213 protein-coding genes, 2 tRNA genes and 1 pseudogene (1 of these 216 only partly in view) are annotated in these 230,686 nt (G+C 44.2%); 108 read left to right on the top strand and 108 right to left on the bottom strand.

Annotated features, from left to right (window positions below):
- The 11 genes from N746_RS0101660 to N746_RS0101605 form a co-directional block, all read right to left on the bottom strand.
- Positions 1-385, bottom strand: partial view of a SulP family inorganic anion transporter gene (locus N746_RS0101660; protein WP_051678447.1) — the start only. It extends 941 nt beyond the left edge of the window; only the first 385 of its 1,326 coding nucleotides appear in the window; it begins with the start codon at positions 383-385; its stop codon lies beyond the left edge, outside the window.
- 355 nt (positions 386-740) lie between these two features.
- The gene (locus tag N746_RS0101655) at positions 741-980 is read right to left on the bottom strand and encodes a 4a-hydroxytetrahydrobiopterin dehydratase (RefSeq protein WP_029933627.1); all 240 of its coding nucleotides are present in this window, start codon (positions 978-980) and stop codon (positions 741-743) included.
- The gene (locus N746_RS0101650) at positions 977-1,525 is read right to left on the bottom strand and encodes a ferritin-like domain-containing protein (RefSeq protein ID WP_051678446.1); all 549 of its coding nucleotides are present in this window, start codon (positions 1,523-1,525) and stop codon (positions 977-979) included. The genes N746_RS0101655 and N746_RS0101650 overlap by 4 nt, the downstream gene beginning before the upstream one ends.
- Positions 1,526-1,570: 45 nt before the next feature.
- A complete protein-coding gene (gene csoS1, locus N746_RS0101645; RefSeq protein WP_029933625.1) occupies positions 1,571-1,879 on the bottom strand; it encodes an alpha-carboxysome major shell protein CsoS1 in 309 nt (102 codons plus the stop codon).
- A 75-nt stretch (positions 1,880-1,954) separates the two neighbouring features.
- Positions 1,955-2,254, bottom strand: a complete 300-nt coding sequence (csoS1, locus tag N746_RS0101640; RefSeq protein WP_029933624.1) for an alpha-carboxysome major shell protein CsoS1 — start codon at positions 2,252-2,254, stop codon at positions 1,955-1,957.
- A 155-nt stretch (positions 2,255-2,409) separates the two neighbouring features.
- Positions 2,410-2,664, bottom strand: coding sequence for a carboxysome peptide B (locus tag N746_RS0101630; RefSeq protein WP_029933623.1), 255 nt, complete (start codon positions 2,662-2,664; stop codon positions 2,410-2,412).
- Positions 2,664-2,915 carry an alpha-carboxysome shell vertex protein CsoS4 gene (gene csoS4, locus N746_RS0101625; protein WP_029933622.1) on the bottom strand — a complete coding sequence of 84 codons (252 nt, stop codon included), beginning with the start codon at positions 2,913-2,915 and terminating at the stop codon, positions 2,664-2,666. Before csoS4 ends, N746_RS0101630 begins: the two co-directional genes overlap by 1 nt.
- A gap of 40 nt (positions 2,916-2,955) precedes the next feature.
- Positions 2,956-3,954 carry a hypothetical protein gene (locus N746_RS0101620; protein ID WP_029933621.1) on the bottom strand — a complete coding sequence of 333 codons (999 nt, stop codon included), beginning with the start codon at positions 3,952-3,954 and terminating at the stop codon, positions 2,956-2,958.
- A gap of 5 nt (positions 3,955-3,959) precedes the next feature.
- Entirely contained in the window at positions 3,960-5,939 is a 1,980-nt protein-coding gene (locus N746_RS0101615; protein ID WP_245603315.1) for a CsoS2 family carboxysome shell protein, read from the bottom strand.
- Between the two features lie 243 nt (positions 5,940-6,182).
- Positions 6,183-6,527, bottom strand: coding sequence for a ribulose bisphosphate carboxylase small subunit (locus N746_RS0101610; protein ID WP_029933619.1), 345 nt, complete (start codon positions 6,525-6,527; stop codon positions 6,183-6,185).
- Between the two features lie 36 nt (positions 6,528-6,563).
- Positions 6,564-7,976, bottom strand: a complete 1,413-nt coding sequence (locus N746_RS0101605) for a form I ribulose bisphosphate carboxylase large subunit (RefSeq protein ID WP_029933618.1) — start codon at positions 7,974-7,976, stop codon at positions 6,564-6,566.
- A gap of 301 nt (positions 7,977-8,277) precedes the next feature.
- Between N746_RS0101605 and N746_RS0101600 the strand changes: the two genes are divergently transcribed.
- The 3 genes from N746_RS0101600 (at position 8,278) to N746_RS0101590 (ending at position 10,511) form a co-directional block, all read left to right on the top strand.
- A complete protein-coding gene (locus N746_RS0101600; RefSeq protein ID WP_029933617.1) occupies positions 8,278-8,886 on the top strand; it encodes a superoxide dismutase in 609 nt (202 codons plus the stop codon).
- Positions 8,887-9,123: 237 nt separating this feature from the next.
- The gene (locus N746_RS0101595; RefSeq protein ID WP_029933616.1) at positions 9,124-10,119 is read left to right on the top strand and encodes a lipid A deacylase LpxR family protein; all 996 of its coding nucleotides are present in this window, start codon (positions 9,124-9,126) and stop codon (positions 10,117-10,119) included.
- A gap of 41 nt (positions 10,120-10,160) precedes the next feature.
- A complete protein-coding gene (locus N746_RS0101590; RefSeq protein ID WP_029933615.1) occupies positions 10,161-10,511 on the top strand; it encodes a putative quinol monooxygenase in 351 nt (116 codons plus the stop codon).
- Positions 10,512-10,603: 92 nt separating this feature from the next.
- On the opposite strand, the gene N746_RS0101585 is transcribed toward N746_RS0101590, so the two are convergent.
- On the bottom strand, positions 10,604-11,053 hold the full coding sequence (locus N746_RS0101585) for a DsrE family protein (protein WP_029933614.1): 450 nt from the start codon (positions 11,051-11,053) through the stop codon (positions 10,604-10,606).
- 235 nt (positions 11,054-11,288) lie between these two features.
- Between N746_RS0101585 and N746_RS0101580 the strand changes: the two genes are divergently transcribed.
- Positions 11,289-11,612: an ArsR/SmtB family transcription factor gene (locus tag N746_RS0101580; RefSeq protein WP_029933613.1), complete on the top strand. Its 324-nt coding sequence runs from the start codon at positions 11,289-11,291 to the stop codon at positions 11,610-11,612.
- Positions 11,613-11,635: 23 nt separating this feature from the next.
- Positions 11,636-12,394, top strand: a complete 759-nt coding sequence (locus N746_RS0101575; RefSeq protein ID WP_029933612.1) for an outer membrane lipoprotein-sorting protein — start codon at positions 11,636-11,638, stop codon at positions 12,392-12,394.
- Positions 12,395-12,414: 20 nt separating this feature from the next.
- Here the strand turns inward: N746_RS0101575 and N746_RS0101570 are convergent, their stop codons facing one another.
- Positions 12,415-12,753, bottom strand: coding sequence for a DUF3392 domain-containing protein (locus N746_RS0101570; RefSeq protein WP_029933611.1), 339 nt, complete (start codon positions 12,751-12,753; stop codon positions 12,415-12,417).
- A gap of 125 nt (positions 12,754-12,878) precedes the next feature.
- Between N746_RS0101570 and N746_RS0101565 the strand changes: the two genes are divergently transcribed.
- Genes N746_RS0101565 through N746_RS0101545 form a run of 5 tightly spaced genes read left to right on the top strand, consistent with a single transcriptional unit; the run spans position 12,879 to position 17,776 of the window.
- Positions 12,879-14,111, top strand: coding sequence for an ABC transporter permease (locus N746_RS0101565; RefSeq protein WP_029933610.1), 1,233 nt, complete (start codon positions 12,879-12,881; stop codon positions 14,109-14,111).
- On the top strand, positions 14,027-15,316 hold the full coding sequence (locus tag N746_RS0101560; protein ID WP_081835958.1) for an ABC transporter permease: 1,290 nt from the start codon (positions 14,027-14,029) through the stop codon (positions 15,314-15,316). The genes N746_RS0101565 and N746_RS0101560 overlap by 85 nt, the downstream gene beginning before the upstream one ends.
- Before the next feature lie 17 nt (positions 15,317-15,333).
- On the top strand, positions 15,334-16,032 hold the full coding sequence (locus N746_RS0101555) for an ABC transporter ATP-binding protein (protein ID WP_029933608.1): 699 nt from the start codon (positions 15,334-15,336) through the stop codon (positions 16,030-16,032).
- 23 nt (positions 16,033-16,055) lie between these two features.
- On the top strand, positions 16,056-16,649 hold the full coding sequence (locus N746_RS0101550; RefSeq protein ID WP_051678444.1) for a histidine phosphatase family protein: 594 nt from the start codon (positions 16,056-16,058) through the stop codon (positions 16,647-16,649).
- Positions 16,649-17,776: a hypothetical protein gene (locus tag N746_RS0101545; protein WP_029933606.1), complete on the top strand. Its 1,128-nt coding sequence runs from the start codon at positions 16,649-16,651 to the stop codon at positions 17,774-17,776. The genes N746_RS0101550 and N746_RS0101545 overlap by 1 nt, the downstream gene beginning before the upstream one ends.
- A 406-nt stretch (positions 17,777-18,182) precedes the next feature.
- Here the strand turns inward: N746_RS0101545 and N746_RS0101535 are convergent, their stop codons facing one another.
- The 3 genes from N746_RS0101535 to aroK form a co-directional block, all read right to left on the bottom strand.
- Positions 18,183-19,091 (bottom strand): D-hexose-6-phosphate mutarotase, encoded by a 909-nt coding sequence (locus N746_RS0101535; RefSeq protein ID WP_156018229.1) that lies wholly within the window; start codon positions 19,089-19,091, stop codon positions 18,183-18,185.
- Positions 19,092-19,226: 135 nt separating this feature from the next.
- Positions 19,227-20,306, bottom strand: coding sequence for a 3-dehydroquinate synthase (gene aroB / locus N746_RS0101530; protein ID WP_029933604.1), 1,080 nt, complete (start codon positions 20,304-20,306; stop codon positions 19,227-19,229).
- An 81-nt stretch (positions 20,307-20,387) separates the two neighbouring features.
- Positions 20,388-20,915, bottom strand: coding sequence for a shikimate kinase AroK (gene aroK / locus N746_RS0101525; RefSeq protein ID WP_029933603.1), 528 nt, complete (start codon positions 20,913-20,915; stop codon positions 20,388-20,390).
- A gap of 121 nt (positions 20,916-21,036) precedes the next feature.
- Between aroK and gmk the strand changes: the two genes are divergently transcribed.
- The 5 genes from gmk to N746_RS0101500 all read left to right on the top strand — a co-directional run bounded on the left by gmk (position 21,037) and on the right by N746_RS0101500 (position 26,017).
- The gene (gmk, locus tag N746_RS0101520) at positions 21,037-21,654 is read left to right on the top strand and encodes a guanylate kinase (protein ID WP_029933602.1); all 618 of its coding nucleotides are present in this window, start codon (positions 21,037-21,039) and stop codon (positions 21,652-21,654) included.
- Between the two features lie 21 nt (positions 21,655-21,675).
- A complete protein-coding gene (locus N746_RS0101515; protein WP_029933601.1) occupies positions 21,676-22,860 on the top strand; it encodes a DegT/DnrJ/EryC1/StrS family aminotransferase in 1,185 nt (394 codons plus the stop codon).
- Between the two features lie 47 nt (positions 22,861-22,907).
- Positions 22,908-23,978, top strand: coding sequence for an iron-containing alcohol dehydrogenase family protein (locus N746_RS0101510; protein ID WP_029933600.1), 1,071 nt, complete (start codon positions 22,908-22,910; stop codon positions 23,976-23,978).
- Positions 23,979-24,061: 83 nt separating this feature from the next.
- Entirely contained in the window at positions 24,062-24,808 is a 747-nt protein-coding gene (gene kdsB / locus N746_RS0101505) for a 3-deoxy-manno-octulosonate cytidylyltransferase (RefSeq protein WP_029933599.1), read from the top strand.
- Positions 24,809-24,811: 3 nt separating this feature from the next.
- Positions 24,812-26,017: a 3-deoxy-D-manno-octulosonic acid transferase gene (locus tag N746_RS0101500; protein WP_029933598.1), complete on the top strand. Its 1,206-nt coding sequence runs from the start codon at positions 24,812-24,814 to the stop codon at positions 26,015-26,017.
- Here the strand turns inward: N746_RS0101500 and N746_RS0101495 are convergent.
- The 3 genes from N746_RS0101495 to N746_RS0101485 form a co-directional block, all read right to left on the bottom strand.
- Positions 26,014-27,105, bottom strand: coding sequence for a ComEC/Rec2 family competence protein (locus N746_RS0101495; protein WP_029933597.1), 1,092 nt, complete (start codon positions 27,103-27,105; stop codon positions 26,014-26,016). The two genes, N746_RS0101500 and N746_RS0101495, sit on opposite strands and share 4 nt — an antisense overlap.
- Positions 27,106-27,224: 119 nt before the next feature.
- Entirely contained in the window at positions 27,225-28,580 is a 1,356-nt protein-coding gene (gene gorA / locus N746_RS0101490; protein WP_029933596.1) for a glutathione-disulfide reductase, read from the bottom strand.
- Between the two features lie 141 nt (positions 28,581-28,721).
- Positions 28,722-29,459: a glutathione peroxidase gene (locus tag N746_RS0101485; RefSeq protein WP_029933595.1), complete on the bottom strand. Its 738-nt coding sequence runs from the start codon at positions 29,457-29,459 to the stop codon at positions 28,722-28,724.
- A gap of 580 nt (positions 29,460-30,039) precedes the next feature.
- Between N746_RS0101485 and N746_RS0101480 the strand changes: the two genes are divergently transcribed.
- Positions 30,040-30,270, top strand: coding sequence for a hypothetical protein (locus N746_RS0101480; RefSeq protein WP_156018227.1), 231 nt, complete (start codon positions 30,040-30,042; stop codon positions 30,268-30,270).
- 54 nt (positions 30,271-30,324) lie between these two features.
- Here N746_RS0101480 and N746_RS0101475 read toward each other — a convergent pair whose 3' ends face one another.
- From N746_RS0101475 to N746_RS0101465, 3 genes are read right to left on the bottom strand one after another with little or no spacing between them, the layout of a single operon-like run.
- The gene (locus tag N746_RS0101475) at positions 30,325-30,774 is read right to left on the bottom strand and encodes a hypothetical protein (RefSeq protein WP_029933593.1); all 450 of its coding nucleotides are present in this window, start codon (positions 30,772-30,774) and stop codon (positions 30,325-30,327) included.
- A gap of 8 nt (positions 30,775-30,782) precedes the next feature.
- The gene (locus N746_RS0101470) at positions 30,783-31,958 is read right to left on the bottom strand and encodes a BaiN/RdsA family NAD(P)/FAD-dependent oxidoreductase (protein ID WP_029933592.1); all 1,176 of its coding nucleotides are present in this window, start codon (positions 31,956-31,958) and stop codon (positions 30,783-30,785) included.
- Positions 31,959-32,711, bottom strand: a complete 753-nt coding sequence (locus N746_RS0101465; RefSeq protein ID WP_029933591.1) for a competence/damage-inducible protein A — start codon at positions 32,709-32,711, stop codon at positions 31,959-31,961.
- 161 nt (positions 32,712-32,872) lie between these two features.
- Here N746_RS0101465 and N746_RS0101460 point away from each other — a divergent pair, with 161 nt between their 5' ends.
- Positions 32,873-36,151, top strand: a complete 3,279-nt coding sequence (locus N746_RS0101460; protein ID WP_081835957.1) for an EAL domain-containing protein — start codon at positions 32,873-32,875, stop codon at positions 36,149-36,151.
- A gap of 83 nt (positions 36,152-36,234) precedes the next feature.
- Here N746_RS0101460 and N746_RS0101455 read toward each other — a convergent pair whose 3' ends face one another.
- The 6 genes from N746_RS0101455 to mnmC1 form a co-directional block, all read right to left on the bottom strand.
- Positions 36,235-36,597 carry a hypothetical protein gene (locus N746_RS0101455; protein ID WP_029933589.1) on the bottom strand — a complete coding sequence of 121 codons (363 nt, stop codon included), beginning with the start codon at positions 36,595-36,597 and terminating at the stop codon, positions 36,235-36,237.
- Complete coding sequence (locus tag N746_RS0101450; RefSeq protein ID WP_029933588.1) at positions 36,598-37,917, bottom strand: NAD(P)/FAD-dependent oxidoreductase; 1,320 nt, start codon at positions 37,915-37,917, stop codon at positions 36,598-36,600. It lies immediately after the preceding gene.
- 61 nt (positions 37,918-37,978) lie between these two features.
- Positions 37,979-38,551 carry a YfaZ family outer membrane protein gene (locus tag N746_RS0101445; protein WP_029933587.1) on the bottom strand — a complete coding sequence of 191 codons (573 nt, stop codon included), beginning with the start codon at positions 38,549-38,551 and terminating at the stop codon, positions 37,979-37,981.
- 15 nt (positions 38,552-38,566) lie between these two features.
- Positions 38,567-38,746, bottom strand: a complete 180-nt coding sequence (locus N746_RS0101440; protein WP_029933586.1) for a hypothetical protein — start codon at positions 38,744-38,746, stop codon at positions 38,567-38,569.
- A 29-nt stretch (positions 38,747-38,775) separates the two neighbouring features.
- On the bottom strand, positions 38,776-39,276 hold the full coding sequence (locus N746_RS0101435) for a hypothetical protein (RefSeq protein ID WP_029933585.1): 501 nt from the start codon (positions 39,274-39,276) through the stop codon (positions 38,776-38,778).
- Between the two features lie 91 nt (positions 39,277-39,367).
- Complete coding sequence (mnmC1, locus tag N746_RS0101430) at positions 39,368-41,224, bottom strand: FAD-dependent 5-carboxymethylaminomethyl-2-thiouridine(34) oxidoreductase MnmC1 (RefSeq protein WP_051678441.1); 1,857 nt, start codon at positions 41,222-41,224, stop codon at positions 39,368-39,370.
- Positions 41,225-41,370: 146 nt separating this feature from the next.
- Here mnmC1 and N746_RS0101425 point away from each other — a divergent pair, with 146 nt between their 5' ends.
- Both N746_RS0101425 and N746_RS0101420 read left to right on the top strand, forming a co-directional pair.
- Complete coding sequence (locus N746_RS0101425) at positions 41,371-42,099, top strand: TIGR04219 family outer membrane beta-barrel protein (protein WP_029933583.1); 729 nt, start codon at positions 41,371-41,373, stop codon at positions 42,097-42,099.
- Positions 42,100-42,129: 30 nt separating this feature from the next.
- Complete coding sequence (locus N746_RS0101420; protein ID WP_081835956.1) at positions 42,130-44,211, top strand: tRNA(Met) cytidine acetyltransferase TmcA domain-containing protein; 2,082 nt, start codon at positions 42,130-42,132, stop codon at positions 44,209-44,211.
- A gap of 34 nt (positions 44,212-44,245) precedes the next feature.
- On the opposite strand, the gene purU is transcribed toward N746_RS0101420, so the two are convergent.
- The gene (gene purU / locus N746_RS0101415; protein ID WP_029933581.1) at positions 44,246-45,103 is read right to left on the bottom strand and encodes a formyltetrahydrofolate deformylase; all 858 of its coding nucleotides are present in this window, start codon (positions 45,101-45,103) and stop codon (positions 44,246-44,248) included.
- A gap of 109 nt (positions 45,104-45,212) precedes the next feature.
- On the opposite strand from purU, the gene xthA reads away from it, so the two are divergent.
- Positions 45,213-46,034: an exodeoxyribonuclease III gene (gene xthA / locus N746_RS0101410; RefSeq protein ID WP_029933580.1), complete on the top strand. Its 822-nt coding sequence runs from the start codon at positions 45,213-45,215 to the stop codon at positions 46,032-46,034.
- 18 nt (positions 46,035-46,052) lie between these two features.
- Positions 46,053-46,745 (top strand): FAD-binding oxidoreductase, encoded by a 693-nt coding sequence (locus tag N746_RS0101405; RefSeq protein WP_081835955.1) that lies wholly within the window; start codon positions 46,053-46,055, stop codon positions 46,743-46,745.
- A gap of 52 nt (positions 46,746-46,797) precedes the next feature.
- Here the strand turns inward: N746_RS0101405 and pgm are convergent, their stop codons facing one another.
- The 4 genes from pgm to N746_RS10545 all read right to left on the bottom strand — a co-directional run bounded on the left by pgm (position 46,798) and on the right by N746_RS10545 (position 56,635).
- Entirely contained in the window at positions 46,798-48,438 is a 1,641-nt protein-coding gene (pgm, locus tag N746_RS0101400) for a phosphoglucomutase (alpha-D-glucose-1,6-bisphosphate-dependent) (protein ID WP_029933578.1), read from the bottom strand.
- Positions 48,439-48,471: 33 nt separating this feature from the next.
- Positions 48,472-50,706 carry an NADP-dependent isocitrate dehydrogenase gene (locus N746_RS0101395; RefSeq protein ID WP_029933577.1) on the bottom strand — a complete coding sequence of 745 codons (2,235 nt, stop codon included), beginning with the start codon at positions 50,704-50,706 and terminating at the stop codon, positions 48,472-48,474.
- Between the two features lie 87 nt (positions 50,707-50,793).
- Complete coding sequence (locus N746_RS0101390) at positions 50,794-51,696, bottom strand: diguanylate cyclase (RefSeq protein WP_029933576.1); 903 nt, start codon at positions 51,694-51,696, stop codon at positions 50,794-50,796.
- 10 nt (positions 51,697-51,706) lie between these two features.
- Complete coding sequence (locus N746_RS10545) at positions 51,707-56,635, bottom strand: PAS domain-containing protein (protein WP_029933575.1); 4,929 nt, start codon at positions 56,633-56,635, stop codon at positions 51,707-51,709.
- A 147-nt stretch (positions 56,636-56,782) separates the two neighbouring features.
- Between N746_RS10545 and N746_RS10540 the strand changes: the two genes are divergently transcribed.
- A complete protein-coding gene (locus N746_RS10540) occupies positions 56,783-60,001 on the top strand; it encodes an ATP-binding protein (RefSeq protein ID WP_051678439.1) in 3,219 nt (1,072 codons plus the stop codon).
- Here N746_RS10540 and N746_RS0101375 read toward each other — a convergent pair.
- The 3 genes from N746_RS0101375 to soxC all read right to left on the bottom strand — a co-directional run bounded on the left by N746_RS0101375 (position 59,988) and on the right by soxC (position 63,470).
- Positions 59,988-60,929, bottom strand: coding sequence for a homoserine kinase (locus N746_RS0101375; RefSeq protein ID WP_029933573.1), 942 nt, complete (start codon positions 60,927-60,929; stop codon positions 59,988-59,990). The genes N746_RS10540 and N746_RS0101375 overlap by 14 nt on opposite strands.
- Positions 60,930-61,093: 164 nt before the next feature.
- Positions 61,094-62,125 (bottom strand): c-type cytochrome, encoded by a 1,032-nt coding sequence (locus N746_RS0101370; protein WP_029933572.1) that lies wholly within the window; start codon positions 62,123-62,125, stop codon positions 61,094-61,096.
- Positions 62,112-63,470 carry a sulfite dehydrogenase gene (gene soxC / locus N746_RS0101365; RefSeq protein WP_029933571.1) on the bottom strand — a complete coding sequence of 453 codons (1,359 nt, stop codon included), beginning with the start codon at positions 63,468-63,470 and terminating at the stop codon, positions 62,112-62,114. Before soxC ends, N746_RS0101370 begins: the two co-directional genes overlap by 14 nt.
- A 389-nt stretch (positions 63,471-63,859) precedes the next feature.
- On the opposite strand from soxC, the gene hemB reads away from it, so the two are divergent.
- Both hemB and aroE read left to right on the top strand, forming a co-directional pair.
- Positions 63,860-64,870, top strand: a complete 1,011-nt coding sequence (gene hemB / locus N746_RS0101360) for a porphobilinogen synthase (protein ID WP_029933570.1) — start codon at positions 63,860-63,862, stop codon at positions 64,868-64,870.
- A complete protein-coding gene (aroE, locus tag N746_RS0101355) occupies positions 64,867-65,724 on the top strand; it encodes a shikimate dehydrogenase (RefSeq protein ID WP_038125820.1) in 858 nt (285 codons plus the stop codon). The genes hemB and aroE overlap by 4 nt, the downstream gene beginning before the upstream one ends.
- A gap of 79 nt (positions 65,725-65,803) precedes the next feature.
- On the opposite strand, the gene N746_RS0101350 is transcribed toward aroE, so the two are convergent.
- Entirely contained in the window at positions 65,804-66,334 is a 531-nt protein-coding gene (locus tag N746_RS0101350) for a gamma carbonic anhydrase family protein (protein WP_029933568.1), read from the bottom strand.
- Between the two features lie 146 nt (positions 66,335-66,480).
- Here N746_RS0101350 and N746_RS0101345 point away from each other — a divergent pair, with 146 nt between their 5' ends.
- Positions 66,481-67,035, top strand: a complete 555-nt coding sequence (locus N746_RS0101345) for a YaeQ family protein (RefSeq protein WP_029933567.1) — start codon at positions 66,481-66,483, stop codon at positions 67,033-67,035.
- Positions 67,032-67,271, top strand: a complete 240-nt coding sequence (locus N746_RS0101340) for a VF530 family protein (protein WP_029933566.1) — start codon at positions 67,032-67,034, stop codon at positions 67,269-67,271. The genes N746_RS0101345 and N746_RS0101340 overlap by 4 nt, the downstream gene beginning before the upstream one ends.
- An 85-nt stretch (positions 67,272-67,356) precedes the next feature.
- Here N746_RS0101340 and N746_RS0101335 read toward each other — a convergent pair whose 3' ends face one another.
- Positions 67,357-68,229: a mechanosensitive ion channel family protein gene (locus N746_RS0101335; RefSeq protein WP_029933565.1), complete on the bottom strand. Its 873-nt coding sequence runs from the start codon at positions 68,227-68,229 to the stop codon at positions 67,357-67,359.
- Positions 68,230-68,396: 167 nt separating this feature from the next.
- Between N746_RS0101335 and rpoZ the strand changes: the two genes are divergently transcribed.
- Genes rpoZ through recQ form a run of 6 tightly spaced genes read left to right on the top strand, consistent with a single transcriptional unit; the run spans position 68,397 to position 75,631 of the window.
- Positions 68,397-68,621, top strand: coding sequence for a DNA-directed RNA polymerase subunit omega (gene rpoZ, locus N746_RS0101330; RefSeq protein ID WP_029933564.1), 225 nt, complete (start codon positions 68,397-68,399; stop codon positions 68,619-68,621).
- Between the two features lie 15 nt (positions 68,622-68,636).
- Positions 68,637-70,778: a RelA/SpoT family protein gene (locus N746_RS0101325; protein ID WP_029933563.1), complete on the top strand. Its 2,142-nt coding sequence runs from the start codon at positions 68,637-68,639 to the stop codon at positions 70,776-70,778.
- A 51-nt stretch (positions 70,779-70,829) separates the two neighbouring features.
- Positions 70,830-71,216, top strand: coding sequence for a RidA family protein (locus N746_RS0101320; RefSeq protein WP_029933562.1), 387 nt, complete (start codon positions 70,830-70,832; stop codon positions 71,214-71,216).
- 24 nt (positions 71,217-71,240) lie between these two features.
- Entirely contained in the window at positions 71,241-73,325 is a 2,085-nt protein-coding gene (recG, locus tag N746_RS0101315; protein WP_029933561.1) for an ATP-dependent DNA helicase RecG, read from the top strand.
- The gene (locus N746_RS0101310; RefSeq protein ID WP_051678438.1) at positions 73,318-73,836 is read left to right on the top strand and encodes a chorismate--pyruvate lyase family protein; all 519 of its coding nucleotides are present in this window, start codon (positions 73,318-73,320) and stop codon (positions 73,834-73,836) included. Before recG ends, N746_RS0101310 begins: the two co-directional genes overlap by 8 nt.
- The gene (gene recQ / locus N746_RS0101305) at positions 73,829-75,631 is read left to right on the top strand and encodes a DNA helicase RecQ (protein WP_029933559.1); all 1,803 of its coding nucleotides are present in this window, start codon (positions 73,829-73,831) and stop codon (positions 75,629-75,631) included. Before N746_RS0101310 ends, recQ begins: the two co-directional genes overlap by 8 nt.
- A gap of 153 nt (positions 75,632-75,784) precedes the next feature.
- On the opposite strand, the gene N746_RS0101300 is transcribed toward recQ, so the two are convergent.
- Positions 75,785-76,021, bottom strand: coding sequence for an HP1242/YdcH family protein (locus tag N746_RS0101300; RefSeq protein WP_029933558.1), 237 nt, complete (start codon positions 76,019-76,021; stop codon positions 75,785-75,787).
- 268 nt (positions 76,022-76,289) lie between these two features.
- On the opposite strand from N746_RS0101300, the gene N746_RS0101295 reads away from it, so the two are divergent.
- Together N746_RS0101295 and dbpA are read left to right on the top strand one after the other, a co-directional pair.
- The gene (locus tag N746_RS0101295; RefSeq protein WP_051678437.1) at positions 76,290-77,180 is read left to right on the top strand and encodes an NHL repeat-containing protein; all 891 of its coding nucleotides are present in this window, start codon (positions 76,290-76,292) and stop codon (positions 77,178-77,180) included.
- Between the two features lie 218 nt (positions 77,181-77,398).
- On the top strand, positions 77,399-78,790 hold the full coding sequence (gene dbpA / locus N746_RS0101290) for an ATP-dependent RNA helicase DbpA (RefSeq protein WP_029933556.1): 1,392 nt from the start codon (positions 77,399-77,401) through the stop codon (positions 78,788-78,790).
- 37 nt (positions 78,791-78,827) lie between these two features.
- On the opposite strand, the gene N746_RS0101285 is transcribed toward dbpA, so the two are convergent.
- Both N746_RS0101285 and N746_RS0101280 read right to left on the bottom strand, forming a co-directional pair.
- Positions 78,828-79,019, bottom strand: a complete 192-nt coding sequence (locus tag N746_RS0101285; protein WP_029933555.1) for a CPXCG motif-containing cysteine-rich protein — start codon at positions 79,017-79,019, stop codon at positions 78,828-78,830.
- A gap of 101 nt (positions 79,020-79,120) precedes the next feature.
- Entirely contained in the window at positions 79,121-79,297 is a 177-nt protein-coding gene (locus N746_RS0101280) for a cation transport regulator (RefSeq protein WP_029933554.1), read from the bottom strand.
- A gap of 199 nt (positions 79,298-79,496) precedes the next feature.
- On the opposite strand from N746_RS0101280, the gene N746_RS0101275 reads away from it, so the two are divergent.
- Complete coding sequence (locus tag N746_RS0101275) at positions 79,497-80,258, top strand: SDR family oxidoreductase (RefSeq protein WP_029933553.1); 762 nt, start codon at positions 79,497-79,499, stop codon at positions 80,256-80,258.
- Positions 80,259-80,269: 11 nt separating this feature from the next.
- On the opposite strand, the gene N746_RS0101270 is transcribed toward N746_RS0101275, so the two are convergent.
- The gene (locus N746_RS0101270) at positions 80,270-80,578 is read right to left on the bottom strand and encodes a DUF2892 domain-containing protein (RefSeq protein ID WP_156018225.1); all 309 of its coding nucleotides are present in this window, start codon (positions 80,576-80,578) and stop codon (positions 80,270-80,272) included.
- 148 nt (positions 80,579-80,726) lie between these two features.
- Here N746_RS0101270 and metH point away from each other — a divergent pair, with 148 nt between their 5' ends.
- Positions 80,727-84,446, top strand: coding sequence for a methionine synthase (gene metH, locus N746_RS0101265; RefSeq protein WP_029933551.1), 3,720 nt, complete (start codon positions 80,727-80,729; stop codon positions 84,444-84,446).
- 100 nt (positions 84,447-84,546) lie between these two features.
- Here the strand turns inward: metH and N746_RS0101260 are convergent, their stop codons facing one another.
- Both N746_RS0101260 and N746_RS10535 read right to left on the bottom strand, forming a co-directional pair.
- Positions 84,547-85,785 carry a tetratricopeptide repeat protein gene (locus N746_RS0101260; protein ID WP_029933550.1) on the bottom strand — a complete coding sequence of 413 codons (1,239 nt, stop codon included), beginning with the start codon at positions 85,783-85,785 and terminating at the stop codon, positions 84,547-84,549.
- A complete protein-coding gene (locus N746_RS10535; protein ID WP_051678436.1) occupies positions 85,782-87,269 on the bottom strand; it encodes an adenylate/guanylate cyclase domain-containing protein in 1,488 nt (495 codons plus the stop codon). Before N746_RS10535 ends, N746_RS0101260 begins: the two co-directional genes overlap by 4 nt.
- A gap of 521 nt (positions 87,270-87,790) precedes the next feature.
- Between N746_RS10535 and rsgA the strand changes: the two genes are divergently transcribed.
- From rsgA to N746_RS0101225, 6 genes are all read left to right on the top strand, one after another.
- Positions 87,791-88,810 (top strand): ribosome small subunit-dependent GTPase A, encoded by a 1,020-nt coding sequence (gene rsgA, locus N746_RS0101250; protein ID WP_245603314.1) that lies wholly within the window; start codon positions 87,791-87,793, stop codon positions 88,808-88,810.
- 127 nt (positions 88,811-88,937) lie between these two features.
- Positions 88,938-89,480, top strand: coding sequence for a GNAT family N-acetyltransferase (locus tag N746_RS0101245; protein WP_029933547.1), 543 nt, complete (start codon positions 88,938-88,940; stop codon positions 89,478-89,480).
- A 142-nt stretch (positions 89,481-89,622) separates the two neighbouring features.
- Positions 89,623-91,695: a [FeFe] hydrogenase, group A gene (locus N746_RS0101240; protein WP_029933546.1), complete on the top strand. Its 2,073-nt coding sequence runs from the start codon at positions 89,623-89,625 to the stop codon at positions 91,693-91,695.
- 126 nt (positions 91,696-91,821) lie between these two features.
- The gene (locus N746_RS0101235; protein ID WP_029933545.1) at positions 91,822-92,310 is read left to right on the top strand and encodes a YeeE/YedE family protein; all 489 of its coding nucleotides are present in this window, start codon (positions 91,822-91,824) and stop codon (positions 92,308-92,310) included.
- A 2-nt stretch (positions 92,311-92,312) separates the two neighbouring features.
- The gene (locus N746_RS0101230; RefSeq protein WP_051678435.1) at positions 92,313-92,756 is read left to right on the top strand and encodes a DUF6691 family protein; all 444 of its coding nucleotides are present in this window, start codon (positions 92,313-92,315) and stop codon (positions 92,754-92,756) included.
- A gap of 151 nt (positions 92,757-92,907) precedes the next feature.
- A complete protein-coding gene (locus N746_RS0101225) occupies positions 92,908-93,405 on the top strand; it encodes a hypothetical protein (RefSeq protein ID WP_051678434.1) in 498 nt (165 codons plus the stop codon).
- 111 nt (positions 93,406-93,516) lie between these two features.
- Here N746_RS0101225 and N746_RS0101220 read toward each other — a convergent pair whose 3' ends face one another.
- On the bottom strand, positions 93,517-94,617 hold the full coding sequence (locus N746_RS0101220) for a DUF5666 domain-containing protein (protein WP_029933542.1): 1,101 nt from the start codon (positions 94,615-94,617) through the stop codon (positions 93,517-93,519).
- The gene (locus N746_RS0101215) at positions 94,614-95,462 is read right to left on the bottom strand and encodes a DUF6502 family protein (RefSeq protein WP_051678433.1); all 849 of its coding nucleotides are present in this window, start codon (positions 95,460-95,462) and stop codon (positions 94,614-94,616) included. Before N746_RS0101215 ends, N746_RS0101220 begins: the two co-directional genes overlap by 4 nt.
- Positions 95,463-95,590: 128 nt before the next feature.
- On the opposite strand from N746_RS0101215, the gene N746_RS0101210 reads away from it, so the two are divergent.
- The 7 genes from N746_RS0101210 to N746_RS0101175 all read left to right on the top strand — a co-directional run bounded on the left by N746_RS0101210 (position 95,591) and on the right by N746_RS0101175 (position 101,373).
- A complete protein-coding gene (locus tag N746_RS0101210) occupies positions 95,591-95,899 on the top strand; it encodes a hypothetical protein (protein WP_029933540.1) in 309 nt (102 codons plus the stop codon).
- Between the two features lie 63 nt (positions 95,900-95,962).
- On the top strand, positions 95,963-96,670 hold the full coding sequence (locus tag N746_RS0101205; protein WP_029933539.1) for a hypothetical protein: 708 nt from the start codon (positions 95,963-95,965) through the stop codon (positions 96,668-96,670).
- A gap of 184 nt (positions 96,671-96,854) precedes the next feature.
- Positions 96,855-98,675 (top strand): translational GTPase TypA, encoded by a 1,821-nt coding sequence (gene typA / locus N746_RS0101195; protein WP_029933538.1) that lies wholly within the window; start codon positions 96,855-96,857, stop codon positions 98,673-98,675.
- A gap of 12 nt (positions 98,676-98,687) precedes the next feature.
- Complete coding sequence (pip, locus tag N746_RS0101190; protein WP_029933537.1) at positions 98,688-99,647, top strand: prolyl aminopeptidase; 960 nt, start codon at positions 98,688-98,690, stop codon at positions 99,645-99,647.
- 146 nt (positions 99,648-99,793) lie between these two features.
- Entirely contained in the window at positions 99,794-100,135 is a 342-nt protein-coding gene (locus N746_RS0101185; protein WP_029933536.1) for an Hpt domain-containing protein, read from the top strand.
- Positions 100,136-100,154: 19 nt separating this feature from the next.
- Positions 100,155-100,730: a hypothetical protein gene (locus N746_RS0101180; protein ID WP_029933535.1), complete on the top strand. Its 576-nt coding sequence runs from the start codon at positions 100,155-100,157 to the stop codon at positions 100,728-100,730.
- 13 nt (positions 100,731-100,743) lie between these two features.
- Positions 100,744-101,373: a hypothetical protein gene (locus N746_RS0101175; protein ID WP_245603312.1), complete on the top strand. Its 630-nt coding sequence runs from the start codon at positions 100,744-100,746 to the stop codon at positions 101,371-101,373.
- 67 nt (positions 101,374-101,440) lie between these two features.
- Here the strand turns inward: N746_RS0101175 and N746_RS0101170 are convergent, their stop codons facing one another.
- Entirely contained in the window at positions 101,441-101,959 is a 519-nt protein-coding gene (locus tag N746_RS0101170) for a hypothetical protein (RefSeq protein ID WP_029933533.1), read from the bottom strand.
- 194 nt (positions 101,960-102,153) lie between these two features.
- On the opposite strand from N746_RS0101170, the gene N746_RS0101165 reads away from it, so the two are divergent.
- On the top strand, positions 102,154-103,476 hold the full coding sequence (locus tag N746_RS0101165) for a DEAD/DEAH box helicase (protein WP_038125817.1): 1,323 nt from the start codon (positions 102,154-102,156) through the stop codon (positions 103,474-103,476).
- Positions 103,477-103,498: 22 nt separating this feature from the next.
- On the opposite strand, the gene N746_RS0101160 is transcribed toward N746_RS0101165, so the two are convergent.
- The 4 genes from N746_RS0101160 to rph all read right to left on the bottom strand — a co-directional run bounded on the left by N746_RS0101160 (position 103,499) and on the right by rph (position 108,216).
- The gene (locus N746_RS0101160; protein ID WP_029933531.1) at positions 103,499-105,595 is read right to left on the bottom strand and encodes an AsmA family protein; all 2,097 of its coding nucleotides are present in this window, start codon (positions 105,593-105,595) and stop codon (positions 103,499-103,501) included.
- A 7-nt stretch (positions 105,596-105,602) separates the two neighbouring features.
- Positions 105,603-106,802 carry a radical SAM family heme chaperone HemW gene (gene hemW / locus N746_RS0101155; protein WP_029933530.1) on the bottom strand — a complete coding sequence of 400 codons (1,200 nt, stop codon included), beginning with the start codon at positions 106,800-106,802 and terminating at the stop codon, positions 105,603-105,605.
- A gap of 41 nt (positions 106,803-106,843) precedes the next feature.
- Positions 106,844-107,425 (bottom strand): RdgB/HAM1 family non-canonical purine NTP pyrophosphatase, encoded by a 582-nt coding sequence (rdgB, locus tag N746_RS0101150; protein ID WP_029933529.1) that lies wholly within the window; start codon positions 107,423-107,425, stop codon positions 106,844-106,846.
- A gap of 71 nt (positions 107,426-107,496) precedes the next feature.
- Positions 107,497-108,216, bottom strand: coding sequence for a ribonuclease PH (gene rph, locus N746_RS0101145; RefSeq protein WP_029933528.1), 720 nt, complete (start codon positions 108,214-108,216; stop codon positions 107,497-107,499).
- Between the two features lie 87 nt (positions 108,217-108,303).
- Between rph and N746_RS0101140 the strand changes: the two genes are divergently transcribed.
- The 7 genes from N746_RS0101140 to adk all read left to right on the top strand — a co-directional run bounded on the left by N746_RS0101140 (position 108,304) and on the right by adk (position 119,260).
- Positions 108,304-109,164, top strand: coding sequence for a YicC/YloC family endoribonuclease (locus tag N746_RS0101140; protein ID WP_029933527.1), 861 nt, complete (start codon positions 108,304-108,306; stop codon positions 109,162-109,164).
- Between the two features lie 153 nt (positions 109,165-109,317).
- Positions 109,318-111,714, top strand: a complete 2,397-nt coding sequence (locus tag N746_RS10930) for a methyl-accepting chemotaxis protein (protein WP_051678432.1) — start codon at positions 109,318-109,320, stop codon at positions 111,712-111,714.
- A 75-nt stretch (positions 111,715-111,789) separates the two neighbouring features.
- Positions 111,790-114,600: an EAL domain-containing protein gene (locus tag N746_RS0101130; protein WP_029933525.1), complete on the top strand. Its 2,811-nt coding sequence runs from the start codon at positions 111,790-111,792 to the stop codon at positions 114,598-114,600.
- 157 nt (positions 114,601-114,757) lie between these two features.
- Complete coding sequence (locus N746_RS0101125) at positions 114,758-114,988, top strand: hypothetical protein (protein ID WP_029933524.1); 231 nt, start codon at positions 114,758-114,760, stop codon at positions 114,986-114,988.
- A 303-nt stretch (positions 114,989-115,291) separates the two neighbouring features.
- Positions 115,292-117,694, top strand: coding sequence for a penicillin-binding protein 1A (locus tag N746_RS0101120; protein WP_029933523.1), 2,403 nt, complete (start codon positions 115,292-115,294; stop codon positions 117,692-117,694).
- Positions 117,691-118,560 (top strand): fructosamine kinase family protein, encoded by an 870-nt coding sequence (locus N746_RS0101115; RefSeq protein WP_029933522.1) that lies wholly within the window; start codon positions 117,691-117,693, stop codon positions 118,558-118,560. The genes N746_RS0101120 and N746_RS0101115 overlap by 4 nt, the downstream gene beginning before the upstream one ends.
- A gap of 52 nt (positions 118,561-118,612) precedes the next feature.
- Complete coding sequence (gene adk / locus N746_RS0101110; RefSeq protein WP_029933521.1) at positions 118,613-119,260, top strand: adenylate kinase; 648 nt, start codon at positions 118,613-118,615, stop codon at positions 119,258-119,260.
- Between the two features lie 76 nt (positions 119,261-119,336).
- Here the strand turns inward: adk and N746_RS0101105 are convergent, their stop codons facing one another.
- The 7 genes from N746_RS0101105 to N746_RS0101075 form a co-directional block, all read right to left on the bottom strand.
- Complete coding sequence (locus N746_RS0101105; protein WP_029933520.1) at positions 119,337-121,094, bottom strand: methyl-accepting chemotaxis protein; 1,758 nt, start codon at positions 121,092-121,094, stop codon at positions 119,337-119,339.
- A gap of 224 nt (positions 121,095-121,318) precedes the next feature.
- Positions 121,319-122,410, bottom strand: coding sequence for a tRNA 2-selenouridine(34) synthase MnmH (gene mnmH / locus N746_RS0101100; protein ID WP_029933519.1), 1,092 nt, complete (start codon positions 122,408-122,410; stop codon positions 121,319-121,321).
- A complete protein-coding gene (gene selD / locus N746_RS0101095; RefSeq protein ID WP_029933518.1) occupies positions 122,407-123,447 on the bottom strand; it encodes a selenide, water dikinase SelD in 1,041 nt (346 codons plus the stop codon). The genes mnmH and selD overlap by 4 nt, the downstream gene beginning before the upstream one ends.
- Positions 123,448-123,524: 77 nt before the next feature.
- Positions 123,525-124,709, bottom strand: coding sequence for a MalY/PatB family protein (locus N746_RS0101090; RefSeq protein WP_029933517.1), 1,185 nt, complete (start codon positions 124,707-124,709; stop codon positions 123,525-123,527).
- 10 nt (positions 124,710-124,719) lie between these two features.
- Complete coding sequence (gene ovoA, locus N746_RS0101085; RefSeq protein ID WP_029933516.1) at positions 124,720-126,864, bottom strand: 5-histidylcysteine sulfoxide synthase; 2,145 nt, start codon at positions 126,862-126,864, stop codon at positions 124,720-124,722.
- A 111-nt stretch (positions 126,865-126,975) separates the two neighbouring features.
- On the bottom strand, positions 126,976-127,503 hold the full coding sequence (locus N746_RS0101080) for an outer membrane protein (RefSeq protein ID WP_029933515.1): 528 nt from the start codon (positions 127,501-127,503) through the stop codon (positions 126,976-126,978).
- 150 nt (positions 127,504-127,653) lie between these two features.
- Positions 127,654-128,757 carry an alkene reductase gene (locus tag N746_RS0101075; RefSeq protein WP_029933514.1) on the bottom strand — a complete coding sequence of 368 codons (1,104 nt, stop codon included), beginning with the start codon at positions 128,755-128,757 and terminating at the stop codon, positions 127,654-127,656.
- Positions 128,758-129,416: 659 nt separating this feature from the next.
- Here N746_RS0101075 and N746_RS0101070 point away from each other — a divergent pair.
- The 4 genes from N746_RS0101070 (at position 129,417) to N746_RS0101055 (ending at position 131,443) form a co-directional block, all read left to right on the top strand.
- Positions 129,417-129,704, top strand: a complete 288-nt coding sequence (locus N746_RS0101070) for a sll1863 family stress response protein (RefSeq protein WP_029933513.1) — start codon at positions 129,417-129,419, stop codon at positions 129,702-129,704.
- Positions 129,705-129,755: 51 nt separating this feature from the next.
- On the top strand, positions 129,756-130,220 hold the full coding sequence (locus N746_RS0101065; RefSeq protein ID WP_038125814.1) for a sll1863 family stress response protein: 465 nt from the start codon (positions 129,756-129,758) through the stop codon (positions 130,218-130,220).
- 142 nt (positions 130,221-130,362) lie between these two features.
- Positions 130,363-130,647: a ferritin family protein gene (locus tag N746_RS0101060; RefSeq protein WP_029933511.1), complete on the top strand. Its 285-nt coding sequence runs from the start codon at positions 130,363-130,365 to the stop codon at positions 130,645-130,647.
- Between the two features lie 295 nt (positions 130,648-130,942).
- Positions 130,943-131,443: a CIA30 family protein gene (locus N746_RS0101055; RefSeq protein WP_029933510.1), complete on the top strand. Its 501-nt coding sequence runs from the start codon at positions 130,943-130,945 to the stop codon at positions 131,441-131,443.
- A 44-nt stretch (positions 131,444-131,487) separates the two neighbouring features.
- On the opposite strand, the gene N746_RS0101050 is transcribed toward N746_RS0101055, so the two are convergent.
- Entirely contained in the window at positions 131,488-132,606 is a 1,119-nt protein-coding gene (locus tag N746_RS0101050) for an MBL fold metallo-hydrolase (RefSeq protein WP_029933509.1), read from the bottom strand.
- Positions 132,607-132,896: 290 nt separating this feature from the next.
- Between N746_RS0101050 and N746_RS0101045 the strand changes: the two genes are divergently transcribed.
- Positions 132,897-132,972: transfer RNA gene (locus N746_RS0101045), tRNA-Phe, on the top strand.
- Between the two features lie 49 nt (positions 132,973-133,021).
- Positions 133,022-133,106 (top strand) — tRNA-Leu (locus N746_RS0101040).
- Positions 133,107-133,181: 75 nt separating this feature from the next.
- On the opposite strand, the gene N746_RS0101035 is transcribed toward N746_RS0101040, so the two are convergent.
- Positions 133,182-134,018: a hypothetical protein gene (locus N746_RS0101035; RefSeq protein WP_029933508.1), complete on the bottom strand. Its 837-nt coding sequence runs from the start codon at positions 134,016-134,018 to the stop codon at positions 133,182-133,184.
- Between the two features lie 202 nt (positions 134,019-134,220).
- Here N746_RS0101035 and luxS point away from each other — a divergent pair, with 202 nt between their 5' ends.
- From luxS to N746_RS0101015, 4 genes are all read left to right on the top strand, one after another.
- On the top strand, positions 134,221-134,742 hold the full coding sequence (gene luxS, locus N746_RS0101030; RefSeq protein ID WP_029933507.1) for an S-ribosylhomocysteine lyase: 522 nt from the start codon (positions 134,221-134,223) through the stop codon (positions 134,740-134,742).
- A complete protein-coding gene (gene mtnN / locus N746_RS0101025) occupies positions 134,739-135,434 on the top strand; it encodes a 5'-methylthioadenosine/S-adenosylhomocysteine nucleosidase (protein WP_029933506.1) in 696 nt (231 codons plus the stop codon). Before luxS ends, mtnN begins: the two co-directional genes overlap by 4 nt.
- Before the next feature lie 9 nt (positions 135,435-135,443).
- Positions 135,444-136,625: a formate-dependent phosphoribosylglycinamide formyltransferase gene (gene purT, locus N746_RS0101020; RefSeq protein WP_029933505.1), complete on the top strand. Its 1,182-nt coding sequence runs from the start codon at positions 135,444-135,446 to the stop codon at positions 136,623-136,625.
- A 99-nt stretch (positions 136,626-136,724) separates the two neighbouring features.
- The gene (locus N746_RS0101015; protein ID WP_029933504.1) at positions 136,725-137,159 is read left to right on the top strand and encodes a flagellar export chaperone FliS; all 435 of its coding nucleotides are present in this window, start codon (positions 136,725-136,727) and stop codon (positions 137,157-137,159) included.
- 68 nt (positions 137,160-137,227) lie between these two features.
- On the opposite strand, the gene N746_RS0101010 is transcribed toward N746_RS0101015, so the two are convergent.
- Positions 137,228-138,589 (bottom strand): heavy metal sensor histidine kinase, encoded by a 1,362-nt coding sequence (locus tag N746_RS0101010; protein ID WP_038125810.1) that lies wholly within the window; start codon positions 138,587-138,589, stop codon positions 137,228-137,230.
- Entirely contained in the window at positions 138,586-139,263 is a 678-nt protein-coding gene (locus N746_RS0101005) for a heavy metal response regulator transcription factor (protein ID WP_029933502.1), read from the bottom strand. Before N746_RS0101005 ends, N746_RS0101010 begins: the two co-directional genes overlap by 4 nt.
- Positions 139,264-139,418: 155 nt before the next feature.
- Between N746_RS0101005 and N746_RS0101000 the strand changes: the two genes are divergently transcribed.
- From N746_RS0101000 to N746_RS0100985, 4 genes are all read left to right on the top strand, one after another.
- Positions 139,419-141,239: a copper resistance system multicopper oxidase gene (locus N746_RS0101000; RefSeq protein ID WP_029933501.1), complete on the top strand. Its 1,821-nt coding sequence runs from the start codon at positions 139,419-139,421 to the stop codon at positions 141,237-141,239.
- Positions 141,240-141,299: 60 nt separating this feature from the next.
- Positions 141,300-142,136 (top strand): copper resistance protein B, encoded by an 837-nt coding sequence (locus tag N746_RS0100995; RefSeq protein WP_051678431.1) that lies wholly within the window; start codon positions 141,300-141,302, stop codon positions 142,134-142,136.
- 54 nt (positions 142,137-142,190) lie between these two features.
- Positions 142,191-142,754 carry a cupredoxin domain-containing protein gene (locus tag N746_RS0100990; RefSeq protein ID WP_029933499.1) on the top strand — a complete coding sequence of 188 codons (564 nt, stop codon included), beginning with the start codon at positions 142,191-142,193 and terminating at the stop codon, positions 142,752-142,754.
- Between the two features lie 81 nt (positions 142,755-142,835).
- Positions 142,836-143,042: a YgaP family membrane protein gene (locus tag N746_RS0100985; protein WP_029933498.1), complete on the top strand. Its 207-nt coding sequence runs from the start codon at positions 142,836-142,838 to the stop codon at positions 143,040-143,042.
- A gap of 60 nt (positions 143,043-143,102) precedes the next feature.
- Here the strand turns inward: N746_RS0100985 and moaC are convergent, their stop codons facing one another.
- The 5 genes from moaC to moaA form a co-directional block, all read right to left on the bottom strand.
- Positions 143,103-143,582 carry a cyclic pyranopterin monophosphate synthase MoaC gene (gene moaC, locus N746_RS0100980; RefSeq protein ID WP_029933497.1) on the bottom strand — a complete coding sequence of 160 codons (480 nt, stop codon included), beginning with the start codon at positions 143,580-143,582 and terminating at the stop codon, positions 143,103-143,105.
- A 48-nt stretch (positions 143,583-143,630) separates the two neighbouring features.
- On the bottom strand, positions 143,631-144,824 hold the full coding sequence (locus tag N746_RS0100975) for a molybdopterin molybdotransferase MoeA (protein WP_029933496.1): 1,194 nt from the start codon (positions 144,822-144,824) through the stop codon (positions 143,631-143,633).
- Between the two features lie 92 nt (positions 144,825-144,916).
- Positions 144,917-145,378, bottom strand: a complete 462-nt coding sequence (gene moaE, locus N746_RS0100970) for a molybdopterin synthase catalytic subunit MoaE (protein WP_029933495.1) — start codon at positions 145,376-145,378, stop codon at positions 144,917-144,919.
- A 3-nt stretch (positions 145,379-145,381) separates the two neighbouring features.
- Positions 145,382-145,636, bottom strand: a complete 255-nt coding sequence (moaD, locus tag N746_RS0100965; RefSeq protein WP_245603311.1) for a molybdopterin converting factor subunit 1 — start codon at positions 145,634-145,636, stop codon at positions 145,382-145,384.
- A gap of 11 nt (positions 145,637-145,647) precedes the next feature.
- Positions 145,648-146,643 carry a GTP 3',8-cyclase MoaA gene (gene moaA / locus N746_RS0100960; protein WP_029933493.1) on the bottom strand — a complete coding sequence of 332 codons (996 nt, stop codon included), beginning with the start codon at positions 146,641-146,643 and terminating at the stop codon, positions 145,648-145,650.
- Positions 146,644-147,194: 551 nt separating this feature from the next.
- Here moaA and N746_RS0100955 point away from each other — a divergent pair.
- Both N746_RS0100955 and N746_RS0100950 read left to right on the top strand, forming a co-directional pair.
- Positions 147,195-148,481 (top strand): NAD(P)/FAD-dependent oxidoreductase, encoded by a 1,287-nt coding sequence (locus N746_RS0100955; protein ID WP_029933492.1) that lies wholly within the window; start codon positions 147,195-147,197, stop codon positions 148,479-148,481.
- Positions 148,482-148,834: 353 nt separating this feature from the next.
- Positions 148,835-149,350, top strand: a complete 516-nt coding sequence (locus N746_RS0100950) for a DsrE/DsrF/DrsH-like family protein (protein ID WP_029933491.1) — start codon at positions 148,835-148,837, stop codon at positions 149,348-149,350.
- 9 nt (positions 149,351-149,359) lie between these two features.
- Here the strand turns inward: N746_RS0100950 and glmS are convergent, their stop codons facing one another.
- The 10 genes from glmS to rpmH form a co-directional block, all read right to left on the bottom strand.
- Positions 149,360-151,219: a glutamine--fructose-6-phosphate transaminase (isomerizing) gene (gene glmS, locus N746_RS0100945; protein ID WP_029933490.1), complete on the bottom strand. Its 1,860-nt coding sequence runs from the start codon at positions 151,217-151,219 to the stop codon at positions 149,360-149,362.
- 131 nt (positions 151,220-151,350) lie between these two features.
- Positions 151,351-152,181, bottom strand: a complete 831-nt coding sequence (locus N746_RS0100940; RefSeq protein ID WP_029933489.1) for a DNA ligase — start codon at positions 152,179-152,181, stop codon at positions 151,351-151,353.
- Positions 152,182-152,259: 78 nt separating this feature from the next.
- Positions 152,260-153,561 carry an NAD(P)/FAD-dependent oxidoreductase gene (locus tag N746_RS0100935; RefSeq protein ID WP_029933488.1) on the bottom strand — a complete coding sequence of 434 codons (1,302 nt, stop codon included), beginning with the start codon at positions 153,559-153,561 and terminating at the stop codon, positions 152,260-152,262.
- Between the two features lie 10 nt (positions 153,562-153,571).
- Positions 153,572-153,865, bottom strand: coding sequence for a c-type cytochrome (locus tag N746_RS0100930; protein WP_425426611.1), 294 nt, complete (start codon positions 153,863-153,865; stop codon positions 153,572-153,574).
- A gap of 272 nt (positions 153,866-154,137) precedes the next feature.
- Positions 154,138-155,247: a DNA polymerase III subunit beta gene (gene dnaN, locus N746_RS0100925; RefSeq protein WP_029933486.1), complete on the bottom strand. Its 1,110-nt coding sequence runs from the start codon at positions 155,245-155,247 to the stop codon at positions 154,138-154,140.
- Between the two features lie 10 nt (positions 155,248-155,257).
- Positions 155,258-156,619 (bottom strand): chromosomal replication initiator protein DnaA, encoded by a 1,362-nt coding sequence (dnaA, locus tag N746_RS0100920; RefSeq protein ID WP_029933485.1) that lies wholly within the window; start codon positions 156,617-156,619, stop codon positions 155,258-155,260.
- 239 nt (positions 156,620-156,858) lie between these two features.
- Positions 156,859-157,650: a sulfite exporter TauE/SafE family protein gene (locus N746_RS0100915; protein WP_029933484.1), complete on the bottom strand. Its 792-nt coding sequence runs from the start codon at positions 157,648-157,650 to the stop codon at positions 156,859-156,861.
- Between the two features lie 63 nt (positions 157,651-157,713).
- On the bottom strand, positions 157,714-159,399 hold the full coding sequence (gene yidC / locus N746_RS0100910; RefSeq protein ID WP_029933483.1) for a membrane protein insertase YidC: 1,686 nt from the start codon (positions 159,397-159,399) through the stop codon (positions 157,714-157,716).
- 19 nt (positions 159,400-159,418) lie between these two features.
- Positions 159,419-159,835 (bottom strand): ribonuclease P protein component, encoded by a 417-nt coding sequence (rnpA, locus tag N746_RS0100905; protein WP_051678430.1) that lies wholly within the window; start codon positions 159,833-159,835, stop codon positions 159,419-159,421.
- 6 nt (positions 159,836-159,841) lie between these two features.
- Positions 159,842-159,976 carry a 50S ribosomal protein L34 gene (gene rpmH / locus N746_RS0100900; protein ID WP_029933481.1) on the bottom strand — a complete coding sequence of 45 codons (135 nt, stop codon included), beginning with the start codon at positions 159,974-159,976 and terminating at the stop codon, positions 159,842-159,844.
- A gap of 171 nt (positions 159,977-160,147) precedes the next feature.
- Between rpmH and recF the strand changes: the two genes are divergently transcribed.
- The 6 genes from recF to N746_RS0100870 all read left to right on the top strand — a co-directional run bounded on the left by recF (position 160,148) and on the right by N746_RS0100870 (position 167,451).
- Positions 160,148-161,233, top strand: a complete 1,086-nt coding sequence (recF, locus tag N746_RS0100895) for a DNA replication/repair protein RecF (RefSeq protein ID WP_029933480.1) — start codon at positions 160,148-160,150, stop codon at positions 161,231-161,233.
- Between the two features lie 87 nt (positions 161,234-161,320).
- The gene (gene gyrB, locus N746_RS0100890; protein WP_029933479.1) at positions 161,321-163,744 is read left to right on the top strand and encodes a DNA topoisomerase (ATP-hydrolyzing) subunit B; all 2,424 of its coding nucleotides are present in this window, start codon (positions 161,321-161,323) and stop codon (positions 163,742-163,744) included.
- Between the two features lie 105 nt (positions 163,745-163,849).
- A complete protein-coding gene (locus N746_RS0100885) occupies positions 163,850-164,788 on the top strand; it encodes a phosphoribulokinase (protein ID WP_029933478.1) in 939 nt (312 codons plus the stop codon).
- 233 nt (positions 164,789-165,021) lie between these two features.
- Positions 165,022-165,441: a hypothetical protein gene (locus tag N746_RS0100880; protein WP_156018223.1), complete on the top strand. Its 420-nt coding sequence runs from the start codon at positions 165,022-165,024 to the stop codon at positions 165,439-165,441.
- Entirely contained in the window at positions 165,434-167,086 is a 1,653-nt protein-coding gene (locus N746_RS0100875; protein ID WP_029933476.1) for a sensor histidine kinase, read from the top strand. Before N746_RS0100880 ends, N746_RS0100875 begins: the two co-directional genes overlap by 8 nt.
- Complete coding sequence (locus N746_RS0100870; RefSeq protein WP_029933475.1) at positions 167,083-167,451, top strand: response regulator; 369 nt, start codon at positions 167,083-167,085, stop codon at positions 167,449-167,451. Before N746_RS0100875 ends, N746_RS0100870 begins: the two co-directional genes overlap by 4 nt.
- 23 nt (positions 167,452-167,474) lie before the next feature.
- On the opposite strand, the gene N746_RS0100865 is transcribed toward N746_RS0100870, so the two are convergent.
- The 3 genes from N746_RS0100865 to yihA are packed head-to-tail and all read right to left on the bottom strand — an operon-like array spanning position 167,475 to position 169,493.
- A complete protein-coding gene (locus tag N746_RS0100865) occupies positions 167,475-167,858 on the bottom strand; it encodes an RNA-binding S4 domain-containing protein (protein ID WP_029933474.1) in 384 nt (127 codons plus the stop codon).
- Between the two features lie 29 nt (positions 167,859-167,887).
- Positions 167,888-168,826, bottom strand: a complete 939-nt coding sequence (gene hemF, locus N746_RS0100860) for an oxygen-dependent coproporphyrinogen oxidase (protein ID WP_029933473.1) — start codon at positions 168,824-168,826, stop codon at positions 167,888-167,890.
- Positions 168,827-168,863: 37 nt separating this feature from the next.
- The gene (gene yihA / locus N746_RS0100855) at positions 168,864-169,493 is read right to left on the bottom strand and encodes a ribosome biogenesis GTP-binding protein YihA/YsxC (protein WP_029933472.1); all 630 of its coding nucleotides are present in this window, start codon (positions 169,491-169,493) and stop codon (positions 168,864-168,866) included.
- A gap of 92 nt (positions 169,494-169,585) precedes the next feature.
- On the opposite strand from yihA, the gene N746_RS0100850 reads away from it, so the two are divergent.
- From N746_RS0100850 to N746_RS0100835, 4 genes are all read left to right on the top strand, one after another.
- The gene (locus N746_RS0100850; RefSeq protein WP_029933471.1) at positions 169,586-171,580 is read left to right on the top strand and encodes a cytochrome c biogenesis protein ResB; all 1,995 of its coding nucleotides are present in this window, start codon (positions 169,586-169,588) and stop codon (positions 171,578-171,580) included.
- An 11-nt stretch (positions 171,581-171,591) separates the two neighbouring features.
- Positions 171,592-172,755, top strand: a complete 1,164-nt coding sequence (gene ccsB, locus N746_RS0100845) for a c-type cytochrome biogenesis protein CcsB (protein WP_029933470.1) — start codon at positions 171,592-171,594, stop codon at positions 172,753-172,755.
- A 14-nt stretch (positions 172,756-172,769) separates the two neighbouring features.
- Complete coding sequence (locus tag N746_RS0100840; protein ID WP_029933469.1) at positions 172,770-173,390, top strand: thiol:disulfide interchange protein DsbA/DsbL; 621 nt, start codon at positions 172,770-172,772, stop codon at positions 173,388-173,390.
- 66 nt (positions 173,391-173,456) lie between these two features.
- On the top strand, positions 173,457-175,100 hold the full coding sequence (locus N746_RS0100835; RefSeq protein ID WP_029933468.1) for an acetolactate synthase large subunit: 1,644 nt from the start codon (positions 173,457-173,459) through the stop codon (positions 175,098-175,100).
- On the opposite strand, the gene N746_RS0100830 is transcribed toward N746_RS0100835, so the two are convergent.
- Entirely contained in the window at positions 175,097-175,660 is a 564-nt protein-coding gene (locus N746_RS0100830) for a nitroreductase family protein (RefSeq protein ID WP_029933467.1), read from the bottom strand. The genes N746_RS0100835 and N746_RS0100830 overlap by 4 nt on opposite strands.
- A 303-nt stretch (positions 175,661-175,963) precedes the next feature.
- Here N746_RS0100830 and N746_RS0100825 point away from each other — a divergent pair, with 303 nt between their 5' ends.
- Genes N746_RS0100825 through mnmE form a run of 3 tightly spaced genes read left to right on the top strand, consistent with a single transcriptional unit; the run spans position 175,964 to position 178,980 of the window.
- Positions 175,964-176,884 (top strand): hydrogen peroxide-inducible genes activator, encoded by a 921-nt coding sequence (locus N746_RS0100825; protein ID WP_029933466.1) that lies wholly within the window; start codon positions 175,964-175,966, stop codon positions 176,882-176,884.
- Positions 176,885-176,898: 14 nt separating this feature from the next.
- Positions 176,899-177,621 (top strand): MlaA family lipoprotein, encoded by a 723-nt coding sequence (locus N746_RS0100820; protein WP_081835952.1) that lies wholly within the window; start codon positions 176,899-176,901, stop codon positions 177,619-177,621.
- 3 nt (positions 177,622-177,624) lie between these two features.
- A complete protein-coding gene (gene mnmE, locus N746_RS0100815) occupies positions 177,625-178,980 on the top strand; it encodes a tRNA uridine-5-carboxymethylaminomethyl(34) synthesis GTPase MnmE (RefSeq protein ID WP_029933464.1) in 1,356 nt (451 codons plus the stop codon).
- 10 nt (positions 178,981-178,990) lie between these two features.
- Here the strand turns inward: mnmE and N746_RS0100810 are convergent, their stop codons facing one another.
- Positions 178,991-179,797 (bottom strand): Cof-type HAD-IIB family hydrolase, encoded by an 807-nt coding sequence (locus tag N746_RS0100810; RefSeq protein ID WP_029933463.1) that lies wholly within the window; start codon positions 179,795-179,797, stop codon positions 178,991-178,993.
- A gap of 169 nt (positions 179,798-179,966) precedes the next feature.
- On the opposite strand from N746_RS0100810, the gene N746_RS0100800 reads away from it, so the two are divergent.
- The 3 genes from N746_RS0100800 to tsaC all read left to right on the top strand — a co-directional run bounded on the left by N746_RS0100800 (position 179,967) and on the right by tsaC (position 183,162).
- Positions 179,967-182,039, top strand: a complete 2,073-nt coding sequence (locus tag N746_RS0100800) for a BCCT family transporter (protein ID WP_029933462.1) — start codon at positions 179,967-179,969, stop codon at positions 182,037-182,039.
- Between the two features lie 158 nt (positions 182,040-182,197).
- On the top strand, positions 182,198-182,581 hold the full coding sequence (locus N746_RS0100795; protein ID WP_029933461.1) for a YkgJ family cysteine cluster protein: 384 nt from the start codon (positions 182,198-182,200) through the stop codon (positions 182,579-182,581).
- 17 nt (positions 182,582-182,598) lie between these two features.
- Positions 182,599-183,162, top strand: a complete 564-nt coding sequence (gene tsaC, locus N746_RS0100790; RefSeq protein WP_029933460.1) for an L-threonylcarbamoyladenylate synthase type 1 TsaC — start codon at positions 182,599-182,601, stop codon at positions 183,160-183,162.
- 18 nt (positions 183,163-183,180) lie between these two features.
- Here the strand turns inward: tsaC and N746_RS0100785 are convergent, their stop codons facing one another.
- From N746_RS0100785 to N746_RS0100725, 13 genes are all read right to left on the bottom strand, one after another.
- Complete coding sequence (locus N746_RS0100785) at positions 183,181-184,776, bottom strand: ABC transporter permease (RefSeq protein ID WP_029933459.1); 1,596 nt, start codon at positions 184,774-184,776, stop codon at positions 183,181-183,183.
- 52 nt (positions 184,777-184,828) lie between these two features.
- Positions 184,829-185,857 carry an extracellular solute-binding protein gene (locus N746_RS0100780; protein WP_029933458.1) on the bottom strand — a complete coding sequence of 343 codons (1,029 nt, stop codon included), beginning with the start codon at positions 185,855-185,857 and terminating at the stop codon, positions 184,829-184,831.
- 103 nt (positions 185,858-185,960) lie between these two features.
- Positions 185,961-186,632 carry an ABC transporter ATP-binding protein gene (locus N746_RS0100775; protein ID WP_051678429.1) on the bottom strand — a complete coding sequence of 224 codons (672 nt, stop codon included), beginning with the start codon at positions 186,630-186,632 and terminating at the stop codon, positions 185,961-185,963.
- Between the two features lie 111 nt (positions 186,633-186,743).
- Positions 186,744-188,402, bottom strand: a complete 1,659-nt coding sequence (locus N746_RS0100770) for a BatD family protein (protein WP_051678428.1) — start codon at positions 188,400-188,402, stop codon at positions 186,744-186,746.
- Positions 188,396-190,330: a VWA domain-containing protein gene (locus tag N746_RS0100765; RefSeq protein WP_051678427.1), complete on the bottom strand. Its 1,935-nt coding sequence runs from the start codon at positions 190,328-190,330 to the stop codon at positions 188,396-188,398. Before N746_RS0100765 ends, N746_RS0100770 begins: the two co-directional genes overlap by 7 nt.
- The gene (locus N746_RS0100760; RefSeq protein WP_038125801.1) at positions 190,327-191,340 is read right to left on the bottom strand and encodes a VWA domain-containing protein; all 1,014 of its coding nucleotides are present in this window, start codon (positions 191,338-191,340) and stop codon (positions 190,327-190,329) included. Before N746_RS0100760 ends, N746_RS0100765 begins: the two co-directional genes overlap by 4 nt.
- A 19-nt stretch (positions 191,341-191,359) precedes the next feature.
- Complete coding sequence (locus N746_RS0100755; protein WP_029933453.1) at positions 191,360-191,824, bottom strand: DUF4381 domain-containing protein; 465 nt, start codon at positions 191,822-191,824, stop codon at positions 191,360-191,362.
- Positions 191,821-192,738, bottom strand: coding sequence for a DUF58 domain-containing protein (locus N746_RS0100750; RefSeq protein ID WP_029933452.1), 918 nt, complete (start codon positions 192,736-192,738; stop codon positions 191,821-191,823). The genes N746_RS0100755 and N746_RS0100750 overlap by 4 nt, the downstream gene beginning before the upstream one ends.
- Complete coding sequence (locus N746_RS0100745; RefSeq protein WP_029933451.1) at positions 192,735-193,694, bottom strand: AAA family ATPase; 960 nt, start codon at positions 193,692-193,694, stop codon at positions 192,735-192,737. Before N746_RS0100745 ends, N746_RS0100750 begins: the two co-directional genes overlap by 4 nt.
- A 263-nt stretch (positions 193,695-193,957) precedes the next feature.
- A complete protein-coding gene (gene cmoB, locus N746_RS0100740; protein WP_029933450.1) occupies positions 193,958-194,953 on the bottom strand; it encodes a tRNA 5-methoxyuridine(34)/uridine 5-oxyacetic acid(34) synthase CmoB in 996 nt (331 codons plus the stop codon).
- Positions 194,954-194,967: 14 nt separating this feature from the next.
- Positions 194,968-195,708, bottom strand: coding sequence for a carboxy-S-adenosyl-L-methionine synthase CmoA (cmoA, locus tag N746_RS0100735; protein WP_029933449.1), 741 nt, complete (start codon positions 195,706-195,708; stop codon positions 194,968-194,970).
- A gap of 86 nt (positions 195,709-195,794) precedes the next feature.
- Complete coding sequence (locus N746_RS0100730; RefSeq protein ID WP_051678425.1) at positions 195,795-196,988, bottom strand: DUF3095 domain-containing protein; 1,194 nt, start codon at positions 196,986-196,988, stop codon at positions 195,795-195,797.
- Positions 196,985-197,899 carry a LysR family transcriptional regulator gene (locus N746_RS0100725; protein ID WP_029933447.1) on the bottom strand — a complete coding sequence of 305 codons (915 nt, stop codon included), beginning with the start codon at positions 197,897-197,899 and terminating at the stop codon, positions 196,985-196,987. Before N746_RS0100725 ends, N746_RS0100730 begins: the two co-directional genes overlap by 4 nt.
- A gap of 108 nt (positions 197,900-198,007) precedes the next feature.
- Between N746_RS0100725 and N746_RS0100720 the strand changes: the two genes are divergently transcribed.
- From N746_RS0100720 to N746_RS0100710, 3 genes are all read left to right on the top strand, one after another.
- Complete coding sequence (locus N746_RS0100720; RefSeq protein WP_029933446.1) at positions 198,008-198,703, top strand: pirin family protein; 696 nt, start codon at positions 198,008-198,010, stop codon at positions 198,701-198,703.
- A gap of 24 nt (positions 198,704-198,727) precedes the next feature.
- A complete protein-coding gene (locus tag N746_RS0100715) occupies positions 198,728-199,261 on the top strand; it encodes an NADPH-dependent FMN reductase (RefSeq protein ID WP_029933445.1) in 534 nt (177 codons plus the stop codon).
- A gap of 142 nt (positions 199,262-199,403) precedes the next feature.
- On the top strand, positions 199,404-200,627 hold the full coding sequence (locus N746_RS0100710; protein WP_029933444.1) for an acyltransferase family protein: 1,224 nt from the start codon (positions 199,404-199,406) through the stop codon (positions 200,625-200,627).
- Positions 200,628-200,635: 8 nt separating this feature from the next.
- Here N746_RS0100710 and N746_RS0100705 read toward each other — a convergent pair whose 3' ends face one another.
- Positions 200,636-201,784, bottom strand: a complete 1,149-nt coding sequence (locus N746_RS0100705; protein ID WP_245603308.1) for a murein transglycosylase domain-containing protein — start codon at positions 201,782-201,784, stop codon at positions 200,636-200,638.
- Between the two features lie 121 nt (positions 201,785-201,905).
- Here N746_RS0100705 and N746_RS0100700 point away from each other — a divergent pair, with 121 nt between their 5' ends.
- The 4 genes and pseudogenes from N746_RS0100700 to N746_RS10970 all read left to right on the top strand — a co-directional run.
- Positions 201,906-202,265, top strand: a complete 360-nt coding sequence (locus tag N746_RS0100700; protein ID WP_029933442.1) for a hypothetical protein — start codon at positions 201,906-201,908, stop codon at positions 202,263-202,265.
- A gap of 42 nt (positions 202,266-202,307) precedes the next feature.
- Positions 202,308-204,449: a TonB-dependent receptor gene (locus N746_RS0100695; protein ID WP_029933441.1), complete on the top strand. Its 2,142-nt coding sequence runs from the start codon at positions 202,308-202,310 to the stop codon at positions 204,447-204,449.
- Between the two features lie 146 nt (positions 204,450-204,595).
- Positions 204,596-205,192, top strand: coding sequence for an SCO family protein (locus N746_RS0100690; RefSeq protein ID WP_029933440.1), 597 nt, complete (start codon positions 204,596-204,598; stop codon positions 205,190-205,192).
- A 759-nt stretch (positions 205,193-205,951) separates the two neighbouring features.
- Positions 205,952-207,253 (top strand): annotated as a pseudogene (locus N746_RS10970) (methyl-accepting chemotaxis protein); the annotation flags it as partial.
- 40 nt (positions 207,254-207,293) lie between these two features.
- Here the strand turns inward: N746_RS10970 and N746_RS0100680 are convergent.
- The 3 genes from N746_RS0100680 to N746_RS0100670 form a co-directional block, all read right to left on the bottom strand.
- On the bottom strand, positions 207,294-208,253 hold the full coding sequence (locus N746_RS0100680; RefSeq protein WP_211245117.1) for a DNA/RNA non-specific endonuclease: 960 nt from the start codon (positions 208,251-208,253) through the stop codon (positions 207,294-207,296).
- 88 nt (positions 208,254-208,341) lie between these two features.
- Positions 208,342-209,118: a methyltransferase domain-containing protein gene (locus tag N746_RS0100675; RefSeq protein ID WP_029933437.1), complete on the bottom strand. Its 777-nt coding sequence runs from the start codon at positions 209,116-209,118 to the stop codon at positions 208,342-208,344.
- Positions 209,119-209,159: 41 nt separating this feature from the next.
- Positions 209,160-209,762: a hypothetical protein gene (locus N746_RS0100670; RefSeq protein WP_029933436.1), complete on the bottom strand. Its 603-nt coding sequence runs from the start codon at positions 209,760-209,762 to the stop codon at positions 209,160-209,162.
- A gap of 159 nt (positions 209,763-209,921) precedes the next feature.
- On the opposite strand from N746_RS0100670, the gene N746_RS0100665 reads away from it, so the two are divergent.
- Positions 209,922-210,806 carry an HDOD domain-containing protein gene (locus N746_RS0100665; protein ID WP_029933435.1) on the top strand — a complete coding sequence of 295 codons (885 nt, stop codon included), beginning with the start codon at positions 209,922-209,924 and terminating at the stop codon, positions 210,804-210,806.
- Between the two features lie 14 nt (positions 210,807-210,820).
- On the opposite strand, the gene N746_RS10530 is transcribed toward N746_RS0100665, so the two are convergent.
- The 3 genes from N746_RS10530 to hmpA form a co-directional block, all read right to left on the bottom strand.
- Positions 210,821-212,140 (bottom strand): diguanylate cyclase, encoded by a 1,320-nt coding sequence (locus tag N746_RS10530; protein ID WP_051678424.1) that lies wholly within the window; start codon positions 212,138-212,140, stop codon positions 210,821-210,823.
- A 197-nt stretch (positions 212,141-212,337) separates the two neighbouring features.
- Positions 212,338-213,498 (bottom strand): NnrS family protein, encoded by a 1,161-nt coding sequence (locus N746_RS0100655; RefSeq protein ID WP_029933433.1) that lies wholly within the window; start codon positions 213,496-213,498, stop codon positions 212,338-212,340.
- 60 nt (positions 213,499-213,558) lie between these two features.
- On the bottom strand, positions 213,559-214,740 hold the full coding sequence (hmpA, locus tag N746_RS0100650; RefSeq protein WP_029933432.1) for an NO-inducible flavohemoprotein: 1,182 nt from the start codon (positions 214,738-214,740) through the stop codon (positions 213,559-213,561).
- A gap of 179 nt (positions 214,741-214,919) precedes the next feature.
- On the opposite strand from hmpA, the gene N746_RS0100645 reads away from it, so the two are divergent.
- The gene (locus tag N746_RS0100645; protein WP_029933431.1) at positions 214,920-215,372 is read left to right on the top strand and encodes an RrF2 family transcriptional regulator; all 453 of its coding nucleotides are present in this window, start codon (positions 214,920-214,922) and stop codon (positions 215,370-215,372) included.
- Positions 215,373-215,410: 38 nt separating this feature from the next.
- Here N746_RS0100645 and N746_RS0100640 read toward each other — a convergent pair whose 3' ends face one another.
- On the bottom strand, positions 215,411-216,067 hold the full coding sequence (locus tag N746_RS0100640) for a rhodanese-like domain-containing protein (RefSeq protein WP_029933430.1): 657 nt from the start codon (positions 216,065-216,067) through the stop codon (positions 215,411-215,413).
- 172 nt (positions 216,068-216,239) lie between these two features.
- Here N746_RS0100640 and N746_RS0100635 point away from each other — a divergent pair, with 172 nt between their 5' ends.
- Entirely contained in the window at positions 216,240-216,929 is a 690-nt protein-coding gene (locus N746_RS0100635; RefSeq protein ID WP_081835950.1) for an HPP family protein, read from the top strand.
- Positions 216,930-217,101: 172 nt separating this feature from the next.
- On the opposite strand, the gene N746_RS0100630 is transcribed toward N746_RS0100635, so the two are convergent.
- The 3 genes from N746_RS0100630 to N746_RS0100620 form a co-directional block, all read right to left on the bottom strand.
- Positions 217,102-217,749, bottom strand: a complete 648-nt coding sequence (locus N746_RS0100630) for an ArsR/SmtB family transcription factor (protein ID WP_029933428.1) — start codon at positions 217,747-217,749, stop codon at positions 217,102-217,104.
- Between the two features lie 51 nt (positions 217,750-217,800).
- Positions 217,801-218,922: a YeeE/YedE family protein gene (locus N746_RS0100625; protein ID WP_029933427.1), complete on the bottom strand. Its 1,122-nt coding sequence runs from the start codon at positions 218,920-218,922 to the stop codon at positions 217,801-217,803.
- 79 nt (positions 218,923-219,001) lie between these two features.
- Positions 219,002-219,736, bottom strand: coding sequence for an MBL fold metallo-hydrolase (locus N746_RS0100620; RefSeq protein WP_029933426.1), 735 nt, complete (start codon positions 219,734-219,736; stop codon positions 219,002-219,004).
- 263 nt (positions 219,737-219,999) lie between these two features.
- Between N746_RS0100620 and N746_RS0100615 the strand changes: the two genes are divergently transcribed.
- The 9 genes from N746_RS0100615 (at position 220,000) to N746_RS0100575 (ending at position 229,496) form a co-directional block, all read left to right on the top strand.
- A complete protein-coding gene (locus N746_RS0100615) occupies positions 220,000-221,253 on the top strand; it encodes an MFS transporter (protein ID WP_029933425.1) in 1,254 nt (417 codons plus the stop codon).
- A 114-nt stretch (positions 221,254-221,367) separates the two neighbouring features.
- Positions 221,368-222,273 (top strand): alpha/beta hydrolase, encoded by a 906-nt coding sequence (locus N746_RS0100610; protein ID WP_029933424.1) that lies wholly within the window; start codon positions 221,368-221,370, stop codon positions 222,271-222,273.
- 131 nt (positions 222,274-222,404) lie between these two features.
- Positions 222,405-222,836 (top strand): hypothetical protein, encoded by a 432-nt coding sequence (locus N746_RS0100605; protein ID WP_029933423.1) that lies wholly within the window; start codon positions 222,405-222,407, stop codon positions 222,834-222,836.
- A 95-nt stretch (positions 222,837-222,931) separates the two neighbouring features.
- Positions 222,932-223,897, top strand: coding sequence for an AAA family ATPase (locus tag N746_RS0100600; RefSeq protein ID WP_029933422.1), 966 nt, complete (start codon positions 222,932-222,934; stop codon positions 223,895-223,897).
- A gap of 8 nt (positions 223,898-223,905) precedes the next feature.
- Positions 223,906-224,850: a DUF58 domain-containing protein gene (locus tag N746_RS10305; RefSeq protein ID WP_038125798.1), complete on the top strand. Its 945-nt coding sequence runs from the start codon at positions 223,906-223,908 to the stop codon at positions 224,848-224,850.
- The gene (locus N746_RS0100590) at positions 224,847-225,206 is read left to right on the top strand and encodes a hypothetical protein (protein ID WP_029933420.1); all 360 of its coding nucleotides are present in this window, start codon (positions 224,847-224,849) and stop codon (positions 225,204-225,206) included. The genes N746_RS10305 and N746_RS0100590 overlap by 4 nt, the downstream gene beginning before the upstream one ends.
- Positions 225,203-226,285: a vWA domain-containing protein gene (locus N746_RS10300; RefSeq protein WP_051678422.1), complete on the top strand. Its 1,083-nt coding sequence runs from the start codon at positions 225,203-225,205 to the stop codon at positions 226,283-226,285. The genes N746_RS0100590 and N746_RS10300 overlap by 4 nt, the downstream gene beginning before the upstream one ends.
- Positions 226,273-228,186, top strand: a complete 1,914-nt coding sequence (locus N746_RS0100580; protein ID WP_029933418.1) for a vWA domain-containing protein — start codon at positions 226,273-226,275, stop codon at positions 228,184-228,186. Before N746_RS10300 ends, N746_RS0100580 begins: the two co-directional genes overlap by 13 nt.
- Before the next feature lie 8 nt (positions 228,187-228,194).
- A complete protein-coding gene (locus N746_RS0100575; RefSeq protein WP_029933417.1) occupies positions 228,195-229,496 on the top strand; it encodes a hypothetical protein in 1,302 nt (433 codons plus the stop codon).
- Here N746_RS0100575 and trxC read toward each other — a convergent pair.
- Together trxC and N746_RS0100565 are read right to left on the bottom strand one after the other, a co-directional pair.
- On the bottom strand, positions 229,487-229,921 hold the full coding sequence (gene trxC, locus N746_RS0100570) for a thioredoxin TrxC (protein WP_425426609.1): 435 nt from the start codon (positions 229,919-229,921) through the stop codon (positions 229,487-229,489). The genes N746_RS0100575 and trxC overlap by 10 nt on opposite strands.
- 92 nt (positions 229,922-230,013) lie before the next feature.
- A complete protein-coding gene (locus N746_RS0100565; RefSeq protein ID WP_029933415.1) occupies positions 230,014-230,460 on the bottom strand; it encodes a hypothetical protein in 447 nt (148 codons plus the stop codon).
- Between the last annotated feature and the right edge of the window lie 226 nt (positions 230,461-230,686).

Genomic DNA, 230,686 nt, shown 5'->3' with positions numbered 1-230,686 from the left:
AATTGTATTTCCAAATAATAGCTTGAAATGTAGCCGTCAGGAATATAATAAAAGCCATATTCTGGATACCAAAAGTAGCCACACCCATCGCTAATATTGGAGCTAAGCCTGCTGCAATTCCAGGAGCACCAATAAAATTACCTGGTTTAAACCAGGCAAACATCCAACCAATAAAAGAAGCAAACGCGACAGTTGCCAAACCCACTTGGATTGGATAATCCGACATTAATGCAATACCAATCGACAAAGGAATAGCCATTGCGGCTGTAATAACGCCAGCCTGAACATCTCGAATCAAATATTGTTTTTGAAACGCTGCACAGCTATCATTTGCACAAACTTTGTCTTGTTTAGGCGCTTCTTGTTGAGTTTCTTTAGCTATCATAATTAACAATACCACTTCATTTATGCATAAACGTATATTCTGTAGTAACCCTCAACAAATGTTGGAGTGTCTTTACCAGGCTTCATCACTTAAGCTTTTGGCTGTTTATGATTGTGGTTTAAGCATAACCTCTAAAGGTTTGCAAATTACTGTTCATAAAGACAATGGGTCATTTGTGCTTCACAAATCAGTCAGTTCACTTTTAATGATTATTACCATACTTATATATGGTTATTTTGAGCAACCCACATCAAGTTGCTTTCAAAAAAAAAGGCTGGTCATACCAGCCCTTTGGAATTTGGTTGCTGATAGATCTACATCTATCAGCAGTTTCTAAGCAAGTCAGGTTACCTAATTAAACTAAATTCAAAATCTTTGCCGCAACGTCTCGTTCCTTATCAGATAAGGTGCCGTCTTGTGCATAAATAATTAAACTCGCATAATCGCGACCAAAGCTAATGTTGGGATGAACCTCCATTTCTTCAGTTATCTGCGCAACCTCATCTAAAAAGTCACGCAGAGTTTCATAACCTTCAAAAACAAACTTAGCTTCTAAACTTGAGGCATTTTTACTTTCCTTCCAGTTTAGACTCATGCAAAACCTCCTTTCATAGGATGAGGTGCATGAGATTTGGCAATATAGTCAGCTGACCATTGGCGTATGCGATGAAGTTGAGTCACCTCTTCTTCATATAGTCGGCCAAATAATTCAGCATCACCAGTAGAACCAATATTTGCACTTAGCTTGTAAGCCTGTTCGTACAAATTAATTAACTGCATTTCACTTAACTCACAGATAGACAGCGCTTCAATAATATTAAAAGAAGGCTTAGACGGTGTTAAAACCGTACCCGAAGGTAAGGCACCGTGATCCACCATGCGCTCAGTTAATTCTGATGCATGGCGGAACTCTTCATTTGCAAGTTGCACAAATTCTTCAGCAAATTGATTTTCCATACGACTTTGGCACAAAGCAGCATGTGACAAATATTGTTGGGCAGCACTGAACTCTAGACTCATTGCTCTACCAAGAAAACCCAAAATCTGAGGATTCATGCTAGAGGAACTTGCAAGTTCACGTCTGGAATATTGCCCTACACCTGCCATAACACTATTTCTAGTTGCTCTTTGATAAGTCATAACCACTCCTTAAGCATGAGGTTAACCTCATGCTTACTGCAATATTTACAGACGAGAAGCTGGGTTAATACCTGCAGTTAAAACAGGCTCAACTTCTTTGTGCGGACGTGCAATGATGTGCGCAGCAACAAGGCCGTCACCAACACGCTCACAAGCATCAGCACCAGCGCGAACTGCGGCGTTAACGGCACCAGTTTCACCACGAACCAAAACAGTAACGTAACCACCACCAACAAATTCGCGTGTAACTAAACGAACTTCGGCAGCTTTAGTCATCGCGTCTGCAGCTTCGATTGCTGGAACCAAACCACGAGTTTCAATCATACCTAGTGCAATACCATATTCATTGCTCATTCTAAAATCTCCATAATGAATTTAAACGCTGTTTTGAGTTCGTAACAGGGTTAAAGTTCAGATGATTCTTTGAAGTTAACCTTGGATTAAGTTACCGTTCAAAATTGGATCAACTTCTTTGTGAGGACGTGCAATGATGTGTGCAGCAACAAGGCCGTCACCAACACGTTCACAAGCATCTGCGCCAGCACGAACTGCAGCATTTACAGCACCAGTCTCACCACGAACCATTACAGTTACGTAACCGCCACCAACGAAGTCACGAGAAACTAAACGAACTTCAGCCGCTTTAGTCATAGCATCAGCCGCTTCAATAGCTGGAACTAAACCACGAGTTTCGATCATACCCAATGCGATACCATATTCAGTAGACATATCATTCTCCTAATAAAAAAATTAAATTTAACAAATTACATTTAAAAAGTGAGTTCGTAACTGTTAAAAATACTTTTAAATCTTCCATGGCTATGGCCGATTTAAATCCTTACACTTAAGCGAGATAGTAACACCCCACCCCGAAAACAAACAACTCAAGACTCTTGCTCTGCCCAGTTGTCAATAATGCCACTGATAGTAAGATCTGTTAAATAACGATCATCACCAGCTGCGGTTCTTGCCGCCGAGTTGGCAATTGTAAAAACCCAATCACCAATCTTGCATCCTATAGGATCAAGTGCAACGGCAACACCGCCCGAAACACTTAATAAAACTTTTACAGGTAAATGACCCATGCCATCTAATCGACTCGTTAAAATTAGTCGATGAGTTACCTGATGTATCTCCACTAGTCTGTCTCCCATCTATCGATAATACCGACAATGGTTAAGTCACTTGGGTAGGCCTTAGTACCCGTTGCATCACGGGCGGCTGAGCTTCCGACACACAAAACCCAATCACCTGATTTACAACCAACCGGATCAACCGCAACTTGAGGGCTGCCATCTGGCTTATCTCTTACGATTAAAAGTGGCTTGTGATCCATTGTCGCAATACGATTTGTAGAAACAATCGCTTTATCAACCAACATAATCTTCATAGTATGTTAAAACCTAATTTACAACTTCGTAATGTACGCATTATCTTAATAAGCGCACTGCATAATCTTGTGCAACAAGTTGCAGTGTTAGCACTTCAATTAATAATTGAATATTAATTGAAGGCGTAAACGGTAAAGCATAAATCGCATCTAAAATATATTTTTGATGCGCCTGGGCAACCAAATCAATTGCTAATGCATCAGTCAAGGCATACAAACTTGATAAGTTAATTGTTTGCCTTGTCTGACCATCCGTAACACCTAACCATACAACCTTACTGCTTGGCGAACCTAAAACCAACTCAACCACCTTTTTTAAAGGTTTGTTCGTGGATTCTAGTTCTGATTCAGTCAAAAGTAACCTTGATGAATCGCGCCCTCGCTTATATTCATATTCCGTTAAGTCAGTTGTCGTTATTAAGACTCGGTCACCATTTACATGACGTAACTCGGCATGGTGAATCGTATATTTTTCCGACTTGTGTATTTCGCTCTCCTGTGTAAGCAATATAAAATCACTTACAAGCGAATTAACATACTTACACTTACTAGACTCACTCCACTGCCATGCAACGACTCGGTGCGGGTGCTTTTCAGCTGTTAATTTACGTAACAAATTTTTTATTGGAATAACCAGCCAATATAACGTTAAAACAAATCCACCAATTCTCGACTTGTTTTTTCGCTCTAACCGCTCCTTATCAAATACCTGATAAGGCACACGCAATCCAAGTTCACCTTGAATAGTCTGCTGTGCTATTACAGTAAAAAACTCATTATTTTTTGCTTTCTCAATTTCTTTGAGAACTTTTTTTACAACTTCTAACTCATTGCGCTTAGTAGCCCTTTTAAGCCAAAAGCTAGGCGTAACAAGTTGGTTAATATACCGAGTGTCAATTATTTCTAACTTGCCACCCGGTATAAAAGCATGCGATTCAGTCCTAGAATTTTCAACCAACTTATTGGCTAAATCGGGCTTAGTTACCACCTTACCAGAAGGGGAACGTACAACCTTTTTCGAGGACAAAGAAACTTTCATTTTCTTTAAGCGCGTGCTCCACCCGATACAGTTATGCTTGCACCACTAGTTGTGTTGCCAGAAGAACCTGTAATTGGGCTTATATCAGCAACCTGCGGATTAGTAACCGGTCTAAAATCATGTGCCCCCATTGATTGGCGTGTTTCCACACCACGCATTGAGACATTACGAGATTGTGACCATTTGCCTTCCGTTCCAGAAACTTTTCCATCACGACGCCAAGAATCACCGGTAATTGAAAAACCAGAATCGGCTCCATCTCCTGTTATTCTTGAAGCAACCGCTTTGTCAGCTTCATTGTGTTGCTCTGAACCAATCATAATTGGTGCCGGCTGAACCATAGGTGCAGAGTAAGCATTAGCACCATTAAACATAGCCGGTGCCTGAGCCATCATAGGTTGAGGCGCAGCCATAATCATCGTTGGATAATCTGACTCACCTGCCATAGAAGGCATACTAGACTGACACATAGCAGATGTATGATCTACACCCTGATATGGAGTACCACTCACAGAGCTACAAACGCCTTTTTGAGCACCAGTAAGACCTAAAGGTCCAGGCTGGCCGCCCGTTGTTGGCTTTGACTGAGGGGTGAACTTATTCGCGTCAGGTTTTAGACTTGAAGGTTCAACACCACAAGACTCAACAGCATCAAAACTTAAATATGAAGAGCCTGTTACACTTTTACACATACCTGCAGCCGCACCAGTGATTTTTCCGCCTAAACCAGCACGATCCCCGGTGATTTTCTGACCTGCAAATGTCTGTGATTGAATGGATTTTGTAGGTCCTGGTTGCAACTCATCATCACAACGTTCTTTACGAACTTCTTGTGATTGATACTGCCCACCAGTTACATTCTTACAAAAACCAGACTCATCGCCTGTAACAGGCTTATAAAAATTTACGTTTGTACCTGATACCGCTGCGCCGCCACCTGTATGAGAAACTTCATGTTTTTCAGACTGAGACATTATACTACCGCGTGCTTGACGTGTTGGTTCTTTGCCCATAGGCGCTGAACTAGACACGTACTGACTTCCGGTCACAGTACGCTGTGCACCTGCTTCTAATCCAGTCATGTCTTGGCGAGTATTCATACTTGGGCCAGATACCATTTGGTTTCTTACCGTTTTTGATTGACTCACTTTCGAAGGACCTGCTTCAGGCTTACTACCACAGAAAACTTCACCTTGATCAGCCGGCAAATATTCTGTACCAGTAACGCTACGACATTGTCCCGACTCTGTACCAGTCACTGACTTTGAAAAGCCAACTTCAGTTCCACTGACACTACGGCCGGATGCAGTTGTTGTCATTGCTACCTTTCTTGGATTAGGCTCTGGTTTAAAACTACACTTCGCTTGATATTCATCAGGGCCAGTATATTCAGTACCACTAATTACTCGGCAACCACCTGCTTCACTACCCGTCATCTTGTTGGTATTTGAAACAAGCGTTCCACTTACATCTTGATCATAAGATGTTTTCGCAACACCGACCTTCTCAGGTGCACTGTTACCAGACTTTTTTGACGCACGACCTGCTGGACGTTGTGAAGATGACGCCTTCACTTTACCGTGAGTAGCACGCTGCTCACGTACCTTCCGAGCAATATCACGACAACTTGCATTCGGATCAGTCGACGCATCAATGCAGGTTAATGCACTGTTTTGACTCATCTTAGCTTGCAATTTAGCCTTACCTTCACATGCGGCTTTTCTATAAGCCTTTGCAACTAAGCGACCTTTTGGTTGCACAGTAGCTGTTGGCTTGACAGCATTAACTTTTGCACGGTTTTTGCCAGCACTTGCAGGCGCAATATAACTCTGCTCTGCTGTTGCTGACTTCTCAACCGGCGTAGTATCAACCGCCGTTTCAACAGACTTTCTAGGCTGTCTAGTTGGCTGTGCGCCACCTCGTGAAGTTTTACCTTTAACCTGTTGCTTTCGACGCTCAATAGATGCTTTTCTACCTGCAGACATAGCTGGCTGCTGGGGAATAACATCTCTTGATCTTTTGCGACTTGACGGAGTGGGAACTTCCTCACTCCGCTCAGGCGCCGAACTCTTTACAGGTGCAGAGGTACTCTGGGAAAGTTCAGCATAATCAATCTTAGCTCCCTTACCCTTTGTTAATGCTTGACGTCTCGCACGAGCTAACGCGCGACCCGACAAGGCTTGAGTATTATCACTCATGCATAGCCTCCTAAGAGTTGGCCTTTCTAATTACAGACCACGTGGACGGTAAACAACAAACTCGTGACCTTTGCACTGAGCATAGTTGTCATAACCAACCATACGGATCAAGTGATCAGGGTAAGCACGTTTACACTCTTCAAGCTCAGCTAGAACTTGATCAGGGTTGCGCATGCCGAAGAAAGGCAGTTTCCACATACCCCAATAGCTTTCTCCACCATTTTCAGGAGTGTCATGCTCTAGACCAACTGTCCAGCCTTGGTTAATGATATAAACGATTTGATCGTAAATTTCGTCTTGAGTTAAAGGTGGCAAGAACGAAAAAGTTTCATAGGTGCGCGTTGTGCGGAAATCACCTGAAGCCATTACTGACATAGAATTCTCCTTAATCTAAATTAAATTGGTTAAAAATTAAGAGTCAAGCTTATCGACAGTGTCGAACTCAAACTTAATTTCTTTCCAAGTCTCTAGTGCAACTGCTAGCTCTGGGCTATGACGAGCTGCTTCACGAAGAATGTCTCCACCTTCACGCTCTAGTTCACGACCTTCATTACGGGCTTTAACACAGGCTTCCAAAGCAACACGGTTAGCCGCGGCACCAGCTGCGTTACCGCCTGGGTGACCTTGCGTACCACCACCAAACTGAAGAACTGAGTCATCACCAAAGATGTTTACCAACGCTGGCATATGCCATACGTGAATACCACCAGAAGCAACCGCAAATACACCAGGCATAGAAGCCCAGTCTTGATCGAAGAAAATACCACGTGAACGATCTTCAGGAACAAATGCTTCACGCAACTGATCAACAAAACCTAAAGTAGAAGCACGGTCACCTTCCAATTTACCAACAACAGTACCAGTATGAAGATGGTCACCACCAGACAAACGTAAACATTTTGCCAATACGCGGAAGTGAATACCATGGTTAGGGTTACGGTCAATTACAGCGTGCATTGCACGGTGAATGTGTAACAACATACCGTTTTTACGACACCAGTTAGCCAAAGACGTGTTAGCCGAGAAACCACCAGTCAAGAAGTCATGCATAACGATACGCACGCCTAACTCTTTCGCGTACTCCGCACGCTCCATCATGTCTTCACAAGTAGCGGCTGTTACGTTTAAGTAATGCCCTTTTACTTCACCAGTTTCAGCTTCTGCTTTGTTGATTGCATCAGCAACAAAAGAGAAACGATCTCTCCAGCGCTGGAACGGCTGTGAGTTGATGTTTTCATCATCTTTTGTTAAATCTAGACCACCACGCAAACATTCGTAAACAGCACGACCGTAGTTTTTAGCAGACAAACCAAGCTTAGGCTTGATAGTACAACCCAACATAGGACGACCATACTTGTTCAACTTGTCACGCTCAACCTGAATACCAGAGGGTGGGCCGCCACATGTTTTGATGTAAGCTACTGGGAAACGGATATCTTCAAGACGTAGTGAACGAACAGCTTTAAAGCCGAATACGTTACCAACCAATGAAGTCAATACGTTTACAACAGAACCTTCTTCGAAAAGGTCTAATGGGTAAGCGATAAACGCATAGAACGCATCTTTATTACCAGGAACCTCTTCAATTCTGTAACAACGACCTTTGTAGAACTCCATGTCTGTCAACAGGTCAGTCCATACAGTTGTCCAAGTACCAGTTGAAGATTCAGCCGCTACAGCCGCTGCAGCTTCTTCGCGCGGAACGCCAGCTTGTGGAATAACTTTAAAACACGCCAATAGATCTGTGTCTAGCGGAGTGTAGTCTGGTGTCCAATAGGTCAGCTTATAATCCTGTACACCAGCATTAAATGATTGATTTGCCATACTTAAATTACCTCTAATTTAAAGGTTGTTACGAACTCACTATATATATTAACCAAACCAACCCATATTGACCAATTGGAATAATCGATACATCCCATTAAACTTAATCTATGGGTTATGGCTTGAATAAGATCATACCAAATTACCAAAATATCATTTATTAAACAAGTACTTTAAAAAACTTCACCTAAATAACCTTCTATTTAAGTCAACCTTTCATCCTAGTCATTTCCAAGTTACAATAACCGAACATATAAAATTGATTATTAATATTTTTTACACCTATAAAAAGGGAGCACCTATGAGCTTTACTCTACCTGATCTTGGATATGACTATAATGCGTTGGAAGTGGCCGTTGATGCCCAAACTATGGAAATCCACCACACTAAACACCATCAAACCTATATCACCAATTTAAATAATGCTGTAGCTGGTACCGAAAACGAAGACAAAGACTTAATTGACTTGGTTAAAAATGCCGGCTCAACTTCACCAGCTGTTCGCAACAATGGCGGCGGTCACTGGAACCACAGTTTCTTCTGGGAACTTATGACGGCTGACAGCATGGGCGCGCCACAAGGCGAATTAGCTGACCAAATCAAATCTACCTTTGGTGATTTTGATACATTCAAAACACAATTTACGCAAGCTGGCTTAACTCGATTTGGTTCTGGTTGGGCTTGGTTGATTGTAAATGGTGAAGGCAAGTTACAAATTACTTCTACACCTAATCAAGACAACCCATTAATGGATGTGGCCGAAGTGAAAGGTTCACCAATTTTAGGTCTTGATGTTTGGGAACACGCTTATTACTTGCGTTACCAGAACCGTCGCCCTGACTATATCAATGCATGGTGGGACGTGGTTAATTGGAATAAAGTATCTGAGCTTTATCAAAACTACAAGTAATTGTATTTCGCAGCTAACTACTTAACCTTAGCAGGGGGCGGATTTTCCGCCCTTTTTTATTTGAGCCCCTCACAAAATACTGCGAACAAATTAAAGACCAGTCACACCCCAAAAAAAATCAATTAAACTATAAAAGTCAGTAAAATACGTTTTATTTATTTTTTCTATTATCGGCCCATCTCGACACTTCTTTTCAGACCGAGAGCACCAAGTTGTAACCAAGAGGGTTCGTGAACAATGTATCTAAGAGCAAAACTCGTTAATACACTCATGCTAATCGGCTTGCTGCTCTCTTTTATACCCAGCACACATGCTACACAACAAAACAGTATTAGCTTTACACAAGAAAATGATTTTTTTTCCGGATCAGATGGTCATTACACCAATGGTTTACGTTTTGCATGGGTTTCAGGTACGAATAGTCCCACGCCTAATTGGGCTGCCAATGTCGCCCGTTTTGTGCCCTGGTTTCCTGAAAAACAAACTATTCGCCATGGTTATGCAATTGGCCAAAGTATGTTCACCCCAAGACATACACGTGATACTGATCCAGACATAAATGACCGCCCTTATGCCGGTTGGCTATATGGTTCAATTGGATTAATTGCAGAGCAAGATCAACAGTTAGATATTTTGAGCTTAACCATCGGAGTAGTTGGACCATCATCTTTAGCCGGCGAAACACAAACAGCATTTCATGATTTAATTAGCTCACCCCAGCCCATGGGATGGGATAAGCAACTCGAAGACGAACTTGGTCTAAATCTAATGTTCCAGCGAAACTGGCGTGGTTTGAGCCGCACACAGGTTAATGACCACCAACTCGATTACACTCCTCACGTGGGCTTTACGCTTGGTAACATCTATACCTACGCCAATGGAGGTATAACGCTAAGGTTTGGCGAAAACCTACCATTTGATTATGGCCCCCCACGTGTACAACATGGCCTACCAACCGTCACCGACTTTTCACATCATAAAAACTTCAACCACTACTGGTTTGCTGGCATTGAAACACGTTTGGTGGCAAAAAATATTTTCTTAGACGGTAATACCTTTGTCGACAGCCGTCGAGTTAATAAAAACCCACTAGTCGCTGATTTACAGTTTGGTGTCATTGTCGACTGGGAAAGTTCTCGTTTAAGTTACACTCATGTATTTCGCACACCAGAATTCGATACCCAAGGTCGCATCGACTCATTTGGTGCCCTCACTTACTCATTACGTTATTAGCACCAGACCCGCATGTTAATAATCCAAACTTAGGAATGTATATGTCAAAAAAAGTCTACTGTTTAGCGCAGTTTTTACCTAAGAAAGGTAAAGAGCCCGAATTATTTAAGATTTTGCAGTCTCTAGAGCCTAACACCCTGCGCGAAGATGGCTGCATCCAGTATCGCGTAACCCGACAAATTTCTAGCCCGTTTGCGGATGGTGAAAGCTTTCCATTGGTATTTAATGAGATTTGGCAAAGCATGGCACATTTCGAAGCCCACTGTCAGCGTCCAGAAATCGTGAATTTCTTCCAAACCTACTGTGTCTCGGAAACCGGTCTCGCGGCTAAATGGAATGTGTGCGTTTATACTGATGAGCCAGAAAATTACGATGCGCCCAAATTAGTATAAATAAGAAAATAACGAATGTTTAATGAGAAAAATCGAGTTTGATTACAAAAGTGCACAACTGCGTTGTGCACTTAATCATTCAACCCTATCGATTAAGGTCTAACGTAAATATAGCCCTTACCTTGTAGGTAAGCCAGTTCGGCCACACCCGCTGGCACAACATCAGTTTCTTTAACATCTTTTAATGTACGCCAATCAACATTACGGGCCTTCAGCGTATTGTTGCAAATCGAAAAACCCACACCTTGCGAACGCAAGTTGTCAATCGCCGATACAATTTCTGGTTTTGTCGTTTCTAGCGCCGACATACCACCAGCAAATACCACCACTTTCAAATCCATATTATCTGCACCTACAGCTCTAACATGGTTATTGATGTTACGTAAGATCTGCACCTGCATATCCACGTTGCTGGTGTTCATCTGGTAAACAACTTTCTGGTTACCATAAGGCTCATGTGTAATATTTGGCTTAACATACTCTGCCTGGGCACTAAAGGCCATAATCCATAAGGTAGCGATGCCAGCTAGTAATTTCTTCATGCTTGTAAACTCCTATTGTTATTTTTAAAGCGAATTCATTCTATGCAACAACCTGATAGTTCGCGCGCTGAATATTATAATTGGCATATAGAACTAACTAATAACCCAGTTATATACTAAGGTTTAGCTTTAAACTTGATTAAAGAAAACCTAGGTCGAATTATTCCTCAATAATCTCGGAGTGTATAATGTCACTTAACGTTTTCAGCTACTTTCATTTACATGAGTTAAAACAATGACATTGGATCACGCTTCAAACCAATACAAAGCCCTTGGTCACCCAGCACGTTTGCGTATTGTTAATCTGCTAAGTCAACAAGACTCATTATGTGTCTGTGAAGTCATGCGTGTGTTGGATTTTGGTCAAAGCTTTGTCTCGCGCCACTTAGCCATTTTGCGTGATGCCGACCTGGTAATGGCCGAAAAGAAGGGGACATGGGCACATTATCGCTTGTTACCGGCCGCCGCCCCCCTTTTATCGGCGATTGATTTAACCCAAATTACCGAATTACAAGCCGACTTAGCACGTTTAAAACTGTCGGCTTGCGAAACTTGTTAAGCCGTTAGCTAAGGAATCCAGCCATGCGAATAGTGTTATTCAGTTTCATCCTCAGCTTATTACCAGGCCTGGTACTGGGCCAATCCAAAACCGCAGCGGAGATTATCGAAGCGTCACTAGACTTATGGCGCGGGGATACTTCCTATAGCGTCACCGAAATGATCATACATCGGCCTGAGTGGCAACGCGAAATGCGTTTAGAAGGCTGGACTCGTGGAATGAAAGACTCGTTGATTCGATTTGTGTATCCACCGCGGGATGCCGACAACGCTACGCTTAAACTTGATAACGAAATGTGGATTTTTACCCCCAAGCTTAATCGCGTCACCAAATTACCCGCCAGCATGATGACTCAGTCATGGATGGGATCAGACTTTTCTTATAACGATTTAGCACGCTCCGACCAAACCCTAGATAACTACACGCACACATTATTGGAAACACGCCAACAAGACGGCTTTGAGGTTTATATTATCGAAGCCATTCCCAAGGCGAATGCGCCCGTAGTCTGGGGCAAAGAAGTCGCCAAAATTCGTGGGGATTATGTCATGTTAGAAAACGTGTTTTATGATCAGTCTATGCAAGAAGTGAAACGTTTACAAACGCTTAAAATTGAAGACATAGATGGGCGGCCGTTTCCAACCGTGATGCGTATTACCAATGCGGACAAACCAGACCAGTGGACCGAAATCCGCACCAGCCAGGTGATGATTAATATTGATTTGCCAGACTATTTATTCACCCTAGCCAATCTTCAGCGCCCCCGACCGTGGAAGCCCTGAAGAGCCATATCAAAACTTAATTAAATCGCACCACGACGCTGAGCTAGTAGTCCGATAATATAGAAAAGTCCGATCACAGCGACACCCAACCAAACATCCCCCGTGCTCGCTAACAAATCAATCAGCATCGGCGTAAGATAATTGGCAAGTAAGGCAAAGCCAAACGCACAAAACAAAATAAACACGGTCAGACGCAAAAAGAAATGCAGTCCACCGATTTGTTTTTTCAAAATTGAGGTTAAATCGTCGCCATAAATGACTAACAAAGTTGCCATCATAGCAAAACCAATTTCACCCATATATGGGCGCACCCAGCCTGAAAGCATGACCAAAAAATCGGTCAAAAAATTTGTTTCCATACTATACTCTCCATAAGGTTGTAGAACATCGTGAGTTATCATAGCAAAAAATACTCAGCCTGCACGTGTGCTTTTTATGCTTTTGAAAACGAATTAAACTCCCGGTCAAGTATTTAGGATAAAAAATGGGATTGAGCTTTCTCACCAAACTCGCTTGGCGCAACCTCTGGCGCCATCCAAAACGTACCGTTATGACCGTGCTCGCCATGACGCTTACCAGTGCGTTATTTATTTTTATGCTTGCGTTTCAGCTGGGTTCTTACGACAGCATGAAAATCAACGCCTTGAGTTTATTGGATGGCTACGCTCAATTCCAACATCCTGACTATCTCGACACCCCCTCGTTGCGAAATAGTTTTGAAATCCAACCCGAGTTAGAAGCCCAACTCAACCAACTACCAGGCCTGGTAACACTAGGTTATCGGACTCAGGCATTTGGCTTATTGAGTGCGGGCGATCGCAACCAAGGGTCGATGGTTTTAGGCGTGCAACCACAAGTCGAACCTCAAATTTCGCGCCTCGCCAGTCTAATTAAACAAGGCCGTTTTCTTACACAAGACGACTCAGCTCACATGTTGATTGGTACAACCTTAGCGCAACGATTAAATTTAGGCATTGGTGACGAAATTCAGCTGCTTGGCCAAGATAAAGACGGCAGCTTGGCCGCCGACATTTTCACCCTCGTTGGTATCTTTGATTCCGGCTCGCCCGATCTTGATCGTCAACTTGCACTCATCCCGTTTGATTATGCACAAACCTTATTTGTGTTGCCCAATCAAGCGCATCAGTTAGCTCTGATTACCGACCCTTTTCAACAAATCAATCAACTCGAACCCCAATTACGTGCACTCGCTGAGCAATACAATATCACTTATCGCAACTGGCGCGAGCTCCAGCCTGGCGTCGCGCAGGGCATTGATTTAGATTATTACTCCGGCTTTATCTGGTATGTGGCGATCTTATTTATCGTCGTATTGATTCTATTTAACACGCTGCTTATGTCGGTATTAGAGCGCGAACGCGAATTTGGTTTGATGTTATCACTCGGTTTATCACGCAAACAACTCGCCTGGCTCACCCAAATAGAAACCCATCTAACCTTAAGTTTAGGTTTGATTTTAGGCATCACGCTGGGCATTTTAATTACCCTGTATTTTTACCAAACCGGCATTACCATTCCCGGCACCGAAGAAATGTTTGCCCAATACGGCATGAATGCCACTACTTATCCGAACCTAACCATGATGGCGATTTGGTTTGCACCGGGTTTTTTATGGTTAAGCACTTGGCTGATGTCCGCGATGGTCGTGTGGCGTATTTTCGGCCTGCATCCGTTATCTGGGAGACAAACCAAATGAGCGTGCGTTTATCCACTTTTGCCTGGCGTAACTTATGGCGTAATGCACGCCGAACCCTCGTGTTAATCAGCGTGTTTACGCTGGGCATTTTCACCATGCTACTGATTCAAAGCTTTTTGCAAGGCTGGATGAAAAGCACTTTCGAAACCACCTATAAAAACCTAGCCGAGCCCATTCAAATCCACCATCCAGATTACATTGACGAACCCGAAGTTGAACACTTTTTCGACTTTAATGCCCAGCTTAAACAGCAACTCGAAAGCACACCCGGCCTTCAAATTGCACCACGTATACGAGTCAATGCCACCATGCAAAGTGAATACGACAGCGTCTCGGTTATGATTGTCGGTTTCGATCCGAAAGCCGAAGCTAACCTGTCTTTCTTAAGCGAATCCATGCTAGCCGGTGACTATCAACGCGAAGTACCAGGCCTGGTGATCGGCGAAAAACTGGCTAAACGCTTAACCACACAACTTGATCGACGCGTGGTACTAATGGCGCAAAAAAATGGCGGCGGTTTAGCCGAAATCGGCCTACCCATACAAGGTCTCTATAAACACGCCGACCCACGCATTGAAGAAAGCCTGGTATTTATGCCGATCGACACCGCCGCCAACTGGCTTAATATCCCACAAGGCCTTCACGAAATAGGCATCGTGCCCGCCACCGACAACAAACTCGACATTCAAACTTTAAGCGCCAACCTGCAAGCCGCGTTTCCTGACCTAAGTGTGCAAACCATTTGGCAACGCCAACCGATTTTAGAAGCCACCTTAGAACTCTCAGAAAACATGATCTGGATTTGGCTAGGCTTTGTGTTATTGCTCATGATGCTAGGCATGCTCAATACCTTAATGATGTCGCTCTACGAACGTCAAAAAGAGTTTAACCTTCTGTATTCGCTAGGCATCAAACCCCTGCGTTTGCGCCTGCTGGTTGTCTATGAGATTGGTTTAATTTTACTCGTCTCCACCTTATTAGCCATCGCACTTATGCTGGGGCTCGTGGCCTGGATCGGGGACGGCATCGAACTCAAACGTTTCGCCCAAGGGGCGGCGCAATTTGGCATGGGCACGACGCTATACTTGTTAATTGATCTGCCCAAATGGACACAAGTGCTCGTGGCCACCTTATCCACCACCATTGTGTTTAGCCTATGGCCGATTTGGCGCGCCACGCGTCATAACCGACTGCAAGCTCGTTAACTTTACAAAGGATGCCTATGCAACCGATTTTAGAAATCCAACAACTTTGCAAACACTATCACGATGGCGACAAGTTGATTCAAGCGGTCGACCAAGTAAGCCTGACCATCGAAAAAGGCGAGTTCATTTCGTTATATGGCCCATCCGGTTCGGGCAAAACCACCTTATTAAACTTAATCGGCGGGCTAGAGCGACCAGATAGCGGAGACATTCTGCTTAACGGGCAATCCACCCCCAAGCTCGATGCCGATCAACTCACCGACTTACGCCTAAATAAAATCGGCTTTATCTTTCAATCTTACAATCTCATCCCGGTATTTAGTGCGCTCGAAAACGTCGCGTTTATTATGCAAATGCAAGGCCAAGACAAAGCCAGCACACTAGCGCGTGCACACGAAGTCTTAAAAGCGGTCGGTTTAGAAGGACTAGAAAATAGGCGACCAGCGCATCTTTCCGGCGGTCAACAACAACGTGTCGCGATTGCACGCGCCATCGCCGCAAAGCCCAGCTTAGTCTTAGCCGACGAACCCACCGCTAACCTCGACAGTCAAAACTCACGCGCGCTGATTGAACTGCTAAAACAGCTAAACGAAGAACTGAATATGACCTTTATTATCACTAGCCACGATCCCGAAGTGATTCATTTCGCCCCACGCCAAATTCAACTACGTGACGGCCAAGTCGTATCGGATGATTTAGCTACAAATAAGAGTTAATCCATAATTAAAAGGAAATCGACATGTCATTTCAAATCACCACCAGGCCTGGTTATGTTGTTGGATTGTTTGCATTATGTATAGCGTTAATCACCAGTTTCAATAACGCACACGCCCAAGACGAAGAATTCTGGGCCGCACTACAACAAGGCGGTAAAGTCGTGTTAGTGCAACACGCTAAACTGGATGAAAACGTCGGCGATCCCTTCTCGCTCGACCCATCTTGTTTTATCGAACGTAATTTATCTGACGAAGGCCGCACCCAAGCTCAAGTGATTGGCCACACCTTCCGTCACTACCAAGTCCCGATCGAAGCCGTCTACGCCAGCCCAAACTGTCGCACCAAAGACACCGCTCAACTCGCGTTTGGAAAATACGAAATCAAACCCGAACTGCGCTTAATCCGCGCGTTGCCAGAAGAGCAAGCCAAGCACAACATGGCCACCATAAAACGCCTGATCGGAGATTACACCGGCGCAGGCAACTTGATATTAGTTACCCATCGCCCCAACATAGGTGAGCTCATTCATCAGCGCGTGCAGCCCGGCTATGTAGCCGTTATTGAGCCGCTAGGAGATGGTCTGTTCGATTTAATCGCGATAAAGGTTTTTGATTAATGTCGATACGCTGGCTACTACCAGGCCTGGTGCTTTGTTTTGCAGCCCACAATGCGTCGGCCGATTGGGACGGACATATAAAAGGCTTAGGCCAATCAAAAGATAGCGATGCTTTAGCCGCCACCGACCTGCGTTTAAAAAACCAAACATATTACCAGGCCTGGTCGTTTAAACTCGACTACCAACTGCAAGCCGCTGCCAGCGAGGGCATTGGTAGTCTACCGATCCCAAATGACAATGCGCAAGTGATGAACCTGCAACACACCCTAGTTAACGAACAGGATGTGATCGCCCAACACCGCATAGATCGTTTAAGCGTCAGCTACACCCAAGCGCAATACTCTATAAATGTAGGGCGGCAAGCCTTTAGCTGGGGACAAGGCATGATCTTTAACCCGCTGGACCTATTTAACCCCTTCGCCCCCACCGCATTCGACACAGAATACAAACCCGGCAGCGACATGATACATGCCCAATATTTAATGAATTCCGGTGATGATTTCAGTTTACTAGCCGTGCCTAGGCGTAATACACAAAGCAGCAACATCGAATCCGATCAATCCAGTTACGCCGCTTTTTGGCGACATTTTGCAACAATAGAAACCCACATCATGCTCGCGAAAGATTATGACGACACCGTTTTGGGACTCTCATTTAGCGGAAACTGGCTCGACGGCCAATGGAATTTAGAACTTATGCCCACTCAACTAGAAAGCGGCGAGATTAAAACCAGCGGCCTAGTTAACTATCACCAGGCCTGGTCGTGGTGGGAACGCAATATATCCGGCTATATCGAAAGTTTTTACAACAGCTTTGGCGAAGATGAGGCCAAACCCACCACCCTATCAAACGAACTCGCGGCTCGCATCGCGCGCGGCCAACTCTTTACCAAAAACCAATATTACCTAGGCCTAGGCGGCAGCATGGAAATCACCGCTTTATCCAGCTTAAACGCCAGCGCCTTGCAAAACCTGCAAGACAACAGCGGCCTACTGATGCTCAACGGTACTTATTCACTTTCCAACACCCAACAACTCCTGCTCGGCCTTCAACAATCTTTCGGCAACAAAAACACCGAATTCGAAACCACCACCCAAGCTTATATTCAATGGGCGGCTTATTTTTAATTAACGACATTAAAATAGCTGAGCGCTACAGCAAACGCTGAAAGCACAAGTGCAACACCGGACATTCATGAAGTGATCAAAAACTTACGATTCTCATATTTCAACTGACCTAGTGCCGATGCCATGTATGGGAAGTTTATACAGTGAATTTCCTCACCTACTCGATTCGCAAAGAAATATACACGAGATTCATCACTACGCTTATAGCCATGTTGCTTTTCTAAATGGTAATAGAGCCTACCAAATACAATATCAGAATCAACATTTAACTTTTCACCAATAAATTTACAGCTTATTGGAACCAAAATCTTAGATTGTCGTGTTGGTTTGTTCTTATCATAATTTGCAAATTCGTTGTAGTAGGTTTCATAGATTGCACTGAGTATCTCTAGATCGCTAGGGACTCTCATTTTTTAACCGCTGACAGCACCATACCCATGGTGTGTTTTTCTCCGGCTTTGAGTTGGTAGCCGTTTTGTAGGGCGTTGGCGGCTTCGACGCAGACCATAAATTCGTATTGGTCGTCGGGCATATCGGCGAAGGCTTTGACGCCTTCTGCGCCTGGGTTCCATACTACGGTGCTAGCGCTGTTGATTTTGTCCATCACGATATCGCGGCCTTGGTCTTTCATCACCACCTTGTCATTATGATCGACATAGACACAGTCCATGGGCGCTTGTACTTTTAAAGTGTCGGTTTGTTGGAAGTCGGCAAAATTTTGATTTTTGTCGTAGTAGGTTTTACCTTCTAAGCCTTCGACGACCAGGCCTGGTGCTTTGGCGACTTTGAAATAGGTATGCAGCGCTTCGGTAACATACCAGGCCTGGTTGCTACGGTTTTCGCCGATTAATTCGACCGTGAGCTTTTCACCAAGCGTTATGGCTAAGCTAACTTTAAAATCAAACGGCCAAGCTTTTTCTATTGAGGCATTGGGCGTTAGGCTTAAGATCACTTGAGTCGCCTCGCCGACGCTGGCAACGGATTCGATTTCCCATAATTCGTAACGCGCAAATCCGTGAGCTTTTTTGGCGGCATCGGTTGGGTGCGCGCCCATTTTGCTGTCGTCGTACGCGCCAAACCACGGCCAACAAACGGGTACACCGCCGCGCACTGGTTTGCTACCGTCATAAATGGCGGTTTCGCTCACCCATAATAAATCTGTGCCGCCAGCCGGAATGTAGCTTAACAAGGTCGCGCCATGAGTGGTGATGGTAGCTTCACCAAACTGATTTTTTAGCTCAATCATGACCAATTGGTCACGCAAATAAAAACGCACATTCGGATGGTTAAAGCGCTGCTGCAATTGGTTGATCATGATTTGTCCTTTTAATTAATGTCAGGGCATCCCTTGTCACCCTGAGCAGTGCGAAAGCGCTTTTTTGGTTTAAAAGATGTTTCGCTTTGCTCAACATGACACTGGTTTTTTATAGTGAATTGGTTTTATGGCGTTTTACACCCGCCAGTCAGAGAGGGTTTTGGTTAGGATTTCAGCGGGATAATCACCGGTGATGTAGGCTTCGCCGATTGACTTTAATAAGACTAAACGCACTTTACCGGCTTGGACTTTTTTATCACCCGCCATGTATTGCATAAACTGCTCGTTACTGAGTTCGTTGGGTGGATAAATCGGCAGTTTGGCGCGTTTAAAAATCGCACCGATGCGTTCTACATCGGCGGCGCTTAAGTCGCCTAGTAATTGCGCCATATAAGCCGCTTGCATCATACCCGCGCTAATCGCTTCGCCATGTAGCCAAGTACCATAGCCCATACCGGCTTCAATCGCGTGACCGAAAGTATGGCCCAGGTTAAGCAGGGCACGTTGGCCTTGCTCAGTTTCGTCGGCGGCGACGATGTCGGCTTTGTTTTGGCAGGAGCGTTGAATCGCTTCGGCTAATAAGATGTGGTCGCGCGCCATTAAACCTTCTAGGTTTTGCTCTAACCATTCAAAAAAAGCCAAATCACGAATTAAACCGTATTTAATGATTTCGGCTAAACCGGCCGACAGTTGACGGTCGTCCAAAGTATTTAAGGTATGGGTATCAATCACTACGGCTTGCGGTTGGTGGAACGCGCCTATCATGTTTTTGCCTTTCGGGTGATTCACGCCGGTTTTTCCACCCACCGAGGAATCCACTTGTGACAATAAGGTGGTGGGCACTTGAATAAACGGCACGCCACGCTGATAAGCGGACGCCGCAAAACCAGTTAAGTCACCAATGACGCCACCGCCTAAAGCCACCAAGGTACATTTTCGGTCAAAATGACGTTCGATCAGTTTGTCGAATACCGAGTTCATCACAGTTAGATTCTTATATTCTTCACCATCAGGCAGAATCACGCAGTCCACCTCGAAATCTTTGAATAGAGCTTTGCAAGTATCCAAATATAAAGGCGCGACCGTGGTATTGGTAACGATCATCACTTGGGTGCCTTTTACAAAGGGCGTCACCAGGCCTGGTTGCTGTAATAAATCCTGGCCGATATAGATCGGATAACTGCGGTCACCTAAGTCGAGGTTAAGAGTAATCAATGGTCTGTCCTTAATGCGTTTTCGGGTTGATCGCCGTCGTTAAAGCGGCGGCCTTTTACAATATTAATCGTGAGCTGAGCGTCACGACACGATGCCCTGGGCTTCCAGCGCCTCATGAATGTGTTTAACAACACGAAACACCGACACTTGCTGGGTTTCGATCACCAAATCGGCAATTTCCATATAGAGCGGATCGCGAGCTTCCAAAATTTGCCGGATCACTTTTTCTGGGTCGTCGGTTTGAAGTAATGGGCGATTACGGTCATTTTTGGTACGTTGAACCAAAGATTCGACCGAAGAGCGTAAATAAATGACAAACCCACGCGAACGTAATGCGCGCCGATTATCTTCAGCCAATACCACACCTCCGCCGGTTGCCAATACAATATTGGGGCGTTGTGTGAGTTCGTCAATCACCGTCATTTCGCGCTGTCGAAAACCAGTTTCGCCTTCGATATCAAAAATCATCGGAATCGTGACGCCGGTTCGCTCTTCGATTTCGTGGTCGCTGTCGATAAATTCATAGCCCAGTCGTTCAGCTAAAAATCGACCGACCGTGGACTTTCCGGCCCCCATTGGGCCGACTAAAAAAATACTTTGTTTTTGCATATAAATTATTGTATCCAAAATTGCGCGACAGAATCTAAAAACCTACACGCAAATTAGCTTGGTTTGATAAGATAGTTTAAATTTTTTTGTGTTTGACGAATATCGTCCTGTCGAGAATCCTATGTTAGGCAATCTTTATATTATTTCGGCTCCATCCGGTGCAGGCAAAACTTCTTTAGTTGGCAAGTTGCTGGATCGAGATTTATTGGTTCGCGTGTCCATTTCGACCACGACCCGCTCAATCCGTCCGGGTGAAAAACACGGGGTTAACTACTTTTTTGTCAATGAGTCGGAGTTTAAAGCTCAAGTCAGCTCGGGTGAGTTTTTGGAATACGCGCAGGTATTTGATAATTTTTACGGCACCACCAAAGCCAGCGTTGACCAACAGTTAGCCGCCGGTCAGGATGTCATTTTAGAGATTGACTGGCAGGGCGCGCAACAAGTTCGCAAGCTTTACCCTAATGCCTATTCGATTTTCATTATGCCGCCTTCAATTGAAGAGCTGGATCGGCGTTTAAATGGTCGCGGCACTGACAGTACCGATGTCATCGCGCGCCGCATGCAAGATGCGGTTTCGGAAATGCAACATTATCCTGAGTTTGACTATGTGGTGATCAATGATGACTTTGATGCGGCGCTACATCAGTTGCACGCCATTTTTGTCGCCAACCGACTCAAACTAGACCAACAGCAAGCGCGTCATGGCGCCTTGTTCGATACACTAATTAAACATTCTTAATTTTTTTGACTGGAGAGTTTCATGCCGGGCTTTGAGCTATTTGATGAATCCGAAAAACAACAGGTTGCTGAGGTAATGGACAAGGGTTTTACCTTCCGTTACAACTTTGATGGCATGCGCAACGATGTCTGGAAAGCTCGCGAACTGGAGCAGATGATTCAGGACACGATTAAAGTCAAGCATGCGCACTTAGTATCGAGCGGCACCGCAGCCCTAACTACGGCGTTAGCCGCTGCCGGCATTGGCGCGGGTGATGAGGTGATTGTGCCACCATTTACGTTTGTGGCCTCGGTAGAAGCGATTGTGTTAGCGGGTGCCATTCCGGTATTTGCTGAAATTGATGAGACCCTGTGCTTGTCACCGGAAGGCATTGAAGCCGTGATTACCCCGCGCACACGTGCCGTCAACTTTGTACACATGTGTGGTTCGGGCGGCTACATGGATAAAGTTAAAGCGGTTTGCGACAAGCACAACATCGTACTCTTAGAAGACGCTTGCCAAGCCACTGGCGCAACCTATCAAGGTCAATCTTTAGGTACCTTTGGTCAGGTCGGCACCTTCTCGTTTGATTCGGTTAAAACCATTTCTTGCGGCGAAGGTGGTGCGGTTTTAACCAACGACAGTAAAATTTACGACTACGCACACCAGTATTCGGATCATGGGCACGATCATATCGGTTCGGATCGGGGCGCAGAAAGCCATCCAATTATGGGCGCTAACTATCGCATTTCGGAAATGAATGCCGCGGTGGGTGTGGCGCAGTGGAAAAAGTTGGATCGTATTTTAGACATCCAGCGTCGTAACAAAAAATCACTGAAAGATGCATTAAAACAATACAGTGAAATTTCTTTCCGAGATCTACCGGACGAAGCCGGTGACAATGCGGGCTTCTTAAGCATTATGCTACCAAGCGAAACTCGCGCTCGTGAAGTGGTCGCCGGTTTACAAGCCGAAGGCATTCCAGCGGTGTTTTACTGGTATGGGAACAACTGGCATTACTTGAAAAACTGGACCCATATTCAGCAAATGAAAGGTCCGGCCAAATTGCCGATTGAGTTAATTGCAGACCGCCCGGATTATAGCCAAGTTAAAACACCTAAGTCGGATGAGATTATGAGCCGCACCGTATCTATGCTGATTAATTTGAGCTGGTCAGACGCCGACATTCAAAAGCGCATTGACGCCTTTGCTAACGTATTTAAATAAACGCCCCGCCAACCAGCAGGCCTGGTGATTGAATAAAGGATTGATGAATGAAATTTCGTAACTTTAAAACTGTACCTCGCATGATTTTTGGTCGTGGCTCGTTCGACCAGCTCGACGAAGTCCTAGCTGAGCAACGCCAGACCGACAAAGATTTTGTCGTATTCGCGGTCGATAGCGTCCATAAAGGTAAACCACTTGAAGGACGTATTCCGGCTTTACCGCATGACATGATTTTGTGGGTAGATGTGACTGACGAACCTAAAACCACTTATGTCGATGCTCTAACCGAAAAAGTGCAAGCTTTTGCAGACCAGAACCCGGTTAGCGTAGTCGGTTTAGGCGGTGGCTCGACTTTGGATCTGGCTAAAGCTATTTCGTTAATGTTGACCAATCCGGGCGGTTCGGCGTCTTATCAAGGTTGGGATTTAATTAAAAACCCTTCCGTACATCATGTAGGCATTCCGACTATTTCTGGTACAGGCGCTGAAGCATCGCGCACCACGGTTTTAACCGGCCCAGATAAAAAATTAGGTATGAACTCGGATTACACTGTGTTCGACCAGATCATTATGGATCCGGATTTGGTAAAAGGTGTGCCGACCGATCAGTGGTTCTATACCGGTATGGATTGTTATATCCACGGCATTGAAGCTTTAAACGGCACTTACATTAATGAATTCGCGCGTGCATTCGGTGAAAAATCGCTCGATCTTTGTCGCGAAGTGTATCTTGGTGATCACCCAGACGCCGACGAAAAATTGATGATGGCGTCTTATATGGGCGGTCAAAGCATCGCGTACAGCCAAGTTGGCGCGTGCCATGCCTTATCTTATGGTTTGTCTTATGTCATGGGTTATCACCACGGCATCGGTAACTGCATCGTCATGGACGTGTTGGATGACTTTTATCCGGAAGGCGTGCGTGAATTCCGCGAAATGATGAAAAAACACAATATCACTTTACCCAAAGGCATCACTAAAGACTTATCTGAAGACGATATGCAAAAAATGATTCGTGTGTCATCTGGCTTAGCGCCGCTTTGGGAAAACGTCTACGGAAAAGACTGGCAAACTCACGTTACGCCTGAATTATTGCGTTCATTATTTAACAAAATGTAATGGGTTATTACCACGAAGGATACGAAGAGAAGCAAGTATTGCTTTGTATCCTCCGTGGTTAAAACTCTTTAAACGAGACATTTATGCAAACTTATGTATTTATTCCGGCGCGTTATGGCAGCTCACGCTTACCGGGCAAACCGCTTAAACTGATTGCTGGCAAACCGATGATTCAGCATGTGTATGAACGCATCGCCAAAGCTCAGGGGTTAGCAGGAGTATACGTAGCCACTGACGACGAACGCATTGCCGAAGTCGTGCGCGAGTTTGGTGGCGATGTCATCATGACGCCAGTGGAAGCGGCCTCCGGCACAGACCGTATTGCAGCGGCGGCTCAAGCTTTGGGCTTAAGTGATGATGCGCTAATCGTAAATGTCCAAGGCGACCAACCTTTAGTACATCACGAGTCAATTGAGGCTGCTATTTCGCCATTTTTAGCGCCTGATTACGACGGCTCATTTGAAATGTCGACCTTGTCTTTCAAAATCGTTAACCAAGCCGAAATTACCAGTCCGAAAGACGTGAAACTTGTTACGGATGTGAATGGCTTTGCGCTATATTTTTCACGCGCCACCATTCCACATGGCCGCGACTATTGGGATCACGACTCTTTCAAACACCTCGGCATCTATGCCTACACCAAACGATTTGTGGATCAATTTAATCAGCTACCCATGGGGCAGTTAGAAGACATAGAGAAACTAGAGCAGTTGCGAGCGCTGGAATACGGGCACAAAATTAAAGTTGTTCTAAGCAAGCACGATTCACCTGAAGTCGATGTGCCGGGTGATATCGAAATGATGGAAGCCTTGCTGCTATCTGGTCACTAAGCCATGCTTTACCAGTTTTTAATTCGTTTATTAAGCCCACTGATTTTGGTTTTGATTGTATTAGATGCCATTAAACGCCATGGTGGCTGGGGCTTTATAAAACAACGTTTGGGACTTTCTTATCCAACCACCAGGCCTGGTGCTATTTGGGTGCATTGTGCTTCGGTAGGAGAAGTTAAAGCGGTCGAAGCCTTATTAAAATCCGCCCCCCACCAAGCCTGGTTAATTACCACTAACACGCCCACCGGTTTTCAAACCGCGCAAGCCCTCTATTTAGCCAACGCCCAACTCCGTTATTGCCCGATTGATTGGCCTTTTGCAATCCGTCGGTTTTTAAAAGTCAGCCAGCCCACCCAGTTATGGGTGGTAGAAACCGAACTCTGGCCCAACCTTTATCGACTTGCCCACCAGCAAGGCATCAAAATTCGTTTAATCAATGCGCGTTTGTCGCGTAAAAGCTTGAATGCACCTAACTGGCTTAAAGCGCAATATCGCTTGTGTTTAAGTCACACCCATCAAGTCTTAGCACGTTCCAACGCCGAAGCTCAACGCTATATCCAACTAGGTGCGGATCCTGATAAGGTGCAGATTTTGGGTAATTTGAAACAGGCCGGACTCAATTCATTGCCCCAGTATAAGCGTGAAATTGAGCGTGACTATATTTTGCTGGCTTCGTCTCATGCCGATGAGGAAGTTCAAATCGCCCAACGCTGGCAGCAACTACAGCGTAGCGAATTGCTGGTGATTGTGCCGCGTCATGCGAAACGAGGTGCGCAAATTCAAACACAACTCGCTCAACTCAATCTACACGTAAACCTAGCTAGTCGTCAGCAAACCATTAGTAACGATACACAAGTGTTTATAGATGATCGGTTTGGGCATTTAATGGGTTTGTTTGCGTTTGCCAAGTTAGTGATTATGGGCGGATCGTTTGTTGCCAAGGGTGGACACAACTTCCTAGAACCGGCGGCGCTTGGGCGCACCATCATCACCGGCTGGGATAATAGTGACTTCGAAGACGAACTCGCCGAGTTTCAACAACATTCTGCAATTATCCTGTGCCCGGATTATGACAAACTTCAACAGCGTTTAAACCAACTTCTAACCAACCAAGCTCTGGCCGATGAGTTGGCAACTCATGCTTTGCAATGCATCCAAAACCAAGCCAATATCCTTGAAGATTATAAAAAAGCCCTCAACTTAATCTAGTTCGACTCTAACTTAACCTGCTCACTAAAACGCAGCGGTTGTGCGACGCGCCAGTCCGGAGAGGTTTGGGTGTTTTTATGATGACGCTTAATTTTACCTTCGGTCGCCACCACTTTTACGCCGCGTCTTAATAACGCATTCACCACCGATGCATGTGGATAAGACGACTCGCCAGCTGGGGTCGAGATAAATGCCACCTTATTTTTAACCACTGGTTCTTGCTCCAACGGCGCGCCTACTAGACGATTGAGTAACACGCTCGATACATGCTCTAAGGCTCCGTGATGTGGGATTTGTATAAATTGGATATGTCTGGGTGCATTAATATTGAGTTGTTCTAAATAATCCAGCGCTCGATGTAGTGCCTCAACGCCGGCATGCCCGGTCAATAATAAGCCATAGTGATAATCTTCTAGGTTTCCATAGAGCACCACCGAACTTTCATTTTCAGCGGAGGTGTGACCGGTTTCGGGTAAATATTCAGTTTCCCACTGTTCTGCGACCCAAGACACCGCACGTTTGGCAGTTTTTCTTAAACACCGTAAAAAACGCAGTAAATGATTGGGCGATGAAATAGGCTGTTTAAATTGCGCAACCAAATCATTTACATACCATTCTTTAGAGGGCGATAACACATGAAAGTGTCCGATCCATTGACCTTGGAAAGGCTCTTTAATCGGCACGCCTTGTTGGTTAGCGAGCTTGGCCAGTTCGTAACTGTCGCGAAACTTGGTTTCAAAGGTTTGCCCCAAACCGGGTTCATTACATTGGTTGGTGGCGAAGTAACTCGCCATATCGTTGCAATATAGCCAGGGCTGATGTAACCACAATGTTCCGACCTGCATTTGCTCTAATAAAACCACCAGGCCTGGTGTACTGTGGGAATCCGGGTGAGAGCAGACGAGATGTTCAACTCGGTCTGTGTTAAAAAAATACTGGATGTGCTGAACCAGTTTTTGCGCATGCTGAGAATCACCGGCATCATAAACGATGATTTTTTGATTACTTGTTAAACCGTAACGCAAGGCAATGGCATCGCCAATTTCGCCGTTGGTTTCGGAAGGTAAAAAGTCAATTTCAAATGGCACAAAAAGAGTCCTTAATTTTTAAGCTATTATAACCTTAATTTTAAACTCACCAAAAAAAAGCCCGCGGGATCATCTATTTGATCCCGCGGGCTTTTTAACTTTTACAGTCTTACGACGACTTAGCGCATCGTCACCAACTCTTCTGACGAGCTAGGGTGAATCGCTATGGTCGCATCTAGGTCGGCTTTAGTCGCCCCCATTTGTACGGCTACCGCAAAACCTTGCAACATTTCGTCAGCTGTATCGCCAACAATGTGAATGCCCACGACCTTCTCTTCCGGCCCGGTCACGACCAACTTTAGCGCGGTTTTAATTTGGTGCTCGGTAAAGGCATAACGCATCGGCGTGAAAATCGAGGTGTAGACTTTTACATTCTCATCGCCGTATTTCGCACGCGCGTCATGCTCCGCCAAGCCAACTGTTCCCACTGGCGGGTGAGAGAAAATAACCGTTGGCACCGCATTCAAGTCCAACTTCAAGTGCGGTTTGTTATTGTATAAGCGCTCAGCCAAGAAACGACCCGCACGGATCGCCACCGGTGTTAATTGCGGCTGACCCGTCACATCCCCAATTGCGAAGATATTATTAACGGAGGTACGATGTTCGTCGTCCACTTCAATAATGCCTTTTGAATGCGCGGTTAACCCCGCGTTCTCAATTTTCATTGGTTCAATTAAGTTACGACGCCCTACCGCCCAAACCACTTCATCAAAACCTTCTAAGTGCTGACCGTCTTCACTTTCTACCGTCAAACTGCCGTTTTCGGCGCGGTAAATACGCGCAACCCGGAAATGGTATTCTTTATGTATGCCACTGGTAATCATCGCATCGGTTAAGTTCTCACGAATCATATCGTCAAAACCACGCAACACTAGATCTTTACGACTTAATAAGCTCACGTCCGTGCCTAAAGCTTGGAATACACCGGCTAACTCAACGCCTATGTAGCCACTACCAATTACGGCGACCTTTTTAGGCTGCGTTTTTAGAGCAAAGAAACCATCTGATGTGATACCTAATTCAGCACCTTCAACATCCTGGGGGATATCGGGTACGCCACCTGGTGCAATCACGATGGTTTCAGCTGTGTATTTCTTACCATCAACTTCAACCGTGTGGTTATCGACAAAACTGCCCCAGCCTTGCAACACATCCACTCCCAAGTCTTTCATGTAGCCGTTGTACCAGGTATTAATGTTCTGGATATATTGCTCACGCTTTTCTACCAGCTTTGACCAAGAAAAGCTTTTAACATCCACATCAAAGCCAAAGTCTGGCGCATCACGTAAAGCTTCAGCGATATGCGCACCAAACCACATGACTTTTTTAGGGACACATCCAATATTCACACAAGTGCCGCCTAGTTTTTTGGCTTCAACCACAGCGCATTTTTTGCCGTACTCTGACGCACGTTCAACAATCGACAAACCACCACTGCCGGCCCCAATCGCTATCACATCGTAATCATATTTCATGGTTGTGTATCCTTTCTTTTTAAACCTGTTTTGTCTATGATTCAAACTAATCCCACACAAAACAAGTTTGTTGAAAAAAGGGAGCCGAAGCTCCCTTGATAACCACCAAGCCTGGTGATTATGGACTGAGCCAATTAAAACTTATTTTTTAAGATAAGCCGTCAACTCTTCCGATCCACCAATGTGTTTACCTTCGATAAACACTTGAGGTACCGTATCACGATTCGCAACAGCACGTAGAGTACGTGAAGTCACGCCGCTGTTGCTGATAAGGATTTCTTCATACTTAATGCCTGCATCTTCTAGTGCCGCTTTCGCTTTAGCACAGAATGGGCAGCCTGTTTTAGTGAAGATAGTCGCAACTGGTGGCTTTTTCGCACTTGGGTTGATGTAGTTCAACATGGTGTCGGCATCCGACACTTCAAATGGGTCGCCTTCTACTTCTGGTTCGATGAACATTTTTTCAACAACGCCATCTTTTACCAGCATCGAATAACGCCATGAACGCTTACCAAAACCAAGGTTTGCTTTGTCCACCAGCATGCCCATACCTTCTGAAAACTCGCCGTTGCCATCAGGAATTAGAACTACATTGTTCGCTTCTTGATCTTGTGCCCACTCGTTCATTACAAACGTGTCGTTTACTGACATACATACAATGCTGTCTACGCCATTTTCAAAAAATACTGGCGCTAATTCGTTGTAACGTGGAAGGTGGGTTGAAGAACAAGTTGGCGTAAACGCACCAGGTAGTGAGAATACAACAACTGTTTTACCTTTAAACAACTCATCTGTTGTCACATTAACCCAATCACCATTCTGGCGAGTTGGGAAAGTTACGTTAGGAACGCGTTGACCTTCTTTATTTGGTAATGCCATGTTTTATCTCCATCGTTAAGTGTAAAAATCAGCTAAAAATTTTAACCGACTTATTCGGTTGGATGCTAGTTTAGCGATACAGTCTCAATTAGTAAATTTAAATATATCAATAGTTTTGATAGCTAAAAACTATTGACCAGGTTTGACTTTAAATTTTCTGTCATATTTGTGTAATAAATATGACACTAGCGCTCAAATCTCTTCTCGAACTCTACTAAATCCAACATAATTTTTATGTTGGATTTAGTCTTAAATTTACAGCGCGCCCGACTTAGCGGCCGAAAACGGTCTATACGAAAACATTCAAGCCATATTGATTCTAATAGCTTTTATATTGGCTTTGATAAATACGTTCGCCCACAAACAGAGAAAATTAATTTACCTAAGTACTGGCTTTGCTTTATTGAGGGTTGGCTTCTTCTTAAGAGAACTAGAACTGCGCGACACCGAACTCCCTAGCTGGCTGATTTATATGACGAGCCCAACCGGTTCAGCCATTATTACGATACTGATATTTTTACCATTCATTTTTTACAGCTTACGGCATTTGATATTTGCATGGCAAAGCAGCTTGTGCTTTATGAAAAGCCAATATTTTTGGATGATGTTATTAGCAGCCAGTTTTTTATTTATGGGCGGTGTATTTGACCGAGGATGGTTGACAGATGAGTACAGCCTATTTTTTGAAGAATATTTTGAAACGGCTGGTTATTACACGCTGCTATGGACTTTATTTAAAATGCCCCCTCAACAACGCACACATGATGCCCGTGTTTATCGTACAACACGCAATTATAGCTGTTTCGACTAACGCGTCTTACACTAGAATAGGAACGTCCTATAATAAAAAACCTAGGGCCTCCAACTACTGGAGCCGTGTGCCTTGCAAGGCTTTCATCATCCATTCAAGTTCATTACGCTCTTGCGCATATTTCATTAACACGCCCAGTAAAGCTTGGTCCTCGTGTTTGGATGCAATGCGTGCAGCCAATTGAAATTCACGATCGACCACACTGCCCTGATAAGCTTGCTTTTCAAGCAAAGCGGCGACGGTGCCAAGATTCTGCAATAAACAAGCCGCTTGCAATGGCTTTACATCTTCACCTGCGGCATCTTTATCTAACACTTGCTGACCATCTACCCCGTGTTCTTCTAATAAAACCAGGCTCATCCAGTAATTCATGTCCGGTGCTTCGGTACTTTCTAAAACATTTAAAAACACTTCGTTTGGATTCATCTTGTGATCGCCAATCAAGGTCGCCAAGGTTTTGGCAAAAATAGCGCGATCTTCAGTGTTTAAATTCAACAAATTCATCTGCTCTCCTATACAGCTTGTGCGCAGGCTACGGCGGATGCCCAAGCCCACTGAAAATTATACCCGCCCAAATGCCCGGTCACATCCAGCACCTCACCAATAAAATACAGGCCTGGTTGTTTGTAGGACTCAAATGTTTTGGATGACACCTCATTGGTGTCGACCCCGCCCAAGGATACCTCGGCCTTATCGTACCCGGCTGTATCTTCTGGGTAAAGACGCCATTGGCTTAAACTTAATGCATAATCCTCTAGCTCTTTATCGGTACATTCGGCCAGTGGTTTGTCGAGCGGATATTTAGCTAACCAGGCCTGGCTGAAGCGTTTAGTAGTTAACTGACTTAACCACTTGTTCAGGCTTTGAGATTGAGACTTAAGCTGTTTTAGCTCAGCTAATACATCTTTGTCAGGCAATAAATTAATCTCTATCGGCTGGCCGGGCTGCCAATAATTTGAAGTTTGTAACACCACCGGCCCACTTATCCCGTGATGCGTAACTAACATTGCCTCGCGAAATATGTGGCCAGCCGACCTTATCTCCACTTCCATACTTAAGCCGCTTAATTCACTAAACCAATCTTTCCAACTCGACTTAAAAACCAAAGGCACCAGGCCTGGTCGCGATGGCATCACATTTAAGCCAAACTTTTGTGCGATCCGATGGCCAAAGTCGCTGGCTTTGAGTTTAGGATAAGCCAGCCCGCCGCTCGCCACCACCAACGATTGGGCCATATAATCGCCCTCAGATGTCTGAATGATAAAACCAACATCCGCCTGAGCCTCAAGCTTGTGAATGTGGGTATTGAGCTGAATTTTCGCCTCTGCCCAATCGCACTCTTGACGCAGCATTTGAATAATCTGACCGGCGCCTTGCATGGTAAATAACTGGCCATGAGATCGTTCCTCATAGTCAATTGCGTGACGCTCAACCAGTTCAATAAACTGACTTGAGGGATATCGGGCTAGGGCCGATTTAACAAAGTGAGGGTTTTGAGTAATGTAATGTTCGGGCTTTACATTTAAGTTAGTAAAGTTACATTTGCCCCCCCCTGATATACGAATCTTGGCCGCTGCTTTGGGGGCATGATCAAGCACAAGTACTTGACGACCTCGGTAACCTGCTTGAGCGGCGCACATTAAACCTGCGGCACCTGCACCAATAATCACCACATCGTATTGCTGCATTTAAAGCGGTTCCCATGCCTGCTGGCGCTTGTTTACTTCATGCAAAATTGCGTTCAAACCCACTTCAGCCAGCTGTGGTTCGCCCTCAACCCCTAACTCAATCGTACGGCGACCCTCTACAGAAATATGTGGCAAACTGAATAAGCGCAGGCTTGGGTATTCGCGCTCAAAGGCTTCCATAAACTCAACCCATTCCGATTCTGCTCCATCCAACAAACGAATCGCTTTTTCAACGCTTGGTGTTTGTTTAGCATCGGCATAGTAGGTATCTAGCACCCATTCCATCATGGGTTGCGTCATTTGCGGAAATCCGGGCATAAAATAATGCTGCTTAATCGAGAAGCCTGGAACCCGATTAAACGCATTGGGAATAATGTCAGAACCCTCAGGAAATTCGGCCATAAGAACTCGATGCGGATAAGCTAGCTCACCAAATTGGTCTTCAATTTCAGCCACCGCTTTTGGGTGCCGCTTTAAGGCTAAGTTTAAGGCTTTGGCCGCACTTTGGCGTGTGCGATCATCCGGCGTTGCACCAATTCCACCACAACAAAACACCGCATCCCCGCTATTAAAAGATTGCTTTAAGGTATCAACTAGCAAGCCAGCTTCATCACCCAAAATACGCACCCAACTCAAGGCCAAACCTCTAGGTTTTAATAACGCATTCAAGTTCGCCAAATGTCGATCTTGTCGTTTTGAAGATAAAATCTCATCGCCTATTATGATTAGACCAAACCTTAAACCCTGCGCCATTAATACGCTCCCAATGTTTACGCCGTGACTTTGTCAGCTGAACTCATATGATAGAGGTTTTATCATGGCATGCAACAATCCTAAACCTGAGGATTTATCAAAGGCATCATACTCATTAGGCTTTAAGCCTTTATAATCCAAATGAAAACTTAAGTTAAATCATGAATCTTGAGTTTAAAACATTTTTGCAGTTGACTCGACGTTTAGGGTCTTACAAAATGCTTAATTTGAACTTTAATTGTTTATGGGGGATAAGCTTGTCCTATTTCAAACACCTAGCTCTATGGATAGCTCTTGTCTGGACATTAGGTGTATCCCCGTGCGTGATGGCCGACTCAACCCCCTCGATCAAAAACACAATTAATGTCGGTGTCTTAGCTTTTCGTTCGGTTGCCCAAACCCAACAACGCTGGCAACCACTCATAAACTACCTAAACCAAGAAGTACCCGAACATGATTGGCGCCTTAAAGTATTCTTTTACGAAGATTTTAATCAAGCAATGGCCAACCAATCACTTGATTATATCTTAACTAATCCACAGCACTTTGCCCGTCTTAATCATCAAACCAACTTAAAAGCACTATTAACATTAATGCCACTTGCCGGTGGCGTACCTGTGACCGAATTCGGCGGTGTGATTTTTAGTCGTGCAGAAGATAACAAGCTTAATGAATTGTCTGATTTAGAAAAAGTGACCATCGCCGCGACGTTTCCAGACTCTTTCGGTGGTTACTTAATGCAACGCTGGGAAATGTATAAGCAGAATAGTCGCCCTAACAAGTTACTGTTTACTGGGATGCCACACGATAATGTGGTGAAAGCGGTATTAAATAAAGAAGCCGATGTAGGTTTTGTACGGACAGGCGTACTCGAGTCAATGATAAAAGAAGGTTCATTGAGCTGGTCTCAAATTAAATTGATTCAACCTAAAATAGATAGTCGATTTCCACACGTTCATTCGACGGATCTCTACCCTGAATGGCCATTCGCCGCTAGTGCTGATACTGATACGAACCTAAATAAAAAAGTCAGTATGAGTTTGCTAAATTTATCGGCCGACCACCCGGTAGCCGCACAAGCAAAAATTTATGGTTTTTCGCCACCGGGCAATTATCAACCTATTGAAGCGGTCATGCTACGTCTCGACGTTTTGCCGCGTGAAGATTTTGGTTGGCAAGATATTTTTCATAGATTTGGTGCTCGTATTATTCCAGCCTTACTTGTCTTAGGTGGGGTTTTAATACTACTCAGCGGTTTTTTGGTTTATTACAACCGCCGTGCTAATCGAGTAGCGCTTGAGCGCGCACAATTAAATCATGAACTCCTGTCAGTCAATCAAAACTTAGAAACCCTAGTCGAACGTCGAACACATGACTTACTTGAAAGCGAGCAGCGCTTTCGACAAATGTTTGAAAAACACGCTTCCCCCATGCTTTTAATTGACCCGCCAACGGGTGAAATCATTGATACTAATCAAGCTGCGGCTGATTTTTATGGCTATAAAATTGAACAACTGAGACATATGAATCTCAGTCAAATTAACATCCTTAGCGAGCAAGAGCTAGCTAAAGAACGTACTTTAGCCGCGTTGCAACAACGTAATTACTTTGTGTTTACGCATAAACTCTCTAATGGCAAACTGCGTTATGTGGATGTACATTCTTCTCCCGTACAAATTAATGGCCAAACACGATTGTTTTCGATCATTCACGACAGTACATCCCGGGTTCAGTTTGAAGAACGTCTTAAATTACACGACACCGCTTTAAACTATGCGGCCAATGCTATTGCTATCACGGATCATAAAGGGGTGATCATTTGGGCTAATAAAGCCTATAGCCAACTTACAGGTTATAGTGGCAACGAAATTAAGGGGAAACTGCTTTATCATCCGGATGATGTTAGTGACCATGACAAAGCCCTCTACGAACAAATTCAACAGGTTGTGCGAGAAGGGCAGGTTTGGCACGGAGTGCTTCAACAAACTCATAAAAATGGTGACCTATATTATGAAGAAGTCACCATTACCCCCGTGAAAGATCAACAACATCAAATTCGTAACTTTGTTGCGGTTGTGCAGGATATAACTGAACGACGTTTAGCCGAACAACAAATACAAAACCTGGCTTTTTTTGACCCATTAACTAACCTACCTAATAGACGATTGCTAATCGACCGACTTGAAACGGTCATGGCACAAACTGACCGTCGTCAATTTCATGCGGCCCTATTATTTCTAGACTTAGATCATTTTAAGGTTCTGAATGATAGTTATGGTCACCATATAGGTGACCGATTGCTCATAGACGTTGCTAAACGAATTCAAGCGTGTGTTCGAAGTGGTGATACCGTTGCTCGGTTTGGTGGTGATGAGTTTGTTATTCTACTTACTGAGTTAGATTCGCAAGCGATGAAAGCCGCTCAGCAAGCCAAACAAGTTGCTGAAAAAATTCGTGAATCGCTTGGGCAAGTGTATTTTATTGAGATCGATAACGACACCGATAAAATTGAGTATTCCATCAGCAGCAGTATGGGATTAACAGTTTTTCAGGATCACGATAAATCACTAGAAGATCTGCTTAAGTGGTCTGATATGGCGATGTACCAAGCCAAAGCCTCTGGTCGTAACGAAGTACGATTGTTTGATCCAGATATGCAAACCGAGTTGGATGAACGTGCCAGTTTAGAGCAAGACTTGAGAAAAGCAATCGAGCAAGAACAATTAGAGCTTTACTATCAACCGCAAGTGGATGCACAGCGTCGTATTTTAGGAGCAGAAGCTTTACTTCGCTGGCAACATCCTCAGCGAGGCTTTGTTCCACCAAGTCTGTTTATCCCTCTCGCGGAAGAAACGGGGCTAATTTTAAATTTAGGCAACTGGGTACTAGAAACCGCCTGTAAACAGCTAGCTGAATGGCGGCTTGACCCGAAACTTTGTTTAATTCAATTGGCTGTCAACATCAGCGCGAATCAACTGCGTCATCCTCTGTTTGTCGATCAAATACAGCGGCTAGTGACACAATATCAAATCAACCCAATCATGTTAAAACTCGAACTCACTGAAAGCGTACTATTAAGCCATCGGGAAGACTCCATATCAAAAATGAAAGCGCTACGCTTATTAGGTATACAATTTTCAATGGATGATTTTGGAACGGGTTATTCATCACTTGCTTATTTAAAGCAACTTCCACTATCGCAAATCAAGATCGACCAATCCTTTATTCACGATTTAGTACACGATCAAATGGATGCCGTAATGGTACAAGCCATTATGTCACTCGGACAGAAGTTTAATATGAGCGTAATTGCCGAAGGGGTCGAGGATCAAGAACAGTTTGATATTTTGCGAAGCTATGAATGTGAGCTCTTCCAGGGTTATTTATTCAGTCGACCCGTGCCGGTTGACCTCTTTAAGAAACAAGTTTCATCCACTTAAATCGAGTCCTACAAAATATAAGACCTGGCACCTTGACAGGAAATATAGGCTAGGGCTTCCATATCGATAAAACGTTTAAAGAGCTACTTAGCTTCAACCGGCTTAAGCACATGGTAAAGTCGGATCAAAGGATAACTCCAGGCTAGCGAAGCGATACTGTAGCCCAGAGCCATAACAAATAATAAAACCCAATCTGCCCAATAACCCAATAAAAACAGGCTCGAACCGGTCATCCACGGAATCGTTAAGAACAGAAAAGCGAATAAGCCAGCTAAGCCGATTAAGGCTTGCTCAATAAAAACTGGTTGAAAAAACCGTGTTTTTCCTTTTTGTGTCCAAGCCGCATAATTTAAGATTGTGCCACCAATGATGTACAAACTGATTACTAACCAGTGTGCTTGAGCATAACCCAGCAACATAAAAAAAGTTAAGTTTAATTCACTCATTTAAACATTACCCTTCAACATTTGAAGATAGGTTGGCTTAAGTAATTGTTCTTTCATCACCCACGCTAACCAAGACTCTTTATAAGGGTCAATAAACGGGTAGGTTGGAACCAATTTCCCATCATAATCAAATTCAATCAACATCGCGGCCCCAAACTTAGTCAATAATGGACAAGACGTATAGCCATTAAATTTAGCCGTTGGCTGATTGCCTCCAATTACGGCCAGTAGATTTTCAACCACGATAGGAACTGACATTTTTACGGTAGCAGCGGTTTTTCCGCGCGGTGTGCCATTTACATCACCGCACCCAAACACATTTGGGTATTTTACGTGCTGCAATGTGTCTTTATCGACAGCCAACCAGCCCGACATAGGACTATCTTCTGGCCAAGCCAAGTCCGAATAACGCACAGATGAAGGCGCGCGCATAGGTGGTACAACATGCAACAAGTCATAACCTTGTTTAAAGCTTGTACCGCCGGCCTTTTTAAAGGTCGCTTTACGCGCTCCAATATCTACAGCCGTCAACTCGGTTTGCAAACCAACCTGCATACCATTTTCTTTATAACGATCTATAATAAACTCGTTGAACCAAGGTAAGCCGAATAGGTTGTTCGTTGCAGAATAGAAATTCAAATTAGCCTGATCAAACCCACCGTTTTGCTTTAAGCGATCAATTGTCAAAAAAGCCATTTTTAGCGGCGCACCAGCACAACGAATTGGAGTGCTTGGCAAAGTAAAGATGCCTTCACCACCTTGTTCCGAATACTTTTTAATTGCATCCCAACTTAACGCCGCCACATCTGGACTATGATATACACTGGCTAAACCATTTTGGCCAAACGCTTCAATGTCCAAGCCTTCAATGGCGCGGTAGTTATATTCTACGCCGGAGGCCACCACCAAATAATCATACGGAATATGACGACCTGTATCGGTTTCAACGTGCTTAGATTCAGGATCGAAGTTGATTACCATTTCCTTGACCCAATCGATCTGACCAGGAATAAACCGACTATTGCGATCCAATACATCACTTTTAGGCCAAGCACCGGTCGCTACTAATGTAAGGCCAGGCCAGTAATAATGTGTTTCTTTACGATCAACAATCGTAATTTTGGAATTTTTAAGGGCGCGAGCTAACCGATTGGCGATACTTATTCCAGCCGCGCCACTTCCAACAATCACGATCCGTGCAGAGGATTCTAATGCCTTAGCATTAATCGAGTGCAATCCAGATGCGACGGCTAATGCGGTCGCACCTCCTACCAAAAACTTGCGCCGACTTAGCGACGACATTTTATACATGCTAGTCATGCTGTTCCTATCAAACTGCTCTAAATTACAATGCGTTTATTTAATGCTAATTGAAAACGCCCTAGAAGGATAATTCAACTCCTACGTGCCAGCCATCTTCCATATCGTACTCGGCAACCTCGCTCTTAATTGAGAAATAACGGTAACCAACAAAACCATTTAAGTTTCTAAGGAGCTGAATTTGACCTCTTAGTGAATACTCTTCTAAGGACTCACCATCACCAAAAGTAATTATTTGTGGACTATTCAAGTACTCCCCCACCAAGGCAGATGGAACCGGGGTCGGCAACCAATAACGTGCATAGATACCCAACATTGCGCCGTAAGTGGTCTCGTTCATTTCATCCAACGTGGCTAAAGCGGCTTTCGCTCGAAAACCGACATCTAAGTTTGGATCAAAAGTGCCTTTATTCGTGTATAGAATAGAAGTATCCACTAGATAATCTTTATTTTCGTTGTACTCAAAACCGGCTTCAAAACGATAAATTTCTTGCATCCACTCTGTTTCACTCAACATGCCGATACGCGCACTTTCATCTGCGAGCTTAACACTCAGACCAACTTGATTTGCACTCACTGAAGTTGTGATTAAACACGCCAAACTTAAGGCTGCCGCTTTGACCATATTTTTCATATTTTTATGTAACCTTTAATGCGTTGATTCAAATGAACTTTGTAAACGGTCACCCGTTTTTGATAAGGATTCAAACATGGTTTGAATCCACTCTAGCCCGGCCGAGACCCATTCGCGAGCATCGAACCAATTAAACATCACAGCTAGAGATAACACCGCCAATATAATGAGCAGTGTAAATAAGCGTCCAAACATAAGTAGGGCTCTCCTGAGAAATCAGTTCTTTATGGAATCTGTTTTTCCTGCACTTTTTGCAACCGATTGATCGCCGACCAGACTTGTTTTTGCGTATGGGTGTTCTCAAGCTGCCAGTGCAATTCATAATTTGCGACCCGGCGCAACTCCGTACGTTCAATATCGAGTTGAATTCTACCCGATAATATAAAGTCTGCTTCATTTTTATTATCATGAACTAAATTCACTTTTCCAGACTCAAGTAAGCGTCTTTCAAGAGTGCGAATAAAGTCGGTACGCGCTAAAATCTCACCTGTATTATTTTCAATTTCGCCGATCATGAGCGTCGGTTGGTTAGCGTGACGCTGTTCAAAATTGGAAAGCCAGTTGAACTCAAGCATCTCGGATACCAGGCCTGGTGCTAAGCCATCAAACTCAATTAAGGTTAAACCGGTTCCTTCATTAAAGTCTACAGGTTCAACTTCTTGAACGGGCTTCTGCGCACATCCGACTAACAAAGCTAAAGCGGCTAGAATAGTCCAATGTCTCATGATCTCCTCCTTGGAGCCTTCTCCATTTTGGTCTCTTTATATAAGAATTAGCTAAATTTTAACATAAAATTCGGCCTTTCCTTTTGATCAATCATGCCGGCCCTTGTCGTCGCCATTCGCGTATCTTAAATCGAGCCGGGTGTGTGGCCGCATAAAGCGATGGTACGATCGGTGCGGGCTCCCCCATCATATCGGCACAAATGAGTTTCGCCGCCAAAAAAACCGACATTAAGCCGCGTGCACCATGACCATTTGTCACATATAAACCCGCCTGATAACGCTGGGACGGGTACTTAAACATTGCCTGTTTATGCGATTGGTTTAAGTAGGCCGATGCCAACCAGTCTGTATCAGGTAACCCTCCAATAATAGGTAAGTGATCCGGCGTGGTTGGCCGAAATCCAACCCGCCCACTTAAGTCTTCTGGTTGTGCCTCTAACCAGTCTGGCAAACTGTTGGCCACTGAATCTAAATTAAGCTGATGACGTTGCAAGCTCACAGTCGGATCCAAACTGGGCGCTTCAAAGGTTGCGCCTGTCACAGCCATACCACTGGGAGATGGCGCCGAATAACCTAAATGACTAACGGCTCTCTTCAGCGACCAGACCTGGTGGTCTTGATTCAAGTTAGTAACCTGTCCTTTTAAAGGTCTGATGGGCAAACCATTCATCACTGTCGGTATAGCTCCCTCCGCCAGCACCACCGCATCGGCTTGCCAAACCTGGCTTTTTGTATGTAACGTCCAATGAGTTTTCTGACTTGATGACTCTGTGTTTTGAGTTAGCATCTCTACATTTTGCTCATAAAACACTTTAATTTTTGGGTGATCTAAACACGCCGCCACAATTGAAGGCGGATTTAACCAGCCGGCTTGAGGAAAAAATAAACCAGGCTGAGTTACGGTTCCACCCAATAATTTACTGGCTTCATCCGCCTCTACCCAGTATGCAAAATCAGCCGGAAAACCAACTCGACCCATGGCTTCTTGCATACGTTTATGGTTTTTTTCATCCACGGCCAAGTGCACAAGACCGTTCAAATTACCCTTTATTTTATTTGCCTCTAGCCACGGTTTAACTCGTCCCAAGGTTGCCTGAAAACCTTGCCAGTACCATTGACTTCGTAAATTCCAGTCTGCGGTAACTAATGGGTGAAGCGCCCCCGCCAAATTTCCTGACGCCCCATCAGAGGCTTTATCTTTAGCTTCCAATACCGTTACTGCCCAACCGGCCTCGGCCAGCTCGTAAGCGACACTTGCCCCCGCCAAACCGGCACCAACTACTATTGCATGAGCTGGTTCTTTAAAAGCCGCTGGGCGATCAAACCAAGGCGTTTTAGTGGTGAAACGACGGGCACCATTAATCTGCAGGAGCAACCCATTTTCCGGGTGATTAATGAGAATGCCAAACCCTAATTTTTCATACATACGAAGTGCATCGTCATCCTGGTAAACACTAACTAAATGCGTGCTTAGTTTACTTTGACGACGTATCTGATTAACAAACTCACTGGTTGTGCATACAGTCTTATCTAACCTTTTTTGCGGCCATAAAATCCAGCTATCAATTTTTATATCCAAATCGGTAACACCCTGCAATAGGTCGCCAAAATATATACTCAGCTGCACACGTCCATCTAGCAAACTTATCTGTTGCCAGCCAGGTAAAACAGTTGGGCGCTTGCTAAGCCATTCCTCCCATAATGCATTCGGTGCAGCCTTCGGCCTTAATGACTTTAATCGCTCCAACATAAACTTTGAGTTGAGCCGTTCATCAAATATTACATAATGCAATTTTGCGGCCGATTTTGTCTTAGCCCGCCATAAATTCATCAACTCAAAAAAAAGTTGGAAATCTGACACACCTATTTCTGCAATTGAAACCCTTTCGGACTGCTCAATTTGACTAGCTAAACCAAGTGATTTTAAAACATTGAATGTCACAGTCATGATCTGAACTCTACTAAAAAACAGGCCTGATAAAGTTCGATAAATTCTTTTTTATAGCTCATTAAAATTCTAATTATCTTTTTCTGTTTTGTATTGAATAAGTTTGCGTTATAATAAAATACAACAACCAAAATGGTGGATGAATCATGAAAAAATATGCCTTAACCTTAACAATTTTATTAGCTTCAACTCACGCACAAGCTGACATATTAGGTGCTGGCTTAGGAACTGGGATCTGGACGTCAGGTCCAGTTGGTACAGTTACAACCAATAATAATGAGTTTGATGTTGAAAAAGACACTGGTTTAGATGCCAGTAACAATAATTATGTATGGGCTTATTTTAATCATCCCCTGCCTTTGATCCCAAATATTCGCTTAGAGTCTACTCAAGTTAGCAGCAGCGGCAACGGTAGTCAAAGCGTCACGTTTCAAGGTGCAACCTTTACCGCGGATAGCGAGACAGATCTAAACTTGAATCAAGTTGACGTTTTGCTCTACTGGGGCATCCCGCTACCCGTTGTTAGCCTTAACTATGGATTTGGTGCTAAACAGTTTACGGGTGACTTGACCATTTCAGACAGCAGCAATAACCGAGAAACCACTGACTTAGATGGGACTGTACCGGTTGGCTACTTAGCAGCCCAAGCAGACATTCCGGGTTTACCTTTAAACTTTAGTGCTGACATTAAAACGTTGGGGTCTATTTACAATGACACCACTCTAAAGGCACGTTATGACATTACCAGCTTTGGATTAAAGCTCGGCATTGAAGCGGGTTACCGAAACCAACAGCTTAAAACCGATGATATAGGGGACATTGATGTGGACATGAAAATTGACGGTTATTTTGCAGGCGTTACACTTGTTTTTTAAGTTTACTAACGACTAACTCAGTCAAAATCGTTGCCGTCCGCTAATCCTCTCATTGCTTCCCTTAAAGCGCACTTAACTCAAGTGCGCCATCGTCAACTGGTCGTTCTAAGTGGCGATCTATCTTGGCGTTTAAATCAACTCCAAAAACTCGAAACCCAACCCGGATTATGGTTTGGCGAAACTAGCCTACTGCCTAACTTTCAAGTTGTCGACAAATTACAAAATCAACTCGGTCAAGAAATACCCAGCGCCATCTTTTGTGCTGAATCTGGTATTGATGCGGACGCCTTGGGTATTGCGGCGGGCATGATCCAAGCTGGTGGAGTCTTATGGTTGTTAATTCCCCCCATAGATGACTGGCTACATCAACCCAACCCAGCTAACCAGCGTTTTATGAGTCACCCTCATACCTACCACCAGGCCTGGTGCCAGTTTAATGATCATTTATACACAAGTTTAAAGTCACACGGCGTTTGGATTATGCAAGACGAACCGCTAAATCCAGGCTTAAAAATCGACCAGCCACTAAACCATCCGCCACTCAATGGTTTGAGTAACGATCAACAACAAGCTTTGGTGGCTATTAAGCAAGTCGCGTTCGGACATCGAAAACGCCCATTAATAATCGAAGCCGCTAGAGGTCGTGGTAAAACCACCTTATTAGGCGAGTCGGCGGCTCGACTTTTACAGCAAGGCAAGCAACACATCGTGATCTGTACAGCGCGCTTTGCTCAATGTGAGTTAGCATTTAAACGCGCCGCGCAAGTGCTGGGAGCAGACTATACAAAAAGCGGACTTAAGACTCAAAACCAAACCCTCGCCTTTAAAGCCCCTGGTGAATTAATTCAGCACCCTATTGAAACCGATGTATTAATGCTGGATGAAGCGGCACATTTACCTATACCAGTATTAGAACAGTTGGTACAACTCTATCCAAGAGTGGTTATGGCCACTACACAACATGGCTATGAAGGTTCTGGGCGCGGATTTAGTTTGAAGTTTAAGCCATTTTTAAACCAGCACTTTCCCGGCTGGCATCAAACTCGTTTAAGCCAACCGATACGCTGGAATACAAATGACCCCCTCGAAAAAGCCATCAACCAAGCTTTATTACTGGATATCGAGTTAAATAAACTCTCCAGCACGGATAACCTAGACCCACAACACTTAACCATCGACATTCGAACACGCGCACCCAATCAACTCTCAACCGACGAATTAAGCCAAGTTTTTAGTTTACTAGTTGAAGCACATTACCAAACGTCTCCTGCCGATTTACAGCACTGGTTATCCGCGCCTGACTTGCAGCTGCAACTGGCGTATTTACCAGTCGTCACCAACCCTCAGTTAGTCGGGGTGCTGTTAATTTGTAACGAAGGTCATTTGCCCAATATTGAACCCAATCGACGAGTTAAAGGCCATTTGGTTCCACAGCTTTTACGCCGCTTCAGCGCACAAGACGACTTATTAAATCTAAGTAGCGAACGTGCTATGCGACTAGCGGTTCACCCGCAAGTTCAAAACTTAGGCATTGGAAGCCAGCTTGTTCTACATTGGCAACAAAGCTCGCAAGCTGAATTTATCAGTACGAGTTTTGGGGTCACCCAAGACCTCTATCATTTCTGGCGTAAACAGGGCTTTGAGTCCGTTCACCTTGGTGCCAAACGTGATAAAGCCAGTGGAACGCATAATTTAGTGATGCTTTATAGCCACCCTGCAAACGAGTTGCTCGACACAGGCCAGCAGTTGTTCCAGACGCAGCTGCCTCACAACCTGATTGAACTATACAATCAATTGCCAGCCAGCTTAATCTGGAATCTGCTCACCGAGAATCCAGCCATCAATCACGAAACGCTTTCAGTCCAACTGAATGCTTATTTGAACGAACACGCGCCATATGAAGCAGTGAGCCAACAGCTTTGGCAATGGGCGCTGAATAACCCGCGCTGCCTGTTAACCCAGTCCGAGCAGGTTCAATCAGTTTGGCTTGATAAAATCATACGAAAGCGCGATTGGCAAACGATTGCACACCAGCACAAGCTGGCTGGAAGAAGTGCGGTTGAGACGATCCTTCGTCAAACTCTAACGCGCTATCAAGCTAAGTCGTTTTAAATCACGCAATAAGATCGACTTGAGTAATCACGGATTAATTTGAAAATACCACGGTTTTATTACCATGGATAATCACACGATCTTCTAAGTGAAAACGTAATCCACGCGCTAATGCAGTTTTTTCGACATCACGCCCTTGGCGACGCATTTCTTCAATACTGTGCGCGTGTGATACGCGAATCACATCTTGCTCAATAATCGGGCCGGCATCCAATTCTTCAGTCACATAATGGCAGGTCGCACCAATCAATTTAACGCCGCGCTCATAAGCCTGATGATAAGGTTTCGCCCCCACAAAAGACGGTAAAAAACTGTGATGAATATTAATCACTTTACCAGCATAATCACGACACATTTGCGGCGGTAAAATCTGCATATAGCGCGCTAACACCACCACATCCGCTTCATAATACGCGGCTAAACGCTCAGACTCTGCAAAGGCCAGGGCTTTGGTCTCTGGCGTGACAGGGACATAATGAAATGGAATTTGATACCACTCGACCATTGAGCGCAAATCTTCGTGGTTGGCAATCACACATACAATCTCACCCGGTAAATCCTTTTCGTGCCAGCGATACATCAAGTCCGCCAGACAATGCGACTCTTTGCTCGCAAACAAGGCGATTTTCTTAGGTTGTTCTGAATCCGTCATAAACCAAGTCATATTAAAATGATCGGCAATCGGCTTAAACTTAGCCTTAAAAACCTCAAGCCCGTCTGGCAATGAGCTGGCTAAAATTTCATGGCGCATAAAAAACCAACCATTACCCGCATCGGTATGATGATTGGCTTCGACAATCGTGCCCCCTTGTTCAGCAATAAAGGTCGCAACTCTAGCGACAATACCAACCTGATCGGGGCAAGAAATCACCAAACGGTAGACTCGGTTCATGTTGTTATCCTAGCTAAGCAAAAGGCTTATGATACCAAATCCGAGCCCAGTCAGGATATTTGGCTATGGTATAATTTGCGATCTTTTAGGGCAAAGCAAGGTTGTGTGAATGAAGATTGTGTCATTTAACGTCAATAGCGTACGTATGCGCCAACATCAATTGAAAACATTGGTTGAACGCTATCAACCCGATATTATCGGCCTGCAAGAAACCAAAGTACAAGATCACGAATTCCCATTGGCCGACATTGAAAGCCTAGGTTACAAAGCCGAGTTTTCAGGTCAAAAAACTCATTATGGTGTGGCATTACTTTATAAGCCAGAGTTGCAACTAACCAAACTCCAAAAAGGCTGGACGACCGACTTAGATGATGCACAGCGCCGCATGATCATTGGTGACTTTGTAACGCCAAGTGGTGAAACCATACGTGTACTAAACGGCTATTTTCCACAAGGCGAAAACCGCGAACATCCGATTAAGTTCCCAGCTAAACAAGCTTTTTATGCCGACTTGATGGCCTATTTAAATAATGAGTGTCAACCGGAGCAAAAGCTGGTGTTGATGGGTGACTTTAATATTTCGCCCCAAGATATCGACATTGGTATTGGTGAAGCCAATCGTTTGCGCTGGCTTAAAACTGGCAAAACCAGCTTTTTACCCGAGGAACGCGAAATGTGGCAAAAGCTGCTAGACTGGGGTTTATATGACACCTATCGTAAAGTCCACCCAGATCGCAATGACGTATTCAGCTGGTTTGATTATCGTTCGAAAGGCTTTGATGATGAACCCAAACGCGGCTTAAGAATTGATACATTATTGGCGACCAAATCAGCAAATGAACTGGTTACCGACTCCGACATTGCTTATGACGTAAGAGGCATGGAAAAGCCTTCTGACCACGCGCCCGTTTGGACCGATTTTAAACTTTAAAAAGCAGCTTATAATTTTATGACAACCAATACGGTAAACAACATGCATACATTGAAGGTTCAGCGCGTTAATCACCTGACTTCAAACATCATGCAGCTTTTCTTAGAACCCAGCAGCATTTTTAGTTATCAGGCTGGCGACTATTTAATGCTCGGCTTAGATCAAGCTGAAACCAAACCTTTTTCAATCGCCAATGCGCCGCAAGATAATGGTTTATTAGAGTTGCATGTACGTAACCTAGATCAAACTGAATGGATGCAACGCTTATTTAAAGTGCAAGCTGGGGATACTTTGTGGGCTGACGGCCCTAAGCCGCAAATGAAGTTACAACACGAAACGGATTTGAATATTTACATTGCTGGCGGAACAGGAATTGCGCCAATCAAAGCCTTGCTAGAACAGCGCTTAAAACAAGGATTAAGCCAGCCCACCAAACTTTATTGGGGCGCTCGTCGCATTGAAGAGTTTTACATTCACGACAGCCTGTTAACCTTGGCGGCGCAAGATACACAACTCACCTACATTCCGGTGTTATCTGAAAACGATCCAGCTTGGAGTGGCGAAAAGGGGTTTGTACATGAGGTTGCGATTCAACAAAACCCTGACTTAAGCCAAGCGACCGTTTATTTATGTGGTGCCTGGGCGATGGTGCAAACCGCTGAAACAGATTTAATTAACGCGGGTCTGCCAACGTTACGCTACATTCATTAAAAACCGTTTGTACTTGCGCCCTCTGACACACGAGCGCAAGTGCAACTTAACTCTACACCAAAACCGCATCCACTAGTTGCTGAGCTTCCTGCAAAATTTGCTTAAGGTGAGCCTCATCTTTAAACGATTCGGCATAAATCTTATAAACATCTTCGGTGCCAGAAGGCCGAGCCGCAAACCAACCGTTTTCGGTGGTGACTTTTAGGCCACCAATCGCCGCTCCATTTCCAGGGGCATGCGTTAATTTTGCTGTAATCGGCTCGCCCGCTAACTGAGTAGCGGCCACTTGATCGGCATTTAACTGGCTTAACTTGGTTTTTTGCTCGCGATTAGCTGGTGCATCAATCCGAGTATAAATCGGAGCTCCAAATTGCTGGGTAAGCTTTTGATAGTGTTGAGACGGGTCTTGCCCGGTTGCAGCCGTTATTTCAGCCGCCAGTAGGTTCATAATCAAGCCGTCTTTATCCGTGCTCCAGGTCAGGCCTTGTTTATCCAGAAACGACGCTCCGGCTGATTCTTCGCCACCAAAACCCAATGAACCTTCCACCAAGCCTGGTACAAACCACTTAAAGCCGACCGGCACTTCAATCAATGTTCGACCGATGCTTTGTGCGACCCGATCAATCATTGAACTCGACACCAAAGTTTTACCGACTCCAGCCTGAGCCGACCAGTTTGGACGATGGGTAAATAAATACTGAATCGCCACCGCCAAATAGTGATTCGGGTTCATCAAACCGCCGGTTGGTGTGACAATGCCATGTCGATCTGCGTCTGGATCGTTACCAAATGCAATATCAAACCGATCTTTCAGTTTAATCAAACCCGCCATTGCGTAGGGTGACGAACAATCCATGCGGATTCTGCCGTCTTTATCTACACTCATAAAGCCAAACGTAGCATCGACCTTTGAGTTCACAACCTCAAGATTCAAATGATACGTTTCTGCGATTGGTTGCCAAAAATCGACACCCGCACCGCCCATTGGATCCACACCAATTTTAAGACCCGAATCGGCAATCGCCGACATATCCACTACATCGGTCAAACTATCAACATAAGACTTAATCAAATCGTTAGACTTCACCCGGCCAGAGGCGAGCGCTAAATTCAGACTCGTGCGACGAATATCGCGCCCACCTTGCAATAAAATTTGATTTGCGCGCTGTTGAATCCAATTGGTGACATCCGTATCCGCCGGACCACCGTTGGCTAGGTTGTATTTAAAACCGCCATCTTGCGGCGGGTTATGCGATGGTGTAATCACCACGCCGTCTGCCAGCCCACTACTTCGGCCTCGGTTAAAGCGGATAATCGCATGCGAAATCACCGGCGTCGGCGTATAACGCCCGCGACCTTGAATAATAATATCGAGGTGATTGGCGACAAATACTTCAATCGCGGTTGTATGAGCCGCTTCAGATAAGGCATGCGTATCCATGCCGATAAAAATCGGCCCATTAATGCCAGCTTGCGCGCGATATTCAACCAAGGCTTGGCAAATAGCCGCAATGTGATCGTCATTAAAACTGGCCGAACTAGCACAGCCGCGATGACCCGACGTGCCAAAGCCTACCGCTTGAGCTGGATTAGACACATCTGGTTTAAGCGCATAATAATCCACCATTAATTTGGGAATATTTTCTAACAACTCAAACGGCGCCACTTGACCCGCAAATTCCGATATCGCCATCTGTCACCTCTTTATTTAATCTGTTTTCACAGCTTAGGCTAACAAGCCATCAATAATACGATTAAGTGTGGCGCTCGGGCGCATTACCGCATAGGTTTTGGCTTCATCTGGATGGTAATAACCACCCAGTTCCATGGCTTGACCTTGTGCTGCTTTTAGCTCAGTTAAAATTTGAGCTTCGTTTTGTGACATGGTATCGGCCACCGACTTAAACTTTTTCTGTAAAGGCTTATCTTGCGTCTGTTTCGCCAAGGCTTGTGCCCAGTAAAGTGCTAGATAAAAATGGCTACCACGATTATCCAGCTCACCCAGTTTGCGCCCCGGTGATTTGTCATTATCCAAGAATTGGCTAGTGGCTTGGTTGAGAGTATCCACCAGCACTTTGGCTTTTGGGTCTTGAGTTTGATTCGCTAAATGCTCAATCGACACCGACAAGGCTAAAAACTCGCCGAGTGAATCCCAGCGTAAAAAGTTTTCTTGTACTAATTGTTGAACATGCTTTGGTGCCGAACCACCCGCCCCAGTTTCAAACAAGCCGCCGCCGGCCAACAAGGGCACAATCGACAACATTTTGGCGCTGGTACCCAACTCTAAAATGGGGAACAAATCGGTTAAATAATCACGCAACACGTTACCGGTGACGGAGATGGTATCCAGGCCTTGTTTAGCCCGCTCTAATGTCATCTCGATTGCGGCTTCTGGCGGCAGAATTTGAATATCTAGACCATCGGTATTAAAGTTTGGAAGTGCCGCTTCGACTTTTTTAATTAAGTTCGCATCATGCGCGCGCGCCGAATCCAACCAGAAAATCGCCGGTGTATCGGTTAAACGAGCGCGTTCTACCGCAAGGCGAACCCAATCTTGAATCGCGACATCTTTGGTTTGACACATACGCCAAATATCACCTGTATCAACATCATGTTGCATCACAACCCGACCTTCATCATTAATGACTTTCACCAAGCCTGGTGCTTTCATTTCAAAGGTTTTATCGTGCGAACCGTATTCTTCCGCTTTTTGTGCCATTAAACCCACATTTGGCACGCTACCCATCGTAGCTGGGTCAAATGCACCGTGTTGTTTACAAAATTCGATGGTTTTTTGATAAATGCCTGCGTAACAACGATCTGGAATCATGGCTTTCATATCGTGCAGTTCGCCATCCGCGCCCCACATTTTGCCCGATGAACGAATTGCCGCTGGCATCGAGGCATCGATAATAATATCGCTTGGTACATGTAGGTTAGTGATGCCCTTATCCGAATCCACCATAGCCAAATTAGGCTGGTTTGCATAAACTGCTTGAATGTCGGCTTCAATGGCTAAGCGCTCAATATCCGGCAGGGTGCGTACTTTGTTTAGCAAATCACCCAAACCATTTTTGGTATCCACGCCCAATTTTTTAAAGGTGTCCGCGTGTTTATCAAACACCTCTTGATAATAGACTTCAACCGCATGACCAAACATAATTGGGTCCGACACTTTCATCATGGTGGCTTTTAAGTGTAACGACAACAACACACCTTGTTGTTTTGCATCCGCAATCTGTTCGGCAAAGAATTTGCGCAACGCTTTGACGTTCATGACCGATGCATCAATCACTTCACCGGCTAACAAAGGTGTACTGGCTTTTAAAACCGTTACCTCACCTTCGCGAGAATGATGCTCAATCCGCACCGTGGTTGGCTTATCCGCAACCAGGGATTTTTCAGTCCCGTAAAAGTCCTGCGCGTGCATATTGGCAACATGTGACTTTGAGTCTTTCGTCCAAGCGCCCATTGAGTGCGGATGTTTTTTGGCATATTGTTTAACCGGTAACGCCACTCGACGATCCGAGTTACCTTCACGTAGCACTGGGTTAACCGCTGAACCCAACACTTTGGCGTAGCGTGCTTTGATGTCTTTTTCTTGTTCGGTTTTGGGCTCGGCTGGATAATCCGGTAGGGCGTAGCCTTGCGATTGCAGTTCTTTAATCGCACTGGTTAATTGCGGAATCGAGGCACTGATATTCGGTAACTTGATAATATTGGCTTGAGGCGTTTTCGCGAGCTCGCCCAATTCAGCTAAGGCATCTGCTTGTTGCTGCTCGGGCTTCAGAAAATCTGGAAACAAGGCTAAGATTCGACCTGCTAGTGAAATATCACGGGTTTCCACTTCCAACCCCACCTGATGGGTAAAGGCACGAATAATCGGCAAAAGTGAATAGGTGGCTAAGGCAGGCGCTTCATCGGTGTGGGTGTAAATCAAAGTTGGGCCATTTGCGCTCATCGAATTTCCTTTGGTTGAATCATTTAAGTTCGCTTATTCTAACCGAAACTCGTTTTGCGCCCAAGCTTAAAGCACCAGGCCTGGTGCTTAATGTGCTACTTGGTTACGGCCGGCTTTTTTGGCTTTATAGAGGGCCTGATCGGCCTGTTTTAGTAAGTTTTCGACCGATATTTTTTGATCACGCTCGTTAGATGCGACTCCTAGACTGATCGTAACATGGTCAGCCACCTTCGAATAGGCATGCGGGAAAGCGAGGTTTTCAATCGTTTCACGTAGGGCTTGTGCAACTTTTAAGGCACCTTCTAACGGCGTTTCTGGCAGGATGACCGCAAACTCTTCGCCCCCATATCGCGCCAATAAATCACTCGGACGCTGAATAATTCCACGCATTGCTTTAGCCACTTGGATCAAACACTCATCACCCAGCCCATGCCCATAATTGTCGTTAAAGTTTTTAAAATAATCGATATCCAGCATAATCAAAGACAGCGGCTGTGAAATCCGAGTCACACGACGTGCTTCTTTTTTCATCATTTCATCAAAATGACGGCGATTCGCAATATGTGTAAGACCGTCCACGTGTGACATTTCTTCCAATAAGTCCGTTTTTAACTTCAGATTCAAGTGATTACGTACGCGAGCTTTCACAATAGGTAGATGAAATGGCTTAGTAATATAGTCAGCCGCACCCAAGTTGAGTCCTTTTTCTTCATCCGTGGCTTCACTTAAAGCCGTTACGAAAATGATAGGGATCGAACTGGTTTCGGTATCCGACTTTAACTCTCGACAAACTTCATACCCATCCATCTCAGGCATCATAATATCGAGCAATATCAAGTCTGGTGGTGACTCGGAACGACAAATCTCTAATGCCCGTTGCCCATTGGTCGCAACTTTTATGCGATAGTCCGTTTGCAGGGCATTGGCTAAAACTTGGATGTTAGATGAAATATCGTCAACAATTAAAACAGCATTGTTCTCGCGGCTCATTGGTTACTGGTTACTCCGTTGTTGCATTGAGCTTTAGGCTATCAATCAATTGCGAAATTAACTGTGCCGCTTGTTCATAATCAAATAATTCGATCGCACTCACCAGGTCAGCTTTATGAGCTTGAGCCGCGTAGGGCAATCCGTCGAATAAACTTTCTAACTGCAATAGATCGATATATTCACTATTATTAATTACTTCTTTTAATTGATTTACTTTCAAGTTCAGTTCATCGGCGTTGAGCGCTACTTTATCAGAATCGTCGATTTGCTTAACCGTTTGTTGAGGGAAGCTGGCTTCAATTTGCATACGAGCATCTCGCATCGCGGTTTCCAAAGCCTTAATGGTTCGCACGGATACAGACTGACGCTGTTTAAGTAGCTGGTCAATATGCGACGTTAAATCCGCCAAATGAAAGGCTCCTAAATTGCCGCTTACACCCTTTAAGGCGTGAGATAGCGTTTGCGCTTCAACCCAAACCGACTCTTCATCTGACTTTGTTAATTGCTTGAGCAAATCCGGTAATGGTTTGAACTGACCATTAAGCTGTGCCGAAAACTTGTTTAACAACCTTTCAAAAAGTGTTTGATTCCCTTGTAATTGAGTAAGACCTTTTTGTAAATCAAAACCGCTCAAGCTCGGTAAGTTTTCGTACTGATCATCGATTATATTCTCAGTTTGGATCAAACTGGGGACATCTTTAAGCCACTGACTTAGAACATGGTAGAGCTGAATCGACTCAATCGGCTTACCTAGGTGGGCGTTCATACCCGCGGCTAAGGCTTTATGTTTATCTTCAACCATCGCCGCGGCTGTCAGCGCAATTATGGGCACATCAGCATTGAACTCTCGAATTGCGCGCGTGGCTTGATAGCCGTCCATAACGGGCATTTGAATATCCATTAGAATCGCATCAAACGTTTGGTGTTTGGCCTGATTAACCGCCTCTGCACCATCCGACACCGTTTGAACATTCAAGCCCATCTGCATCAACATTTCCTGAGCAATTTCTTGGTTAATCGGATTATCTTCTACCAACAATACATCACCGGTCAGGCTTTGTTGACTCATAGAAAGTCGGTGATCTCTGTCCTTTAGCTCTTTAAGGTCTTGTTCATCGCACAAGCCAAGCGGCAAACTGAAGCAAAAACAACTGCCTTGTCCTAACTGACTACTGACTTCGATACCGGCACCACCCATCGCCTTAACCAAACGTTGACTAATGACCAAACCTAAGCCAGTGCCACCGTATTGGCGTGTAATGGTCGTATCCGCTTGGCTAAATGGCTGAAATAGCTTCTGCTGGTTATGTTCGCTAATACCCAAGCCAGTATCATGAACTTCAAATCTTAACCAGGCCTGGTGGTTATTTGTATTATCGGGTATTTGGTGTTTTACAACTAGGCGAACTTCACCCTGGTCAGTGAACTTAATCGCATTACCAATCAAATTGGTTAAGGTTTGGCGTAGCCGCAGCTCGTCACCACGATAAATCTTTGCCAAATCCGGTTCTATTTGCCAGACCAGCTTGAGCTGTTTACGTGCGGCTTCGTCGCTGAACAAGCTAGCTAAGTGATCAAGTAGAACATCAAAATAAAAGCCTTGATTCTCAATAGTCAAACGACCGGATTCGATTTTTGAAAAATCGAGTATGTCATTGATAATACCTAGTAGGGATCGACCGGACTGAAAGATTTTACTCATTTGTGAACGCGCTTTACTTGGCAGCTCTCCTTGCAACGCCAGTTCGCTCAAACCCAAAATCGCATTCATCGGTGTTCGAATTTCGTGGCTCATATTAGCCAGAAACTCTGACTTTGCTTGATTCGCTAATTCCGCCGTTTTCTGCGCTTGCTTGATAGCCGCTTCTGCTTGAAGTTGATCGGTTATATCAACCCCAACCGATTGAAAGTGAGATAACCGACCTTGCTGGTCAAAAAAGGCACGGTTAACCCATTTAACAGAGCGTAACTGTCCATCAAAACGCTTAACTTCATTGACAAAAGCGATAGTTGGATTCTCTGCACTGCAACACTCCAAGGCCCGAAGATTGGATAGTCTGTCATTTTCAGATAACATATTTATCCACTGTTGGCCGATCAGTTTTTCTACTGAGAACCCAAAATATTCGGCCATTGCGGTATTAACAAACGTCATCGTGGTATCAGGAAAAAAACGGTTAATCATATAAGGGTGACTTTCAACCAAGTCTTGATATTGAGACTCACTGGCTTGTAACTTTTGTTTAATCTCAACCTGTTCGGTTATATCTTGTACTGTACCATGTGACTTAATTAACTCACCTTGCTGATTAAACTCGTTTTCAGCCATTTCTCTTACCCACTTAACTCGACCGTCGGGCATTTGAAGGCGGTGATCAATATCATAGGGACTCTTATCTTGGATCGATTTTTGATAGGATTTTTCGACTATATCACGGTCATCTGGGTGAATCATCTGCATAAACTTTTCATAGCTTGGCACGAAAGATTGCGGTGCAAGTTCGAAAATTCGGAAAACTTCGTCCGACCACTCCAATCGGCCACTTATAAGGTCGAGTTCCCAGCTCCCCATTTTGGCGACCTGCTGTGCTTTATTCAGACGCGCTTGGTTACTATATAAAGCCTGTTCAGTTTTTTTCTGTTCAGTCACATCATGGATATAGCCATGCCAAAGGACGGCCCCGTCTTCCTGACGGACAGGTGTAGCCTGACCCGACACCCAAATTTCACCCTTAGGTAAAATCACTCGATATTCACAGCGCCACACCGATAAGTTTTCAGCCGAAAACATCATGCTATCGGTCACCTGCTTTATATCATCAGGGTGAATTAAATTTAATACGACTGACGCATCCTTTTTAACATCGCTGGGCTTAACACCATAAATGCCTTCAATCCCTTGGCTGGTGTAAGGGAAAGCCATTCGGCCATCAGAATGAATCACAAATTGATAAATCATACCCGGCACGTTTTCGGCAATACCATTCAGCCGCTCTTTTTGTTCGCGTTGATTTGATACATCCGTATGCGTGCCGACAACTCGCAATGGCTGACCGGCTTCATCACGTTCTAGCACTCGGCCACGGTCTAAAATCCACTTATAGCCGCTGGCCTTGGTTTGCACTCGATGGACATTCTCATAAAAGTCGGTTTCACCTCTAAAGTGCGCTTGTAAATCCGATTCAACACTGGGCATATCCTCCGGATGGACCCTAGATGACCATTCATCCAAACTATCACTGATTTCGTTAGATTCGTACCCGAGCATACTTTTCCACTTATCAGAAAAGTATACCCTGTTGGTTTGGGCGTCCCAGTCCCAAACCCCTTGATCTGTTCCATCTAGAACCGATCGCCAACGTTTTTCACTGTTTGCAATTTCTTGTTCGACCATTTTGCGATCGGTTACATCTATATACACGCCACGATAGCCAACGACCTGGTGTTTGCTGTTAAATAATGGCTGACCGCTGGTGCTAAACCAAAACAGTTCACCATTCTTAGCTGTTACTTGATTTTCTAAGTCGTTAACCGATGCGCCACGAACCAATAATTTGAACGTATCTTTTTTAAATTTTTCTCGGCTGACTTCTGGGTGCAATTCGTAATAGTGAACTTTGTTAATCAACTCTTGCGGCTCATAACCCAGTACTTGAGTAACAGCTGGGCTAATAAATGTATACAGGCCGTTAATATCTATTTCCCATATTATTTGTTTGCTTTGGCTAATTATGGATTCCAACCGCTCTTCCGTTTGCTCCAATGATTTTCGAATATTGACCGACTCGGTTTGATCAAGAAGGTAACCATAAGACTTGAGAAAGTGGCCGTTATCATCGTATTCGGCCCGCGTATAGTCATAAAGCCAATGAGTTTGCCCTTCGCTATCTAATACCCTATAGTGTTGCTCCCAACCAATCCGGTGTTCTGAAGTAAATTGACTCACTTCTTTAGAAACCTGTGCGAGATCTTCCGGATGGACAATATCGGCAAACCTAAAATTCGGATCAGTCAGCTCGTTAGCGCTGTAGCCAATTAAGTTTCGAATATTATCAGACACAAATTCGACGGGCCAACCCGGTTCGGCTCGCCAAACAATCACCGATACTGGACCACCGGCAAACAAGTCACGTTCGGTTTTCAGTTGGCGTTTTTGCTGGTGTAAAAGATCACTCCAATCTTGATAAACCAGAGCCACCAGGTCTTTTTGATGCACAATGCCTGAAATGCGGTCACTCTCATCAACCACCACCAAACGCTTGATGCGATTTTTACGACTCATGCTCAGCGCCTCTTGCAAGGTCATGGACTCATCAAACGTAATTAATGGAGAAGTCATGGCTTCTTCAACAGGTTTGCCTGCTTGCCATTCGTGATCTAACAAATTAATGATGTCACTTTGCGTGATAATGCCAATCGGGTGAGCTCGTTCGTCAACCACAATCGCAGCCGCTTGCTTAACTCGATTCATCTCTAAAAAAGCCGATTCCAGTGTATCTTTCGGCGAAACACGGATGACACGCACCATACGTACCAGTTCACCAATTGACCTGGTCTGTGCTAAATGTTGCGGATCTAGGCAGGACGCTAAATCAGAATAACTAACAATACCGCATAAACCATGCTCATTTATAAGGCATAAATGTTCATCAGGATGATCTTTAAGGGCCGCCAAACCATCTATCACGCTAGCGTCCGGCGACATCTGAGGTACGTTATTCAACTCAACTTGGTTAAGCGGGGTTGAAAATGCAACCCCTAAGACTTGGAATTCAATTAACTCTCGAGTGGTTAAAATGCGCAAGCCAGTTTTCCCATTAACAACTACATCACGGATGTTATGCTCATGCATTAAGTGCACAGCGTCTTGAATCGTTTGATTATCATCTATAGTTACCACGTCTCGCGTGGCGACTTGTAATAGTTTTGGGAAAAACACAATAACTCCTTAAAGGCCGACACATCTGTAATCACCAAGCCGGTGCTCAGACTATATTATTCATTTTATACATCTTGCATGCTTTTAGCATCCAATAATGACGCTTTATCCGCTAAAATGGAAACCAGTTATTGATAAGGCTTAAACATGTTTAATAAAAATAACCGCATCTATTGGTTGGTGATTGTTGGGTTGATTACAATTTGGCTATTAGCTTATGCCTATTTGAAACAACGAACCGATACCGCTATGGAAAGTCGACTCATGGAGCGCACATCAACCCAAAAAGTCGCATGGCAAGCGGCCATAAATACCTACGACTACACCATTCAAACCTACTACGATCAGTTGGTTAACCGCCCCCAAGTTTGGACTTTATTAAAACAGGCTCAAAACCCCAAACAAACACAACAAGCACGTGAAGCCTTAATTCAATATCTAAGCCCGATATACGAATATCTTAGCAAGCGGGGTGTGCGTCAATTTCATTTTCACACCCCCGATAATCACAGCTTTATCCGCTTCCATCGTATAGAAAAATGGGGAGATGACTTAACTGAAATCAGACCCTCTATTCGTTGGGCAAATCAAAATAAACAACCCTACTTTGGGTTTGAGACTGGACGAGTGGTATCTGGATTTCGTCATGTATTCCCGATTATTGACGATCAGAACCAACACTTAGGCAGCGTCGAACTCAGCATGCCGTTCGAAAAAATTCGATTAGAGGCAAGTGAATTATTACCAAATCGAAATTTTCGCATGGTAATCGCCGAAAACGACCTAATGAGCAAACTTTTTGATAGTCAACGTCATCTTTATAGCCGCTGGACGGTCAATCCAAATTTTTATGTAGAGGATCGTCATAGCGAACTTAATGATTCTCCGCCCGCTTTCACCCCCGATGAAATTCGACTGAATGGATATTTAAAAACCAATCATAAAGTCCAACACTGGCTAAATACTAAAGAAGAAGGCAGTTTGGCTTTCTTTTTGGATGGCAAACCCCAAAGTGTAACCTTAACTCCGATACATGACACACTAGATCAACTTTCAGGTTACCTTGTCGGTTATCGTCAGGCACCTGAGCTTTTGATGGCCGAAGATAATTTCCATACTTCTTTATTAATCAGCACCTTAACAACCGGGCTTTTTGGCCTGTTTGTTATTCTTTGGTTGCGTCGTAAAACGCAACATCAACAAGAACGCCAGTTTTTAAAAACCATTTACGACACCATGGGTGAAGGCCTCTATGTATTGGATCAATATGGCGCAATCAGTCATATCAACCGCAAAGGCATGCAAATGCTTGGCTACACAGAAGCTGAATTGTTAGGTAAGAATGCACATGATTTATTCCATCAACACCCTACAAACGAAACAAATGACCCGGATGAATGTTCAATCCAAGCTTGCGTGTTTCAACAAAAAATCTACGAAGGTGCGGTTGAGTTTAAAACTAAAGACGATCAAATTTTAACCGTAAAGGTGGTCAGCCAACCCCTAGTTAATGAAGGAAAATTGCAAGGATCTGTCACCACGTTTATGGACATATCTCGTGAGCAAAGTATTTCAGATGAATTGAGAATTGCCAAAGACAAAGCTGAAAAAGCAAACCACGCCAAGTCTGATTTTCTGGCCAACATGAGCCATGAAATCCTCACACCACTTAATGCCGTTATTGGACTTAGTGAGTTAATGCGTGACACGGATCTTGATATCCAACAAACCGATTATCTAAACAAGATCAGCCAATCATCACACTTGCTATTATCAGTAATCAACGACATTCTTGATTATTCGAAAATCGAAGCTGGCAAGCTTGAGCTTTCACCTCAAGCCTTCTATTTGAAGGATACTTTTGATCATCTTACGACTTTATTCCAGCAATCTGCGCATAAAAAAGGACTGGCATTTTTAATTGATATTGATCCAAGACTACCCAAAACCCTATTTGGTGACGACCTTCGCTTAATGCAAATTCTGACGAATCTGACAAGTAACGCCATTAAATTTACTCCTAAAGGAGAAGTTCGTCTAACCGCAAAAATGACCCAAGACGATGATCAAAGCGTGCAGATTCAGTTTCGTGTATGTGACACTGGCATTGGTTTATCTGAGCAGCAAATCGATAAACTATTTAAACCCTTTGCCCAAGCTGACAGTTCAACTACACGTCAATACGGAGGAACGGGCCTTGGTCTCGTCATTTGCCAGCGCTTGGTGAAAGCTATGGGAGGTAACCGGTTATATATCGAAAGCCAGCCTGAACATGGAGCTTGTTTTATTTTTACACTCAACTTTGAAAAAAACACTCAAGGACAAACGGTTGCTCATCACTTTAATCTACACAATCAGGCCTGGTTAAACCTAAAGTTCGCTGGCCATGTCTTACTAGCCGAAGATAATCAAATCAATCAAATGGTCGCCTCACAACTTTTACAAAAAGCCGGTCTGAAAGTAAGCATTGTGGAAAATGGTCAAGCCGCCGTTGAAGCTGAACAATCAGAAAAATTCGATGCCATATTTATGGATTTGCAAATGCCTATCAAGAGCGGCTATCAAGCCAGTATGGAAATACGTAAAGACAACCCAGACATCCCAATTATCGCACTGACGGCTGCCGCATTGGTTGAGGATCGTAACAAAGCCCTTGCTGCGGGGATGAATGATCATCTAAGCAAACCAATTGAAGTGCAAACACTTTATGCCTCTTTAGTCCGCTGGCTCGGTCATTTGCAAATTTTTAATTCTGAAGAGCCCGTTTTAACTCAATCTTCACACAGTGCTAATACCCAATCGGCCTTGCCCAAAAACCTTGAAGGCTTCGATTTGGTTTTAGGTCTAAAGCGTTTGAAAATCGGTGACGAACTTTATAAAGATTTATTAGTTGATTTTGCGGCCCAACTTAAAAAGGATAAACCTGTTCTCGAAAATGAATTGGGATTGGATTTAAACCGATTACATGCGATCAAAGGCGTCAGTGGTAATTTAGCCGCGATGAATCTTTTTAACGCCGCTGATCAACTAGAGCATGTTCTAAAAAGCTCAGAGAACCCTGAAAGTATTGAACAAGCTAAATATAAGTTTTTTGAAAGTCTAAACATTGTTTATAACAGTTTAAATCAATGGCTAGAGTCCTTAAACGTTGAGTCTGAGGATGTCGAAACTTCGGCTAAATGTCAGCATGAACCTGTCGATCTTATACTGAAATTAGAGCAGGGCGACTTATTAAATAAAGAAGAAGTGTCGTGTTTACTAACTTGGGCGAGTAAGCACGCAGATGAGTCATCAATTACAAGACTAAAGCAAGCATTGTTAACGCTGGACTATACAACGGCTTACCAAATCGTTAAACCGCTTTAAGATGTTTTGTTTTACGATGCCAAATTAATAGATCCTTAAAAACCTGCGGGTCTTTAATCATGGTAATTTCACCTTCACGAGGGATCAGCTGGTCTTTTAAGCGTGATAACCAAAACCTGAGAGCCGCCATTCGCAAAGCGGCCGACCAGGCTTGGTGCTCACCGTCCGTCAATTTACGTTCTAATTGATAAGTTTGCAGACTGGCTTGTAACTTGGCTTCATTCAAACTGTGATCAGATTGACGACACCAATCATTTACCATCACCGCCAAATCATATAAACATGCGCCGTGGCAAGCGTAATACAAGTCGATAATGCCGGTTAATTTTTCGCCATCAAACATCGCGTTATCAGTAAATAAATCAGCATGAATCACACTTTGAGGCAAATGCGCCCAGTCGATCGATTCTTGAAAAGCCAACTCACTCCCCACTAATACCTGGTCTTCTGAAGCCATTAAATGTTGAATTTCGGACACCAAGTCACGCGCCCAATCCAATCCACGATCATTCGCACGATAAAAACCAAAGTCTCGACCCGCGCTATGAAACTTGGCGAGGTTATATGCCATTACTTCACAATGCACCAAGTCAGGTTGTTCAAGCGTTCGTCCGGTTAAACGTTCGACTAAAGCCGCCGGTTTATTCGCGAGCGTTTTAAGGTACTCACCTTGTTTATCAGGCATCGGATGCGCGGTAGGAATTTCATGTTCCGCCATAAACGCCATGATATTAAGAAAATACCCTAGCTCGTCCGGCGTGTGGTGTTCAAAAATGGTAAGAACAAATCGACCCTTAGTGGTATCGACAAAATAGTTGGTATTTTCAATGCCTGCACTGATGCCTTCAAAATGCACCAATTCGCCCAAATCATAGTCCTGTAAAAAAAGGCTTAAATCCGCCGAGTCTATTAGGGTGTAAACAGACATAAAATCGATTCCAACGTTTAAAAAGTTGGGCTGATTTTACCACAAGGTGAGATCAAAGAAGTCAGATTGACCTGACAAAGAAAATGAGGAAGAGATTGGCAATAAAAAAGCCCGCTAAAAAGCGGGCTTTAGTGCTAGAGAGGCTGTAGGTTGATTAATACAACTTAGAAGCCGTGGTGACCAACGCCAGGAGCGTCTACACCAATACGTTGTCCAATGTTGTACTGTGGCGTGCCGTCTGGTAGACGATTCGCAGTACGGTAGTTAGACGTATCGCCTGTACCATCACCAACCATGTAGTCAGGGCAATCTTTCATGCAACGTTCGTTTGCGATTACCGGACGGTGATCACAGAAGAAGTTACCTGCGTTACGCATGTACTTGTTTGCTTTCAATAAAGTTTCTGCATTAAAGAACGTATCGTCTTCGATCTGAGTCCCTTCATCATCAAGTGGGATACGGTTCATTTGCAGAATATAACCTGTGATACCCATGTAACCGGCATCACCGATTGCAGATAGGTTAGGTGTCCAGAAAGGCATGGCACGACGGTTATAATCAAATAAAGTCGTGGCATAAGGCCAGTAGTTACCTACGGTCTTAACCGGTGCTGGAGCAGTAATATCAGAGGTTGTTAAAGGTAACTGGTTACCTTCTGAAAGTGGTAAGTAACCTTTCGCACCTTCACCAAACTCACCGTGACAAGTCGCACAGAACTGGATGTACATATCGCCACCTTTCAACACTTCCATGCCTACATCTAGTGGTGGTAAACCATTACCGTCCGCGTCTACGTGGATGCTCCACTTTGACATCGCTGATTCAGCAATTGGCGTACCGTAACCATATGCGGTGAACTTAGTATCAGCATAATAGTTTTCGTTTGCACTTGCGTGAACGTCAACAAAAGCTTCAGGTACTTTACACTGCATGTTACCGTGCGCACCACCGTCGATGGCGTCATCTACTTCAAACGAGTAAGGGTTGCTTGGATCAAACTTAGCAACTAAACGTGCACGGTCATCTTCACCCAAAATGGCTTTAACAACGGCGCCATCTAAGTATTTACCGTCGTTAGCTTCAATGGTTTTTTTCCAATCTTCAGATGGCTTGCCCGACATTGCAAAAGCCACGCCTGAAGCGATCATAGCACCCGTTACAGCCGATGCAATTAGCGTTTTCTTAGAATTGAACATTTTCAATCATGCCTCCGAATTCACTGTTGTGCGCGTGGATTTTCCAAGTTACCATCGCGGTACGGTGGTAAACGTTGTTTGTCCCTTCAATTTCACGCATTTGTGGCATATTTGGCTGTACATAACCGGTTTCATCCGTTGTACGGCTCATCATCAACAACTCACTACCATCCCAGTCGAACTCAAGTTCAAAACGAGTCCAAGCTTTTGGCAATACCGCAGAAGTTAACTTAGCTTCATGCCAGTTACGGCCACCATCAAAGGTAATGTCAACGTGATCAACTTTACCACGACCTGACCATGCAATCCCTTTCGCTACATAACGACCTGGACCTTGCATTTTGAAGTCTGGAGATGGGTAAGTAATTACTGAGTTCGCTTCCATGTACCAAGACATGTTCTGAACCGTACCATCAGGCATTAATTCAGTGTACTTAGAGGTTTCTTCACGGTGCTGTAACGGCACGTTAGAAACTTGGATACGACGTAGGTGTTTAACCCACATGTTCGCTTCACAACCAGGTACAACCAAACGAATTGGGTAACCTTGCTCTGGGCGTAGAGCTTCACCGTTTTGAGCATAAGCAATCATACAATCGTCCATTGCTAGATCGACTGGTACTGAACGAGCCATACCAGATGCGTCTGCACCTTCAGGGATCAACCACTTACCTTCTGGCTTGATACCGGCTTCTTTCAATAGGGTAGATAGACGAACACCTGTCCACTCAACACAAGACATCATACCGTGAGTCCACTGTACAGAGTTCAACTGAACACCTTTCCACTCCATCGCGCCGTTAGCTGGACACTCTGCGAACAAAATACGTGATTCAGAAGGGAAACGCTTTAGGTCATCCATAGTGAAGATCAAAGGACGCTCAACCAAACCGTGAATAACCAAACGGTGGTCATCAGGGTTAATGTTGATACCACCACCATGGTAACGTTCGAAGTGAAGACCGTTTGGTGTGATCATGCCGTGCAAGCTTTGCAGCGGAGTCATGGTGATCGACGCCATAGAGTCAGGCGTTAGCCACTCTAGCGTACGACGCTGAACTTCTTTTTCGAACGGAGATGGCATACCATATGGGTACTGACGTACACCCCAACCTAATGACTTACGAGACATTGGATCGGCTAAAGTATCGGTAATTTCATCACGACCGGCATAAGGCGCGACCGCTTTTTTTGCGTCAAACTTTAAGTCTGATGAAGCTGAAGCGGCTTGTGTAAACATTACGCCACCCGCTACCGCTGCGCCGCCCTTAAGGAACGCGCGACGGCCCTGGTTGCGAGATTCTTCAGTTTGAATCGCAACCTTTTCTACTATTTTATCTGTCATTTTATGCTCCTTGATTGGCATCCTTAACGTGTAACAACACCACAGATTCAAGAGTTACTAGTTTTTTTTATCCAATCGCCAGTAAAAGTGTCCAAAGACGCCTTTTAATCAGTATTTACACCCATTAACTGGCAGCACTTTGTAACCCATACTCACATTGCTGGCCGATTATAATAAACCTTTAAGCTCATTAACTTCAAGCTAAAACATTAGCTAAATTAGCTTTCACTTATATAAATTTTTTATGGGGTGTAATTATATTTCTATTAGTCGGCCGTGCTTTTTTAGCCGACGATTGAGTCCGAACGCCCGACATCAAGCTTCGAGGTGAGTTTATTTTTTGCGTGCACGCGCGTATGATTAACAACAATTTTTAAGCGGAGTCTTCCATGATTGATCGTCAATTTCCCATTACTCGTATGCGCCGAATGCGTGCTGATGATTTTTCACGTCGTTTAATGCGCGAAAACCAACTCACCACCGCCGATCTAATCTACCCCATGTTTGTGATTGAGGGGAATGAAAAGAGAGAGGCGGTGCAATCGATGCCAGGTGTCGAACGCTTAAGCATCGACTTGTTGGTTAAAGAGGTCCGCGAACTGGTCAAGCTCGGTATTCCGATGATTGCAATTTTTCCAGTTGTACCTCAGTCTGGTAAAACCCTGGATGCTGCGGAAGCTTATAATCCAGAAGGGCTCGCCCAACGTGCCGTTCGTGCAGTCAAAGCCGCCTGCCCAGAGCTAGGGGTTATGACCGATGTCGCACTTGACCCGTTTACCACTCATGGCCAAGATGGCATTATTGATGACAAGGGTTATGTATTGAATGACGACACCATTGATGTACTGATGAAACAGGCCTTATCACATGCCGCAGCGGGGGCTGATGTAATTGGCCCATCCGATATGATGGATGGGCGCATTATTGAAATTCGTGATTTGCTAGAAGAAAACGGTCACGTCAACACCCGCATCATGGCTTATTCAGCCAAGTATGCTTCGAGCTATTACGGCCCTTTCCGCGATGCGGTTGGCTCGGCCGCCAATTTAGGCAAAAGCAACAAAGCTAACTACCAAATGGATCCGGCCAACTCAAATGAAGCGCTACATGAGGTCGCCTTGGATATTAATGAAGGCGCCGACATGGTCATGGTTAAACCCGGCCTGCCTTACCTCGATATCGTGCACCGCATTAAAACCGAGTTTAAAGTACCCACCTATGCCTATCATGTAAGCGGCGAATACGCGATGCTAAAAGCCGCCGCGCAAAATGGCTGGCTGGATGAACGCAAAGTCGCGCTCGAAACGCTACTTTGTTTTAAACGCGCTGGCGCAGATGGCATTTTGACCTATTATGCAAAACAAGTTGCACAATGGCTGCACGAAGAAGGCACAGTATGAGTACAGCTGAACCAGTGATTGATCATTATGCCGTCGTGGGTGATCCGATCGCACACTCAAAATCACCCTTAATTCATCGCTTATTTGCCGAACAAACCCAGCAAACCATCACCTATGAAGCGATTCGCATCGACTCGGAAGAAACCCACTTTGCGCGCGAAATCGATTACTTAAAAGCGCATGGCTATAAAGGTATTAATATTACTGTGCCCTATAAACTGGATGCCTTTGAACAAGCCGACGAACTCAGCGAGCGCGCGCAACTGGCTCAAGCCGTTAATACTTATGTATTTAGAGAAGACAGCTCAGTGTATGGTGATAACACTGACGGTATTGGACTGGTAAACGACATTGAACAAAATGGCATGCGTCCTTTTAAAGGTAAGCGCGTATTGATTATTGGCGCGGGTGGCGCCGTGCAAGGCATTTTAAAACCCTTGTTAGATAAGCAACCAGGCCTGGTACATATCGCCAACCGTACCGCAAAACGCGCCGAAGTGTTAGGCCAGCGTTTTGATACCAATGTGCCGATTCATGGTAGCGGTTGGGACGACATTCCAGCCCAGCCTTTCGATATTATCATTAATGGCACCTCTGCCAGCTTGGAAGGAAAACTGCCACCAGTCAGTGAAAAGATCATCGGGACGGATAGCTTGGTTTACGACATGATGTATGCAGCAGAACCCACCGTGTTTTTACAATGGGCTCAACAACATCAACCCAAATGTCAGCGCATGGACGGCTTAGGTATGCTGGTCGGCCAAGCGGCCGAAGCCTTTTATTTATGGCGAGGCATTCACCCAAAAACCAAGCCCGTAATCGAAGAAGTCCGCCGTATGATCCAACAGGCCTAGAGACAGCACCGAGTCACGAAGACAATGAGATTCCTTCACAGTGGGAAAGGGCTAGAGCCTTTGTGACTCAGTGGTTAAATCAATCCTCGGCCGCAAAGTCGTTTTTGAGTTTGACGTAGTGTTGCGCTGAATATTTAAAAAACGCTTTTTCTTCATCGGTAAGCAGGCGCGCTTGTTTGACTGGCGAGCCCACATACAAATACCCGCTTTCCAACAGCTTACCCGGTGGTACTAAACTGTTTGCGCCCACCAATACATGCTTTTGTACTACCGCATTATCTAACACGACCGCCCCCATACCAATCAGGCACTCATCTTCAATAATGCAACCGTGTAACACCGCGTTATGACCCACCGTGACATCACAACCTACAACCGTCTTTGAGCCTTGGCTACGATCCGATTCATGCGTGGTATGCACCACTGCGCCGTCTTGAATGTTTGAGCGTGCACCGATTTTAATATCGTTCACGTCGCCACGCAGCACCGCACACGGCCAAATTCCAACATCTTCAGCCAACTCGCAATGCCCAATCACTTGAGCTGATAGATCAACCCAAGCCGAATCAGCCATTGTTGGCGCGATGCCTTTGTATTTTCTAATTGCCATATTTACCCCTAAGTCCGAATTAATTTTAAGTTATGCTGGCATTATAAATGAGCATACAAGGTTTTAAAAACAAGCCGGGTTAAAGCCACTGAGCAAATCACGGTTTGCTATACTAGGCCGCATTAGCAAAAGATCAGGAACCCAGCGTGGCATTAAAACCAACCATCTATAAATTCAGCATTTCACTTTCTGACATGAATCGCCACCTTTACCAGACTCTAAACCTAACGGTTGCGCAACACCCATCCGAAAATATTGAACGCATGATGACACGCGTATTGGTTTATTGCCTAAACATTGAAGCGGATCAAAATACAAAGCTGGAGTTTACCAAGGGCTTAAGTGCAGTAGATGAGCCTGACCTCTGGGCTAAAACTTTAGACGACCAGCTCATGCTTTGGATTGACCTAGGCGAACCGAGTCTCGAGCGCATCAAAAAAGCCAGCCGCTTAGCGCAAGTCGCTAAAGTCTATACTTTTAACTCCAAATCGGAGGTTTGGTGGTCGCAAAACCAAACCAAACTTCAACCCCTCAAGGTCGATATTATTCAATTTGACTGGTCAGAAATCCAAGCCCTCGCTAAGCTCGCCCAACGTAATATGGCCTTTTCCATCAGCTTAAGCGGTGATTCTGCCTATGTTGCGGCAGAGCTCGGTGACTGCGAACTTCACTGGTCAAGACTTCAAGAGCAAAACACATGAATACTCAACCCAATAATCCTTTACATGGCGTGACACTTGAACAAATCATTTTGCGTTTGGTCGATTATTACGGCTGGATTGGCCTGGGAAATTTGATTAATATCAAGTGCTTCAACAATGATCCGTCCGTTAAATCCAGCCTCAAGTTTTTGCGCAAAACACCTTGGGCGCGGGCACAAGTCGAACAGCTTTATATTGACTCGCTCGACCAACCCAACTTTCAAACCGAACTCTAATTGTCCGCCTAAAAACTAAAAAGCCGACCCTTGATAAACCAAGCACCCGCTTAAAATATAAGCACCAGGCCTGGTGCTTCATCTATCAAACGGTTTCTTTCATTTCGGGTTTAGCTGCCATCATTTGCGCGATGTCTTGCTGAAAATGCAACGACATCTGTGGGAAAGGAATTTCAATTCCTTGATCATCAAATGCTAATTTCACCCGCTCTAATAACTCAAACTTCAGCGGCCAATAATCATCCGTACTCACCCAAGCACGCACGGTAAAGTTGACACTGCTATCGGCTAATTCCGACACCACCACCAAAGACTCCGGCTCTTTTAAAACCCGTTCATCAGCTGCCACAATGTCCTGCAGAATTTGCTTAGCTTTACGCAGGTCGCTGTTGTAGTCAATGCCAAAAATCAAATCTAAACGACGCGTATCACGGGCTGAATAGTTAACTAACGGTTCGGCGTAAATCTGGCCGTTTGGAATCGTAATTTCACGATTATCGGGGGTGCGTAATAGCGTGCTAAACAACATCACCTTTTCAACCATCCCCATGTGCCCAGCGACCTCAACAAAGTCTTCCTCTTTAAAGGGCTGCAGAATAATCAACATCACCCCAGCAGCGAAGTTTTGTAACGAATCTTTTAACGCCAAACCGACCGCCAAACTGCCCGCCGCCAATACTGCAACGAGTGACGTCGTATCAAATCCTAGCTGACTTAATACCGCAATAATCAGCAGCACAAATAACAAGGAGCGCATCACTTGCTGAGTAAACTCAACCAAAATCACCTTGACTTGAAAACGTGTTAACACCTTACCTAACACTTTATGAATCACACTAATTACAATGCGACCCACAAAAAAGATGATAAATGCAATCGCGATATTAATGCCCCAAGGTATTAAATAGCTCTGGGTGAGTTCAACCAAATCAAGCTTATTCATTAGGTTTTCAAACATGATGCACTCTTTATTGTTAATCTAAAATTGCATTCTAACAACGGCTTGACGTATAACGCCACTATTTATAATGCGCCGAATATTGTAGAATGGTTGATCACAGATTAAAACTCTTTGGGAAAGCTGCTCTGGCTTTCTGAAAATGAACTAATTTTAGAGGTAGCCTCATGGCACGCGTAACCGTTGAAGATTGCTTATTGCATGTTGAAAATCGTTTTGAATTGGTACTGGTCGCTTCTAAGCGCGCCCGTCAACTTGGGAATGGTGCAGAACCAACTTTAGCTTGGGAAAATGACAAGCCAACTGTTGTGGCTTTGCGTGAACTCGCTGAACAGCTTGTTGACCCACAAACTATTCTAGCTGACCCAGATACCCCACCGTTTTTCCAATAAGCTTTAGGTGTCGCTATGCCCACACCTAACTCATTAGAAGGCTTAATTGAAAAAGCAGAGCGCTATCTAAACGCCGAGCAAATTCAACAAATCCAAGCCGCTTTTGAGTTTGGGGCCCTAGCGCACGCAGGCCAAACCCGCAAGGCGGGTGGGGCTTATATTTGGCACCCCGTCGCGGTCGCCGAAATTCTCGCTGAAATCCAACTCGATCACGAAAGTCTCATCGCCGCTATTTTGCACGATGTCATCGAAGATACCCCCTACACCAAACAAGATATTATCGACCGTTTTGGCGAACGTGTCGCTGAAATGATTGACGGTGTCACCAAGCTCGGCAAACTCGCCTTCGATACCCCACAAGAAGCGCAAGCCGAAAACTTCCGTAAAATGATGCTCGCTATGTCGCGCGACATCCGCGTGATTTTAATTAAGCTCGCAGACCGTTTGCACAACATGCGAACACTCGGTGTCATGCGTCCGGACAAACAGCGTCGAATTGCCCGCGAAACTTTAGATATTTACGCCCCCATCGCCGCCAGATTAGGCATTAACTCCTTCCGTATAGAGCTTGAAGATCTGGGCTTTAGGGCCATGTATCCGTTACGTTTCAGCGCGCTCGAAAAAGCCGTCAAAAAAGCACGCGGCAATCGTAAAGAAGTGGTCGAACAAATCACCGAAGCCCTGCAAACTCGTTTGAAACAAGAAGGCTTTAAAGCCGAAGTAATCGGGCGCGAAAAACATTTATTCAGTCTGTATAAAAAAATGCGCAAAAAACGCCTATCGTTTGAAGAAGTGTTAGATATTTTCGCCTTCCGCGTCATAGTCGAAACCGTCGACGATTGTTACCGTGCGCTCGGCTTGGTGCATTCTTTATACAAACCGCTGCCGGGCAAGTTTAAAGACTATATTGCCATCCCCAAACCAAACGGCTACCAATCCTTACATACCTTGCTGTTTGGACCATATGGTGTGCATATTGAAGTTCAAATTCGCAGTGAAGTCATGCACAAGGTATCTGAGCACGGCATCGCCGCCCACTGGCATTATAAAGAAGCCAATGCCAACGAATCGAATCCGTCACCGGTCGATGTACGTGCGCAAGAGTGGGTGCGTAACCTGCTCGAAATTCAGCAAAGCGCCGGGAACTCACTCGACTTTTTAGAGAACGTCAAAATCGACTTGTTCCCAGATGTGATTTACGTGTTTACACCACAGGGCGAAATTATAACGCTGCCCAAAAACGCGACCGCCGTTGATTTTGCTTATGCCGTGCATACTAATTTGGGGCATGCTTGTGTGGGTTGTCGCATTGACCGCCAGCTTGTGCCCTTGCGTAGCGTGTTGGAAAGTGGTCAAACCGTCGAGATTATTAAGTCCAAAGAAATCCAGCCCAACCCAACTTGGCTTAACTTTGTCACCACGGCCAAAGCGCGCTCACAAATTCGTCATTTCCTAAAAAATCAGCATTCTCAATCCGCCACCGACTTAGGGCAACGCCTGTTAACCAAAGCCATGCGAATTCACAACATGGCCTATTCCGGTTTAAGTGAAGAATTGATTGCGAAACTCGTACAGGACTTGAACTTAGAAAATTGGGATCAGTTATTAGAAGAGATTGGTTTGGGTCAGCGCATGGCCGGCTTAGTTTCTAAACAAATTCACGACAATCTGCTCGGCAAAGACGACCATATTATTAGCGAAAAAGGCCAGCATCAACCACTTGCGATTTCCGGTACCGAAGGCTTGGTCGTCAACTACGCCCAATGCTGCCACCCGATTCCAGGCGATGAAATTATCGGCTTTATTTCTACAGGCAAAGGTTTGGTGATTCACCGCCACGACTGTAAAAACGTCAAACACTTCCAAAACCAGCCCGATAAATGGTTGGATGTCGACTGGGATCCAAATAGTCAAGAATTGTTTGCGGTCGAAATCCAAGTTGAAACTAAAAATCAGCGTGGCGCCTTGGCCTTAATCGCCTCTGAGATCGCCAATACCAAAACCGATATCGAACGTGTACGTTCTGAAGATAAAGACGAAACCTATAGCGTGATGAACTTTGTCATACTGGTGCGCAATCGCGATCATCTAAACGAGCTATTACGTCACTTGCGCCGCATTCCGATTATTGAAAAGGCACAACGCGTATTTACCTAGTAAACTAGGAAAACCTAACCCGTTTAATATTCCAATTTAAAGGAAACTATCATGCGTGAAATCATCTCAACACCCAATGCTCCTGCCGCAATCGGCACTTATTCACAAGCCGTGCGCGTAGGTGACACCGTGTATTTGTCGGGCCAGATTGCTTTAATCCCGGAAACCATGCAACTGGCCGAAGGCGATATTAGCGAACGTATCCACCAGGTATTTAAAAACCTAAGTGCGGTCTGCGAGGCGGCGGGCGGATCACTACAAGATATTGCAAAATTAAACATTTTCTTAACCGATATGGCGCATTTCGCGACCGTTAACGACATTATGGCGCAATATTTTGAACAACCTTACCCAGCACGTGCCGCGGTCGCAGTTAAGCAATTGCCGAAAGATACCGATGTTGAAATGGATGGCGTGATGGCGCTGTCGCATTACTAAACCTCTGCGTTTCACGGCCTGATTATGCTAGAGCAAATGCATGTCACCAGCCTCAAAGGGGTAGGTGACAAACAAGCTGAGAAACTCGAAAAACTCGGTTTGCGGGTCGTGCAGGATTTACTGTTTCACCTGCCGTTACGTTATCAAGACAAAACCAAACTCACCTCGCTAGACGAAGCGATTATTGGCCAAGAAATTCAAATCGAAGCCGAAATTACCTCGCAACGCCTAACCCCCGGACGTCGCCCCACTTTAATGGTGCAAGCACGGGATACCAGCGGTCATTCGATTGGTTTGCGGTTTTTCCATTTTCATCCCAGTCAAGCCCGCCAATTTAAACGCGGTGAATTTGTGCGCGCTTTTGCCGAATTACGTTCTGGACCAAATGGTCTGGAAATGGTGCATCCCCAATATCAAATTTTTACCCATACGCCGCCTGCGCTAGATGACACTTTAACCCCGGTTTACCCCACTACTGAAGGCCTAGGACAAGCGAGTTTGGTCAAACTCATTAAACAAGCCATTACCCTGCTCAAACAATATCCGCTCGCCGAAGGTTTAGATTTGGATTGGCTTAAAACTCGACAACTGCCAGCCATCAATCAAGCCTTATTAACCTTGCACCAACCGCAACCAGATGATGACTTGGGTCAAATCAAACGTTTTGAGCACCCGGCGCAACAGCGTTTAATTGTTGAAGAACTGGTGACCCAACAAGTCAGCCTGTTTTTAATGCGTCAACAACAGGAACGCCGTTACGCGCCGCAGTTTGGCGACAGCCCAAGCGCTCAGCGTTTATTGGCTCAGTTACCTTTCAGCTTAACTGGCGCGCAACAGCGGGTTTGGCAACAGATTCAGCAGGATTTAAGTCGCGATCATCCGATGCAACGTTTAATTCAGGGTGATGTGGGTTCGGGCAAAACCATTGTCGCCGCCTTAGCCGCGTTACAAGCCGCCGATGCCGGTTATCAAGTCGCGATTATGGCGCCCACTGAAATTCTGGCCGAACAGCACCGCAACCATTTTTGTGAATGGTTAGAACCGCTAGGGATCGAAGTCGCTTGGTTAAACGGACGCTTAAAAACCGCCGAAAAACGCGATATGCTGGAAAAGATCACACAAGGGCAAGCTAAAATCGCCGTCGGTACACACGCCCTGTTTCAAGAGTCGGTGCAATTTAATCAACTCGGCTTGGTCATTATTGATGAACAACACCGATTCGGGGTTCACCAACGTTTATCCCTAAACCAAAAAGCCCAAAGCGAGACCAAAGACTTTGCGCCGCACCAACTCACCATGACCGCCACGCCGATTCCACGCACCCTTGCGATGACCGCTTATGGTGACTTGGATATTTCGGTGATTGACGAGCTGCCACCCGGTCGCCAACCAATTGATACCGCGGTACTCAACAACCACAAACGTCAAGAAGTCATGGCGCATTTGTACCACCAATGCCAGCAAGGCGTGCAAGCCTATTGGGTTTGTCCGCTGATTGATGAATCCGAAGCCTTAGACGCGCAAGCCGCGCAAACCACCTACGATGAATTCAAACAACTTTGGCCGGATATGCGGGTCGGTTTGATTCACGGACGTTTAAAAAGCGCCGAAAAACAAAGTATCATGCAGCAGTTTAGCGACCACCATCTTGATTTATTAGTCGCCACCACCGTAATCGAAGTGGGCGTAAACGTGCCCAATGCCAGCTTAATGATTATTGAAAATGCCGAACGTCTCGGGCTAGCGCAACTTCACCAATTACGTGGTCGGGTGGGGCGTGGCGCGAAAAAAAGTCACTGTGTTTTGCTTTACCAAGCCCCGCTTTCCGCCACCGCCAAAGCGCGTTTGCAAATTATGCGTGAAACCAACGATGGCTTTTTAATTGCCGAAGAAGATTTACGCATTCGCGGCCCGGGCGAAGTGCTCGGCACACGCCAAACCGGTGGGTTGCAATTACGCATTGCCGATATCCAGCGCGACCAAGCCTGGATTGAACCGGCACAAACGGCCGCGCACGATTTACTGCGTTTGGCTGCAAGCGACCCTGAACGCATCAACTTATTACAACAACGCTGGATCGGAACCAAAGTAGAATACAAACATGCCTAATCCACGTTTACCTAAAAATTGGATAACCTCGAGATTTATCCAGCGCCTTACGCGCGAACCTAACTACCAGGCCTGGTTGTTGGATAAAACCTCGCTCACGCAAAAACTGCGCGCACGCTGTGAGGATTTTCAGGTCGAACTCATTTTCGAAGGTTACGCCACGCCTTTGCTCGACGAAGCCCAGCGTTTAAACCTGGCGCCACACCACCAGGTCTGGTTGCGTACGGTTTGTTTAATCGGCCAAAACCAACCGATTGTTTACGCACGAAGCGTCATTCCACATTTCGATCAGCAGAATCCTTGGTGGTCGTTAAAACAACTAGGCGATCAACCGCTGGGGGAAATCCTGTTTAGCCGAACCGACCTCAACCGCAGTGAATTTGAATTTTGCCAAGCCGATTGGCCACAAATCAACGCGCCGCAAAAATTCGCGCGCCGTTGCAGCTTCGAACAAGACCACGCGCCTTTACTGCTGACCGAAGTATTTGTAAACTGGCCGACTTATGCGTGAATCTATCGAAACTCAAGCGCTTGAAGTGCTCAAGCGCGTCTTTGGCTATCGCCAATTTCGCCCCCAACAACTCGACATTATTTGTGATTTAGTCGAAGGCCGCGACAACTTTGTGCTGATGCCCACCGGCGGCGGCAAATCCTTGTGTTACCAAGTACCGGCGTTTTTGCGCCCCGGCACCGCAATTGTGGTTTCGCCCTTAATCGCACTCATGCAAGATCAGGTCGCCGCCTTGCAAGCCAATGGCGTGGCCGCGCAAATGCTTAACTCCAGCCAAGACCCAGAAACGGCCGAACAAGTGATTCGACAGCTCCACAATGGCGAACTCGAATTGCTGTATGTCTCCCCCGAACGTTTATTAATGAACGGGTTTTTAGCCCAACTGCAACGCATACCGATTGCAATATTTGCCATCGACGAAGCTCATTGCGTATCACAATGGGGTCACCAATTTCGGCCAGAATACAGTCAAATCGGCTCATTACGCCAACGATTTACGAATGTTCCGTTTATCGCCTTAACCGCCACCGCCGACCAAACCACTCAAGCCGACATTCTGCAACAGCTTCAATTTCACGACCCAAAAATTCACTTAGGCAGCTTTGATCGCCCCAACATTCGCTACAACGTAATGGAAAAACAGCAGCCGTTTAACCAACTGTTGGGCTTTCTAAAACAACAAAAAGGCGAAGCCGGCATTATCTACGCTTTAAGCCGCAAACGCGTGGACGACATCGCCAACAAACTCGCCGCCGAAGGTTTTTCGGTGGGCGCATATCATGCCGGTTTAAACGCGAAAACACGCCATCAAGTGCATCATGATTTTCTGCACGATCAAGTGGATATTGTGGTCGCCACCGTCGCGTTTGGCATGGGCATCGACAAACCCAATGTGCGGTTTGTGGTGCATTATGATGTGCCTAAAAACATCGAAGGCTACTATCAAGAAACGGGCCGCGCCGGACGCGACGGCTTGCCATCTCAAGCCCTGCTGTTATTTGGCATGCAAGACGTCAGCACCGCGCGCCAATTTGTCGAAAACGTCAGCAACGAAGACCAACGCCGCCTTGAAACCTTCAAGCTCAATAGTATGGTGAGTTTTGCCGAAGCCCAAACTTGTCGGCGCAATGTATTGCTTAACTACTTTGGCGAATCCAATACCCAACCCTGCGGCAATTGCGATGTATGTTTAAACCCACCCGAATTATTTGACGCCACCGAAGCCGCGCAAAAAGCGCTGTCTTGCGTGTACCGCCTTAATCAAGGTTTTGGTGTTAAACACGTGATCGACGTATTACGCGGGCTCGACAACGAACGCATTCGACAATTCCAACACGACCAACTCAGCACCTACGGCATAGGCAAAGACCTAAGCGCACACCAATGGAACAGCATTATTCGCCAACTGATCCATCTGGGTTACCTGTTTCAAGACTTGCAACATTACTCGGTGCTCAAACTCACCGAGCTATCCGGCTCGCTGCTAAAAGGTCAGCAACCGATTCAACTTGCGATGCCCAAAAAAGAAGCGCCCGCTAAACGCGCCAAAAACGATCGCGCCAATGCACTAAACCCCGCCGACCAAAAACTGTTTGAAGACCTACGCGACCTGCGCAAACAACTCGCCGAGGAGCAGAATGTACCGGCTTATGTGGTGTTTGGGGATATTAGTTTGTTGGACATGGCACAAAAACGCCCCCAAACCGAAGACGAGTTTTTAGAAGTCAGCGGCGTCGGCCAAGCCAAACTAGAACGCTACGGCGAAGTCTTCCTAACCAGAATCCGCGCCCAATAGCACCAGGTCTGGTGACTGTTTTATTTGTTTTTTCGTACATAAATCAAGTTATTTATTCTGATTAAACAATGCCACTATTGCGTCAATATTAGCGACAGTAGCGCCAAAAAAACCCGCAACTAAGGCGGGCTTTTTAAGCGTCGCTGGAAGGTTTTAGCCTTTTAGCATGGCATATAGCTGATCTTTCAACACTAGGCGTTGCTTTTTCAGGTCTTCCATTGTTTCGTCAGCCACAGGGGATTCCTGCTTTTCCAAAGCTTCGATCTTAGTGGTCGCTTGATCATATTCTTCAAATAGCTTTTTAAAATGCGCATCGTTCATTTTTAGTTCGTGAATGCGTTCTTTAAATTCTGGAAACTCATGTGCCAGGTCGTGGTGTCCTAGAGGCATACTGCTAACTCCTTATTAAAATGAAACCTTAGTTCGTGTTTTTCAACCCCTTAATCATAACGTCAAGCATGAAACCAGAGCAAGACAAATGAGTCTGCAAAACTTATTCCCCCAGTTTTTCTTGTTAAAACATGATTTAACCTTTAATTTTGAATTATTTTGCCCTATCGCCGTGCTAGCATATTTATCTTAGATCGGTGCAATCGGCTGTTTGTGACAGCTTCGCGTTCCGGGACACATAACACCATTAATCTCTTAGGAGTTGATTATGAAGTTCACTCAAAGCTTTACAAAAAGTCTGTTCGTTTTATTGGCGGCCTCTTGGTCTTTGGGCGCGATAGCGAATCAGGACAACGCTCAAATCATGGTCAGCGATGTCGGTTTTTCGACACCTGAATCGGTTGAGTATTATGCGGATAAAGATGTCTATTTAGTTTCCAACATCAATGGCAGTCCGTTCGAAGCTGACGACAATGGTTTTATCTCTAAACTCAGCCCGGAAGGCGAAGTAATTGACCTTAAATGGATTGATGGCGCCAGCGACAAGGTTCAGTTACACGCCCCCAAAGGCATGACGATTATTGGCAATAAACTGTTTGTGGCTGACATTACACAAATCCAAGTGTTTGAACTGCCAAGTGGTAAGCAACTCTCGACCATTGATGTTAAGGGCAGCAGCTTCTTAAATGGGATTGACGCCGGCGATGGCAATCATGTCTATGTAACGGATACCGGCATGAAACCTGGGTTTGAGTCGTCTGGTACGGATGCGATTTTTAAAGTTTCAGAAAATGGCCAGGTCGAGACGATTTTGAAAGACCCTAAAATGGGCCAGCCAAACGGCATTATTTATGAAAACGGCGATCTTTACGTGGTGTTTTTCAGCTCGGCTAGAATCATCAAAATTGATAACAAGGGCGACATCACAGAAATGCCTCAACCCTTCGGTGCAAGATTAGACGGCCTTGTAAAATTACCGGATGGTAGCATCGCTATGTCGAGCTGGGAAAGCTCGTCGATTGAAGTCTTTAAAGATGGTGGCTACGATACCATTGCTGAGTTCTTAAACTCACCAGCAGATATGGATGTCGACACCAAACGTAACCGTTTGCTGATTCCGTTGTTTAACGAAGACAAGGTATTGATTTTACCGCTGTAAAATCGGTTTAAATTAAAGCGTTTATTCAACACCCTTCAATCAACACGCCGCTTTCGGTGTTTTGTTGGAGGGTTTAAAGCACCAGGCCTGGCACTTAATTAACCTCTCACTTCACAAAAACCCCAATAAAATCAAACGCCCGCCTGCAAAACCCTTACAATACGCCCATTCAACTCAATCTGCTTAGTGCACGCGCTCCAAGCCATAAGGACACAACCTTGACTGCCACACCTGCGTTTTCAACTCTCGATTTACACCCCGACCTACTCAGCAACCTGGATAGCTTGGGCTATCACCAGCTTACCGAAATTCAGACACAAAGCTTACCCCCGATTTTGGCGGGGCAAGATGTGATTGCGCAGGGCAAAACCGGCTCGGGAAAAACCGCCGCTTTTGGCTTGGGTTTATTACAAGCGCTCGACCCTAAAAGCTTTCAAGTGCAAGCGTTGGTGCTATGCCCAACTCGCGAACTCGCCGACCAGGTGGCAGAAGAAATCCGTCGCCTAGCGCGCCGTTTAAGCAATATAAAAGTGCTGACCTTGTGCGGCGGTCAATCTATTGGCGCGCAGTTAAGCTCGTTGCAGCAAGGCGCGCATATTATTGTGGGCACGCCGGGGCGAATTGAAGAACATTTACGCAAACAAACGCTCAAAATGGACGAGTTAAAAATCCTGGTATTAGACGAAGCCGACCGTATGCTGGATATGGGTTTTCAACCATCGTTAGATGCGATTTGTGAACAACTACCAACCCCGCGCCAAACCCTATTGTTTAGCGCGACCTTTCCTAGCCAAATTGAGAAAATCAGCGAACGCATCATGCAAACGCCGGTGCGGATTCAAGTGCAATCGCAACACGACCATGCCAGCATCGCGCAGCATTTTTATCAAGTTGACACACCTGAACAACGTCTGACTGCGTTGCGATTGTTGTTGTTAAAAAATCGTCCAGAGTCGAGTGTGGTGTTTTGTAACACTAAAAAAGACGCGCAAATGGTGGCGGATTCCTTATTACAAGTTGGCTTTAGCGCGCAAGCGTTACATGGCGATTTAGAACAACGCGACCGCGATCAAACCCTAATTCAGTTTGCCAACAAAAGCATCGCCGTATTGGTCGCCACCGATGTGGCCGCGCGCGGTTTGGATATTGAAGCCTTAGACGCCGTGATTAACTTTCACCTAGCACACGATCCCGAAGTGCATGTTCACCGTATCGGGCGCACCGGCCGAGCCGGAAGCAAAGGTGTCGCCGCCAGTTTAATTAGCGACAAAGAAAGCTATAAGGTTGCCGTGTTAGCGGAATATTTAGATCAAGAAATTGTCGCCGAACCGCTGCCGGATTTAAGCGTTTTAAAGCAACCCCCGCTGCAAGCCAATATGATCACCATCCAAATTGACGGTGGCAAAAAACAAAAGCTTCGCCCAGGTGATATTTTGGGTGCGTTAACCGCCAATCAACAGTTAACAGGCGAACAAATCGGCAAAATCAAAATCGCCGACATACGCGCATACGTCGCCGTAGACCGCAAAATCGCCAAACTCGCGCTCAAACAAATCAGCGCCGGAAAACTAAAAGGCAAAAACTTCCGCGCCCGGATTTTAACAAGCTAATCCAAACGTCAGAATCATCACAAGAGAACGGATTTTTCTATTCGTTTTCATGTGATACAACAACGTAAGCTTCGCCCTCATGATCAACGGTCACATTAAAATTAATAGGGCGGCAACAGACCTCACAGTCTTCAATATAGTCTTGTTGCGGAATGGAGCAGTCAATAACGGCTTCGATGGTCTCGCCACAGTAAGGACACTGCACTTCTTTGGTAACGATCAGTTGCATAAAAGCGAATAAGCTCCCGTATTTTATAAATTACGTATTCAAAACCTTCATCTTAGGCTCAATTTTCTTTACCTTGAATAACACCAGGCCTGGTTGTTTAATTATGATTTTTCACTTGCTTGTTGGGCTGCGTGGTGAGCGACAGCAAACGCCTTGCTTTCGTCGTGCTCATATTCCTTATACGCATTATTGAAGGCTTTAAGAAATGCTTTTTTCTGGTGCGCGGTATAATTTTTAACTTGTTCTTTTGGCAGATCGCTAATGGATTTATATGGCATAACGCGTCTCCTATTTATTACTGGGTTTGTACTAATAGTCCGAATCAACCGTGACTTAATTAAAACATATTCATTAGCCTAAATAATTTGAACTCACTCTTTTAAAGAGTAATATCAATAGTATGCCCTGTTGGTTTGGTGGATTGATAGTGCGTTTATACCATTCACTTCGGGGGTCTTTATCTACGAAGGAGGTTTTATGTCTACAGAATATACCGATAAAGTGGCCGTGATTACGGGCGCAAGTTCTGGGATTGGGTTTGCTACCGCACAGGCGTTTGCTAAGCAGGGCGCTAAGGTTGTGATTGCTGATGTGCAGGTGCAAAAAGGTGAACAAGCGGTTGCGGAACTCAAGAAAATGGGCGCAGAAGCGATGTTTGTTAAAACCGATGTGTCCGATTCTAAACAAATCGAAAACATGATCGCACACACGCTGAGCACTTATCAGCGTTTGGATTTTGCGATTAATAACGCGGGCATTGATGGTGATCGCGCGCCGACCGCCGATTGCACCGAGCAAAATTGGGATCGAGTGATTGATATCAATTTGAAAGGTGTGTGGCTGTGCATGAAAAACCAAATCCCGCAGATGGTTAAACAAGGCAGCGGTTGCATTGTGAATATCTCGTCAATTGCCGGTGTAGTTGGGTTTCAGAATGTGCCCGCTTATTGCGCATCGAAAGGCGGCGTGATCCAGCTCACCAAAACCGCCGCGCTTGAATACGCTAAACAAGGTGTGCGCATTAACGCCGTGTGTCCGGGTGTGATTAAAACCCCAATGGTGGCAGGCGTATTTGAGAAAGACCCTAAGATGGAAGAAGCTTTAAATGCAGGCACGCCGATTGGTCGATTAGGTTCGCCAGAAGAAATTGCCTCGGCGATTATGTGGCTGTGTTCTGATCACGCGGGCTTTATGAATGGCCAGCCTTTAATTATGGATGGTGGCTGGACAGCTCAATAGAACTTTATTTTTTAGCCAGTCATCCTGTGCCAAGTCGAAGGATCTTTTAACCGCTTGGGAGATTCTTCTGAGTTTTTGTTGTCTTTGGGTGTATCACACACCACGCCACAGGCAACACATTCACCACGCGCATTTTTAAACATTGGGCAAAAACCGCTAAAACTTGCCTGAATCGCATTCGCAGCCATGGCTAACGCAATCCAAAAAATCCAGTTTTGGGTTAAATCAATTTGGCCTAAAAAATGCGCCACAATAACTAACACCACCATCATAATCGCGAAAAATCGTAATGGTCGATTGCCTCTTACAACGCTACTCATGGTCTTTTCTCCTATATTTGATTTTGGTTATATTACAAACATCACGCGGTTTCAGCAAGCGGTCATTCGCCGTCTTTAACCAGGCGTTTAGGTCGGAATTGAGTTAAAATAAGCCACTTTGATTTAAACGCATAAACGGAAGTCTATTATGAGTCCTCGATTAGAACGCATTGCCCAACTTAAAAGCCTGCTAACGGAGCGCGTAGTCGTGTTAGACGGGGCGATGGGGACGATGATTCAAAACCTGCAATTGTCCGAAGACGACTTCCGTGGAGCGCGTTTTGCTGATTATCACATGGATATTAAAGGCAATAACGATATTCTGGTGCTAACCCAGCCGCAGTTAATTCGCGATATTCATTTAAGCTTTTTGCGCCAAGGTGTCGACTTGCTGGAAACCAATTCGTTTAATGCCACTACGATTGCGCAAGCCGATTACGATATGGAATCGCAGGTACGTGACATCAACTTGCACGCGGCTCAGGTCGCGCGCGAAGCTTGTGAGATCGCGCAAAACGAAGACGGTAAACCTCGTTTTGTTGCCGGGGTGCTCGGCCCAACAAACCGCACGGCTTCGATCTCACCAGATGTAAACGATCCAGGCTTTCGCAACACGCATTTCGATGAATTGGTAGAAGCTTATGTGCAAGCCACCCAAGCTTTATTAGACGGTGGCGCAGATGTGATTTTGATCGAAACCATTTTCGATACGCTAAACGCCAAAGCCGCCATATTTGCGGTCAAACAAGTCGAAGATACGCTGGGCGAAGAAGTGCCAATTATGATTTCTGGCACGATTACTGACGCCTCTGGCCGTACCTTATCTGGCCAAACCACCGAAGCCTTTTATAACGCAATTCGTCACGCCAAACCTTTAAGCATCGGTTTAAACTGTGCGTTAGGGCCGGAAGAATTACGCCCTTATGTGGAAGAACTCAGTCGCATTTGTGAAACCCATGTATCGGTTCACCCCAATGCGGGCTTACCGAATGAGTTTGGCGAATATGACGAAACTCCCGAACAAATGGCGGCCGAAGTAAAAACTTGGGCCGAACGCGGGTGGTTGAATATTATCGGCGGTTGCTGTGGCACCACGCCGGATCATGTCGCCGCGATGGCAAAAGCGGCGCTCGCGTTTGCACCTCGTAACATTCCTACGCCTAAAATCGAATGTCGTTTGTCCGGCTTAGAGCCGATGAATATTGGCGAGACCAGCTTATTTGTAAACGTGGGCGAACGTAATAACGTGACGGGGTCGGCCTTATTTAAGCGTTTGATTATTGAAGATAACTACGAGCAAGCCGTCGAAATTGCGGTAAAACAAGTCAACGATGGCGCGCAAATTATTGACGTGAATATGGACGAAGGCATGTTGAATGCTAAAGCCTGTATGACACGTTTTTTAAATATGATGGCGGGTGAACCCGATGCCGCGCGCGTGCCGATTATGATTGACTCCTCCAAATGGGAAGCGATTGAAGCCGGTTTAAAGTGCATTCAAGGCAAAGGCATTGTTAACTCGATCTCACTAAAAGAAGGCGAAGAAAATTTCCTCGCCCAAGCTAAAATGATCCAGCGTTACGGTGCAGCCACGATTGTGATGGCGTTTGATGAAGACGGTCAAGCCGACACCTTTGAGCGCAAAAAAGAAATTTGTAAACGCTCTTACGACTTATTGGTGGCCAACGGTTTCCCACCGGAAGACATTATTTTTGACCCGAATATTTTCGCGATTGCGACCGGCATTGAAGAACACAATAACTACGCGATGGACTTCATCAATGCGGTCGATTGGATTAAGAAAAACCTACCACACGCGCTGATTTCCGGCGGCGTCTCCAACGTGTCTTTCTCTTTCCGTGGTAACAACCCGGTGCGTGAAGCGATTCATTCGGTATTCCTCTATTACGCCATCCAAAAAGGCATGGATATGGGGATTGTGAATGCCGCGCAAATGGCGGTATACGACGATCTAGATCCAGAATTAAAGCAAGCCGTGGAAGATGTGGTGTTGAACAAGGACTCCGGTGCCGCCGATCGTTTGCTTGAGGTGGCCGAAAAATTCCGTGGCGATGGCTCGGTTCAATCAAAAGAATCCGACATTCGTTGGCGCGAAGCCAGCGTTGAAAAGCGTTTGGAACACTCGCTCGTTAAAGGTATCACTGACTATATTGAAGATGATACCGAAGAAGCTCGAACCACATTAGGCTCGCCATTACAGGTCATCGAAGGCCCGTTAATGGACGGCATGAACGTGGTAGGCGACTTGTTTGGTGCGGGCAAAATGTTCTTGCCTCAAGTCGTAAAATCGGCGCGCGTCATGAAGCGCGCAGTGGCCTATTTACAACCTTACTTAGAAGCCGAAAAAGCCAGTGGTCAAGCCAAAGGCAAAATTGTGATGGCGACTGTAAAAGGCGACGTCCATGACATAGGTAAAAACATTGTGGGCGTGGTGTTGCAGTGTAATAACTTTGACGTGATTGACCTGGGCGTGATGGTCCCGACCGAAAAAATTCTCGACACCGCCATTAAAGAAAACGCCAATGTGATCGGCTTATCTGGCCTGATCACGCCGTCACTAGAAGAAATGGTGAATGTCGCTAAAGAAATGCAGCGCCGTGGCATGAATTTGCCCTTGTTGATCGGTGGGGCCACCACATCGAAAGCCCATACCGCCGTTAAAATCGAACCACAATATGATCATCCAGTAGTCTATGTAAAAGATGCCTCGCGCGCGGTTGGCGTAGCGCAAAGCTTGATTTCGAATGATCTTAAAGTCGATTATGCCGCTAAAATTCGTGCTGAGTATGAGCAGCTGCGTGAAGAACGTAAAGCGCGTTCTAAGCAAGTTAAACGAACGCCTTTAAACAAGGCACGCGAAAACCCGATCCCAGTTGATTGGACAAACTACGTCCCACCTAAACCTAGCTTTTTGGGCACCAAAGTATTTGACGACATTCCATTAACGGAATTGTTAGATCGACTAGATTGGTCACCGTTTTTCCAGTCTTGGGATTTACATGGTTTGTACCCGCGAATTTTAGACGACAAACTGGTGGGCGAAGAAGCTCGCAAAGTGTTTGCCGATGCTAAAACCATGCTGCAAACCATTATTAAAGAAAAATGGTTAACCGCACGTGCTGTGATCGGCTTTTACCCAGCCAATTCGGTAGTAGATGACATTGAACTTTATAAAGACGATAGCCGAGAAGAAGTGCTGACGCGTCTGCACAATTTGCGTCAACAAGCGGATAAAAAAGCGGGCCAGTACAACCAGTGCTTAAGTGATTACATCGCCCCCAAAGCCAACAAACAACAACCAGGCCTGGTGCTTGAAGATTATATTGGCGCATTTGCGGTTACCGCCGGTATTGGGATTGATGAACACATTGCGCGTTTTGAGGCCGCGCATGATGACTATCAAGCCATTATGCTGAAAGCCTTGGCTGACCGTTTAGCCGAAGCCTTGGCAGAATACATGCACGAAAAGGTGCGTAAAGAATTCTGGGGTTATGCCGCGGATGAACAGCTTACAAACGAAGAAATGATTAAAGAAAAATATCGCGGTATTCGCCCGGCCCCAGGTTATCCGGCCAACCCAGAGCACACCGAAAAAGGTACACTTTGGTCACTGCTAAAACCGGATAGTGAGATCGGCTTGGAGCTCACTTCGAGCTACGCTATGACCCCAACCGCAGCGGTATCTGGCTGGTATTTTGCGCACCCGGAAAGTAAATACTTCGGTGTCGGCTCAATCGGCCGTGACCAAGCCGAAGACTATGCCAAACGCAAAAACTGGACGATCCAAGAAGCCGAAAAATGGCTCGCCCCCAACCTTGGCTACGATCCTGAAGACTTTGCAAACTAGTCATCACCCTTGCTTAACTTGCAGTTCGGATTATTAAATCCGAGCTGCAAAACCAGGCCTGGTGGTCAGATGTTAAGCCATATTTGTAAAAACAAACCTCTTAGCGGCTTAACATCTCTATAGTTTCACGGCGTTTGTTAATGCGGACAAGATAGGTTTTACAAACATTGTTATCTGGCTCGACCATTAACACCGTTTCAAAACGCTCGATCGCCTCATCAAAACGGTTTTGATCAAAATACAACTCACCCTCTTTTAACAGCCTAGCCGTATTCGCTTTGATGGCCTGTTCCACATCCGCTTTAAGCGATAATGCATCACCATATGTGGGGTCGCTTTGCAAAATGCTTTCCGCTTCTTCAAGAGCCTTAACATAAAGTCCTTCATTTAAAAACTGCCGACCTTGCGTTAATTTGACCTGCGCATTGGCTTCACTACGTTGTTTGCGTAAATCAGCCAATAGGTTTTTGGCGGGTTGATAACGACTCTCTGCCGCCAAGGCTCTTTTAAGATAACCTTCGGCTTTTGGCAGTTGATTAGCCGCTAGTGCGTTTTTAGCCAGCGCGGTTAGGTAAATCGCATCTTTGCGCTTTTGCAACTGAACCAAACCTCGCGTTGCTTTTCTTTCTGTCACGCTAAATTTTTGCGCTTTCTTAAACTCGACTTCTGCGGCTTTCAAGTTGTTTTGTGCAAAGGCTTCTCTACCTTGTCGAAGATGAACCAGGCCAATATTTTTTTCTTGGAGATTTTGCTCATACTGTTCCATTAAGTAGGCAAACGCCTGTCGATGATCATGTCGCAGATTTAAAACCTCTTTAACCTTTTGATCTAGCTGACGACGTTCTTTTCTTAACGGCTGACTCTGACTGAGTAATTGGTTTAACTCGGCCGTTTTTTGGGTCAATAGCGCGGCATTTTTGGGGTTTTTCAACAACAAATCATATTGTTGTTGTGCATCTTCGTAGTAGGGATCAATCTTTAAAAGCTGGTTAAACTCAACCAATGCAACCTGCTCTTTTTCTTGTTGCAAAGCGCGTTTAGCACGGGCATAAATGGCTTTGCGTTCAGCTTCAATTTGCTTTTTCAAGTTGTCAACTCGCGCCGTATCTATGCCCGCTATATCACCAAAAAATAAACCTTTTTCATACTCTTCTTGCGCTTTCGCTAGAAAACCTTGCTGCTCGAAAAACAACGCACGCTCTCGATGCTCTTGCGCTTCTTCAATCACACGTTCGTAAAGATCGAGTTTTTGTTCTGGACTTAAGGCCTTAAACACCGGCGCACAACCGGATAACAGCAGCGTCACCGTAGCAAGATAAATAATCCACTTATTATTCATAAGTCACCCTTTTGAATTGCAACCACGGTCAATGGTTGACTAAACCCTTTAACTTTAATAGAACGCTCAGAATTCACACTTAAGTTACTGGCCGATTCAACAAATAGCGATTGTTGGATTAACACTTCGCCCGGCGTGGCTTCAGAGCACAACCTGGCCGCTAAATTGACAGACGCCCCGATACTGGTAAAGTCCATCCGATCGTTTGATCCCATATTGCCCACGATCACTTCACCACGGTTAATGCCGACCCCCACATTCACCGTCACTTGTTTCGCCTTAGCGCGCACGATGTTTTCTTGTGCAATGGCTTGTTGAATTGCTACGCCGGCTTCAAGTGCGCGTTGCAAGTCGCCGTCTCCTTCAAAAGTCGCCATAATTTCATCACCGACAAACTTATCTATGTCACCGCCGTGTTCACGAATAATCATAGCCTGCAAATCTAAATAATGATTAATAATCTCGACTACCTCTTCCGGGGCACGATGCTCGCTTAGGGCGGTAAAGCCACGAATATCACTAAACAACAGCGTTTGAGTTCGGTAACGCCCACCCAGTGTCACCTGAGCGGAATCATCCTGAATCTGGGTCATAGCGGAGCCGGATACAAACTTGCTCATCCGTTGATGCTCCCTTAACCCTTTCACCATCTTATTAAACTCTTCAGCCAAGCCCTCAATTTCATCGTTGGTGTTGATGTCGAGTTTCGTATCCAAATCACCTTCAGCTACATCTTTAGCGGCTTGGGAAACGCGTAAAATCGGTCGTGTTAAACGTAATGAGAACCACCAGGCCAGCACAATCGATAAAGCCAAAATAGCCATGGTGATCAAGCTGGAAATTTGGGCGGCATGGCGAACCGGACCTAGGATCGCCTCCTGGTCATAATGAAGAACCACCGCACCGACCACATGCTTTTGCTCGCCCACACTGAATATAACCGGCCTCACAAAGCGGATAGCCTGGGCCGCATGGCCATCCTCGTGATAAGCCACAGAGTCACGTAAAACTTGGCGATCTTGACTGGCTAAAATTTGGCTAATTAAATGAGTATCCTGTAACGCATCATGTTGTTCAGCGAATCCAGCGAAATAATTAAAACTGGGTTGCTCTTGATTGCGTTCATAGACATAAATAGAGATGTCCAAAAACCCTTCCATTTGGGCTTCTTTAGTTTCTTTAAGCATTTCTAATAGGTTTACACGGTTGGCATACGTTCTTTCAACAATCGCGTTAAATGAAGCATCAGCAATCCTGGCGACTGCCATCTGTCCAACTTCGTAGGCTTTCTCGGTTAATGAACGCTCAAGCAATCCAGTCAAAAAATGACTTAACAAACCCACAGCAAAAAAAACCACCAGCACCATACCGCCGATAATCTTAAGCTTCAAACCCCCTTGACGAAGCAGATGTCGATAGACTCCCGCCCAGTCTATCGACTTGAACTGATGTAGTGTTTGTTTTAATTTATGTTTGTTTAGCATCTCAAGCCTTATTAAGTCAATAACAGCGCATTTATGCGTGATAAGTCACATTTTATAAAATGTTTATAAAAGCCATGTGACAATTTCTTAAACGAACGAAAAAAACTTAAAACTATTCGGTCTAAGTAGTATGCGCCTTTCTCAAATTAAACCAAGCTTAAATCGACGCGGTATTCTACATCATTGATTCTTACAACCAAGGTGCATTTTTCATGTTGGCTAACCGCACTTTAGCCTTTCCTACGAACATTCATACAACCACCGTTTCATTCGCGACCATATAACAACGCTTCATGTAAAGTTCGTTTTAGTCTTACGGTGTTGATATTATCTAATGTTGTTTTCAGGACTTACTGGTTATCATTTTATTAAATTTCATATTTGTGACACGGAAAGATATAGAGGATGCCTTCTAATAGCCCCCGACTAGTGCTATTGTAAATTTTCTAAACCCAAACTGGTAATTGTACCCGGGCAACCCAGCTTTATAATGTGTGTCCGTAGGCGCTATGGAACTTGTGATGCAATACTATTCTCTAGATCAATTAGGCTGGAAACCCTTTTTCCAACATCAACTCTCACTTGATGAGTTAGAAAACTCAACTCCAGCGCGAGTGTTTGGAGTTGAGCGTTCTAATATTTTTCTATTAACCGCAGATGGATCATGTTCCATTGCCATCACAAAAGCCATTCCCGATTTAGCTGTTGGCGACTGGGTTTTAATTGATTCCGACCATCGATTTATCCGTTTGTTAGACAGAATGTCTTTATTTTCTCGAAAAGCAGCGGGAACAAGAGTTTATCGTCAATTGATTTCCGCTAATGTGGATACGGTTTTAATTGTCAGCTCATTGAACGATGACTTTAATTTAAACCGTATAGAACGTTATTTAGCACTGACTCATGAGGCGGGGGTTGAACCGATTGTTCTACTCACAAAAGCTGATTTATGCGAATCTGCCGAGACATTTTTAGACGCAGTTCAGGCATTAGACAGCATGCTTCCGGTGTTTGCCGTGAATGCGCATGATCCAGCTTCACTGCAAAGCTTAAATCATTGGTTATCACCAGGGCATACACTGGCCTTTTTGGGCTCATCTGGAGTCGGCAAGTCAACGCTGGTGAACACCCTGCTAGGAGGTCAGATACAAGAAACGCACTTTATTCGAGAAGCTGATAGTCGAGGACGTCATACGACCACCTCTCGTTCAATTCACTTAACATCTTCTGGTGTACTGCTCTTAGACACACCGGGTATGAGGGAGTTGCAACTTGTTGACTGTAAAAAGGGCGTAGACCAAACATTTACGGATATTTCGGATTTAGCGATGCAATGCCGGTTCTCGGACTGTCAGCACAAATCCGAACCAGGTTGTGCCGTTCTGGCCGCGATTCAATCTGGAAAAATCGATGAACGACGCTTGATAAACTATCAAAAGTTAATGAAAGAGCAAGCTTGCAATACCGCAACCGAAGCTGAGAAAAGGGTACAATCCAAACAGCTCAGTAAACTAATTAAATCTGTTAAAAACATCAAGTAACAACACATCAAAGCATATTAATATTGCGCTTAATCTAAGAGCTACCAGGCTTAGTGCCTTTTAGACTCCTAGTGAAAACGCTACAGATAAATATTGGTCACTCCACACAAAAAAGTGAGAAAAGACAATGCCACTCCAAATCTTAAGCCACTCACCAAATGATATCCCTGAAATTCAAGCGATGGTCACAAGAACCTTTAGCGATTCTGAAGGGGCTGAGGAAGGGAAACGGATTGGTTTTTTAGCGTTTGAACTGCTGACACAAACACCTGAACAGGACGTATTTTGTTTTTTGGCCAAGGAAGATAACAACATTATTGGCTGTATTATTTGTTCACGTTTGTTTTTTGCACATGGCTTACAAGCTTTTATACTTGCTCCGGTAGCCGTCACCACTGAGTTTCAAGGCCAACGTATTGGTCAACAATTGATTCAATTTGGTTTACAAAAATTAAAGCAGAACGGCATTGAACTCGTATTCACCTATGGTGATCCAAACTATTACAGCAAAGTCGGTTTTCAAACGATTAGCGAACAACAAATTCCTGCCCCGCTAAAACTCACCTATCCACAAGGTTGGTTAGTGCAATCCTTAACCAACAAGGCTATTCCCCACATTAGAGAAAAACCAAGCTGTGTTCCCGCCCTTGCCAAACCTGAATATTGGTAAACAAATTACGCAATTTATGCCCACAGGGATAACGCCTGAAACTTAAGACCCATTGATCGGTTTTAAAATATTTTTAGCAACCAGGCCTGGTTGTTGTTAAATTAAGTTATCAATATCAGAATATCCTGAGAAAGGGGATGATATGCTTAAGGTCACGGTAAATAGTAAATTGGTCGAAGTCGAGGACGGCACAACCCTCTTAAACGCCGCTAAAGCTGCAGGCGTGCATCTGCCTACACTTTGTTATCACCCGCGCTTACCTTCTCATGGTGTGTGTCGCATGTGTTTGGTGGATGTCAGTAGCGAAAAACGCCCTCAACCAGCCTGTATCACGCCCGTCAAAGACGGCGATGTGGTGGTGACCGATTCGGCGGAGTTAACTGAATTTCGCAAAACCGATCTTGAGTTTCTACTGGCGCGCCACCCAAACGATTGCATTCGCTGTGAAGTCAATGGCTCCTGTCAGTTTCAAGAATTGGTGAGTGAGTATCAATTAGAAGATCGCTGGCCCAAACTTGAACGCGGCTCAGAAGACCATCCTGAACATCATCTCACCGATCATACCTCGCCCAGTATTTGGCGCGATCTTTCCAAGTGTATTGAATGTGGCTTATGCGCCGAAGCTTGCGGTGATGCAGGTCAACAACAACATATTATTGGATTTGCCGAAGGCGGTTCTGGGCGCATTCCGGTCACGGTATTTGATCAATCCTTAGCCCAAACCAACTGTATTTCTTGCGGTCAATGCACGCTGGTATGCCCGGTTGGGGCATTGATTGAAACCCCACATTGGCACGAAGTATTACACACTTTGGATAATCACCGTCGTGTGTCGGCGGTTCAAGTTGCGCCGGCCACGCGAGTGGCGATTAGTGAAGAATTTGGCATGAAACCCGGCACAATCAGCACCGGACGCATGGTGAATGCCTTGCGCCAGCTGGGGTTTGATTATGTGTTTGATACCAACTTTGCGGCGGATTTGACTATTATGGAAGAAGGCACAGAGTTTTTGGGCCGCTTGAAAAGCCAGCAAAACTTACCGCTGTTAACGTCTTGCTGCCCGGGCTGGGTGAACTGGGTGGAAATTAATCGACCCGACCTTTTAAGCCATTTAAGCACCACAAAATCTCCGCAACAAATGCACGGCGCGCTCACCAAACGTGGCGCTTTTGCACGCTCGCTTGGTGCGGAGTTTGCCGAAGGCCAAGCGGAACCCTATGTGGTCAGCGTGATGCCTTGTACAGCCAAAAAAGATGAAGCCCAACGGCCAGGCGTATCGGGCGATATTGATCACGTATTAACCACACGCGAATTGGCCCGAATGATTAAAGCCCGAGGCATTGCGTTTAATGCTCTACCCGAAGATGGCGCGTTTGATAATCCATTGGGTGAAAGCACCGGGGCGGCGCAAATATTTGGTGCATCGGGCGGCGTGATGGAAGCCGTGGTTCGCACCGCGGCGCATTTTATCGGCCAACAAGATAATATGCCGCTGGAATGGCAGCAAATGCGCGGCGTGGCACAAGGGGTTAAAACCGCCGATATTCCTGGCGTGGGCAAGGTCGCAATTTGTAACGGCATCGCCAGTGCTCAAAAGCTGTTTGCTTCGGAAACCTGGCGCGATGAATTTGTCGCAATTGAAGTCATGGCTTGTGTCGGTGGTTGTTTAGGTGGCGGAGGCGAGCCAAAATCGCTCGATCCGCTCGTCCTAGAAAAACGTATGCAGGCTATTTATAGCATTGACGCCAATTCGCCGCGCAGACGTTCTTATGAAAACCCGGATATTCAAACACTTTATCAGACCGAGTTAAATCAACCCGGCTCTGAGCAGGCGCATGATTTATTACATACTCATTATGCGTCACGCCACTCTAAGCGACTTTTATTAATGCGTTTTCTGGATTGTGTTGATCGGCGTGCCGGTCAAGAAGCCGCGGCCTTATTTCATCCCGACGCGACTTGGCAGACCGCTTCGCCATTGGGCGAAATTAAAGGTCGCTCTAATATTCAAGCCTTGATTGAACAACGCTTACCGGCCAGACATTATGCGACCCACTATCAACGTCACAAAATGGCATCGCGAGCTGACCATGAAGACTTAAGTGTGATTACGCCGAACGGTGAACTTTGTCGTTTCCATATCGAAACGCAACCGATACAAACAAGTTCAGATACTCAATATTACATTACTCGCCTAGTTAGAGAAGTAACTTAACGACAAAATCAATCACCAGGCCCGGTCCTTAATAAAGTTTATTTATACCCTATAAAAAAACCTAAGCTTGAAGCTACTGATACTTCAGGCAAAATATGCATAAAAGTTTCTTATAGGGTTTATAAAATGGAAATATCAGTTTGGGCTGGCTGGATTGCTGGTATCGCGATCGGTCTTTTCGTTATCAGTCACTTTTGGCTACTAGGTAAGCCAGCCGGTTGTTCAACTGGCTATGGCAATCTTTGCGGGCTAGTCTGTCGCAAAATCAAGTTCTTTCGCATGGGCGAATACAGCAACCTTAACAACTCAAAACTTTGGTTTTTGATTGGCATTCCAATTGGCGGACTAATTTCAGCCCTAACTTCGGCCGACAGCTGGCATCTAAGTTTTGATATGGGTATGTATGATGCGATTCTGCCGCAAACCTATTCCGCTAAAGCGATCTGGTTGGTGTTTGGCGGTATGTTATTAGGTTTTGGAGCGCGACTCGCGGGCGCTTGCACCACCGGTCATGCATTAGTGGGTGGCGCAATGCTTAACCCTCCTAGCTTATTAGCTGGGGTGGTGTTCTTTGGCAGCGCGTTAATTACCACTCACCTTTTATTTGGGTTGTAATCATGAAAGTCTTGAAAAAAGTAAATCTATTTGCCCTCATTATGGGTGGACTGTTTGGTTTTTTAATGAGCCGAGCCGGTGCCACCACCTATGACTATCACGCCAAAATGTTCTTGTTTATTGATTTTCAGTTAATGGAAGTCATCGTCACCGCCGTCGTCGTCGCGATGATTGGTGTTTTCTTACTCAAAAAATTTCAAGTCCATTCCATCGCTACCGGCGAACAAGTGGACTTTGTTAAAAAGCCCTATCAGCAAGGTTTGATTTTAGGCGCGATGTTGTTCGGCATCGGCTGGGGCATGACCGCCGCCTGCCCAGGCACCATTCCGGCCATGATGGCCGAAGGCAAAATCGGCGCAATCTTTACGTTTGCTGGCTTACTATTAGGCACCATGGCTTATGGCGTGTTGCAAACCTATATTCACTACGAACATCCTACAAAATAAAGCTTTTTCATGTCAGGCTAGGAGGATTGCGCAAACTACAGGAAAGAGCGTTTTTCCCCTGCGAGCTGGCCTTAAACAGCAAGATGACGGGGATAGGGTTTCAATACCCTATAATAATCCAAAAGATCCTTATACTAACTGATAGGTTTTTATGACAAAACAAGAAGAAGAGTTTGTTCACTTTGCATCATGTATTGCAGCATTAAATAGTGCATGGTTAACAATAAAGAGCATAAAGGAACAAGCTGGTAACACATTAGTAGGACCAGCATTCAGGTTTGCACTAATCGAATACTCAAAACCTTACAAAGTATCCTTCGGTAATAAAAAATGGATGCTAGACACAGAGCATATACCTGATGAAATGAACGACCTGCACAAGCGAATAATTGAGGCGCGCGATCAAATACATGCCCATTCTGACTTAACCGTAATGGAGGCGCAGGTATATATTTATGAGATTAATGGGCACAAGTATTCCGGCATTGTTAAAAATAAAATTACAGGTTTAGAAGAACTTAAAAATATCGACGACATTCAGTCACTCATCGAAAAAACTCTTAACAGTATGTATGTAAAGGAGCAAGAGCTTGAAGCCAAATTGCCCCTAACAAAATACTTAACCGACGGTGCTAACGCAGTGGCCTAGCTTAATTGTTATAAAACAAGCACACCGTGTGTCGCACAAGACAAAATCGAGTTATAAACAATAAAGCTTTGATAGGCCTGACCACCAGACCTGGTGGTTTCCTGACTGTCGTTAATGCCTTTGAGATGGTGTCACTGGTGGGCGTGCTGGTCTGGTCTCGCGCATGGGCTTCATTCCTCTAGGCGCGATATGATTTAGCTGACGTGTTTTAAACAATTCATTTACTCGCAAACCTTGATTCGGCTTTATTGACTGCCGCATGGTTTGTGGCCAATCTTTAAGCCATGAGCGCATTTCAATCCGGTTTAGAATCTGCCAGCCCTGCTGATCTTGCTGCAGTTCAAACAACTGTAATCCAGCGGGCGAAGTCTGTTGCAACCCTTGAACCTTAACCCCTTCTAGCCACCAGCTATCGCCAACACGTTGAGGTTGGCCTTGAATTATTAGGCGTTGTGATTCGAGCTTTTGAGTTCGTATAACCGGCTCAACACTTGTTAAACGCGGAACTTTGTTTTCGGTTTTAAACTGCAAACGCACTAGCTGTCCTTGTTGGGGGTTTTGGGGTAGCTGAGTTGTTTCCAGTTTTGTACCGGCCACCGTCCAGCTTTGGTCTGACGCTTGGTTTAAAATCGCTTCCACATAAGCCTGTTGGCCTGGTTGTGATTCGATGCGTGTCGCATACCAGGCCTGGTTGTTCGAACCGCCAAAGCTGTTGATGCGCACAAATTCGCCAACCTTAAGTTGCTCCAAGCCTTGCGTGTGTTGATCAAGCTGTATGGTCTGACCCAACACTTGGATGGTCTGATTGTCTTTATCAACCTGGTTAATTGGCCCTTGAATCGGCCAAAACACTTCTACTCGTTCGGCTAGATCCGAGTTGTCTCTCAATTTAACACTGACTTGGTGGCCAATTTCGAGCTGGTCTAAATCAAAAGCTTCTGTCTGACTTGATACTTGGGTTTGCTGATCTAATTTAATGTGTAGGCCATTCACCCAAATACTGCCAAATCCGGTGACCACGCCTATGACGCCTGTGCCGCCAAAGCCACTATCATTTATTAAGCCAGTTCCACCAAAGCCCGAATCGTTTTCGTCCGATGCGCTGGGCACGGTCAAGCTGGCGATTGAGTTGGGGTGGGTTTGGCAGGATGTGTTGAGCATTAAAACCAGCAAAAAGCTGACAAAACCTAGACGTTTTAGCAAATTGATCACGACTGACCCTCCTTAGGTGGCACAAGGTCATCTATGTCTGATCGATACAAATATACCCCAAGATGAGCCACGTGCAATTTATCCGACGGTTTCTCATTTTCGGCCAAAGCTTGGGCTTTAAGGTTGAACTCTGAAAGTAGCTTCATGGATGCTTGGCGACTCCAGTCATCCAAGATGTCAATTGATTCAGACGAGAGCTTGTTGTAATAAACCGCGCGTTCAAACATTACAGGCTGATCAGGTTCGTTCTCAAGATTATGCGCCACCGCATTCAAATGCGCGGTGAGGTTTTTTTGCGCAAAGAACAGTTTTTCATCTTGATCTTCAGAAGGTACATACGCGGTTTGAGTAAGGTGCACTTGATCATTTTCGTCTATTCGCGCAAATCCACGTGCCAACCAATCATCTAATATTGAACGTGGATGCACATCCTTTGTTACCGAGCGCACCAAACCTTCAAACGACATATTTTGACTCTCCAATCCCACTCTCGCTAACGGCTTCGGCTGGCCTTTTGGGTCAAGTAGGGACGGTTGGCTTAACCAAATTGACACGATTTGTGCGCCAATACCAGCCTGCTTAAACTTTGCGCTTAACTCTGGATCGTTATCTAAATTTCTCAGGCGTTTGACCTCTTTACGATTGAGCCCGGTTTGTACGCTAATTAAGCTATCTGTCGGTGTTTTTGCATGACCAATACTTTGCTCCGCGACCTGGACATAACTGGATTTAACCAGTTCAATGAACAGTGGGTAAGCCACCCCTTGCTTAAGCAGCATACGTATCAATGGCCGTAACACTAACAGCACCATTTTGATAAAAATTGAAGATTCCGAGTGAGTCACATTAAGCGTTCCAATATAAATTTTGCACTATGATACCAAAATAAGATTGACATGGGATAATTTCCCATATAGAGTTTTAACTGAAATGGGAAATTATCCCATACAGTCATTATTCAGGAGATTTAACCATGAAACTTCAACCATTATTTTCAGCCGCTATTTTGTTTTCTGTCAGTGCATTTGCTTTTGCCGCTCCGGGGGCGAACCCGCAGGGCCCACAGACTCCAGTGGGTAGTTCACAACCTCAATCACAGCAACAAATGCAGATGATGCAGCAGCGGGTAGAGCAAAATAGACATATGATGCAACAACGCGTAGAACAAAACATGCAAAATATGCAGCAGAAACGCTCGCAGAACCGTGAACAATTAGAGGATGGTGAAGGCGTGCAAACCCAGAACCGTGAACAAACCAATCAAATGGATGCCACGGAGTAACCATCACTTGCTAGCCAAACTGTTTGGCTAGCAAAAATCCACCTCAAACCGGATATTATTTTTATGTCTATCCAAAAAATTAGCCTGCTCATTTTTGTGAGTTTGGTCACTATGCAAGCCCAAGCTAACACCTATATTTCTTCAGGTGTTTACTATTTAAACGGACAAAATAACCTAACCGATCAAAATCCTGTCACATCTTGGAGCGTGCCATTCAGCATATCAACCTATCAAGATGCATGGCAATATAGTATTTCCACCTCATGGAATAGAATGACGACTGAGCAAAACCAGGTTAGTCAAACCGTGAATGGCTTGGGTGACACCTATTTGAGACTGGGCTATGAATGGATTCAATACCCCTCCATTACAGGAGCACTGATTTATAAACTGGCCACCGGTGATTCAAATAAAGGCCTTAGCACAGGAAAAGATGATCTAGGTCTGCAGGTGCAACTCTTTCAGCCTATCAAACAAAGCAGCTCTGTATTTGGCCACTTAGGCTACAGCTTTAATGGCAAAGTATCTGGTTCTGATATACAAAACACGGGGTCTGCGTCGATTGGTCTAGGACATCAACTTAGCTCCAACTTGTTATTAGCTGCATCAACCAGTTATCAGCAAAGCCAGTATCAATCATTAGACGATCAAGTATCTGTAGAGGCATCACTGAGCGTTCTACTCTCGCCGCTGATTAGCTTTGGCGTGTTTGCTGGTTATGACAATACTGAAACTACGACACTTGGACTATCTATTAGTCGAAAGCTTTAAATAGCCGCAAAAACCATCTTTCGCGTTATAGATTGATTTTTAATGAAGTCGATCGTTTTAGCTAAAAACCAAATCATAACGACGGTATTTATTTGATTTTTCATAGCATTTAGCCAAAAAAGAGTTTGATTTTTGCAGTATAATCCGCTTCTTTATTTTTAGTTAGTTTCTACAGGCTTTATTCATGACCACCGATCATATTCGTAACATCGCAATTATCGCTCACGTTGACCACGGCAAAACCACATTGGTTGACCAACTTTTAAGACAATCCGGCACATTGGACGCCCGTAAAGATCACGGCGAGCGCATGATGGACTCGAATGATCAGGAAAAAGAACGTGGTATCACGATTCTGTCAAAAAACACCGCTGTTCTATGGAACGACTACCGCATCAACATCGTTGACACCCCAGGTCACGCCGACTTCGGTGGTGAAGTAGAGCGTATTTTGTCGATGGTAGATTCGGTTCTATTGTTGGTAGACGCGGTGGAAGGCCCAATGCCACAAACACGTTTTGTAACCCAAAAAGCATTACAGCAGGGCTTGAAGCCAATCGTTGTGGTTAACAAAGTTGACCGCGATGCGGCTCGTCCTGACTGGGTTGTTGACCAAACTTTCGATTTGTTTGACCGTTTAGGTGCGACTGACGAACAAATGGATTTCCCAATCCTATTCGCTTCTGGTTTTAATGGTTATGCTGGTTTTGATGCGGATGTACGTTCAGGTGACATGCAGCCGGTTTTCCAAACCATCGTTGACAAGGTTTCACCACCGGAAGTTGATCTGGGTGGACCTTTCCAGTTGCAGTGTATTTCTTTGTCTTATGACACATATAAAGGTGTTATCGGCACGGGTCGTATCAAGCGTGGTGCGGTTCAGGTCGGTATGCCAGTAGCAGTTGTCGATAAAGATGGCAAAAAACGTAACGCAAAAGTGGCTGAGTTATTTGGTTTTAACGGCCTTGATCGCGTGAATGTTGAAGAAGCTCACGCCGGTGACATCGTTGCATTTAGCGGTTTAGACCCGCTAAATATCTCTGATACCCTTTGTGATCCAAACCACCCAGAAGCATTACCGGCTTTGACCGTTGATGAACCAACGGTAAGTATGACTTTCCAAGTTAACACCTCACCGTTTGTAGGTCAGGACGGGAAACTTCTTACTTCACGTCAAATCCGTGAACGCTTGGACAAAGAGTTATTAACTAACGTAGCACTGCGTGTAGAAGACACCGAAGATGCAAACAAATTCCGTGTATCTGGCCGTGGTGAACTTCACTTGTCAGTGTTAATTGAGAACATGCGTCGTGAAGGATTTGAGCTTGGTGTGTCTCGTCCAGAAGTTATCTTCCGTGAAGTGGATGGACAAGTTCAAGAACCATACGAAACTTTAACCGTTGATGTACCAGAAGAAAGCCAAGGCACCGTGATGGAGCAGCTTGGTATTCGTAAAGCTGAAATGACGGACATGGTTCCGGACGGCCAAGGTCGTGTACGTATCGACTTTATCATTCCTTCACGTGGTTTGATTGGCTTCCGTACTGAATTCATGACCGCGACCCAAGGTAACGGCCTGATCTTCAGTAGCTTCTCTCATTACGGACCTAAGTTTGAAGGTACAGTAGGTGAGCGTACGCGTGGTGTATTGATTTCAATGGGTACGGGTAAAGCGCTTGGTTTTGCTCTATTCAACCTTCAGGAACGTGGTCGCCTATTTATTGGCCATGGTGATGAAGTATATGAAGGTCAAGTAATCGGCTTGCACAGTCGCGCAAACGACTTAACTGTTAACCCACTTAAAGGTAAGCAGTTGACCAACATGCGTGCATCAGGCACGGATGAAGCCATCGTTCTAACACCGCCAATTCGATTCAGTTTGGAACAAGCCTTAGAATTTATCGATGAAGATGAATTGGTTGAGGTAACCCCACACTTTGTTCGTATCCGTAAAAAACACCTAACGGAAAACGACCGTAAGCGTCACAGCCGCGGCAGTAAGTAAGGCCTAGAGACGATGACGGCCCATCTCTACCCACCGATTGAACCTTTTCAACAAGGGTTTCTTGAGGTAGGAGATGGGCATCAACTCTATTATGAACAATCCGGTAATCCAACCGGTCAACCGATCGTGTTTATTCACGGCGGCCCGGGAGGTGGATGTTCCGCTCGTCACCGTCAATTTTTTGACCCACATTTCTATCGCATCATTCTGTTAGATCAAAGAGGTGCTGGACAATCACTTCCGCACGCTAGTCTCGAAAATAACACTACTCAACATTTAATCTCCGACTTAGAACAACTGCGTTTGCATTTGAATATTGCAAAATGGATATTGTTTGGCGGTTCTTGGGGCTCTACCCTTGCGCTGGCTTACGCACAAAGTTATCCACAGACTGTCCAAGCCTTAATTCTACGAGGCATTTTCTTATGTCGTGATCAAGATGTGGATTGGTTTTATCAAAAAGGGGCGAGTGAGTTTTATGCGGATTATTGGCAGGATTTCATCGCCCCAATCGAACAAAACGACCGGCAGTCCCTTGTACAAGCCTATTACCGACTCTTGACAGGTGAGGATGAGGTCGCCAGAATGCGCGCGGCAGAAGCTTGGTCAGTCTGGGAAGGTCGCACCTCTAATTTAAAAACGGATCCAGACATAGTGCAACATTTTGCGGATCCGCATCATGCGCTCGCGATGGCACGGATCGAATGCCACTACTTTATCCACAAGGCATTTTTGACACCAAATCAGCTGTTAGAGCAAGCCCATAAAATCGCACATATTCCAACGATTATCGTGCATGGTCGTTACGATATGGTCTGTCCAATCAATCAAGCCTTTGCTTTGAAAAACACCTTACCCAACGCCGATCTGGTTATTTGTGAACAATCTGGACATTCCGCATTTGAAGATGAAATCAGTCATGCACTCGTGTCTAGTACCAATAAATTCAAAACTCATTTTACTTTGCAATAAGCACCAGGCCTGGTGTTTAATATCCTAGAATGAGCTCAATCTGATTCGCTTGTTCGGATCAAATTACGTTATACTTCAAACATTCAAGTTAAATGAACCTATGTTGGGTTATTAACGAAATTCACTCGGGTGACAAGGAAACACAGATGAGTCAGCCACTTGACCAAAAAAGCTTAGCGCATCTTAAGAGCGTGATCGGTGATAGCCTCGCGCCGATCTTGCAAACCTACTTAGATATTACCCCCGCTTTAATAGATGAACTTGAAAAAGCCATTCAACAGGGCAATACTGCCGATATCAAACGCCATGCGCATACTTTAAAAGGCAGTTCATCAAATATCAGTGCGGTTGATCTTCCTAAGTTATGTCTTGAAATGGAATATTTTGGGCGTGACGGAGAAGTTCAAAAAGCGAAAGTTTTATTACCTAAAATTAAACACGCCTATAGCGAACTTGAAACCGCTCTTGGGCATTATTTGAACCCTTAATTTAACTTGAGGTTATCTCATGCAATACCAGATTACTGAAAGCGAAGCGCACCGCGCAAAAAACCCTCATCATATATTTAACTTAAATATCTTACTCACTCACTTATTTTTATCGCTTTCAGTTTTAAAGACCAGTGGCGAACCTTTAATGTTTGCCCTAATACCGCTAATTTCTGTCATGGTATTGAGTTATGTATATTTTCATGGTCAGAAAAAACGTCAATCAGACACTTGGTATGTAGCTGCTAACTGGGTATTGGCTTGGCGTCGAGGTCGCATATTAATTGCGAGTTATATCGCTGCAATTGTTATTGTTGGTGCCTACGAGCTAATACAGTTCATTATGCCGGGCGGCTTAGCGATGAATAACTTTTCAGACACAGGCGGTTCCACGCCCATTTTTGAAATTATCACCATGTTTTTTGGCGGGGCCTTAATATTTTTTGCAGTATTGATTACTTTCTTGCAAACCGGCATTTCAGTTTATGATGCCAGTAAAGGTATCATTGACAAAAATATTGCCCGATATATCCCGCGTGATGAGAAGTCTAACCCTGAGTTAGGTGAATTTAATGATCACCCAGAACCACAATAGGATCAGAATTTCGATGAAAAACCGTCCACTATATTGGGTAATCGCCCTAACCATCGTGTTATTTTTTGGTTTACTTTGGTTAGCGCCAGCCAATCACAGCGATATAAATCAAAACCAACTTCCGTGGAATGCCAGCTACGATGAACAAGGGCGCTTGCACGCGCTCGGCTTGGTACTGAACCAATCTACCTTAAGAGAAGTAACCGATCTATACGGACGCGACATCGAAGTTAAATTATTTGAAATGCAGGATGGTACTAAAACCGCCGAAGCTTATCTTGGTTCCACTTACATTGGTACCATTCATGGCGCGTTGGTGATTAAGCTGGCATTAAGCGAACAAGAATTAGAAGCGTTTTATGAACGCGGGGCGCGCACCACCATTTCCAAACAAGGTGCTCGTCAAATCCAGCTCAATAATCAAGACACCTTGGCCTTATTTGATTATCCAATTAACGAAGTCACACTCGTGCCACGTCGCAACTTATCACGCGAAGCGATTATAAAACGTTTTGGCGAAGCTGAAGAAATTCAGAAAATGGATGATGGTCTAGAACGTTGGCTTTATCCACAAATGGGCTTAGAACTGGTTCTACTAGAGGGCAGTAACGATATTCTGCGTTATCGAGCAAGCAACGATTAATGAAAGATTAGGTAAGAATCTGTCCCGACCACCAGGCCTGGTGGTCGGGACAGATTCTTAAGCGAACTTAATATTTACCTAATTCCAGCACCGTTTCGGCGTGAATTTTAATTTGGTCATCAATGATCTGCGCCGCTTTAACCGTCACATAATAGCTGTTATTTTTGCCGCCAGAACAAGGTGGCATATACGCACCGGCTTTATCCCATTTTGGATTGCGATGGGCTTCGATCATAAAAAAACCTTTCGGCAGTTTAAATGTGTGTCCGGTTACCTGTGGCACCCAAATGGAATCGACTTGATTATTTATAGCAAAGCCGAATTTTCCGTGACCACCATTATCCATGGGTTTATGGCTGCGATCGCTGTATTCAAAAATTAACACATTGGTTTGTTCTGGCATTTCGCTGATCATCAACGCTGGAGTTCTAGGTCCTTCACCACCAAACTTTTGACACTGCATACCTTTCGGTACCATTTTTCCATTCCAAGCAGGGTCGGCCAACTCGGCTACCAAAGCTTGCGAAGGTAGGGTAAAAAAAAGCCCTAACCCAGCGATTAATATAGATAAAGTCGATTTTTTCACCGTAAACTCCTTAATTTTATTTATCTGGCCAACGCAGATGGACTGGCCTAACCAAATTCTACTCTTAACCTTTCAGCTAGGTAAACAGATTGCTCGCTTTTTTGGGTGATCTACTGTAAGCTTGGCGATCCTTTTTACCCGCGATTTGGTTTGGTTGTCAGATTCAGGTCGCACTTACTTTATGAGACTTGAATATGAAATTTACCGAGCTAGGTTTAGCCGAAACACTTGTGCGCGCCGTTAATGACGAAGGTTATACATCGCCCACCCCTATCCAACAACAAGCCATCCCTTTAGTATTAAAAGGTCACGACCTGATGGCCGCGGCTCAAACTGGTACGGGCAAAACCGCCGGTTTTACTCTGCCTATGTTGGACTTGTTAGCCAAGGGCGAACGGCCGGCCGCCAACCAAGTACGCGCTTTAATATTGACCCCGACGCGTGAATTAGCCGCACAGGTTCACGAAAGCGTGGTGAATTATGGTCAACATATCAAAGCCAGTTCAACGGTGGTTTTTGGTGGCGTGAGCATTAACCCACAAATGATGAAATTACGCCGTGGTGTAGACGTTTTAGTCGCAACACCTGGTCGTTTATTGGACTTGTATCAGCAAAATGCGGTCAAATTTGACAAGCTAGAAATCCTAGTTTTAGATGAAGCTGATCGTATGCTGGACATGGGTTTTATTCACGACTTGAAACGCATTGTGAAGGTGCTACCTAAAAAACGTCAAACCTTAATGTTTTCGGCCACCTTTTCGGGCCAAATCCGTGAGCTAGCTAAACAGTTTTTAAACCAACCGTTAGAAGTATCGGTAGCGGCACCAAATGTTACCACCGAATTGGTTGAACAGACCGTGATTCCAGTGGATAAAGCACGCAAAACAGAATTATTAATTCACCTAGTCGCCACCAATCAATGGCAACAGGTCTTAGCTTTTAGCAAAACCAAACACGGTGCAAACCGCATGACTGAAAAACTGGCGGCGGCCGGAATTCCAGCGGCGGCCTTGCACGGTAACAAAAGCCAGGGCGCACGCACGAAAGCACTTGCTGACTTTAAAGCTAATAAAATTCGTGTGTTAGTCGCGACCGATATTGCCGCGCGTGGTATTGATATTGACTTATTGCCACACGTTATCAACATTGATTTGCCGAATGTCGCGGAAGATTATGTGCACCGTATTGGCCGTACCGGTCGTGCCGGTTCAAAAGGTGAAGCCTTGTCATTGGTAAGTGCGGATGAAGTTGAATTGTTAGCCGCGATTGAGCATTTAACTGGCAAGCTATTAACGCGTCGTTATGAAGACGGTTTTGAGCCAAAACATGAAGTGCCGGCAACGTCAATGGACCGCAAACCAAAACGCCGTCCGGCTGCGAACGGTGGCGGCAATAACCGTAGTGGTCGCCGAGGTTCAGGTGGACATAAACCCACTGGTGCAACCAAGCCTAAAACCACGCGTTGGCCAAGTCGTGATCGTGCCAAAACACCATCACGCGCCAAAACCGAGTCTTAAGCACCTCGCCCTTTGTTGGGCGCTAGTTAAAAAAGCGCATTAAGCGTTTTACATTATCTGCGCCCAGCAACTTATCTATATCTACTTGCCAATCTGGCTGTACAATCGATCCACTTAATTTCACCGGAACCTTCACACCTTTTAGCACGCCTAAACCTTCGGGCGGGTCTTGATAGGTAAGTTGCAACTCAGTTTCTAATGTGGCGTTCGGCAAATGCACGTTACCAAATGCTTTGGCATCGAACCGATCACTTTTTAATGTAGCTTGCTGTAAGTAATAAATACCTTTCACCACTTGACCACCTAAACGCACGTTTTCTATGCGCGTAGCATCTCCCACCTGGGTTGGCTGACCAATCAGTAAACGATTTAAATCCACGCCTAAATAAGCGCCATCAACTAAGTCAGCACTAAACAAACCATTCATGTTGTATTTTATCGCGTCCAAATTACTGCCCGCTGTGCGTAAATCGAAATGGCTCGATAATGTACCGTTTAACAAATCGTATTGCGCAACATCACGCAAAAAAGCTTGTGCGTTTAAGTTATCTAACCGACCTTTAAAGTGATATTGCGGTGTATCATTATTTACATCCACACTAAACTGACTGCGCCAGCGGCCATCGTATAAATCCGCATCAAACGGCGCAATATCAAGTTTGCCATACTCGGCATTAAAGCCCATCTGTACTTGTTGATACTGGCCTTGCCAAATTTGTAACGCATCGATTTGCAACTGCCCTTGAATTTGGCTTTCGCGCAAGGTGCTAACTGGCACACCAATCGGTAGATAGATTTTCTCAGCCGTAACTTTAATCGGCTTAGCTGATTTTACATCTGTCGCATTGGTAGCGGGACTTTCTGATTCTGTTGAGGCTTGCGTCAAACGTGCCGCATAAAAATCCATGTTAAGTTGATTCAATGCTAAATCAAACTGATAGCTCGACTGACCATTGTGTTGATAGTTAAAATAACCTTTAAACTGAGTTTTATCCAGCGTTAAGGCCATATCCTCTAGCTGCGATTTTTGCGGCGTCAACTGCCAATTGAAACGACCTTCAAGTTGGCTCAAGGCTTGGCTTTCAACGAAGTTAGGATAGGGAAGCTCAAAATAGTTCAGCCATTGACGCGGATTTAGATAACCAATATCCACTTGGCCGGCCAGGTCCAGTTTATCCCCATAATGACCAGATAAGCTAAAGCTGGTTTCGGCATCTAACGCTTTCAATTTGGCGGATTCAAGTTCAATGCGTTTATCCGCTTGCTGCCATTTCAAGCCGTTTAAGCCGAGCTGGATTTTCAACTCATTACGATCCATCTCCTCCGGCCAAAATAAAGTCATATCGGCGTTCAACTGCTTCACCGTGAGCGACCTCATATCCTTAGCAATCGACATATGACCTTGCTGATCAACATCATAGTAATGCCCGGTTTGTTCGTTTTTCAAACGACCTTGGAATTGAAGATCAAAGCCTTGTCCAAGCTCAACATCAAACGCCATTAACTCTAAATCGGAAAGCTCGTAATGTTGATTGCGCGCCGGATAACGCCAGCTCACCAAGCCATCATATAACGTGACATTGCTTAATTTAATATCAAAACGCTCAGCCAACATGGCACTCTGTTTAATCACTTGTTCGGGATTTTCGTTGACCTTTTGCCAAGTTGCCTGTTTAAAATAGGATATAGGTTTAGAGTGAGCAGACGCGAGCTGAGTTCCCCAGTTGGTTTGACCTTGGTCATCCACTTGCAAATGAATACGCGGCTCGAACAGTTCTACGCCCAATAAATGCACCTTGGCCTGGAGTAATAAAGCCACTAACGAGACACGTAAATTGATTTTTTCAAACGCCAGTAAAGGTTCATCACTTTCAGAAAATTCGTGACGTAATTGGCTTTGACCGATTTTTAGCTGCAAAGGCATCACACTGGTTTCAAGCTCGCCTTCTATGCGCAGTTGATAGCCAGTTTTGGCCGCCACTTCTTGCTCTATCATAGGTTTGTATTGGTTAAAGTCCATTAAACTGACCGCACCAAAAAAGGCCGTCAATACAAACACCGGCACGAGGAAAAACACCACGACTAAAATTCTGAGGCCACGATTAATTTTGTGTCTCATAGATCACCTATTCCAAAAAAAGTTCGATCAGCGAATTTAAATACTTCTGACCTTGAGAAGTTAATTCTAGCTGATTTTCAGTTCGAATTATCCAGTTTTCTTTTTCCATTTGTGCCAATTTTGGCTCAATGGATGCTAAATCCAAACCCGTGCGGGCGTTAAGCAAGCTCAAATCAAAGCCTCGTTGCAAGCGTAACGCGTTCAACATAAATTCAAATGTCACTTCGTTTGCAGCGACTTTATGCCAACGTCCATAGGACGGCGAACCACCAGGCCTGGTGGTTGGGTCGGCAGGTTTATCCATCAAATGCACAAATGCACCCGGCGAAGCCGGCATTTGAGAGCGCCAAATTTCAGCGGTTTGCGGCAGGGTTAATTTACCGTGTGCACCCGCCCCCAAACCAATGTAATCGCCAAATGTCCAATAGTTCAAATTATGCCGACTTTGCTGGCCGGGCTTCGCAAATGCGGAGACTTCATAATGCGCATAACCGGCTTGCTTTAATTGCTGCTGGCAAGCCAGTTGCATATCCCAGGCCAAATCTTCATCCGGCAGAACCGGCGGCTGGCGATAAAAAGGCGTGTTGGGTTCTAGGGTTAATTGATAATGCGATATATGCTTGGGCTGCGCCCTCAAGGCTTGCGTCACATCTTGTTGGGCTTGTTCTAATGTCTGGCCCGGCAAAGCAAACATCAAGTCTAAATTGAAATTATCAAAGCCCGCTCGTTTGGCCGCTTCAATCGCCGACCAGGCCTGGTGGTCATTATGAATACGGCCAAGCGCTTTTAAATGATCCGCATTAAAACTTTGAATACCAATTGAAAGCCGGTTGATTCCGGCCTGACGAAAACCAGCAAACTTGGCTTCGTCCACCGTACCGGGATTCGCTTCTAGGGTGATTTCTATATCCGACCCAAAACCCAGCAAGGCACGCAACTGCGACATCAACCAATTCAAACCTTGCACCGACATTAAGCTAGGCGTACCACCGCCAAAAAAGATCGATTGAATTGGCCGCCCCCAAACCATGGGTAAAGTCGATTCCAACTGTTTCACCAAGGCCTGAAGATAGGCTTGCTCTTGTGTCACTAAGTCGATACCGGGTTTAACATCATGCGAATTAAAGTCGCAATACGGGCACTTTTGCACACACCAGGGATAGTGAATATAAAGTGATAAAGGCAAAGGTTGGGTAAAGTGCATCATAAATTAAGTTTTGCTCAGTTGTTGCAAAGCACCAGGCCTGGTTAGGCGAGTTGTGCGACCAAAGCTTGTAACGCTTGGGCGCGATGGCTGATTTGGTTTTTTAGTTGTGCGTCAATTTCGGCGGCGCTGCATCCGTAATCCGGTAAATAAAAAATCGGGTCGTAACCAAATCCGCCATCGCCTTTAGGTTGGCGCAGTAACTCACCTTGCCAACGCCCCAAACCAATAAGCGGCGTCGGATCATTTGCATGACGTACGCACACCATCGCACAATAATAACTGGCTTGACGTTGATCGTCAGGTACCTCATGCATCGCTTCTAATAACTTATACAAGTTTTGTGTGTCGCTCGCATCGACTCCAGCATAACGGGCCGAATAAATACCCGGTTCGCCATTTAAGGCCGACACCTCGATCCCCGAATCATCTGCAATCGCAGGTAAACCGGTTTTTTGCGCAGCGAAACGTGCTTTAAGTAGGGCGTTTTCAATAAAGCTCAAGCCGGTTTCTTCAGCTTGTTCACTAAAAAAATCGGATTGCGGGCGCACATCTTTATCTGGGAACAAGGCCAACAATTCTTGTAATTTGCCGGCGTTATTGGTGGCTAACACCAAAGTTTGCATGGTCTTTCCTTTTGCCTGACCGACCACCAGGCCTGGTGGTCGGGATAATTTGAGGCCGCTTAAAAGCTTAATTAGCTTTGTTTAATCGCTTGCTTTTGTTTTTCAATTAGCTCAAAAATCGCCGCCTGTCCCATACTCATCATTTGGTTCATTTGTGCCAAACTAAACGGGGCGGCCTCAGCGGTACCTTGGACTTCGATAAAATCGCCGGTTTCCGTCATCACCAAATTCATATCGGTATCGGCATTGGAGTCTTCAGCATAATCCAAATCTACTACTACCTCGCCTTTGTAGACCCCTACCGACACCGAGGCAATGTAATGCGCTAACGGATTTTCCGTCAGTTTGCCTTGTTCAATTAAGGTTTCCAGCGCCAATACTAAAGCAACAAAGCCGCCAGTAATGGATGCGGTGCGTGTGCCGCCATCGGCTTGAATCACATCACAATCTATATAAATGGTGCGCTCGCCTAGTTTTTTTAAATCCAACGCCGCACGCAAAGAGCGCCCAATCAAGCGTTGAATTTCCAAAGTACGCCCCCCTTGTTTACCCGCCGAGGCTTCACGACGCATACGCGTATTCGTCGATCGCGGCAGCATACCGTATTCAGCGGTTAACCAACCTTGTCCTTGACCTCGCAAAAACGGTGGCACCGTGTCTTCAACTGTCGCGGTACAAATCACTTGGGTATCGCCGAATTCAATCAACACCGAGCCTTCGGCATGCTTGGTAAAATGACGAGTAATGTTGATGTCTCTTAAGGCTGGCGCGTTTCTTCCGCTGGGTCGCATGGCGTTTCCTTTTGCTTTCAATGAGTTGGACGCTTAAATAGCTAAGCTGTAAAATGAGGACATTATAAACCATCTAAGGCGTTCTAAATGAAGAGTATGACGGCGTTTGCCAACACTAACCACGCGAAAGAATGGGGCCAAATTCAGTGGGAAATTCGCGCGGTTAACCAACGGTATTTAGAACTCAATTTCCGTTTGCCGGAGGCTTATCGGTCACTCGAAATGCCGTTGCGTGAGCTATGCAAACAACAACTTGAACGTGGCAAAATCGAACTGTCGTTAAAAATCGAACTGAATCAAATCCAGTCCGAACTACCGATTAACGAAACCCTGTTGTCGCAATTAAATGAAGCCGTTTGCTTTATTCAACAACGCCTACCTGAAGCCACTCAAATTAACCCATTAGAAATGTTGCAATGGCCAGGCCTGGTGAAGGCGGAATCGCACGATACCAAACAAATTCAAGCAGACATTCTGCAGACATTTGAGCAGGCCTTGCAACAACTGAATGAGTCTCGTCAGCGTGAAGGAGAACAGTTAGCTCAGCTGATTCTGCAACGGGTCGGAACCATACGCGAACAAGTTAACAGCCTCAAGCCCCTCTTACCGAGCTTGGTACAGCAATACCAGCAACGCTTAGCTGAGCGCATTAAAGAACTCACCGCTGAGCTTGATGAAACCCGTTTGGCCATGGAAGTCGCGATCTTAGCGCAAAAAATAGACGTGGCCGAAGAGCTGGATCGAATTAACACCCACCTGGATGAAGTGGTCCGGGTAGTACCGCAACCCGGAGCGATTGGGCGCCGTCTCGACTTTTTAATGCAAGAGCTCAACCGTGAAGCGAATACTTTGGGTGCCAAGTCGATCGACACTCGCGTTAGCCAAGTCAGCATTGAACTCAAGGTTTTAATCGAACAAATTCGTGAGCAAGTACAAAATATTGTATAATATTTGTACACTTTTTAGATGGGTGCTGTATAATTATAGAAATTAGAATTATAACTAGACAAAGTTTATGGTTATAATGAACTATCTAAGTAAGTTTAAAAAAATCAAATTATTCCATAAAACTGCTTTTCACTTTAATTCTGGGGGAACAGAATGCGCAACAATCAACCCGTTAACAATAATGAATACGAAGTCGCTGAAGGCCAAATCTTGGTCTCCAAAACCGACTTAGCAGGCACGATTTTAGAGTGTAATGATGCATTTGAAGCCGCCAGTGGATTTACACGCGATGAGTTGATTGGTCAACCGCATAATATGATCCGCCACCCAGATGTTCCCCCTGCGGTTTATGCGGATATGTGGGCGGATTTGAAAGCCGGTATTCCTTGGACTCAACTAGTCAAAAATCGTCGTAAAGACGGCGGATTCTATTGGGTTAAAGCTCGCGCCACCCCCTTATTTAAAGACGGAATGATCACCGGATACATGTCGGTTCGTACACGCATTGACGCGGCTGATAAACAAGCCGCCAACCAAGCCTACCGTGACATTGCTTCTGGCAAAGCTAAAATCAAACACGGCCGTGTTATTTACGGTTTAAACACCAATGGCTTGAATATTTTTGCTCACTTTAACCCAGCTCTGCAATTAGCTTTAGCTGGTATTGTTTTGGCTTTAATTCCTAACTTGTTAATGCTGTTGGGGATTAAACTGTTTAGCCCGTTATTGAATGAAATTCTTGCCTTTATCTTGGTTGCCATTTTAATTAGTTATGGTATTAGCTTAACCCGCAATCAACAAAAAGTGGTCGATGCTTTGCGCCAATTAGCGGGTGGCGAACCTTTGACAGACGTTAACTATGACCCAATCACCTATGCTGGAAAGCTACGAAATGCCGTGGTATCCACCAATTTATCTTTTCTGGAGCAACGTGAAGAAAGCGCTTATCAGCTAGACCGTTCACGTCAACTGCAAACCGCTCTGGATAAACTCCAAAGTAATGTGATGATGGCCAATGCTAATTTTGACATTATTTATATGAACGACCATATTAAGAGCTTTTTATCCGCTCGTGAGGCCCGTTTAAAGAAGGTATTGCCAAAGTTTGATGCAAAAAACCTAGTCGGCATGAACATTGATGTATTCCATAAAGACCCATCACATCAACGTGCCATGATTTCAAAGTTAACGGATTCCTATACCGCTAAGATTGAAGTTGCTGGCTACCATTTTGAACTGAGTATGCTGCCGATCTTTAACCGTGCTGGTATTCGTACCGCTACCTTAGTCGAATGGCGCGATCTAACCCAAGAAGTTCAGCTTCTGGAGAATGTTGGTGCCACCGTGACACGCGCTCAAAAAGGTTACTTAAGTGATCGTATTGATTTATCCAAAGTTGATGGGGTCGCACAAGATTTGAGTCACTCTATTAATGACTTAATGGATGCCATCCAAGGTGCCATGAATGATGTTATCCGTGTCACCACCGGTATGGCCGAAGGGGATTTAACCCAAACGATCGAAAACGATTTTGAAGGCGAACTGGGTCAGTTGACCCATGCGATTAACAGTTCGATCTCACGTTTAGATGGTATTGTCTCAGTCGCGATTGAAGCTGCAAATGTTGTCGGTGGTGCGGCGACGGAAGTGTCGCAAGGCTCAAATGACTTAAGTGAGCGCGTACAACAACAAGCCGCCGCCTTAGAAGAAACTTCGGCCACCATGGACGAGATGAACTCGGCGATTCAAAACAACACCCAAAATGCCAACCAAGCGGCTGATTTGGCACAAGATGTACAAGGTAAAGCCACCCAAGGCTCTGAGGTGATGCAGCAAACCATTGAAGCGATGAACTCGATTCAGGCTTCAAGCCACAAGATTGCCGACATCGTTACCCTGATTGATGGCATTGCTTTCCAAACCAACTTGCTGGCCTTAAATGCCGCTGTTGAAGCCGCCAGAGCGGGGGATCACGGTCGCGGCTTTGCGGTAGTCGCGGGCGAAGTGCGTGCCTTGGCGCAGAAATCAGCCGAAGCGGCCAAAGACATCAAAAAATTGATTGATGAAAGTGTCGGCCGAATTGATCACGGTACCAAGCTGGCCTCCGAATCTGGTGATATGTTAAAAGCCATTACCGGTTCGGTGAACGAGGTTACCTCCATGATCAATGAAATTGCGAAAGCATCCGGTGAACAGGCCGCCGGCATTAGCCAAGTGCATGACGCGATAAACAGCATTGACCAGGTTACGCAGCAAAACGCGGCGTTAGTAGAAGAAACCACCGCTGCATCAGAAAGCATGAGTGAACAAGCGCGCAACCTATCGGAAGATATGGCCTTCTTTAAAACCACCGGGAACGTCAAAGGTGAGCGCCAAATTCGTGGCTTAAGCAGCGGCCACGGAACTGCGCCTGCTAACTCTGCCAAAGCGCTACATAAACCCGCTGCTACACAAAGCAAACTAAGCCAAAAACCTGCGGCTTTGCCTCCGGTTAAAAAAGCTCAGTCTGCTAAATCTGAAAACACTTCCGATGAATGGGCTGAGTTTTAAAAAAACTTAACCTGAGCTCCATACCCATGGGTTAAAGCGACGAGCCTTTAACCCACCTTTTATTCAGGAAAAGTTGTGCAAACGATCAACCACTTATATGAATCCCCACAAGCCTTAAGAGACTTTTTAAAACAAGACTTGTTTGAGCGTTCGTCGATTTTATTGCAAGTGTTTGTAGGGCAACTGGATAAGACACGCATCCAGGCACTTTTAAACTCTATTCTCACAACCCATCCGCATATTACGATTATTGGCACTTCCACCAGTGGTGAAATCGCCGATGGCAAGGTTTTAAATCAGCAAATTCTGCTGAGCTTTAGTGTGTTTGAATCGACCCAACTGTCTAGTTTTTATCTTACTGACACCTCCTATCAACAAGGCCTAGACCTTGCTAACCAGGCGCTAAAGCTGAAAGCTAAAGGTTTGATTTTATTTGCCGACACCCTGCAATCCCCACCCGATCACTTACTTAAGGGACTCAGTGACCAAGCACCGGATTTGATCGTTTCTGGAGGCAATGCGGGCGACAACGATCAGTTTAAACAAAGCCTATTAATACACCAATCCGAAATCTATCAACAAGGTGTGGTGGGCGCTTTCTTAATCAACCCTGATTTAACCCTGCATAATGATTTTGTTTTAGATTGGGTGCCAATCGGCCCGAAAATGACCGTCACACGTTGTCAAAACGAGGTGGTGTTTGAGCTAAACCATCAACCCATTTTGGATGTTTACCGGCATTACTTAGGTGATGAAGTCGCCTTAAGTATTCCACAAAGCATTATGGAATTTCCGTTGATCATCGATCAAAACGGATTACAAGTTGGGCGTTCTGCCGTCGCCGAGACAGATAACGGGGGCTTGATATATGCAGGTCGTTTTAAAGAAGGGGATCAGGTTTACTTTGGTGTCGCCGACTATACTCAGCTAATACAAGCCTCCACCCAAAAAGCGGCTGAAATTGGAGCCAACCTTCCGATTGAGTCGATATTTATCTATTCCTGTACGGCTCGTCATGCTTTTTTAAAAGAGCATATTCAGCCTGAACTCAAAGCCTTAACCGCGCTTGCGCCAAGCGCTGGTTTTTTTACTTATGGTGAATATTTTCACTACCAGAAAACCAATGCGTTATTAAATATCAGTACCACTTTTTTAACCTTGTCTGAATCCACAGATTCTAAACCTACCGTTAAATTATCACGTGACTCTCAGACACTACAAAACGCTTCAACTATGCGTTCATTGGCACATTTAGCGAATGTGACCACCCAGGAACTCAACACTAACATTCAGTTTCTCGAGCAATATAAAAATGCATTGGATGAAACCGCGATTGTGTCCAAGTCTGATCTGGCCGGCCGCATTACTTATATAAACAAAGCCTTCGAAAAAATTTCTGGGTATAAAGAGTACGAAGTAATCGGAAAAAACCACAACATATTACGCCACCCCGACATGCCTAGCGAGACATTTAAAGAGCTTTGGGACACGATTCAAGCCAACCAGGCTTGGAGCGGTGTGATTAAAAACAAACGCAAGGACGGTAGCGCATATTTTGTGCAAAGCAGCATTTTGCCGATTACCAATGCCAATGGACAGATTATTGAATACATCAGTATTCGTAAAGACATCACTGCACTAGTAGAACAAGAACAACAATTAAAAGAACAGCGTCTGGATAAGTTGACCGGATTACCTAATCGGCGCCAACTTTTAATCGATATGGAGGCAAGCAACTCTACCTTTTTGGCCTTGCTTGATATTCGAAACTTTAGGGCTTTTAATGATTTTTATGGCTTTGACTTTTCCGATCAAATTCTCATAAGCTTTTCAAGCTGGCTATACCGTCACTGCGGAGAATACGGCTTTACTTTATACCGCATTCATGGCGACCAGTTTGTGATTCGACCGGATCAATCCGTCTCATCCAAAGCGTTCGCTTTTGCTCTGCAAACCCTTAAATCAAGCGCACTTGAAAATACGTTTGAAGTCGAGGGTGCCATGATTGATCTGGATGTTGTATTTGGCATAGGCGAAGGTGAGCGGTATCAACTACAACTAGCCGAACGAGCTCTCTCCAAAGCCAAGCTCAGTCCATTATCAAATAATATACCTATTGAAGAAGCACATATTTCTGCGTCGCTTGACCATGTTTTCTGGTTGCATAGATTGCGCGATGCATTACAAGAGAACCGGATTGTTAATTTTTATCAGCCGATTGTGAATCCGCTTAATCTGGCTGAAAAAAAATACGAAGCGCTCGTTCGCATGATTTCAAGCAATGGCGACATTATTAGTCCGGCGCAGTTTTTAGACATCGCCAAACAAACGCGTTATTACGCGCAAATTACACGTTGTGTTTATGATGCTGCGCTTTTATTTGCGAACAAAACCGGTGCTAATATTTCGATTAATCTTTCCATCCAAGATATCGAAAACCAGCAATTAAGACAGTATTTACTAGATCATTTGCGTGACCTTTCACAAGGAAAAATCACATTTGAAGTCACCGAAACAGAGTCAATTCAAGACTACACCAACATTCACCAGTTTATTTTGGATGCTAAGTCACGTGGTGCCGAAATTGCGATTGACGACTTTGGCAGTGGTTATTCCAACTTCTCCTACTTGGTGCAAATGGATGCGGATTACTTGAAAATAGATGGCTCGATCATTAGCAAAATTTTAGAAGATAATAACAGTTTACTCGTTGCCGAAAGCATTATAGACATCGCCAAAAAGCTGGGGATCCGAGTCGTTGCTGAGTTTGTTAGTAGCTCACAAATCGCCGCCAAATTAAAAGAATATGATGTGGAGTTTTATCAGGGCTATGAATACGGTGCCCCCCAAGACCTGACATCCCTTAATGACGATTCAATAAAATAAGTGGCTAACTATAAGGCTTGTATAAAAATCTAGTGTTTCGTTTCTTGACCGAAATCAAACTTTCACTTAACTGGTGGCAACTAAGATTTGAAATTTACAAGTTATAGCGGTATATTTCACCAACGTAAACTTATAAAACTATTTTGAGGCGATAAACATGGACCAAAAAGACAAGAAAAACCTAGTTCAATTCATAATCGGTATAGTGGTTGCATTCGTCCTACCATTATTGGTTTTCATGGGCATCTACCTAGACCTTTTACCAGGCTCTTTACTACAGGTAATCGGTATGATTGGCGTTATTTCAGCCGTAGCACTGATTGTTGGTGGTGGTTTATATATGGCTTGGAGCGATATTAAAACCGGACGTTATAAAAACCGCGGTTAAGTCTACGCCAAGAACACAAAATTTTATCAAAAACCTGTTTTGCCTATTAATAAAATAGTGTCGAACAGGTTTTTTATTACTCGTATCAAAAGCTTCAGGTATCCCAACAAACCCATCCCAAAACCTTAAATTTACCCTGTCTGGTTCAATCAAAAAATACAATTAGCCTCAACCGAACCAAAAAGGTTTTTAACGTCAGATTCTTCGGCCAAAACTGAGATGAAGCTTTTGTGGCAAGCATACCCAAACCAATCTAATTAACGTACAATAACCTTTTAAATTAAGCTGTTACGAAATAAGACCATGACATCTGAAAATCAAGATTCATCTGGGCGTGAAACGCCTAAAGCCAAAAAACGCTCTATCTGGAAAATCCTATTTTTGACGTTTTTTATTCTGGGTTTAATACCAGTGCTGGCCTTGACGGCTTATGTAATCAAGGTTTACCCGACCCTTCCAGACGCCTCAACCTTAAAAAACATTTCTTATCAGGTTCCGCTACGCATTGAAACCAAAGACGGTAAGCTCATCACCGAAATTGGTGAAAAACGCCGTCTACCTTTGGAATATCACCAAATTCCTGAACGCATGACGCAAGCGATTATTTCAGCTGAAGATGAAAATTTCTATGAGCATGGCGGAGTCGACTATAAAGGTATCGCACGTGCGGTTTTTGAACTGATCACCACCGGCTCTAAACAGTCCGGCGGCTCAACCGTAACGATGCAAGTTGCGCGTAACTTCTTTCTAAGTAGCGAGCGTTCTTATACCCGTAAACTAAACGAAATCATTTTGTCTTACAAAATCGAACATGAACTCAGCAAACAAGAGATCATGGCATTGTATTTAAACAAAATCTTCTTAGGGCATCGCTCTTATGGGGTCGCAGCCGCCGCCAAAACTTATTACGGTAAAGAATTAGCCAATCTGGATTTACACGAGTTTGCGACGATTGCAGGTTTACCTAAAGCGCCTTCGGCTTACAATCCAGTGGTGAACCCACCTCGCGCCAAGCTACGGCGTAATTATGTACTGCGTCGTATGCACGAACTGGGTTTTATTACTCAAAATGAAATGATCTTGGCGCAAAGTGCGCCGATTGAAGTTACCTTAACGGGTGTGCGGATTGAAGTAGAAGCCAACTACGTAGCTGAAATGGCGCGCCGTTGGGCGTTAGAGCGCTTTGGTGAAGATGCGCTTAACATGGGCCTCACCATTATCACGACGATTGATAGTCAGCATCAAGAATACGCTAATCAAGCCGTTCGTGATGGGCTACAAGACTATGAACGTCGACATGGTTTTCGCGGCCCGCTCATTTCGTTGGTGCCGACGGTAATGACAAATCGTGAACAAATTCTAGAAGCGATTGGTCAATTTGCCGCACCCGGTGATTTAGCGGTGGGCGCAGTCACAGATGTGACCGAAGACCAGGCCTGGTTGATGATTCGTGACGGTTCCGAAGTAAAAATTCGGTTTGAAACCATGCAATGGGCCGCACGTTTCTTAGACGTCAACCTTACCGGCCCGGCACCTGAATCGGCGGAAGACATTCTAAAGAAAGGCGATGTGGTTTATATCACACGTCAAAATGACGAATGGACACTGGCTCAAAACCCGAACGTCGAAACCGGTATGGTGTCGTTAAGTCCAAGAGACGGTGCTATTTATTCGCTTGTCGGTGGTTTTGATTATTTCAAAAGCACTTTTAACCGCGCCACCCAAGCCAAGCGTCAATTGGGATCGGCTTTTAAGCCGTTTTTATACTCAGCGGCGCTAGAGCGAGGCTATACCGCCGCTAGCGTGATCAATGATGCCCCAGTGGTTTTCCATGATGATGCATTAGAAGATATTTGGCGTCCAGAAAACTTTTCGGGGCGTTTTTATGGCCCCACTCGGATTCGCCAGGCGATCGCTTATTCACGAAACCTGGTACCGATCCGCTTATTACAAGACATTGGCATACATCCAACCATTCATCATGCGAGTTTATTTGGTTTACCGCTAGAAGAGCTCAACAAACAGCGCAATCTTTCGCTTGCGCTAGGTTCAGCTCAGTTCACGCCGCTCCAAGCGGCTCGCGCTTTTGCCGTATTTGCCAACGGTGGCTATTTAATTGATCCTTATTTTGTGAAAGAAGTGCGTGATTTTAATGGTAAGGCACTATATAAAGCCGAACCCAAAAAGTCATGTCAAATTCATTGTTTCGAAAACGACCCTACCCTTGCACCGCAGGTGATTACGCCACAAAATGCTTTCATTATGACCTCGATGCTACAGGATGTAATTCAATATGGTACAGGCCGAAGTGCTCGGGTATTAGACCGCATGGATATTGCGGGCAAATCAGGAACAACCAACCAACAATTTGACGGCTGGTTTATCGGCTATAACCCTGATGTTGTGTCGAGTGTTTGGGTCGGGTTTGATAACCCAAGTAGCTTAGGCCGTCGTGAAACATCAGGTCGAGCCGCCTTGCCAATTTGGATCAACTATATGCGCGAAGCATTAAAAGACTCACCTAATGCGCCGTTTCTACAGCCTGAAGGTTTAGTCAATATTCCCATTGATCCAAGCACTGGAACCCCAGTACCAGCCGATACACCCAAAGCGATTTTTGAAATATTTTATGAAAAGAATGCGCCCGAAATACCCGATGTCACGCCCACTAATTTGCGTGATTTAACCCGAGAGTTATTTCAATGAGAGATCAAGCTTGGTTAACCCCGATTATCCAACAAGCTTTGGGGGATAAAATCGAAGTTAAACAAGCTAAAGGCATCAGCGGTGGAGATATCCACCAGGCCTGGTGGTTACAAACTAGCCAAGGTGATTATTTCTTAAAAACCAACCATCCTAAAGCGCAGGCGTTGTTTGCCAGTGAAGCTTTGGCGCTTGACGTGATTCAGGCGACTCAAACCATTTGTAGCCCTCAGGTCATTCACCATGGTGCGAACAAACACCAGGCCTGGTTGTTGATGCAATACATAGAGATGCAATCACAGGGTGATGATTATTTACGCGGTCAACAACTTGCTCAAATGCACCGCCAAACCCATCCCCAATTTGGTTGGCAACAAAATAATTTCATTGGCCATACTCCGCAGCTCAATACCTGGCAAGACAGTTGGCCCGACTTTTACGCTCAACAACGACTTAAACCTCAGCTTCAATTAGCCCAACAAAATGGCGCACCGATAACATTAATCGAACTCGTTGAACAGCTGATCAGCAAAATCGACTCTTTTTTTCAAACCTACCAGCCACAAGCTTCACTGCTACATGGCGACCTGTGGGCGGGAAATAGCGCATTTGATACCCAAGGTTTACCTATAATATTTGATCCCGCCAGTTATTATGGCGATCGTGAAACCGACATCGCCATGACTGAGTTATTTGGCGGCTACAGTGACCAATTTTATGCGGGTTACGAATCCGAATGGCCTTTAGACTCTGGCTATCAAAGCCGTAAAAATTTATATAACCTCTATCATGTGCTGAATCACTACAATCTTTTCGGCGGCTACTATGCACAGCAAGCTGAACGCTTACTTCGTGAATTGGTGGCTTAGTTTAGGTATAATCGGCCGATTGATTTTTGCTTTTAACGATTAGGATAAACTTATGAAACTCATTCTTTTAGGCGCACCCGGCGCTGGCAAAGGCACTCAGGCCCAGTTTTTAACTAAACAATACGATATTCCACAAATCTCAACTGGCGATATGCTGCGCGCGGCGATCAAAGCAGGATCAGAAATGGGTAAACTGGCTAAGTCGTTTATGGACGAAGGCAAGTTGGTTACAGATGAGGTGATTATTGGCTTGGTTAAAGAGCGCATTGCTCAACCGGACTGTGAAAAGGGTTTCTTATTAGACGGTTTCCCACGCACCGTTCCGCAAGCCGACGCCTTAGCCGAAGCTGGCGTGAGCATTGATGCGGTGGTTGAAATTGATGTGCCGGATGAAGTGATTGTTGAACGTATGTCAGGCCGTCGTGCGCACTTGGCATCAGGTCGTACCTACCATATCGTGTATAACCCACCTAAAGTGGAAGGCAAGGACGACGAAACCGGTGAAGAACTGGTGCAGCGTGATGATGATAAGCCCGAAGTGGTCAAAGATCGTCTTGCGGTTTATCACAAACAAACCGCACCATTAGTCGACTACTACCAAAATGTGGCGGATAAAAACCCATCTCTTAAATACGTTCGCATTGACGGTACTCAGCCGATTGCAAAAGTAGAAAAAGCGATTATTTCAGCTTTAAAATAAGTACCGCTTCAACCAAAAAAACCGCTCATTAATAGGGCGGTTTTTTTGGCTTTAAAAGTTAGTCACGCTAGCCATCCTAAGAAGCTAAGACTAATCTGGCTCTGGGCTTATTGAGGGTAGACGGCATCTCAAAGTAAGCCATATCATTTTGTAAGATACTTGACTGCTCGCTCAAGGTGTGAGAGGAGGCGGTTGTTTCTTCTACCAAAGCTGCATTTTGTTGGGTTGCATCATCTATTTGCGTAATCGCACTGTTGACCTGACGAATGCCTTCCGACTGCTCGGCCGATGCATTGGCAATTTGCATGATCATCGCCACCATTTCATCAATGGATGAAGTAATCCCACCTAAGGATTCACCCGATTCGGTGGCTAAACTTGTACCCTCATTGATGCGGAATACACTTTCATCTATCAACTTTTTAATTCCTTTAGCCGCTTCGGCTGATTTTTGTGCCAGCGCCCGCACTTCACCCGCAACTACCGCAAATCCACGCCCATGATCACCCGCACGAGCCGCTTCAACGGCGGCATTTAAAGCCAGCAAGTTGGTTTGAAATGCAATCCCATCAATCAAAGTGACAATCTCCGAGATTTTATGGCTAGAAGCTTGGATTTCGGACATGGCTTCGATCGTTTTTTGCATTACTTGAGCGCTATCGGTCGATTTTACTTGCACCTGCTTCGCCATATCGGCGGTGCGTTGCGCATTATCCGTAGTGTTTTGTACCGCCGAGGTCATTTGTTCCATAGTGGCCGATGTTTCTTCGATGGCGGCCGCCTGCTGCTGTACACGCTGACTTAGATCACTTGAGCCTTGCGCCACTTCATCGGCCGCATGACTCACAATATCAGAGGCGTTAATCGCATTCGTGATCACATCTGTCAATTTTTCTGACATGGCATTAAAACCATCCGACAGTAATTTAATCTGATCGCGGAACATTGACTCCTCATCCTCTGCCAAATGTCTCTTCATACGCACATTCAAATCGCCCCCCGCGAAACAAATTAGCACCTGAGTAGCATCATCTACCACTTGCTTTAATAATTGTGTAGTTTTGTTTGCACCGATATCGGTGGCGTATTTGACCACTTTATAAGGTTCACCATCCACATTAAAAACAGGGTTATAACTGGCTTCTAACCAAAGTTCTTCACCATTTTTCTTAAGGCGTCGATAAGTTCCGCTGCTTAATTCACCTTTCGCTAAATTTGTCCAGAATTCACGGTATTCGGCTGATTTAGCGTAATCTGAATCAACAAATAAACGATGATGTTGTCCTATTATTTCACTTAGCTCATAACCCACCGCCTGACAAAAATTGGGGTTGGCCGTTAAAATATTACCTTGTAAATCAAATTCGATCACCGCCATGGCGCGACTGATGGCCACAATTTTGGCATTCGATTCGGTTTCGGCCTCTACTTGCTTGCTAATATCGGTAGCAAACTTAACCACTTTTGTAACCTGATTATTTTCATTAAAAATCGGGTTATAACTGGCCTCTAACCAAATGGTGTGACCTTGTTTATTTATTCGTTTAAATCGTTGTTGTAATACTTTACCCTGGGCTAGTTCTTGCCAAAAATTCTGATATTCAACCGAATTTTTAATCTCATCTGGTACAAAAATACGGTGATGTTGGCCAACTACCTGACTTAACTGATAACCCACCGTATCCAAAAAATTTTGATTCGCATGACGAATTTCGCCTTGCGGACTAAACTCAATCACCGCCATCGACTTATCTAGAGCTTCTAGAATAGAGTTAAAATTCGCTGTTTGTTTCTGACAAGCTTCTAATTGATTTTTTAGTTTTGTGTTGAACATCTACCACCTCATTATTTGTCTTGGTTATCAAGTAACGAGATTTCGAAACGATAACGTTACAATTATTATACATAATTCCGACTAAACAACTCGGTTAATTGTACAGTTTATGTACAATTAATTTACACAAAGCATGAGAAGCACTGGCTGCCGAGAGGCTGGATGTTGCACCAGTGCGATAGAAATGAACGTTTTATCTTAAACGTTTCTTAAGATACGCGTAGTTAGAGGTTTTGCAGAAAAGTCGTCACATCGGCCGCATGACCTTGCATAACGATCGGTTGAGGATAACGTTTTAATTGGTAGTCATACATCGGGTCGTAGTAATCGGTGAGCAGCTGATCAATCCAATCTAGGTGTTTAATTGGATCACCGGTACGCTGTTGCCACAACCAGGCCTGGTCAAACGATTGTCTGACCCGTGCATAGCCCACCCCACCTAAACGTTTGGCGATGCGTTCAAAACGTGACTGCATATAGTCAACCCAGGCGGCTAAATCGACGTACTCGGTTTGTGCCTCCAGCACATATTCAGTCAAAATATTCTGTCGACGCTGCTCAAACGGAGTGTCGAGTAGAATACGATCACCGGATTTAATCGCAGCATATAGCGACTGATTTAAATGCACCGAGCCGATATTGCGCGCTTCATCTTCAAATAACCAATTAGGCTGTGACTGCGCATCCAACTCAATCATGCGATACGCCAGCTGATTTTCAAAATCAATTTGGCTGGGTTGCGACCAAGCATGTCGTCCAAAGGTCGAGCCGCGATGTTGTGCCAAGCCTTCTAAATCGACCTCAAAATCGACCGAGTTTAATACCTGGGTTTTACCGGAACCGGTTCGCCCCGCCAGTACCCAAGGCTTTCGCTGGCCGGATTGGAGCTTGACCGCCATTTCATCCAACGACTGCATTAAATAATGCCGAAAGGCTTTATAGCCGCCTTTGATTCGAATTATCTCAAACCCCGCCTGCATCATCCATTGTTGCGAAATTCGAGAGCGTAAGCCGCCCCGAAAACAATAGATTAAAGCTTGCGGGTGCTGGCGTTTAAACTCACACCAAGCCTGAATACGCGGAGCCCTGACGGTTTCATTCACCAGCTGATGGCCCAGCTCAATCGCTTTTTGTTGACCTTGCTCTTTATAACAAAGTCCAACCTGCTGGCGTTCGTCATCCTGCATTAAAGGTAAGTTCAGCGCATTCGGAATCGCGCCTTTGGAAAATTCAGTTGGCGCACGAACATCGATTAGCGGGGTTTGATTTAATAGGATTGAACGAAAATCATCGGTGGTCGGCAGTTCATTACTCACGAAACCACCTCAACAATCGGAGCACCAGGCCTGGTGCTTGCAAAAGTCGAGCCGATCGACTGCAAAGCCAAGCCCTGTTGCGCACAAACCTCTAGGAATTCGGCTAGGCCTTCGCGCTTCACCATCACCAGTAATCCGCCGGAAGTTTGAGGATCACATAGCAGATCTCGACTTTTATCATCCAGATCGCCCACTTTGTCTGCAAAACTCTGCCAGTTTCGCGACGTTCCACCAGGAACACAACCCTGCGCCAAATAATGTTCGACTTTGGGTAACAACGGAATTTGATCAAGAAGCAAACGCGCTTGTACTTGGCTAGCTTCGCAGACTTCAATTAAATGACCTAGCAAACCAAATCCGGTCACATCCGTCATTACTTTCACCGACTCTAATCGGGCCAATTCGGTGCCAATGGAATTTAACTGGCACATGGTTTCTATCGCCGTATTTAGGTCAAGCGGATCAACTTTTTTCTGCTTTTGCGCGGTGGTTAAAATCCCCACGCCTAACGGTTTGGTTAAAAATATTTCGCAATCTGGCTCGGCCATGTGATTACATTTTAAAAATCGATTCTCAACCAAACCGGTGACGGCTAAACCAAAAATCGGTTCTGGCGCATCAATTGAATGACCCCCCGCCAACGGAATACCGGCGACCTCGCAAACACTGCGCCCGCCAGCGATAACCTGAGCTGCGACATCAGCTCCTAATTTATCAATCGGCCAACCAAAAATAGCAATCGCCATTAAGGGTTTTCCACCCATCGCATAAATATCAGAAATGGCATTGGTAGCGGCGATTCGACCGAAGGTAAAAGGGTCATCCACAATTGGCATAAAAAAGTCGGTGGTGGATAACACAGAGCGGCCATCACCAAGATCAAATGCAGCCGCATCGTCCTTGGCGCTGTGACCGACCAATAAACCAGGGAAAGTTAATTCAGATTTGGCGCCTTGCAGGATCGAATCCAACAAGGCCGGAGAAATTTTGCAACCACAACCTGCGCCGTGGCTGTATTGCGTGAGAGAAACTGTCATAAGGTTATGTCTAAACTAAAACCACCATTATGACAGCCCAGCCAGCGAAGCACCAGGCCTGGTGGTTCGCTGGCAGCTTATAATGTTTTAAGCCCAGACTTGGCTTGCACGAGTTGACGAAACGCTTGCTCTAGTGTGGATTTAGGCGCGGCGATGTTCATGCGCATAAAGCCCGAACCCATTTCGCCATAGGATTCACCATCATTTAACCCAAGCTTAGCTTCATTAATCAGCCAGTTTTTCAGGACTTGATGATCTGAAAAAAGCCCGCGAAAATCCAGCCAAACTAAATAAGAGGCTTGCGGTCGAATCAGTTTAACTTGTGGAAAATGCTCGGCTAAAAATAACTGTAAACACTCAATATTGGTTTGAAAATGTGTCATTAGATCTCGCCTCCAGACTCGGCCTTCGGATGAATAGGCGGCTTCTAAAGCGATCATTCCAAATAAGTTCAAATCATCTATTTTGGCGCGCGCTAGAGTCTGTGCAAATGCCTCACGAAGTGTTGGGTTGGCAATAATCGCATAACCAATTTGTAACCCGGCTAGGTTAAAGGTTTTACCCGGTGAGCTTAAGGTAACGGTGCGCTGCGCGACTTCTTCCGAAATCGAGGCTAAGGGCGTGTGATGATAGCCGTCATATACCAGGTCAGAATGAATTTCATCCGACACCATGATCACATCATGTTTAAGGCAGATCTCGGCCATTTGGCGCAGTTCGCTACCTGACCACACGCGTCCGGCTGGATTGTGTGGATTACACAATAAAAACAGTCTCACCGATTGGCTTTTTATTTGGCGCTCAAATTCGACAAAATCAATTTGGTATTGATTCTGAACCAATACCAATGGCGCTAATGCGAGTTGTCGATCATTCAATTGTGCGGCTTGATAAAATGGTGGGTAAATCGGCGGTTGAATTAACACCGCATCACCAGGCCTGGTGAAAGCCTGTACTGCTAAAAATAAGCCATTCGCGACATTGTGCGTCAGCAGAATTTGCTCGGCTTGGATCGAATAGCCGTGCTGTGACTGCCAATCCACAATCGCTTGAAACATCGAATCGGGCATTTGGGTATAACCTAAAATCGGATGATTTAAACGTTGTTTGAGCGCTTCGATAATAAACGGCGGTGTAGGCAAATCCATGTCCGCCACCCACATCGGCAATACATCATCTCGCCCAAACACCGCCTGACGTGACTCGTATTTTTCAGCCTGCGTACCTAAACGTGAAATCGAATGGTTAAAATTAACCGTCATGTTTTAGCCTTTATTTCGTTTTCTTCCAAATCGTGACTTGCGCTAAAGTGTGTTGATATTTGCGCGCGGTTTCACGAATCACAAAGGCCAAATCAAACGGGTCGCGCAAGCGTTTAAAGTCAGAATCCAAAATACGGTGCAAACCTTCTAAGGTGGTGACATTTTCGCCCGACTGACTGTCCTTGTAACCGCCTAGCCAATTGGCTTTCAGCGTGTATTGCTCCGACCAAGAATAAGGCGACGTGATCAACAAGATCCCACCTGGGTTTAAACGCGCCGCTACGTCTTCTAGGAACTTAGCCGATTCGTATAAACGGTCGATTAAATTCGCTGCTACAATCATATCGTAACCGTTAAAGTGCGGCTTCATATTACTTGCGTCTTGTTGTAAAAATTGACACTTGTGAGCCTCAGCTTGCAAGCCGAGGTCGGTTAGGCTACGCTCTTTAAAGTCCATAATCTCGCCTTCGATCGGCAAGGTATATAAGACTGAACCTGTCTGCTTAAGTTGATTTGCGACCTGAATAAAGCGTGCCGAAAAGTCCAAGCCAGTGACTTGATCAAAATGCTTAGCGAGTTCAAAACTGGCGCGACCGACCGAACAGCCGACTTCTAACACGCTGAGCGAAGCCCGCTTAGACAAATCGTCATCCGACTGCGCCAGCTCAATCGCTAAATCCGCATAGGCTTTCGCGAAGTTGGCGACACCAAAGTTTTCATCACCATAATGAAATTCACAATACTGCGAGACCAGTGCATCGGTTTCGTAAGTCGAAAATTCGGTTTGTACCGGCGCATCCGATTCAATATAGCGAAAACCCGCGTGTTGAAAAAAGTGACGGCGAAACGCATAACGAGACGAACCGTTAATTTCATTGCCAGTTGAAATCCAACTGCCACCTTTAAACAAGTTATGTTGGTTGTCAAAAGTTGGGGTCGTAAAGTCATCATAGAGCGGATGCACTTTAAACCCTTCGTACGGATAGATCGGCGTCATGGTCCACTGCCACACATTGCCGATCACATCATAAAAACCGTTCATTTCACACTGATCGACTGGCACCGAGGAGGCGTATTTTTGCAAATTAAGATTGGCTTTATCTGTTTGATCTTGCGCTTGGGTATGATCGCGCAAACGCAAATATTCGTCTTCACTTGGCAAGCGAATCGGCCGTCCGGTTTGGCTGGCTTTCCAGTTACAAAACGCGGCGGCTTCCAAATAGTTGACCTCAACCGGCCAATTCCAAGGCATCGGAATTTCCTCGGTCATACAACGTAAGAACCAGGCCTGGTGGTCGCCTTCTGAACGGCTTAGCCAAAAGGTTGGGTGTTTGACCGGGCTAAACTGACGCCAGCGATCACCTTCCTCATCCCAAAACTCCGCACGTTCGTAGCCGCCGTCTTCGACAAACTCTAAGAACTCTTGATTCGACACTAAGTACTGGCTGGCCTGAAACTCAGACACTTGGGCGTGATGCTCACCGTACTCGTTATCCCAGCCATAATGTGGCGCTGGATCGTGATGTGCAATTTCAATGCTACCGGCGGGTACGGGCAATAAAGGGTTATGTGTGGGCGCTTCACCCTGGTCTGGACAAATAGGAAATAAATCAGAGGCTTGCACATAATCTAGACCCAGCTGACGAATCAATACCGATGACGTTTCCAAATGAATACGTTCGTGCTCAATCCCCATCATGATCGGCCACATCGGACTTTGCCAGTCAATCGGCAAGCTAAATTCGACTCGATCAATTAAATCGTTCACCGCTTCACGTACTTGGTTTCGGTAAGCCCGAACTTGTCCAACACTTGGCCAGTCGTAGTGCGCATCATTTAAATCATCCCACGACATTTCATCCACACCAATTGCGCACATCGACTCAATTTTAGGATTAATCCGCTTAGGCAAAAGTTTCGCTAGCACCAATTTATTGGTAAAGAAAGTGGCCGTATGACCAAAATAAAAAATCAACGGATGACGTAACGAACAAGGACGCGCGTAAAACGCCTCCTCGGTTTTTAACGTATCAAACAAGGACTCATAGCTTTCCCAAGTAAGGTTTAAATAACGTTTAATTTCAGTGCGTTTAGCGGCTAGTTCACCCCGATCTAAATATATTGGCTGACTGACCAAATCCTTTCGACTCAACATTCTTATTCCTAACTCAGCTTAATATTAATTGTTGGTTTATTTCACAACCCAATCTATACACATTCTATACACGTTAGATACATAAATGTATAAAATTTACTTGGAACCATCTTAAAATTTTAGAAGCAGCATCAAACTCAAAGCCGAGAAGCTGTCGATTTGAACGCGATCTAATGCCAAATCTGTGGCTAAATGCTCATAACCTACGTCAACGCTTAAATAAGGGTTGACTGAAAAATCGACACCGAGCTGATAGCCTGCCGCTAATCCGCCATCTGAATCTCGCCCAATCGCATCCGAATAGCGATACTGCGCATAACCCAGGCTCGCACCCACGTATGGCCGAACATGTCGATGTTGATCTAAAATCACATCGTAACCCAGCCCGTTAAAATTGGCTGACTGTTTCAAGCCTGACTCGTTTTGCCACATAAACAAGCCCTTGTAATAAACTCGATGCGTGATGTCTCCACGATAGTCATATCGTCCAGCCATTAAGCGCAAGCCCGGCAAATCAAAGTCCTCTCCTTGGCTGGTTTCAAGTTGCATATTTTGTGTACCCAGCAACACAAAATTTTGCGCCGAAGCCAACCCTGACCAAATCACCAACAAACCACTAAGAATCAGCCAGCGTTGCATATTCTGTACCCCTAAAATGTAATAACTAACCTAGTTAAAATCTATTATGTCAAATCTACCGACTCCTGCAAAACTATGTGTTCTGACAAGGTAAATTTACAGGCACAAAAAAAGGCGCAAAACTGCGCCTTTTTTTAAACCTAACCAGTTTTAAGTGTTCGACGGCAAAAATGGGTAGTCCGTATAACCTTCCGCGCCACCACCATAAAAAGTGGATGGATCGGGCTTATTAAGAGGCGCATTCAAGCGGAAACGTTCAACCAAGTCTGGGTTCGCAATGTAGCTACGTCCAAATGCAATCGCATCCGCCACACCGGATTTAACTGCGGCTTCTGCACTGTCGGCGGTATAATTGCCACACCAGATCAAGCAAGCTGAAAACGCCTCACGCAAGGATTGACGGAAAGCGTCGGTTAAAGGTTCGCCGCCCGCCCAATCTGGCTCAGCAATATGCAGATAGGCTATGCCACGCTGATTAAACGCCTTGGCTAAATACAGGGCGCTCGCTTCAGACTCATCATCCGCTATGTCATGCGCCACAAAGTTAGGCGATAAACGCACACCCACTTTATCCGCGCCGACGACCTCAATCACCGCATCCAAAACCTCTAAAATCAAGCGTGCGCGGTTCTCTAAACTGCCGCCGTAAGCATCGGTGCGCTGATTACTATTGGTCGATAAAAACTGATGCAATAAATAACCATTGGCCGCATGCACTTCAAAAAAATCAAAGCCTGCTCGTTTGCCACGCATGGCGGCTTGACGATATTGATCCACCAGGCCTGGTATTTCGGACAATTCTAAAGCTCTAGGTTTCTCACAAGTGGCCTGCTCTGGCGTGCCATCTGGGTGAATCACAAAACATTGACTATTTGATGCTTGAATCGCGGATGGCGCAACCGGTGCGGCGTTATTTTCCTGTAATAAAGAATGTGAAATACGCCCAACGTGCCAGAGTTGCATCGACATATGACCTTTCTTAGCATGAACCGCATCTACCACTTTTTTCCAACCGGCCTCTTGTGCGTCGGTATATAAGCCCGGTGTTAACGCATAACCCTGGCCTTGGCGAGAAACTTGGGTGGCCTCAGTCACAATTAAACCAGCCGTAGCACGTTGGCTGTAATACTCTGCATTTAACGCTTGTGGCACATCACCTGGCTGGCCGGCGCGCGAACGAGTTAGAGGGGCCATGAAAACGCGATTTGGTAAGGTTTGTTTACCCATTTTAAGTGGTGATAATAAATGCTGCATGTGAACTCCTTAAAAGTCTGACGAGGCGCTATTGAGCACCTCAGTTTGGAGAATCCGAGCCAAAATTCCCCTCAAGCTTTGATGCTCAAGGCGAATTGGCGAAAATGCCTAAATTAGTTACACAGATTATACACATCTTGTTCAGATATTTAACATTTAACCAAAGTTCAAACCTAAGCTTTGACTTTATAGTCTTAATTTTAGTGAATAATACAATCATCATAACAGGGCTTATTGATACTGAGGCTATAAACAAATTAAGACAAGAATGCCACTGGTAGGCTGTTTTCTAAACAAGATGATACGCCCCATATAAAACCATATTCTCAATATACGAGGCTCTATTAAATTTAGAGTTATGAACCAAGTATATTTTGGTGCATAATTTTTCCTTATTTGATCAATAACCCTTTTATACATGAGAAAACAACTATTTAATTTTAGGCACAATTTCCTATGAAACCGGAGTAGATATAAAAATCCAACCTAAATTATTAAATTTTTCTGCTTGTTTATTTTAAGAAATCAATTCCAGAATTTAAGTACCGCTGATTTGTAATTCTAAAATTTTTAATGTTATGGTGAATTTAATCATCAAACATAATGAGATGATTAGCTAAATAACTTGTAAATAATATTACAAGTCTAAGGAGGCCATTATGAGTATGAAAGAAGCTTACGAGAAAAAGTTAGAAGCACAATTAGACGAATGGAACGCAAAGATTGATGCACTCAAAGCAAAAGCGGACTCAGCCGAAGCAGAAACCCAATTAGCCTATTACAAAGAAATTGAAGAGTTACGTACCATGCAGCAAGCCGCTAACAGTAAATTAACTGAATTAAAAGAATCTGGCGATGATGCTTGGGAAGATTTAAAAGCTGGTATGGATAGCGCATGGCATTCCCTAAGTAACGCCGTCAAATCCGCCACTTCTCGTTTTGGCTAATCTGATGCCTTAAATAAGAGAACATTCAATCAAACAAATTAGGAGACTGTTATGCAAAACAATACTTTTATAATCGCATTAGTAACCGCCATGACTTTTGGTCTTTCACAGCTGGCTTATGCTGACAATCATAAGGAATCAGTAACAAGCCAGGACGTTAAAAAAGAGACTCAAGAGCTCATTAGTACACTTGGGAAATATACGGCTTCTCAACGGGACGAAGCAAAAAAGACCGCTGAAAAAGCCATGAATAAGCTTGATAGCCGTATTGAAGCCCTTGAATATCGTATTGACACCAATTGGGAAAATATGACTCAAGCCACTCAAAAAGAAGCCAAATCGAATTTAAAAGCATTACGCCAACAGCGTAATGAACTTGCCGAGTGGTACGGAGGCTTTAAGCATAGTTCTTCAGACGCATGGAGTGAAGTAAAAACCGGCTTCTCTAGAGCTTATAAAACTATTAATAGCTCGCTAGATAAAGCATTAAATGAATATGAAAAAAATGACGAATAGTTTGTGTTGATATATTTAAATATTCTAAGTCTAGACGATCTGTTTTAGACAAAATTGGTTGTTAACTTTCATTAAACTCTTCAAAGTTAACAATCAATTGATATCTAGTTTAATCACTTAAAAAAAAAGCTAAGGAGTGAAAATGTCTAATATAAATTATCACGAGCCCTTTGAAAAAATAAGCAGCAAAACACAAGATATGCATAGAGCACTATTAACACTAATCGAAGAATTGGAAGCCGTTGACGCCTACAACCAGCGCATAGAAGCAAGTAAAGATAAGACACTTCAAAATATTTTTCAGCATAATGCCGATGAAGAAAAAGAACATGCGGCCATGGCTTTAGAATGGATCCGTCGAAATGACTCTGTTTTTGATAAAGAACTCAAAAATTGGTTATTCACTGACAAAAAAATTGGTCATTAAATAAGCTAACATTCAAAATGTTTGTATCGCTTAATTTTTAATCAAGAGCAGGCTCCCTTTAGCTAGTTTGATCAATTTTTTTCAATGCTGGTGCGAGTATGTAAACCTTGCTTGCATTACCTTTAGTTACTAACAAACTCTAGTTGACACCCTTGTAGTGCAAGTACACGTCTTAAATCACTAAATTGCAACTCGGTCATCCGTTAGTTAAACTTAGCCAAGATTAAAATATTTACGCTTGCACCTAAGAAACAAAACACACAAATTATCAAACCTTTAATTTTTAGGCTCCATTATGCACTATCGTCTTTACCCGGTTGATCCTCTTACACCAGACACCGTTACGCCCTGGGATTTTGTATCCGATCAGGTGATGGGCGGCGGCTCGCAAGGACAAGTGGTGCAAAAGCAAGATAACGGAGCTTGGGTAACCTGTCTTCAAGGCCAAGTTAGCCTCGAAAACAATGGTGGCTTTATTCAAATGCAATTTGATTTATCGGCCGTGGATAACTTGGCCGATTATGATGGCATTTATATGACATGGCGCGGCCCGGCACCGGCCGTGGCAGCCCATTTAAAAACGAGTGAACTACGCCAGCCTTGGCAATCTTATAAAAACAATGTGTTTCCATCCACTGATTGGCGCACCGATTATTGGCGCTTCGAACAGTTTGCGCCTTATCGTACTGGCATTCCAATCAACCTAAAGTACGTGACTCGATTTGGGCTATTAGCGATTGGACAGCCCGGAGCGGTAAACTTGTGCGTGCAAGAGTTTGGACTTTTTAAGCACTAAATAAAAACAAAGCCCTGCTTGGCAGAGCTTTGGATGCCTAATTTTTATTTAGTTTTTGTTAGCTCATCATAAACACTTTGCGCATTACGAAGGTAAAGCTGACTGTACATTGGACGATGATGATACTTAGGCATATCCACCGCTTTTTCAAACTCCGAACCGCTTAAACCTTGGCTTAAAGCGTGATCGACTGTAACTTTAAGGTCTTCAAAATACTCATAAGTTTGCGCGATCAATTCCGATAGTGTGGTGGCGCCCCCGTGACCAGGAATCACTAACATCTTATTCACATCCGGTGAATGTTTTTTAGCATAGTTCACCATCCCTTCAAACGATGCCATCCATTCCGAATAAGATGAATCATCCAGCAGGCCTGGTAAACGTTCTACAAACCCTAAATCACCGGTAAATAAAATGTTTTTTGATGGAATAAATGCGCCTGTCATAGTGGGTGTGTGGCCGCCACCAAAGTTGATTAAATGAAACTCATCCGCTGTTCCTTTGTTAACAATCAATTTGTCATCAAAAGTTTTATAATGCGATCCAATATTTTGCGCGGCTTCCGCTAAAAAAGGGTTGTATTGATTGACTCGCCTAATCGCATTATCAAAGCCTTTTTTCTGCCAAAAATCGGCCGCTTCTTTCTGGGAATAAATATTTTTTACCCCTTGAGCATGCCAATAACTGCCACCTAGATTGGCGTGCGATTGATAGTTTTCCGCCGCCAGCCAAACAATGGGTTTATGGGTGTGTTTTTTTAAAGCTTGATGGAAACTATAAGCCACCGCCGGGTTAGAGCCGGTATTGTAAATAAATACGCCAGAATCCAGCTCTACCGCCGTAATATTGTTGTTCAAACCGTGATTTTCAAGCGTGCCCCACATCAGCGCACCCTTCACAAAAAATACGCCATCTCCTGCAATTTCAATGTCTGGAATACTCAGCTTTTTACCGATATAACCATGCTGTTTAACCAACTTCTCATATTCATTCGCATAATGGTTAAGAGATTGACTAAGCGCGGCATCATTAACCTGTGTGGCGTGTTGTTTAATCGGTTTTGACCAGCTGTCTTCATAAGAATTCGCGGTAGTCTGCATTGATACTGACAACCCCGCGCCAGCCAATACCAGACTAATAATGCGGTTTTTATTTAACTTCATGCTTATTCCTTTTTGCCTTAAAAACATAGTTGCAAACTATCGCATTTTCTGTCTCATTAAGATGAAAAAAGTATGGTTATATTTAAATTAGATTTTAAACAAAGCTTATAATCTGAGTTGCTGTACGTTATATAAATAGCTCTACATTCCAGATCATATAAAGGACGTTGTTTGGCAAAATACTTTGGGCAAATTTGGCACAACCTCAGCCTGCGCAAATTTCACCAATCTTTTAAAATAGTGTTTGACAGTCGACAAGCCCCTATCTATAATACGCCGACTTAAAGAATGGCTGCATAGCTCAGTTGGTAGAGCAACGGATTGAAAATCCGTGTGTCCCTGGTTCGATTCCAGGTGCAGCCACCATATATAGAGAAAGTCTTATTTGTCTAGTAAGGTTTTCTCGTACCGTATTGCGAGCGTGGTGAAATTGGTAGACACGCCAGATTTAGGTTCTGGTGCCGTAAGGTGTGAGAGTTCGAGTCTCTCCGCTCGCACCATCTAAAAAGCCCTGATTAGCGTCCCCCCACGCTTTTCGGGGCTTTTTCTTTTTATGATTTACTATCTACTTCTCTCTACCAAAGAGCCTGTTTTAATTGCTCTAATACCTCCGGCTCGCCGCTAAAGTAACCCACACCGTACATAACCTGATAGCCTCCACTCTGCTCGAACTCACGCTTTCCATAATCTACAAACTCGATATCCAGCGCATTAGTGACATCTTCTATGACAAAAATTAAGTTGGTTTTAAGCGCTTGTTGAGTTTTACCATAAGCGTAGATCGGTAAAGCGACTTGGTTTTTAGGGTGATTAAGCTCGAGTTTTAAACTTTGGTATTTGGCTTTTAAGCCTTCAAAGCTTTCATCAATGGGCGAAGAGTTCTCCTCATCTAGATCGAGCTCTGACTCAGTTTCGGGATGATGAATATCTACGGGTGTCCGACCGGATACGCCACCGCCTTTGCCACTTGCGCCCAGCCGAGTGTCATAATATTCGATGCTAATGTATTTGGGGGGCATACGCATACTTGCCAGAAAGGCCGCATCCATCAAGTCCTGCAGAGTTTCTTCACTGAGTTCATAACTGGCTGGAATCAATTGCATAGCAATGCGGATCAATTCGTAAGCCCCATCTTGTCGAACCGCACCCAGTTCTTCTCGTATTTCTTGGCGATCCATTTCTCGACCAGTACGTAGATCATAAAACTTAACGCCTATATATTTGGGAGGTATCCGCATATTTGCGGTCACGGCGCCATCAAATAAACCCGCTGCATCGTCTGGATTTTGCAAAAACATTTGGATAATGTCGAGCGCATGGCGTGGTGGCTCGTTGCTGGCCTGCACCAGGCCTGGTAGCCAGGCAATGCTGACTAAAATCACACTGTTTAAAGTCTTTGCGAAGCGTGTCATGATTTGATCCTTATCACCAGGCCTGGTGGTTAATTCCATTAAATTATTACTGTTATTATAACGGCCAAAGTGCGTTTAATGCTTTGATAAATCGACTTTAATTAGGTTAATACGCATTCGGCTTTGTTCAACGAAAGATCGTAGTTTTTGTTAAAATGAACAACTCGTAACAAATTTTATTTTTAGAACCTAGGAGTTGGCCATGCCTTTATTAGACAGTTTTCGCGTAGATCACACCATTATGCCCGCACCAGCGGTGCGCGTGGCTAAGACCATGACCACCCCAAAGGGCGATACTATCACGGTATTTGATTTGCGTTTTTGCCACCCAAACAAAGAAATTATGGGCGAACGCGGTATTCATACTCTAGAGCATTTATTTGCTGGCTTAATCCGTGAACACCTAAATGGCGACGGCGTTGAAATTATTGATGTATCACCAATGGGCTGTCGCACTGGGTTTTACATGAGCTTGATTGGTACGCCAGACGAAAAGCGCGTGGGCGAAGCCTGGAAAAAAGCCATGCAAGATGTGCTGAAAGTCGAAAAAGAGGAAGATATTCCAGAACTGAACGTTTATCAGTGCGGTACTTGCAATATGCATTCATTAGATGAAGCCAAACAAATCGCACAGGGCATCTTAAAAAAAGAAATTGGTGTAATGCGTAATGAAGACCTGCTATTAAGTGAAGATAAATTGCGTGAGCTAGGCAACGCTGTATGACCATCGGCATTATTGGCGCGATGGAAGAAGAAGTCATTCTTCTGCGCGAACAAATCCAAAACCTTAAAACCCAAACACTCGCAGGCTTTGAGTTTTATAGCGGCCAACTATCTGGACGCGATGTGGTTTTATTACGCTCCGGTATAGGCAAAGTCAATGCTGCGATGAGCACGACTTTGTTAATTAACCATTTTAACCCACGTGCCATTATTAATACTGGCTCAGCTGGTGGTTTTCATACCGATTTAGAAGTCGGCGACATTGTGATTAGTAATTCGGTTTGTCATCACGATGTCGATGTCACACCGTTTGGTTATGTGCATGGTCAAGTGCCGGGGTTGCCCGCTTGTTTTGTGCCAGATCGTGAATTGATTAACAAAGCCAAAGCCAGCATTGAAGCCCTTGGCGAGGTCAGCCATATGCATGGATTGATCGCCAGTGGCGACCGTTTTATGCACTTGGTGGAAGACGTCGATACCACACGCGGTAAGTTTCCTGAAATGATTGCCTGCGAAATGGAGGCCGCCGCGGTGGCACAGGTCTGCCATCAATTTGAGGTACCATTTGTGGTCATCCGTGCTTTATCGGATATTGCCGGTAAAGAGAATGTGGTGGCCTTTGATGCGTTTTTGGCTAAAGCCGCCGACCATTCCACCCGCGTTATTTTACAAATGATTAAACAGTTTGATTAAGGAATAAACATGAGTCGAATTGGCACGCCGTTTTCGGCCACCGCCACTCGCGTGATGCTCTGTGGAGCCGGTGAGTTGGGTAAAGAAGTGGTGATTGAATTACAACGCTTGGGTGTAGAGGTAATAGCGGTAGATCGTTATGCCAACGCGCCCGCCATGCAGGTCGCAGACCGCCATCACGTGATCAATATGTTGGATGGCCAAGCTTTACGTGCCCTCGTTGAGCAGGAAAAACCTCACTATATCGTGCCGGAAATCGAGGCCATTGCGACAGATACCTTAGCCGAATTGGAGTCAGAAGGTTTCCATGTCGTGCCCAGCGCTCGCGCGACCCAATTGACCATGAACCGTGAAGGCATTCGCCGCTTAGCCGCTGAAACTTTGGGCTTACAAACATCAGCCTACGAATTTGCACAAACTGAAGACGAGTTTATCCAAGCCATCGCCAAAATTGGTATGCCTTGTGTGGTCAAGCCGATTATGAGTTCTTCAGGCAAAGGCCAAAGCGTGATTAAAACCCAAGATCAAGTGCACCAGGCCTGGTTATATGCGCAAGAAGGTGGCCGCGCCGGTAAAGGCAAGGTGATCGTTGAGGGCTTTGTTGATTTTGACTACGAAATTACTCTGCTCACAATTCAACATAAAAATGGTGCCTCGTTTTGCGCACCTATCGGGCACATCCAAATTGATGGAGATTACCGTCAATCTTGGCAACCACATGCGATGTCAGCAAGCGCACTGGCCAAAGCCGAACAGATGGCTGAAAAAGTAACCAGCGAATTAGGCGGCTGGGGGTTATTTGGCGTCGAGCTCTTTGTTAAAGGCGATGAGGTTATCTTCAGTGAAGTCTCCCCACGCCCACACGACACCGGCTTGGTGACTTTAATTTCACAAGATTTGTCGGAGTTTGCTTTACATGTGCGAGCCATTCTAGGTTTACCGATTCCCAACATTAGCCAACACGGTCCATCGGCTTCGTGTGTGATTTTACCCGAAGGCCAATCCAGCCAAACCGCGTTTGCAAACTTAGATCAAGCGCTCGCAGAACCAGATACCCAACTGCGTTTATTTGGCAAGCCTGAAATCAATGGCCGTCGCCGCATGGGCGTGGCGTTAGCGCGCGCACAAACCTTAGAGCAAGCGATCGAGCAAGCCACGCGTGCGGCCAACGCTGTGCAAGTGCAATTTTAATCCAGCACCAGGCCTGGTGTTTGGCATAGTTAGTGCTTAAACCTCTGTGTTTTTTATAAAAAATACAACCCCTTAGGGGGTAACACACAGGGGAATAATATGATTAACTCAAGCGTATATACAGAATCGACTGATCAGGCGATGCTGCAAGAATACACGCGTGATCCGGAAGTAGAACAGGTTTTAGCGGATAATCCGCGTAAAACTGTATTACTTTTGCTTCAAGGTGCAGTAGATAAAGGCACTTTAGCCAAGGTTTGCCACGATGCCAATTCGTTAGTGGAAAAAGGCTTTCACCTTGGTCGCATGACCACCATTATTGATGCGTTGCGTGATCGCTTGTACCTAAGTCAAGAAACGCCTTTGGCCTTTGACTTAGAAGCCTTATATCGCTATGCCGATCAGTGCGTGCAAGATGCGGTGTATGAAGCGGATACAACTCAGCTAGACAGCGCCGTTGAAGTCATGACGGAGTTGCGTGATGCTTGGTACGAAATGCTAAAAACCACAGGTGAAATGGAAGCGGGTCAATAAACCGCTTTTATTCAACTGGTATTGCAAACCCCCAAGCGGCAAGAATTTGCCGCTTGGGGGTTTTTTGTTTAAGACTTTGCACTCAGTGGTAACGAAACTCTAAAGCAGGTTTTATGAGTTTCATTGGCAAGTTCAATCTCACCGCCATGCGCCTCAACAATTGAGCGTGTGATCGCTAAACCTAAACCTACCCCACCATCATTTGATCGCGCCGACTCAACCCGATAAAACCGATCAAATAAATGCGAACGATGCTCTAACGGAATTTCGACCCCTTCATTGGTGACTTCAATAATCGCATGATGATCAACCTGACTTAAAGTGACATCAATCTCTGATCCCGGATCCGCATAGCGAACTGCGTTTGACATTAAGTTGGCTAAGGCGCGACCTAACATCACCGAATCCCCTTGCACCACAGCATCGCCTGCTAACTTTATTTGAATGTTTTGTTCACTCGCTAATAGTTGGTAATAATCAATCACACGTTGCGCTTCACTCGCCAAATGCACCTGTTCATGCAAGGGGATTAAAGTACCTTTATCGGCTTTGGCTAAAAACAACATATCACTGATCATGCGACCTAAGCATTCAAACTCTTCAATATTCGAGGCTAGTACATCTTGATACTCCTCAACACTTCGCGCTTTACTTAAAGCCACCTGTGATTGAGTTAACAAGGTATTCACCGGTGTGCGCAACTCGTGCGCAATATCGGCTGAAAATTGCGAAAGACGTTGAAAAGAGGCTTCGAGTCGATCCAACATCGCGTTAAACACACCAGCAAGCTCTCGCAACTCAGCGGGTAAGTCTTGTAACATGATACGTTCACCGAGATGTTCGCTCGAAACCTTTGAAGCCAATGCCGACATACGTTTTAAGGGCTTTAAAGCGCGTTTCATTACGATCCAACCTAGGCCCGTCATCAATAACACCGCTAAAATCAAACTGACCCATAAAATTTGCAAAAAGTACTGCATAAAATGATCATGATGATCGATGTTAAGTAAGGCTAAAACTTGCCATTTAGAAGTGGTTTTCTCGGTATGAAATAAACCTCGGTAATGATGTTCTCCCAAATGAATACTGATTAATTTGCCAGCCTCTAACTGATCCCAAGAAATATCATATAGATCGACATTAGAGGCATAATATGGCTCATTTTTACTGTCAAATAAAATAAATTGCCAACCTAGCTGGCGCGGTAATAAATAATCCAACTCCCCCGTTAGCAGCACGGGATCTGAGTCAGTTTCGGTCCGTTCTAGTTGATATTGAATTTGTTGATGTTTAAGTTGAAGTTCGCTTAAATCCATTTCTTGAAAATGGTGATCGACGGCTTGACTAAGCACGGCACCTAAACTGATTAAAACCACCAAAGTAATAATCGAAAAAAACCAGACTAAGCGACTAGTAAGTGAAGTTTTCATTGGGTCTGATCCTCTAATAAGTAGCCCATGCCACGTACGGTATGAATGAGTTTGGGTTCGAAGCCTTCATCGACTTTGGATCGCAAACGCTTTATCGCAACCTCAACCACATTGGTATCGCTATCAAAGTTCATATCCCATACTTGAGCAGCGATTAAGGTGCGGGGCAATACCTCACCTTGACGACGTAACAAAAGCTCCAGTAATGCATACTCTTTTGGGGTTAAGTCTAAACGTTGCCCATGACGTGTGACCTTGTGGGCTAATAAATCCATTTGCAAATCGGCCACACTTAACTGATCTTGAACGGCTGTGTTACCGCGCCGTGCCAAAACTCTGACGCGTGCTAATAACTCGGCAAAAGCAAATGGTTTAACTAGGTAATCATCCGCCCCCAACTCTAAACCTTTTACTCTATCTTGAACCTGATCGCGCGCGGTTAAAAATAAAACTGGCCAAGCGCAGCCTTGTTTTCGTATGGCTTGCAGCAATTGCCAACCATCCAGGCCTGGTAACATCACATCCAGTATGGCCAAGTCAAATTGATCTTCTAAGGCGAGGTGTAATCCATCCAAACCGTCTCTGGCCAAACTCACGTTAAACCCGGCTTCTGTTAGGCCTTGTTTTAGGTAATCTGCCGTCTTGGCTTCATCTTCGACGAGCAATATTTTCATATGGATGCGGGCTTCTTTGTTCAATTCAAATATGTACTATTCAATTATAGACCTCCCAAAAAATTATTGCAGATTACAAATTTGTAATCTTTCTGTCAGCTTGATGACAGGCCGCAAGTCCTATACTGCGATCGACATTAAAAACAAGAGGTTTAATGATGCACACACAAATTTCACGACGTCACTTATTAAGAAGCGCGATGGCTGGTACAGCCGCAGTCGGTTTATCGCCTTGGGTTAATAGCGCTTGGGCTAATCCCAAAATCACCCAACTAGGCCATGCGCCCACTTTGTCAGGCACCGAAATTGACTTAGTCGTAGATGAAACACTGGTTAATATGAGTGGCAAAGACCGTATGGCCGTCACCATTAACGGCTCGTTACCCGCACCGACTTTACGTTTTCGCGAAGGGGATACCGTTACGATTCGTGTAACTAACCGTTTACAACAAGATACCTCGATTCACTGGCACGGCATTATTTTGCCATTCAACATGGACGGCGTACCAGGCGTGAGTTTTCCGGGCATTAAACCGGGAAAAACCTTTACCTATGAATTTACGCTAGAACAGTCGGGTACCTATTGGTATCACTCGCATTCCGGCATGCAAGAACAACAAGGCATGTACGGTGCAATGATTGTTGAACCAGCCATGCCGGAACCGATTGAGTTTGATCGTGAGCATGTGATTATGCTGTCAGACTGGACGGATGAAAATCCGCACCGGATTGTCGAGAAGCTCAAAATTAAAGGCCATTACTACAACCGTAATGAACCCACTGTATTCGATTTTTTCAAAGACGTAAAAGAGCTTGGTTTTGGTGGCGCAATGCAAAAACGCGAAATGTGGAATCAAATGCGTATGTCGCCAACCGATTTAGCCGACATATCTGGTTATACCTATCAATATTTAACCAATGGCACCCCACAAAAAGCCAACTGGACGGGCTTATTTAAAGCGGGTGAAACCGTACGTTTACGTTATATCAATAGCGCGGCCGCGAGCTTTTTTGATGTGCGGATTCCGGGCTTAAAAATGACCGTAGTACAAGCGGACGGCCAAAATGTAGAGCCAGTTGAAGTGGATGAGTTCCGCTTTGGTCCAGGCGAAACCTATGATGTATTAGTCACACCTGTAAAAGAGGCTTATACCCTATTTGCCCAGTCGATTGACCGCAGTGGATTCGCACGCGGCACCTTAGCCACTCAAATGGGGATGTCGGCGGATGTGCCTGAAATGGATCCGGTGCAATGGCTAGAAACCCAAGACATGATGGGCGCGATGAATCATGGCGCCCATGGTGGCCACGCCGGTCATGATATGGGCGGCGATACGATGGATCATAGTGCTCATGAAATGGCGGCTAATACTCAAACCGATCACAGTGCACATGGAGCGCACGATGCCCATGCTGGTCACACTATGGCCGAGAACCCATTAGCCAAACCCAGCCAACAGGTTCGCCATTCAAAACATGAGTACGGTGCCAGCGTAGACATGAGGGTCGACACCCCCAGAACCAACTTGGATGATCCGGGGATTGGCTTGCGCAATAACGGTCGTCGCGTCTTAACCTATGCCGACTTACGCACACTCGGCGGTCCTCTAGATCCACGTAAACCCGAGCGTGAAATTGAGTTGCACTTAACCGGCAACATGCATCGCTATGTTTGGTCTATAGATGGGGTCGAATATGGTAAATCTGAACCTATTCCTTTTCAGTTTGGTGAGCGCATTCGCGTGATTTTACATAACGATACGATGATGACCCACCCCATGCACTTACACGGCATGTGGAGCGAGCTGGAATCGCCAGATGGTGAGTTTTTAGTGCGCAAGCACACCATCAGCGTACAGCCTGCTCAACGTGTGTCCTTTTTAGTGACAGCAGATGCGCTGGGTCGTTGGGTATGGCATTGCCACATTATGTATCACATGGATACCGGCATGTTTAGAGAGGTGGTGGTCTCTTGATAGGAGACCTCAAATGACACGCCGATTGAAAACAAAGTTATCAAACAAAAGGACACCAGCATGTTTAAAAAAACACTTATTTACAGTGCCTTACTCAGTATAGGGGTTTTCACAAACCACCAGGCCTGGTCACAGCAAGAAGCCGAACCCATGGTGCATGATCATGGCTCAATGCAAGGCGGATCGGCTCCGGCTAATGCACGCGATCCACTCGAATACAGTGGTGATTTACGTTACAACGATGACGATCTCCAGCGCTTACATTTGATGGATCAGCATGTTTATAAAGCCTTCATGGTCGACCATCTTGAGCAGGTTTATACCGATGATACCGACTACACCGCCTATGAACTTAAGGCGTGGATTGGCAAGGATTTTAATAAGCTCCAATTCCAAAGTGAAGGTGAAATAGAAAATGGCGAATTTGAAGCTCATTCTGAACTCTATTGGGCACATGCAATTGGTGCCTATTGGGATAGCCTACTTGGGGTTCGCTTCGATAGCGGTGACCATGAACGCCAGTGGCTAGGGCTTGGAGTACAGGGCTTAGCCCCCTATATGATTGATACCCGTGCGAAAGCCTTTGTCGATGAAGACGGGCGCATCGCCGCCAACCTTGAATTCAAATACGAAATGATGTTTACGCAAGATCTTGAACTGGAACCTAAGCTAAAAGCCAAGTTATTCAGTAGCAAAGATACCGAATTTGGTGAAGGCGCAGGCTTAGCCGAACTTAAAGCCGGACTGCGTTTGAAATATCACATTAAACCTGAATTTGCACCCTATGTTGGGGTCGAGTGGAAAGGTCTATTTGGCGAAACCAAAGACTTGGCTAATCAAGTCGGTCACGCCACCAGTGAAACCCATTATATGGTGGGTTTGAGTTTTTGGTATTAACCTGCTGAGTGGCTCAGCCCTCAGTATTTATTTAGCTTTATTAGGAGCATTAACATGAACATTACACGTCGACATTTTTTAATCGGCTTAAGCATCGCGGCTATTCCAGGTTTGTCCATGGCACAAAATCACGGTGATCATGGTTCGGGTCACAATGGAGTCCATAATAGCGGACATGCGAATCATAGCAACCAAGATATGGGGCATGACGCCCATTCCAATCACACCCCAGGCATGAGCCATGGTACTAAAGTAGGGCGAGAAGGCCGCCCTCAGGATGTGAAACAAACTATTCAAATTAATATGCACGATCAGAATAAATTCATGCCAAATCGAGTTGAAGTAAAAGCCGGTGAAACCGTACGCTTTTTTGTGCGCAATATGGGCCAAAATAAACATGAATTTGTGATTGGTAGCCAACAAGAATTGCACAAGCATGCACAAATGATGAAGCAAGACCCCAATATGGCGCACAAGGATCCCAATATGATCAGTCTTAAACCACGTCAAAGAGGCGGGGTTGTATGGCACTTTGATAAACCCGGCACCTATTATTTTGGGTGCTTACAGCCTGGCCACCTTGATGAGGGTATGATCGGTACAATCGAAGTTAAATAGTTGCAATATCAGAAGCAGTAGGCGTAAAGTAATGAACACGCAACCTTTTGTCGCGTGTTCACCCATTTAAGGAGAAGTAACATGAAATGTAACGTTGGCGGCATCGACCGCATGCTTCGAATTGCCGTAGGCTTAATTTTAATTCTTTTAGCGGCCACCCAAACCATCGGTTTATGGGGTTATATTGGCGTGATTCCACTTTTAACAGGGGCGTTTCGTTTCTGCCCTGTTTACGCCCCATTTGGGCTTTCAAGCTGCCAAACTGGTAAACCTGGCAAACTGAAGTAAGCGAACAACCAGGCCTGGTGCTAGGTGTGGGATCACAGGCCTAGTACCAGGCCTGGTGACTTATTCGCTACGCGTCCAATGCCCGCTTTTTCCGCCTTTCTTTTCTAACAACTGCAATTGATCAATCACCATCCCTTTATCAACGGCTTTGCACATATCGTATAAGGTTAATGCGGCTACACTTGCAGCTGTTAAAGCTTCCATTTCCACTCCAGTTTGACCCACCAATTTGCACACCGCTAAAATTTCAACACTTGAATCGTCAAAGTTCGGCGCCAGTTCAACTTTAACCGAAGTGAGCATGAGTGGATGACACATCGGGATTAAATCCGGTGTACGTTTGGCCGCCATAATGCCAGCAATGCGAGCGGTCGCTAACACATCACCTTTTTTATGTTTGCCTTCAGCAATCATGGTTAAGGTTTCCGGAAGCATACGGATCACCGCCATTGCTCGTGCTTCGCGCTCCGTATGTTGCTTATCGCTGACATCAACCATGCGCGCTTGGCCTTTTTCGTCTAAATGCGTGAGTTCCGCCATGTTATTTTCCTTTTTTATTTTTTACCACTGAGACACGAAGTCACAACACTAGAATTCGTTAAATGAAATATATTCGACCCAGTCGCCTTTGTGGACCACGCTGTCTTCTGGAATCACCACCAGTCCTGCGGCCCAAACCGTTGAGGTCAATACACCCGACCCTTGCTGTGGGTAGATTTCTGCCCAAGTCTGGGCAGCCTGATTATGCAAACGCGCACGCACAAATTCACGTCGGAAACCCGGCTTTAACCAATCAAAACCAGCCTGTACCCAAACCGATTGCGGCTTAACTTGGGTTTGGCCTTGCAAGCGCATTAAAAAAGGCCGTGCGAATAAATTAAAGGTGGTGAAAGCGGAAACCGGGTTGCCCGGTAATCCTAGGAAAGGTTTGCCCGATACTTCACCAAACGCCAGGGGTTTGCCAGGTTTCATTTTGACCTGCCACATATCAAGCTTACCTAAACTTTCTACCGCTGGCTTAAGATGATCTTCTTCCCCCACCGACACACCGCCAGTGGTGATAATCACATCGCCGAGCTCCGCTGCTTTAGCTAAGGCGGCTTTGGTTGCGTCCAAACTGTCGGCTACCTGACCAAGGTCAATCCAATCAAAACCTAACTGCATCACCAGCGCCATTAAATTGGTGTGGTTGGAGTTGTAAATTTTGCCCGGCTCGGGTGCTGTACCCGGTTCTAATAGTTCGTCGCCCGTGCTAAAAGTCACCAGTTTAAGCGGTTTATAAACCGCTACTTGCGCTTGGCCAACCGAGGCAATCAGGGCTAAATCCTGCGGACGCAAGCGTTGGCCAGGTTCTAGAATACTTGCGTTTTGTGCAATATCTTCGCCGCATTGTCGAATGTTTTGGCCGACTTGAACCGACGCTTCAAACTGCACTCCCGTATCTGATACTTCTGCCTGCTCTTGCATTACCACCGCATTAGCGCCGGCTGGAATCGGGGCGCCGGTAAAAATACGCGCCACACTACCAGGGGCTAGGGGCTCAGGATGTGTGCCTGCCGGAATACGTTGACTAATCGGAAGCACCAGGCCTGGTTGTATGTCTTCGGCGCGTACCGCATAGCCATCCATCATCGAGTTATCATGGGGTGGCACATTGACCGGTGACACCACTGACTGCGCCAATACACAACCCAATGCTTGACTTAAAGGCCGACTTTCAATTTTGGGTTTGGTTTGGACTTGCGCCAGTAAATAGGCGATGGCTTCATCAACAGTTTTCATAAGCTTTCCCACAAAAAAATCCCCGCAAAACGGGGAAATGACAGATTCAATAAGTTTTAAAGCGGTTTAAGCCGCTTGGGTTTGTTGGCGGTTTAAGCCAACCAGCGTTGCATCGCTTGCTCGTCGCTTAGGCGGGCATCCACCCAACGTTCGCCTTCAGGCGTCCATTCTTTTTTCCAGAAGGGCGCGTTGGTTTTTAGATAATCCATAATATAGTGACTGGCTTCAAACGCATTTTCTCTATGTCGGCTCGCAACCGCGACCAGTACAATTTGATCTTTCGGCTGCATTTTGCCGATCCGGTGAATAATCAAACTGGATTCTAAATGCCAGCGTTTATGCGCTTCTTGACGAATATTTTCGAGTGCTTTTTCGGTCATGCCGGGATAGTGCTCCAGCTCTAACTGCTGCACGTCATCGCCTTCATTGATATCACGAACTGTGCCGACAAATGCGACCACCGCACCGACATCGGTATGGTTTTCACGCAACCAATTTACTTCGGTACTTAAGTCAAAGTCTTCAACTTGAACACGCACAAATGGGTTATGCATGCTCTAACCCCCAGTAACCGGTGGGAAAAACGCAACTTCGTCACCAGCTTTAATCGGCGTTTCGCGGTTGGCGATATCGTGATTAACCGCGATTTGTACCTGTGCGTTTTCTAACAAAATTTCGCGCCAGTGTTCACCACGTTCGGCCAGTTTATGAATAAGCTCACCCACATTGGCAAACTGCGCTGGAATTTGTTCTTGCGCTTGGCCAAACACTTCTCTAAAGCTCGCAAAATATAAGATATTAACCATATTCATTCCTTCCTTCCTTAACCACCTAACGACACCATTTGTCTAAATTCGATATTATGTACATTCTCATTGAAAAAATGACGCTCTGGTTTTAGCGCAATCGCATCAATAATAATTTGACGTAGTTCTTCATCACTGACACCAGAGCGCAACGGCGAACGTAAGTCGACTCCGTCCTCTTGTCCTAAACACAAGGCTAAGAATCCGCGTGCGGTTAAACGTACCCGATTACAGGTTTCACAAAAATGCTGCGAAACCGCCGAAATCACGCCAATTTTGGCATCAGTACCGGCTATTAAATAGTTTCGTGCTGGTCCATCGTGCGAGCGACCGCTGGATGGAATCAAATCAGTGCCAACATGCTCACGCACACGCTTCAAAATCTTTTCGGCCGCATAGTGTTGATCCATCATGCTGACACCAGCGGGGCCAATCGGCATGGTTTCGATAAAGCGCACTTCAACGCCTTTTTGAATACCAAAGTCCACCATCGCCTCAATTTCGTCATCATTAGTGCCTTTCATCACCACCATATTCAGCTTAACTGGCTTCATGCCATGCGCCAGCGCCGCATCAATGCCCGCCATAACTTTTTCTAAATTACCACCACGGGTAATGTGTTCAAACTTATTCGGGTTTAAGGAATCAATCGACACATTCACGCGATTAATACTTTTGGCTAACGCCTCTGCGTGCTTATCTAAATGATGCGCGTTACTTGATAATGCAATATCTTCAATTCCTGGTAGAGCCTTTAAATCAGCCGCAAAGCCGGCAAGTCCCTTACGTACCAGCGGTTCACCACCGGTTAAGCGTACCTTTTTGACGCCCAGCTCACTAAACGCTTTAATAATACGAGTAAGCTCATCAAACGATAAATATTCGGTATGGTTGCCTTCTGGGTGTACGCCTTGCTCCGGCATACAATAACCACACCGATAGTTACACTTGTCGGTGACGGATACCCGAAGGTATTCAATTTTGCGCTGGAATGGATCGATTAATTCTTTCATAATTTGGGCTTTTTTAACCGTTGGGTTCAGTTGGCTATAACGGTCACTGATTCTAATGCAAAAAAAAAGATTGCGCAAACGGTTTCTAACCGTTGGCTAGAAAACTAGCTTCTTTAATATGCAATTTCTATTTAACTTTTTGTCTATTACATACAAACATGTTTTGTATCAACAAATTACCAGGCCCGGTGGAACATATAACAAAGCCCTCTAGTAACGACTTGGTATTTTTAGCTATACTCAAATAAAGTATTTCTCGCCATTGGTGAATATTGGTTGGTTACTTCGGTATTTAGTATTTGGGGGTTAAATTATCCGTTACAACCAACTGCGGACTGAACTGACCATTTTGGGATTTTTGTCTTTAACTTAAACACGATTCAAGCATCCCATTTTGGAAAATTCTGTCAGTTTAATTAACTTTGGCGTCATTACTCGGTGCCTTTTTAGCAGTATCGCTTCAGGCCGCCCACCAGGCTGGGTTTGGATCAAATTTCTGTTTTAGGCAATACTTTACCCTCAATTTAATATTCTTATTAAAGGATTGAATCATGGCTAAAATTATTATTGTTGGCGCCAGTACCGGCGGCTTACCGATGGCATACGAGCTTAAAAACAAGCTCGGTAAACACCATGAAATACAGGTTATTAACACCCAGGCTGAGTTTACTTTTGTACCTTCTAACCCTTGGGTTGGGGTTGGCTGGCGAACACGCAAAGATATTTCGTTTCCATTGGCTCCAGCACTTAAAAAAAAGAAGATTGAATTTATCCATCAAGCCGTATCGGCATTACAGCCTGAAGCAAATACGCTTACGTTAACCAACGGTGATGAGCTGAAATATGATTATTTAATCTTGGCTACCGGCCCTCATTTGGCCTTTGAAGAAGTTGAAGGGCTAGGGCCACGTCATTTAGGCGGGTTTACCTCATCGGTTTGCACGACAGATCATGCTGAAGAGGCCTTCCAGAGTTGGCAGGACTTTTGCAAAGCTCCCGGCCCGATTGTTGTAGGCGCGGTACAAGGTGCATCTTGCTTTGGACCAGCTTATGAATACGCCATGATTATGGATAAGGACTTACGCAACCGTAAAATTCGAGATCAGGTTCCGATGACATTTGTCACGGCTGAACCCTATATTGGTCACTTAGGTCTTGGTGGTGTCGGTGACTCGAAAGGATTTATGGAATCGGAAATGCGTCAAAGACACATTAATTGGATTTGTAACGCTAAAGTGGTCAAAGTTGAAGCAAATACCATTCATGTCGATGAACATAATGATAATGGCCAAGTGATCAAACAACACCAGCTCCCGTTCAATTATTCTATGTTATTACCGGCTTTTAAAGGTACAAAAATGCTCCAAGGAGCCGATGAGAAATTGGTTAACCCAAGGGGTTTTGTAAAAGTTGATGAGTACAACCGTAACCCAAGTTACCCTAATATCTATGCCTTGGGTGTCGGTATTGCGATTCCCCCTGTCGAAGCAACCCCAGTACCTTGTGGTGCACCCAAAACCGGCTTGATGATCGAGACCATGGTAACCGCGATTGCCGATAATATTGACGCTGAACTCAAGCAAAAGCCTATTGAAGCCAAAGCCACCTGGAATACGATATGTTTAGCCGACTTTGGAGATACCGGCATTGCGATGGTGGCTCTGCCACAAATTCCACCTCGAAATGTAACTTGGGCTAGACAAGGCAAGTGGGTACATCTTGCGAAGGTCGCATTTGAAAAATACTTTATCCGCAATATGAAAAAAGGCAACCCAGAGCCACTCTATCAAAAATGGATATTAAAGCTCATTGGGGCGAAGCGCCTAAAATCTGATTAATAGCGCTCCTAACTTTTTAGATGCCGTTATTTGAGTTTTCGAATTACTGATCACTTCAACTAAGTTATAAGCAACAGGCATTTATTAGTTCGAGTGTCACTTTAAGCAAATGACCGGCTTGTTTTACACAGCCGGTTTTTTATTTGGTCTCTCGATTATTTTCTTCACGATTTCTGTAATTTTGAGCCAATTAAGGCTCAACCTCGGCACATACTATCCACACTTGAATAAACTAGTTAAAGCATAGATTGGCTACTTTAGATGCCCGTTATAAACTAATATAATGCTAGATTCTAATTTTTAACTAGATTAGTTGGCCTAAACATTCCTGCAAACCTATGGATAGCTAAATTATGGACAACACCCAAAATCAACTCAGTATTATCCAAACCAAAGGCACACTAGACTGGGCCTACCCACCAATGATATTGGCGAGTACGGCGCGTGTGATGGATAAAAATGTGCATTTATTTTTTACATTTTATGGTCTGCGTTGCTTATTGAAAGATACCAAAAGTTTAAAAGTATCACCCGTTGGTAACCCCGGCATGCCAATCCACCTGCCGTTTGGGCCAACAGTGATTAGACAACTAGATTTTCGTCAAGCTTTACCTGATTTGGTGTGGAGTTTGCCAGGCATGACGAGTTTTGCTACTTGGGCGTTTAAAAAACAACTTAAGCAGCAAGGCCAAGTGTCTTTTGAAGAGTTACGTGATTTGTGTTTAGAAATGGGGGTCAAAATGACCGCTTGTGAGATGAGTATTGAATTAATGGGTTGGCGTCATAGTGACTTTATTGAGGGGATTGATTTCGCTGGGGCTGCGACCTATTTTGCCAGCAGCCCAGAGCAACAAAGCTTATTTATTTAGACTTATTCGTTATTCTACCGTCACTGATTTAGCCAGGTTACGCGGCTGATCCACATCGGTACCCTTGATTAAGGCGACATGATAAGCCAACAACTGCAACGCTATGTTAAATGTGATTGGTGCGGTGATACGCCCGACGTTGGTGGTGGTTTTGACCACGGTGAAGGTGCCATCCGAACTGGTATCGGATTTTTCATCTTCAAATACAATCATCTGGCCACCACGCGCATTCACTTCTTGTAAGTTCGACTTGAGCTTTTCCAACAAATCATCGTGTGGTGCAATCGCAATTACTGGAATGGATTCGTCAATTAACGCCAGCGGGCCATGCTTTAATTCCCCTGCTGGGTAAGCTTCGGCGTGAATATAGCTAATTTCTTTAAGTTTTAACGCGCCTTCTAAAGCAATCGGATACATGGTACCTCGGCCTAAGAATAAGGCGTTTTGCTTATCCGCAAAGCCATTCGCAATTTGCATAATAATATCTTCATGACTAAGTGCGGTTTGCACCAGGCCTGGTAGCTTTTGCAAACCGTGCACAATCACGGTTTCACGCTCTTCATCCATAGAGCCTTTTACTTTGCCCACCGAGGTTAAGAGCAAGGCCAATGAAACCAGCTGAGTCGTGAAAGCTTTGGTGCTCGCAACCCCAATTTCTGGGCCCGCATGAGTTAGAAAAACTAAATCGGATTCACGTGTCATTGACGATTCGGGAGCATTACAAATGGTTAATGTGGGAATCGATAAACTGTGTTTTTTGGCGTAGGCTTTGACTTGCTGCAACGCGGCCAAGGTATCCGCCGTTTCACCTGACTGGGAGATGGTGACAAATAATGTTTTGTCTTGAATTACTGGGTTGCGATAACGGTACTCGCTCGCCACTTCAACTTGGCAGGCTAGTTGAATAATGTCTTCAAACCAATATTTCGCCACTAAGCCGGCATGGTAACTGGTACCACAAGCAATAATTTGAACCTGTTGAATATCTTTAAATAAAGCTTCTGCTTTATTACCAAACGCATTCACCAACACGTGATCCTGCGTGATGCGGCCTTCTAATGTATCAATAATAGACTGGGGTTGCTCAAAAATTTCTTTGTGCATGTAATGGCGGTGTTCACCAAGCTCCACCGCCGCCGAACTCAAGTTAGATACACGTATTTCGCGCTCTACTGGTTCGCCTGATTGATTATAAATCTGCAATGACTCACGCGTAATGTCGGCAACATCGCCTTCTTCCAAAAAGATCACATTTTGGGTGACGGGTAACAATGCCGACACATCAGACGCAATAAAATATTCACCAATCCCCACACCAATCACCAATGGGCTGCCTTTGCGCGCCGCAATTAAGCGATTTGGTTCGGTGATCGACATCACACCTAAGGCATAGGCGCCTTCAAACTTTTGAATCGCGGTTTGAACGGCTTTTAATAAATTCGGTTGGTGCTTTAGCTGTTCAGCCACGCAGTGAGCAACCACTTCGGTGTCGGTTTCCGATGTAAAACGATAGCCAAGCTCTAATTGTTTCTGCTTAAGTTTTTGGTAGTTTTCAATAATGCCATTGTGCACTACCGCCACTTGATTATTACAAACATGTGGATGCGCATTGTTTTCAGAAGGTACGCCATGTGTCGCCCAACGAGTGTGGGCAATACCAATATGTCCAGCAAGTTTATGCTCAGCTTCATTAATTCGAGCTTCTAAGGATTTAATTTTCCCCAAAGCACGTTGGCGACGAATTTGACCCTGGTCATCTAATACCGCTACACCCGATGAGTCATAGCCTCGGTACTCTAAGCGCTTTAAGCCTTCTACCAAAATAGGGACGACATTACGTTCAGCTACGCCACCAACAATTCCGCACATATTTTTTCCTTAACAGCCAGAACAGCGCCAAACAACTCATTTGGAAACTGTATTTTGATGATCAAATTATTATGGCATTTTAACATGATCTAAGTGCTTTACACTTAAAGCTGACTGAATTAATCAAGGGCTTAATCGAGTTGCTCGGGGTTCCTTTGGCGATAATAAACCGCGTGTTTTGGCCAGCCTTTTTGAGTATAGCCTGAATACCTATAGGTAACTTGGCTGCCAATTTTAGGCGGGTTAGCGCGTAAATTATCCGTCAGCCCACTGCCTAGTTTTAAGTGTTGGTTTTGTTCATTTACACAAATTAATGCGCCGACCTGGCCTGTATATTTTCCCTGACCTTCGGTATAACCGGCTACCTCACACTCTGCATCGTATTTTGGTTTTACCTTAAGTGCATGTTGACTGCGCCCAACCTGGTAACCCACATTAGGATCTCGAACCACTAAACCTTCAGCGCCATTATTAACTAACTTTTCTAAATGTGTTTTAAGTTCCTCAGCAGAATTAACTTTGCGCTGTGGAATAATGTGTAAATGTGGCAGATCGTGCTGGGTTAAATAGGTTTTTAATTCATCCAGCCGCGCGATTAATCCACCACTGGCATCAGGCACATCAAAAATATGGTAGCCGACTTGTTTCCAACCATCATGCGGGGTTTGAGTCATCACAATTGAGAGCGTATCTTCACACTTCTCTCGGCCTATCCAAAGCTCACCATCTAACGCAAAAGGCGGAAAATCCTTAATAAACCAAGCTGGAGCCGCTAACTGATTACCTCCACGACTGATTAAGTTTTGACCATCCCAATAGGCTCTTACGCCATCCAGCTTTTCGCTCACCAACCACCCATCAATCCGCTGATTATCATAGCGCTCTAAAGCCATGAGATCAGGCTTATCAGCCCAGCTAACACTGAGTATTAAACTTAATGACACGATCCAAAAATAGCGCATAAAACCTCTTAATTTTTCAATCAAATTTAGGTACAAAAAAACCCGCCAAAGCGGGTTTAAGAACAGAAACGTTTGAGTTTAACCCCAAACTTCATTAGTGATGCTGCGATACCATCCGCGCGTGTATTCCGCTTCTTGTTTGCGGAACTCTGGTGAGGCACCCATTGGAGATACACCACCCGCACCCTGAACAGCAGCGATTTTGCCATCTTTAAAATCATAAACAGCTGCAACTGAAATTGCGTAATCTGGCGTAACCAGCGAATAACAGGTATTCACATTTTTAGCTGATATGGCTTCTTGACCGGCCAACTCCAATACAATATTTGCTGCTGTGGTTTTTGCCTGACTGGTAGCCGAATGGCCAGACTTAGGCATAGGGCTCGCAATTGAAGCATCACCAATCACGTGAATATTTTTATGAATACTCGATTCAAATGTTTGCTGATTAACCGGGCAGAACCCGCTTTCATTCGTCAGACCTACGCTAAAGGCGAGTTTTCCAGCTTTTTGTGGCGGAATGTAGTTAATCACGTCCGCTTTGACTTGACCGTAGCCCGCATCAATGGTTTTATTAGCGACATCAAAGCCTTTAACTTCACCACCATCCTGCATGGCTACCCATTCAATCATTTGACCGTAATTGTTACGCCACCCTTCTTGAAATAAGCCTTGTTTTGAGAAGGCATTTTTTTGATCCAAAATCAAAATTTTGGACTTAGGTTTATTGTTTTTCAAATAATGCGCAATCATGCCCGCACGTTCATATGGCCCAGGAGGACAACGGAAAGGGTTAGGTGGTGCCACCATAACAAACGTACCGCCATCTTTCATCGCGCGTAACTGGTCACGCAATAAAATTGTCTGGTCCCCCGCCTTATAGGCATGTGGTAAATGATTTTCAGTGTCCTGATCAACGCCTTCATGTACATCCAACTTAAAATCAATACCTGGAGACATAACCAACTTGTCATAGTTCAAAACCTCACCACCAGATAAAGTGACAGTTTGTTTCTCAGGATCAACCGAGGTAACCATTTCATGGACCACATTAATGCCATTCTTTTTAGCGGCATCATAGTTATGCGTAATCTGTGTCATCTCTGCAATGCCACCAATGACCCAGTTTGAACCTGGGCAGGTTACATAAGTTTTTTTCGGCTCAATTAACGTGACATTTAAATCAGCATTGTAACGTTTTAAATATTTCGCAGCCGCTGAACCGCCAAAACCACCGCCTATAACGATTACCGATGGTGCGCCTTTGCGGCCACTCTGTGAGCAACCAGTGAGCGTTAAAGCCGCTGTGGGTGCGGCAACACCTGCTGCGGCTAATTGAATTAATTGGCGACGTGAAAGTGATTGAATAATGTTTTTCATAATACCTCTCCTATGATCCTTGTTTACCGATGTACTGCGCTAATAACTCGATTTCTTCATCGGTATAGCCTTTAGCATGGCGATTCATTACAGTGCCGGTTCGCGTGCCATCACGATAGGCTTTCATTTGTGACACGATCATAGAAGCAGGGTAGTTAGCAAGTGTTGGAATCTTAGCGTCCGAAACTTGGCCATCGTATCCATGACATGAGAAACAACTGTTCGCTAATAACTCTCCACGATCTACAGCATGAGCAAACGGAACAGAAAAGGTCAGTAATATACCGACAGCAGGGATAATCAATTTCTTCATGAATTTAACCTCATTTAATTTGTTTGAACGAGCCAATCCAATATAGAAGAGTTACTTAGCACCTACAAATAAAACTTTACGATTAAATATAATGTTAATTTATATTATAAAATTATAATATAAAAACTAGGTTGGCCTAAGTTGTTGTTTTTTAATAATATAAAAACAAAAAAGCCCCATTTAAATTGGGGCTTTTTGTTTGTCTGAGAAAATGAAGAAATTATGAATATTGAGCCAGATCAAGAAGTCTGCTTAATCTTAACCTATAAACGCATCGGCATAATCACATGCTGACAAGACATGGTTTCAAGTTCAGCCGCAACTAAACAACTACTACTACTATCTTTTAAACTCAAAGTGATGCAATCATCTTTAACCGAGTTAATTACATCCAGTAAATAACTCACATTAAAACCAATTTCAATTTTCTCACCTTGATAGTCAATCGCCATATCTTCGTGCGATTCATCTTGCTCGCTGTTTTGTGCATGTACAGTAAGAAGGTTTTGATCCAAAACCATGCGTACCCCTTTAAAACGCTCGTTTGACAAGATGGCTGAACGTTGCAAAATGGCTTTTAACAATTCACGATCGGTCTGTACAAAAACGTCGTTATTCTGTGGAATAACTCGACGATAATCAGGGTAGCGGCCATCAATTAATTTACATGTAAACACCGTGTCTAAAAACTGAACGGTTAGGTAGTTTTTTGCTAAGGAGATCTGAATCTCCTCATCTTGATCCACCAACAATTTAGTCAACTCCATAATTGCCTTGCGCGGCACAATCGCTTGGGTAGGAGTTAATTCACCAAACTCGGCCTCTAATGCACAGGTTGATAACCGATGACCATCTGTCGCAACCAAACGCAAGGCACTTGAACTAATGTCGAATAACATACCATTTAAATAAAATCGGACATCCTGGCTCGCCATAGAAAAACTGCAATGTTGAATCAGTTGTTTGAATTGACCCTGCATTAAACGAAAGCTTAGCTGGGCTTGAGTCAAGTCAATATGTGGGTAATCTGAACCAGGCAAAGTGGAAAGCTTAAAAGAAGAACGACCCGCTTTAACAGTACAGCGAACCTCATCAAAATCGAGCGTCACTAATACGCCATCAGGTAAAGAGCGCACAATCGTTAATAACTTCTGAGCTGGCAAAGTAATATCAAAAACGTCACCTTCAACCTGATCAAGTTCGGTCTGTGAGCGAGTTTCAATTTCTAAATCCGATCCTGTCACAATCAAAAATGACTGTGATACTTGAAATAAAAAATTCCCTAAAATGGGCATAGTTTGACGCTTCTCTACCACACCAGCCACAGTTTGTAGGGCTTTTAGGAGGTTTTCACGTTTCAAGGTCAATTTCATCTTAACAGCCTCAAGAAGTTATAATTCGAATTAGTTTATTAAAGTCTTCGTCCATTCTATGATCGGTTTCGCGCAACTCTTTAACTTTACGCACCGCATGCAAAACGGTTGTGTGATCTCGACCACCAAAGGCATCCCCAATTTCTGGCAAACTGTGGTGCGTTAACTCTTTAGCCAACGCCATCGCTACTTGGCGTGGTCTAGCGACATTTCGAGTGCGTCGTTTAGAAAGCATATCGGCAACACGCAACTTAAAATAGTCGGCCACGGTTTTTTGAATATTTTCGAGCGTTACCATCTTTTGCTGTAAAGCCAACAGGTCTTTAAGCGCTTCTTTAACCATTTCAACACTTAAGCTTCGCTGAGTGAACTGGGCAAACGCGACAACACGTTTAAGTGCACCTTCGAGCTCTCTTACATTACCACGTAGACGTTTGGCAATAAAAAAGGCCACATCTTCAGGTAATGCAAAACCGGCTTCACTCGCTTTTTTCATTAAAATCGCAACCCGCATTTCAAATTCTGGTGGTTCAACAGCTATGGTTAAACCCCAACCAAAGCGGGACTTGAGACGGTCTTCTAAACCATCCACTTCCTTTGGAAAACGATCAGAAGTGAGGATAACCTGCTTATTACCTTCTAGCAAGGTATTAAACGTATGGAAAAACTCTTCTTGAGACTGCTCTTTGTTGGCAAAGAACTGAATATCATCAATCAATAAAGCATCTAGCGAACGATAAAACCGCTTAAAGTCTTCAATTTTATTATGGCGCAATGCGTTAACCATATCCGCAACGAAACTTTCAGAATGTAGATAGGCGACACGCGCTTGCGGATTTTTTTCTATTAAGGCGTTACCGATCGCGTGCATTAAGTGGGTTTTACCCAAGCCTACCCCACCATAAATAAAGAAAGGGTTATAACTGCCACCGGGGTTATCGGCCACTTGGCGTGCGGCAGCGGCGGCAAGCTGGTTGGCTTTACCTTCGACAAAATTGTCAAAAGTATAGTTCGGATTAAGCTTGTGCTTGATAGTTTTTTTATTTGTGTCTGTTTTAGACGGGGTGTCTGATTGAACCGGCTGTTGTAGTGGCTTTGGAACACTAGATTCGAGTTCTGGCGCTTGCGTATCGTACTCCCCTATTTCTAAACGAACCTGGGGAGGGTTATGGGGTACAACTTTATGGACAGCTTCACGAATGTTACTCATTAACTTACGGTTAACCCAGTCCAAAATAAAGGGCGTGGGAGCCAGTAAACGTATGACAGACTCTTCTTCAATCACTTTTAAAGGGCGTATCCAGCTATGAAACTGTTGTTCATTTAGATCATTCTCTAAGAACTTTAGACTTTGCGACCACAAATGACTCAAAACACGCACTCCTCAAATTAAGCTTGATTCATTAACCCAAAACTCTGATAAGTTAAGGGAAAATCTTATTTTCCAATGATTATACCTGTGAATAACTTTTAAAAACAGTGTCATCCTGTGGATAAGTCTGGCCTAAACTCTGTGGATAACCTGGTTTAAAATTGATTAACTGCTTGTTTGTAGAGTATTTTTATTTTCAATAATTTATTTTCTGTAACTTGATCAGCACAACTGGTTTGTTAAGAAAAAAACAACATTTTGATGCCTAAGCCAATTAACAATAAACCAAATATCCGCTTTAACGCTTTAATGGGTAATCGGTGAGCAAGTTTGGCTCCCAAAAAAGCCGTAAATACACTCATACTAACGATTGCAATAAACGCTGGCCAATACACAAAACCAGTTGTATAGGCGGGTAGATTATCAACTTGTAAACCCGCTAACATATAACCAAACGTACCAGCCAATGCAATGGGTAAGCCTATCGCGGCGGAAGTGGCGATGGCTCTTTGAATAACCACATTGTTCCATTGCAAATAAGGAGTTGAAATTGACCCGCCACCGATGCCCAACAAAGCGGATAAGCTTCCAATACCAAAGCCGACACCATTCAATCCTAAAAATCCTGGTAAACAGCGATCAGCATGAGGTTGTTTGCCCCAAATCATATATAGACCGGCCATTATTTCCATCACTCCAAATAACTTAGATAACCAGTACATTGAGAAAAATTGTGAACTCCAAGCCCCAACAAAACCTCCAACTAAAATACCTAGTAACATCGCACGTAAAACATCCCACTGAACCGCACGCTCATAATGATGGCTGATAACTGAAGACAGGCCAGTCACTAGAATCGTCGCCAATGAAGTTGCAATCGCCATATGCACGATATATTCAGTCTGCAAAAATATTAAAAATACCGAGCTTAAGACCGGTACCAGAATTAAGCCCCCACCTATGCCTAATAAACCCGCCATTAACCCGGTAACCATTCCGCTTACGGCGTAAATTAAAACTTCAATAATCATAATCAAACTTTCGTCTTTGAAATAAAAAAGCCACGTTTTACCGTGGCTTTTGATAGTCGCGAATTAACGCTTTTTAGGTTCGCTTGTCTCGTTGACTTCACCCGCTTCAATTTTGCGCGTAATGTACCACTGCTGAGAAACCGACAGAATGTTGTTCATTAACCAGTAAAGTACTAAGCCGGCTGGGAACCACATAAAGAAGAAGGTAAAGATAAAGGGTAAAAGCTTCATTACCTTTTGTTGCATTTCATCCATCATCGCAGTTGGGTTCAACTTTTGCTGAATCCACATGGTTAAACCCATTAACACTGGCAAGATAAAATAAGGGTCTTTGGCTGATAGGTCCGTAATCCATAAGATCCACTCAGCTTGACGCATCTCTACCGAATAAATCAGCACCCAATACAAAGCGATAAATACTGGCATTTGCACCAAAATTGGCAAGCAACCACCCAGCGGATTAATCTTCTCTTCTTTGTAGAGTTTCATCATTTTCTGCTGGAATAAGGCTTTATCGTCACCGTAGTTTTCTTTCAGCTGCTTTAACTTAGGCTGAAATTTACGCAAACGCGCCATGGATCGATAACTGGTTTCCGATAATTTGTAAAAAGCCAACTTAATCAAAATAGTCAATGCAATAATCGACCAACCCCAGTTGCCAATTAAATTGTTAATATGGTTTAGTAACCAAAATAACGGCTCCGCCAAAATTGTGAACATACCATAATCAATGGTTTTCTCCAGGCCTGGTGCTATCTTTTTGAGTACATTCTGTTCTGTTGGACCAATATAAATTTGACTGCGCAAAACATCCGACTGGCCTGACTGAATAGTGATGCTCGGCTCAACCACACCAATTGCATAACGTCCTTGATCTAGCGTTTTAGCAAAGTACGTGTTGGTGGCCTCTTGATTTGGCACGGCCGCCGTTAAAAAATAATGCTGGATCATCGCGGCCCAACCGCCCTGAATTTGGCGATTTTCTAACGGCTGATCATTAATGTCATCGAACGAAATCTTATTATATTTATTGTCGTCACTATGATCGTCGTAATAAACAGGTCCCGTATAGGTATACATCATGCGTGATGAATAAGGATCATAAGCCGTACGCACAAATTGTGAATACAAACTGCCAGACCAGGCCTGGTCTGTGGTATTACGCACTTCATATTCAACATCAATCAAATACGAACCCTTAGTAAACACATAGGTTTTGGTGACTTCAATACCATCTTCACGCCACACCATAGGCACACGTAATTGCTCATCCGTTAAGCGGTAATCACGCTGTTCGGTTTGGTAAACAGCACGGTGAGTCGGCGCCGGTAAATTCGCACTGCGTGGGACAGCAATGCCGTTTTGAGCAAAATAAATTAGCGGGCCTTGATCGCCCATTAAATGGAAGGGGGTATCATGATCGTTTGGCATGCCATGTTGCAACATTTTGGCATCACGAATATCGCCACCCAAGGTATCAATTTCCAAGGCTAACGTATCGGTTGTCACACGAACACGCTGACCCTGTTCAACTTTGGTTGTGGCCTGTGGTACCGATTGATCCGTTTGCTCAGCATTCGAATTTTCGACTGAAGGCATATTGGCGGATGGCACGTCCGATGGACGTTCAGCGTGAATCTCCGCCGCAGTTGAATTTACTGGTTCAGGGGCGCTAAATTTCATCCACTCAAACCAAATCCACATGGCGGTGAAGGCGAGTGCGATCCACCAAAATGCTCTCATATTCATGCTTATTCCTTAACTCTGTTTATTTTTTTAGATTACTTGTCTGAATCTTTTGAATTAAATGCTGAAAACTGCTGGTCAGCGTTAGATTATCAATATCTTGCATACCCTTGCGCCCCAGCACCACAATATCATACCCGCATAGCTTAAGCTTATGTTGACGAAATGCTTCACGCGCGATTCTTTTGATCCGATTTCGCCATACTGCACGCGCCAGTTGTTTCTTAGACACGGCTAGGCCTAAACGTGGAATAGATAAATTGTTTGGACGGACAATTAGCGTCCAATGACGATTGGCAAATTTTTGCGCATCGGCAAAAACAAATTGAAATTCGTTTGGGGAAAGTAGGCGGAGGGATTTAGGAAAATCTTGGTGGCGCAACAAGTCGACTTGTTGCTCACCAGATAAGGCATCCATGCTTACGCAAGGGGCGCTCATTTAACTCTATACAGTTAAACGTGCGCGACCTTTTGCACGACGCGCCGCAAGAATTTTACGGCCATTTTTAGTTGCCATGCGAGCACGGAAACCATGATTGCGCTTGCGCTTGATTACGCTTGGTTGAAATGTACGTTTCATGTCAGTTACCTATTACAAAATTTCGATCGAAAAAAGAGAACAGCGAATTTTAAAGAACCCAACTAAAAATTGCAAGTAAATTAACGACAAACACACAAATCAATCTCGAGCCCTTACCAATCTTAGCAAATCTAGATCATGGTAGAATGGCCTTTTTTATGATTAAAAAGCATGGCGCGTCTTAAAACACTGCAACTCACCCAGTTTCGTAACTTACACCAGGCCTGGTTATCACTCGCGCCCGGTTTAAATGTCATTATAGGCGATAATGCGGCCGGCAAAACATCGGTTATCGAAGCCTTATGGGTCATGGCCTCTGGTCGATCATTTCGTACTACCAAACCTCAACAACTGATTGAAATTAATCATACCGATATGACCCTCTACTGTGAAGTTGAGCAAGATGCTCACACCCATAAACTTGGCTTGCAGCGCACCACTAACGGATTAGAGTTACGTCTTGACGGCCAAAATTTAAAAAACCAGTCTGAACTCGCGCGCCATTTGCCAATTCAACTTCTAACCCCCGAAAGCCATCGCTTGCTTGAAGAGGGTCCGAAAGCTCGCCGCCAATTTTTAGACTGGGGCTGCTTTTATCACCACCCCAGTTTCATCCAAGCTTGGCGACACTATCAACGTGCTCTAAAACAGCGCAACCATAGTTTAAAAAAGCAGTTACCTAGTGCCCAAACTCGCTTATGGGATGCGCAGCTAATTGAAACATCTGAGCAAATTAACCATTTAAGAGCCGAATATTTAAGTGCTCTAACCCCCTATTTAACCGATTTTATTCAGCATCTTATGCCAGAACTAGATAGCCAAATTGATGTACGGTTTTATCCAGGGTGGCCCGCGAACCAAGCCAGTTATGCAACTTGTTTGGATGAACACTATGTGCGTGATGTTCAACTTGGACACACCCAGTACGGTTGCCACCGATCCGATATAAAATTTCGCATTCAACAACAAGAGCCCTTAGTTAGTTTGTCGCGTGGTCAACAAAAGTTATTTGTTTGCGCTTTATTATTGGCTCAAGCCCAATATTTACAGAAACAGACTCAAAATTCAGTGGTCATGTTGATTGATGATTTGCCTGCTGAGCTCGATAGCCAGCACCGCAACACTTTAATGTCATTATTACAAAGTCTAAACATTCAGCATCTCGTCACCACAACCGCGGCTGACTTAATTCCAATCCTAAACCCAGAAAATACGGCTTTCTTTGAAATCCAACAAGGTAAAATCCAGGCCATCTAAGCCAGTCGTAACTTTGCCAACTCAACAAATAGGGAAATTTTGTGGTAGAATCCGATGACTTAATGGCCTGTAAAAAGTAGCTTAACTATGACTGAACAAACGCAATACGATTCTTCCTCGATTAAAGTCCTAAAAGGTCTTGATGCGGTTCGTAAAAGACCGGGTATGTATATTGGTGATACCGATGATGGTTCCGGTTTACACCACATGGTTTTCGAAGTAGTTGACAACGCAATAGATGAAGCGTTGGCAGGTCATTGCGATACGATCAAAGTGATTATTCACACCGATAACTCGGTTTCGGTATCCGATAATGGTCGCGGTATCCCGGTCGATATTCATAAAGAAGAAGGCGTATCTGCAGCCGAAGTGATTATGACGGTATTGCACGCCGGCGGTAAGTTTGACGATAACTCTTATAAAGTATCGGGCGGCTTACATGGTGTGGGTGTATCGGTGGTTAACGCCTTATCCGAAGAACTTCAGTTAACCATCCACCGTAGCGGTAAAATTTGGAAACAGACTTACCATTTAGGCGTCCCTCAAACGCCTATGACCGCCGAAGGTGATTCGGATAAAACAGGTACTGAAATTCGTTTCAAACCTAGTCCAGAAATTTTTGCCATCACCGAGTTTAACTTTGACTATTTGTTAAAACGTTTACGCGAACTTTCGTTCCTAAACTCTGGTGTACATATTGAGCTCATTGATAAACGCGATGATCGCTCACAAGTATTTCAATATGAAGGTGGTATCCATGCCTTTGTTGACTTTATCAATACCAATAAAACTCCAATAAACTCAAAAATATTCCACTTCAGCACCATGCGTGATGACATTACTGTTGAAGTAGCCATGCAATGGTCTGAGTCTTATCAGGAATCGATTTTTTGTTTTACCAATAACATTCCACAACGAGATGGCGGCACACACTTATCTGGTTTTCGCGCCGCTTTAACGCGTACGCTTAATAGCTATATTGAAAAAGAAGGCTTGAATAAGAAGTTCAAAATCAATGTTTCAGGCGATGATGCGCGAGAAGGTCTTGCCGCCGTCATTTCAGTAAAAGTACCGGATCCAAAATTCTCGTCACAAACAAAAGATAAATTAGTTTCGTCTGAAGTTAAAACCGCAGTTGAAACTGCTATGAATGAAAAGTTGGCTGAGTTTTTACTCGAAAACCCCAATGAAGCCAAAGCTGTATTCGCCAAAATTGTCGATGCGGCTCGCGCCAGAGAAGCGGCTCGTAAAGCACGTGAAATGACGCGTCGTAAAGGCGCGCTTGATATCGCGGGTTTACCTGGAAAGCTAGCCGATTGCCAGGAAAAAGATCCCGCGCTTAGCGAACTTTACTTGGTGGAGGGTGACTCTGCGGGAGGCTCGGCCAAACAAGGCCGTGATCGTCGTACTCAGGCTATTTTGCCTTTGAAAGGTAAAATATTAAACGTTGAACGTGCTCGTTTTGACAAGATGATTGCCTCAGCCGAAGTCGGCACACTTATCACGGCGTTAGGCTGCGGCATTGGGCCAGATGAATACAACCTAGACAAACTCCGCTATCACCGCATTATTATCATGACGGATGCGGACGTCGATGGTTCACATATTCGTACCTTACTTTTAACCTTCTTTTATCGTCAAACGCCTGAGTTGATTGAGAATGGCTATATTTACATTGCTCAACCGCCACTCTATAAGGTTAAAAAAGGCAAGCAAGAAGCTTATTTAAAAGACGATGCTGAGCTTGAAAGTTATCTACTAAACAATGCATTAGACGATGCAGCTTTGTGGGTATCTGAACAAGGGCCGAGTATCAAAGAAGTCGCGCTTGAGCAACTCGCAAAACAATACTTACAAGTTAACCGAGCTATTCGTCGTTTAGCGCGTCGTTATAACCAAACGTTCCTAGAGTTAATTACCGATGTGAGCAATGTTACACCGGCTATGTTAAATGACTTTGATGCTTTAACTGGCTGGGTTAAGCAAGTAGAACCTCGTTTACAATCAATCGGTGAACTTCAAAAAGTGACCTATCAACTGCAGGTAGAGCCGGCTTTAGAAGGTGAATCTAAATTCCAAATTCGCTTACAACAACGTGAACATGGCACCTTAAGTTCTCAGGTTTACAGTGAAGAGTTTTTCATGTCGCCTGAGTATAGCTTGTTCAGCAAGCTAAGTGACACCTTACATGGCCTGTTAACTCAAACGGCTTATGTGCAACGAGGTGAAAAACAACAGCCCGTTAACTCATTTAAGGATGCGTTGGATTGGTTACTTAATGAAGCTAAGCGCGGTCAAGGCATTCAGCGATATAAGGGTCTGGGTGAGATGAACCCTGAACAATTGTGGGAAACCACGATGAACCCTGAAACACGTCGCTTGTTGCAAGTTCGAATCCAAGACGCAATTGAAGCGGATCAGGTATTTACAACCTTAATGGGTGAGCACGTTGAACCAAGACGTGACTTTATCGAGTCGAATGCGCTTAAAGCTGAAAATATTGATGTTTAAAAAATAATGCCTAAAAAGGGTCATTACAAAAGTTTTTAATTTAAATCCTGACCAGGCCTGGTCGAATGAATGCAATCCATTCATTTTTTATTATGGAGGCTGTTTATGTCTGTAGTTCATCCTATTGTTACCGTCACCGGTTCATCTGGTGCTGGTACGTCATTTGTGAAACGTGCGGTAGAGGAAATCTTTAAGCGCGAAAATCTTAATGCCGCAATCATTGAAGGCGATAGTTTTCACAAATACGATCGCGCTACTATGAAACAAAAGGTAGCTGAAAGTAAGGAAAATGGCGGCCGAGTGCTAACTCATTTTTCTGAATATGCGAACGAATTTAAAAAACTAGAACAATTGTTCAGCGAGTACCGTTCAACTGGTAGTGGAAAACGTCGCTATTACATTCATAGTGATGAAGAAGCGGCTGAGTTAAATGCACGTTTAGGTACCAACTTAAACCCAGGTGAGTTTACTCCTTGGGAAGATATCCCTGAAGGCACCGATATTCTTTTTTACGAAGGACTTCATGGTATGGTTCGCCGTGTAAAAACCGAAAAAGAAGACGCTGACTTTTATGACGTTGCTCAACATGTAGATCTTGGGATTGGTGTATGCCCAGTTGTAAACATTGAGTGGATGCAAAAAATCTATCGCGATACCTCTGAGCGTCCATATAGCGTTGGTCAAGTACGCGATATTATTTTAGAGCGTATGGAAGACTATATTGAATACGTGGTACCTCAATTCCACCGTACTCATATCAACTTCCACCGTGTACCATTAGTCGATACTTCGGATCCCTTCTCAACACTAGAAGACGAGGCGGCTTTGGTTCCAGAACCTAAAAACTCTTTAATGGTGACACATGTGCGCCATCAAGACGTTGACCTACAGAAGATTGCCGATAAGATTCCTGGGGCTTGGTTACAAACTCCAGAAACTTTGGTATACAACTCGGAACACATGGTATTAGCAATGGATTTATTGATGTCGCCAATTATCCATAACCTTGTAGAAAAGAAACGTGCGGCCTTAGCAAAAGCTTAAGTCTGTATTAGCACTTCTAAAAAAGCCCTGCTTTGATCTGTGTATCAAGCAGGGCTTTTTTACATCAAATCCCGTCACCCGCCCATCCTGTCCTTTGTTATAATTTATTTTACTTATCCACAGACTGAGTTACCTTTATTAAACGAGTGATACGCCCCCTATTTTTGCTGATATTTATCTTATACAGCCACTTAAGCCTTGCCCTTAACCAGCGCGATGAGGCTTATTTGTGGGTGGGTACCGAGGTTTTCCCAACTTTAGTCAAGTCGATTGTAAGTACTCCGAACAATAACCCAGCCATTGTGATTGTGTATCAACAGAACCGTCATCAAGCAGAAGTGGTAGCTCAACAACTTAAAAAAACACTGAATAACCCTATTAGCATTCGTACACTGGAAGCTACCCTAAGCTCAGATGATATTCAGATTATTTTTATCAGCCATCCCGACCTACAATCAGACAGCCTGCTTGAATTTACAGCGCAACACCAAATATTGAATTTTTCACCTTTTTATCAATCCGTATCCATGGGGGCCGATACTGGTATTTCTGTGAAAGAACAAGTACGCCCACAAATCAATCCGAAACAATTAGAACTTAAAAATATTGTCTTAAAACCCTTCTTTGTCAGAGTAGCCGAACAGTATGAATAACCAAAGCACCCATCGATTAACCGGGAACTTAGGCTTAATTTTTATTGCCTTATCTATGGGCATTATTTTATTGATATTTGTCTATTTTTATTATGTCCTACAACCCAGACTGCATGAAGAAGCGCAGTCGCAGGCTAATCTACTTACGCAATCTTTAAGTCGAGAGTTGATGCATAAAACCGTATTGGATGATGCGTTCTTATTGCAACGAGAAGTGGGCAAAATCTTACTCTATAACGATGAAAAACATCAAAAACCTTTCGTAAAGGGCATTAAGATCGAATTTAACCCCGAGTTTTTTCCCAATCATAATCGCTCACTTCAGCGTGGTGAAAGTAACTGCCAAGACTGCTTTAAGGTCGTTACTCCGCTTTATGACCAACACTCTTTGGAACTTTTGGCCAGCGTAACCTATTACGTAAATCCAGAAAATTACGACACTTTATTAGATGAAATATCGCGCAAATTCTTTTTTATTCTGAGCATATTGACGATGTTGTTGTTTGTCATTTGGTCGGCTACTCAAAAGCTGTGGAAAGCGATGCTTGAGTCTCAACAAAAACTCTATAACTCAAATCGTTATAACCAACAGATTTTGAATACGATGCAAGATATGTTGTTCTTAATTGACCACCAGGGCCGCATTTTAGATGCCAATTTATCGGCTCAACAGCAATTAGAAGCCAGCTTAGAAATCCTGCAAAGTCACTTTATCCAAGAATATTTTCAAACCAGCCAAAAAAACCAACGATTATTAAGTCAACTTAAAAATCTTGGCCAAGAAAGCTTAGAGGTTAACTTTGAACTCAATCCCAATGGCAAACACTTTGGTTTATTATCTGCGTCCAGGTTTGACACCCATCTAAAAGTGGATGGATTCGATGATACGGCACGCTATTTACTGGTTATTAAAGATATAGACGCGTTAAAAACGGCTGAAGCAAAATTGGCCTATCAAGCACAAATGGCCACCGGGATTGCACATGAAATTAATCAACCATTGGCCGTTATTCGCTTGGGTGCCGAAGGGATTAAACATTCATTACAAGACCAAAACCCACAAGCTTTTGAAGTCGAAATCGCGCAAGATGTTATTGATCAGGTAGATCGCGCCACCCAAATCATTAACAATATGCGTTCGTTTGCGCGCCTACAGCCCTCACCTAAACGTTGGGTTGAGCCTCAACATCCTTTAAATTCGGCTTTGTCTTTTTTCAAAGAACAATTAAGAATTAACTCCATTGAATTAGTTGAATATATTGATACCAGTTGCCCACAAATATTGATCGAAACTCAGAAATTTGAGCAGGTGATTGTAAATTTAATTACTAATGCGCGTCATGCCTTAAGTGCACTTAAGAACTCTCGATCTAAAAAAATTGAAGTAAAACTCAACTGCGATCATCAATTCGTCACATTAGTAATTGAAGATAATGGCATCGGTATGGATGAAATGACACGCCAGCATTGTCTCGACCCTTTCTTTACTACCAAAGAAGCGGGAGAAGGTACGGGACTTGGGTTATCCATCGTACATAATATTCTGCAAGAATTTAATATTAATCTCATGATACAATCAGAACTAGGAAAAGGTACGCGTTTTATAATGCAAATTCCCCATAAACTATCTGAGATTCCATCATGAGCACGATATTACTAGTGGATGACGAGCCGGCTATTATCAAAATGCTAAAGTGGCGTTTAGAAACCACAGGCTATAAGGTGATCAGTGCGATCTCTGGAATAGAAGCATTAAAAGTTATTCAGCAAACGCCGGTCGATTTTGTGATTACCGATGTGCGAATGCCAAGTATGGATGGCTTTACTTTAATTACTAAAATTAAAACCATCTTAAGCAACATTCCTTGCCTGATCATGAGTGGTCACGGCGACATAGACATGAACAGCCAAGCCCAACAGGTCGGGGCGTGCGGCTATATTCACAAGCCGATTAAATTTGACGAACTTGAAGTCTTAATCAATCAAAACCTTGATAAGCAACTTGTATAAAACTCGAAACGGCTCGTTTCAGTTTAAGAATAATCCAACGAATCAATTTTACGTCTATCGCGTTTAGTGGGGCGGCCCGCACCTTTTTCACGATAACCCACTAACGCCATATCAGCGGTTGGCTTACGTTGCAGGCGTTCTTCTGATATTAATTCGTATAAGCTCATGGCTTGATCCGATGAGCCACGCCGGTCAGACAAAACTAAGACCTTAATTTCAACTTTACGATGCGCTTGAGTAACACGCAAGGTATCACCAAGTTGAATGGTTTTACTGGGTTTGGGTTTTTGGCCGTTGATTTCAACTTTGCCACCTTTGACGGCTTCAGAAGCCAAGGCGCGCGTTTTGAAAAATCGCGCAGCCCATAACCATTTATCAATTCGAAGTTTAGATTCGTCTAGTTGCATATCGTCTCTAGAAGTACCAGGCCTGGTGCTTATTCGTTTAACCAATCTCTAGGTGTTAAGTAATCATATAACTTGGCTTCAGGCGTGCCTGGATCAGGATGGTAGTCGTATTTCCAGCTAGCAAGAGGTGGCATCGACATCAAAATAGATTCGGTACGACCTCCGGTCTGCAAACCAAATAACGTGCCTCGATCAAAGACCAAATTAAACTCTGCATAACGTCCGCGACGATAAAGCTGGAATTCACGCTCACGCTCACCATAATCCATCGATTTACGTTTAGCCACAATTGGTCGATAGGCTTTAATAAAATGATCCCCCACTGAACGCATAAACGCAAAACACGTATCAAAATCCCAGTCATTTAAATCATCATAAAACAAACCGCCCACACCACGAGTTTCGTTACGATGCTTAAGAAAGAAATATTCATCACACCATTGCTTATATTTTGGATAAATCTCTTCTCCAAAAAGCTCACAAGCTTGTTTTGAAGTCTGGTGCCAATGCTTAACATCTTCATCAAACGGATAATAAGGGGTTAAATCAAACCCACCACCAAACCACCAAACCGGTTCTTCACCCGGCTTTTCAGCCATAAACAAACGTACATTGGCATGTGAAGTTGGAATATATGGGTTTTTCGGATGAATCACTAAAGACACCCCTAAAGCTTGAAATGATCGACCCGCTAACTCTGGGCGATGCGCGGTGGCTGAGGCAGGCAATGTTTTACCGCGTACGTGTGAAAAATTAACGCCGCCTTTTTCAATCACACCACCGGCCTCTAATACACGCGAGCGTCCGCCACCGGTTAATCCCATCGCGCCTTCTTCACCCTCACGCTCCCAACTATCTACGATAAAGTCTTTGGTGCCGTCTTCTGCGGCTAACTGTGCGCAAATGTCGTCTTGTAAACCAATTAGGTAATTTTTTACGGCTTCAATTTTATCGTCAAATTGTGTCATGAGGCTTCCTTAAATCTTGTTCTAGTGTGTTCTTTAATTATTCTTCTGGTTCATCTTGTTTGACTTGATTGTCAAACCACTCATCTAGTTTCGCCCAGGCCTGGTGCAAACCATCTCGGTTTAAAGACGAAAAAAGCTGTGCCGTAGCATGCGGGTAATCCTCTTTCAGGACTTTTTTTACGCCTAGCAACGCGCTATTAGCGGGACCCCGCTTAAACTTATCGGACTTAGTTAATAAAATATGAACCGGTAAACCCAATTCCTTTGTCCAGTCCAGCATCATTAAGTCTAAGGGTTGTAAAGGATGGCGCACATCCATCATTAACATCAAACCTTTTAACGCTTTGCGCTTTTCGACATACTCGGCCAAACCCGCTTCCCATAATTTTTTCACATTTACATTTACCTTCGCAAAACCGTAACCGGGTAAATCCACCAAGTAGCGTGTTTCATCTAAGGTAAAAAAGTTAATCATTTGCGTTCGACCGGGAGTTTTACTGGTTCGCGCTAAGCTCTTTTGTGACGTGATGACATTAAGCGCACTGGACTTTCCGGCATTTGAACGACCTGCAAATGCGACTTCGTAACCTTCATCTTCAGGACAGTGAGACAAGTTCGGCGCACTTTTTAAATAGGTGGCCTTTTGATACAGAGGGTGTTGAGTAATCACGGTTTTTTTACCTTTAACATTAACAGTGAGAAGTATATACTCATACGCCGATCGATTTTTTTAAATCCGCCAAATTGAAGAAAACACTTATGTCTGAAAACAAAAATATATCCAAGCCTAATCGTAAATCACCTAGCTGGCTAGAGTTCTTAGGTTCAATGAATCTAGCCATTACTTTATTAGTAATGCTTTCGATTGCCTCGGTGATCGGTACGGTTTTAAAACAGAATCAAGTTGTACAAGATTACATTATTAAGTTTGGACCTTTCTGGCATGAGGTTTACAGTCGTTTAGACCTTTACAGCGTCTATGGTGCTTCATGGTTTATGCTAGTTTTATTGTTTTTATTAGTATCTACAGGCGTCTGTGTTAGCCGAAATACGCCTGTGTTTATTAAAGACATGAAACAATTTAGTGAGAAACTCTCACTAAATGCTTTAAAACATCAACCAAACCATAGCAGCTTTACATTAAACGATTCTGTCGACAATCTTCAACAACATGCGGTTAAAACATTAAAACAAGAAAGTTTTCGTCATCGTATTCATCAAAAAGACGATGGCAGTGTTACGGTGGCCGGTTTAAAAGGCCACTGGAATCGATTAGGTTATTTTTTCAGCCATGTTTCAATCATCGTTATTTGTATCGGTGCATTAATGGATGGAAACTTATACTTAAAATTTAGCGAATGGACCGGTAACTTAGCACCTGAAACGCGCAATGTATCTTTGAATGATGTCGATTCAAAAGCCTGGTTATCTTCAGATAACTACTCATATCGAGGCAATGTAAACATCACAGAAGGGCGTGATGCTGATGTGTTGTTTTTACCTTATGGGGATGGTTATTTGGTTCAACAACTGCCTTTTAGAATCCAAGTGACTGACTTCCGTCTGGATTATTACGACAATGGCATGCCCAAATCATATGAAAGTGACATATTGCTATATGCCGATGATTTGGAAGAGCCTTTAGCAAAAACCATCGAAGTAAATCACCCGCTTTATTATAAAGACTATGCAATTTATCAATCATCATTTGGCGATGGTGGCTCAAAAGTAAATTTTAAAGTGCACGCACTTGCTTCCCCCAACATCAGCAACTCTATAGTTGAATCAGCCGTTAATCAAAATGAATCTTTAACCACACCTGTTGGCCAGTTCCGTATTGAGCTTACAGATTTTAAGCTCTACAACATCATACCTAGAGACGAAGAAGAAGCCGAGCTAACTGGCCGTAAAATGCAAAACAACGGGCCTAGTGTATTGTTTAAAGTCCGGAACGAACAAGGCAAAGCGTGGGAGTATGAAAACTACATGATCCCAAACAAACAAGAAAATCGTTGGTTTTTCATGAGTGGCGTGCGTACTTCGGTCGCCGACCCTTTCCGCTATTTATTTATTCCAGCCGATGCTAATCGTAGTAAAGATCGTTTCTTTAAGTTTTTAGCTTTGCTAAACAATCCAGAAGCTCGAGAAACAGCACTTGCAAATATGGTACCCAAACCTGCAGATATGGAAGATTCGACTTATCAGACCCAATTACGTTTGTTTAGTCAATTAATTAACCTTTATCGCCAAACCGGGTTTGATGGCATAGCGCGTTTTGTTGAAACCAATGTGCCGCAAGATCAACAAGAACAAGTAATGGCATTTTATTACGATCAATTAGCCAACGCTTTACAAACTTTATATCTACATATTTTAGATGAAGAAGGCGTTATTATGGACGATCCTGGCAACATCAGCCAAGAACATCAACTATGGTTTGAAGACGCTTTAACTGCTATTGCCAGTTTAAATCGATACGGTCCACCATTATTTTTTGAGCTAACTGGCTTTGAGCAAATACAATCGACCGGATTACAGATAACAAAATCTCCTGGTAAAGATGTGGTTTATTTTGGGAGCGCGATGCTTATAATGGGAGTCTTCTTTATGTTTTATGTACGACAACGTCGCGTTTGGATACACCTAAAAGCGGCAGGCGATAAAACAGAAGTGACGATAGCCGGAAAAGACAATAAGAAACTGCCGGAAACAGAAGCAGAATTCGAAAAATTTGTTACACAATTTAAAGCATAGGTCGGGCTCTTATGGAAAACACAAACAAAAATGCAATTTGGCAACGCTTTTCACTACGGGACTGGCTTTGGCCATTAATCGTATTAATCGGAAGTATAGTTGCTTGGCAAGTATACCAAGACAATATGGATGGCTATGAGGTTGCCATATTATTTGGAGTTTCGTTAGCAACCATCTGGTTAGGCTGGTATTGGAAAAGCTTTCAAACCCATGCTTATTTTGTTGCCACCATAAGTTTGATATCCATATGGTTTTATCAAACTAACGGCAATCAATATGAAGCCAATGAAACCATTTTTTTCCTAAAATACCTCATATCAAGTCAAGCCGCTATCATGTGGATGAGTTTTTTGGTCTTATTAGGTACCGTCACCTACTTTTTTGGTCTATTTAGACAATCCGATTTCATTTATAAAGTTTCAACTTTTATTACCTGGACAGCTGCTACTTTAGGCTTTGTTGGCTTAATGGTACGTTGGTATGAGTCCTATCTAATTAGTTCTGACTATGGTCATATTCCGGTAAGCTCATTATACGAAGTATTTATTTTATTTATCGTTATGACAGTCCTTATGTACCTCTACTACGAACAGAAGTTCAAAACCCGTGCGATGGGCGGGTTTGTTATGTTGGTGATGAGTGCCTCAGTTCTATTTGTTCTTTGGTATGTATTTGATCGACAGTCACACGAAATTCAACCACTTATTCCAGCTCTACAAAGCTGGTGGATGAAAATTCATGTACCTGCCAATTTTGTTGGTTACGGTGGTTTTTCGATTGCCGCGATGGTTGGTGTGGCGATGTTAATTCGTTTAAGATTAGAAAAACATAACCCGCAAAGCCGTTTATTAACAGGCCTACCGACTCAACGCATTATGGACGATATTATGTATCGCTCAATTGCGATTGGTTTTGCATTCTTTACCGTAGCGACCGTGCTTGGCGCTATGTGGGCCGCAGAAGCTTGGGGCGGTTATTGGTCTTGGGATCCAAAAGAGACTTGGGCTTTAATTGTTTGGCTTAACTACGCCGCTTGGTTACACATCCGCATGACCAAAGGTTGGCATGGTGCACCTATGGCTTGGTGGGCGGTAATCGGCTTATTTATTACGACCTTTGCTTTTTTAGGCGTAAATATCTTCCTATCGGGTCTTCATTCTTACGGTGAGTTATAAAATAGGAGTCAGCTATGTTTAGACGTCAATTATTTCAACTTGCCGGTTTAGGTTTGTTAACAGGTTTTAGCTCAATAACCTTGGCTAATACACTGAGTTTGGGTAAAGATTATACAAAAGTACCCCAGCCGCAATCAATTGAACCGCATAAGAAACAAGTAGTTGAAGTCTTTTATTACGGCTGTTCACATTGTTATAACTTAGAACCTAGCTTGCATAATTGGTTGAAAACGAAACCAAGCGATGTAAATTTTGAACGCGTGCCGGCCGTTTTAAATAATCCAAACTGGATATTTATGGCTAAGGTTTTTTTAACTGCCCAAGAACTGGGTATAGTAGAAAAATCACATTTGCCTTTTTTTCACGCTCTACACCGTGACAAATTACCGCTTTTCAACTTAGAAGACATTGCCCAGTTTCACAGTCAATTTGGAACGACCAAACAAGACTTTATCGCAATGTTTGAGTCGTTTAAAATTGACCAAGCTATGCGTCGTGCACAGCGTTTAACACAAGCCTATGGCATTGAAGGTGTACCAAGCATAATTGTAAATGGCCAATACCTAACAGATTTGACCATGACGGGTGGGCAAGAACCTTTATGGCTTACCGTTAATCAACTACTAACCCAGTAATTATTGGGTTAAACCTTCAACATGTAACCACCAGGCCTGGTGGTTTTTTACATTGGAAGAATTCGTATGCAAGCGGCTAAATTATTTGTTGAGTGTTTAGAAAACGAAGGTGTGGAATATATTTTTGGTATTCCAGGCGAAGAAAACCTCGATATGATGGATGCCCTGCTGGATTCAAAAATTCAATTTATTACCACTCGCCACGAACAGGGTGCGGCTTTTATGGCGGATGTTTATGGCCGCTTAACCGGTAAAGCCGGAGTATGTGTGTCTACTTTAGGACCGGGCGCGACTAACCTGGTTACGGGGGTTGCAGATGCCAATATGGATAATGCACCACTGGTTGCGATTGCGGGTCAAGCTGCCACTACTCGCATGCATAAAGAATCCCACCAAGTAGTAGATTTGGTCAGTATGTTTAAACCCATCACTAAATATGCTACCCAAATTTTAGAACCCGGCACAATTCCAGAAGTCGTACGTAAAGCGTTTAAATTAGCTCAAACCGAAAAGCCTGGTGCTAGTTTTATCGACTTTCCTGAAAATATCGCAGAAATGGATACAAATGAACGTCCATTAACGGTTTTTCAAAACCGGTTAACTACGGCTTCCGAAACCTTGATCAAACAAGCCGCAATCGCCATTCAACAAGCCAAAAATCCACTCATATTAGTCGGTAACGGTGCTGTTAGAGCTAAAGCTGGTGGTGAAGTTTACGCGTTTAGTAAGCAACTTCATATTCCGGTTGTAAATACCTTTATGGCAAAAGGCATCGTGCCTTTTTTCAAAAATACGATTGCAATGGGTACCGCTGGACTGCAAAAAGGTGACTATGAAAATGGCGGTTTTTCCAAAGCCGATATCGTTATTTGTATTGGATTTGATATGGTGGAATACCATCCCCATTTATGGAACCCAAATCGTAATCATAAAATAATTCATATCGATACCTTAGCGGCTGAAGTTGATTCCAGCTATATGCCCGAAATTGAGTTGGTGGGAGATATAGCGCATAATCTTCAAAACTTGCGTAGCCTAATTAATTTGGCTGAACCACAGCCAATTGATCATCCTTTACGTGATGCCACTATGCAAGAAATGAATCGCTGCTCAAATAGCCAAGATTGGCCTTTACTGCCACAAAAAATCATTTGGGATTTAAGAACAGCCATGAAGTCTGACGACATTGCTATTTGTGATGTGGGTGCGCATAAAATGTGGATGGCACGTATGTTCAGAGCCGAAAAACCCAACACCTGCATTATTTCGAATGGCTTTGCTGGTATGGGAATTGCCGTGCCTGGCGCAATAGCGGCAAAATTAGCTTTTCCTAATCAAGCGGTAGTCGCGGTGACTGGAGACGCCGGGTTTATGATGAACTCTCAAGAAATCGAAACCGCAATGCGCTGTAATGCGCCAATTGTTATATTAATTTGGAATGACAGTCAGTACGGCTTGATTGAGTGGAAACAAAAAAGAAAATACGGACGTTCAGCGTTTATAGATTTTAAAAATCCGGACTTTGTTCAATATGCTCAATCCTTCGGCGCTAAAGCACATCGTATTGAGAATGCTGATCAACTCTTGCCGACTCTAGAAGAGGCCTTAAAATCACCTACTGTCACGGTAATTGACTGCCCAGTAAACTATTCTGAAAATGATCGTCTAACTGAATTATTAGGTAATGTAATTTCAGAAATGCAATCTTAAGGATAGCTTTTAACGACTTTCGACAATGGCAAACGTTGCGATTCTGGAATACATTCAGGATAACCCATATATAAAATCCCAATCAGTTTAATCTCGGCTGAATTTAAGCCTAATAATTGATAAGTTTCAGCCTCATTTATAATAGGGCCAGTACTCCATTGAACGCCTAATCCTTGTTCCCACGCCGCTAATTGAAAGTTTTGGATCGCACATGCACAAGCTGCATAGTCTTCCTTTGATTTTACTGAATCTGAACTGCAAACCTGACCTACAATCACAATTTGAGGATTCGCCATAAAACGGTCACAAGCTTTTAAATAGATAGCTTGGTGTTCCTCTGAACCCGCTAAAGCACGCTTATCAGCTCGCAGTTTAGCGTACAATTGAGTAAGTGCTTGTTGAGTTTGATTACCGATAACATAAAATCGCCAAGGTTGAGTTAAACCATGATTCGGTGCCCAAATAGCCGCCTCTAAACATTGATTTAACTTTTTAGATTCGACCTTTTGATCAATAAACTGATAAATAGTACGTCGTTGTTGAACAAGTTGTAAAAACATAACAGCCTCATAATTTTGGTTTAAGAATTGTCTAACAGAAAGCCTTAGATCACAAGCCAACAACTTGACTAACAAGATGTGTACAACTGTGGGTAAGTTTGATGTTTTTATAAAGTTCAAATGTTATCCACAATTCGCACACACCTCATACAAACAAAACAACCCTGGTTCTTAGACAGGTTAATAACAATGCAAGTTGTTGTTTCATAAGTTTAAATTTAAGTTATACGTTTTATAGATCTGCACAATAAAAACAAAAAAAAGAAAGAAAGAAAAAATTAAATACTTTATAGGGATAACTTTATGACACTTAATGAGCTTAAATATATCGTCGCAGTAGCAAAAGAACGCCATTTTCGTAAAGCATCCGAAATCTGCTTTGTTAGCCAACCAACTTTAAGTATTGCCATTAAAAAATTTGAAGAAGAACTCGGTATAACCATTTTTGAGCGCCATAAGTCAGAAATAATTATCACGCCGATAGGCGAAGAAGTTATTAGACTTGCTGAAGACATCTTACATAAAAGCTATCTAATTAAACAAATAGCAAAAGAAGAGCAAGGTGATCACAGTGGAGAATTAAAAGTTGGTGCCATTTATACAATCGCACCCTATTTATTACCTAAATTGATACCAGAATTTCATCAACTAGCACCAAAAATTCCATTTATTCTAGAAGAAAATTACACTGTTAACTTAATTGATAAACTAAAAAATGGTGACTTAGATGTAGTAATCCTTTCGTTACCTTTTAATGACCCTCATATCGAAACATTGGAACTTTATGAAGAGCCTTTTGTAGTCGCATTACCTAACGATCACCAGCTAACTAATAAATCTAAACTTACTTTAGCGGACATTGAAAAGGAAACTCTGTTACTACTTGGTGCAGGTCACTGTTTTCGAGATCAAGTAGTCGATGCCTTTCCAAACTTAAACAACTTGAACCTACAACACACTCAATTACAACGTACCTTAGAAGGCAGTTCATTAGAGACTATACGTTTTATGGTTGCTTCAGGAGCCGGTATTACTATTTTACCTTGTAGCTCACTTAACACTCATGATGCCGACTTATTTACCGTTAAAGAAATCGAATCAACTCTATTATCTCGAACGGTAGCGTTAGCTTGGCGAAAGAGTTTTCCGCGTAAACAACTACTCAACACTTTAAAAATCGCGCTAAACAATATTCGGATTCCTTGTACAATACAGAAACACTAATTGTACGAATTATTATGAAATCCATTAAATACATGCTAATAGCATTTTTATGCTTATTATTCTCTTCTAGAACGTCAGCTCAAATGAATGCTGAAGATCCATATGAATCCTTTAACCGCTCTATGTTTGAATTAAACATAGAGTTTCATGATTTAGTCGGCAAGCCGATAGGTAAATCTTATAAAAAATACGTTCCTCAACCCGCTAGAACTGGCATACATAATTTTTTTATTAACTTAAAAATGCCATTAAACATGACTAACAATTTGCTTCAAGGGGAAGTAGAACAAGCTTTAGGCGATTTTATGCGCTTTACCATTAACACGGTTTTTGGCTTGGGAGGTTTACTAGATATTGCAACACCAGCTGGTTTGCCTTATCAAAAAGAAGACTTTGGTCAAACTATGTATAAATGGGGACTATGGAAAGAATCCTCGTTTGTCGTATTGCCAGTTGTGGGTGGTTACACTTTCCGTGAATTGGTTGGGTCTGGTGTTGATGGCGGTTATAACCCGACCTACAACTATATTATTCAAACTGATATGCAAGGCCGAACCAAAATTTTAGTTGCCGATCAATTTGATAATTACGTCCAAGTTATGGATTTGATTGAAACGGTTAAGGATTCATATGATCCGTATATTTTTTATCGTGAAAGTTATTTACAATATCGCAATAACCTAATTTATGATGGCAACCCACCTAAGCCTGATCTGGATGATTTTGATTTCAATTAATCTATGACCTTTAACCAAACCGATACCATAGCTTCAATTGCAACTCCACCTGGCCGTGGTGGAGTTGGTATTGTGCGTGTATCAGGACCTCTTGTTGCTGATATTACAAAAAAGATGCTGGGTTCTCTACCTTCCATTAGAAAAGCCCATTACGGTGCATTCTATGGCTCTGAAAATCAAATACTTGATCAAGGAATAGCACTTTATTTTCAAGCACCGCATTCATTTACAGGCGAAGATGTTTTAGAACTCCAAGCTCATGGTGGACCCATTATTTTGCAATGGATCCTAACTCGAGTAATTGAATTAGGTGCACGCCTAGCTCAACCGGGTGAGTTTTCTAAACAGGCATTTTTAAACGACAAGTTAGATTTAGCTCAAGCCGAAGCCATAGCCGATATTATTGAAGCTTCTTCTGACCAGGCTGCACGTAGCGCTTTAAAGTCTTTACAAGGCAATTTTTCGTATCAGATTGATGAAATGGTTGAGGCTTTAATTCAATTACGGTTATATGTAGAAGCCGCGATAGATTTTCCAGAAGAAGAAATTGATTTTTTATCTGATGGCCATGTAGCGGGTCAAATCGAGCATTTGTTACAACGTTTAATTGCGATTCAAAAATCAGCACAACAAGGGGTATTGTTACGAGAAGGCATGTCAGTCGTAATATTAGGGCGACCAAATGCTGGAAAATCGAGTTTACTGAATGCATTATCCGGTCGTGAAAGCGCAATTGTGACGGATATAGCTGGTACAACGCGTGATGTTTTAAAAGAAGAAATTCATATTGATGGTATGCCCTTGCATGTTTTAGACACAGCCGGCTTAAGGGATTCGACCGATCAAGTTGAAAAAATTGGTATTGAACGCGCGTGGAAAGCGCTTGAAAATGCAGATCGTGTTTTAGTTGTATTACAGGCTGGTGAAACGATTCATCCAGAAGATCAAGCTATTTTGGATAAATTGCCACCTAACTTGGCGGTTAGTTTAATTCGTAATAAAATTGATTTGGTTGAAGCACAACCAGGCCTGGTGGAAACCGACGATCACACTGAAATTTGGTTATCGGCTAAACATAAAACCGGTTTAGATCTACTAACGTCACATTTAAAAGAAGTTATGGGTTTCCAGCAAACCTCAGAAGGTGTGTTTATGGCGCGAAAGCGTCATTTAGATGCGATTCAGCTAGCGTTAGATTCGGTTCACAATGCGCAACATCAGCTTGAACATTTTGCAGCCGGTGAGTTGGTGGCCGAGGATTTAAGATTAGCCCAAAATGCCTTGTCTGAAATCACGGGTCGTTTCAGTTCAGATGATTTATTGGGTCGAATATTTAGTTCCTTTTGTATCGGCAAATAATCACAAAATACTAACTTTGAAAAGACTTAAGAAGGTGCGTTTGCAAATAGTAAGCCACCCCGTCTTCGGCATTAGATTTAGTTTGTGCGGCACTCGGTAATTGGGCTTTTAAATCCGGGTGAGCATTTTGCATAATGATTGGATAACCTACTAACTTCAACATATCCACATCGTTTAAGCCATCACCAAATGCCATCACATCAGACGCTTTAATGTTTTTTTGAATCAACACTTTTTCTAGTGCTTGACCTTTCGATACCCCTTTATTCATGACTTCTAAATAATTTTCAGTTGTAAAAGTAATATAAAGTTGGTCAGCCAATTTTTTCATTAGTTGCTGTTGAAGTGGTTTCAATTTTTGATGAGGCGCATTAAAGTAAAATTTATCAATATGCTGACAATCTATATCATCAAAGTTGGTAATTTGGTATTCAAATCCAGAGCTATGATGAATATTGAGCAAGGGTTCGTTAGGTTCTTCCACCAACCATAAATCTTGTTGGTAAAGATTTCGATGGACTTCATATCCAGAAGATAAACTCAAAATTTGGTGCACTAAGTATTCTGGAATATGGTTTTCATAAACAAGTTTAGCTTGTTCGTTATGAACTCTTGCCCCATTTGAAGTAATTAAGCAGCTTGGAATTTGTAATTGTTGAGCTAATAAATACACATCTTGATAATGTCGACCAGTGGCCAACATGATTTCAATACCTTGTTGATATAACTGTTGTAAGGTGTGTATCGAAATTTGAGAAATAGTGTGCTCAGGATTTAATAACGTACCGTCTAAATCAATTACAACCAGTTTTATCATGTTGATGACTCGAGATTATAGTGGCCGCCACTTTATCAAAAATTCGTGTTTTTTCCTATCTTTAACTATTTGATTAAATTCCATTAAGCTATTAAATACGGGGATTGTTGATTCCTTTTGCAAAGGGTTTTTGTTAAGGTTATAAACATCAAAAATCTGGAGAACCCTTATGCGTTCAATAAAATTCACTTGGCCTTCCACCGTATTAATACCGGTATTTATCCCAGCGGTAGTCGTTATTTTTTTAATGATTGTTGGTACGCTGAGTAATCCTGAATTTGCTGGCCAAGTTTTTTCCCAAACCTTATCCTATATCACCGATAGTTTTGGTTGGTTTTACATGTTATCGGTGGCTATTTTCTTAGTTTTTATTGTTTCAATAGCCTTCACCAGTTGGGGAAGTATTAAACTCGGTCCAGATCATGCGGTACCGGAATACAGTTTTACGTCTTGGTTTGCGATGTTATTTTCGGCCGGATACGGTATTGCGCTGTTATTCTTTGGTGTCGCAGAACCGGTTTTACATTATGCGTCACCGCCAGAAGGTGCGGCCGAAACAGTAGATGCGGCCAAACAAGCCATGCAAATCGCGTTTTTCCATTGGGGTTTTCATATTTGGGCGATTTACGGTTTAGTAGGATTAACTCTCGCGTATTTTGCATTTCGTCATGGTTTGCCTTTATCCATGCGATCAACCCTTTACCCATTAATTGGTGAAAAAATTCACGGTCCAATGGGGCATACCGTTGATACTTTTGCCATATTAGGTACCACCTTTGGTATAGCCACAACCTTGGGTTTATCGGTTTCCCAAATTAACGCAGGTATGAATTATCTTTGGCCAAGTATTCCGGTTGGTATCACCACTCAGGTCATTACGATTGCGGTGATTACCGGTTTAGCTATTATTTCGGTGGTAGCTGGGATGGATAAAGGCATTAAACGTTTGTCATTAATCAATATCGCTATTGCCATCGCGATTATGGCATTTGTGTTTATTGTTGGCCCAACCATTTTTATTCTTGAAACCTTTCTAGAAAACACCGGCAGTTACTTGAGTGGCATTGTTGAGCGTACGTTTAGTTTGCAAGCTTATACATCCAGTGATTGGATTGGCAACTGGACGTTATTTATTTTTGGTTGGACGATTGCGTGGGCCCCGTTTGTCGGCTTGTTTATTGCCAAAATTAGCCGAGGCCGTACCATTCGCCAGTTTGTATTAGGCGTGATGTTGGTGCCAACCATTTTTACGTTTTTATGGTTCTCTGTATTTGGCGACACGGCCTTACATTTGATTATGGTTGAAGGTTATACAAGTTTAATTGACCAAGTTCAGGCCGATCATGCGATAGCCCTTTTTCAATTATTTGAATTATTGCCTTATAGCAGTATTGTTTCATTCTTGGCTGTATTTTTAATTATTACGTTTTTTATAACCTCAGCCGATTCAGGCGCTTTAGTTATTGACTCATTAGCCTCAGGTGGCGCACTTAATACGCCAGTTTGGCAACGTGTTTTCTGGGCGGCCTTATTGGGCGTGGTGGCATCGGTGCTTTTAATAGCCGGTGGTTTAAGCGCCTTACAAACGGCTTCGATCGTGAGTGCCTTACCCTTTGCGGTGATTATGTTAATCGCCGCCTTTGGTATGTGGCGTGCGCTGAATATCGAAACCCATCGAGATATTAGTTTACAAAATGCGATGCAAGGTGGGCGTGCTCACCAATCAACCAAAGTTTGGAAGCAACGTTTAGCCAGTTTGGTGGATTTTCCAAGCCGCCAACAAGTAGAAGATTTTATTATGATGACAGTTCTACCCAGCATGAGACAGGTCGAAAAAGAGTTGAAATCACAAGACTGGCCAGCTCAAGTGTTTGTTGATGAAGATCAATGTCGGGTTAGAATTGAAGTATTTAAAGCCGAGCAAATTGAGTTTATTTATGAAATTCGATTACGTAACTATACTTTGCCAGGTTATGCCTATCCTGAAATTAATCGAGCTGATGAAGCGGAGGAAACCCATTATTACCGAGCGGAAGTTTTTCTACGTCGTGGCAGCCAATCATATGATGTATATGGTTATGAACAAGCTGATTTGATTTCTGATATTTTGGATCATTTTGAGCGTTATTTACAATTCTTACACACCTCTTCAGGTATTTTGCCATGGAATAATCAGCATTTAGAAGAGGATGATTTGCCACCAAACTTGTTAAGTGAAGCAACAAAAGACAAGCAAAAATAGTCCAATTTATTTGATTCAAAAATAAGCTTGTTAAGTAAAAAATAGTTTGCTTAACAGGCTATTTTTTTGTCTAACTCTGAGTAGAATAAGCCATCCGAATTTGATCGGATTTTACGTTGGGCCACTCTATTAAACGGTATTTATTTGGAGTCTAATGTATGGATAGTTTTAATCCATGCTTGTCTTGTGGTGTGTGTTGCAGTCATTTTCGTGTATCTTTTTATTGGGCAGAAGCGGATCCGTTTTTAGGCGGAAGCGTGCCAGTTGAGTTGACGGAAAACATCAACCCGCATTATATTTGTATGCAGGGTACCAACTGTAAAACCCCGCGTTGCGTAGCTTTAAGCGGTGAAGTTGGGGTTGAGGTATCCTGCTCTATCTATGATAAGCGCCCATCAGCTTGCCGTGATTTTCCTTTGTGGTTAGAGGATGGTTCTATTAATCCAGAGTGTCAACGTATCCGTGCTTTGCATGGTTTAGAGCCAGTTGATCCGCCGCATAACCCCACCCATACACCGCCTAATTTTCCACAGGTGGCTTGATTTACAAGAGGTCAAACATGTTTGATAAACGGCTTTTAGAGCAAATTAGTGAGGCACGTTTACGTATTAAGCAGGGCGATGTGATTGCTTATCCAACAGAGGCGGTTTATGGGTTGGGTTGTGATCCGTTAAATCAAAAAGCGGTTGAGCATTTGTTAGCTTTAAAACAAAGACCTCAATCAAAAGGTTTGATCTTGATTGCGGCCGAAGTTAAAGCCTTAGACCAATTTTGTAAACTGCAGCACCAGGCCTGGTCTCAAAAGATTTTAGATTCGTGGAAACAAGCCGATCAAGCGATAACTTGGGTTATACCCAAAACAGATATTTGTCCGAGCTGGATTAGTGGTATTCATACGAGTGTTGCCGTTAGATTAAGCCATCACCCAATTGTTCAGGCGTTGTGTGGTGATACTGTGCTGGTCTCCACCTCAGCGAACCCGGCGACCTTGCCACCGGCGAAAAATTGTCAACAAGTGATGGATTATTTTAATCATCACGTTTGGTGTTTAGAGGCGGCGTTAGGCGGCCTAGAGAATCCGTCTCAAATTTGGGATGCGCAAACTGATCAACGGCTTCGTTAATCGGTTTAATGTGTAATTTTATTTAGCTCGAATTTTATAGCGTTTATTGATCCGATGCACCATATAGAGCCCTAATAAACCCAATCCTAACAGCATTAACGACGGTATCGCCGCGCGTTCATACAAACCTTCTGAACTTAATTCATATACGCGTATCGCTAAGGTATCCCAACCATACGGGCGTAATAAATAGGTGGCGGGCAATTCTTTCATTACATCTACGGCTACCATAAATCCAGCCACCACCAGGCCTGGTTTTAGTAGTGGAAAATATACATGTGAAACTAAACGAGATGTATTGGCACCTAAACTGCGGGCGGCTTCGGTCATAGAAGGCGTAATACTATCAAAACTGCTTTCAACCGGCCCATAAGCGACCGCTAAAAATCGCACCATATAAGCCAATAACAAAGCAAAAATACCACTACTCAGCCAGATTCCCTGACCAGGTGAAACAAACTCACCAATATCAATAATCAATAACATGATGCCCACGGCCAAAACAGAACCAGGTAAGGCATAACCTAAGTTAGCAAACCTAATACCGGTTTTTAATGGCCAAGATAAATGAGTTTGCTGACGTACACTGTTTACAATCACAGCAAGCCCAACCGTTAATAAGGCCGCTCCAACCGCTAATACAAAGCTATTGCTTATCCAGTCTAAATAACGTGCATCCCACTCTAGGTTTAAGCTAGCTAGAGACCAGAATAACAATTGCAATACTGGCAAAATAAAGGCGAATAAAACTACCGAGCCTACCAAACTTGTCACCAACCAGGCCTGGTGACCTTTCAGTTTATAAGGCCGTAAAGTCATGCGTTTATTGGAATCGTATCTCGCTCGACCACGACTCCAACGTTCGATAAAAATCAGCAAAACCGCAATACCGAGTAATAAAGTCGATAGCTGAGCCGCGGCTTGCAAAGATCGAAAATTTTCCCACACGCTGAATATGCCACTGGTTAGAGTGGAATAATTAAAAATCGCGACGGTTCCAAAATCGGCTAGGGTTTCCATTAAGGCCAACATTACACCTGCGGCAATGGCAGGTCGCGCCATAGGCACAGAGATTCGCCAAAAAATGCCAAAACCTGACATTCCTAATAAACGTGCACTTTCAACCAAGGTATTATTTTGGCTATAAAAGGCATTACGCGCCAGCATATAAACATAGGGATAAAGCACGAGTGACATCACGATCATGATGCTGAGTTTGCCGTCTCGAATATCCAATCCGCTCCAGCCAAACAATTCACGCAAGTAAGTTTGCACCGGCCCGGGAAAGTCGAACAAACCTAAATACACAAAACCCAGCACATAGGCTGGGATGGCAAAGGGTAAAAACAACATCCATTCCAATATCTTTCGACCCGGAAATTCACACATAGTGACAAACCAAGCCAAACTGACACCAAGCAAAGTCACGCCAATGCCTACACCCAACAATAACCATAAGGTATTGGTGATCATGTCCCATAAAAGGGTGTCGGATAGGTGTTGCCAAATGGCTGAACTGGGTTCAAACCATGCGCTTAATATGCGAAGAAGTGGCAGGCTGATCAAGATGATCAACCCCCACAAAGCAATGTGCCAAAGGGTTTTAGAATTCATGCGCTTATTTTAGTGCGAAACCCGAAGCAAGTTGTGTCTGTCGCACACTTTTTTACTCATAATTTACGCGATTAATAAGCATAGTAGCGGCTTGTTGTAATTCACCTAGGCGTTTTAGATTAATTTCGTCTTGTTTAAACACACCCCAAGACTCAACTTGTGGATCCACTGTTACATTCGGATTAGCCGGATATTCACGGTTGAGAGCGCCAAAAATTTGCTGCGCCGGTTTTTCTGATAACCATTCGATGAGTTTCAGTGCGTTTTCGGTATTGTTCGCATGCTTTAATAAGCCTGCACCTGAAACGTTGATATGGGTACCGGTGGTTGTTTGGTTAGCCCAACCTAAGCGTAATGGTGTATCTGGGTTTTCAGCCTGCAGACGACCATAGTAATAAGTATTTACCAAACCAATATCGCATTGACCAGCCAAAATGGCGTCCATAACATGCGAGTCTTTTGACTGGGGTTTCGCCGCTAAATTATTTACCCAACCGGTTATAATTTGGGTGGTTTTTTCTTCACCATGATGCTCGATTAATGACGCGACTAACGATTTGTTATATACCGAATTAGAGGTGCGTAAACATAAGCGACCCTGCCATTTGGGATCCGCTAGGTCTTCATAACTTACTACCTGGTCGGCAGAAACGCGATCTTGATGGTAAACCAAAGTACGCGCTCTAACCGATAAACCCGTCCAGAGTTGCTCAGGATCTCGTAAATGCACTGGAATATTACGTTCAATAATTTCACTGTTCATTGGTTGAAATAAACCTTGATCAGCGGCATACCAGAGGTTACCCACATCGGTTGTCATTAAAATATCGGCAGGGGTATTGCTTGACTCGGCCTTTAAGCGTTCCACCAAAGCGTTTGCTTTACCAGTTTGAAATTGCACTTCAATCCCAGTTTGCTTTGTGAATTCATCAAACAGTGGTTTGATTAAATGTTCAGCACGCGCGCTATAAACGACGACTTTTGCGTTATCTGCTTGGGCTTGATCTGTTTCTTGGTCTTGTGAACATCCCATCATTAGTAAGCTGCTGCTTGCTAAAATTGCTGCGATTATTTTTTTCATGATTAGACCTCATGTTGATTAGGTTTTTGTAAAAGAGAATTATTAATATTTACATTTCAAAAAAAACGCCGAAGTGGGCGTTTTAGTTTTTTAGCCTACCGTTTTAGGCGGCGTTAGTATGTTGCCATTCAGCGTTTCCCAACAAACAGCTTTCAAGCGTGCCATAACGATCGCACATCAACTCTGCTTCACGGAAAGTATGTGTGACAAGGATGGCTGAGGTATTTTGTTGTTTAAGAAGCTGACGAATTTCAATCGCTAAATGTTCACTTAAAGTGGTATCCAGGTTTGAGAAGGGTTCATCAAACAAGATTAAACTTGGACGCGGCGCTAAAGCGCGTGCTAAGGCAACGCGTTGTTGTTGGCCGCCAGATAACTCATGTGGATAACGTTGTTCTAATCCTTGTAGTTGGATGAGTTCAATGAGTTCAGCCACGCGGGTTTTACGTTCAGCTTTCGGCATTTTGTTTAGACCAAAGGCAATATTTTCTTCGACGGTTAAATGTGGAAACAGCGCATTGTCTTGAAATACCATACCTACTCCGCGTTTTTCTGGCGGGATCGTGCATTGGCAACTAGCTAAACAATCGTTATTTAGACAAATTTCACCTTTTGCGATTTCTACAAACCCCGCGATGGCACGCAGCAAAGTGCTTTTTCCGCACCCGCTTGGACCAAGGATACCCACAATTTCACCGGCACTAATATCCAGATTAAACTGGTCTAGTACCGGTGTTTGATTGTAAACAACTTGTATGTCGCTGATCTTTAACATGTCGCTGCCATTTGCTGATTGAATTCTTAAGTGCAAATGTAAGCTAAATGATATTAATTTGCAATAGCAATTAGAATTAAAACTCTTTTAACAATCAAAAATTCGGTGAGATCAATTTTTGTTCGTACTGGATTTTTGGCTAGGATATAAGTCTACTAATGGTGAGCTTGGGTGACGTTGTTCTTGTGTGGTTAAGCCATTCAATTCATGTAATAAAGCTTGTCGGTCAAAATCTAATTTTGAAGCTTGCGGATGATATAGCTGGGTTTGCAAGCGCTGCATAAGTTCATAAAGTCGGGGCTGCTTTTGTTGCAGTTCGCTCCAGTGATTAATTTGATAATGGATTTTAAGCCAATGTTTGAGTGCTAAATCCAGCTGAGCATCCGATAGTTGACTCAGTTGCGCAATGTTAGCGTCATCCAGTTGAATTAAATTTCCTTCATGCTGGCTTGACTCTGTTTTAGGACTTAATTTATTTACGCGACCTCGTTTAAATAATACTCCCAGTGTGATCAGCCATAAAATGGCGAATAAACCGCTGATTAATGGCCAAAATAATGAGTTTGTATGGTCATGCACTACCGGGTTGTTATAAGTAGGATTGGTTAAACCTAATGCTTGATCTACCGCTGGGTTATCGTCTACCTTGAAAGGTTTTGGGTCTAAGCGCGCGATTTCTAATTGGTCGGTTTGGGTGTTCCACCAGGGTATTTCTATTGAATCGAAACGAATCTCTCCGGGTTTGAGCAGAACCATCATAAAGTCCTGCATTTTATGACTGCTCAAACCGCCAGCTTCAATGTGGTCATTTTGACTCACCGGATCGCTATATAGTCGGTACTCTTGGGTTTCTTTCCATTCCAGGCTGGGTAGTTGGCTGGCTTTTAGACCGCGTGCTTGCAGCGTAATGCGCCGACCTAAGGTTTCGCCTGTTTTTAATGTATCGGGTTGTGTCCATTCGTCTGTAAGTTGTAATGATTTGGCGGGCAACCAATTGGTGTTAGCTGGAAAATCAGCTGGAATGGGTTTGACATTAAGTTGTATGGCTTCTGAACTTTGTTCAATTTGGCGTAATTGGCGCTGATGCAATAAGGTGCCATCAAAATGTTGGGTTGGAATGCTTATGTCACCACTTGACTGTGGATAAAGCGCATAAACCCATTCATAAACTCGATAAGTACGACTGTCTAGCTGACGTTCAAAACTGCGTTGGTTTTGTAGGCGCTCGACCATAAACCCATCAAACTCTGGCGAATCAATATTACCGCGCACTAACGAACCTAAGTGGTAATAACGCAGCGTATAGAGTACTTCACTTTGTACGTAAGGGTTGGTGTTATCGACTTGAGCCTCTAAAAAACTAACTTGATAGTCGCTTTGTTTTTTAGAGGCGGGTGACACACGAATTTGAATCGGCTGGGTATTGAGCCCTTCGACTTCAAAAGACGGTATTTTAAGCTCGCCAATGCGTTTGGCTAAAATTTGCACATCCCAATTAGTTACAGCACTGAACTGACCGTTTACGATTTGTAATTGATTGGAAGCTTGCGAACCTAATACTTCAAAGTCTTTTTTGAGCGGCTCTAAGTCTGGCCCGCGACTGGTGGTTTGAAAATTGGCGCTAATATTCAGTTGAATAATATCGCCCTGTTCAATTAGATTGTGATCTACACTGGCTTGCAGAGTTTTATCCGCCCATACCAGGCCTGGTATGAGGTTTAAAACCAACAATATAAAAACTAAGGGGCGAAGTTGTTTGGAATTTACCATATTTTACGCTCGTTTTGCTGGGGGTCATCCGGGGGATTTTGTTGATATTGATAGTCAAATTTACGTCTTAAAAACAATCCCGGTTCATCTTGTATTTGATTCAACCAGGCCTTATCGGCTTGTTCTCGTTCGCGTTGATTAGCTTGTTGAGAAGATTCATCCTTATCTGAGTTTTTTAAGCCCTGCTTAGAGCCAGTCAGCTCTTTTGAGTTTGCTTCAGGTTCGGTTGGTTCTGGCTGAGTGGTTTCGCTGGTTTCATTTAAGCTTTGTTCGGTGCTAGCATCTGATTCTTGTTCACTGGCCGATGCATTTTGTTGTTGTGTTTGAGTTTCGTCAGGGTTCGATTGATTCTGCTCAGAGTTTGGATTGGTTTGGTCTGATTCCTTGTTATTCTGTGTTGAATTGGTTTCTGATTGAGTAGAATCGGCTTTATCAGATTGTTGTTTATTTTGATCAGTACCGCCGTCTTCCGACGGGTTTTGTTGTGCTTGCTGTTTGAGGAGATTTTCAACAATTTCTAAATTGCGTTGCGCCTGTTTAAAGTTGGGTTTTTTTTCCAATGCTTGTTGATAGGCTTGTTTGGCGGCTTCCAGTTCGCCCGACTTCGCTAAGGCATTGCCTAGATTATAGCGACCGTTTGCCGTTTCTACTTTGTTAAAGGCTTCGGCGGCTTCGGCGTATTTCGCTTGACGATATAACGCGCTACCTCTCCATGCCGGATCAGCAAACTCGCGTTCGGCTGCGATATAATTTTGATTCAACCAGGCCTGGTAGCCGCGTTGATCGCCAGTTAAATAAACCTCACGCCACCGATCTGAAAGTTTAATTTCGGGTTGGTTGGCTTCGTTTTCAGGTTTATTGAGACTTGGGTTTTGCGTTTCACCAAAACTCGGCGGAGATACGACCAGGCCTGGTACCAGTGTGATAAAAGCAATGGATAAAACCCAGCCACGTCGAGCCGATAAAGCGGCCAAAACCAAAATTAAGACGATCAAATATACACCATAATCTAATGCCTGGCTGAGCTGTTTTGCGTCCTCTTCCTCACGCTTTTCTTCCGCTAAATAGGTCGGTGTTAAGCTGTCTAAATCTTGGTTGTTAAGTTGTAACCGAACCAGTTTCGCATTGGCTTGTTGGCTAAAGTTTTGTAAATCAGCTAAGGGCAGTGGCGCTTGAACTAAACGGTCTTGTAAGTCTTTTAATAAACCATATTCGGGTATTTTTACGGCCCCCCCGGTTTGACTACCAACCGCTAATATACTTAAGCTGAGGTTGTTTTGTTTAATTAGTTCTTTAAGTGTATCCGTTTGTCTTGGTTCTATATCATCGGTTATCCAAATAATATGACCTTGATTTATTTGCGCACTTTCTAACAACTCATTTGCAAGCCTAAAACCGGCGATCGCGTCGGATCCATAGGCCGGCATGATCAGTGGATTGAGGTGCGGCAACAGATTTAATAAGGTGGCATTGTCATCCGATATAGGCGAAATAATGTGGGCAGAGCCTGAATAGGCGACAAGACCGGTGCGTAAACCTGGGTTTTCTTTTAGCAAGTCGGTTAACTTAAATTGCACTCGTGTCAGTCGGTTAGGTTCTAAATCATCAGCATACATCGACAACGACAAATCTAAAACGATCACGCTGCCGCTGTTGGTCTTTTGAGCGGGCAGTTGCACACTGTTCCAACTTGGGCCACTTAATGCAAGGATGGCACTCAGCCAAATAATAGCTAATCCCACCAAAGCCCAGTTTGATCCAGCAGTTTTGATGTTTTTTTCCGCCAGTAAATAAGGATGAAACGCTGGATCAATCCAGTTTTTCCAGTCGGATTGTTGAGTTTGATTGCGTTTTACTCGCCACCATAAATAGGCTGCAGGCAATAAAGCTAATAACCAATAAGGTCTTAAAAACACCAGTTCGTTCATGTCACGTCTCCACTATGCAGGTGTTTTTTTGTGCGTGTTCGTTGCCAAGCTAAATAGAAACTCAGCATTAAAGCCAAACCGAGTGGCCAAATATAGAGTTCGGTCCGTGCGCGGTATTGATTGAGCGTGAAGTGGCTGGATTCAATTTCATTAATACGCTGATAGATGCGTGCAAGTTGATCAGTTTGACTCGCCATAAAAGCTTCACCACCGGTTAATTCGGCGATAGTTTGTAAGGTTTGAGTATCAATATCTCGATTGCCATTTTGGTTGCCAACTTGGCCAAATGCAATGGTATGAATCACCAGGCCAGCTTCGGCCGCTTTTTGGGCGGCGACAATTGGATCAACCGCACCCGCATTATTTGACCCGTCGGTTAATAACACCAACACGGCTTTTTGATTATTAGCCTGTTTTAGATGTTTTATCGCCAAACCAATCGAGTCGCCTAACGCGGTATTGTTGCCGGCCATACTGATGGCGGTTTCGCTCAATAATCGGCGGATTGCATTTAAATCATAGGTTAGTGGGCTTACCATAAAGGCTTGTGTGCCAAATACAATTAAGCCGATTCGGTCGCCTTGGCGTTGAGCAATAAATTCATCCACCACACTTTTTAATGCAGTGAGACGATCAACCTCACGTCCCTGCACTATCATATCGGGCTTTTCCATGCTGCCGGATAAATCCACCGATAACATCATATCGCGCCCGCTGGATTCAAATGGTGTAGGGGTTAAAAACCAAACAGGTCGCATCGCGGCGAGTATCACTAATAACCAAATGATCAGCCATAACAAACTAAATCGAGCCGAACCCGCCGTCAGGATTAAGTCGGTTTTATTGGGTATTTGATTTAAGCGTGATAATAAATGCGGCGCAATTAAGGGTTTCTGTGGTTGGCTGGCGGGTTTTAATAAACGCACTACAAACCACGGCAATAACACCAGTACCCCAAGCCACGGCCAAATAAAATGGAAGTTGTCTAACTGAGCAAGTAATGTATTCATGCTGTTTTGACCTGGTTAATCATAAATGATGCCGCTCAATCCAACGTTTTGCGTAACGCTGGATTTGTTTTTTGTCTTTGTTAGTTAAAGCGGGCAAGTCTGTTCGATAACGTTGGTTGATTTTTTCAAAGGCTTTGGGGATTTTGATAAATTGAGCTTTGGATTTTAAAAAGTCCAACCAGGCCTGGTGGTCTAAATGCGCGCAGGTTTGTCGACCATAGGTGGTGATCGCGACTTGTTTGAGCAAACGGTTAATCTCAATTAAAAAGGCTTGATCGTCCGTTTGATCAATTTGATTTAAATGTTGACGGGCTATTCGACGATATAAACGCTGTTTGTGGCGTAAACGAAAATACCAAATTAACGCCACAATTAAACCCATTAACGAAATCAAACTTATCCAAACACTGATTGCCAGTGGCCACCAACCAACGGCGGGCGGAATAATAATATCTTCTAACTGTTGTAAGGCTTCTGAATTCATGGTCGAAGTAACTTATTTCTAACTAAGGTTTCAATCGTCGATTGGCTGGGATCAATACTGATTAAAGGTATTTTAAGCGCTTGTAAACGTTGTTTTAATGACCACCAGGCCTGGTGATATTGATTTGTATAGGCTTGGCCAACCACAGGATTCTGACTGTCAATATTTATACTACGTTCACCATCCGTAACCGATAAATGGCTGATGGCCGGTAATTGTTTATCAAGTTCATCTTCGATATGCAAAAAATCTATCGTGTTGTGGCGTGCTATCGTTTTCAAAGTTTTGAAGGCGTCTTCATCTAAATTAAAGCCATCGCCAATTAAAATTAACCGACTCGCTGGATGAATAAGCGGCTGCACCTGTTTTAGTGTTTGTGACCAGGCCTGGTGGTTGGTTATACCCGGCTTATTGAGCTGCTGGTTTTGTAGCAAGGCCTGATGAAACAATTGTTGCAATACTTTGTGTTGTCGCTTAGGTTCTACCCAGCTGCTTGGCTTTAAACCCATTACTAAGCCACCGACACGATCAGCTTGATTTAAGCTTGCCCAGCTTAAAATCGCTAAACAATCCAAAGCCAATACCGATTTAAAGCAGCGCTGGCTACCAAAAAAAAGCGTCGGGCTTTGTTCTACTATAAATACAATTGGACGCTCGTGTTCTTCACTAAAGAGTTTGGTGTGCGTTTTTTGGGTACGGGCGGTTACGCGCCAATCTATATGACGTACATCGTCTCCAGCTTGGTAAGGCCGTACTTCGTTAAAATCCATTCCACGGCCTTTTCGCAGTGTACGATTTGAGCCGCCGACTTGCGCCATTATGTTTTGTTGGTGCCCTAGCTTTAAATGTTTCACGTGAAACCGCCAAGCGTTTAAGCGCGTTAAATCACTATAAACGGCAGGCGACTCATTCATACCAAGGTTACCCAGTTTAGAATGTCATTGACGAGGTCGTCGACACTTTTGCCCATCGCCTCGGCTTCGAAACTTAAAAGTAAACGATGACGAAACACATCATGAACTACCGCCTGTACATTATCCGGGCTAACAAAGTCTTGCCCTTGTAACCAAGCGTGTGCTCGTGCACCGCGTGACAACGCCAGTGTTGCACGCGGGCTAACGCCATATGCAATTTGTTGAGCTAATTCGTTACTATAGTTTTGTGGCTGGCGGGTCGCCATTACTAATTCAACGATATAAGTTTTGACCGCATCGGCCATGTGTATGTTGAGAATCTCATCCCGTGCGCTAAACAAGGTGATTTGATTAATTTCGTTGGGCAAGGCTTGGCTAAGATCGCGGGCTTCGTTTTCAACTAGGTCTAAAATAAGACGCTCGCTTTCGCGGTCAGGATAGTCGATATTGACGTGTAACATAAAACGGTCTAATTGCGCTTCTGGTAACGGATAAGTGCCCTCCTGCTCAATTGGATTTTGGGTCGCCATAACCATAAACAGCTTTTCCATAGATATAGAGTGTTTGCCAACACTCACCTGACCTTCACCCATGGCTTCCAATAAAGCCGATTGGACTTTGGCTGATGCACGGTTGATTTCATCTGCCAGAATTAAATTATGGAAAATGGGTCCGGCTTGAAATTCGAAGCTTGCGGTCTCTGGCCGGTAAATTTCAGTACCGGTAATATCGGCAGGTAATAAGTCTGGGGTAAATTGAATCCGATGAAATCGGCCTTCGAGTTGTTGCGCTAAGGTTTTAATGGCTTTAGTTTTCGCCAGGCCTGGCGGACCTTCCACCAATAAATGACCATCCGATAATAGCGCAATTAACATGCGCTCAATTAAATGCGGTTGCCCCACAATGATTTGGTTTAACGCGTTTTGTAATGTTTGAAATTCGGTGACTAGGCTCATCGTGATCCTCTCAACATAATGAGTTCATCATTATGGCAAACTGATGGCTAAATGCAATCCGTTTGAGTTTGCTTTTGACTAATAGTTAGGCACATAAAAGTTATGCATGGGTGTGGGGTATTTGTTAAACGGGCTGAATAACGTATATACCAAATCATGGAAAAGCCATTTCAATGGTAAAACTTGGTGTTTGATCCTGCACAAGCCTAAGTAAGTCATTAAACCCGGCGATTTGATGCTTGTTTGTCAAACACCAGGCCTGATTATGTAGGTTTGTTAGCTAACATAACCGCTCGTAAAGGCGCTGGGTAGCCTTCGATAGTTTTGCTGGGGTCGTTGGGATCTAGGAAATCTTTGAGTGAGTTCCATTGCATCCAGTCGGTGGCGCGCTGTTCGTCGGTTGAGGTTTGGTCTAGGTCAACACAGCGCACATTTTCGAAACCGCAACGGTTTAGCCAATGAGCCAGCTCTTTGACGGAGGGCAAAAACCAGACGTTGCGCATTTGGGCGTAACGATCATCTGGTAATAAGATTTGGCCGCGCTCTTCTGGGATCACCAGGGTTTCTAATACCAACTCACCCCCTTTTTTTAACTGACGTTTGAGTTCGTCAATGTGGTCAATAGGTGAACGGCGGTGATAAAGCACGCCCATTGAGAATACGGTATCAAACTCGCCACCAAATTTGGATTCCGGTAAAACTTCTAGTGGCAAAGGTAGAAAGTAGGTGGAGGTTTCGCCGATAAATTGACGCATGGCTAAAAACTGCACCATAAATAATAAGCTTGGGTCGATGCCGATGACCAGCTTGGCGCCTTCGCCCGTCATTCGCCACAGATGATAACCGCTGCCACAGCCAACATCTAAAATTCGACGATCTTTTAAAGGCGCGAGATGCGGGAGCACGCGATCCCATTTCCAGTCGGAACGCCATTCTGTATCTAAGTATAAGCCTTCAATTTCAAACGGGCCCTTGCGCCAAGGCATGAGTGCGCGCAAGGCGGTTTCGAGTTGTTGGCGTTGCGACTCGCTAAAGTCGGTGGACTGAGCCAGAATTGCGGAGCGATTAAGTTCTACTCGTTCTGATGGATTGAATTTTTGGATTGTTTCTAATGCGGCTATCCAGCGTGGTAAGTTGCCATTGCCTTCTGGGTGGAGGGCTTCTTCGATAAGTGGGTCGAGTGCCGCTTTCCAAAATTCTAAACGGGTGTTTTCGAGTTGGGGCCAAAGACTATCAAGATGTTGTTTCACGTGGAACACTCATGCTGTAATGGTTATTTAATCGCTAAAAAGGAAGCGAAATTATACGCTTGTAACCAAATTGCGTTATGTTTAAAACCGACTTTTTTTAGACGGTCAATATTTTGTTCGGGTGTGTCACTGATGAGTACATTTTCTAGCGAGGCACGTTTTTGGCTAATTTCAAGCTCAGAGTAGCCATTTGCGCGTTTAAATTGTAGGTGTAGGTGCTCAATTGCGCTTTGTGTGATTGGGTCATCGAGGTGAATTTTTTCGGACAGAATCAATGCGCCTCCCGGGTTTAAGCCGTCGTAAATTTTTTGGATTAAAGCTTCACGTTGTTCGGGAGCAATAAATTGCAGGGTGAAGTTAAGCACCACTAGTGAGGCGTTTTGGATTTCAATATTCGCGATATCGTCGATTTGAAAATCGACTTTCACATCCGAATGAAAAGCGGCTAAATAGGTTTTGGCACGTTCAATCATGGCCGCTGAATTATCGACCGCAATAATTTGGCAGGGCGTGGTTTCTAACTTACGCCGTATTGTGAGCGTAACCGCGCCCAATGAACAACCCAAGTCATAAATGCGAGTATTGGGTTTCACCAACTGAGTGGTGAGTTCGCCAATGCCGGCGAGAATGGTTTGATAACCAGGCACCGAACGCTGAATCATATCAGGAAAAACCGATACCACAGATTCGTCAAATTGAAACGCGCCTAAAGCTTCGTAAGGCTGGGCGAACAGGGTGTCTTTATGGTTGTTTTGTTGATTCATTCTGGGGCTCACTCTAGTTTGAGCGCTCATTATAAAGTGCCCGGTAGTTTAGGTCTATCGGCCAGCGATTTGGACTGGTCTTTAATTCAGAGAGTTGGTTTTTTATTCATTTGCTGTTTTAAAGCTTGTGCCGCGAGCGCATAGCCTCCATCGGCACCATCAACGAAGTGCATATGGTCCACGCCCGTTTTGCTGATTAAACAGGTGACGATGGAGGCGTCACTTTGATGCACACCGTAATAAAGCTGGCCATGTTGGTATTGGCTCTCAAGCCAGTCAATAAGGTTTTGGCAATCGGCTTGGCTGGCACTTAAGACGGTTCGGTACATGTCGTCCAGCTTACGATAGTCGGAATTGGCGACAAAGTCGGTTTTATAGGTGCCCCATTTAGCGTCACCGTGTTTAATATTGTATCGCATGAATATCGCGCCAATTATATTCTCATAACGCAGCTTCCATAGAATCTTGAATTTTTGCCAAGCGCTTTTATGAAAGGCCTTTACATTAAGTTCTCCCATTAAGGTTTGGGCTTTAAAACCCAGCTGCATGCCTTCAGTGTTAATCGGATGATGTTGGTTTTCATCTCCGACACACTGACGGATTTTTGCTTTGAGTTGGCTGTAAAGTGCGAGCTGTTGATCTAGTTTTGGGTTACGAGGTTTGACGAGAAGGCTGAGTGTGACTTCTTTGGGACTGGGAATACGATTCCATCGGCATTCGAAGCCTGAGAAGTCAGCGGATTGTTCGACATCATTAATTGGCAGGATATATTGAGGATCTTGTTTGATTAGACGATCGACTTCGGCCAAGCCACCACCGATGAAAACCGCTTGCTCAAGACTGGCATTTTTTTGGAATCGGGCGACCAGCACTTTGGTTTTGTGCTGAATCGTGCTATAGGGCACACAGCCGATACGCAATGACAAATCAAAGCTATCGCGCGCTAGTTGAGCTGAACCGATTAAAGCGGCCTTAACTGATTCAAGCTGACTGGGTGGAACACAAAAACTACCGCCATCACCACCAAAAATATAGGGAATGCGTAAAGGTTTAACCGCATTGGTGATGGCCGCGACAGTCGCTCCGCCCACTGCATTGATCGCTCGATATTGTCCAGCTTGAATCGCTTGGGTGGAGTTGACGACATCGGTGACCACTAGCCACCAGTCACTGGGGATTTCTGTAAAATGATGCAGGTGCAAGATGTCTTCAAAATCCGTGATGACATTTAAATTTTGGTAAAAATGCTCGTTAGATGAATTCAGATCAGTTATTTTCATGGTTTATGTTGGCCAGTTTGAAAGTAGTCAATCGCCAAATCTACAAAGGCCCGTACTTTGGCGGATAAATGTAGCCGATGTGGATAAAGCAAATAGGCCGATTGAGCCGATTTTTCATACTCGGCCAGTACACGTACCAGCTGACCTTTTTGGAGTTCTTCGTCACACATAAAGCTGGGCAGGCGGCCAATACCCAGTCCATTCATGATCAGGGTTTTCTGCATTGGTAAATTGTTACATTCGACTAGGTTTTCGACATCCACATGGATGGTTTCGCGCTGTTCGTTATGATATTCCCAGGTCACCGGCACTTGGTTATACATATACTTAATTGCTAAGTGCGCTTTTAAATCGTGCGGGTGTTTGGGTTGGCCGTATTTAGCAAAGTAGTCTGGTGTTGCGACGGTGATAAATTCGAAGTCGAGCAGTTTACGGCTGATTAAGTTGGAGCTTTGCGGCTGTCCCATACGTACGCACAAATCAAACCCTTCTCCAATTACATCGACTAAGCGGCTGCTAAAATCGACTTGAAGTTTGACCTGTGGATACTGCAGTAAATATTGAGTGACAATCGGCTGCATATGAGATTGACCGAAACTGTTGGGTAAACTGATTTTCAGACGCCCGGTTGGGCTGTCTTGCAGCTGAGTAATGCTTTGTTCGGCTTCGTAAGCATCACTCACAATTTGTTTGGCTTTTTCGAAATACACTTGACCCACATCCGTTAAGCTTAAGCTACGTGTCGTTCGGTTGATGAGGCGCGCGGCGAGCCGCTTTTCCAGTTTGGTGATGGCTTTGCTTATGTGCGACACCGCATGACCCAGTTCGGTTGCCGCACCACTAAAACTGCCAGATTCGATAACCTGTACAAAAATAGTTAAGCCTTCTAGAGAATCTTTTCGATTAATCATGCCAGTTTGTACCTTTCTCTTATGGAAAAAGTAAATTCATAATTTGGATCTTATCAATCATACAAGAAAAAGTTAAACTTTGGCTGTCAATTAAACAAGGAGATTGAAATGTTACGTTTAAGACCATCTAAGGAACGCGGATATGCTGAGCATAGCTGGTTAAAATCCTATCACACGTTTTCATTTTCAAGCTACTTTGATCGTAATCAAATGAACTTTCGCAGTTTACGCGTAATGAACGAGGATTGGATTGATCCAAGCTCAGGTTTTCCGACCCATCCACACGATAATATGGAAATCATCACTTATGTGATTGAAGGTCGTGTGGCGCACAAAGACAGCATGGGCAATATGGAACAAATTCAACCGGGCGAGATTCAGTGTATGAGTGCGGGTACGGGCATAACGCACAGTGAGTTTAACCCATCGGATACCGATACCACGCATTTGTATCAGATTTGGTTAATGCCGGCGAAAAACAACATTAAGCCTACCTATCAGCAGATACGTTATGATCAGGCGGCACTAGGGGATTTGGTGCTTTTAGCTTCCCAAGACTCTAGAGATGGCGCGGTATTTATTAACCAAGATGTGGATTTATACCGAGCTGAAATGGAAGCGGGTCAAGAGGTGAAATTTGATATCCGTCCTGGTCGCGGTATTTGGATTCAGTTGGTGAAAGGCGAGCTAGATGTGAATGGTGAGTCGATGCAAACGGGTGATGGTTTAGCGGTAGAAGATGAACCAGGCCTGGTAATGACCACAGATTCGAAAGCCGAATTTTTATTATTTGATTTGTGTTAACTCAATATTTACGAAAGGAAAAATATGAAGTTTTTAGCGATAAGTGGCAGTGTACGTAAGGGTTCATTGAATACCTCATTATTACATGCGGCGGCTGAACTGGTGCCGGAAGGAGTAACAATGGATGTTCGCACATTGAACGGTATTGAGCTGCTTGATCCCAATACATTAGAAAGCGGTTTCCCGGATTTAATTAATAAACTGGCGCTTGAGGTTAAGCAGGCCGATGCCTTAGTTTTAGCTTCTCCAGAGTTTAATTATTCGGTGACCGCGGCGATGAAAAACGTGATTGATTGGTTGTCGATTCACCCAGAAAAACCACTAAAGAACAAGCCGACTGCAATGATGAGTGCCAGCCCTAGCGGCTTAGGTGGCGCGCGTGCACAATATCAGCTGCGTCAAATGTTGATTTATCCTGACGTAAAAGTTTTGGCCGTGCCAGAAGTGATGGTAGGCAATGCATTTGAGCGTTTTACTGCGCAAGGTGAGTTAACAGACGAAAATACTAAATCGTTAATTAAAGAACAAATGCAGACTTTAAAAGCTATGTGTGCCTAAGCTTTTTTAAGATTTAAGCGTTACTCTAGTTTTAACCCGCCCTTGAAAAGGCGGGTTTTTTTATGCTTATTTTTGAATCACCAGGCCTGGTAGTGGAAAATCGGTTAAAATCCAGCCACTTAAACCAAACTGGAAACTTTCTGTGGCATTTTGGCAAATCAAATCTGACTTTTCTCAAGCATTAAGTGCAAGTGATCATGAACATTCGGCGATTGATGGTTTGCGCGCGATCGCGATTTTAATGGTGATGGCGTTTCACTCGCTGTATATCGCTCATGTGGTCCTTTCAAAGCAGGCTTTTAGTGAGCTGGTGATTAATCTACCCTGGGGTTTAGGTTTAATCGTGAGTTTTGACAAGGCGGTGGATGGATTTTTTGTTATCTCAGGCTTTTTACTTGCGACTTCGCTATTAAAAGCGCAACAAAAAGGTCATCCTATCGACTTTTGGCGATTCTATCGCAAACGCTTGTTTCGAATTTTGCCGCTGTTTTTGATCGCGCTGGTGCTTTACGCTGCTGCGGCTTGGAAAGGCGATGTTTACAGCTTATTACTCAACTTGTTTTTTATGGAAAACAATTTTCCTGATGCAACCAAACTGATTCCGGTGGGTTGGTCGTTAGCGATTGAAATGCAGTTTTATTTAGTTTTGCCGATTATTTTGGCTTTATCGGGACGTTTTTTAGCACCGGTATTATTGAGCATATTAACGTTTGCGTTGGCCATTAAACTGGGGGTTATTTTTTCGGATACGAGACTGTATCAAGAGTCGATTATGGCTTATTTGACCCAACAAATAGATCCGGCGATTATTCTTGATCAGATTTATTATCCGACCTGGATGCGATTTGACCCGTTAATTATGGGTGTGTTGGCGGCTTATTTTTGGGTAAATCACCAGGCCTGGTTGCAGCAGCATCAAGCCAAGTTATTCCATATTGGTTGGATATTAGTGGCGCTCAGCATGCTGTTTCCAGATCATAAACAAATCGAGGTTTTGTACCCAACTTTAAACGGATTGGGTTTGGCGTATCATCGTAGCTTGTTTGCACTCGGTATCACCCTATTAATGTTGGCGATTCTGTTGCCTAAAGTACAAGGGATAAAGTTGGGCGTTAAGCGTTTCTTGAGTGCGCGCTTTTGGCGCTCTTGGAGTGAAATGGTATTTCCGCTGTATTTATTTCATTTTCCAATGTTAGCCATTGCGGCTGTCGTGGTATTTGGCACCACCGATGTAAATGCCATCAACGAAGTGCATTATTGGCAAATCGGTTTGATCTTTTTGTTGGGTTCGACTTTGACTTGGTTATTTAGTTTGCTACTGCATGTCTTTATTGAAAAACCCTTCCATCGACACGGCCGCGCCTAACGAAAACGTTAGGCGTATTTGCGCTGATACTGAGTGACTTTTTGTAAATAACGACGGGTTTCTTCGTAAGGCAGGTTTTTGACGAGTTGCTGATAGACCTGGTTAGGGCTAAGTCGGTTAATTCGATCAAAGGCTTTGGCGCGATCTTTATCAAAGGCTTTTAAAACATTGCCGCTGCCGGTGTTGTAACCGGCGATCACACAATATTCTCGCGATTGCGGATGCGTCACTTTTGCTAAGTAACGATCATTTAAAATCGACAAATAACCCGTGCCCATCCTGATATTGTTTTTGGGGACAAACAAATAGTCTTTGGTTGGCGTGCCGGGTCTGTTATACACCAGCTGATGGGCATCCCGACCGGCTGAACTGGGCACGATTTGCATTAAACCGTAGGCTGGAATGTGACTTATCGCGTAAGGGTTGAAGCTACTTTCAGCTTCCATAATGGCATACACTAAAGATGGTTTAACTTTATAACGTCGGGTGTTTTCGGTGACATAAGCTGCATATTTATTCTGTGAATCGGTTTGGTGATTTTTCACCATATTGAAGGTCACAAAATGGCGGGCTTTTTTATTGTAGGTGTCTTGTTTGTAGGCGGTGCGCATTAAATATTTCGCATATTGTTGCGCGCGCCATGCATAACGTACTGGCTTGCCTTGGTGGTCGAGTACCAAATTCAACAAAAAAGGTTCGCCATTCGGCGCGACATCTTTATCTGTTAATAGTTCAACTTTGCTGGGATCATCCGGGGTTAATAGTGTGGTGATAATCGCTTGTTCCAACTTGGCTTTCGAGTCTTTTGAATCCACTGTTTCAACTCGAATCACACCGGTTTCAAAGTTCACAATGGCGCGGCTTTGATATGCGTCGGTGTATTTGATGTATTCTTTTTGACTGGCGACTTTTTCATCGCCCCATTCTTTTAATAAGCGTTCAGCTAACTCTTCAAATCGCTTACGCACCAATTGATCTAAAGCCGGAATGCCGGTGGTGGGTATTTGATCGGTCAAAGCTTTAGTGACATCGCCCTTGGTCAAGTTTTGACCGGCTTCTAGGGTACGTCTAACTTCGTTTGGGGTGCAACCCAGTAAACCCAAAAAGGGGCTGGCGGTAAGTAATTGGAGGAGTTGGCGTCTTTTCATATCCTGCATTATAGCTAAACCTATGGTCTGTCACCAGCTTTGTAGTGGTTTAAATACAGACCATATTATTTGATTAATCAGTCGTTAAACGCTATAGGTGAATCCAGACTCATCCGTTATAATTCGTTTTATGAAACCCTATCGTTTTAGCCTATTTCTTATCATCAGTCTGCTATTTGTACAGACCTTAAGCTTAACGCATGCCGTGGCGCATCCGTTTCATGCAGCTGATTTTGAAACTGAAAACCACACTCACGTCCACGCAACACTTGAGCACTTCCAAGCCGATCAAACACACGATTTAACCGGCATTGATGATTGGGTTTGTGAGTTATTTGATAGTGTGCCTAACCCCGCAATAGAATCGGGCACCAATTTAGTCTTGCTAATTACAGCTACCTCGGCACCAGGCCTGGTGGTTACATTTGCTATTCTGTTACCCTCAACATTTTATCCTTCCCATTGGGGACGCGCGCCACCGACTGCTTAATTAATTATTCAAATTTTTTGTCTATTAATTAAGGAGTTTCACGTGAAACATACTACTTTACGCCTATCTGTATTGTCAGCTCTAGGTATACCTGCTTTATCTTTATTTGCCAATCTGACTCAAGCCAATGAATTATCCACGATTGTTGTATCGGCTTCCCCGGTTCATCAACACACGGCTTTTGAAGTCCCCTCTCAAGTTGAACACCTGCAAGGTGAAGATAAATCTCATTTAGAGTCCGGTTCGCTGGGCGAGATGCTAGAAGAAATGGTGGGTGTCAACAATCAAAAAACCGGATCTCAATCCGGTAAACCGGTGATTCGCGGTTTAACCAGTAATCGAGTAAAAGTGATGTCAAATGGTATGACTACGGATTATCAAGCCTACGGCACACGTCATAATCCAAATGTGGATGCGTTTTTAGCAGAACAAGTTGAGGTAATCCGTGGCGCAAGTAGTGTGCTTTACGGATCTGAAGCGATGGGTGGCGTGGTGAATATTTTATCGCCACAGTTTCTATCAGAAGACGGCTTAGCTGGAGAAGTTCGCACTGAATACAATTCTAATAATGCCGAAACTCAGATTGGTTCGAAACTAAAAGCACGTTCAGGGAACTGGATGTTGAATTTAGGTGGCAGTTTGCGTGAAGGTGATAACTTTAGAACGGGTGAAGCCATCGAATGGCAAACGGGAGAAGACAATGATCGTGCATTGTTTACCGGTGAAGTGCCTTTTACAAATTTTGAAAATCAAGCCGCGAATGTTGGCTTAGGTTATGAGTCGGGCTGGGGTCAAGTCGCAGTTAATTATTCGGACTGGCAGAGTAAACAAAACTATTTAAATATTGAGGGCACGCCACCTGAAGCGGTTGGAGCAGGTCAGCTTTTAAAAAACCAAGAAACCCAAGTTAGCGGCGAGTTTTTTGTTGCAGAAGAATGGGTGCTAAAGCCTAAATGGTCACATACACGTAATACACGTGAAGCCACCCATGATGAACCGTTTGAAACGATGGCGGCAGAGAAAGGTACCGATCATTATTTGGATATATTAGTGGTTCGGGACGACATTAAATTAGGTATCGAACATCCGGAAGTAGCTGGGTTTAAAGGTGAAGTTGGTATGGAATGGTCTCAAAAGGATCAGACCTTAAAATCGGGTCACTTAACGCCAACCGCAAAAGCTAATAGCCAGGCTATTTATGTTTTTGAAGAAGCCGATATCAACAAATGGGTTGTACAGTTTGGCGCGCGTTACGATCAAATCAATATTGAAGCCCCTTTAGACGGGCAAGGAAATGATGAATTTAGTCATGTGTTTGATGCCAGCAATAATGAACGGGATTTCTCAGTATTTACAAGCTCATTTGGCACGACTTATAAATTCAACTCAAATTGGTCGGCCGCACTAAATCTCGCGCAAGGCTTTCGTGCACCCACCATTTTTGAACTCTATGCTGGAGGCACGCATGGTGGCGTACAAGCTTACCAGTTAGGCAACCCAGATTTAACAGCCGAAACTTCTTTAAATACCGACGTTTCTTTGCGTTGGCAAACTCAGCAAGCAGGCGCGACAGCGACGGTTTATAACAACCAGATTGATGATTTTATCTACTTGGAAAGAACTGACAACAATGTTGACGAGGAAGGTGTTACTTGCACAGCCGGTACAGCCGGTTGTTATGACGAAATGCAAAACCAGCAAACCAATGCACGCATTCAAGGCTTCGAATTAAGTGGCTGGGCTCAATGGACACCTAAAATTAAAACTTGGGCGGCCTTGGAATTAATTGATGGTCGAGATTTACAAGGTAAGCGTGACTTACCTTTAATGCCCGCCAATAACCTGAGAGTAAAAGCCGAATATGCCTTAGGAAATTTAGGCGTGCTAGAACATAATAAGCTTGGTGTGCAGGGTAAATTTGTCGCGGCTAAAAAATCAGCCGGTTTGTATGAACCATTTTCACAGTTTGATAGCACCGATTTTGGCTCAGCCAGTACGGATGCATATCAATTATGGGATGTTGAATATACCGCTAATTTACCGATCGATCATTATGATTTAGGCTTGCAGCTTAAGGTCGAAAACCTATTCGGTACGGCTTACCGTGACTTTTTAGACACCTACAAAGGTTATACATTAGGCATGGGGCGCAACATTAAACTAAGTGCAAAAATCGCGTTTTAAAATTCACTTCATATTTACCTACCCAAGCTTTTACTTGGGTAGTCACATTTAAGCATTTCGACATTTATTAAACAAAATCAATTAAATGCACTTTATTTTGCAATAGGTGTATAGTATATGTATATGTTTTGTATTTAGGTGTCTTTGTGCGTCCACATTTTCGAGCTTATTTGTTTGTATTTTTATTCATCGGTACATTGATGGCTTTGCCTTTTATACCAGGCCTGGTCTCTTCTTATAATAGTTATGGCCTAGTTGTGAATAAGACCGCACCGGACTTTAGGCTTAAATCTACGGATGACAAAATCGTCGAATTGCATGATTTTAAAGGTCAGTTTACTTATTTATATTTTGGCTATTTAAATTGCAATGGTGTTTGTCAGACCCATTTATCCACCTTCTTCCATTTAGATAAACAAAGCTCAGATCAAGATTTTAAGATTGTGTTTATAACCATGGATGCACAGCGTGATAGTCAAGCGCTTTTGAAGCAAAGAATAGAAAGTTTAGGTCAGCGCTTTATCGCTTTGTATGGCAGCTCTAAGGCCGAAATGCAAAACCTAGCACTTGAATATAACGTGCCCTTTTACCATTCACCTGGTGAACAAAATGATTATGAAATTAATCATGCAGGGTTTGTTTTTTTAATTGACCCAAATGGTCAATGGCGCCGGACCTACACGGGTCGTTACTTGAATTATAAAAAAATGCAGCAAGACCTAGCGGTGCTTCGGAGTAGCTAAGTTAAGGGCATTTTTTAATCAACAGTCAGTCTTTATTAAGAAAACTAATAGAAGGAAATTGTCGTGAACACTACTAAAGCACTTGCACAAGCATTTCAAATTGAGCGCAAGAAAGTGGATAAATTGATGCTAATTATTTTATTAGCCCACTTACCTTTTACTATGATTTTGGCACCTTGGGGTTATGACACACAAACTTTTGCCATAGTCGCCTCGGGTATTACGGCGTTATTGGTTGTGGCGGCTTATATCAGTTTAAAAGGTACGCGCGGCTTTTCAGCGGTGGTAGGTGCTGCGTTGATGTTAAATTCAGCGATTCTTATTCAGGCCCAAATGGGTCGTATAGAAATGCACTTTCATATATTTGTCGCACTCGCTTTTCTGTTGGCTTATCGTGATGCACTGCCGGTATTGGTTGCGGCAACTGTCGGGGCTGTGCATCATGTCTTGTTGACTTATTTTCAATTGAATTCGGTGATGTTGGCCGATATGCCCATTATGTTATTTAACTATGGATGCAGTTGGGATATTACGTTTTTACATGCTTTTTTTGTTGTGGTTGAGTCAGGCGTTTTGATCTATTTGGCGCAGGTTATGCGCAAAGAATTTATGGTCAACTCATTAGTTGCGCAAAGTTTAAGACAAGCAGCCGAAACCAGTAATTATAAAGTGGACTTGAGCCAAACAAAATTAAGAGACGTTACTCTTGATGCGCTTGAAGATTTGATGAGCAGTACGGATCAAGCGTTAATAGAAATTGGTTCTGTTATGAAGCAGATAGCAGAAGGCAACTTCTCCGTCCGTGTTACAAAAAATTATAAGGGCGATTTACTAGTTATTAAGGAAGCGGTTAATGCCGCTGCGGATAATTTGGACATGACAATGCAAAGCTTAAATGCGGTTATGGACGGGTTATCAAATGGTGATTTTAGTGTCCGTATTGATAGTCGAGTGACTGGAAAGACACGCTTAAAGGTAGACCAAGCGATGGAGTTAATGGCGCAAGAACTCAATCAAATTGCGCAGATAGCACACGCCATGCAACAGGGTGATTTTAGTCAGCGCATGCAAGGTGAGGCCCCTGGATTGCTTGGTGAGGTCAGTCATAATTTGAATCAATCGCTAGATCAAGTACAACAAGGTTTTGAGTCTATTCGCCAAGCAGCACAAAGTTTAGCAGATGGAGACTTAACCCAGCCTATTGAGCAGCCATTAAATGGTGAATTAAATGAATTGAAGCAAGCCATTAATCAGGCTACTTACTCGCTGAGTGATTTAGTGTCTCAACTGTCTCAATCGAGTAAATTGATTCAAGACGATTCACATAGGCTACAAAGTGGTTCGCAGGATTTGACCCAACGAGTTCAGAGACAGTCAGCCGCTTTGGAGCAAACCGCCGCAACTATGGAACAAATGACCGCATCAATACAACATAATACCTCTACAACACAAGAGGCTAATCAGTTGTCCTCACAATCTAACAAAACGGCGACTTTAGGTGGAAAAAAAGTGGCAAGTTTGAATGAAGCGATGCAAGGTGTCAGCGACTCAAGTCAAAAGATAGAAAATATAGTTGGCCTGATCGATAGCATTGCTTTTCAAACCAACCTACTAGCATTAAATGCCGCGGTTGAGGCGGCACGAGCCGGTGAAGCTGGGCGTGGCTTTGCGGTGGTAGCCGGTGAAGTCCGTGTGCTGGCTCAAAAATCAGCGGAAGCCGCAAAAGAAATCCGTGGGCTAATTGAGCAGACCTCAGAAAGAGTTGGCGGTTCATTAAACTTAGTGAAAGAGTCAGCTGAAACATTCACAGATATTGAGCAAAGTATTTTGAAGGTATCTGAGCTGATATCCAATGTGGCTGAGTCTTCAGAAGAGCAATATCGTGGTATTGTAGAAATTAATCAGGCTGTTTCTTCGATGGATTCGGATACTCAAGGTATGGTGAGTTTTGTGGACGAAACTGTGCAATCCGCGCAAATGTTGGCTAAACAGTCTGAAACCTTAGCGAATTTGATTGCGCGCTTTAAAGTAACAAAAGTGAAAGCCATTCCTAAGAAATAAGCTTAAATTTTAGAGCACCAGGCCTGGTGCTCTTTTCAGATTAATATCGCGCACTTTGGTTCGCGATACTTTCATTGAAATCCCACGACTGTGGATCAATCAAGGTTTCCACATAGGCTTCTACGCCGTCATCTAACTCATGCATAAAATCCAATCCAGTTTGATCTTCAATATCTCTTACACTGACTAAGTACTGTCGTAAGTCTTCGTTACCTAACGCCGTTTGGGGCATAACAAACGCCAGCACTTTCGGCGGTTCGCCGTTTTCAGATTCTCGAATAAATATTTTGTAGAAACCTTTAGGAATTGCGATCAATTTGTAACCTGGTAGGTGTTTAGGTTTGTCCTCAAAAATCGGGCCGGTTATGACGGTAAAGGGCGCGTAACGATCCGCAAAATGATCGGCCGAAATGGCTTCTAAACGCTGCCAAGCCCGACGATTCAAGTTAGGCGCTTGTGGCGTAATGTTGGTCATTAAAAAGGTTTCGATTTGGGCATCTTGCCCATAACGTGAGGCAATCACATGATTGGGTGCTAAGTGACCTCGGTCGTAGCCGGTTTCGGTGTAGTCGTCATGTTCAATACAGGGCAAGATTAACCAGCACCGCGTACTGCGCCAATCCGACTTAAATGTGCTGGGGCGTGGAAGGCGCGGGCTAAATTCTGGCTTGGATAATACCTGATAAGTCACCCAAATCGGGTTGCCCAATTTTTCAGAATAACCCACCATGTAGGCATCATTGCGAAATACCCGTGTGGTCAACTGGTCTTCCCAGTCGATGTCAAAATCACGATGTTTGGGTGTGCCCTCAAAGCTCATGCTGCTCCGCATAACCTGAGTTTCAACGGCATACCAAACACTGGCGGCTAGGGCACTTACGCCGGCTACCTTGGCATAAGTCTTTAAGCGCGCGAATTTAGTTTTAGTTGGGTGGTTTTCTTTGGTGTAACCGTTCCCGTTATTGCCGCGTCGGCGTCGCCATCTGCGCCATCTTGCCATATCGAATCTCCGATTTCTGAAGGGTTTATTATACGAGCAAATTTAATTGAATCGACAGGAGTTTACCATTGAGAAACTTGTACGTACTCTAACTTGGGCATCGCTTCGCTAGTAGGTGAACATAACGCCCCATATCGCGATAAGTGGGGAGGCGGCAGTACTGATATTCTAAATCTAGCAAAGCCTGGGAATCACTTTTCTCTAGAATATCCGGTCGAATATAATCATTAAAAACCCGAATGCCCGTGTGAACTTCAACCTCAAACCCCCAGTCATTTAGCCAAGTTAAAACATCGTGCGGATATTGCGGATTGGGTGGGGTGAGTTTTTTACCCTTGCCAATATAGGTATTTTGCAAAATAAGCGGCCAACGCCATTCGCCTTTTAACACATTGCTGTAAACAAATGCATTGCGGTTGTAAAACAGTAACGACAGATAACCGCCCGGCCTGGTTTTGTATGCCACGGTTTGTAGGGTCGTCTTGGGGTCGGCTAGCCATTCCAGTACGGCATGAAATAACACTAGGTCATACTCTGGCAAATCGTTAGCTAAATCCTGTGATGCACCGTGTAAGAATTGAGCTTCAAGCCCGGCCTGCGCAAAATTTTGTTTTGCCCGATCCAACATTTTGCGCGATAGATCACAAAGCGTGAGCTGATGACCCGCTTGAGCCAGCCATAACCCGATTTGAGCAAAACCACAGCCGGCATCCCATATCTGTAAGTGATCAGACTCAGGTTGTTTCACGTGAAACCTAGCCAGGTCTTCTTTGATCAATTTTAAGCGCCACTCACCTTTGAGTGTGCCGTAGACTTTTTTTTCAAATTTATCAATTAAACGGTCAAAATTGCGGTCTTGGTTCATGGCGTGTTTGCTCAAAATAAACAGCCGCTATTATAAAGTGTTTAAGTAATCTGTTCGTCATTCACTTCGCGTAATTCTTTACGTAACTTAGTGAGGTCGTCTTTAAAATTTTCGGCATCACCAAACTCACTAAATTCAAGATAACGCGGATGGGCGCCTAAGCGTTTTGTTGCGTGCTTAATCGGGCAAAAATATTGTTCTGTGCGGGCAATGATTTCGCTTGCATATGCCATTAAACCATTGCCGTAAGCACAGTAGTGGCAATTAATTTTTTGAACAATATTCAAATAACGCAGTTGATCGCGATCATAAATAAAATAGGCACGACGTTTAACACGTGCGACCCCATAGATCGGAAAACAGGTGTATTGGTAAAAACTGATTAAAATATCCATTAAAACCAATGGAATCGCCATGCCGTAGATAATTGGAGCCGTAATAATGTTTTGTGGACGGTCGATAAACAAGGTATGTAACAAGCTAGTTTTGAGTTTTTGATGGGATTGACTAATCGACTGCTCAAACTCTACGCGCTTTCCTTTTAAGTGATAGCTGATTTTTTGTTGACGTTCCCGTAAAGTCGCTCCAAGTTCGTCTTCTAATAGGGTAATTTGTTTGAGTAAGTCTTCAATTCGATTAGGCATATAAGATTCTTATTTTTTTGAGTTCATTGGCATCATACCAGTCTGCCGCTTTGCTTGATTAGATTTTAAAGCGTGATTATTAAATTAACCTAATTGTAGAGTAAGTGATTGCTTATAATTTAGGGGTTGAATATGAGGCTAAAGCCAAAAAGGATAAACATGTTTAATGAAGATGCCATGCGAGAGGGTATCGCCAAGGCAAGCCTTATTCTCAAAGCCTTGGAAGTTGAAACGGTTCCTGTTGAAATACTACAGTTACATGCATTAATTACTGGAGATACCCCAAGTATTGCCGACATTGATGCGGTGATTTCACGCAACCCGGAAGTAATGGGCGAGTTTTTAAGTATCGCTAATAAGGCTTTGAACAGACCCGCTGATGATTTGATATTAAATGTGACCTCTGCCATTCATTTACTCGGCCTAGAAGAGATCCATCAACTGTTTGTGCTGTCACATGTACTTAAAATTGTACCGGTATCTCAGGCAGATCACAAAATACTAAAACGCTGTATGCGAGCGGGAATTGCGTCAGCAGAGCTGACTCATTGGCTATATGGTTTTAGCCGAAGCGAAACATTTTTGATCAGTTATATGCAAGATATTGGCGCTTTATACATGATGCGTCATGATCCACTTAACTATCGCGATAGATTTTATAATCAGCAACAAGAGTTTCCTATTAGTAAGTACGAAGATGAAGAAAATTACTACAAAACTTCGCATGCTTATGTCGGTGGCTTGATTACCAAGCGTTGGGATTTAGGGGCTTTGTTGTATCGTAGTGTGTTATTTCATCATCATAGCGATTTGCAAGCCTTGGCTAAGTATGATGAACGCACCAGTAAAATGGTGGCACTGAACCGAATTGCTAATTTTTTGGTGTTTGAGCGTTTCTCAGACCACTCTATTACGAAAGAGTTAGAAGACAGTTTTGAGGAGGCCTGTGCGTTTATTGATGTCACCGAGCCAATGTTAAAGTCTGCGGATGCGGCGCTTGAAAAATGGGCGGATTCTGAAGGACTACCAGAAGCTAGCCACTGACAATTTGATCTGATTTAATTAATGGGTTCAGATTGACTGGATGTAATGGCATAGTCTTCAGTATTAGCAGCGGTTAGCATGTGTTCACAGCCTTCGACACGATTGCGCCCAGTGTTTTTGGCTTTATAAAGTGCAATATCTGCGCGATTAATCACTTGTTTAATTTGATCTTGATAGGTGACACGAGCCACGCCAATACTGACAGTAATAGTCTCTAATCCTTTAAACTCATGGGCTTCAATCGCTTGTCGAATCGATTCAGCGTGTTCGCAAGCTTGGGCTTTATCAAGCGATGCATTCAGCATAATAAACTCTTCACCACCCCAACGACCAATCAAGTTAAGATCGCCAAACTGGGCCTTGAGTAACGCGGAGAATTCGACTAATACCTCATCACCCAATTCATGGCCGTGCTCATCATTAATTTGTTTGAAATGATCAATATCCAGAAAAAGTACTTGGTAAGGCTCGCCAAATTTTAGAAAACGTTGGTGGGCCGTTTGTAGATATTGATCCATTTTGAAGCGGTTAACCAAGCCAGTCAGCGTGTCGGTTTCTGAGAGCTTTTCTAACATGCGGTTTTTATCAATTAACTTGTGCTGTATCTCAGTTAAGGCCATTGTGCGTTCGGCAACGCGCTGTTCAAGGTCTTCATTAGATTCACGTAACGCATTGTTAATTAAACTAAATTTATTAAATACAAATAAAGCAAACAAAAAGCTAATCATAATTAAAGCGATGGCTAGACCTACCACCTTCATCATTAGCTTATCAATCGAATTAGCGGCTTGTTGAATCGAGTTTTGAATTTCGACCGATTGGTATTGAGAGAACTCATTCACTTTATCGGTAAAAGCATTGAGGAGATCAATCGCTTGGGTAGTAACCAGGTTGCGGGCTTCTAGCTCCTCTCCCTGCAGCGTCATTCTGGCAATTTGGGTTTGTAACGGACCGGTAACGTTTGCCATTCGATGGATGTCGTCAATCCACTGACGTTCAAATGGTGTTTCATCAGACAAGTTTGCTAAGTTTTCGCGATTAGACATGTAATCGCTCGCATTGTCATAAAATCTCATTAAAGCTTCATCAATCAACAAAGGGTCTTCTAGTAATAACATTTGCTGTAAATTGATCGTGCGGTTTTGACCGGCGATATGCATATTTAATAGACTATGCAGTTTCTGGTGCTGGTGACTTACCAGTTCGCCAGCTTTGTTTAGGGTTGAATTGGTTAATTGCTGTGCGGTCATGACTAAGGCCGTGATTAGTAACATCACCAACAACAAACTTAGGGCAATCCACATGCCGAAAGAGTTTTCAGTCATTCTTTTCATAAGACGCACTTTCAAAATTAAATGATTTTAGAAAGGTTACTTTTAACACAAAATTAATACTAAGGTCTTATTTTTAAAAGATTTTAGACCAAAACATATCTATTGGCATAAAAAAAAATTATATATAAATAAATAAGAATATTAGACAGAGTTAATGTGGTCTGACAATCAATAGATTTGATAGCCAGATGAGAAGATTAAAGCACCAGACCTGGTGCTTTAAGGCTAGGGCGCGTCAGGATGCGCCAATATAAAACCAGTAGTAAACCAAAGCCGAAAATCCAACCGAGTTGGCTCAACTGAATCCAGATTAAACTTAATTCGGGCCAGATCAGCGGCAAAACCACACGTGTAAACGCCGCTAGCGCGAGTGCAACAAAGACCCAAATCAAGCCTTTTGGAGGTTCAAACACGTTGCGTTGAGTGTGACCGAGGCTGATGCGAGCCATCATGGATGAACACAATAAACCTATGCCACCCGCCGCGAGTGCATGAATCGCTAGACTGGCCGCAACCCATTCCAAGCCGACAAAACCATATAACACTAACCCCAGCGTAATAAAGGCGTGTGACAGGTGCAGCGGCCAAATTAATAACTCTGACCAGATTTTTGGGTGATACCACCAAGCCTGGCGAATCATAAATAAGCCAGCTAAAGGCCAGGCAATCAAGCTAATTAGCCAAGGATAGGGTGAAAATACCACGGTTAGCATTAAGCTTAAAAAGCCAACTAATATTGACCTATCCAACCAGTCGGCGTTTTTAAACGGTGTTAAGCCAAGGGCTTTTTCGGTAAAAAATGGGGTTAAACGCCGGATCATGGTTAGGTTAATACTAAGCACTAAGAACAAGCCAATGATGAGGCTTTCATGTAGCCAAATCCAGGCCTGGTGGGCGTTAATATAGAAGCTTAAGTTGGCGAAAAAAATTGCGCCAAACAATAAAGCGAGTCCGGCTTGCGACGTCAAGCGGCGCTTCCAAACTGGCCAGGCGAAATGCAACACCAACCCAAGATTGAAGGCTAAATCAAATAACGCGACCCATATAATCGGCAGGTCGACTAAAAATGCCACCCGCGCTAATACCCATAAGCCAAACAAAACCCCAAGCTTCCAGCCCGAGGCGGAGTTCATGCGCGACCAGTTCATCACCGCGGTTAATAAAAATCCGGTGACGGTAGCTAAGGCATAGCCAAAAATCATTTCGTGTGCATGCCAGTAAACCCCGGATGTCCCGCTAAAACCAGCGCTCACATTTGGGAATTGCCACCACCAAAGAGCCATCGCAATGACGGCAAATATCGCCCCGCCTAAAAAAAAGCTGCGAAAAGCGCGTTCAAAAAATAGGGATCTGCTCATGATTTTAAGTCCAAAAAAAAGTCCTAAGGCCAATAAATTATCGGCCTTAGGGTTGTTTCATTATGTGAGTGACGTGGTTGGACCAAAGACTTCATAGTGCAATTGTTCCGATTTAAAACCCAGCCCAATACACTCATGATAAACCGCCGCCATGAATGGCTTGGGTCCACAAAAGTATACATCGGCTTGGGTATTAGGTAACCATTGGCTCAAGATATCAGTATTTAAATAACCCTGATGATCGGCGCCATCACCAAACTGATAAGCACTGAAATATTCAACCCCGTATTTGTGTTTCAGCAAACTGATTTCATTTTTCATTATATGGTGCGATTCGTCCCGAACACATTGAATGAAGCGTAAATCTTGGTCTGGGTTTTTATTAAGTTGGTCATTCAACATGCTCACCAACGGTGTAATTCCTACGCCTCCTGCAATAAATACTTTAGCATTGGTTTGATTTTTTATAAAAAACTCACCGGTTGGTGGTTGCACCCAAATTTGATCGCCTACCTGTGCTTGGTGTAAGCGATTAGAAACCTGTCCTGGGTGATCCGGCGAGTGCGCTTCCGTTTTGACACTGATACGGTAGTAAGGTTCACCGGGCGCATTGGAGATCGAATACTGGCGAATTTCATCAAACTGGCCATCTTTACCTTTCAATTTAATACCCAAATATTGGCCGGGTTCGAAATCCACTAGCTGTCCATCTTCGGGGATCAAATAAAAGGATTTGACCGAATCGGCTTCTTTTACGATGCGTGAAATATTAAAGGCTTTAAACCCGCGCCATCCGCCCGGTTTTTCTTCATTGGCAGCATAAATCTGCTCTTCGGTATCGACAAATACTTGCGCTAAAAAGGCATAGGCGACGGCCCAGGCTTTTAACACCTCATGATCGTCCGGTAATGACAAATGTTCTTGAACCGCTTCCAGTAAGTATTTGCCTACAATGGGGTAATGATCCGGCTGAATATGTAAACTCGCATGTTTATGGGCAATGCGTTTGACCATTGGGCCAAGTGCTTCTAGTTCGTCGATTCGGTTGGCATACATAAATACGGATTCGGCTAAGGCTTTGGATTGTTCACCTTGTGCTTGGTTTGCCATATTAAAGACATGCTTCAGTTCTGGGTGGTGGGTAAACAACTTTTTGTAGAACAGGTTAGTAATCTGCACGCCTTGTTCAGCCAAAACCGGCGCAGTGGATTTAACAGTTTGAATAATTTGTGGCGTCAGCATATAGCACTCTTTGGTTATTTTTGTGGGTTTTGGGTCGTAATAAAGCCCGTTAGTAAGGCATGTTGATCGACTCAAATAATTAAGATTCATTTAATATGTATCTTTTAAAGGTGCATATTATTTGAATGTTTAGTGGCTTGTCAACTATAATAACCAATCAAGGTAGGGGGACAAAATCCATGCAACTCACAAAACAGACCGATTTTGCGTTTCGAGTGTTGATTTATTTAGCCTCTAAACCGGCGCAAGATTTATCGCAAATTCAAACCATTGCGACGCGTTTTGACATTTCGCGCAGTCATGTGATGAAGATTGTGCAAAAAATGGCGAATAGCGGCTTAATTGAATCGGTGCGAGGTCAAGGTGGTGGTTTAAAACTGGCTAAGTCAGCGGAAGACATAAACTTGAGAGAGGTGGTTGAGTTAATGGAGGCGACGCTCAGCCCAGTGAATTGCCATGAGCCGGTGTGTTTGATTGAAAACACCTGCGTGCTGAAAAACTTTTTGTATCAAGCACAAGAAAGTTATTTGGCGCATTTAAGCCAGTTTAGTTTGAGTGACATTGTGACGCCTCAAGTGCGCCACGAAATTTTTCTTACAGATATTTCAACCCAACGCGTTGCGGTGCATTAAGTTGGTTAAACCCCAACTTAATGCTTAAAGCGATGAACTTAAGGTTTTACTGTGGTTAAACCTAAGGACTGCCAGGACTGCATGCCACCGCGATACCAAAACATTTTATGGGCAGGATAACCAAGGTTAACCAGTGCTTTAATATTTGTGGGAGATTGTCCACACCAAGGGCCATTACAGAAAAAAACCAGAGTTTTGGCGTTGGAAAAGTTCCAAATGCCATCACTTACCGTGGCGTTGAATTGTAACGTGAGAATGCCTTCAACTTCGATCGGTTCATATCCGTCAGATTGAGGGTGGAGTTTGGTCCAAGGTAAATTGGTCGCACTCGGAATAGTGCCCTTTTCAACCCAATCAGGGGTACGAGAGTCGATGATCAATATGGATTCGTCACCGTCTGATTTTCGCTGTAAAAAGTCAAGCAGCTCAAGTTCACCAATTGTGGTCACGCCCGGGGCGACCTCGATCGGCTGCACACAAAATGGTGGGCAAGCACGAGACGTTAAAGCGTAATCCTCAACCACCGTGTTTTTTTGGTCTTGGATGCGTTTGATCGTCACGGGTTTACCGTTATGTTGGACGCTAATTTCACTAATTTCTGGACTGATTTTTACCTTCAAATCTTTGGCTAAGGCCATTTGGCTAAAAGTCAGTGCTACAAAGCAAGCACCTAAAAGACTGGATTTGTAAAACATAGTAACCCCCTTTTGACCCAAATTTATTAAATGGTCTTGCACTTTAGGTCATTAATAAACCTAGCAAAAAATACGCACCTTGTCAAAGAGCAAGATAGTATGAATGATAGAAAAAAATATAAAAATCAACTAGTAAGCTTCGAAGAGAGCTCATAAAAAAACGAGGAAATAAATGATGAAACGATTACTCAAATCGGCCTTTTCATTTGAATCTGGTCACTTATCCGAAATGATTTTGTCGGTGAGCGGCGTATTTATCGCCATGATTGCGGTAGTGCTCATGATGGATTGGCTTAGCAATGGAATTTATGCCTGGTTTGTGATCGCCTCTATGGGGGCGAGTGCGATCATTTTATTCTCTACCCCTCACGCTCCGATGGCGCAGCCTTGGGCCGTCATTGTGGGTCAAATGCTAGCGGGCGTGTGCGGTTTAGCCAGCTGGAGTTTATTTTCTAATCCGATGGTCGCGGTGCCAATTGCGGTGGCCAGTACCCTGTTATTTATGTTGATATTTAAAGCGCGACACGCACCGGGTGGCGCAACGGCTTTATTTATTGCGCTAGGTACGGTTGAAGTCGAAACGCTGGGCTGGAGTTTATTATGGCTTAGTTTATTACCAAGCTTGCTCACCTTGGTGGCGATGGCCGTTATATTAAACGCGCCGTTTAAATGGCGTCATTACCCTTATGTAGTGTTTAAGAAAACCCAGTCGGAACCCGAAAAAACACCCGAAATTACACACGAAGATTTGGCTTATGCCAGTGAACAAATGCAGGGTTATTTTGAAATGAGTGAAGCCGAATTTATGCAGCTATATCGAGCAGCTCGCCAGCATCATAAAACTACCAGGCCTGGTGTTTAAACAATGGTGAGGCACCTAAAAGTAAGCTGGTTTATTTCCAGTTTTTAAATTCGTTAATAATGAAAGATCAGCCATATAGATAGTCTTGGTAATGCAAACATACTTTTTGAGCTTAGGTAAAGTGTGACAGTGTTTTCAGAAGGTGCATTTACCAGAGGTCTAGTTTTTTTGGCTAAAAAGCGTGACTTTCTACTTGCCATTCAGGATAGCCTTCTGCCAAACGCTGGGCTTTAATCCCTTTTTTTTGCAAAGCGTTAACGGCTTCTTGTGACCACATGCAATAAGGCCCACGACAATAAACAACCAAGGTTTGATCCGTTTTCAGTTCGTTAAGTTTTTGTGGAAGTTGTTCAATCGGGATATTGATCGCGTGCGGGATATGCCCAGCTTTAAATTCATCTTCCGGGCGAACATCCAGCAGTGTATAGGGCTGTTTAAACTCACGTAAGGCTTTCAGAGAAATAGGCTCATAGTCGGTATTGGGTTGTATATGCTCCAATAATAAAGCTTGCATACTATCTAGTTGAGATTCAGCCACGTCACGCAAACTTACAATTAGGCGAAACACGCTGTCGTCACTTAACGCATAAACACTGTGTTGGCCTTGGCGCTCATTAGTCACCAGGCCTGCATGCTTTAGAGTTTGTAAGTGTTTGGATACGTTCGCAATGCTAAGGCCGAGTTTTTTATGCAGGGTTTCAACATCGCAATGGGTTTGTGCCAGCACATCTAAAATCATTAAACGATTGGCATGTCCCAACGCCTTGCTGACTTGTGCCAGCTGTTCAAACAAACCGAGCTTAAGAGAGTTAATCGTCATATTTATTACTTTGTTGAACAGTCATAAGGGTACGGAGCCTTAAATTGATGATTAACAACCTTTAGTTTTGCGCCACATAGGTTCAAATTTAATCCCTACCACAGCCCCAGCGGTGATGGAGGCGACCGCGACAAAGGAGCCTAAAGCTAAGGTTGCGACACCGGATAAGCCATGCCCAACCGAACATCCCATAGCCAGTACGGCACCAAAACCTACGAATAACGCGCCTACGCTTGAAATCACACCATCTTTAGCCGAATCAAAACCGCTGACTTTAAATTGGCGATTTAATAAGCTGCTAACAAAAGAGCCCAGCGCCACCCCAATCACAGCGATCAAACCGAATGTAATCAAGCTGACATTGGCAGGACTCATTAAATAGTTAACTGTATCGCCCATCGGGGCCGCAAAGGTAAAGGATTGCGTGCCTAATCCGATGGGTGGGCTTTCCATAAAGGCCGCTTCGTCAATCAATTGTGCGCCAAACTGACCGCCGGTTAAAGCGTAAGCCGTCGCAATAATAGCGCCCACAATTAGGGCGCTGATCATGGGCGTTGGGCGGCGGAATTCGGGATTTCTAAAGGCAAAATACAGCAAACTTAAGCCGATCATCCAACTTAAAACCAGTAAAGCTAGATCAATATGTTGGCTACCTGCACCAAAGATTAAGCTGGCTAAGTCTTGCGAGCCGGCATAGTCAAGGTGAACGGTTAAGGGGGCAAAAATCGGCATTATCCATTCGCCATAAAACGAGGTACGGGTCATAATATAGGCCATAACAGACATGACGGCGACCAACCAAAGTGATTTGTAACTACCCTGTCCCATTTTAACGGTATTACGCATACCGCAGCCGGTGGCCAAAACCATGCCTAAACCGAAAATAAAGCCGCCAACAATATAACGTCCCCAAGCAAAATCCGCCGTGCGATAAGGTGGTCGACTGTCTGAAAGGTTCATCACATTTAGCCATTCCAGGCTACCGGAAGCAATAATGCCGACCCCCATCGCCGCTATAAATGTCCAAAGACGTGTACCATTACCTAGGGTAATGCGGTCTCTTAAACCCCCGACCGCACAAAATGAACTGCGTTGTCCAACTAGGCCTAAAATAAAGGCCAGCGCAAAGGCCAGCACATAATAATTAATAAAAAGATTTGGAATCTCGTTCATGTTCCGTTGCTCCCGGCTTTGGTTTTATTTTTGTTATAAGTCGCTAGATTGAGCGATCTACCGATTATGATGCCGGTGATTATAAAGGTTTAACATTAAAACCGATAATTTTTTGCATATCTTCTGGATAAGGCAGGATAGTGCTAGTGAGTTGTTCAACAAATTGAGCTTTATCAAGGTGTAAGCTTGGATTGTAACGCTTCTCAAATCCAATCGTAGAGACGGCTTTACCGCTAATGCCTGCGCCACAAACGCTCCCCGCTTGCGCACCGGGAAGGATTTCCATATAGTCTGGTAAATTTAATAGCTTGTACTGAATTGAGTCATACAATTTATTCGCCATTTCGACTTCACGACCACGTAAATCTGGACGACCTACGCTACCTACAAATAATGTGTGGCCGGTGATGACAAACCAAGCTTCATCACAGCGCGATTTATCGGTTACCAATAAGCTGATGCTATCTTCAGTATGCCCTGGCGTATACAAAACTTGAGCATGCACATTACCGGCTTCAATCACTTGATTTTCAGCCAGCGGGGTAAAGTCGCACTGAGCGGGTGAATCTTGATGTAAACAATATTCACCACCGGCACGTTTCGCCAATTCTGCACCGCCCGTGTAGTGATCGGCGTGTACATGTGTATCCACCACATAAGCGATTTTGACGCCTTTTTGCGCCGCCTTTTCTAAATACAATTCAACTTCATCCTGATGCACATCTACCGCAATCGCTAACCCCTGACCGACACAACCTAGCATATAAGATAAAGAACCCGGTTCAGAATCCGGTGTGTGTTGAAATAAAAACATTGCATATCTCCTTTTAAACCTGATTTTGAGGCCTAGGTACGAACAACCAGGCCTGGTTTGTTTATTGTCATTAGTTCCATTCAACCATTTAGTTGAATGGAACTATATCGGGTTCAGGCTTCTGATTCAACCTGCCGGTTGATTAATTTATTTAGGCTAGCCAAAAAAGTTACGAGGTGAGATTTTGACCAATTAGATTGCAAATTTGAAATGAACCCACTAATATTCAACCAGATAGTTGAATAAATCAAAGGGGGTTTACAGTGCAGAACAATCAGTCAGTCGAACACGGTATCAAAGCCAATTTAAACCAAATTATACAGCAGCTGATCCAGGTGTTTTTAGTTGGCTTGGCTTTGGGAATGACTCGCACCGTGGTACCAGGCCTGGCGGAAACCGAGTTTGGTTTAGCGGCCCAAGCTTTTATGAGCTTGGTAATGTTTGTGGTGGTATTTGGTTTGGTGAAAGCCACTATGAATTTATTGGCGGGTCATTTAAGTGATCGCTGGGGGCGGCGTTCTTTATTAGTAGCGGGTTGGTTGCTCGCGATACCCGTGCCATTTTTAATTTACTTTGCGCAAGATTGGTACTGGATTGTGTGGGCAATGGTGTTTTTAGGTTTAAACCAAGGTTTATGTTGGTCGATGGCTTTGAACAGTAAATTAGACCTAGCCAAAGCCAATCAGAAAGGCTTAATTAACGGCTTTAATGAGTTTTCAGGTTATGCCGCGGTGGGCGTTGCCGGCTGGTTAACTGCATATTTGGCGGAACTTTATGGCGCACGCGAAGCCATCTTAGGTTTTGGCTTAGTGGTCATTGGTCTGGGCTTAGTGCTCGCGATTTGGAAGGTGGTTGATACGCGTGCCTGGTCAGACCTGCATCAACATCATCATCGCCAGGCGAATGGCGAGGATGGTGCGAAACCAAGTCTTGGGCAAATGTTTGGTTATGCCACCTTTAAGCAACCTCAGTTGGTTGCATTAAATCAAGCCGGTCTGGTCGAAAAATTTATTGATGCACTAGTGTGGATTTTTATGCCAGTATATCTTATCAGCCAAGCCCAAAGTTTGGTGCAAGCCAGCGCGATCATTGCCATTTATGGTGTAGTTTGGGGCGGGTCACAACTTATCACTGGGCCCTTGTCGGATCGTTGGGGACGCAGAGGCTTAATTGTGTGGGGCTTCTGGTTATGTGCCATCACCAGTTTTACTTTTGTATTAGTCGATACGGTTTGGTCTTGGTCAATTTTAGCCGCGATCATGGGCTTTGGTATGGCGATGCTGTACCCAACTTTGGGCGCGGCCGTCGCCGACACGAGTGTGCCTAATCAGCGCGCCAGTGTTTTAGGCATTTATCGTTTCTGGCGTGACTTTGGTTATGCCGCCGGTGCCTTCTTAATGGGCTTGTTGGCCTTTTATACTGAGTCTGTGGTTTGGCCGTTTTATTTTGTCGCCATAATGATGTTTCTATCTGGGCTGTGGGTATGGTTGGCGTTGAAACCGAACGTTAAAAATTAATCACCACCGAAACCCGAAGGCAGAAGTTTTTTGATAAATGGTTTGCCCCTCTCTCATCAAGTAGGGGAGTATATAAGTTGAAATCAATAAGACCATCTCTGATAGGAGGAGAAAATGAAAAGTTTAATCAATAAATCGGCTTTGATCGGTTTGCTTACGGCCGCGTTTGCATTTGTAGGCCTGGTGCAAGCGGAAGAGGTCAAACAAACTCATCAAGGCCAAACGCTGAATGCCAACTTAGTGATGGCAGAAGGTAAAAACTATGCGGACGAGTTTGTGCTTTTGTTGCATGGCACCTTAACGCATAAAGGTCGCTCCACTTATACCATCTTGCAAGACAATTTAGCTCTGCACGGCGTGAGTTCTTTATCGATCAACTTATCTTTAGGTTTGAATGATCGTCAGGGTGAGTACGATTGTAATGTTCCCCACACCCACAAACATACCGACGCGTTGGATGAAGTCGCGATTTGGTTAGATTGGTTGAAAAAACAAGGTGCAAATAAAGTTACCTTAATGGGACATTCACGTGGCGGGAATCAAATCGCTTGGTTTGCGGCCGAACATGATCGTGCTCAAATTGATAAAGTAGTGTTGATTGCTCCAGCCACCTCTGAGCAACAATCACCAGAAGATTATCAGAAAAAATATGATAAGCCGCTTAGTAGCGTATTGAATAAAGCTCAAAAACTGGTTGATAAAGGCCAAGCTGATCAGATGATGAAAAATGTCGATTTCATTTATTGCGAAAAAGCTCAAGTAACCGCCGGCGCATTTGTCGACTATTACACGGCTAAGCCACAATTTGATACTCCTTATTTAATCAAAGCACCCGCTAAACCAACCTTAGTCGTGGTCGCATCTGAAGATCAGGCCGTCCCTGAGCTGCCAGAGCGCTTAGTCCCTTTAGAAGACACACCAAACTTAACCATCCAGACCATTGATGGTGCGGATCACTTTTTTTTGGATTTTTTTAACGAAGATTTAGCCACCGCAGCCGCTGAATTTATACAAGATTAAGCAAAACCTTTGTTTAATGTCGTGATAATAAAAGGTACAACACGGGTTGTACCTTTACTTGTTTCAACTATACATTTTGGACATGTCTCAGTTATAAGCGATCAAGCCTGTCCTAGCCATGAGGAAGTATCATGTTTAAGTCAATTTTTTGCCGTGGAATAGTGATTTTTTTATTAAGTATTGGTTTAGCCGTTCAAGCCAGCGAATCAATAGATGGGCGCATCAGTTTGAACTTAACAGAGGCTGAAAAGGCCGAATTTCTAACCGAGATGCAGCAAATGTTGGGAAGCATCCAGGGCGTGATTCAAGGCATTGCGGATGACGACCCGGACAAAATTATAAAAGCGGCACGAGTCTCAGGCAATCAAATGGCCAGAGCGACTCCCGATTCTGTGCGCGCAAAGTTAGATGATCAGTTTCGTTCTATTGGTGGGCCAACCCATATGATGTTTGAAGAGCTCGTGATTCGAGCCGAAACCGATCCGGCGGATGAGTTATTGCGCTTCACAGCAAATATCATGAATAACTGTATGGCCTGCCACGCCAAGTATAAAGTTAACTAGCAGGTATAGTCACTATTGCAATTTACTGATTCGCCCACTAATATTCAACCAGATAGTTGAAATTACGCGCAACGCGTTTACAAGGAATTCAGATTATGTCAACGCAACAAGCCTTTATGGGATTAAAAACCCATTTGCAAAAAACCATTGTGGGGCAAGAAGCTTTATTAGAGCGCATGATGATTGCGATGCTCACCGGCGGTCATGTGTTATTAGAAGGCCCACCCGGCCTGGCGAAAACTACCGCTGTTAAGACTTTAGCTAAGGGTGTACATGCGAGCTTTCAAAGAATTCAGTTTACGCCGGACTTGATGCCGGGTGATGTAATGGGCTCGGATATACTCGACCCAAACACCGGTTCATTAAATTTTATCAAAGGCCCGGTTTTTAACGAAATCGTATTGGCCGATGAGATTAACCGCGCGCCACCCAAAGTGCAGTCGGCTTTACTCGAAGCGATGGCCGAAAAACAAGTCACCGCCGGCGGCCAAACCCGCAGCCTACCCGATTTGTTTATTGTGATGGCGACCCAAAACCCGCTCGAGCAAAGTGGCACCTACCCTTTGCCTGAAGCGCAAATGGATCGTTTTATGTTGCACGTGGTGTTGGATTACCCAACCGAAGATGAAGAGTTAGAAATTCTGCGTCGTGATCGCGCTAAGCATTATGGCATTGATAAAGAGGCTGATATTTCTAGCTTAACGCCGCAAAATGTATTGGATGCGCGCCGTGAAGTCGCCGAGTTGCATGTCGCTGAGCCGGTAGAAAAGTATTTAGTTGCGCTGGTCGCGGCGACGCGTAAATTGGACGAATTAGATGGAACATTAGAAGGTGTGTTGGATGTGGGCGCCTCGCCTCGTGCCTCTTTGGCTCTGTTACATGCCGCCAGTGCTTATGCTTGGTTGCAAGGCCGTGATTTTGTCACCCCGGATGATGTCGCACGTTTAGCACCGGATGTATTACGTCATCGTTTAGCCCTCAGTTTTGCCGGCCGCGCCCAAGGTTGGACGTCAGATCAGCTGATAGAACGTTTACTCGAACTGGTCAAAGTACCGGTTTAAGGGTTCTGATGTCGTTTCTACAAACGTTTAAAACTCGGTTTGCTAGGCCAAGTCGGCTTTCCAATATAAGCCAGCAACCCATTCTCTCTGCGCAGCAAATTGCGGAGTGGGGGCATGAATTGGAGGCTTATTGGGCGAGTCTGCCGGCCTCCCAACGTTTAAGTGAATTGGCGTTATTTGGTGATCAATCAAGTCGTTTTCGCGGTCAGGGGATGGAGTATGAAGAAAGCCGTTTATACCAGCCGGGCGATGAATTGCGCCATCTTAACTGGCGTTTAATGGCGCGTACCGGTAAAGCCTTTACCAAACTGTTTCAAGAAGAACGTCAGGCACAATGGGTGATTATATTGGACCAGCGCCAGCCTATGCGTTTTGCCACAAAGGGTCAGTTAAAAGTGACCCAAGGTGCGCGAATCGCAGGTTGGTTAGCCTGGATAGCACAACAGCAACGTGTGCAAATTCAAGCCATCGGACTAAGCGAAACCGTGTCGATGACACCGGTCATTCAAGGTATGAACTTGTACCAGCAAACCATGCAAGCGCTAGCGATTCCCTGCCCGCCAAAAAACAATGCTGTCGAACCCAAATTGGCGGATGTATTAAACCAACTAAAAGCCCATTGGCCAAATGGTACGCGGGTTTGGATCATTAGTGACTTTGCCGACCTAACGGAGTCTGACCAGGCCTGGTTGACCACAATGAATGAATCTTGGCATTTAAGTGCCTTTTGGGTTGAAGATCCAGCTGAAATTGAATTACCCGCTAAACAGCCTTTGAAGCTGCAATCACACCACCAGGCCTGGTTGTTAGACAACCAACAACAATCTCAATATCAAGCCTGGGCGCAACCTCAGCGCGATAAGCACCAGGCCTGGTTAAAACAAGCGGGCGTGGATGTACGCCGAGTGCAAACAACCGATAGTCTGCAACAAATATTGGCGACCGAATTATGAATCAAGCTCTGATGGATATTGACCTCCTAAGCTCTCCATCCAGTGAACCAATGCTTGCGATTTGGCAGTTGGTGTTCTTAATGCTCATGCTGATTGGGTTATTGATTGGATTGACGCGGTGGCTGCGGCGATCACCAGGCCTGGTGGTTTGGCGTTGGCAGCGTCAGTTAGCGCGTTTGCAAACTGACCAGCAACGTAAACAACTGGCACTGGAAATATACGATTGGTTAGCTAAGCGAGAAATTCCACTTGATACAGACGCCCATCAGGCTTTATTGCGTGCCTGCTTTTCTGAGCATCGGATTGATTCGAGTGAATTAGCCGAGTGCTTAACAGCGTTGAAGGCTTATTTATGATGATGTTATTAGACTGGTGGTCATCTTGGCATTTTGCTTATCCGGCTTGGTTCTGGGTTTTGCTGATTTGGCCGATTTTGCAAATGATCTGGCCAAGTGCTTGGCGACCTAGTGGCGAAGCTGGTCAAATGCCGGTGTTTTTCCATCCTAAAATTGATCAGTTTATGGCGGATTCATCGAAAGCTGACTTCGCCCCCGTCACCCATCAGCGTGATTTAACTCGCCGCATGCTTATCAGTTTTCTCAAAATCGCGATTATGCTAAGTTTATTAACGGCTTTAGCTCAGCCTCAGCGCCTAATTGAACAAGCCCCGCAAGCCAATAGCCAACCAGTGCGAGATATTGCGCTAGTGTTGGAAAGCTCGGTGTCATTCGTGCTTGAAGATTATGAACTGCAAGGCCAGCCAACCAGTCGCATGGCTGTGGTAAAAGCCGTGTTGGATGAGTTTGTGCAAGGCTTGAGTGATAACCGCTTTAGCTTAGCTTTATACGCCGAACAAGCTTACAGCTTGGTGCCGATGACCTTTGATAACCAAGCTATGCGTGCCAACTTACAAAGACTGCAACCTTATTTAGCCGGTCGCACCGATCAGGCGGTAGGCGAAGCCTTGGGCCTAGCTTTAAGCGAAGTCGCGCAGGCCAAACAAACCGATAGCATTCAAAAACGCCTGGTGGTGTTAGTGAGTGACGGCGTGCAAACCGATAGCCGCTTGGATTTAGACTCGATTATTGAATACGCTAATCATTTGTCAGTGCCGATTTACACCATCGGTATAGGTGCGGGGGCGGTGCAACCATCAGAGAATCAAACATCCGGTTTGCTATATCAAGCCTTGCAAACGCGCGAGATGGAAAAATTGGCTGAACAAACTAATGGTCAGTTTTATCGAGTGGGTGGCCAGGACGATTTGCAATCGGTGTTACGTTCAATTGAGCAAACCGAAGGTGTTCAAAGAACCCCGAGTACGGAAACGCGCTGGCAAACCCAGCCGCTTTATTTCACACCTTTAACCTTGGGGTTGGGTTTGCTGTTGGTTTGGTGGCTGATGACGTTGGGAGGCCAAAGATGGAATTCTTAGCCGAATTAAGCCAGTTAAACAATTTTAGTTGGCGTGAATCCAATTGGCTGTGGGGACTCGTGTTTCCCCTGATTTGGTGGTTATACCATGCCTGGTCGTTACGTCGTCAACAAACCGATTATGCTCAGGCTGAATTTTGGCCTTGGGTTTTAAGTCAAAAATCCGCCCAACGACGCTTCAATCTTTTGCCAAGTCTGATTTGGTTTGCATTGATATTAGCCTTAGCCGGCCCACGTTTTGAACAGACCGAGTTGATTGAGTCAGATCGAGCCGGTGTGGATGTGTTAGTGGTGATGGACGCGTCGCGTTCAATGAGCGCACAAGATCAGAAACCTAACCGTTTTCAGTTCAGCCAAACGCTTATTGAGTCTTTAAGCCAACAGCTCAATGCACAAGATCGGATTGGCTTAATCAATTATAGTGCCCAAGCGCATTGGGTGACGCCTTTTACACAAGACAAATCGCTATTTAAACGCGCCTTGTATTTAACCGAACCCAACCTATTACCCTTAGCCGGCAGTCAACTCATAGACAGTTTAAGCTTTGCGCTTCAGCAAGCTGAGCGGCAAAAAAATGCGCCGCTTGTGATGCTGTTGGTGACCGATGGCGGCGGTTTGGGTTCAGAAAGTGCGCCAGATTCAACTCAACTCAGCCAGCTTAAATTCCAGCTACAGCGGCAAGACACTGAATTAATCCTCTTAGCCGTGGGCAAAACTCAAACCGCTTGGCTAGCCGATGATCAACACCCTTCGGGTTGGTTGCACGATAACAATCAGCCGGTGGATGTCGCTCTTCCACGAGCGGCTTTGCAACGCTTTAGTCAGCAACTGAATGCGGACTATCTAGAAGCCAGTGGCGAGGCTGGCATGATTGATAAATTGCTGACGCCGATTCGTGACAAAGCTGAGCGTTTGCCCGTCAATCAAACCAAGTCTGAGCAATGGAATTTAGCCCCTTGGTTGATGGGGTTAGCGGTTGGGTTATTGATGTTTTTATTGAGTTTGCCCAAACCCCGCCTCAGACGTTCGTCGCCAAATTTGTTCGTGCTTGGCTTCGGCTTGTTCAGCGTGTTTAGCTTAATGAGTGTCGTACCTAGCGAAGCGTGGGCGGTTTCGGATTCATCGGAACAACAAGCCTATCAAGCGTTTGAAGCTGGGGAGTTTGATCAAGCCGAGCGTCTTTATGCTAGTTGGTTTGAAACGGCGCAAGCTGATCAACAATTTAAGGCATTATTGGGCGCGGGCAATGCGGCTTATCGTCAAACCCAATATGCGCGTGCTTTGACCTGGTATCGCCAAGCCCTGCTAAATGCGCGCCACGACCAGGCACGTGCGCAGGCCTTGTTTAATTTGGGGAATGCCTACGCGCAACTTGAAATATGGGGGCTAGCGGTCGAAGCATTTGAGGCGGTGGCACTCTATCAAGCCGAACACACTAAAGCGCAACAAAACTTAATCATTGCGCAAGCCGCACTTTCACAACAACAAGCCGAGGCGGCTGAAAAAGCACAAGCGGAGCAATCGCAAAAACAACAAGAAGGCCAACGCAAAGATTTAGAAGGCAGTTTCCACGGTGGCAGCAAACCTGATCCAAATAATGAAGCCGGTTCGGGTGCCGAAGGCGAATCCGATGATGGTCGTTCAGAAGGTGTGGATTTTAGTATGCCGGAAAGGTTAGCCGATTCCGAGCTGTTAAGTGGTCAAGATTGGGCGTTAGCCGGAACGGGCAAAAGCATCGAGGAGCAACTCCAAACCCAGCGCCGAATAGATAATCTTCAGATGGAATTAAATAACTTAGAAGATGACCAACAAGCCTTATTAAAGCACCTATTTGAACGCGAAGCCGGATTTGAGGCTCGTCAAGATAAGGTTCATTCGATACCCGGAGTGCAACCATGGTAGGACGCGGAATGCAGTTTCGATTAGGCTTGATAACCTTGGCCAGCTTTTGGTTCAGCTTGTTGCTTGCCGGTGGCGCTTTGGCACAAAACCAGAACTTAATCTTAGGCGAAAGTTTTACCATTAACTTGCGCAGTGACGACACCTTTGGTGATTACAAGAAGTTGGATTTAATCGCGTTAAAGCGCTATTTCGAGCTTGATGATTCGGCACAAACCAGTAACCGTATTCGTTTACGTTTAACACCAAAACAAGTGGGTGACATTGAAATACCTTTGATCACCAGTGGTGGCTTAAGTATTCCGGCGCAAACAATAAAGGTGAAACCAAATGAGTTGGTTAATATCGAGTGGCAATTACCTCGATCAAACCTATGGCAAGGTGAATGGGCGGTTTGGCGGGCGAAGGTGACGGTAAGTGATCCGGGTTTGCCGGTTGAAATGGAAGGGCAACAAAACGAAGGAATTGTTTTTAGTACGCAACCAATTCAGCAGACTTTAGACGAGCAACGCACGGCTGAATTTGTACAAGTACAAAAATTGAGCGGTAGCAACATACAACTTAACCCACCGGTGGTTCGGGTGCAAAATCGGCAAGGTTTACGTTGGCAGTTTTTTGCACCCGAAACCGAATACCAAATTCAGTCGATACCCAGTTATCTGCCACCAAGTATGCCGGTGGGTGAATTTAGATGGCAAGTCAAACGACCTTTTTGGAATCGCACCGGTGCTCTATCAAATATTGAAATCGAAATAGTCGGTTTAAACGCCAGTCGACGGCCAGACTTGCGTGATCAGTTAGCCAGCGGCGAAGGCATTAGTTGGCTAACTGCGCAACGCTCGACTAATGAAAACCTAAGTTTAAATGGGCGTTCAGAAATCCAAATTCTGCGCCAACCCTATCGTATCAATTCTACAGGTTGGGGTTATTATGATGAAATACGCGTTCAATATATTGATCCTAAAACGGGTAAGTTGGCCGACCTCATTCAGCCGGCTGAGTTTTATATAGCCTTACCTGCTTGGGTTTATTGGTTGGCTTATGGCGTATTGATAATGGTTGGATTCTGGATGGCGATTAGATTGGTACGTATCGTCAAAGTTAGCTTTTACAGATTTCGCCGAGACCGAGCTTTAGCTCAAACAACTGATCCGTTGGCGCGTTGGCAGATTTATCAAATCTGGGGGCAAGCGCGTGGATTAGGCCAGCCACAAACCCACCAGGCCTGGTTGTCGGCTTACGAAGCTAAGTTTGGTATGAACTCGGCTTTGCGAGCCGAGTTCGAACATTTGGATCGGCAGCTTTACAGGTGACGGGATACCCATTGTTTGAACTGGGTTAAATCCATCGCGCCGGAAATTCGATCCACTTCCTGACCATTTTTAAACACGGCTAAAGTCGGAATTGAACGGATACCAAATTGAGCAGAGATGGCTTGTTCTTGTTCGGTGTTTATTTTGACAAAGCGCGCTTGTGGGTGCGAGTTAGAGAAGTGTTGCGCGGCTTGTGCAAAGGTGGGCGCAAACATTTTGCACGGTCCACACCAAGACGCCCAAAAATCCACCACCATCACTTGATCAGTTTTCTGAATCGCTTTATTAAGTTGTGAGCCGGTCATCTCAAGCGGTTTATCCGTGATTAAGGATTGTTTACAGTGACCGCAAGTTGGCTGTTTACTCAGCTTTTCGGCCGGAACTCGATTTAAACCACCACAATGTGGGCACATAATAATCATCATGATTCTCCTATCTTGAATGGTTTTAATATAGTTCCAAACCGTTGGAATTCAAGCCTTTTACTCATGGCTGGCTAAACAAAAATATGACGTTACTAATCTAGCCAATCTGGCTTCGGACTTTGCTGACCAGACTTTTCATAACCGTAATCCACAAATTGATGCAAGGTTTGGTCGTGCGAATGAATGAGTTCAACCAACCTAGGGTCGTCTGAGGTGATGCGTGCCTCTACCCCGTTTTCAATCGCGCGATACTCCATTTGAATCTGTTCACGAAACTCGAATAAAGCTGCAAATAACGGATCCCAAGATCGAATCGCACGCCCTGATGCAAAACGTTTTTCCATGCCTTCGACATGATCAATTAATACTTGTGCCAATCGCGGATTTTCGCTGATAGTGCGGGCTAAGATGCCATTGGCTAACTTTTCTGTTTCTCGCTTTAGTTGTTTATGTTGTTCCAACAACTCAGCAAATAAAGCTTGATCCCGTTTGTGGGCCTCATCACTGCCGTGACCGTGTCGATAGGATTTGTCAGACATAAAGTTACCTCTAAGAATATTTTAACCAGTTAGACAATAGAACGGCAAAAACAATATAAAAGACGGACATAAAAAAAGCGGCCTATTGGCCGCCTAATATTCTGAGGAGCTGAGACCCACAATAAGAGCTCAGTTAAGACTAAACTTGGTTAAACAATGACAAATAACCAAATTGTTAAACTAGTCTACATCATGAAATCTAATAGATTATTGAGAAAGTATGAAG

It is taken from the genome of Thiomicrospira pelophila DSM 1534 (genome assembly GCF_000711195.1).
In the GTDB taxonomy this organism is placed as follows: Bacteria; Pseudomonadota; Gammaproteobacteria; order Thiomicrospirales; family Thiomicrospiraceae; genus Thiomicrospira; species Thiomicrospira pelophila.
The sequence above is the reverse complement of the archived record's forward strand: the minus strand, read 5'-3'. Positions and strand labels throughout refer to the sequence as shown.

Bases quoted from the DNA above. Each gene is read 5' to 3' on its own strand.
- N746_RS0101370 (WP_029933572.1), bottom strand. From the start codon at position 62,125: ATGTTCAATTCTAAGAAAACGCTAATTGCATCGGCTGTAACGGGTGCT.
- N746_RS0100995 (WP_051678431.1), top strand. From the start codon at position 141,300: ATGTTTAAAAAAACACTTATTTACAGTGCCTTACTCAGTATAGGGGTT.
- N746_RS0101445 (WP_029933587.1), bottom strand. From the start codon at position 38,551: ATGAAAAATATGGTCAAAGCGGCAGCCTTAAGTTTGGCGTGTTTAATC.
- N746_RS0101405 (WP_081835955.1), top strand. From the start codon at position 46,053: ATGACAACCAATACGGTAAACAACATGCATACATTGAAGGTTCAGCGC.
- N746_RS0101535 (WP_156018229.1), bottom strand. From the start codon at position 19,091: ATGATCAACCAATTGCAGCAGCGCTTTAACCATCCGAATGTGCGTTTT.
- N746_RS0100950 (WP_029933491.1), top strand. From the start codon at position 148,835: ATGGACAACACCCAAAATCAACTCAGTATTATCCAAACCAAAGGCACA.
- N746_RS0101585 (WP_029933614.1), bottom strand. From the start codon at position 11,053: ATGAAGAAATTACTAGCTGGCATCGCTACCTTATGGATTATGGCCTTT.
- N746_RS0101340 (WP_029933566.1), top strand. From the start codon at position 67,032: ATGAATACTCAACCCAATAATCCTTTACATGGCGTGACACTTGAACAA.
- N746_RS0100990 (WP_029933499.1), top strand. From the start codon at position 142,191: ATGAACATTACACGTCGACATTTTTTAATCGGCTTAAGCATCGCGGCT.
- purU (WP_029933581.1), bottom strand. From the start codon at position 45,103: ATGAACCGAGTCTACCGTTTGGTGATTTCTTGCCCCGATCAGGTTGGT.
- N746_RS0100725 (WP_029933447.1), bottom strand. From the start codon at position 197,899: ATGATTAATCGAAAAGATTCTCTAGAAGGCTTAACTATTTTTGTACAG.
- N746_RS0100850 (WP_029933471.1), top strand. From the start codon at position 169,586: ATGTCTGAAAACAAAAATATATCCAAGCCTAATCGTAAATCACCTAGC.
- N746_RS0101260 (WP_029933550.1), bottom strand. From the start codon at position 85,785: ATGAATAATAAGTGGATTATTTATCTTGCTACGGTGACGCTGCTGTTA.
- N746_RS0101180 (WP_029933535.1), top strand. From the start codon at position 100,155: ATGCAATACCAGATTACTGAAAGCGAAGCGCACCGCGCAAAAAACCCT.
- N746_RS0101140 (WP_029933527.1), top strand. From the start codon at position 108,304: ATGAAGAGTATGACGGCGTTTGCCAACACTAACCACGCGAAAGAATGG.
- N746_RS0100825 (WP_029933466.1), top strand. From the start codon at position 175,964: ATGACACTTAATGAGCTTAAATATATCGTCGCAGTAGCAAAAGAACGC.
- rpmH (WP_029933481.1), bottom strand. From the start codon at position 159,976: ATGAAACGTACATTTCAACCAAGCGTAATCAAGCGCAAGCGCAATCAT.
- N746_RS0101565 (WP_029933610.1), top strand. From the start codon at position 12,879: ATGGGATTGAGCTTTCTCACCAAACTCGCTTGGCGCAACCTCTGGCGC.
- trxC (WP_425426609.1), bottom strand. From the start codon at position 229,921: ATGATGATTATTATGTGCCCACATTGTGGTGGTTTAAATCGAGTTCCG.
- typA (WP_029933538.1), top strand. From the start codon at position 96,855: ATGACCACCGATCATATTCGTAACATCGCAATTATCGCTCACGTTGAC.
- N746_RS0101580 (WP_029933613.1), top strand. From the start codon at position 11,289: ATGACATTGGATCACGCTTCAAACCAATACAAAGCCCTTGGTCACCCA.
- N746_RS0101470 (WP_029933592.1), bottom strand. From the start codon at position 31,958: ATGCAGCAATACGATGTGGTGATTATTGGTGCAGGTGCCGCAGGTTTA.
- N746_RS0101010 (WP_038125810.1), bottom strand. From the start codon at position 138,589: ATGAAAACTTCACTTACTAGTCGCTTAGTCTGGTTTTTTTCGATTATT.
- N746_RS0100865 (WP_029933474.1), bottom strand. From the start codon at position 167,858: ATGCAACTAGACGAATCTAAACTTCGAATTGATAAATGGTTATGGGCT.
- N746_RS0101160 (WP_029933531.1), bottom strand. From the start codon at position 105,595: ATGAGACACAAAATTAATCGTGGCCTCAGAATTTTAGTCGTGGTGTTT.
- rpoZ (WP_029933564.1), top strand. From the start codon at position 68,397: ATGGCACGCGTAACCGTTGAAGATTGCTTATTGCATGTTGAAAATCGT.
- N746_RS0101320 (WP_029933562.1), top strand. From the start codon at position 70,830: ATGCGTGAAATCATCTCAACACCCAATGCTCCTGCCGCAATCGGCACT.
- cmoA (WP_029933449.1), bottom strand. From the start codon at position 195,708: ATGAATCAACAAAACAACCATAAAGACACCCTGTTCGCCCAGCCTTAC.
- N746_RS0100730 (WP_051678425.1), bottom strand. From the start codon at position 196,988: ATGAAAATAACTGATCTGAATTCATCTAACGAGCATTTTTACCAAAAT.
- N746_RS0100875 (WP_029933476.1), top strand. From the start codon at position 165,434: ATGAATAACCAAAGCACCCATCGATTAACCGGGAACTTAGGCTTAATT.
- N746_RS0100870 (WP_029933475.1), top strand. From the start codon at position 167,083: ATGAGCACGATATTACTAGTGGATGACGAGCCGGCTATTATCAAAATG.
- N746_RS0101390 (WP_029933576.1), bottom strand. From the start codon at position 51,696: ATGAGCCGCGAGAACAATGCTGTTTTAATTGTTGACGATATTTCATCT.
- aroE (WP_038125820.1), top strand. From the start codon at position 64,867: ATGAGTACAGCTGAACCAGTGATTGATCATTATGCCGTCGTGGGTGAT.
- N746_RS0101075 (WP_029933514.1), bottom strand. From the start codon at position 128,757: ATGCAGCATTTATTATCACCACTTAAAATGGGTAAACAAACCTTACCA.
- moaC (WP_029933497.1), bottom strand. From the start codon at position 143,582: ATGGCGGAACTCACGCATTTAGACGAAAAAGGCCAAGCGCGCATGGTT.
- N746_RS0101005 (WP_029933502.1), bottom strand. From the start codon at position 139,263: ATGAAAATATTGCTCGTCGAAGATGAAGCCAAGACGGCAGATTACCTA.
- N746_RS0100675 (WP_029933437.1), bottom strand. From the start codon at position 209,118: ATGAACCAAGACCGCAATTTTGACCGTTTAATTGATAAATTTGAAAAA.
- N746_RS0100985 (WP_029933498.1), top strand. From the start codon at position 142,836: ATGAAATGTAACGTTGGCGGCATCGACCGCATGCTTCGAATTGCCGTA.
- N746_RS0100975 (WP_029933496.1), bottom strand. From the start codon at position 144,824: ATGAAAACTGTTGATGAAGCCATCGCCTATTTACTGGCGCAAGTCCAA.
- yidC (WP_029933483.1), bottom strand. From the start codon at position 159,399: ATGAATATGAGAGCATTTTGGTGGATCGCACTCGCCTTCACCGCCATG.
- hemF (WP_029933473.1), bottom strand. From the start codon at position 168,826: ATGACACAATTTGACGATAAAATTGAAGCCGTAAAAAATTACCTAATT.
- tsaC (WP_029933460.1), top strand. From the start codon at position 182,599: ATGTTTGATAAACGGCTTTTAGAGCAAATTAGTGAGGCACGTTTACGT.
- N746_RS0101555 (WP_029933608.1), top strand. From the start codon at position 15,334: ATGCAACCGATTTTAGAAATCCAACAACTTTGCAAACACTATCACGAT.
- N746_RS0100915 (WP_029933484.1), bottom strand. From the start codon at position 157,650: ATGATTATTGAAGTTTTAATTTACGCCGTAAGCGGAATGGTTACCGGG.
- pip (WP_029933537.1), top strand. From the start codon at position 98,688: ATGACGGCCCATCTCTACCCACCGATTGAACCTTTTCAACAAGGGTTT.
- recQ (WP_029933559.1), top strand. From the start codon at position 73,829: ATGCGTGAATCTATCGAAACTCAAGCGCTTGAAGTGCTCAAGCGCGTC.
- N746_RS0101015 (WP_029933504.1), top strand. From the start codon at position 136,725: ATGATTAACTCAAGCGTATATACAGAATCGACTGATCAGGCGATGCTG.
- N746_RS0101650 (WP_051678446.1), bottom strand. From the start codon at position 1,525: ATGACTTATCAAAGAGCAACTAGAAATAGTGTTATGGCAGGTGTAGGG.
- N746_RS0101590 (WP_029933615.1), top strand. From the start codon at position 10,161: ATGTCAAAAAAAGTCTACTGTTTAGCGCAGTTTTTACCTAAGAAAGGT.
- N746_RS0101435 (WP_029933585.1), bottom strand. From the start codon at position 39,276: ATGAGACATTGGACTATTCTAGCCGCTTTAGCTTTGTTAGTCGGATGT.
- N746_RS0100775 (WP_051678429.1), bottom strand. From the start codon at position 186,632: ATGTTAAAGATCAGCGACATACAAGTTGTTTACAATCAAACACCGGTA.
- N746_RS0101055 (WP_029933510.1), top strand. From the start codon at position 130,943: ATGCACTATCGTCTTTACCCGGTTGATCCTCTTACACCAGACACCGTT.
- N746_RS0100755 (WP_029933453.1), bottom strand. From the start codon at position 191,824: ATGAATTCAGAAGCCTTACAACAGTTAGAAGATATTATTATTCCGCCC.
- N746_RS10535 (WP_051678436.1), bottom strand. From the start codon at position 87,269: ATGCTAAACAAACATAAATTAAAACAAACACTACATCAGTTCAAGTCG.
- N746_RS0100720 (WP_029933446.1), top strand. From the start codon at position 198,008: ATGTTACGTTTAAGACCATCTAAGGAACGCGGATATGCTGAGCATAGC.
- N746_RS0101600 (WP_029933617.1), top strand. From the start codon at position 8,278: ATGAGCTTTACTCTACCTGATCTTGGATATGACTATAATGCGTTGGAA.
- N746_RS0101120 (WP_029933523.1), top strand. From the start codon at position 115,292: ATGACATCTGAAAATCAAGATTCATCTGGGCGTGAAACGCCTAAAGCC.
- N746_RS0100940 (WP_029933489.1), bottom strand. From the start codon at position 152,181: ATGCGCTATTTTTGGATCGTGTCATTAAGTTTAATACTCAGTGTTAGC.
- N746_RS0100590 (WP_029933420.1), top strand. From the start codon at position 224,847: ATGAATCAAGCTCTGATGGATATTGACCTCCTAAGCTCTCCATCCAGT.
- N746_RS0101440 (WP_029933586.1), bottom strand. From the start codon at position 38,746: ATGTTTGGACGCTTATTTACACTGCTCATTATATTGGCGGTGTTATCT.
- N746_RS0101325 (WP_029933563.1), top strand. From the start codon at position 68,637: ATGCCCACACCTAACTCATTAGAAGGCTTAATTGAAAAAGCAGAGCGC.
- N746_RS0101275 (WP_029933553.1), top strand. From the start codon at position 79,497: ATGTCTACAGAATATACCGATAAAGTGGCCGTGATTACGGGCGCAAGT.
- moaD (WP_245603311.1), bottom strand. From the start codon at position 145,636: ATGAATATGGTTAATATCTTATATTTTGCGAGCTTTAGAGAAGTGTTT.
- N746_RS0101480 (WP_156018227.1), top strand. From the start codon at position 30,040: ATGAAAAGCCAATATTTTTGGATGATGTTATTAGCAGCCAGTTTTTTA.
- N746_RS0100610 (WP_029933424.1), top strand. From the start codon at position 221,368: ATGAAAAGTTTAATCAATAAATCGGCTTTGATCGGTTTGCTTACGGCC.
- N746_RS0101460 (WP_081835957.1), top strand. From the start codon at position 32,873: ATGAATCTTGAGTTTAAAACATTTTTGCAGTTGACTCGACGTTTAGGG.
- rnpA (WP_051678430.1), bottom strand. From the start codon at position 159,835: ATGAGCGCCCCTTGCGTAAGCATGGATGCCTTATCTGGTGAGCAACAA.
- N746_RS0100715 (WP_029933445.1), top strand. From the start codon at position 198,728: ATGAAGTTTTTAGCGATAAGTGGCAGTGTACGTAAGGGTTCATTGAAT.
- N746_RS0101230 (WP_051678435.1), top strand. From the start codon at position 92,313: ATGAAAGTCTTGAAAAAAGTAAATCTATTTGCCCTCATTATGGGTGGA.
- xthA (WP_029933580.1), top strand. From the start codon at position 45,213: ATGAAGATTGTGTCATTTAACGTCAATAGCGTACGTATGCGCCAACAT.
- N746_RS0101310 (WP_051678438.1), top strand. From the start codon at position 73,318: ATGCCTAATCCACGTTTACCTAAAAATTGGATAACCTCGAGATTTATC.
- N746_RS0100885 (WP_029933478.1), top strand. From the start codon at position 163,850: ATGTCTGTAGTTCATCCTATTGTTACCGTCACCGGTTCATCTGGTGCT.
- N746_RS0101280 (WP_029933554.1), bottom strand. From the start codon at position 79,297: ATGCCATATAAATCCATTAGCGATCTGCCAAAAGAACAAGTTAAAAAT.
- N746_RS0101205 (WP_029933539.1), top strand. From the start codon at position 95,963: ATGTCTATCCAAAAAATTAGCCTGCTCATTTTTGTGAGTTTGGTCACT.
- N746_RS0101285 (WP_029933555.1), bottom strand. From the start codon at position 79,019: ATGCAACTGATCGTTACCAAAGAAGTGCAGTGTCCTTACTGTGGCGAG.
- N746_RS0100655 (WP_029933433.1), bottom strand. From the start codon at position 213,498: ATGAGCAGATCCCTATTTTTTGAACGCGCTTTTCGCAGCTTTTTTTTA.
- moaA (WP_029933493.1), bottom strand. From the start codon at position 146,643: ATGAAAGAATTAATCGATCCATTCCAGCGCAAAATTGAATACCTTCGG.
- N746_RS0100640 (WP_029933430.1), bottom strand. From the start codon at position 216,067: ATGTTTTACAAATCCAGTCTTTTAGGTGCTTGCTTTGTAGCACTGACT.
- N746_RS0101270 (WP_156018225.1), bottom strand. From the start codon at position 80,578: ATGAGTAGCGTTGTAAGAGGCAATCGACCATTACGATTTTTCGCGATT.
- N746_RS0100575 (WP_029933417.1), top strand. From the start codon at position 228,195: ATGCAGTTTCGATTAGGCTTGATAACCTTGGCCAGCTTTTGGTTCAGC.
- N746_RS0101455 (WP_029933589.1), bottom strand. From the start codon at position 36,597: ATGAGTGAATTAAACTTAACTTTTTTTATGTTGCTGGGTTATGCTCAA.
- N746_RS10930 (WP_051678432.1), top strand. From the start codon at position 109,318: ATGCGCAACAATCAACCCGTTAACAATAATGAATACGAAGTCGCTGAA.
- N746_RS0100785 (WP_029933459.1), bottom strand. From the start codon at position 184,776: ATGAATTCTAAAACCCTTTGGCACATTGCTTTGTGGGGGTTGATCATC.
- N746_RS0101485 (WP_029933595.1), bottom strand. From the start codon at position 29,459: ATGGCATTACCAAATAAAGAAGGTCAACGCGTTCCTAACGTAACTTTC.
- N746_RS0101375 (WP_029933573.1), bottom strand. From the start codon at position 60,929: ATGTCTGTTTACACCCTAATAGACTCGGCGGATTTAAGCCTTTTTTTA.
- metH (WP_029933551.1), top strand. From the start codon at position 80,727: ATGAGTCCTCGATTAGAACGCATTGCCCAACTTAAAAGCCTGCTAACG.
- N746_RS10305 (WP_038125798.1), top strand. From the start codon at position 223,906: ATGTCGTTTCTACAAACGTTTAAAACTCGGTTTGCTAGGCCAAGTCGG.
- N746_RS0101105 (WP_029933520.1), bottom strand. From the start codon at position 121,094: ATGTTCAACACAAAACTAAAAAATCAATTAGAAGCTTGTCAGAAACAA.
- N746_RS0101115 (WP_029933522.1), top strand. From the start codon at position 117,691: ATGAGAGATCAAGCTTGGTTAACCCCGATTATCCAACAAGCTTTGGGG.
- mnmC1 (WP_051678441.1), bottom strand. From the start codon at position 41,224: ATGACTGTGACATTCAATGTTTTAAAATCACTTGGTTTAGCTAGTCAA.
- recF (WP_029933480.1), top strand. From the start codon at position 160,148: ATGGCGCGTCTTAAAACACTGCAACTCACCCAGTTTCGTAACTTACAC.
- N746_RS0101465 (WP_029933591.1), bottom strand. From the start codon at position 32,711: ATGGCGCAGGGTTTAAGGTTTGGTCTAATCATAATAGGCGATGAGATT.
- rsgA (WP_245603314.1), top strand. From the start codon at position 87,791: ATGCAATACTATTCTCTAGATCAATTAGGCTGGAAACCCTTTTTCCAA.
- N746_RS0100620 (WP_029933426.1), bottom strand. From the start codon at position 219,736: ATGTTTTTATTTCAACACACACCGGATTCTGAACCGGGTTCTTTATCT.
- adk (WP_029933521.1), top strand. From the start codon at position 118,613: ATGAAACTCATTCTTTTAGGCGCACCCGGCGCTGGCAAAGGCACTCAG.
- N746_RS0101595 (WP_029933616.1), top strand. From the start codon at position 9,124: ATGTATCTAAGAGCAAAACTCGTTAATACACTCATGCTAATCGGCTTG.
- N746_RS0100700 (WP_029933442.1), top strand. From the start codon at position 201,906: ATGAAACCCTATCGTTTTAGCCTATTTCTTATCATCAGTCTGCTATTT.
- gorA (WP_029933596.1), bottom strand. From the start codon at position 28,580: ATGAAATATGATTACGATGTGATAGCGATTGGGGCCGGCAGTGGTGGT.
- N746_RS0101620 (WP_029933621.1), bottom strand. From the start codon at position 3,954: ATGAAAGTTTCTTTGTCCTCGAAAAAGGTTGTACGTTCCCCTTCTGGT.
- pgm (WP_029933578.1), bottom strand. From the start codon at position 48,438: ATGGCGATATCGGAATTTGCGGGTCAAGTGGCGCCGTTTGAGTTGTTA.
- N746_RS0100635 (WP_081835950.1), top strand. From the start codon at position 216,240: ATGATGAAACGATTACTCAAATCGGCCTTTTCATTTGAATCTGGTCAC.
- N746_RS0101475 (WP_029933593.1), bottom strand. From the start codon at position 30,774: ATGAATTTGTTGAATTTAAACACTGAAGATCGCGCTATTTTTGCCAAA.
- N746_RS0100750 (WP_029933452.1), bottom strand. From the start codon at position 192,738: ATGAATGAGTCGCCTGCCGTTTATAGTGATTTAACGCGCTTAAACGCT.
- N746_RS0101060 (WP_029933511.1), top strand. From the start codon at position 130,363: ATGTCTAATATAAATTATCACGAGCCCTTTGAAAAAATAAGCAGCAAA.
- N746_RS0101335 (WP_029933565.1), bottom strand. From the start codon at position 68,229: ATGTTTGAAAACCTAATGAATAAGCTTGATTTGGTTGAACTCACCCAG.
- N746_RS0100840 (WP_029933469.1), top strand. From the start codon at position 172,770: ATGTTTAGACGTCAATTATTTCAACTTGCCGGTTTAGGTTTGTTAACA.
- N746_RS0101300 (WP_029933558.1), bottom strand. From the start codon at position 76,021: ATGCCTCTAGGACACCACGACCTGGCACATGAGTTTCCAGAATTTAAA.
- N746_RS0101245 (WP_029933547.1), top strand. From the start codon at position 88,938: ATGCCACTCCAAATCTTAAGCCACTCACCAAATGATATCCCTGAAATT.
- N746_RS0100745 (WP_029933451.1), bottom strand. From the start codon at position 193,694: ATGAGCCTAGTCACCGAATTTCAAACATTACAAAACGCGTTAAACCAA.
- N746_RS0100760 (WP_038125801.1), bottom strand. From the start codon at position 191,340: ATGAATACATTACTTGCTCAGTTAGACAACTTCCATTTTATTTGGCCG.
- N746_RS0101655 (WP_029933627.1), bottom strand. From the start codon at position 980: ATGAGTCTAAACTGGAAGGAAAGTAAAAATGCCTCAAGTTTAGAAGCT.
- glmS (WP_029933490.1), bottom strand. From the start codon at position 151,219: ATGTGCGGAATTGTTGGTGGCGTAGCTGAACGTAATGTCGTCCCTATT.
- csoS1 (WP_029933625.1), bottom strand. From the start codon at position 1,879: ATGAGCAATGAATATGGTATTGCACTAGGTATGATTGAAACTCGTGGT.
- soxC (WP_029933571.1), bottom strand. From the start codon at position 63,470: ATGACAGATAAAATAGTAGAAAAGGTTGCGATTCAAACTGAAGAATCT.
- N746_RS0100680 (WP_211245117.1), bottom strand. From the start codon at position 208,253: ATGGCAAGATGGCGCAGATGGCGACGCCGACGCGGCAATAACGGGAAC.
- purT (WP_029933505.1), top strand. From the start codon at position 135,444: ATGAGTCGAATTGGCACGCCGTTTTCGGCCACCGCCACTCGCGTGATG.
- N746_RS0101185 (WP_029933536.1), top strand. From the start codon at position 99,794: ATGAGTCAGCCACTTGACCAAAAAAGCTTAGCGCATCTTAAGAGCGTG.
- luxS (WP_029933507.1), top strand. From the start codon at position 134,221: ATGCCTTTATTAGACAGTTTTCGCGTAGATCACACCATTATGCCCGCA.
- N746_RS0100935 (WP_029933488.1), bottom strand. From the start codon at position 153,561: ATGAAAAACATTATTCAATCACTTTCACGTCGCCAATTAATTCAATTA.
- N746_RS0100765 (WP_051678427.1), bottom strand. From the start codon at position 190,330: ATGAACGAACTGGTGTTTTTAAGACCTTATTGGTTATTAGCTTTATTG.
- N746_RS0101295 (WP_051678437.1), top strand. From the start codon at position 76,290: ATGAAGTTCACTCAAAGCTTTACAAAAAGTCTGTTCGTTTTATTGGCG.
- N746_RS0101165 (WP_038125817.1), top strand. From the start codon at position 102,154: ATGAAATTTACCGAGCTAGGTTTAGCCGAAACACTTGTGCGCGCCGTT.
- N746_RS0100645 (WP_029933431.1), top strand. From the start codon at position 214,920: ATGCAACTCACAAAACAGACCGATTTTGCGTTTCGAGTGTTGATTTAT.
- N746_RS0101560 (WP_081835958.1), top strand. From the start codon at position 14,027: ATGGTTAAGCACTTGGCTGATGTCCGCGATGGTCGTGTGGCGTATTTT.
- N746_RS0100665 (WP_029933435.1), top strand. From the start codon at position 209,922: ATGTTTAATGAAGATGCCATGCGAGAGGGTATCGCCAAGGCAAGCCTT.
- csoS1 (WP_029933624.1), bottom strand. From the start codon at position 2,254: ATGTCTACTGAATATGGTATCGCATTGGGTATGATCGAAACTCGTGGT.
- N746_RS0100830 (WP_029933467.1), bottom strand. From the start codon at position 175,660: ATGTTTTTACAACTTGTTCAACAACGACGTACTATTTATCAGTTTATT.
- N746_RS0101605 (WP_029933618.1), bottom strand. From the start codon at position 7,976: ATGGCAAATCAATCATTTAATGCTGGTGTACAGGATTATAAGCTGACC.
- rdgB (WP_029933529.1), bottom strand. From the start codon at position 107,425: ATGCAAACTTTGGTGTTAGCCACCAATAACGCCGGCAAATTACAAGAA.
- N746_RS0100625 (WP_029933427.1), bottom strand. From the start codon at position 218,922: ATGAACGAGATTCCAAATCTTTTTATTAATTATTATGTGCTGGCCTTT.
- N746_RS0101545 (WP_029933606.1), top strand. From the start codon at position 16,649: ATGTCGATACGCTGGCTACTACCAGGCCTGGTGCTTTGTTTTGCAGCC.
- N746_RS0100770 (WP_051678428.1), bottom strand. From the start codon at position 188,402: ATGGTAAATTCCAAACAACTTCGCCCCTTAGTTTTTATATTGTTGGTT.
- N746_RS0101175 (WP_245603312.1), top strand. From the start codon at position 100,744: ATGAAAAACCGTCCACTATATTGGGTAATCGCCCTAACCATCGTGTTA.
- N746_RS0101350 (WP_029933568.1), bottom strand. From the start codon at position 66,334: ATGGCAATTAGAAAATACAAAGGCATCGCGCCAACAATGGCTGATTCG.
- N746_RS0100955 (WP_029933492.1), top strand. From the start codon at position 147,195: ATGGCTAAAATTATTATTGTTGGCGCCAGTACCGGCGGCTTACCGATG.
- N746_RS0100605 (WP_029933423.1), top strand. From the start codon at position 222,405: ATGTTTAAGTCAATTTTTTGCCGTGGAATAGTGATTTTTTTATTAAGT.
- N746_RS10530 (WP_051678424.1), bottom strand. From the start codon at position 212,140: ATGAAAAGAATGACTGAAAACTCTTTCGGCATGTGGATTGCCCTAAGT.
- N746_RS0101395 (WP_029933577.1), bottom strand. From the start codon at position 50,706: ATGAGCGCAAATGGCCCAACTTTGATTTACACCCACACCGATGAAGCG.
- N746_RS0101550 (WP_051678444.1), top strand. From the start codon at position 16,056: ATGTCATTTCAAATCACCACCAGGCCTGGTTATGTTGTTGGATTGTTT.
- N746_RS0100670 (WP_029933436.1), bottom strand. From the start codon at position 209,762: ATGCCTAATCGAATTGAAGACTTACTCAAACAAATTACCCTATTAGAA.
- N746_RS10540 (WP_051678439.1), top strand. From the start codon at position 56,783: ATGTTTAATAAAAATAACCGCATCTATTGGTTGGTGATTGTTGGGTTG.
- gmk (WP_029933602.1), top strand. From the start codon at position 21,037: ATGTTAGGCAATCTTTATATTATTTCGGCTCCATCCGGTGCAGGCAAA.
- recG (WP_029933561.1), top strand. From the start codon at position 71,241: ATGCTAGAGCAAATGCATGTCACCAGCCTCAAAGGGGTAGGTGACAAA.
- N746_RS0101610 (WP_029933619.1), bottom strand. From the start codon at position 6,527: ATGTCAGTAATGGCTTCAGGTGATTTCCGCACAACGCGCACCTATGAA.
- N746_RS0101500 (WP_029933598.1), top strand. From the start codon at position 24,812: ATGCTTTACCAGTTTTTAATTCGTTTATTAAGCCCACTGATTTTGGTT.
- hemB (WP_029933570.1), top strand. From the start codon at position 63,860: ATGATTGATCGTCAATTTCCCATTACTCGTATGCGCCGAATGCGTGCT.
- N746_RS0100705 (WP_245603308.1), bottom strand. From the start codon at position 201,784: ATGCAGGATATGAAAAGACGCCAACTCCTCCAATTACTTACCGCCAGC.
- N746_RS0100820 (WP_081835952.1), top strand. From the start codon at position 176,899: ATGAAATCCATTAAATACATGCTAATAGCATTTTTATGCTTATTATTC.
- N746_RS0101065 (WP_038125814.1), top strand. From the start codon at position 129,756: ATGCAAAACAATACTTTTATAATCGCATTAGTAACCGCCATGACTTTT.
- N746_RS0100780 (WP_029933458.1), bottom strand. From the start codon at position 185,857: ATGAAAAAAATAATCGCAGCAATTTTAGCAAGCAGCAGCTTACTAATG.
- moaE (WP_029933495.1), bottom strand. From the start codon at position 145,378: ATGCATAACCCATTTGTGCGTGTTCAAGTTGAAGACTTTGACTTAAGT.
- N746_RS0101050 (WP_029933509.1), bottom strand. From the start codon at position 132,606: ATGAAGTTAAATAAAAACCGCATTATTAGTCTGGTATTGGCTGGCGCG.
- N746_RS0100630 (WP_029933428.1), bottom strand. From the start codon at position 217,749: ATGACGATTAACTCTCTTAAGCTCGGTTTGTTTGAACAGCTGGCACAA.
- rph (WP_029933528.1), bottom strand. From the start codon at position 108,216: ATGCGACCCAGCGGAAGAAACGCGCCAGCCTTAAGAGACATCAACATT.
- ccsB (WP_029933470.1), top strand. From the start codon at position 171,592: ATGGAAAACACAAACAAAAATGCAATTTGGCAACGCTTTTCACTACGG.
- aroK (WP_029933603.1), bottom strand. From the start codon at position 20,915: ATGCAAAAACAAAGTATTTTTTTAGTCGGCCCAATGGGGGCCGGAAAG.
- mnmE (WP_029933464.1), top strand. From the start codon at position 177,625: ATGACCTTTAACCAAACCGATACCATAGCTTCAATTGCAACTCCACCT.
- N746_RS0101000 (WP_029933501.1), top strand. From the start codon at position 139,419: ATGATGCACACACAAATTTCACGACGTCACTTATTAAGAAGCGCGATG.
- N746_RS0101425 (WP_029933583.1), top strand. From the start codon at position 41,371: ATGAAAAAATATGCCTTAACCTTAACAATTTTATTAGCTTCAACTCAC.
- kdsB (WP_029933599.1), top strand. From the start codon at position 24,062: ATGCAAACTTATGTATTTATTCCGGCGCGTTATGGCAGCTCACGCTTA.
- hemW (WP_029933530.1), bottom strand. From the start codon at position 106,802: ATGATGCACTTTACCCAACCTTTGCCTTTATCACTTTATATTCACTAT.
- N746_RS0101510 (WP_029933600.1), top strand. From the start codon at position 22,908: ATGAAATTTCGTAACTTTAAAACTGTACCTCGCATGATTTTTGGTCGT.
- N746_RS10300 (WP_051678422.1), top strand. From the start codon at position 225,203: ATGATGATGTTATTAGACTGGTGGTCATCTTGGCATTTTGCTTATCCG.
- N746_RS0101070 (WP_029933513.1), top strand. From the start codon at position 129,417: ATGAGTATGAAAGAAGCTTACGAGAAAAAGTTAGAAGCACAATTAGAC.
- N746_RS0101080 (WP_029933515.1), bottom strand. From the start codon at position 127,503: ATGCAACGCTGGCTGATTCTTAGTGGTTTGTTGGTGATTTGGTCAGGG.
- N746_RS0101035 (WP_029933508.1), bottom strand. From the start codon at position 134,018: ATGACACGCTTCGCAAAGACTTTAAACAGTGTGATTTTAGTCAGCATT.
- mtnN (WP_029933506.1), top strand. From the start codon at position 134,739: ATGACCATCGGCATTATTGGCGCGATGGAAGAAGAAGTCATTCTTCTG.
- N746_RS0100565 (WP_029933415.1), bottom strand. From the start codon at position 230,460: ATGTCTGACAAATCCTATCGACACGGTCACGGCAGTGATGAGGCCCAC.
- gyrB (WP_029933479.1), top strand. From the start codon at position 161,321: ATGACTGAACAAACGCAATACGATTCTTCCTCGATTAAAGTCCTAAAA.
- N746_RS0101125 (WP_029933524.1), top strand. From the start codon at position 114,758: ATGGACCAAAAAGACAAGAAAAACCTAGTTCAATTCATAATCGGTATA.
- N746_RS0101235 (WP_029933545.1), top strand. From the start codon at position 91,822: ATGGAAATATCAGTTTGGGCTGGCTGGATTGCTGGTATCGCGATCGGT.
- ovoA (WP_029933516.1), bottom strand. From the start codon at position 126,864: ATGTTGAGTCGAAAGGATTTGGTCAGTCAGCCAATATATTTAGATCGG.
- N746_RS0100800 (WP_029933462.1), top strand. From the start codon at position 179,967: ATGCGTTCAATAAAATTCACTTGGCCTTCCACCGTATTAATACCGGTA.
- N746_RS0101570 (WP_029933611.1), bottom strand. From the start codon at position 12,753: ATGGAAACAAATTTTTTGACCGATTTTTTGGTCATGCTTTCAGGCTGG.
- N746_RS0100795 (WP_029933461.1), top strand. From the start codon at position 182,198: ATGGATAGTTTTAATCCATGCTTGTCTTGTGGTGTGTGTTGCAGTCAT.
- N746_RS0101240 (WP_029933546.1), top strand. From the start codon at position 89,623: ATGCTTAAGGTCACGGTAAATAGTAAATTGGTCGAAGTCGAGGACGGC.
- selD (WP_029933518.1), bottom strand. From the start codon at position 123,447: ATGACAGTTTCTCTCACGCAATACAGCCACGGCGCAGGTTGTGGTTGC.
- N746_RS0101615 (WP_245603315.1), bottom strand. From the start codon at position 5,939: ATGTCTGCAGGTAGAAAAGCATCTATTGAGCGTCGAAAGCAACAGGTT.
- hmpA (WP_029933432.1), bottom strand. From the start codon at position 214,740: ATGCTGACGCCACAAATTATTCAAACTGTTAAATCCACTGCGCCGGTT.
- csoS4 (WP_029933622.1), bottom strand. From the start codon at position 2,915: ATGAAGATTATGTTGGTTGATAAAGCGATTGTTTCTACAAATCGTATT.
- N746_RS0101090 (WP_029933517.1), bottom strand. From the start codon at position 124,709: ATGACGGTTAATTTTAACCATTCGATTTCACGTTTAGGTACGCAGGCT.
- N746_RS0101450 (WP_029933588.1), bottom strand. From the start codon at position 37,917: ATGACTAGCATGTATAAAATGTCGTCGCTAAGTCGGCGCAAGTTTTTG.
- N746_RS0101575 (WP_029933612.1), top strand. From the start codon at position 11,636: ATGCGAATAGTGTTATTCAGTTTCATCCTCAGCTTATTACCAGGCCTG.
- dnaN (WP_029933486.1), bottom strand. From the start codon at position 155,247: ATGAAATTGACCTTGAAACGTGAAAACCTCCTAAAAGCCCTACAAACT.
- N746_RS0100810 (WP_029933463.1), bottom strand. From the start codon at position 179,797: ATGATAAAACTGGTTGTAATTGATTTAGACGGTACGTTATTAAATCCT.
- N746_RS0101225 (WP_051678434.1), top strand. From the start codon at position 92,908: ATGACAAAACAAGAAGAAGAGTTTGTTCACTTTGCATCATGTATTGCA.
- N746_RS0100580 (WP_029933418.1), top strand. From the start codon at position 226,273: ATGGAATTCTTAGCCGAATTAAGCCAGTTAAACAATTTTAGTTGGCGT.
- N746_RS0101210 (WP_029933540.1), top strand. From the start codon at position 95,591: ATGAAACTTCAACCATTATTTTCAGCCGCTATTTTGTTTTCTGTCAGT.
- N746_RS0100835 (WP_029933468.1), top strand. From the start codon at position 173,457: ATGCAAGCGGCTAAATTATTTGTTGAGTGTTTAGAAAACGAAGGTGTG.
- N746_RS0100600 (WP_029933422.1), top strand. From the start codon at position 222,932: ATGTCAACGCAACAAGCCTTTATGGGATTAAAAACCCATTTGCAAAAA.
- N746_RS0101515 (WP_029933601.1), top strand. From the start codon at position 21,676: ATGCCGGGCTTTGAGCTATTTGATGAATCCGAAAAACAACAGGTTGCT.